This window comes from Agrobacterium sp. 719_389, assembly GCF_900188475.1.
Taxonomy (GTDB): Bacteria; Pseudomonadota; Alphaproteobacteria; order Rhizobiales; family Rhizobiaceae; genus Agrobacterium; species Agrobacterium radiobacter.
Genome location: NZ_FYEM01000006.1, coordinates 57,170 through 282,053 on the forward strand (window position 1 = coordinate 57,170; position 224,884 = coordinate 282,053).

Genomic DNA, 224,884 nt, shown 5'->3' on the forward strand with positions numbered 1-224,884 from the left:
TGTCCCCTTGCTGCGATGGTTGTCCCCGGCCAAATCGTGCTCGGAAGGCTTGAAAGCCTCCCTGAAGTGGTCGAGACGCTCCGGGTCCGCGCCGATGAAATCAAAGATGCGCTGTTCGGGGTCGGCCAGCGCGATCAGTGTGCTGCTCTTCCCGATTGCCTCGACCGCGCGCCACTGCTGGGCGCTGGTATCCTGAAACTCGTCGAGGATGATGAAAGGGTACATGGTCGATACGAGATCGCGGACCTTGGCGGAGCCGTGCAACAGGATGGCCACGCGCTCCGCAAACAGGTCGAAGCAGATTTTGCCTTCCTCGGTCGCCAGTCGCATCCGCTCGGCAATCTCCAGCGCGGCCTTCTGTGCCTTCTCCTCTTCCGAGAGCTTGGACGGCGCCTTAAAGGCGCTGCGGATCGCTGAAAGCGCGATCGCCTCATTAGGCGGTGTCAGAATTGCCATCCGGCGCGGAAACCCGACCAGATAGCCGTGCGCCTTGAGAATGCGCCAGAAGAAGGAGTGATACGTGTCGACCTCGATCCGCTTCTTCTCCTCCGTCGTGACGGACCGCTCTTCGTCAATCGCCTCGAAGACGCGCGAGACCGTCGCGCGCGCGAAACTCAGGAATAGGATTCGCTGCCCCGGCCGGAGCTTCTCGCGGGCGATCTTCGCCGCCTTCAGGATGGACACAGTGGTCTTGCCGGAGCCAGGCCCACCCACGACGAGTTGGTGCCCTTCGGCGATCAGAACATCCTTCTGCGCTGGAGTCAGGTCGACCATCCGTCCCTCTATTCAACGGGCTCGACGGCGGCGTCCTGGCCATTCCCCTGCGGAGGCGCCAGCGGCGCGGGCGGCGGATCGCAGAGCGCCTTTAGGGTCACGCAGGCGTCGCGAATCCACGATGGGATTTCAGCCTCGGAACATTGGCCAAGGAAATCCGCAATCCCCCAGTTGCCCTTCGCCCACCCGAAATACTCCTTCAGCGCGGCGATGAGGTTGGTCTTCGGATCGGGGAACTTCTGCAACAGATGCGGCGGCCAATCGAGCGCATCGGAAAAGCGTTCAAGCGCGGCCTGTGTCGTGTTCTTGAGGATTAGATCCTCGATGCCCTTTTCCTCGTGCATGAATAGGCGCTCGACTTGGGCTTCGATTGCGGCCTTCGCGGGGTCGGTCTGCTTGTCGCATAGTGCAAACGTCCGCTTGCCGAGACCCTTATAGAGCCCAGCGAGATCGGCGATCTGCGACTCGGTGCCCGCATCGATGATGCAGATGCCAAGCGCTTCGAGCGAGGCATAGACGCCGGGGTTCAGTTCAGAGAGCCGGCGGGCAGCGACCGGAAATGAACTCGCCTCGGTCGCGCCCTCGGCGATGAAGACGCGCCGCGACAGCAGGCCCTCGCAAAACCGCGTCCGAAACTCCTGGCGATAGCGCTTGTGCTTTACGCTGTCGGGCAGCGCGATCTGCGCCTGCTTGAGGATGCCATCATTCGCCCGCGACAGGATCACGGTCTCGTCGAGCTTGAACTCCTCAAGGACATAGGGCGAGTGCGAGGTGACGATCGATTGGGCCGCCAGCTTGCGCAGTTCGTGAACGATCCGCTTCTGGGCATAGGGCGGAATCGCGGTCTCGACTTCCTCCATCGCGAAGATGACGTTCTGCTTGTCCTCGGCGATCTGCGACAGCATCGCCAGCACCAGCATGTTGATCGTGCCGGTGCCCTGCCGGAAGAAGGGTGCGGCATGTGCGCCATCGCCGGTGGCGATGAAGGCGGTCACGACCTTGCGCAGATGCTCGCGCGTGAGGTTCGAGACCTTGAGATGCGGCTTCACGCCCCATTCCCGCGGCACATATTTCTTCAGCGACTTGTCGATACTCTCGAGTACGCCCGAAATGCCGATCGCGGGATCGCTCGCGACATCGAATCCGGCGAGCGTACCGATCGTGCCTTCCCACATTTGCGGCCGGATTTCCTTCAGCCGCAAGATGATGTCGAGCAGGCTGCCATGCTCCAGGCTGAGCGCACGCGAGCCCGTGCGCAGCGAGCGCAGGAAGAGGAAACCACAGTGCTGCTTGTCCTTCTTGGAGAAGGGTACGGGAGTCTCTTCCTCCGTCAGGCTGCGCGCGTAATAGGTATTGCCAAGGAAATCGTCCTCTTCGCTGTCATATGCGCCGATGAACGTGACGCGCAGCGCCGCCTTAATGTTCGCCGCATCCACGCCAGCGGGATTTGCTTCCGTGAAGAAGTCTCCGGTTTCGACGTTGAGCCACTCGATATTGCCGCCAAACCGGGCTTCCTGCTCCTCCGACAGCCCGATGATCGTGACCTCTACGGTGATTTGCGGGGTGGGCTGCGGCTCTGCTGGGGCTGCGCCATCCTCGGCCGGAGCCGGAGCCACGGGCAGATACTTGCCCTCATAGAAATCGTGCTCGTCGACAGGAGGCCGGCGGCTCAGTCGATCCGGCCCAAGCGCAAGATCTATGGCTTCGAGAACGGAGGACTTGCCGGTATTGTTGTCGCCGATGAGGACGGCGTGATCGGGCAGAACCAGCTTGGTTGAACTGATGCCTCTGAAATTCTCAATTGCTACGGCGTAAATCTTCAAAACAGCCCCCCGGCGCCGTCCATCTTAAATTTTTTCTATTTCACAGTTAGCCCCAAATCGGTGGAACGTCACTCGCCCTATGGACAGCACGTAGCGCTTTAAGCAGCCATATCGGTGCTATCGCGCTAAGTGCATCGGCGCTAGCGCTACGAGCGGGCAAAGGCGAGCAAGGGAGCGTAGTCGCCCGCGTCGGCGGCTTTGAGTGCCGCGATATACTCTTTTCGCGTTGCCGACGGATCGACGAGATTGATCTGACCCCAGGTGAACCGCGGCTGGCCGAGTTCGACCGCAAGCAGGTCGCCGATCATGCGCGAGAAGCGGCCATTCCCGTTGGGATAGGGATGGATCGCAACAACGCGGTGGCTGAAACGGATCGCGATTTCATCCGGCGGAAACGTCGAGTGCTCGGCCCAATATTTTGCATCGTCGATCGCCTGATAATATTCGACCGGGATGCAATAGGCGTCGATGCCGATGTTGCGCGCCGTCGTGCGATACCTGCCCGCCCACTTCCAAACGTCGCCATACATCTGCTTGTGCAGCGCGTTCAGGAAATCTTGGTCGAGCACCTTGCGCTTTCGCCGCCCGACCCAACGAACGGCGTCGGCGATGTTGGCAAGTTCCGCCTCGTTCAACTCGTCGCGCGTCGTGATGTAGGAAGGAATGAGCTGTTCGCGCTCCTCGGCTTCGAGCGGTGTGTTCCCGTCGTCGTCACCCTCAAAAAGCGGATCGCTCATTCCTTGTCCCACAGCTTCCGCGAAAAGTGCGCGAGGTAGTCCGCCACGATGCGACGCTTTTGCCCTTCAAGGTCTTCCGCGTTCACCGCCTGATTTTCGAGGCGCATCGTGTGATTGAGATGCGCGAGTTCGTTCCTCACCTTGCGCTCGGCCTGATCGTAGAGAATGTCGTCGAGGGCCTTGGTCGGGACAAAGGCATAGACAAACTGACAGTCGAGCGCTTCGGCCGTCTCGCGTAAGGTCTTGAGGGTGATCGCGCCCGTGGCTTCCGCCTTTTCGATCGTCGTCACGCGAGAGGGGGCCACGCCCATGCGCTCGGCGAGCTGGCGCGTGGTCATGCCCAGGGCCTCCCGAATGGCTTTCGTCCAGCCACGCGAGGGCGTCACAATGCGGTCGGCTCTCAGGGGAGAAAGCCGTTTATCGAGGTTCTTTCTGGCGAGTCTGGTCTGTTTTTCGCTCATATATATGTGTCCATTTCGAGCATTCTTTAACATATATATGTGAGCAAAACAATTAACATCGCTCACTCAAGCATGAGCAAATTTCTAAATACCGCTCATGAATATATGAGCAAGAAGCAGTCTGATATAGGGAAAGCCTTCCCCTGCGACCGAGTCATCGTCTCGGTCGACCCCTTCTGCGGGGAGCCCCCCGCAACGCCCCCTGCGCGCGGGCGCCTTCGCATGGTCGCCCCATGTCAGAACAACGCGGAGATCAGGATGGAGGTGCTCGGGGCCAATCGACCTTCACGTCCTGATCCGGTCCTTGCGCCCGGCCGCCGCTCCGCTCCGGCCGGGCCGATGGCTTGGGGGCTCTGCCCCCTGGTGCGGCGCAAGGGATCGCTGACGCTCGACCGGGACGGTCTCCCCAGCCTTCCGCGCGGATGCGTGTTTCTCGCTCTCGCCCATGGCTTCGATCCGCTTGTGCAGGCCGGGTGATCCCCCTCCGTCCCGGTCGCCCTTGCACCTTACACCCCCCGGTCTCGCCGACGGGCAGGGTTGCAGCGCAGCGCTGCGCTTCAACCCAAGCCCATAGGAGAAAGACCATGACCACGACCGAAACCAAAGCCCCGACCGACGAACACGGCGCGACCGTCTTCATCCCGCTCAACAAGCTCAAGAAGCACCCGAAGAACGCCCGCAAGACCCCGCACAGCGAGGCGTCTATCGAGGCGAAGGCGGCGAGCATCGCCGCCAAGGGCATCCTGCAAAATCTGGTGGTGGAGCCGGAAGCGGACGCGGACGGTGCGGCGACCGGCTTCTATCTCGTCAGCATTGGGGAAGGCCGGAGGCAGGCGCAGATGCTGCGCGTGAAGCGCAAGCAGATCAAGAAGACCGAACCCATCCGCTGCGTCATCGACACGGCGAACGACGCGGCGGAAATCAGCCTCGACGAGAACGTGACCCGCGAAGACCTCCACCCTGCCGACCAGTTCGAGCGGTTCCGCGAGCTTTCGGAGGATCGGGGATGGGGCGCGGAGGAAATCGCCGCCCGGTTCGGCGTGACCGCCCATGTGGTGAAGCAGCGGATGCGGCTCGGGGCGGTCAGCCCGACGCTGTTGCAGGTCTATCGCGACGGCGAATTGACCTTGGACCAGTTGATGGCCTTCGCCATCACCGACAATCACGCGCGGCAGGAACACGTCTATGAGAACCTGTCCTATAACCGCGATCCGTCCATCATCCGGCGCGACCTGACCATGGTGAACGTCGCGGCGACGGATCGCTGCGCGGTCTTTGTCGGCGGGCAAGCCTATACCGAAGCGGGCGGCAACATCATCCGCGACCTGTTCACCGAGGATCGCGGCGGTTTCTTTGAAGACCCGGCGCTTCTGGACCAGCTTGCCGTCGAGAAGCTGGAAGGGATCGCCGCCGAGGTGCGGGAGGCCGAGGGCTGGAAGTGGACCGCCGCCTATCTGGACTTCCCCCACGCGCATGGGATGCGCCGCGTCTATCCGCATTCGGTGGAGCTTTCGGAGGAAGATGCCGCCGCCTACGACGCCGCGCACGACGAGCTTGAGCGCCTGAATGCGGAATGGGAGGACGCCGACATCGACCTCCCGCCCGAGGTGGATACGCGGCTCGCGAAGCTTGAAGCCGAGATCGAGCGGATCGACGCCAAGCGCCACGCCTACGACGCGGAAGAGATCGCGCGCGGCGGTGCCTTCGTCGTCGTTGGCCATAGCGGCGATACCCGGATCGAGCGCGGCTTCATCCGGGCCGAGGACGAGGCACCGGAGCCGGAAGCGGAAACCGCAGAAGATGGCGAAACGATCATCGACGGCGTGCGCGTCAACGGCGACGGCGAAATCCTCGACGGCGAAGGTGGCGACCTTTCCGAAACCGAACCGGAGCCGGAGGAAGAGGCCGGGGATGCTGGCAAGCCGCTGCCCGATTCCCTCATTCGCGACCTGACCGCGCATCGCACCCTTGGCCTGCGCCTCGCCCTTGGCGAGCAGCCGGATATGGCGTTGATCGCCGTCATCCACACGCTGGCGGCGCAGACCTTCTATCGCGGCGGCAGCACGGCCCATTGCCTCGAAATCAGCCCCACGAGCAATTACCTCGCCGCCCACGCGGACGGCATCGAGGACACGGCGGCGGCGAAGATGCTGGACGACCGCCACACCGGATGGGCGGCGGATATGCCGCGCGATGTGGCGGACCTCTGGGGCTTCATCGCCGGTCTCGACCATGCGAGCCTCATGGCCTTGCTCGCGCATTGCGCCTCACTGACCATAAATGCGGTGAAGCTGCCGTGGGAAACCAGCAAGCGCCGCGCCCATGAAACGGCGGACAAGCTGGCGACGGCGGTGACGCTCGACATGACGGCGCACTGGACGCCGACCGTGCGGAGCTATTTCGGGCGCATCACCAAGGCCCACATCGTTGCAGCCGTGCGCGAAGCCCTTGGCGACGAGGCAGCGGACCGGATCGCGGACAAGAAAAAGGTGGAGATGGCCGAAGGCGCCGAGCGGCTTCTGGCCGGGACCGGCTGGCTTCCGCCCGTGCTGCGCACCGCGCACCCCGCATGGCTCGACCAGCAGGCCGAGACGTTCACCCTCGCACCCGTCGAGCCCACCGCCAGGCAGGAAGCACACGATGCCCCTTTCGCTATCGCAGCGGAATGAGGAAGGCAGGCCGGGGGCGCGCAAGCGGCCCCGGCTTTCTTTCCGTCCGAAAAAATCGCGGGCCGCGCCGTCGCGCGGCCCGATCACCTCGACCGTTGCCACGATCGCAACCACCATGCAGGAGGAGAACCATGGTCGCCGTCATGCTCATGAGCGTTGTGCTGATCGCCGGGCTTTGCGTCCTGGCCTATACGCTCGCCACCTACGCCTTGCCTTTCATGCTCGGCGTTACTGCCGCGCAGTTCGCCTATCATACCGGCGCGGGATTCATCGGCGCGGGTCTTGTCGGCTTTGTCGCCGCCGTGGCCGCTTTCGGCTTGCTCGCGCTGTTGTTCGTCACACTACACTCACCGATCCTGCGCCTGATCGTAGCGCTGATCTTCGCCGCGCCCGCCGCCGTCGCGGGCTATGCGCTCCTCCATGGCGTCACCAAGGAAGCCGTGCCGTCCGAAATCTGGCGGCAAATCTTCTGCATCATCGGTGGGGCATTTGTCGGAACTTCGGCGCTGCTGCGATTGATCACGTCAGCCCGTGCCTGATTCCTCCGCCAGTCGCGGAGAGAAGGCGTGGTCGCGCGAGCGTTCGTTCGCCGCGCGACCACATTGGCCGCTATCAGAATGTCGCTGACCCAAAGGGATAGTGCCGGTTCCGCTTCATGGCCTCGCGGTGCCGTCGATCCTGCGCCCGCGCACCGTCTGGGCGCACTTCACAATCGAGTTCCTCAAGGCAAGGCTTCGACATGTTGAAGCTGACGTTCAACTCATCGTAGCCAAGATTATCGACATAGATCTTCATCTTGAAGCCAGCATGTAGCGCAGCCGCAATCAACACGCCGTTCGCCACATAGATCGGGCCGAGCTTCTCGCCCTCTGGGTAGCTGCATGCGAAGTTTTCCGCGATGTGCTTCAGCCAGTAGCTTCCCGTTCCCTTCCGAATGGTCTTTGTCGGCGTAACCCGACCGAGGAAGGCCAGCGAAGCAAGGAACGGCTTCACGGCGCCGTCACCGAGCAGTTCCGAGCGCGCTTCCTTAAACCTGGCGTTCATGTGCCGGAAATCTTCCCAGCGCCCATCGTCCTTCCGCCGTGGACCGCCGGAGCCAATGCCCCACATCGTCAGCTTCGGCGTGCGTTCCCAGACATCGCGAAGGGCGAGCTTTGCAGCAGCGTGGTAGAAAGCTGCCGGTGAAACAGTGAAGGCGTGTTCCGCGAGATATGCGACAAAGAGGTCGCCGCGAACCTGGGTCATGCTTGTCGCGCCCGCCTGCACGGCCGCTAGAGCCATCGCATAGGTGCGGAAACCCAGCCCTCGCGCGATAGCCTCGCAGCGATGCGAGGATTTTACGTTAGGCAGTTTGCGCGTGAGGTCGGCCTTGATTGCACTAAGGCCATCCGTCGAAACAGGAATCGTGAGAGTAAACACGATGCATCTCCATATCGGGCCATGCTGTTCGCCGATTACGCAGCAGCCCATTGGTTGGGATGCAAGTGTTGAGATGTGTTGAAACGTTATCCGTTCAGGACGTTTGACCCGGCGACAGGTCACAGGTGTCCAACCCGATTCGTAAGATGATGTTCTGCATCTTGAATTTCAAGGCTTCATATGCCGGCAAACGCATCTTCGCGTTGCCCTGCGGGCCGCGCTTTCGGCTGCGCCGGAACCACGGCTGCGGCGCGTTTCCGCCATTCGGCTTCAATCGCTAACGCAGGAGACGGTGGCGGTCATTTCGCGAGCGCCCCGTGTAGGCAAAGCTCCCGAAAGCTGCCTTAGTCGCCGTTACGGCGGGACTAGCGAGATGGGGCAGCGCCGCCCGCTCAATAACAGGCAAGCAGCAGAGAAGCGCCAAGAACCCGGATAGGCGCGGCGAGCCAAGGAAACCATGCAGCATCTCACACGCAGTCGCTCGGCAGCGCTGAACGCGATCAATGCCACGAGGGAGCGAAAAACAGGGCCGAGCGTCGATCATGCCAAACCGGGGGCGATTGCCGGGCCATGACGATGAAGGTCAGGCGGCAGAGCATCGACCAGCGAAACCCACGCCGTTGCCGTTCTCGAGCGTCGAGGTGCAGGGACGGCCGCCATTGCCGTATTCCCCCGATTTCCTGAAACTGACGCTCCATCCGCGATCTCGATTGGCATGGGTCTGACCGAAGACCGGCTTCGCCTCGCTCGTCGCCCGCAACGTCCGTCGCCAGCTTTTTTCCGCCGCCTTCGGCTTTGCGTCGCGAAGCAAAAAAGCCGTCGCCGGCCCCCTTCCACTTCGTTCCAGCCCTTCGGGTGCAGGGCCGATCGTCCCCGGTCTCACGACCCCCATCGAGGTCGCAATGGAGCGGCCCGACAGGAAAAGTAGAGTAGGAGCACAGCGCCTGCCTGCCTCGCGGCAGGTGGTTTCTGCGCCCCTCTCGCCGAACCGGACGTGCAAGTTTCCAAGCCACCGGCTCTCCATGCATGGCTATTGCCACGGGTGGTCCTCACACGGACATGAGGGTGTCGAACGATGCCCAAAAGCGATCAGCTCCTTTTCGGAACTTCTCGTCAGGATCGTTCCATCCGTTTGGTATTCGTATGCCCCGGAACGGGAAGCGGATCGATCCTCCTTCCCGGAAGAACCGCAGCGATTTCGGTCCGTCGACCCATCGCCAGCGGCTTTCGGGCGCTGTCGCGCGGAAGCGGCGACACAGTTCACGCCATGTCGCCTTTCGATGCTTCTTGCGCAGCCATCGCCCAATGCGCTCCCATAGCCACCAATCCAGACCAGAGAAGTCCCGCGTGGCCCATGTGGCGTAGCGGTAGTAATTTCGCCAGCCGGTGATGACCGGGTTGAGGCTCTCGATGAGATTGGCGAGGGATTGACCTGTCGGTGTCTCCTTCACCCTGACCTTGATCTTGTGGCGCAAATCCTTCAGCTTGATCTTCGGAATGAAGAGATTGCCGACCATACGACCGGTGCGGCGAGCCTTGGTTTGCACCACCCGATAGCCGAGGAAGTCGAAGCCTTCCCCAACCCGAGTGATCCTGGTCTTTTCCATCGACAGTTCCATGCGCAATTCCTGCTGTAGAAACTGCGACAGCGCTAGCTTTTCGGTCTCCGCTTCCTCGCGTGTTCCGTCCGTCAGCACGACGAAGTCGTCGGCATATCGAACGGCGAAGAATGTCGGCCTGTTTCTCCGGCGGTCGTAAAGCCGCCGATCGGCTGCATTCTGCGGTCGCTCGCGAGGACGCATCGACCACCGTCCATACCTCTCGTCAATGGCGGCCAGATAGATGTTGGCCAGCAACGGCGAGATGATGCCACCTTGCGGGGTACCCGTGACAGGGTGGCGGACGGAGCCCTCGATCATGACACCGGCTTTCAGGAAGGCGAGCACCAGCCCAAGGACCTTGCGATCCGCGATACGGTAGCGTACCCGTTCCATCAGCACATGATGATCGACGGCGTCGAAGCAGCCCTTGATGTCCCCTTCTATCACCCAGCGATACTCGGAGGTGCCGCTCGGTGTGGGGTGCAAATGACGCTGGAGGTTCGCCAGCGCATCATGGGTGCTCCTGCCGGGCCGGAAGCCGTATGAGGTCGGATAGAAGTCCGCCTCGAAGATCGGTTCCAGCGCAAGCTTCAAAGCCATTTGTACCAGTCGGTCTTTGAGCGTCGGAATGCCGAGTGGACGTACCTTGCCGGGTTTACCCGGTTTGGGGATCAGCCTTTGCCTGACAGGCTCTGGCCGATATGTGCCGCCGCGCAGCTCGTTTCGAATATCCTCGATGAACTGCGTAGCGCCGCCCGGCCGCTCTTCGACCGTTTTCCGCGTGACGCCATCGGTTCCCGGTGTTCGGCTGCCCTTGTTACGGGACAATCGTCGCCAGCTTTCCGAGAGCGTCCTGCGGTCGCATACGATGTTGAACAGGTCCGCGAACACTTTGTCGGCGTCCGCGACACTCCACCTGTGAAGTCTGCGCTGCATGTCGAGGACGAACACGGTATTCACCGCATCGGGCTTCATCGGCCCACCTCCTGCCGGCTTGCTTCACTCACTGTCTCCCTTCGCCATGTGGACGGCTTTCCCGCCCTCGGACTACTATGGAGACTCCGCCCCCTGCCGCGCCGATCATCGGTCGCCTCGATCATCTCGCGCAATCCTGCGAGAGAGAACACGGCAAGGTTCCCAAGTTCACCTGATGTCCCTTCGCCTGCCGTAGGGACCGACTTTACCCCGTGAGAACTCCGACCATCGGCCACCGCAAGCTGGGCCGCTGGCTGACGCGCGCGACTGCGCACGCCCCTGACCCCCGGTAATCCAGCGGGGATCGGCGCTTCTCCGGTCTTTCGACCGACCTGCCCACTTCCGGTTTGGCAGGTTCCATGTTGCAACGAGGCTTCAGACATCGGTTCGATTACTCTTCCCATAGCAGGCATGCTCGCCGGACGGGCCACGGGCGGAAGTCCCTGACCCTCCGACTTTGACGGGTTCTGCTTATTTATGGCTTGCCAAAGGCACTCGGCTTACCTCACCCGTCTGCTTCAGCCCCCGCGCTTGCGGCGTGTTGGCGGCAGGGTCTCCCACCCTGCAGGGACAAAAAGCGCGCGTGACGGTTCCAGCCATCACTCTTGGCGCACGGAATACGACAATGGCGACCATCGGCACCTTCACCAAGAACGAAAACGGCGCGGGCTTCACTGGCGCGGTCAAGACCCTGACCCTCAACGTCAAGGCCAAGTTCGTCCCCTCGGAAGGCGAAAGCGAGCGCGGCCCGGACTTCCGCATCTTCGCCGGTGCGACCGAGTTCGGCGCGGCCTGGAAGAAGACCGCCCGCGAGACCCAGCGCGAATACCTCTCCGTCAAGCTGGACGATCCGAGCTTCCCGGCCCCGATCTACGCCAGCCTGGTCGAAGCCGAGGATGGCAGCGGTCACAACCTCATCTGGTCCCGCCGTAACGGCGACTAAGGCCGACCCCTCCAGAAGCCTCGCCCAAAGCGGGGCTTCTCTATGCTCATGCCCGCCGCCTTCAGAACAGGGAATCGGGATGCAGGGCCTTCAGGCTTTGCGCTCGCGCGCATCCCGATCGCATCTCGCCCCCGGCGTCCGCTCCGCTCTCGCCGGGCAGGTTGCTTGGGGGTCTCCCCCCGGCGCGGCGCAAGGGATCGCTGACGCTCGACCGGGACGGTTTCCCCGGCCTTCCTCCACGTCGTTCCTCTGTTCCGTGCAGGCCGGGTGATCCCCCTCCGTTCCGGTCGCCCTTGCACCTTGCACCCCCCGGTCTCGCCGACGGGCAGGGTTGCAGCGCAGCGCTGCGCTCCAACCCAAGCCTATAGGAGAAGACCATGTATCATCAGCTTGCCACCCGGTTCGGCCGCAACAGCCATCAGATCAGCGGGCGCGAGCCGCTGGATAACGAAGCCCTCTATCGGCACGTCCCGTCGATCTTCGCGAGCGAAGCCCATGACAGCCGTTCCGAGCGTTACGTCTATGTCCCCACCATCGACATCGTGGAGGGCCTGCGCCGCGAAGGATGGTTCCCGTTCTTCGCCGTGCAGTCCGTTCCGCGCGACGGTTCGCGCCACGGCCACGCCAAGCACATGCTGCGCCTGCGCCGGGATGGCGGTATCGGCAAGCCAGAGGCGGCGGAAGTCATCATCGTCAACAGCCATGACGGGACCAGCGCCTATCAGATGTTCGCGGGGATGCTGCGTTTCGTCTGCACCAACAGCATGATCGCGGGCGAACGGTTCGAGGAAATCCGCGTCCCCCACAAGGGCGGCATTCAGAATCAAATTATCGAAGGTGTCTATACCGTCGCCGAGGACTTTCCGCGCCTCATCGACGCCAGCGAGACGATGAAGGAAACGCGGCTTTCGCGGGACGAGCAGCGCGTCTTGGCCGAGGCGAGCCTTGTCGCTCGCTACGGCGAGGAGGAAAGCCCTGTGCAGACGGATCAGATCATCATGCCGCGCCGCCATGAGGATGCGGGGCAAAGCGTTTGGAGCACGTTCAACGTCATTCAGGAAAATCTCATTCGCGGTGGCTTGCGCGGACGCCGCCAGACCTCAGACGGTCGCATTCGCCGCACCCAGACCCGCGCCATCAACGGTATCGACCAGAATGTCGGCCTCAATCGCGCGCTCTGGACGCTGGCGGAAGGAATGCAGCGCTTGAAGGGGGCCTGACTCCGAGTGCGACAGGGCCGCCACCCCGGCGGCCCTGCTTCTTCCAGCGGTCACAGGGACGGAAAAAGTGCGCCGATCCGGCGGTCCGGATCGGCGGCGCGGCCATGCCCGAAAACATGGCCGCGCTCGCCGGGCTCGCGCCCGGCTCGCAAAACCACACAAGCACTGTTAAGAAGAAAATAACCAAGAGATTGATCGAGTTAGACGATCCAGTTATCGCACTAGCGCGGCTACAGTTATTCCTACCGATGCTTGAAGATCTCTAACCGGGCATTGCTTTGCGTGTCCGGTATAGAGAGGTAGCGCCATGCTGAGCATCGACTGGCGTTCTCCGGCGGCATACAGATTTGCCAAGAGCATCCCCGCCGCCGGTTTCGCCTGGGAATATCTTCGCCGCGACGATGAGTATCGTCACGAGTTTCAGGCCATCACGGCGTCGCGCGTGCCGGACCCTGAGCGGCTGGAAGCCTTCGTACAACGCTGGGGGCTGCGATTTTCCGACCGATCCTGAGACCGCTTCGGATCGGCAGACTCTGTTCTGGAACCCGAGCCTTCAGCCGCAAGCCATATGGCTCTCTCCCGTGCAGCATCACGACAGCACAACGGAGCCGATCATAACACTGGCACATCTCGATGGCCTCGATCTGCGAGAGGCCGCGGATGGTTGGCACGGTATCTGGCAGGTCGATGGCGTTGCGCATCAATTCTGGTTGCCGCAGGCGGTTCCCGACGCTGCGGCCTTCTATGGAACGTTCCTGCCTGTAGATGCATATTACGATCTGCGCTCTCACGCCGCCCGCCGACTTGTGCGCGCGCTCAAGGGTCATAGACCGGGGCGTGACTTCCGCACTCTGCCCGCCCAGCTCCGGCAATGGCACATCTTGTCATTGCGCGCTTTGGATGCGCGCCTGCGCGGCGAAAGTTATCGGGTTGTCGCCGAAGTCCTGCTTGGGTTCAGCGGCACCAAAGAGGATTTCGAGGTCGATCCGCGCAAGAACAAGGCCCGCCGCCTAGTCGCGCATGGGATCAAGATGATGCGGGGTGGCTATCGGCTTTTGCTGCACTATCCGATCAAGTCATCAGGCAAATAGGCACGAGGCTATCTGCCGCCGCGCACAGCCATCGCGACCGCCTGTTCCAGAATGCGCCGATAGCCTGAACCCGAAAGCCATTGCGCGCGGGCGAGATGGCTTTTCCAACAACGGCGGCTGCGCGCTTTCTCGGCGATGGGATCTCGATGCAATACGATGCGAGCGACCTCCTGCCAGTGCGCACCGTCCCGGTTGGCGTCCAACAGTCGTAGATAAGTGACGTAGTGCTGCTCGTCATAGGGCGTGACGGCGTTTACGTTCGGCGCTTCGTCGGCCACGTCGGGATCGAGTTCGACTGCAACTCGCATAATGACTCCCCAAATCCGAGGAGGTTTCGTCTGCGGTGCGCCCCCGCCAACATCCTCTATGACTCTTGGTGATCGGGGAGTTAGTAACCGTGGTTAGACGGCCCTATGGCCTTTAGTTCGGGTGAACCTGTTGCATACGCCACAGGCTCCCCGACCATAAGGTCAAGGAGATCGGCGCCGTCACGGCCGACGCCAACCGCTAACCAGGGGTTACTACGCCCCCGAGCAGTGCGTTTCTGCTCTGCTTCCCGTCATAGACGAAACACTCACCAAAGTCTTTGCCGAATCCACCCTGTCGGCAATGACCCGCTAAATTACCTCAACTTATTCGTTTCGCAGCGGCCTCGCCGGGGTGCCGCCTGCATATGAGCGCAAATGCGGCACGCTACCGGCCGCCGATCCCTCGCCATGGTTCGCCATAGCTCGCCGCCACGACGGCAGCGCGCATCAACCCATGATCCAGAGGTGATCCTATGGCCATCCGCCCCAATGCGGACATGCCGCCGCGCCTGCTGCGCACACAAGAGGCCGCGCGCTTCCTCGGCATCTCCATCCGCACCCTTGAGAAGCATCGCACCTACGGCACAGGCCCGACCTATCGCAAGGTCGGCGGCCGCGTCCTCTACACCATCCACGATCTCGAAGCCTGGACCGAGATCGGCACTCGCAAATCCACCCGCGATCCGAACGCCGGCACCGTCTTTCCGGCCCGCCCGCTAACGCCGCAAGAGCGGGGCGAGTGCTGAATGCTGCACGACGACGATCATCGCCCCGCCGCCGCGCAGCATAGCCACGACTGCAGCGAACGCAGCCGCCTCGACCCCTTCGTGGTCGCGACCGGCGACGCGAGCCCCCGCGATCAACGCGACCTGATGGAACGCCCGTTCTTCTCGCTTGCCAAGGCCAAGCGCACCGCGCCGATCCTTTACGAATCCGGCGGCGTCCGCGTCGAGGTGTTCGGCATGGCTGACTACGGCATGGCGACCATCTGGGACGCCGACGTGCTGATATGGGCCGCCTCGCAGATCGTCGCGGCCGAGAACAACGGCCTGCGCACCTCGCGCCTCTTCCGCTTCACGCCCTATCAGCTCCTCATGGCGACCGGCCGCGGCACCGGCGCGCGCGAATATCGCCTGCTCAAGAACGCGCTCATCCGCCTGCAATCCACCTCCATCCGCACGACGATCCGGCAGGGCGAGCATTGGCGGCGGCATCAATTCTCCTGGATCAACGAATGGGAGGAGCTGACCACCCGCGACGGACGTGTCGAGGGCATGGAGTTCGTCCTGCCGGATTGGTTCTATCGCGGCGTCACCGATCGCTCGCTCGTGCTGGCGATCGACCCGGCCTATTTCCGGCTGACCGGCGGAATCGAACGCTGGCTCTATCGCGTCGCCCGAAAACATGCTGGGCATCAACCGCACGGCTGGCTGTTCGAGGTCGCGCACCTCCACCAGAAATCCGGCAGCATGGCGCGGATTTCCGACTTCGCGCTCGACCTGCGCCGCATCGCCGCCAGGCAATCGCTGCTCGGATACCGCCTCGAAATCTACCGCGAAGGCCGCCGCGAGCTGCTGCAAATCCGGCCCGCCGGCACTTCCACAGTGCCTGTTGAAAAGGGTGTGGAAACGCTCGTGACTTCGGGCGCAAAGGGTATCGGGACTTCAGGCGCAGCCCTATCGGGACTTCGGGCGCACGAACCCCAGTTAAGCCTTTGGCATGCGAGGCGGAATCCGCGCGCTAACTTAGAGTCTAACCAAGAATCTAACTTTTCTTCTGAGGCGAACGCGCGCGCGAAGCGTGGTGCCGGTGCCGCGAGGTCCGTCGCCGACGTGCTGCGCGACCTGTTCTCGCATGACGCTCCCGGCAGCGACGGAGAGCGGTCATGAGCGGCAAAGCCTCCCGCCGTGCGCATGGCCGTCCGCAGCCGGACGGGCCTGCGCCATTCACCACCCTGGTCGAACTGACCTTCGAGAAGCGCAAGGTCGAGCGCTGGATCAGGTTCGGGCGCAAGAGCTACGAACAGATCCTCGACCGTCGCCGCAGCATCGTCGGCTTCGAGCCCGACAGCATCTTCGCTTTCGTCCGCTGGGCGGCCGGCGACCATGGCACGGTCGTCTCACGCATCGACATCGTGCGCGCCATCGGCCGCGGCGAGCCCTTCCAGACCTTGCCCTTCGTGCAGCCGGGCGGCGACATCCTGTTGCGGATCGACGGCTGGCCCAAAGTCCAGCGCGCGCTTGCCGCGATCGACGCGGTGGAAGCGCTCGGCCTCGATCCGGCCGAGGCGTCGCCCGACCACTGGCGGCACGTCCACAACCGGCTTTCCTCCGGCCTGGAGCCGAACGCCTACACGCCCGAGCGCCATGCCGCGTGGATCGGTCGCCGGAGGATCGACCCATGAGCCGCCGCCGCATCGTCGCGGTGTCGGCGCTCGCCGTCGGCGCCATCGCCGCGACCACCGTGATCGACATGCCGACGCGGCTGGTCTGGAACGTCACCGCCAGCGCGCCGGTCGGGCTCTACGCCATCGCCGCAGCCGAGCGGCTGACCGTGCCCGAACTGGTCGCCGTCATGCCGCCCGAACCGCTCGTCCATTTCATGGTCGCGCGCGGTTATGTCGGCGACGGCGTGCCGCTCCTGAAGCGCGTTGCCGGGCTTCCCGGCCAACAGGTTTGCCGCACCGGCCGCACCGTCACGGTGGACGGCGTGGCGATGGGCGATGCGCTCGACCGCGACCGGATCGGCCGCAATCTGCCTGTCTGGCAGGGCTGCCACACCATCGCGGCCGGCGAACTCTTCCTGATGAACACGCACGTCCGTGACAGCCTGGACGGCCGCTACTTCGGCCCCGTTCCCGCGCGCGCCGTCATCGGCCGCGCGTGGCCGCTCTGGACCGACGAGGACGGCGACGGCCGCTTCGTCTGGCGCGCCCGCACGCCCCCGGCGGCGCGCTGACCGCTTCCCCATCGGCGGGAGCGGTGTCCGCCGATGGCTTTCCCCAACACCACCGCTTGGAGACAGCCATGCCGCAAATCGGTCAATTCACGCGCGAAGCCTCCGGCTTCACCGGGCGCGTTCACACCCTCACGCTTTACCGCGAACTCACCATCGTTCCCTCCGAGCATTCCGACGCCGAGAACGCGCCGGACTACCGTGTCCATCACGGCGCAGACGACGGGCCGGAGATCGGCGCGGCGTGGAAACGCACCGGCGAGAAGGCCGGCGAATATCTGTCGGTGCTGCTCGACGATCCCGCCTTGCCGCAGCCGATCCGCGCCAACCTCTTCCGCGACGACGATGCCGGATTGTCATGGTCGCTGCACTGGACGCGCCCGAAGCCGCGCGAAGAGCGGGACTGAAGCCATGCGGTCCCGTGTCATCAGCGCGCGCAAAGCCTCCATTCCTTTGTTCGCGGGAAAGCCGTCTCATTCCTTCGTCCCGCTCGACCACAAGTCGGCCGGCGCGCGCAGCGAAGGTCAGGGGCGGCCCCCGGCCGGCGCTTCGCGCGCACCCTTGACCGCAGCGAGCACGCTGGCAGGCTGGCGATTCGGCGTTGAACGATCGTCACGGCGCTGGACCGTTCTTCTCCTCGCCGTCGCGCTCGCGCTGTCGGCCGGACCGACCGTCACGATCGCGCAATCGGCCTCCGTCATGCGCCCCGCCGCCGATCCGCACCGCGCACACATCACCGAGGCGTCGCAGCGCTTCGGCATTCCCGAGCACTGGATTCGCGCCGTCATGCGCGCCGAGAGCGCGGGCGACGTGCGCGCGATCTCGACGGCCGGCGCGCTCGGCTTGATGCAGGTCATGCCCGACACCTGGGCGGGCTTGCGCGTGCGCTATCGGCTCGGCCGCAATCCCTACGATCCGCGCGATAACATCCTCGCAGGCACCGCCTATCTGCGCGAGATGTGGGACCGCTACGGCAATGTCGCGGCGATGCTCGCCGCCTACAATGCCGGTCCCGGCCGCTACGACGATCATCGCGCGACGGGCCGCCCGCTGCCCGCCGAAACCCGCGCCTATGTTGCCGCGCTGTTGCCGCTGCTCGGCGGGGCGGCTGCGCCCGAGACGCCGGAGAAGCGCGCGGAGCCGCCGCCCGATTGGCGCGAGGCCCCGCTGTTCATCCTGCGCGCAGGCAACACGCAGACCGCAGCCGCGCCGTCATCCGGCGGACAGTCGGACGCACAGTCCAGCGGCCGATCCGGCGACGGTCGCGCTGCCGTTCCGGTGCGCGATCTTGTCGATACGGAGCCGCAGCGCGGCGTCATGTTCGTGGCCCGTGCGAACGGCGGGGGGATGCGATGAGCATCGCGTTCTCGCGTTCGCACGGGCCGCATCCGGTGTGCAGTCAGGCAAGAGCTCGCCTGGCTGCATTCCCCGTCTTGAGGGCAGGAAGGGAAGAAAGGGCGGAGGGCAAGATAAAGGAAACCGGCACCACGTGGCGGCGGTTTCAGGGCAAGCCCTTCTCTGCACACTGTTTTGGAGCGCCGTTTCCGGCACCTTGCTTCTTGAGCCCACGTGCCGCGCCTCAGTGCAAAGCCTTGGCTTTCCTGGGTTTCGACCGGCACCACAGCCCGAAATCGGACGGTTTTCCGCATTTTTGGCCGGAGGCCCGCCCTTGAGCGCCGACGACGAATTCCGTTTCCGGCCGAAGCCCGGCCGCATCCGCGCCGACACGCCGAAGCTCGGCAAGGCCAAGAGCTTTCTCACCCAGGCGAAGAAGATCGCCCGCCAGCAGAGCAACAGCCCGTCGCGGTCATCCGCGTCATCGCCATCGCGCTCTCGATTCTCGGCGACCGCCAAGGGAGGCAAGGCGTCGCGGACGAGCGCGCCGGGCCTGAAGCGCGGACGCGGCGCGGCCTTCGTTCGCGCCCGCACCTTGTCGGGCGGCTGGAGGCACAACGCGCCCGGTCAGCGCCGCGTCGTCGTCAAGACCCGCTACGTTCAGGGCGCGGGCAAGAATGGAAAGTCCGCCGCCCATCTGCGCTACATCCAGCGCGACGGCACCTCGCGCGACGGCGAACGCGGCCAGCTCTATTCGGCGACCGAGGATCGCGCCGACGGTGCGGCCTTCGTCGAGCTTGGTGCGGACGATCGCCACCAGTTCCGGTTCATCGTCTCGCCCGAGGACGCCGCGGACCTCTCCGACCTCACGGCCCATACCCGCAACCTCATGCGCCAGGTCGAAACCGATCTCGGCACCCGGCTCGATTGGGTCGCGGTCAATCACCACAATACCGGCCATCCCCACGTCCATGTCATCGTGCGCGGCAAGGACGAGCTGGGCGAAAACCTCGTGATCAATGGCGACTATCTCGCCAACGGCATCCGCGAGCGGGCGAGCGAGCTGACGACGCTGGAGCTTGGCCCCGTCACCGAGATCGAGCAGACCCGCAAACTCTCGGCCGAAATCGACCAAGATCGTTTCACCCGCATCGACCGCGCCATGACCGAGGAGGCCGATGAACGGTTCCTCGATCTGCGCCATGAGCCTGCCGACGCGAAGCGCCAGTTCAACCGGACGCTGCGCCTTCGCCGTCTCGCCAAGCTGGAGAAGATGGGCCTCGCCACCGAGCACGCGCCGGGCGTCTGGGAACTCGGCGAGCGGATGGAACCGGCGCTGCGCGAGCTGGGCGAGCGCGGCGACATCATCCGCAACATGCACAAGGCGCTGAAGGCCGATGGCCTAGTGCGCGATCCCATGACCTTTCAGATTCACGACGCCGCGCCGAAAATCCCGATCGTCGGCCGCGTCGTCGACAAATATCTGACCGACGAGCTGGGCGAGAACCTGACCGTGATGGTCGACGGCATCGACGGCCGCACGCACCATGTCGCCGGCATCGACCCGGCCCGTGTCGCCGATGCGCGGATCGGCAGCGTCGTGGAGATCGACCCGCCCGACACCGCCAGCCGTCCGTCCGACCGCACCATCGCGGCAATCGCCGAGCACGGCATCTATCGGCCGAGCCGGCATCTCGAACAGGCGAAGTTCGAGGGCCGCGTGCCGGGCGGCGACTATGACGGCTATGTCGATGCGCATGTGCGCCGGCTGGAGGCGTTGCGCCGTGGAGGCATCGCCGAGCGGATCGACGCCGACCAGTGGCGCATTCCCGAGGATTTCGAGAGCCGTGCCGCCGCCTATGATGCCGGCCGCAATCGGCAGGCCAATATCCGCGTCCTCTCGGCCGCCCGACTGGAACAGCAGATCGGCGCGGACGGCGCGACTTGGCTCGACCGGCGGCTGGTCTCGGCCGAGGCATCGGATCTCGCGCCGTCCGGCTTCGGTCAGCAGGTTCGCGAGGCGATGGACCGCCGCTGCGAGCATCATGTCGACCGTGGCGACGCAGCCCGCCAACCGAACGGCGGCATCGCCTATCGGCGCAATCTCCTCGCCACGCTGCGCGAGCGCGAGATTGCCCGCGTCGGCGGCGAGCTGGCCGCGACTAAGGGCCTGCCGTTCCGCGCCGCTGCCGATGGCGAGAACGTCAGCGGCAAGTTCACCGGCACCGTGCAGCTATCCAGCGGCAAGTTCGCCCTGGTCGAGAAATCCCATGAGTTCACCCTTGTACCATGGCGGCCGGTCATCGACCGCCAGCTCGGCCGCGAGGTCATGGGGATTGTGCAAGGCGGATCGGTATCGTGGCAGTTGGGAAGGCAGAGAGGGTTGGCGCTGTGATGACCCTCTACAGCCTCATATTGCGTCCGACTCCGATTCTTTTGAGCATGACGCCATTCGTTCAGGCACGAGTTGATCAAGCGTCAACTGCCCGAAGCGCTCTATGAACAACGCCTCTGCCTGCGCCATCGTATCAGATAGAGAGAGCTGCATTGACGTTCTTTTGCACCCGGCAGTCAGGGTGCTCATCGCGGTTCCCGATGGCGAATAGCGTCGGCCGTCCAAGGGCCTCGTAAACGGCGAGTAGGGTGATCTTGTCGAGACGTCGGGCGAGTTGCCAGCCGGCACCGTGGCCTTTCCCCGATTTGACGTAACCGCCCTCACGTATACCAGCCATCGTCCTGCGAAACACCGCCGGATTGGTGCCTATATCATAATCGCTGGCGTCGCTCTTTAAGAAGTTGGTTTGATAATGGACCTGACATGACCGCGTACAATCGGCATGCTTGTGAGGATTAGGCGTTTTGTTGCCATTAATCCCCAAATATGACGTCCGCTGTTGTGTTTCTGCTTAAAGAATCCCGGTCAAAACCACGCCGCTCGCACAGAACCTACGCATATGCGAGCCACCCTCGGAAACTAAGAGCAGTGTAGAAATTCACGACACCTTGAAAGCCGCTATCTCGCAACAACTCCTCTTCTCTGAGGGGATCCAGAATCAGGAGGCGCTCACGCATAGCCGTGCTTGCTACTTCAATTTTCTCAGGATCGGTATCCTCTGGAGTTCCATAGGAAATATGGCGGGCGATCCAAACAGATCGCTCCGGTTCGTCCTGCGGAAAGCTGACATGTGCTAACACAAAAGGGGACCCCGATCTAAGGCGCCTTTTTACGCCATTCAGAATTTTCAGGCGGGCATCTAGAGATATGTGGTGGAAAACAAGAAGGCACAATGCGCCATCAAAGGGTTCATCCGGCGCAGCGTTAATGTCACCACGATAGAGTTTGACCCGTGACGCGTACGTGCAGGTGGTCTGCTGAGCGAGACCCAACATGTCTGCAGACGGGTCGACCCCTTCGAATGTCCAGCCTCGGTTTGCTTGAGCAAGTGCATTGATTTCGAGGCCGCCCCCAGCTCCGACGACCAGTATACGAGCGTTGTCCGGAACCCTTTCACGCAGCAGCAGAGAGGCCATTCGATGCAGGCTTTGTAGTCCGGGAACCTGGCGCAGGCTCCCTTCGATGTAACCGTCCTGTCGTCCTTGGAATTCAGTCAAATCATTTCCCCCGCCCGATCTCAGGCATTGTCGATTCAGACCTCAAGCTGTTTCAAGAACGATAGAATGAGCATCGTGACTTCGGTCGGCCTTTCCTGCTGGAGCCAGTGTCCAGCACCTGCGATGACATGCGATCCAAGAAGCCTTGGGACAAGTTCCCCCATTGAAGCGATCATCATATCCATGCCGGGTATGCTGAGGCCCGAGTCGCGTTCGCCGATTGCAAACAGCGCTGGAACGGCCACGGTGCAGCCACTTGTCGCCTGTTGCAGTTCCCAGTTGCGATCAAGGTTTCGGTAGTAGTTCAAGCCACCGGTGAAGCCCGAAGCCTTGAAGGTGTCAACGAGCCGATCGAACTCCCTGGAAGGTAGCCAATCGGGCAATTCAGCCGGTAGAGGAAGGGTGGGGAGAAGGCCGGTATCTCTCCCAACCATGCCGAAAGGGTTCGGTGTCCCGTCACCTGGTTTTCTCGGGCCGGCCTCGCCGCTGGCTGCGTAGATGAGCTTGCTGAGCGTAAGGGCAACATCCCGCTCGAACTCCTCTTCTGCAAGGCCAGGCTCCTGGAAATAGAGCGCATAGAAGAGGGCCTCATCAGATTGCGGAAAAATCTTCGAAGGCGGTATCGGTGGCTGCCCCATCATCGGCACACTCAATGCGACGACGGCCCGGAACCGATCGGGGCGCATGATGGCTGCCTGCCAGGCAACGGTTGCGCCCCAATCGTGGCCGACGATGACCGCCTCGCTTTCGCCAAGCGCATCCAGAAGGGCGATGAGGTCGCCTACGCTATGATATACGGTGTACTGATCGACCTGCTGGGGCGCTTCGCTCTTGCCATAGCCACGCATGTCAGGTGCCACCGCTCGATAGCCGGCTCGAGCAAGCGCTGTGATCTGATGACGCCAGGCGTGTTTGGTTTCGGGGAAGCCGTGGCAAAGCACGACCAGCGGCCCTGTTCCCTCGTCGGCTATGCTCATGCTGATGGTACGAGTTGCGATGCTTGTCTCGTTGATTGTTCCATCCATGTAACGACCCTTATCCTCCGTATGAGGGCGCTCGGCCCAAGCGATGAACGCCGAGCTGGAAAGAAGAAACTCGCGCCGCAGCATGTTGCCTCGCATCTTTAGTGTAACTATAAGTGTTGCAGAAAACCGCGCACGTCAAGATAGCGTAACAAATTTTGTTGCGGAAAGGTCTTTCATGAAACCCGATGGCCGACTTGCTCGGATGCTCCATGTCCTCGTCCACATGGGGTTGTTGGGGGGCAAGGAAACATCTGAACGGATCGCGCAGATGCTCAACACCAATCCGGTGGTTGTCCGGCGCACACTGGGAGCCCTGCGCGAGCAAGGGATCGTCGATTCCGAAGGTGGTCGTGGCGGAGGTTGGAAGCTGAGCAGGTCTTTGGAGGAGGTGACGGTTCTTGATGTTCAGCGTGCGCTGAATGCCGGCATGATCCTGCCTGCACCCATCTCGAACGATCACCCGTCGTGCCCCGTGGAAAAGGCCTCCAACGCGATCATAGAGGCAGCACACGCCGCCGCCGAAAATCAGCTATTGGCTATGTATGCAGGCACAACACTCGCCCAGATCGCAGATGTGGCGCTATCAGAAAACCTGCAAGCCTGATTTATTAGGCGATATCAGGAACTTCAGTATGTTGCGCTGAGGCTCTAATCGCCGCTGGATGACAGTTCAGTGGCAAGTCAGGGGAGGTCGGATTTCGCACTGCCGCAGCAATCACTGGCGCACCAGGAAAGGGGCAGACTAATCTTTTTTCCGGCGCTGTCCTCTACGCTTTCGACCTGCTTTATCTCGATGGTCACGACCTGCGCGGTGTCAAGTACCGATTCACGTCGGCACCAGCTCGAGGATACAGCGACGGGGCAAGACGCGCGATCTGGCTGGCGGAAACCCTCGATGCTGCTCCACGTCGGGTGTCTCAAAAACCTTTTCGGTAAGGTCAGCACTTGGCCCGGCGAGGCGGCGGCTTTAATTATATCTGGACTCAAATATTCAGTATCGGCTCCTCTATCGCGAAGGGGGTGCGTTTGGCTCAATCGCTGACCGAGCACGCTGAAGACCTGCAGATAGACTTTCGATTGCCAGAAATAGCGCTGGCGTCGTCAGGAGCGACAGTACCGTTGCCACGATCAGGCCGCCTATCACGACGATCGCCATAGGGGCGCGGAACCCGCCGCCGACGGCAGCCCCCAATGCGCTCGGCAGCATGCCTGCCACCATCGCCAGTGTGGTCATCAGGATTGGCCGCGCGCGGGTGCGGCAGGCATGAACGATGGCGTCCGCTGCCAACATCCCCTGATCCTCGCCGATCTTGGCGAAGTCTACTAGAAGGATCGCATTCTTGGCGACGATTCCCATCAGCATGAGAACACCAATCAGCACGGGCATATTGATCGGTGTTCCGGTCAAGAACAATGCAAGGATCGCGCCCGTCAGGGCCAACGGCAGAGACAGGAGGATGATCAGGGGCTGACGAATGCCCGAGAACAACAACACCAAGACGGCGAACATCAGCAGCAACCCGAGGCCCAAAGCGCCGATGAAGCCGCTCATGATCTCACCCATTAGTTCCCCATCGCCGGCAGCCTGGATCGAAACGCCAGACGACAACGCTTGCACCTCTTCAGAGGCACGAATTCCAGTGAGCGCCGTGCCGAGGGTCTGCCCGGCGGCGAGGTCAGCGCCGACCAGAACGCGGCGTTGACGGTCATATCGTTCAATCGACGAAGGCCCCCCTTGCCAACGAACGTCGGCAACGGCGGAGAGCGGAACAGGCCGTCCATCGATGCGTGCCACCGGGAGTGCGCGCAGCAATTCGATGTCACGCCGGGCGGCGGCATTCAGACGTATGCGGATGGGGACCAGACGGTCCTCAGCCTTGAATTTCGGCAACAGGATGTCCGCGTCGCCCACCGCGGCCAGGCGCACCGCATCAGCAATCTGCACGGTAGAGATATCGAGCCGGGAGGCATCAGGCAGCCGCGGTGTGATATGGATCTCGCTACGCGTAAGGCCAGAATCGGAGGCAATGTTCGCCAGCCCTATGTCCCGCATCCGCGTCTCGACCAGGGATGCGGCTTCCCGCAACCGCTCGGGCGAAACCGCAGCGACCGAGATCTCCACCTCGCGCCCGAGATTGCTATTCAGCGGCCACGCCCGCAAATCCGGCAGGGTGTGCAAAAGATCGCGAACGGCAAGCTGCACCTGACGCTGACTGCTCTGGCGCTCTTCCCTCGGCTTCAGATGGACGATCAGGGTGGAAAGTCGAAGCTCCTGCCTTCCAGAAGGTGACACACCGCCTTCTACCAGAACATGCGCCACGTCGGGTAGTTCGGCCCGCATGCTTCTGGCCATTGCATCCGTCCGATCGGCCAGTTGTTCGAGCGTTACGCCGGGAGAGGCTTCTACGGCGAATATCAGCCGTCCTGTATCTTCCGCCGGCACTAGGTCATCCGGCAACTGACTGGCAGCCGCCAGCGACAGCGCAAAACCCAGGACGCTGACGATGATCACCGTACCTTTCCAGCGCACCACCCAGCCCAGTGTACGCGCATACCAGGCGGTCGATGAGACAGGGGGAGTCTCCTCGGATAGCGGCCTTGTCAAAGGGCGCAGTAGGTTGGCCGCCATGATGGGTGTAATCAATCGGGCCACCAGCAGGGAGATCATAACCGATACCGAAACCGTCAGACCGAACTGCTTGAAGTATTGGCCTGTGACGCCGCTCATGAAGCCGACCGGCGCGAACACCACGGCGACACTGGTCGAAATGGCCATCACCGCTAGGCCAATTTCGGCGGTGGCGTCAATTGTGGCCTGCCGGGGCGTCTTGCCCATGTGCATGTGCCGCTCGATGTTCTCGATCTCGACGATGGCGTCGTCGACCAGAATGCCAGTCACCAGCGTCACACCAAGGAGGCTGAGTATGTTCAGAGTAAAGCCCGCCAAATCGAGCACCCAGAAGGTCGGAATGATGGCGAGCGGCAGGGAGGTCGCAGCGATCAGGGTAGCGCGCCAGTCGCGCAGAAAGACGAAGACCACGAATACGGCCAGCGCCGCGCCTTCGAGCAGCGTGCTCATCGCCGCGTCGAAGGTTTCCTGGGTCGGGCTGACAGTCTCGTCTATGCGCGTGAATGTGATGTCCGGAGCCAAAGCCTGCAGTGTCGGCAGCGCATTGGCGACCGCACGCGCCACCGCGATCTCGTCGGCGCCACGCGCTCGGAACACGGAGAAGGCCACCGCGGCCTGCTCGCCATCGCGGCGCAGGAAAGTATGTGCTTCCGCAGTCGTATCCGTGACACGTGCGATGTCACCGAGACGTATGCTGCGTCCGGCTAGCGGCAGGGACGTGTCGGCCAGTTCCTCGACCGATCGGGCGCGCGCCAGAATGCGTACCGGCTGCTGGCTATTCGCCGCATTCCAATGTCCGGCGGGCAGGTCTATGCGGCCGCCTCGCAGGGCATTTTGCACCTCGCTGACAGTCACGCCGAGGGACAATAGTCGATCCGGATGCAAGGCAATTTCAATCTCCCTTGCACTCCCGCCCCGGCGCACGACATCGCCGACACCGGGCAATCCGCGCAGGTGCTGTGAAACGGCATCGTCGATGAACCACGACAGCTCTGCAAGCGATCTGTTCGGTGACGCAACCTGCCAAGTCACCAGTGCCACACCTTCCGTATCGACCTTGGAAACGATCGGGGCGTCGATGTCGGCGGGCAGTTGGCTGCGAAGTGCATCGACGCGGCTCTTGACTTCGAACAGAGCGGTGTCGGGCGCCACATTCAGTTGGAACTCGACTCTCGTGGAGGAAAGTCCATCGGTGATCGACGAACTCACATGGCGTATGCCGGTGATCCCCGCCACCGCGTTCTCGACCAGACGTGCCACGTCCGTTTCCAGTTCTTCGGGCGCGGCTCCGGGCTGCGAAATGGCCACGTTGACCAGCGGCAGGTCGATGTTGGGAGTGCGCCCGACAGGCAATGACTGGAAGGACGACACACCCAGCAACATCAGCAAAACAAACAACACGATCGAGGGGACGGGCTTTCGGATTGCCCAAGCGGAAATATTAAGGTTCATCGCGCGATGTCCTTTGCATCACCGCCGACTGCTGCGACCCGAATTGGATCGCCATCGCGCAGCAACGAACCCGATATCGCCACGACGGCATCGCCGGCCTTTAGCCCCCCGACAACCTCAGCATGCTCACTGTTTTGCGCGCCCACTGCCACGGCGCGCCGCACGGCCTTACCGTCCGAAACGACGAACACATAGGCTCCCTGCTGGTCGAACAGCAGGCTGGATTGTGGAATGGCCAAGAGATCGGCACTGCCGATCCGCAGACGGGCACTCGCCCCTGCACCGGAGACAAGGCCCGCGGGCGCGTAGTCCAGACTTATCCAGGCGCGGCCCATTCGGGTCTTGCCGTCCAGTGCCGCGGACAGGCGGCGTACTGTGCCCGAGATGACCGGCCCCTCTGCCAGGGTGATGTCGGCGCTCTGGCCGACGCTGGTCTGGCGCCATGTCGTTTCGCTCAGGTCGGCCACCAGTTCCATGACGCTCTCAGCGGCGATCTCGAAGAGGGGCTTTTCGTTCGCGACCTCGCCGATTTCGATGTGTCGTCGCTGCAGCAATCCCGCCACCGGCGCACGAACTTCAGCCCGTGCAAGATCGATTTCCAAGGCACGTACGCGCGCCAGCGCCGCAGCATGGCTGGCCACCGCCGCATCGGCATCTCTGCGTGATACCGTGCCGCTCGTTTTGAGAGCCTCCGCACGCGCCAGTGCCTGTTCGGCACGGTGCAGCTCTCCGCGCGCGCCATCAAGTTCGGCGCTCTGCCGCTCGGACGACAGGCGTGCCAGAATCTGGCCGGATCGTACCGTCTGGCCCTCTTCAGCTAACAGTTCAATCACCACTAGGCCGGGCGTTTGCGCATGAACCAGCGCTACACGGCGTGGTGTCACCGTACCGATCAGTGTGAGGGAAGACGCCAAGGGCAGGACTTGCGCGTGCACGATGCTGACCACCTGCGCTGCTTCACTGGAAGCCTGAGGCTCATCCCCGTCTTGGCAGCCTTGCAGGATCAACAATGTAAGCAGCAGCAAGGGCCATTTTGGGATAGAATGAAGAGGCATGTAAAACCGTCCTTGAGGAAGCTGATCCGGCGCACAGCAGGATCAGCTCGGATTGCACCGCCGCGGCCTGAACCGGCGCCGGCAGTGAGGTGAGCGCTGTGAGGGACAATTGCCGGGGTTCACGCTGGAAAGGCCTGAAGCTCAAGCGCGCGCATGCTGATCTCTTGCAATTGGTCACCGTCAGTAAACCGCTCTCAGATACCTTGGCCGGCTAAGCGCTGCATCGAACGATCCCGCCATCATATCTCTCGAACCGGCCATTCTGCTGGTTGAGCGGGAGATTTCGGGCGCCCCAGAGATGATGTTGGGGAAATGCTGACGGCGAGCGCGAAGACTTCGCTGTGGCAGAATCTCGGCATTTGTTGGCAGGACTGCGAGAGCGGTGGGGACGCCATCTCTGATACAAATGAGCGAGGCAGTTATGTCCTGTGGACCGAGCGTTGACCCAATTGCGGTTTCGGCATTCAGCGGCTCCCGGCAACTCGCCTGTCAACGAAAGGTAATAGACGATGCTCCTGGATGATTCTCGCTTTCCGCTCGTATTCTTGCGCGCTCATGAGGAGCCTCACTCGTCCTTCGATGAGCAGATGGAGAGAAACGAGCTGTTTGAGCGCCTCTTGGCCAAGGAGTTGCCGTTCGTCCTGATTGCAGATCATCCTGAGCACGACCACGAGAACGAAACGTCCGAAGAACGCAAGGCAAAGGCGTTGTTCTTCAAGCGTATGAAGGATCGCATGAATAAATATTGTGTCGGGTTGATCGTGATAGAGGGCCAATCGCCGATAAGCACCGCGACACGTATTGCCGCCGCAGGAATCAGCAAAGCGTTAGGTTTTTCTGTTCAGTTTGCACCCGACGAGGAGTCTGCTGCGGCCAAAGGGGCGGACTTGCTTGAAAAAAAACGCTGCTTGAGGTGAACCAATGTTGCTAACATGGGTGCATAGGAGGAAACGCGCGGTTGACGCGCCAAACCCATTTTAGCGCGGATGAGAGCAGAGATTGGAAAAAGAGGATGCAATTTCCATACCCGCCCAGCATTGACGAAGTGGATGCGATCCTACGGCCAGTCGTCAGTCTCATCTCCGAAGCGACATTCGTCGGTGAGACGAAACCTCATCACCATAAGAAGGCACAACTAATGTATGTCATCAGTGGTGTGCTGACGATGCAGGCAGCAAATGGGATCTGGACGGTGCCTCCGCATTGTGCCTTGTGGATACCAGGCGGTGTGCCCCATGCAGGCAGGATGGCTGGTCACATCAAGATTGCAAGTCTGTACATTGATCCGGCATTCGTTGCTCCACTTGATCAGGATTGCGGTATCCTCTTTGTTCAACCGTTCCTGCGTGAACTCATATTACGGTTCGATACTGAGGTGTCTCTTGCCAAGATCGATGGTGAACGCGAGGCGCGTTTGATATCCGTTCTTCTCGACGAGTTGGCGGCGGCGCCTCTGGAGCCAATCCATTTGCCGATGCCGAAGGATAAGAGGCTCGTCCGATTGACCGAGTCGATGATTGAAAGCCCAGGCGTGCGCTTTACTATCGACGAATGGGGAGCCCGCGTTGGAGCGAGCAATAGAACGTTGAGCCGACTGTTTCAGCGCGAAACGGGTATGTCGTTCGTTCGATGGCGCCAGCAATTGCATGTCGGCCTCGCTCTGCAACGACTTGCTCAAGGCGATTCGGTCACGAATATCGCGACCGATCTCGGGTATGAGAGTGTCAGCGCGTTTATTTCGATGTTCAGACGCATGCTCGGGACGACGCCAGCGCGCTACTTTGGTGAGGCGACTTCCGCAACATCGGGCCGCGACGACAGAAGAACGCTCGTCCATAACAAGGTGGGCGACAGCGTACCTCTGAAAACTGAGCTTGCTCCGAATGTGATTCCGCTCAGAATGCCATAAGAACCAAGCTGTTTCCGGAAGGAAACCTTCGCGCAACTCCCGTACGAGGTAAGCGTATCTACGAGTGGCCGGCCGCCGGCGCGTGGCGAATTAGGTTCCGCTTGCAGTATTGCGAGTTCCATTTGAAGTGCTTTGCCGCTGGCCCGATAGCCACGCGGCAAACACCATGCATATTCAGTCGTTTCGCGTTGGGTATCGCCGCGAAATCAGTCCAAACTTTTTCTGGAGAACACTTATGAGCACGCCATCGTTTCCGTCCGTCGATGGGATTTCACGCGCTATTGCGAAGATCGACCCTGTGTTCCTTCGCTCACCTCTTCTGGAGCAATCAACGGCAAACGCTCCATTGGGATGCAAACTGCTGGCAAAAATCGAGACACTTAACCCGATCCGGTCATTCAAGGGGCGCGGCGCAGGCTGGTGGATGGCCAATCTGCAAGACGATGGCAGGACAATCGTCTCCGCATCGGCCGGAAACTTCGGCCAGGGACTGGCATACGCTGCTACCCATCGAGGCAGGAAACTGGTGATCTTTTCCTCAGTGAACGCGAATCCCCTGAAAATTGCTGCGATGCGTAGATTCGGTGCGGAAGTCGTGCTGCAAGGAAACGACTTCGATGCTGCAAAGCTCGCGGCCGAAGCATTTGCCGGCAGGGAGGGCTTCCTGTTTGTGGAGGACGGCGCAGAGAGAGATATCGCAGAGGGAGCCGGGACAATCGCCAAGGAGCTGACCGATTCTTTGCCGGGGGAAACAAAACTCGACGCTGTTTTGGTGCCTCTGGGCAACGGTGCCCTGCTCACCGGGATCGGCACCTGGATGCGGCATGCGATGCCGAATTGCAAGGTAGTCGGTGTCGTTGCGGAAGCAGCGCCTGCCATGAAGATTTCGTGGAAAAGAGAACGGATTGTTACGACAGAAACAGCGCGGACCGCAGCGGACGGAATTGCGGTACGTGTCCCGGTGCCCTACGCGCTCAAGTCGATGCGCGGACTTGTGGACGACATTATTGCAGTAGACGAAGCTAAGATTCAGGAGGCTATGGCTTTTTGCCTGAGACATTATGGAGTGGTCGTAGAGCCCGCCGGAGCTGTGGGTGTATCAGCGCTTCTTCTTGATCCGGATCCGTGGAGAGGGCGGTTGGTTGCGACTGTCCTTTGCGGAGGCAACGTTGCAATAGACGTTTGAGTGACGATTTGAATGGAGATGATGACGAATCTCAGGATTATGACGCTGTCACTCAGAGTTGCTTACGTGCTGGTTGACCGCTGACGTTCAGAGGAATCACGCCACGGTTGCTTCAACGTCGGATCGACAGGAACTGCTTTAGTCAGCAATTCAAGAAGTTCGTGCTTCTCCGATAGGGCAAGCGTGGCAAATGGCGTTGCAGTGGTGATTGCGTGCAACAACTGGTCTCTCACTGCTTTCCCGGCCGCAAGCATGACGACGACCCGGCTGCGCCTGTCCGTCGATGTCTGCTGCCTGGCAACGAAGCCCCTGGCTTCCAGCTTGGCCACCAGCCCGGTGATCGTCGCCTTGTCTACATATCTGAGCGACGCAAGCTGCCCCATCGTCGGAGGCTGATCAGGGTCGATTTGCCACAGCAGATTTGCGAGTGGGGCGGACAGACCTAGTTCGTTCATAGCCTGCGCGGTCGCCGCTTCGACATGCGCGGCGAGTCGCAATGAACGGTCAACAAGCTGGTAGGTCAAATCGAAATCCACTCGGGTCATGACAAAGAGTATAGTTTGGCCGCCAAACCTTGACAATCGAAGGTCGATCCTTACAAATGGTTTGGCCGCCAAACTAAAATCGTCGCGTGGATCGCATCTGCGTCACTCCAGGATAATTGATGTCTTTTGCCAGCACCGCGCTTGCAACCTGCAAGGCCAACGTCACCAAAGAAGAGTCCCTGCAGCGGGACGACCCGAATAGCTTGACGGTTGGGCGGAAGCGTCTTTTCGTGGTCGGCGCAACCGGCCGCGTCGGCAGCCTGGTTGTCGATCAGGCCCTTGCTGCCGGACACTCCGTCACGGCTTTCGTCAGAGATCCAGCGCGGCTCCCACCGCATCGGAACCTCTCCATCGTTACGGGTCAGGTGGCAGAAGATCTGGAGCCGCTCGCAGCAGCCATCAAGGGGCATGATGCTGCGATTTCCGCGCTTGGCAACCCGCTCTGGCTCAAAGGATTGCGGGGACCAGCGATAATGGAGGCCTCCTTCCGGAATCTGACTATTGCGATGGGACGGGCTGGTATCCGCCGCATCGTTGCGCCGCTTGCGTGGGGCGCCGGGGCGAGCCGCGAGCCTTCCGGTCTACTCGTGCGGCTTATAGCGGCCACACTGATTAGGAGGGATTACCGTGATTTCGACGCTGTCGAGGTGATCCTACGGGAAAGCCCCGTCGACTTCACGATCGCCTATTTCGGGGCGCTGACAGATGGACCGGCAACGACCGATTGGTCTGCATCGCCATACCTTGAGACGCCCAGGCGCCTTCGGATCGCTCGCGCTGATGTCGCCGCATTCCTCGTCGCCGCAGCGACTGACGCCCACTCGACCGCGTGCAGACGTGTGGTGCTGAGTGGAGGAGGCGGACAGGCGCATGGATGATCTGAAAGGCAAAACGATCGTCATTACCGGGGCAAGTTCAGGGACAGGCGCAGCAGCAGCCCGGATATTGCACGCGCTTGGCGCAAACGTTGTCCCGATCGGAGGCTCGCGTGAAAAGACCGAACGAGAGGCACACGACCTCGGCGTTCCCGTGCGTACCATAAACCTGCTCGACCTCGGCGATATCAGGCGGTGTGTCGAGAGCCTGCGCGCCGACCTGCCGCGCATCGATATTCTCGCGCTAAATGCAGGAGGTGTTGTCGCCAGACATGACCGAACTCGCGACGGAATCGAGCCTAATCTCCAGTTGAATGCAATTGGCCCATGGCTACTTCTTCAGGGACTGGCTGATCGCATTGAGGGTGGGCGCGTCTTGGCGACGTCGTCGCGTACTCATACCACTGCGACGGTCGATCCTAGCCATCTCGACCGAACCGATGGGTTGAGCTGGCATCGGGTCTATGCCCGTTCCAAGCTGGTAGGCGGCATTCTTCTGCGCGAGTTCGGCCGACGTCACCCCGAAGTCGATGTGGGGGACTTTCATCCCGGCCTGATCGCCAGCGACATGGGCCGCTACATGGGGCTGCTGGGAAGTGTGCTGAAGGTCGTCTGCCGCCCGCTGCTGGGGAGCCCCAAGGATGGCGCGCGCCGCCTGATACACCTTGCCGCCAGAGAGCAGTCTCTCTCTGGTGGCTACTTCTGCGACGACCGTCCAGCGAGAGGCTCACCGCAACTAAATGATCCGGCTTTGGGTGCTGTCCTTTGGTCGCTTGCGGAAAGGCTGACCGATCATGGTTGACGTTCAGAACGTGCACGACGAGTATATGTCTACGGTCGCAGCAAATGGGTGGAACGATAACCTCGGGTTCACGAGCGAGGCGATCGCCGAAGCAGCGCAGCTCGCCGCCACGAAATGGCGCAAAATACCGCGGCTCAACTTCGAGAGTAAGTTTCAGGTCCATTTGCTCCGGCTATTGATGCCCATGGTCGGCCGATTGATCAGCCCGGCCAGAAAGGCCGGGTTGAAGCCCAAGCGCCTTGTCGTCGGGCCAGCGGAAGCGCCAGTTCGCATCAGGCTGATCGAACCGCTAGAAGAGCCAATAGGCATCGTGGTCGATATTCATGGAGGCGCCTGGACCACCTTCGCGGCGATCAATGATGACCCGCTCACCGTGCCGATCGTTGAGGCCGGATTTGTCGTGGCCAGTGTAGATTACCGCCTGATCCCTGAGCACCGGCTGGAAGACGCGATTAGTGACTGCATGCATGCAGTTGAGTGGGCTCTGAGCGAGGCCTGTGCCCGCTATAATGTTCGCGACGTGTTTCTGCATGGAGATTCGGCGGGCGCTCATCTGGCGCTTTGCGCCGCCTTGCGGATCCAGCGCTCCAAATATCGTCCGCCCCTGTCCGGTCTAGTTCTGTTTTTCGGAGCCTTTGATATGTCTGGCACGCCATCGGTCCGGGCGGCTGACAAGAGCGCGCTGATGCTCGATGGTCCGTCGCTGCAGCCACTATTTCGAAGGGTTTCCGGTCGCAAGAACGAGGCCGAGCTACGCGATCCCGCCATTTCGCCGCTCTATGCCGATCTTGCCGGCCTTCCGCCGAGTTTGCTTGTCGTTGGAACCAACGACCCTCTCCTTGATGACACACGCTTGCTGCACGCCGCGATACTGGCAGGCGGAGCAAAAGCGGACCTCCTTCTCGCGCCGAATGCGCCTCACGCGTTTAATCGACTCCCGATCAAGATGGCGGAAGAGGCAAACGCCCACACCCGGCACTGGATGAAAGAGCACACCATGAAACAATCGAAGGCTTGAAGGAGACCCGTGATGCCATCGCAAGATCAGAAGGAAGAATTAGCGCAACTTCGCAGGATGCGCGTGGTTTCCCTGCTGGAAGGAACGACGCTTCTGTTGCTCGTCTTCGTCGCCGTTCCTCTGAAGCATCTCGTCGGCTACCCAACGGCAACACGCGTTATGGGGCCGGTTCACGGCATCGCCTTCGTTCTCTATATCTGGATGCTCTTCCAGACGGTGATGATTGGTAAATGGTCTCGCCGCGACGCCGCCCGGATGGCGGTCGCAGCCTTTATCCCTTTCGGCGCTTTCCTCAACGAGCGGCTGCTGGCACGCCGTCAGTCCAACCTGTCGGCTTCGGTTTAAGGTTGTCCGGATGGATTATCTCTGGCTGAAAGCCCTGCACATTGCCGCCGTAGTAACGTGGATCGGGGGCATGCTGATCGTCGCCGTAACATTGGCCGCTGTCGTTGACGTTCGCGGGCAGCAGGAGATCGCAACCCGATCAGTATTTCTGGAGCGCGTGCGCCGCTGGGACCGGAGCGTCACGTCGCCAGCCATGCTTCTTGCCTGGGCTTTAGGATTGATCCTTGCGATCACCGGCGGCTGGTTTCAAGACGGATGGATGATGGCCAAGATCGGCCTGGTGTTGTTGCTGTCCGCTGTCCATGGCGTCATGACCGGAAGGCTGCGGCGGCTTTCACGCAGTCAGGCCCCCCTCGCTCCAGGCCTTATGCAATACGCAGGGCCGGCGCTCCTATTAGTAACGCTGCTCATTGTCGTCCTCGTGGTCATCAAACCCATCTAAGCCGAAATCGAGACGACAACGCTGAGCATGATTTTTGGAGTAATGAGATGAATAAAAATCGCCGCCCAGATGCTTCCAGTTCGTTTCTCGGTTGGCAGGCCGAGAGTGAGCAATGGATATCGGCGGAAGAGACGAGCCTGTGTATCAGGGGATGCATTAGCGACATCACGGCCAAAATCTCGTGAGCGCAAATCATGCGGCGCAAGCGTCCTAAAGATGGGCATCCTCCGTCTCTCGCAAGGCCCTTTAATGGTCGCATCCCGATGGTCGCTTTGGTTCACATCCTCGCCGTCGCGGAATATCTCAGCTTCCACCGCGCAGCTCAGGCGCTCGGCACCAGCCAGTCGAGTGTCAGCGCACGGATCAAGGCACTGGAGGGAGACCTCGGTATCATCCTATTCGACCGCAATACGCGCGGTGTCCGCCTCACCGAAGCCGGACGCCGCTTCGTTGACCAAGTGGATGACGCCCTGGGCATCCTCGACCGTGCGATCAAGACCGCTGGGATGCAGGCGCGTGGCGAAGACGGCGAGCTTCGGATCGGTGTCTACGCTCTTACGGCAGGCTGCTTCCTCGACCTTCTTTTTGAGCGGTTTAACACCGAGAATCCTGGCATCTGCTTGCACTTCACCGAAGGCACGGCCCGCGATGCACAACTGATGGTACGTGAAGGACTGCTTGATGTCGCCTTCATGGCTGATGTTCGCGAAATCGCCGATCTCAATTCGCGTGTGATCTGGCGCGATCGTCTTATGGTGGCGCTGCCGGTAGAGCATCCGTTGACCGCGCAACCCGATGTCGAATGGCGGCAGCTCGTGGCTGAAACCTTTCTCGTCCGCCACGGTGGCACCGGCCCGCAGCTTCACGACTTGATTGTAGCTCGCTCTTCCGGGAAGTGGGTGACACCAACGATCCGTCGCGCTAATGTTGGCCGTGGCGCGCTGTTATCGATGATCGCAGCCGGGCATGGCATTTCGCTCTTCGTCACGGAAGGGGCAGCAGCCAGCAAAGCGAATGTCGTGTTCCTGCCAATCCGCGACGAATTTGAGCCCCTCGCTTTTTCTGCCGTCTGGTCACCGTCCAACCGCAACCCCGCGCTCGTGAAACTGCTAGCCATGACGACGGAGTCTGACCGACCTGGCCGGTAGACCTATTCGTAGCCGACGCGAACGATGCAACTTCGGCTTGACCACCGATTAATCGTGCCAAACGCATCGGATCTCTCTTCGTCCGACTCCAGCCAGTAGGTACGCGACGCGATGGTGCAGCGCCGAGACGCTACCCGCCAGCAGAATGACCGCGTCTTCTCCAACGCCTTCTCGCCATCTTGCGCGAGCGCGAGTTGGCTCGCGTCGACGCGGAGGGTCGCCGAATAGGCTGCGAACTTGCGGACGTGGTGCAAGCCGACCGTCCGATTTGCCGCCGATAGTATCCGGTAGCCCAAGGAACAGGCCTTTACTGTTGCTACGCCCATAATTGCCTATTCTCTGATCGTCTCCGACATTCTTGCCGATTGGAATCTGTGTGCGTGGAGGCCGAATACTCTGGGGTCAGATCACTGTCGTCCTGACCATCGTTTTCATCATGACTTGGGCGGCGACGCAATGGACCGCATGGCGGCTCGGCTTTCAGGCGCAGCTTGGCGCTCCATGGTTCGAGCTTGCGGGTTGGCCGGTCTACTATCCGCCGGCATTCCTCTGGTGGTGGTTTTCTTTCGACGCCTACGCGCCCGCGATCTTCACCGGGGGCGGCATCATCGCTGCATCCGGCGGCGTCCTCGCTATTGTTGTTGCCATCATTATGTCGATCATGCGGGCGCGCGAGGTCGGAAATGTGGCGACCTACGGTTCGGCGCGATGGGCTGGGGGCGAGGAAATCCGCTCCGCCGGCCTGCTCGGTCCCGATGGCGTCGTGCTCGGAAAATACGAACGCGATTATCTACGCCACGACGGCCCGGAGCATGTCCTGTGCTTCGCGCCGACGCGATCCGGCAAGGGCGTCGGTCTCGTCGTGCCGACGCTGCTGACCTGGCCGGGAAGCTGCATCGTCCATGACATCAAGGGCGAGAACTGGACGCTGACGGCCGGCTTTCGCGCCAAGCACGGCCGCGTGCTGCTGTTCGATCCGACCAACGCGCAATCGTCAGCCTACAATCCGCTTCTCGAAGTGCGCCAGGGCGAATGGGAAGTCCGCGACGTGCAGAACATCGCGGATATTCTGGTCGATCCAGAAGGATCGCTAGACAAGCGCAATCACTGGGAAAAAACCAGCCACAGCCTGCTTGTCGGCGCGATCCTGCATGTCCTCTACGCCGAGAAGGATAAGACGCTGGCGGGCGTCGCCAACTTTCTGTCCGATCCGCGCCGCCCGGTGGAAGCCACGTTGCGCGCGATGATGGATATGCCGCATCTCGGCGAAGCCGGCGTCCATCCCGTCATCGCATCGTCGGCGCGCGAGCTGCTGAACAAATCCGACAACGAGCGGTCTGGTGTACTCTCGACCGCCATGAGCTTTCTCGGCCTCTACCGCGATCCGGTCGTGGCCCGCGTCACCGCGCGCTGCGACTGGCGCATCGCCGATCTTGTCGGAAGCCGAAAGCCGGTCAGCCTCTACCTCGTCGTGCCGCCGTCCGACATCAACCGCACCAAGCCGCTCGTCCGCCTCATCCTCAACCAGATCGGCCGCAGGCTGACCGAGGAGCTGACAGCATCGAGAAAGCGCCATCGGCTGCTGCTCATGCTGGACGAGTTTCCGGCGCTCGGCCGTCTCGACTTCTTTGAATCCGCGCTTGCCTTCATGGCGGGCTACGGCATCAAAGGCTTCCTGATCGCGCAGAGCCTCAACCAGATCGAGCGTGCCTACGGCCAGAACAATTCGATCCTCGACAACTGCCATGTGCGCGTGAGCTTCGCGACCAACGACGAGCGCACCGCCAAACGCGTTTCGGATGCACTCGGCACGGCCACAGAGATGCGCGATTCTACCAACTATGCCGGACACCGGCTATCGCCCTGGCTCGGCCACCTCATGGTGTCGCGGCAGGAGACGGCGCGGCCGTTGCTGACGCCCGGCGAGATCATGCAGCTCCCGCCGTCCGAGGAAATCGTCATGGTCGCGGGCACGCCGCCGATCCGCGCAACCAAGGCCCGCTATTTCGAGGACGCGCGCTTGCAGGAGCGTATCATCACACCGCCCGAGCTTGCGGCGGCTCCTGCCAACGCCGCCACGTCCGACGACTGGTCGAGCCGCGTCGTCGCGGCGGCAGGTCAGACGAGCGCGACGGGCGCGGGCGATGACGACGGCGATCCGGCCAATGCCGGCATCCGCCGCGAGCCGGAATTGCCCGAGCACGAAGAAATCATCCCGCCGCCGATGCCCGCGCAGGAGTTCGAGCTTCTGGACGATGAACCCGATGTCGACGCCGCCAAGGCCAATGCCATGCGCAGCCGTATGCGGATGGTCGCGCGCCAAGCCTCGCTCGACCCCGGCGACGGCATCGAACTCTGAGGACCGCGCCATGCCGACCCGCACCCGCAGGAATGTCTATTTCGATCCCGCTTTGCTCAAACAGGTCGACGCCCTGGCGATGCGCCGGAAGGTCTCGGCATCGGCCATCGTCGAAGCCGCCGTCGCGTCGTTCCTGTCCGGCGACACGACCGAGAAGCTGGAGGCGGCCATGTCGCGCCGCCTCGACAAGCTCGGCCGCCAGATCGACGCGCTCGACGAGGATCTCGCCGTGCTCGGCGAAACCCTCTCGCTTTTCGTCCTGATCTGGCTCTCCGCCACGCCGCCGCTGCCGGAGAGCGCGCAGGCCGCCGCACGCGCGAAGGGAGCCGAACGGTTCGATGGCTTCATGCAGAATCTCGGCCGCCGTCTGGCGAGCGGCGACAGGTTCCTGAAAGAGCTTTCTCGCGACGTCGACTCGGTCACCGATGGTCCTTTGGCAGATCGACAAGAGACGAACGGCGAACCGCCAGAATAACCGATCCGTCCTATTCACCGCCGATAGCCGCCGACCGCCGCACGCCTCTCGATACTTGTTGAACAGGCCCGATTTCGGGCTCCTTTAATCATCCCCGATCGGGGGAACTGTCCGTTGCGTCCCCTTCAAATTTGGGGACGGCATGACTTCTTCTCACCAGAAACCGGAGGCGATCCAGCGCGGCGCGCGCATGTTACGCACCGCGCTCGGCCCGGCCATTGCACGCTTTCTAGAAGACCCCGCCGTCGTCGAGGTGATGCTGAACCCCGACGGGCGCATCTGGATCGACCGCCTCTCCGAAGGACTGTCCGACACCGGCGAGATGCTGTCGCCCGCCGATGGCGAGCGCATCGTGCGCCTGGTCGCCCATCATGTCGGCGCGGAGGTCCACGCCCGGTCCCCGCGCGTCTCGGCCGAGTTGCCCGAGACCGGCGAGCGGTTCGAGGGGCTTCTTCCCCCGGTCGTCGCGTCACCCGCCTTCGCCATCCGCAAGCCCGCCGTCGCCGTCTTCACGCTCGACGACTATGTGGCCGCCGGAATCATGCACGCCGATCAGGCCGTGATGCTGCGCGAAGCCGTCGCATCGCGCGCCAACATCCTCGTCGCGGGCGGCACCTCCACCGGCAAGACCACGCTCACCAATGCACTGCTCGCCGAAGTGGCGAAGACCGCCGATCGCGTCGTCATCATCGAGGACACCCGCGAGCTGCAATGCGCCGCGCCCAACCTCGTCGCCATGCGGACCAAGGATGGCGTCGCCACGCTCTCCGATCTCGTCCGCTCCTCGCTGCGCCTGCGCCCCGACCGCATCCCCATCGGCGAGGTGCGCGGCGCCGAAGCGCTCGACCTGCTCAAAGCGTGGGGAACGGGACACCCCGGCGGCATAGGCACCATCCACGCCGGAACCGGCATCGGGGCGCTGCGCCGGCTCGAACAGCTCATCCAGGAAGCCGTCGTCACGGTCCCGCGCGCCTTGATCGCCGAGACGATCGACCTTGTTGCCGTCCTCTCCGGCCGCGGCTCCGTGCGCCGGCTCGCCGAACTCGCCCGTGTCGAAGAGCTCGGGCCGGACGGTGACTACCGCATCACCTCAGCCACCCCCACCAGCACAGGAGAACCCTCATGATCCTTATTCCCATACGCGTGCACCGCACCGTCGCGACGGTCGCCGCCGTCGCCTACGTCAATCTTGTCCTCGTTCCCGCCGCTCATGCCTCCGGCTCGTCCATGCCGTGGGAAGCCCCACTCCAGAAAATTCTCCAGTCGATCGAAGGCCCGGTCGCCAAGATCATTGCGGTCATCATCATCATCGCAACGGGCCTGGCTCTCGCCTTCGGTGACACGTCGGGCGGCTTCCGCAAGCTGATCCAGATCGTGTTCGGCCTGTCGATCGCCTTCGCCGCGTCGAGCTTCTTCCTGTCGTTCTTCTCGTTCGGCGGCGGGGCGCTCGTCTGATGGCGGTCGCATTCGAGCAACTCGACGTACCGGGCTTCACCGTCCCGGTTCACCGCGCGCTGACCGAGCACATCCTGCTCGGCGGCGCTCCGCGCTCCATCGCGATCCTCAACGGGACGCTGGCCGGGGCCGTCGGCCTCGGCCTGCGCCTCTGGCTGGCCGGCCTGCTCATTTGGGCCGTGGGCCATTTCGCGGCGGTCTGGGCGGCCAAGCGCGATCCGCTCTTCGTCGAGGTCGGGCGCCGGCATCTGCGCATCCCCGGTCATCTCGCGGTCTGAAGGAGGCGCAAGCAATGATGAACCTCGCTGAATATCGTCGCTCCGCAAGCCGCCTTGCCGACTATCTGCCCTGGGTCGCGCTCGCAACCGAAGGCGTCGTGCTCAACAAGGACGGCAGCTTCCAGCGCACGGCGCGCTTTCGCGGTCCCGATCTTGATTCCGCCGTCGCCGCCGAGCTGGTCGCGGTCGCGGGCCGTATCAACAACGCCTTCCGCCGTCTCGGCTCCGGCTGGTCGATCTTCGTCGAGGCGCAGCGCCATGAGGCCGCGATCTATCCGAACAGCGCTATGCCCGACCCGGCGTCCGGCCTAGTCGACGCCGAGCGCAAGGCCGGGTTCGAGGAAGCCGGCGCGCATTTCGTGTCGGGCTATTATCTGACCTTCCTCTATCTGCCGCCGGCCGAGGAAGCTGCCCGCGCCGAAACCTGGCTCTATGAGGGCCGCGAGCGCAGCGGCGTCGATCCGCAAGAAATGCTGCGCACCTTCACCGATCGCACCGGCCGCGTGCTGGCGCTGCTCGACGGCTTCATGCCCGAATGCGCGTGGCTCGATGACAGCGAGACGCTGACCTATCTGCACTCGACCGTCTCGACCAACCGGCACCGCGTCCGCGTGCCCGACACGCCGATCTATCTCGATGCGCTGCTCGCCGATCAACCACTGACCGGCGGGCTCGAACCGCGCCTTGGCAGCGAGCATCTGCGCATCCTCACCATCATCGGCTTTCCGACCGCGACGACGCCCGGCCTGCTCGACGATCTCAACAGGCTCGCATTCCCGTATCGCTGGAGCACGCGCGCGATCCTGCTCGACAAGACCGACGCGACCAAGCTGCTGACCAAAATCCGCCGCCAGTGGTTCGCCAAGCGCAAGTCGATCGCCTCGATCCTCAAGGAAGTCCTGACCAACGAGGCGTCCGCACTCGTCGATACCGATGCGTCCAACAAGGCGGCAGACGCCGACATGGCCTTGCAGGAACTCGGCGCGGATGTCGCCGGTATGGCCTATGTCACGGCCACAATCACGGTCTGGGACGCCGACCCGCGCATCGCCGACGAGAAATTGCGACTGGTCGAGAAGGTCATCCAGGGCCGCGATTTCACGGCAATGATGGAGACGGTGAATGCGGTCGATGCCTGGCTCGGCAGCTTGCCCGGCCACGCCTACGCCAACGTCCGCCAGCCTCCAATCAGCACTTTGAATCTCGCCCACATGATCCCGCTTTCAGCGGTGTGGGCGGGGCCGGAACGGGACGAGCATTTCGGTGCGCCCCCCTTGCTTTACGGCAAGACCGAAGGCTCGACCCCGTTCCGGTTATCCCTTCATGTCGGTGACGTCGGCCACACGCTGGTCGTCGGCCCAACCGGCGCGGGCAAGTCCGTGCTGCTTGCGCTCATGGCCTTGCAGTTCCGCCGCTACGAACGCTCCCAAGTCTTCGCCTTCGACTTCGGCGGTTCGATCCGCGCCGCCGCGCTCGCCATGGGCGGCGACTGGCACGATCTCGGCGGTGGCCTCACTGAAGGCTCCGAAGCTTCCGTGTCGCTCCAGCCGCTCGCCCGCATTCACGACACCTATGAGCGCGCCTGGGTCGGTGACTGGATAGCGGCGATCTTTACGCGTGAGGGCGTGCCGATCACACCCGAAGCAAAGGAGCATATCTGGACGGCGCTGACCTCGCTCGCGTCCGCCCCGGTCGAGGAACGCACCATCACCGGCCTCAGCGTCCTGCTCCAGTCGAACGACTTGAAGCAGGCATTGCGCCGGTATTGCGTCGGCGGTGCCTACGGCCGGCTGCTCGACGCCGAGGCCGAACATCTTGGCCGTGCTGCGGTGCTGGCGTTCGAGATCGAGGGGCTTGTCGGAACCGGGGCGGCTCCCGCCGTCCTGTCCTATCTGTTCCATCGCATCGGCGACCGGCTCGACGGACGGCCGACGCTGCTCATCATTGATGAAGGCTGGCTCGCGCTGGACGATGAAGGCTTCGCCGGCCAGCTCCGCGAATGGCTGAAGACGCTGCGCAAAAAGAATGCGTCGGTCATTTTCGCCACGCAGTCGCTCAGCGACATCGACGGCAGCAATGTCGCTCCGGCCATCATCGAGAGCTGCCCGACGCGGCTGCTCCTGCCGAACGAACGTGCGATCGAGCCCCAGATCACGGCGATCTATCGCCGCTTCGGTTTGAACGACCGCCAAATCGAAATCCTCGCGCGAGCAACACCCAAGCGGGACTACTACTGCCAGTCCCGGCGCGGTAACCGGCTGTTCGAGCTGGGCCTGTCCGAAGTCGGCCTCGCGCTCTGCGCCGCATCCTCCAAATCCGACCAGACCCTGATCGCCAACCTCGTTGCCGAACATGGCCGCGACGGTTTTCTCGCGGCCTGGCTTCAGGCCCGCGACGCCGGCTGGGCCGCCGACCTCATACCGACTTTCCCGATCCCCCACGCAGAAAAGGAGACTGCATCATGAAGACCCGCCTTATCCGCTCGCGCGCCTTGGCGCTCGCCGCAACCATGCTCGCCGCCGCGCCGGTGACCTTGTCGCCGATGATGGCAACGCCGGCCCATGCCTGGCGCATCGTCTATGACCCGACCAACTATGCGCAAAACGTCCTGACGGCCGCACGTTCGCTGGAACAGATAACGCACCAGATCACCTCGCTTCAGAACGAAGCGCAGATGCTCATCAATCAGGCGAAGAACCTCGCCAGCCTGCCGTTCTCGGCGCTCCAGCAGATTCAGCAGTCCGTCCAGAAGACGCAACAGCTCTTGCAGCAGGCGCAGGGCATCGCTTTCGATGTCCAGCAGATCGACCAGATGTTCAGCCAGAAATACGGCAACGTCTCGATGTCGGCGACCGACCAGCAGCTCGTCGCCAATGCCCGTTCGCGCTGGGAAAACACGGTCGGCGGCTTGCAGGACGCGATGCGCGTGCAGGCCGGCGCTGTCGGCAACATCGACAGCAACCGCGCGCAGATGTCGGCGCTGGTCGGCCAGAGCCAGGGCGCGACCGGCGCACTTCAGGCGACGCAGGCCGGCAACCAGCTTCTCGCCCTCCAGTCGCAGCAGCTTTCCGATCTCGTCGCGTTGCTCGCCGCCAATGGGCGCGCTGGCGCTTTGACGGAGGCGGAGCGCAGCGCCGCTGCCGAACAGGGCCGCGAACAGCGCCGCCGGTTCCTGACACCGGGCGGCGGCTACACGCCCGGCAACGCGCAGATGTTCAACAGCGGCAACTGAGGCGCGGGCGATGGATGGCAAGATGTTGGCCCGGCTGGGCGCAATCATATTCGTCGCTGTCGCAGTCACCGCGACGGCAATCGAGATGACCCGCAAGGAACAGGCTGCGCCATCCTCGCCCGTGCGTCTTCATGAGCCCTCGCGCGATCCGCTGCGCGAGGGCCAACGTCGGTGCCAGCAGCTTGGCCAGAAAGCGGCCGAGGATACGGGGTGCCTGCGCGTCTGGGCCGAGACCCGCGACCGCTTCCTTGGCCGCACGCCTGCGCCGGCCGTGCCGTCCGCCAACGAAGGGCGGTGAGCCATGGGCGGCGCAAGCGTCATCGACAACTTCCTAGGAACCTTCACCCGCTACATCGACTCAGGGTTCGGCATTCTGTCCGGCGAAGTGGCCTTCATCGCCACGACGCTGATCGTCATCGACGTGACCTTGGCCGCGCTGTTCTGGTCTTGGGCTGCCGATGACGACATCATGGCGCGGCTCGTCAAGAAGACGCTGTTCGTCGGCATCTTCGCCTATCTGATCGGCAACTGGAACAACCTCGCCAAGATCGTCTTCGACAGCTTCGCCGGCCTCGGCCTCAAGGCGAGCGGCACCGGCTTTTCCACCGCCGATCTGCTCCGCCCCGGCAAGGTCGCACAGACCGGCCTCGACGCGGCCCGGCCGCTGCTCGAATCCATCTCCGACCTGATGGGCTGGGTCGCCTTCTTCGAGAACTTCATCCAGATCGCGTGCCTGCTCTTCGCCTGGGCGCTGGTGATCCTCGCCTTCTTCATCCTCGCCATCCTGCTCTTCGTCACACTGATCGAGTTCAAGCTGGCGACGCTCGCCGGCTTTGTCCTGATCCCGTTCGGCCTGTTCGGGAAAACCGCCTTCATGGCCGAAAAGGTGCTCGGCAACGTCATCTCGTCCGGCATCAAGGTTCTGGTTCTCGCCGTCATCATCGGCATCGGCTCGACGCTGTTCAGCCAGTTCACCCAAGGCTTCGGCGGTCAGACCCCGAGCATCGACGACGCCATGGCCGTCGTGCTCGCCGCACTCTCGCTGGTCGGTCTCGGCATCTTCGGCCCCGGCATCGCCAATGGCCTCGTATCCGGCGGCCCACAGCTTGGCGCTGGCGCTGCCGTAGGAACCGGGCTTGCGGTCGGCGGCGCAGCTCTGGCCGCTGGCGGCGGCGCGATGCTGGCCGCCAAAGGCGGAGCCGCGGCGCTTTCGGGTGGCGCTGCCGCCGTCCGGGGCGGTGCTACAGCCGCCGGCGCAGCATCCTCCGCCTATTCGCTGGGTCCGCTCGGCAAGTCCGGTGCATCTGGCGTGGCATCGGGCATGGGCGGTGTCGCGCGCGCGGCAGGCAATGCGGCCACGTCGCCGCTGCGCCGCGCCACAGCCAGCGTCAAATCCAGCTTCTCCGATGGCGTGAAGGCCGGGTTCGGTGCGACCGGCGGCTCTTCGACCGGCGGCACCATCGGCGGAGCCGACACGGCCAATGACACCGCATCCGCCAGCTCCCCAGCCGCATCCACCGGCGGCGCTCCCGATTGGGCCAGGCGCATGAAGCGCAGCCAGTCCGTCAGCCATGGTGTGCAGGCAACCGCCCATGCCGTCCGATCCGGCGACAGCCACGGCTCCGGCTCTTCCGTCAAACTCTCAGAAAGCGACCGCTCATGAACCTTTTCAAACGACCCGCCGCGCATTACGGCAAGACAGTCCAACCCGAAACGCCTTATCAGAAGGCCGCCCAGGTCTGGGACGAGCGCATCGGCTCGGCCCGTGTGCAGGCCAGGAACTGGCGCTATATGGCCTTCGGCGCGCTGATCCTTTCGGCGGGCTTCGCGGGCGCGCTGGTGATCCAGTCCGCGCGTGGGACCGTCGTGCCGTGGGTGGTACAGGTCGACAAGCTAGGCCAGGCGCAAGCGATCGCGCCGGCCACGGCGGATTTCCGCCCGACCGATCCGCAAATCGCATGGCATCTCGCCCGCTTCATCGAGCAGGTCAGGAGCATTCCCGCCGATCCGATCATCGTCCGGCAGAACTGGCTTCGCGCCTATGACTGGACCACCGATCGTGGCGCGGGCGCGCTCAACGACTATGCCCGCACCAACGATCCCTTCACCAAGGTCGGCAAGCAGCAGATCGCCGTCGACGTCTCCAGCGTCATCCGCGCGTCACCCGACAGCTTCCGCGTCGCATGGACGGAGCGGCATTTTGAGAACGGCGCGCTCGCCTCGACCCAGCGCTGGACCGCGATCATGACCATCGCCATCCAGCCGCCGCGTGATGCCGAACGGCTCAAAGTCAATCCCCTCGGCATCTACGTCAACGCCATCAATTGGTCGCGGGAGATGGGCCAATGAGGAGCACTTTCCGCACGCCTGCCGCCATCGCCCTTTTGCTGTTCGCCTCGGCACTCGCCGGCTGCGCGACCTTCAAGCCGCCCGAGATCAACTACGACGCCAGTGTGCCGCCGCTGCCCGTCGTGCCCGTCACTGTCACGGACGAGCGCCCCAAGCCGCTCCACACGCCGCCGGCCTGGACCGTCGCGCGCGGCGGCGAGACCGCCGGCACGCCCACGGGGCGCGTCGAGAACGCCAATGCCGCCGCACGCGTGCAGCCGCGCCGCGAGGGCTATTACAACGCCATCCAGGTCTATCCGTGGTCGGAAGGCGCGCTCTATCAGGTCTATGCCGCACCCGGCCAGATCACGAGCATCGCGCTCGAACCGGGCGAGAGCCTGACCGGCTCCGGGCCGATCGCGGCGGGCGACACCGCCCGCTGGATCATCGGCGATACCGAATCCGGCTCTGGCGGCGGCCGCCGCGTCTTGGTGCTGGTGAAACCCTCGCGCGCCAACATCACCACCAATCTCGTCATCACGACCGACAAGCGCACCTACATGATCGAGCTGCGTTCGGGCGAGAAGCCCTATATGCCCGCCGTCGCCTGGGCCTATCCGCAGCGGGCAGGCGGCGGGAGCCAAGCCCTTCGGGCAACACCGGTCATTCCGGCTGTTGCGTCGCGCAACTATCGCTACGGTCTCACCGGCGACAATCCGCCATGGAAGCCGCTCGCCGTCTATGACGATGGCCGCCGCGTCTATGTCGAGTTCCCGCGCGGGATCGTGCAGGGCGAGATGCCGCCGATCTTCGGCCTCGGCCCCAATGGCGAAACCCAGATCGTCAACAGCCGCATCTATCAACACATCCTGATCGTCGATCGTCTGTTCGGCGCGGCCGAGCTGCGCCTTGGCGCCGGCGACACCCAGCAGACCGTCAGGATCGTCCGCACCGACGGGAGGCCGCAGTCATGACCGAAGCCGAAACCAACGCCGAACCCATGCGCCTGCGCAGCGAGCCGCCGCGCGTCACCCGCCTGTCGCGCAAGATGCTCGCCAGCGTCGCCGCCGTCGCCCTGGTCTGCATCGGCGGATCGCTGATATACGCGCTCCAGACCCGCGCGCCCGGCGATGGCGGCGAGGAGCTTTATTCTACCAACAACCGCCAGACCGCCGATGGTCTCGCCGGATTGCCGAAGGACTATACCGGCCCGGTCCTGGGACCGGCGCTGCCCGGCGATCTCGGCCGACCGATCCTCGACGCCCAGAACAACGGCCAGCCCGTCGTGACACCCGCGGTTCCGACGCCCGGCGTCAGCGAGGCCGAACAGCGACGCCGCGCCGAGGAAGAGGCCGCCCGTCTCAGCACCGTCTTCTTCCAGTCGCGACAGGGCTCGACAGCCGCCACGCCATCCGGCGCGATGCCCGGTCTCGCGGGCCTCGACTTGGCCGGCGCAGCGGGCCAGCCCGCCACCGGACAGGACAAGCAGCTCGCTTTCCTCAACGCGGCGGCCGACCGCCGCACCGTCACGCCCGATCGCATCACGCCGCCGGCTTCGCCCTTCGTGCTTCAGGCCGGCGCCGTCATCTCGGCGGCGCTCATCACCGGCATCCGTTCCGATCTTCCCGGCCAGATCACTGCGCAGGTCACGGAGAACATCTACGACAGCCCGACCGGGCGTATCCTGCTCGTGCCGCAGGGCACGCGCCTGATCGGCCAGTATGACAACAACGTGCAGTTCGGACAGCGCCGCGTGCTGCTTGTCTGGAACCGGCTCATCATGCCGAATGGCCGTTCGATCGTTCTCGAGCGCCAGCCCGGCGCCGACACGCAAGGGTACGCCGGCCTTGAGGATGGCGTCGATTATCACTGGTGGGACCTCGCCAAGGCCGCTGCGCTCTCGACCCTGCTCGGCGTCGGCGCGGAACTCGCCACCGACGACAATGACCGCCTGATCCGCGCCATCCGAGACGGCGCACAGGATACGGTCAACCGGGCCGGTCAGCAGATCATCCAACGACAGTTGCAGGTCGCACCCACGCTGACCATCCGGCCCGGTTTCCCGGTCAGGGTAATCGTCACGCGCGACATCGTGTTCGAGCCCTATAGGAGCTGACCATGACCAAGCTGAAACTCGGTCCCATCGCTGACGACAAGCCCGTCAGGGTCGCGCTGGAGCTGCCGGCGGCGCTCCATCGCGACCTAATCGAATATGGCCGCCTTCTGGCCGAAGGTGGCGCACCGATCGAGCCGGCCAAGCTGATCGTGCCGATGCTGGAGCGCTTCATCGCCACCGATCGCGGCTTTGCGAAAGCACGGCGGACGCCAAGCTGATCCGCCGCCGCGGCCCCCCGCTTTCAATGCAGGGGTGCCGCTGGCGCGCGAGCGCAAATGCGGCACGCTACCGGCCGCCGATCTCCCTCCATGCTTCGCATAAATCCGGGCCTCCTGCCGCTCGGTTTTCAATCGCGAACCACGGAGGATTCAATGTCCGCGCAAGATTCCCACGCCCGCAGGGGGCGTCCACAACGGCCAGCCCCGCAAGCACTTCCTGACGACCTTTACAATTATGGCGACGATCTCGCGCCGTCGCGCGCGCCACGCCGCCGTAACCCGTGGTCTGGCACTTTCGATGTCGAGAAGCTGCCCGTCATCGACGATTGGCCGGAGCGTGTGCCGGTCACCGAAGCCGAGGTGGACATTTTCGAGCGCTATTTCGGCGATGCTCTCGACCGGCTGTTCAGCCCCCTTGATGCCGAAGGTAATGAGGGCTTGAGTAAGTTAACATCAGATGTTAACAGTAAGCCATGAGCGAGGATCGTGACCCGAGCCTCGACACGCTACTGGACCTTGACGGTCAGGTGCTTGTTGTCGATCCCGAGGGCGGTCATTGGGTGAAGTTCGTCGTCACCCGCATTCCGGTCTCACCGGAAAAGCCGCACGGCCTCGATTACTCGCTCACGCTTCACGGGCCTTCGGGCGAACGGCTGGTCGGCTTTGACAACGCCCATCCGGTCGGCCGGGGCAGAAGGGGAGAGCCGATGGACCATCGCCACCGCCTCCAGTCCGTGAAGCCATACGCCTGGGAGGACGCGACTACGCTACTGGCCGACTTCTGGCAGGCGGTGGACGCGGTGTTGAAGGAGCGAGGCGTGTTATGACCACCTTGAAAGTCGGGATTGCCGACTACGACGAGATGAAGGCCCGCACCATGCGGATCGCGCGCGGCGAGGAAAAGTCGGCGGCGGACGATCCGAGGGTGTGGTTCACCTCCACTGAATCTTTCGCGCAGGTGCTCTCCAGCGGAAATCGCGAACTGCTGCGAGTCATCGACGAGCAAGCACCCAGTTCGCTGGAGGAGCTGTCGCAGATCACCGGGCGGGCGAAGTCGAGCCTGTCTCGAACCCTCAAGACCATGGCGGGCTACGGTCTCGTCAGTATGGAGCCTGGCAAAGGCCGGAAGATAATGCCGAAGGTATTGCACGATCGGGTGGCCCTTGAACTGCCCTTGCTCGAACGGCGCGAAGCGAAGGGAGGTCGCCCATGAACATTCAAAGTCCGCATATCGTGCAGCGCGCGGCGCTCTATCTGCGCGTCTCGACGACGCGGCAGGCCGAGCATGACGTGTCGATCCCGGATCAGCGTAAGCAGGGTGAAACCTATTGTGCTTCGCGTGGATACCAGCTTGTCGAAACCTTCGTGGAGGCTGGAGCTTCCGCCACCAATGACCGCCGCCCGGAATTCCAGCGCATGATCGAAGCCGGCACATCGAAGCCTGCGCCGTTCGATGTCGTCGTGGTTCACAGTTTCTCGCGCTTCTTCCGCGATCACTTCGAGCTGGAATTCTATGTCAGGAAGCTGGCGAAGAATGGCGTCAAGCTCGTCTCCATCACGCAGGAGATGGGCGACGATCCCATGCACGTCATGATGCGGCAGATCATGGCCCTGTTCGACGAGTACCAATCGAAGGAGAACGCCAAGCACGTCCTGCGCGCCATGAACGAGAACGCCCGTCAGGGTTTCTGGAACGGCGCGCGACCGCCCATTGGCTATCGCGTCGTCGCGGCCGAGCAGCGTGGATCGAAGATCAAGAAGAAGCTGGAGATCGATCCGCTGCACGCGGAAACGGTCAGGCTCATTTATCGCCTGTTCCTCGAAGGCGGCGGTACGTCTGGCCCGAAGGGCGTCAAGGCCATTGCGACCTATCTCAACGAACGCCGCATGTTCACCCGTGACGGCGGGAAATGGGGCCTGGCTCAAATCCACGCGATCCTGACCCGCACGACCTATATCGGCGAGCACCGATTCAACACACGCTCTTTCAAGAACCGCGAGAGGAAGCCGGAGAACGAGGTCTCGATCATGGCGGTGCCACCGCTGATAGAGAGGGAGACGTTCGACGCCGTTCAGGCGCGTCTCAAATCGCGCAATCCGATGTTGGTGCCCGCACGAGTTACGAGTGGTCCGACGCTGCTCACCGGCATCTGCTTCTGCGCGAAGTGCGGCGGTGCGATGACGCTGCGCACCGGCAAGGGCAATGGCGGGCAGTACACCTATTACACCTGCTCGACCAAAGCGCGGCAAGGCAAGGTCGGCTGCGAAGGGCGTTCGATCCGAATGGATAAGCTCAATCATCTGGTCGCGCGCCATCTTGAAGAGCGCCTTCTCCAACCGAAGCGGTTGGAGACGATCCTGTCGAGCCTTCTCGATCGCCGGCAGGAACGAGCCGAACGCCAGCGCGAACACCTGGCTGATTTAAATCGGCGAATCACCGAGACGGATCAGCGATTGGGTCGGCTCTACGATGCGATCGAAACGGGTGTGGCCGCGCTGGACGACATGGGACTGAAGGACCGGATCGCCAATCTCAAAGCGATCCGCGATCAGGCGGCGGCGGACGCCGAGCGGATACGGGCGAGACTTGGCAGCTCCGGGCACCGGGCCGTTACGCCAGACATGATCGACGCGCTTTCGGAAACCGCACGCAGCAGTCTGCGGATCGAAGGAGGCGGCTATCGGCGGGACCACCTGCGCGCCTTTGCCCAGCGCGTTGAGGTCGCCGATGACGAGGTTCGCATCATGGGGAGGAAATCGGACCTGCTTCAAAGCCTCGTCGCCGCTTCGAGCGGGGAATCGGCGGCGTTTGCGGTTCGCAGTTCTGTACTGAAATGGCGCACCCGGCAGGATTCGAACCTGCGACCTTTGGAATCGGAATCCAACACTCTATCCAGCTGAGCTACGGGTGCAGCAGTCACGCTTGAATCGCGTGCAGCGGTTGGTTCATACCTCAGCTTTGTTTCCGCATCAATGTCTAAAAATCAAAGATTTGCGAAAGGTTGCCTGTTTTCGGGCGGGGCCGGGTGTGGGGGCCTGTTGTGAGGTCGTCGCACGCTTTTGCGTGGCGGCGGGGTGTTACGTCGTTTGGCGTATTGTGTTTTTACCGGAATAGATTTTCCCTTATAAGTAGTATGTTATCGCCGAGCCGGACCGTTGTCCTGCCCCATTACCGAAGTGGCGGCAGGATTGCTGCAATGCCTTTCAAACACGGCGCGGGAGTCGATTTTAGCCCCTCAAAATTGGTGGGTAAATAGTCATACTTTTTCTGTTTTGCCAACCGCGATCCGGAGTCCGTGGTTGCTTCGCCGGCGATTAACTGTCAAATTATTATACAATATTAGTATCATCTACATTTATTTGGGATACAGTTTCGCAACGTTGTCGGTTATGATTTCGGCAAGGTAAAGGAACGAATCAGGCGGGGGATCGGATGGCTTTGCGATTGGCACACAGCAACGGGCCGCGGGCGGAAAAGGCCGAAAGCGGCAGCGCGGAAGCGGCGCACATCACGGCGATCGACTATGGGTTGCTGACGACTGCGATCAGCTATCATTTGCGGCACTCGCAACTTGCCGTGGCAAATGGCTTTGCCGATGTGCTGGCCGAGCAGGGATTGCGGCCCGCCGATTTTTCCGTGCTCGTCATCGTCGGCGGTAATCCGGGCCTCAAACAGAGCGATGTGGCTGAAGCGCTCGGCATACAGCGGGCCAATTTCGTTGCGATCGTCGACAGCATGGAAGAGAAGGGGCTGCTTGTCCGCCGCAAATCGGAAGAGGACAGGCGCGTTCATTTCCTCGACATGACGGAGGAAGGCAGCAGCCTTCTCGACCGGCTTTCCAATACCTGGCGGGACCGTGAGGAAAAGCTGATCGACCGGATCGGCGGCAAGAAGGCCCGCGATCAGCTTCTGGCTCTGCTTGGACGCCTGCGCGACTGAACCGTCGAAGAGAGCGTCGGGCAATCAGAGTAGTGCCGGGCGGCTGCGGGGTGCGGCCTGCGCCTGTAGTCCATTGTCTGCGACATCGGCTACCATCTTCCCGTTGGTCTTTCACGGCAGCCTGAGCGGCGGCGGGCCGAATTGCGTTGCAATTTTTCTGTGAAACCGCCAAGACGCATAAGCATCTTCACGTCTTGTGGCGCGGAGCCGCAATCATGCGATCGACTGGAAAGGCCCGGGACTGGAACGCCATGCTGAATATCGATACGAGTCATCCGCTTTATCGTCCCCTGTGGGTCCGGTTGCTCATTGTCGGCTTTTGCGCCGCCTGGGCCGTCATCGAATTCGTCAATCGCGAGTTTTTCTGGGGAACCATCGTAGCCGGCATTGGGGCTTATGCGGCCTATGAATTGCTGCTGAAGTTCAAACCCGCAAGCGATGCCGCCAAAAGCGGGAACGGCACGGATGAGCCCGCCGCCGAAAGCGCGCCCACCGATAAGAACGATGCGGGCTGAAGCGCCGCCTATCTCCCGTTTTATATATTACCCGAGATAAGACGGCCCGGCATTTTCACCGGAAATGCTCCCGCATCCGCAGCATCCGGATCGCCTGGTCGATCAGGAGATTGGCCGCCGTCATGCGCAGCGTCGCATTATGCCGGAATTGCGGCTTCACCCGGTCGGGATGATTGAGACGGGCAAAGGCGCGGCGCTTTTCCGCAAGCGTTGCGGCCGTGTCGGTGTCGTGGATCGCCAGTTCCGCGGAGACATCGGCAAGCGAGGTCTTTTCGAGGTGGGCCGGCATCGCTTCCGGCTCGGGCTCCGGTTGAGGTTCCGCGGGTGGCGCGGGTTCAGCCATGAAGGCGAGATAGGCATCGAGATTGCCGTTCGCCGGTGGCGGCGTTTCAATATGCGTATCGATGACAAAGCCCGAGCTGAAACCGGCAATACGATGACCGGCCGGCGGTGGCGGCTCCACGCTTTCTTCTTCTTTTTCCAGTTTCAGTCGTTCAACAACCGACTGGAAGACGGATTGTCCGAAGAGCATGCGGCTTTTCCCTCGCCGGTCTGACTATCCGGCCTTTATGGATCATGAAGGTGGTGTCTGGCTTGCCGCCGTCACGGGCCGGTCAGCTTGCGGCTCTCATCCAGAACCAGATCGTAGAGCAGGCGGGCGCTGGGCGGCAAAACCCGGCCCTTGGTGGTGATGATGCTGTAGGGCTTCACGACGAGTTCGAAATCCGTCGGCAATATGCGGGTCCGGCCGATATCCGCCTGCTGGCCGGCAACGAATTCGGCCATGTCCTGGGCGATCGGAGCAATCGCATCGGTGTTGCAGATCAGGGCGAGCGTCAAAAGCATGGAGGGCGTGTTGATGATGTTGCGGGGCATGGTGACGCCGTGCGTTAGGAAGACATCCTCCATGGTTCTGCGCAAAAGCGCGCCGGGCGGCTGGAAAACCCAGTCGTAACCGGAGAGATCCTGCAGGGTCACGGGCTCGCCGCGCAGCAGGGGGTGGCCTTCGCGCACGACAAGACAGGCGCGCTCGATGCCGATTTCATGGATGGAGAAGAGGCCGGGGTCGAAATCATCGGGAATGCGGCCGATGATGAAATCGTGGCGCGCGGCCAGCAGTTCGCGCGCCAGCACGTTGCTGCTTTCCACCTGCACGTTGATTTCAATGCCGGGATAGGTGTCCATGGCGCGCCTTATGGCGGGAACCACGAGGCTGATGGCGGGCGCGGTGACGGCGCCGATATAGACCGAGCCGCCGCTGCCCGACTTCATCTGGTTCAGTTCACGGCTCGCCTCGCGCAGTTCCAACAAGATGGTGCGGGCCCGGCGCGTCAGCGCCTCGCCGAATTTCGTCAGCACCACGCCGCGCGAGGCCCGCTGACAAAGGGGTGATTTGACGATCGCCTCCATTTCCGCGAGCATGCGCGAGGCTGCTGGCTGCGTCATGTTCATCGCGGCCGCCGCTGCGCTGACCTGCCCGTGCTCCTCGATCATGACCAGCATGCGCAGGTGGCTCATCTTCAATCCGGCCCGCAGCAAAGGGTTGTCCTCAAAGACGAAAAGGGCCTCTGTTGTTTGCGCCTGCTCATACACTTTTTGGTTGTTCATTCGTGGTTTTATACCCCTCATCGGTTTTTGTATCGATTTAATATATCATAATTGATATATGGAAACTGATTTATTCTATTTGACAGTTATATGGATTCAGAACAATTTGCGGAATGCCGGGGAGGAGCGGCAGCTGTTCCATTTCGCATGTGCGAAACGGAATGAGCGCAACGCGGCTTCTTCCTCTGACGGCATGAATTTCATGGTGCACCGCAGCATGCGGGCTCCAGAGAAGGGCTCAAGGGAGAGAGTTAATGAAGTCCATTATTTCGCTGATGGCGGCTTGTGCCATCGGTGCTGCTTCTTTCGCAGCGCCGGCTTTCGCGCAGGACAAGGGTTCCGTTGGTATCGCCATGCCGACCAAGTCGTCCGCACGCTGGATCGATGACGGCAACAACATCGTAAAGCAGCTTCAGGAAGCCGGTTACACGACCGACCTGCAGTATGCCGATGACGATATTCCGAACCAGCTTTCCCAGATCGAAAACATGGTCACCAAGGGCGTCAAGGTTCTCGTGATCGCATCGATCGACGGCACGACGCTGTCGGACGTCCTGAAGCAGGCTGGCGAGCAGGGCATCAAGGTCATCGCTTATGACCGCCTGATCCGCAACAGCGGCGACGTCAGCTACTACGCAACCTTCGACAACTTCCAGGTTGGCGTTCTGCAGGCGACTTCGATTGTCGACAAGCTTGGCCTGAAGGACGGCAAGGGTCCGTTCAACATCGAGCTGTTCGGCGGTTCTCCTGACGACAACAACGCCTTCTTCTTCTATGACGGCGCAATGTCTGTCCTGAAGCCCTACATCGACAGCGGCAAGCTGGTCGTGAAGTCCGGCCAGATGGGCATGGACAAGGTCGGCACGCTGCGTTGGGATCCGGCAACGGCCCAGGCCCGCATGGACAACCTTCTGTCCGCTTATTACACCGACGCCAAGGTTGACGCTGTTCTGTCGCCTTACGACGGTCTGTCCATCGGCATCATCTCCTCGCTGAAGGGCGTTGGTTATGGCACGAAGGACCAGCCGCTGCCGGTCGTTTCCGGTCAGGACGCTGAAGTTCCCTCCGTCAAGTCGATCATTGCAGGCGAACAGTATTCCACCATCTTCAAGGACACCCGCGAACTCGCAAAGGTGACCGTGAACATGGTCAACGCTGTTCTGCAGGGCAAGGAGCCGGAAGTTAACGACACCAAGACCTATGAAAATGGCGTCAAGGTCGTTCCGTCCTACCTCCTGAAGCCGGTTGCCGTTACCAAGGAGAACTACAAGCAGGTTCTCGTCGATGGCGGTTACTACAAGGAAGACCAGCTGAAATAAGCTGAAGACACATGCGGGGATGACTTGGCGTCATCCCCGTTTTTCCATAAAAATAAAAACGCCGGAATTAATCGGGCGCTGGATTGCGATATGGCCAATACCATTCTCGAAATGCGGAACATCACCAAGACGTTTCCGGGCGTGAAAGCGCTTGAGAACGTCAACCTCAAGGTTAAGGAGGGTGAGATCCACGCACTCGTCGGTGAGAACGGCGCGGGGAAGTCGACCTTGATGAAGGTCCTTTCCGGTGTTTACCCCGCCGGCACCTATGAGGGCGAAATCCACTATGAAGGCGCAGTGCGGAATTTTCGCGCCATCAACGACAGTGAAGATATTGGTATCATCATCATTCACCAGGAGCTGGCGCTCGTGCCGCTCCTGTCGATTGCGGAAAACATCTTCCTTGGCAATGAGGTCGCTTCGAACGGCGTCATCAGCTGGCAGCAGACCTTCAACCGTACCCGCGAACTTCTAAAGAAGGTGGGTCTGAAGGAATCGCCGGAGACGCTGATCACCGATATCGGCGTTGGCAAGCAGCAGCTGGTCGAAATCGCCAAGGCGCTGTCAAAGAGCGTGAAGCTGCTCATCCTTGATGAGCCGACGGCTTCGCTCAACGAAAGCGATTCCGAGGCGCTGCTGAACCTGTTGATGGAATTCCGCAAGCAGGGCATGACGTCGATCATCATCACCCACAAGCTCAACGAAGTGCGCAAGGTGGCCGACCAGATCACCGTGCTGCGCGACGGCATGACGGTGAAGACGCTCGACTGTCACGAGGAAGAAATCAGCGAGGATGTCATCATCCGCAACATGGTGGGGCGCGATCTCGAAGATCGTTATCCGCCGCGCGATGTGCCGATCGGCGAGACCATTCTCGAAGTCAAGAACTGGAACGCCTATCACCAGCAGCATCGTGACCGCCAGGTTCTGCATGATATCAATGTCACCGTGCGCAAGGGCGAAGTCGTCGGCATCGCTGGTCTGATGGGGGCAGGGCGCACCGAATTTGCGATGAGCGTCTTCGGCAAGTCCTATGGCCACAAGATCAGCGGCGAAGTGCTGATCGACGGCAAGCCCGTTGACGTCAGCACCGTGCGCAAGGCGATCGACGCCGGTCTCGCCTATGTGACGGAAGACCGCAAGCATCTCGGTCTCGTGCTCAACGACAACATCCTGCACAATACCACGCTCGCCAATCTGGCCGGCGTATCGAATGCCAGCATCATCGACGACATCAAGGAAATGAAGGTGGCGAGCGATTTTCGCACGCGCCTGCGCATCCGCTCGTCGGGTATCTTCCAGGAAACGGTCAATCTTTCGGGCGGCAACCAGCAGAAGGTTGTGCTCTCCAAGTGGCTGTTCTCCAATCCTGATGTCCTGATCCTCGATGAACCGACCCGCGGTATCGATGTCGGCGCGAAATACGAAATCTACACCATCATCAACCAGCTCGCTGCCGACGGCAAAGGCGTTCTGATGATCTCATCGGAAATGCCCGAACTGCTCGGCAATTGCGACCGCATCTACGTCATGAACGAAGGCCGCATCGTCGCTGAATTGCCGAAGGGAGAGGCGAGCCAGGAAAGCATCATGCGCGCTATCATGCGCTCAGGGGAGAAGAACTCATGAGTTCGGCAAACACCACAAACGAAGAAAGTAACGTCATCTCGGTCGGGTCGTATATTCGCTCCAATATCCGCGAATACGGCATGCTGATCGCGCTCGTCGCCATCATGGTTTTCTTCCAGTTCTACACCGGCGGCATCCTGTTCCGCCCTGTGAACCTGACCAACCTCATCCTGCAGAACTCGTTCATCGTCATCATGGCGCTGGGCATGCTGCTCGTCATCGTGGCCGGGCATATCGACCTTTCGGTCGGCTCCATCGTCGCCTTCGTCGGCGCGATTGCGGCCATATTGACCGTGCAATGGGGCATGAACCCGTTTCTTGCGGCGCTGATTTGTCTCGTCATCGGCGGCGTCATCGGTGCTGCCCAGGGTTACTGGATCGCCTATCACCGCATTCCGTCCTTCATCGTGACGCTGGCGGGCATGCTGGTGTTCCGCGGGCTCACGCTGTTCGTGCTTGGCGGCAAGAACATCGGCCCGTTCCCCACCGATTTCCAGATCATCAGCACCGGCTTCCTGCCTGATATCGGTGGTATCGAAGGTCTGAACACCACCTCGATGATCCTGACATTGCTGATTACGGTCGTGCTGTTCTATCTGGCCTGGCGCCGTCGCGTGGTGAACGTGAAGCATGGCATCGACGTCGAGCCGTTCGGTTTCTTCATCGTTCAGAATCTGCTGATCTCCGGCGCCATCCTGTTCCTGGGTTACCAGCTGTCCACCTATCGCGGTCTTCCGAACGTTCTGATCGTGATGCTGGTTCTGATTGCGCTCTACAGCTTCGTGACGCGCCGCACGACCATTGGCCGCCGCGTCTACGCCATGGGCGGCAACGAGAAGGCGACCAAGCTTTCCGGTATCAATACCGAACGCCTGAGCTTCCTCACCTTCGTCAACATGGGCGTGCTGGCCGGTCTTGCCGGCATGATCATCGCGACCCGCCTCAATTCGGCGACGCCGAAGGCTGGCGTGGGCTTCGAACTCGATGTGATCGCGGCCTGCTTCATCGGCGGTGCTTCGGCTTCCGGCGGCGTTGGCAAGATCACCGGCGCGGTCATCGGCGCCTTCATCATGGGCGTCATGAACAACGGCATGTCGATTGTCGGCCTCGGCATCGATTTCCAGCAGATGGTCAAGGGCCTCGTGCTGCTCGCCGCCGTGTTCTTCGACGTCTACAACAAGAACAAGGGCTGATCGGTCCCAACCCTATCGCAGTCAAAAAAGTGGCCGGTTTCCGGCCACTTTCATAAGATGCAGGCGTTATGTGCCGCGTAGAAGAGACAAGGCGCATTGCGCCGGAGGAAGGAAATCCCGTGCTCATTTCACAGATCAAAGATGCCAGTGGCAAAATCACCGTAGCGGTTCGCGAAGAAGGCGGACAGGCGCAGGCCGTCAAAGGTGCGGACTCGGTCTATGCACTCGCCATGGAAGCCGCCAATGGCGGCAAGAGCCTTGCCGATGTCATTTCCGCCCATGGTCTGGGCGACGCTGTCGATCTCGAAAAGGCCTATGCCGAAGGTCGCTTCCTGCCGCCGATCACCCATCCCGATCCGGCGCATCTGCATCTGACCGGTACGGGCCTCACGCATCTCGGCTCCGCCGCGACCCGTGACAGCATGCACAAGAAAACCACGGAAGCCGCCGAGGAAAGCCTGACGGACTCCATGAAGATGTTCCGCATGGGTCTCGAAAACGGCAAGCCCAAGGCCGGCGAAAAGGGCGTTCAGCCCGAATGGTTCTACAAGGGCAACGGCCATGTGGCGGCGGCGCCCGGCGCGGCACTCACCTCTCCGTCCTTCGCGCTCGATGGCGGCGAAGAGCCGGAAATGGCCGGCATCTACGTGATCTCGGACAAGGGTGAGGCGGTGCGCATCGGTTTTGCCGTCTCGAACGAGTTTTCCGATCACGTCACCGAGCGGATCAACTATCTTTACCTCGCCCATTCCAAGCTGCGCCCGGCAAGCTTCGGCCCGGAAATCCGCGTCGGCGCTCCGCCGTCCGATATTCGCGGCACCTCGCGCATCCGCCGCGGCGACAAGGTGATTTTTGAAAAGCCGTTCGTTTCGGGTGAGGACAACATGTCCCACACCTTTGCGAACCTTGAATACCACCACTTCAAATACGGCCTGTTCCGCGCACCGGGCGACGTGCATGTGCACATGTTCGGAACGGCGACGCTCTCTTTTGCCGAAGGCATCAAGCCGGAAGCGGGCGATGTCTTCGAGATTGAGGCCGCCGGTTTCGGCCTGCCGCTGAAGAACCCGCTGGCCGTTGATGCGGAAGAAGAGATCACTGTTCGGCAGATTTGATCTGCGGGCTGTGTGTGGAATGGTCGGGGGTGGGTCATCCCTCCCTCGACGTCATCGTCGGGCTTGTCCCGAGGATCTGCGACCGATTGATTTTACGCGACGTGGATAGATCCTCGGGACAAGCCCGAGGATGACGCAAGATGATAGCTCTTTCATCCCATTGTCCCTTTCGCGTCGGGTAACTTTCAGGCGCTTGCCTCATCCGAACCCCCACAGTTTGCCTTCCCCAACCTCCACCGAATTACCCGCCGGATCGCGGATATAGACGGAATAGCTGTCATTAGGCCAACGGTGATAGTGCTCGACGGGAATTCCGAGCGCTTGGAAACGAGCCTTCCAGCCGTCCACTTCCGACTTGTCCTTCGCGTAAAAACAGAAATGGCCTTGCCCCACCGCGCCGTGGCGCGGGATGGGATTGTCGGGATCGGCCCGGCGGGATTGCTGCGGGTCGAAGATCAGCAGCATCTGCTGCCCGCATCTGAAGAAGATGAATTGCCCCGGCAGCCTGCGCACCACTTCCAGCCCGAAGACATCCCGGTAAAAAGCTTCGGCGGCATCGAGATCGTCGGCGTAAATCGCGGTTTCCATAAGGGCGGCTGGTGGGCGCATGGTTTCCTCCGGTAGTCCATGGGCTGTCCGGCGCGGGGACAGACGGCTTTAAATTTTCGCGCTGTAGGTCAGCACCGTCAGATCGTGTTTGCCGACACCACGTTCCAGAACGGTCCAGCCGCAACCGGTGTAATAGGTTTCGAGATCGCGCTGGCAGCAGAGATAGCTGGTCTCGTGACCGAGTTCGGCGGCCCTTTGTGTCGCCGCCTGCATGAGCGCCCGTGCCACGCCTGAGCGCCGGCGATCTTCCTCCACCCAAAGGGCAGCGACCCAGGGCAGATATTGCGGCCGTTCTTCCAGATCGCAATGGATGAGGAAGGCGGAGCCGACATAGTCGTCGCCGTCATGGGCAACGAAACCGGTGGGCAGCGTATGGGGGTTGGTCATGTCTTTCAGGTGTTCGGCGACGTCGCCCACCTGAAGACCGCTATCCTGCCACCATGCCGTCCAGACCCGCTCGGCGATGACGGGTCCATGCGACTGGCAGTCGCGATAGTCGGAAATGCTGTACAAGGCCGTCTCCCGGCCGGCTTTCCTCCCGCGGGCGGAAGCCGGATCATGCTTTCAAATCGATGCGGAGATTAAACCGGGTGGGAAGGGGTTTCGCAACCGCCAACTTGTCGCGCCGGATCAGGATTTCGTTGCTGTCACATGCAACCATGCGGTCGGGAGATTGTCGTAACCGCTGCCCTGCCGCGCCTCGATCTCCACCGCCGTCCAGTCAAACTGTCCGTAAACCTCCTCCAGCCAGGGCTTCGACGGGTAATTGTAATATCGGCCGAACATGTCGCGTCCTTCCGCTTCTCCCGCCTTGAAGCTGGCATAAAAAACACCGCCCTTCCTCAGCGCCGTGTGGATACGGTCGATAATGCCCGGCAGGGCAGGGCGGGGCACATGCAGCAGGCAGGCATTGGCCCAGACGCCGTCATATCGCTCACGCTCGTCGATATTCTCGAACAGCAATGTCCTGACGGGAATGCCGAGCCGGATTTCCGCCGCTTTCGCGATGTCAGGCGTTCCATCGGTGGGGTGGATATCGAAACCGGCGGCCAGCATGAATTCGCTGTCCTGCCCGCCGCCGCATCCGAGTTCGAGGATGCTTGCGCCCTCTGGCAAGCGCGCCAGAAATGTTTCCAGATGCGGGCGGTCCGCCGCCTGTCCCCGTGATGTATAGGCAGCGGCATTGTCGGTATAGAAGCCGATTGTATCGTCGTCCTTGCCGGACATCATCTCAGCTCTGTGACTGGCTCTGCGACTGCTGCACGGTGACAGACACGCTCAGCGTCTCGCCCGCCGGGCCGATACGCATGCCGGATATCGGCGCGCAATCGCGGTAGCAGAGGCCGGATGCGATGCGGACATAGCGGTCGTCGGGGCAGATATTGTTGGCGGCGTCGAAGCCCACCCAGCCCAGCCCCTGAAGATACACCTCGGCCCAGGCGTGGGTGGCGGTCTGTTCCTCCACCTCCTCCATCATCAGATAACCGGAAATGTAGCGCGCGGGCAGGCCCATCAGCCGGGCGGCGGAAATCAGGATATGGGCGTGGTCCTGGCAGACGCCCTTGCCCGCTTCCAGCGCCGTTTCCGCCGTGGTTTCGATGTCGGTCGAGCCGGGAACATAGTCCACCTTGCCGTGAATATTCTCCATGAGGTTATGCAGGCGGGCAAGCTCGGTTTCGCCCACGCTCACCTTCACCAGTTCGCGTACCAGCTTTCCCGGTTTGGTGCGCGGTGTTTCCCGCAGGAATAGCCAGAGCGGTGCGTTGCCGATGTGGTGTCCGAACACGCCGGCCTTGTCCTGCGTGCTCACCGTGCCGCTTGCCACGACCTTCACCCGCTTTTGCGGGCCTTCGGTTTCCACCAGCGCGACACGGTTGCCGAAATGGTCGTCATAGGTCACTTCGACGGTGGCGCCATCGACAGAGACATCCCAGTCCTCCACCGTCTGGCTCGGGCCGGTCTGCGGTGTCAGGCGCAGCCGCTGCAACGCATAGGGCATCGGCTCGTCATAGACATATTCCGTCGTATGGGTGATTTTCAGACGCATAAGCTGTCCCCGTCCACGCGCTTATTGATAGAAGCGGTAGCCTTCCGTGATTTCCTGTCCCAATTGGCCGTTGCGGTTGACAAATCTCTCCAGAAATTCGTGCAAGCCCTCATCCATCACCCGGCCGATGGTGGTCGTGCGCAGGCTGTCGCGAATGCTTTCGGCCGTGTCATGCGCCTTGTGCCTCTCGCTGTAGTCCTCGGCGATGTAGTTGAGGTTGCTGGCGATCTTTTCATAACAATAGGCAAGCGAGCGCGGCATGCGGCCATTGAGAATGAGGAAGTCGGCAATGTTGGAGGGCTTGTATTCCGCATCATAGACCCAGCCATAGGAGCGGTGGGCCGAGACTGAGCGCAGGATGGATTCCCATTGCGCATTGTCTAGCGACGACCCCACATGCGCCACCGCCGGCAGCAGCACGTAATATTTGACATCGAGAATGCGGGCGGTGTTGTCGGCGCGCTCTATGAAGGTGCCGATGCGGGAGAAATTATAGAGATCGTTGCGCAGCATCGAGCCGTGGAAAGCGCCGCGCACCAAGCCGGCGCGATGTTTGATGACATCGATGGTCTGCGGCAGCTCGGCGTGGCTGAGCTTGCGGCCGAGGATGTTCTTCAGCTCGATCCAGAATTCGTTTGTCGCTTCCCATGTCTCACGCGTCAGCGCCGTGCGCACCATGCGGGCATTGTTGCGGCCCGCCTCGATGCAGGACATGACGCTGGAGGGGTTGGCCTTGTCTCGCAGGAGATAGTCGATCGCATTCGCCGCCGTTACCTTCTCGCGCGTTTCGAGAAATTCGTCGTGCACGCCGGCGCTTTGCAACACGCCGTCCCAGTCCTCATCGCCGCTGCCGCTGCGTGTCAGTGAAACGCGCAGGCCCGCATCGATAAGCCGGGCGATGTTTTCAGCGCGCTCGATATACCGGAACATCCAGTAGAGCCCGTTTGCCGTTCTGCCCAGCATGGCTTAATCCTCCAGTACCCATGTATCCTTGGTGCCGCCGCCCTGGCTGGAATTGACCACGAGCGAGCCCTGCTTGAGGGCAACACGGGTCAGGCCGCCGGGAATGATCTGCACCTTGTCCGAGACAAGCACATAGGGACGCAGATCGACATGGCGCGGCGCAATGCCGTTTTTCACCATGATCGGCACGGTGGACAGCGACAGCGTCGGCTGCGCAATATAGTTGGAGGGGCGTGCTTTCAGCTTTTCGGCAAAAAGCGCCCGTTCCTTTTTCGATGCGGTGGGGCCGACGAGCATGCCGTAACCGCCCGAACCGTGGACCTCCTTGACGACCAGCTCGGCAAGGTTGTCGAGAACGTATTTCAGGCTGTCCGGCTCCGAACAGCGCCAGGTCGGCACGTTTTCGAGAAGCGGCTTGCGGCCGGTGTAGAATTCGACGATCTCGGGCATGTAGGAATAGATCGCCTTGTCGTCGGAAATGCCGGTGCCGGGCGCATTGGCGATGGTGATGTTGCCGGCGCGATAGACATCCATGATGCCGGGCACGCCGAGCGCCGAATCCGGCCGGAAAGTCAGCGGATCGAGGAAATCATCATCGACGCGGCGATAAAGCACGTCGATGGCTTCATATCCGCGCGTTGTGCGCATCTTGACCTTGCCGTCCATGACGCGCAGGTCGGAGCCTTCCACCAGTTCCACGCCCATCATGTCGGCCAGGAACGAGTGCTCGTAATAGGCGGAATTATAGATGCCGGGCGTCAGCACCGCGACGCGCGGCTTGCCGGAACAGCCGGGCGGTGCGAGCGAAGCGAGTGACTGGCGCAGCAGATAGGGGTAATCCTCCACCCGGCGCACCCGGTTTTCATGGAAGAGTTCCGGGAACATCTGCATCATGGTTTCGCGGTTTTCCAGCATGTAGCTGACACCGGAGGGGGTGCGGGCATTGTCTTCCAGAACGTAGAACTGGTCTTCGCCGGTGCGGACGATGTCAGTGCCGACAATATGGGTATAAACACCGCCGGGTGGGGTGAAGCCGATCATTTCCGGCAGGAAGGCTTCGTTTTTCTCGATGATTTCGCGGGGAATGCGCCCGGCGCGGATGATTTCCTGCTTGTGGTAGATATCGTCGAGGAAAGCATTGAGGGCGAGAACGCGCTGTTCGATGCCCTGGGCCAGTTTGCGCCACTCGCGGCCGGAGATGATGCGCGGGATGATATCGAAGGGGATCAGTTTTTCTGAACTATCGGCATGGCCATAGACTGCGAAAGTAATACCGGTTTTCCGAAAGATGTTTTCCGCGTCTTTTGATTTCTGGATCAGGTGAGCCCTGTCCTGCCGGCTATACCACTCGTTATAGTTTTCATATGGGCTTCGCGGCGTGTCGTCCGCATTTATCATTTCGTCAAATGCCAACTTCGATGTCCCCTTTTTTGCCATATGAATACAACGCCAAATGCAATGCAAGAACTATGCAGGCCTCCCCGAGAAGATTTTTCACCGCCCTAGAGTTTTAAAAAAGAAGCGTTTTTTCGGTTTCAGCCTATAAATGCGGCATCGGCAAATTGGTTGCGCGGTGACGAGGGGTGTAATGGGGTGGCGGCGCTGTGTGCGCTGTGGGCGAATGCATAAATTTTGTTCGTTCGCTTTCGGCTGATCAATATCCGGCGTCGCATCAGAAAATCTGAAAGATGCGATCACGAAAACGCCTTTGACCTTTGGGCGGGATGCGGATACCGCCATGCTAACACCCGGTTCGATCATTCGCCGGTTTGCGTGAAGCCGCAGAAATATCAATTCGCCGCCTGTCCCGCACCGCGTCCGGTTACGGGCATCATGTGGCATAATGGATGTTCCCATGTCGCTCGACCGTCTGGCTCCGGCCATCTTCGTCTTTCTCTGGTCGACCGGCTGGGTCACCGCCAAATATGCTGTCTATTATACCGAGCCGCTCACCTTTCTCTGTCTGCGCTATCTTCTGGCAGGAGCGCTGCTGTGGGCGATCTGCCGCGTATCCTCCATCCAGTGGCCGCAGCGGCGCGTCGACCTTTTCCGGGCGATCCTGTCCGGCGTCTTCCTGCACGGTCTTTATCTCGGCATGATCTGGTGGGCGATCGGGCAGGGCGTGCCGGCGGCGATCGGCGGCATCATCGCCGGTTTGCAACCGCTGATGACGGCGGTGGCTGCCCGCTACATGATCGGCGAGAAAATCTCGCCCTTGCAGCGCGCGGGCCTATTGCTTGGATTTGTGGGCATCGCCATTGCCGTGCTGCCGAAGGTCATGGCGACGGGCGCATTTGGCCTCTCCGTGCCGCTTTACGCCGTGGCGGTGAATGTGCTGGGCATGACGTCGGTTACCTATGGCACCCTCTACCAGAAGAAATATGTCCATGGCGGAAACATCATGGCGGTGGCAACGCTGCAATATGTTGGCGCGCTGCTTGTCACCGTTCCCTTCGCGCTTTTGCTGGAGGATGGACATGTGGACTGGAGCCTCGGCCTTGCAGCCACGCTCGCCTGGTCCGTGGGTGCGATCTCCATCGGCGCCGTGGCGTTGCTTCTTTATCTGATCCGGCGCGGGCAGGTCTCGCGGGCCGCGTCGCTGATCTATCTCGTGCCGCCGCTTGCGGCCGTGGAAGCCGCGCTGCTTTTCGGCGAAACACTGACGCCAGCCATGATTGCCGGCACTGTTCTGGCGGTAACGGGGGTTTATCTCGCCAACCGCAAACCTGCTACAGCGGTTGTTGCGCGTTAATTACTACAACCGCATATTAGGGCTTTGTTAACCATAAAATTATACCTCTCGTTAATCCAAAGATTTGGCGGGGGTTACATGTCTATTTCACGTCGTGGTGTTCTGTTCGGATTGCCGCTGTTTCTGGCCGGCTGCGCGAATACCGGCATCGGCCAGCAGAGGCTGAATTATGCGGCAAAGCCGGAGGAGAAGTTCCCGCTTCCCGCCATGCATCTCGATAAGGTCAAGCCGGAGCTTCGCCGGCAGGAAGTCACCTATGACACCCATCACCCGGCCGGAACGGTTGTGGTGGATACGCCGGCCCGGCGGCTCTATTACGTTCTGGGCGATGGTCGCGCCATGCGTTACGGCGTCGGCGTCGGCCGGCAGGGCCTTGCACTGAAGGGCGATGCCTATATCGGCCGCAAGGCGGAATGGCCGTCCTGGACGCCGACCGCCAATATGATGCGCCGTGATCCGCGCAATCTGAAATTCGCCGCCGGCATGCCCGGTGGCCCCAGCAATCCGCTCGGTGCACGCGCGCTCTACCTCTATCGCGGCGGCAACGACACCATGTTCCGCCTGCATGGCACCAACCAGCCGCAATCCATCGGCCACGCCATGTCGAGCGGCTGCATCCGCATGCTGAACCACGACATCATCGATCTCTATAGCCGCGTGCCGGTGGGTTCGAAGGTCGTCGTCTTGCAGGCGTGACGTAAAGGCGGATTTTTCCACCTTTTCCACGCAAGAAAATGCCTGTACCCTTGGGTTGATTTTTCCGGCGGAAGGCCAATTTTATGCTGGAAAATCAACCATGTGTAGAATGGCTCCCTTTGGGTATTTAAGGGAGTTCTGCTATATCGGAAACGTGATTTCCGGTGTTCGAGACGTGTATCCATAAAGGCTTAAATGCGCTGTATCGAGCGCGGCACCACTTCAACGGGGACACATGAACATGGCAACTTTCGACTCTCTCTCTCGCTATCGCCCGCAGGCGCTCGGGGCGCTGCGCATCATGACGGCGCTGCTTTTCATTTCGCATGGAACGCAAAAGCTGTTCGGTTTTCCGGCATCGCAGATGGATGGCTCCCTGCCGACGATGCTGCTGGTGGCGGCGCTTCTGGAACTCGTCGGCGGCATTCTCGTGCTGATCGGCCTGTTCACACGCCCGGTCGCCTTCATCCTGTCCGGCCAGATGGCGGTCGCCTATTTCATGGCGCATGCGCCGAGCAACTTCTTCCCGGCCCTGAACGGTGGTGACGCCGCCATCCTGTTCTGCTTCATCTTCCTCTATCTGTTTGTTGCCGGTCCGGGCGCTTTCTCGGTGGATGAGCGCCGGGCCTGATCTGCCCGACCTGTCATCGATCTCTTTTACTGACGCTCCGCATGGTCACGCCATGCGGAGCTTCTTTTTTTGAAAAGGATTGAAACTTCGGCCGCGGCCGAAGCATAGATGCTTGTTTTCAGGTTAAGGACGCGCAATCCTGAACGCAGTTGGAAAATCGATCCGTGACCTCCCAGAACCCCATTGCCCGCGAATTGCTGTTTCTCGCCCTGCTGTCCACGCTGTGGGCCGCATCCTACACTTTCATCAAGATCGGGGTGGAGACGATGCCGCCGATCACCTTCATCGCACTGCGCACGCTGATTGCCGGGCTGCTGCTCTACGTGGTGATCCGGCTGCGTGGGCTGCGCCTGCCCACGGATTTTGCGACGTGGCGGCTGTTCTTCATTCAGGCCTGCATTAACAGCGTTCTGCCCTTCACGCTGATTGCCTGGGCGGAACAGAGCATCGATGCCGGTCTCGCCGTCATTCTCAATGCGACGACGCCGATCTTCACCTTTCTTCTCACGGCGCTCGTCATCCGGCATGAGCCGGTCAGCGGGCGCAAGCTGTTTGGCACCATCGCTGGCATGACGGGTGTGTGCCTCATCATCGGCGTAGAGGCCTTAAGCGGTGCGGGGGAGGCGATATGGAGCCAGCTCGCCGTGCTGACGGCCGCTTTTTCCTATGCCTGCGCGGCCATTTTCAGTAAAAATTTCAAAGGGCTTGATCCGATCATGCCAGCCGCCGGCTCGCTCATCTGCGGTGCTGTCCTGCTGTTGCCTGTGAGCCTGATTGTCGACCGGCCCTGGACATTGTCGCCTTCGGCGGCGTCAATGACCGCGCTGGTGTGCCTTAGCGTCTTTTCGACCGCGCTCGCCTTCATGATCTATTTCCGGCTGATGCAGACGCTCGGTTCGGTTGGCACCACCTCGCAGGCCTATCTCAGGGTGCCTGTCGGCGTCGCCATCGGCATGGCGTTTCTGGGGGAAATGCCGACGCCTGCCATGTGGGTGGGTCTTGTCTGCGTCATTGCCGGTGTGCTGGCCATGACCCTGCCGTCAAGGCGTCGTCCGGTCGCGCAGGGCGGGTGAGGGCAAAGAAAAGCCCCGCTGGCCGGCTGTGGCTGCGGGGCTTGATTATTGGCGAGTGCGTGCCGCTTGTTTCTTCTCCCCGGCGGGGAGAAGGTCGCGGCAGCGGGATGAGGGGGCAAGGGTGGTGAGATACGGCAACGTTACCCCCTCATCCGACCCTTCGGGCCACCTTCTCCCCGGCGGGGAGAAGAACGCCCGGCAATGCCGGGCGTCCTTAATCCACTACGTGCAACTTAGCGGTTGCGGCCGCGATGGCCGTTGCCGGAAGCGCGCTTTTCCTGGCCGTTGCCGCCAGCAGGGGCGTGGCGGTTGGCGCCGCTGCCGCCGGGCTTGCGGGCCGGGCGGCGTTGCTTGCGCGGGCCGGCCGGGCGGCCTGCATCGCCTTCCGCCTGCTTTACGCGCTTGAAGTCCGAGGTGACTTCCAGATCGTTGTCGGCATCGCGCGGTGCATGGTGGCGGGACGGGCGGGATTCGCCATTGTGACGTCCGCCTTCACGCGGGCCGCGCTGCTGGCCGCCATTATTGTTGCGGCCGCCACGGTTGTTGTTCGGGCGCGTCGGGCTGGCGAGACCGGCCGGACGTTCGCCTGATGCGACCGGAATATCGATCTTCATCAGCTTTTCGATATCGTGCAGCAGGCGGGTTTCGTCCGGTGCGCAAAACGCGATGGCGATGCCGTCGCGGCCGGCGCGGGCGGTACGGCCGATGCGATGGACGTAGGCATCAGGCACTTCCGGCAGGTCATAGTTGAAGACATGCGTCACGGCCGGAATGTCGATGCCGCGGGCAGCGACGTCGGTTGCGACCAGTACCTTGATCTCACCATCCTTGAAGCCCTTCAGCGCCCGCTCGCGCTGGCCCTGGCTCTTGTTGCCGTGGATGGAGGCGACCTTGAAGCCAATATGCTCGAGATGCTTGTAGAGCTTCTCGGCGCCGTGCTTGGTGCGCAGGAAAACGATGGCGCGGCCATCCGGGTTCTCATTGAGCGACTTCTTCAGGAGATCGGTCTTGTCGTTCTTGCCGGCGACGAAATGCACGTACTGCTCGACCTTGTCGGCAGCCTTGCCCGGAGGCGTCACTTCGACCTTGACCGGATCGGTCAGGTAATTATGCGACAGATCGGCGATCGCCTTCGGCATGGTGGCCGAGAACAGCAGCGTCTGGCGCTTGGCCGGGACCATCTTGGAAATCTTGCGCAGGTCGTGGATGAAGCCGAGATCGAGCATCTGGTCCGCTTCGTCAAGCACCAGATAGGTGACCTTGGAGAGCGAGATGGCGTTGCGGGCGATGAGATCAAGCAGGCGGCCGGGTGTCGCCACCAGAATGTCCGTGCCCTTTTCGAGCTGGAGCTGCTGCTTGTTGATCGATGCGCCGCCAACCACCTGGTTGATGCGCAGCGGCGTCTTCTTCACGAAGGAGCGCAGGTTTTCACCGATCTGGTTCACCAGCTCGCGCGTCGGGGCGAGGATGAGCGTGCGGCAGGTGCGGTTTGCCGGGCGGTCCGCCTGCTTCATCAGCATTTCGATGATGGGCAGGCCGAAAGCGGCGGTCTTGCCGGTGCCGGTCTGTGCGAGGCCGATCAGGTCGCGGCCTTCGAGCAGCAGCGGAATGGCCTTTGCCTGAATGGGCGTAGGGGTCGTATAGCCAAGCTGGGTAACGCTGGCCACGATCTTTTCGGAGAGGCCGAGTTCGCTAAAACTGGTCAATATAATGCCTTTCGGGGCGCCAAAACAAACTCATCCGGAGCAGGGCTGCTGTCCGGTGGTCTCGGCGTCAAGAACCCCGCGTGAATTGGGAACTTGTGGGTTGGAATAACTTTCTGCGCATCAGTGCGGCACATGCCGTCTTCTGTATTCTCTGCGCTTTTCCTTCATGCGGGCCAGTTTCCTTATTCTAAGGAAGTTCTCCGGTCATACGCTGCAGCTCACGCGGCTGCCAAAGGTGAAAGCTTGAGGGGCATGTGGGCGTTTTGTGCGCCAAAGTCAAGCGATAGTTTTGTAACACGGCCGCAGGAGGGCGCATGGCAGCCATGCGTCGCAGTGGCCGGCGATTGCCGCGACGGCACAGGCGCAAGCGAAGAATTATGGTTAAAAAAGGGTAACGGCGCCCTTGGATACATAGCAAAGATCGATTTTCTCACATAACGTTTTTGCGACGGCGTCCGGAACTATTTGATTCGACAAGAATGGACTGCAGGGTGTGGAGTATCGATTGACCGAAGGCTGCGGGTTGCTGGAAAAGGCTTGCAGGGCTGTTGCCGCCCTGGACCTGCCCGCGTGCATCAAGGACAGCGAGCTACGCTATGTCGCGGTCAACGCCGCCTATGGCCGGGTCATGGGACGCCCGTCCGGGGCGTTCAAAGGATATACCAGCCTTTCTCTTTCCGCCGATATTCGCGATGCCGAGCGGGAGGACAGGGAGCGCCGCTCGCTGGTCTTCGCCACGGATGAGATGATCGCCTGCCATGGCGCGGCTTCGTCCGGGCCATACACGCTTCGTTGCGAACGTTTCACCGGTGATGACGGCAATCTGTTCCTGTTCGAAGTGTTCGAGGACATGCCGTCCGCCGTCGTGGAGGTTTTTCCGGACGCCGGCAGCGCTTCGGACCTGCTGTTTGGCAGCGGCGTGATCGATCTCGTTGATGCGGGTATCGTGATTTATGACCGCGAAAACCGGCTGGTCTACTGCAACGCCCGGTTCAGGGAGTTCTACGGCGCCCTCGGTGTCGAACTGAAGGCCGGCGTCCCGCTCGAGACGCTGATGAGGGCCATTTATTTTTCGAGCGGCTACCGCGAGGCGAAAGAAGACGATCCGGCGTTCGAAGGGTGGATGCAGGAGCAGTTGCGGGAGTTTTCCCTGCCCTATCTCGAAAGGGTGGAGCAGTTTGCCGATGGCCGCTGGGTGCGTATGGTCAACAAGCGGCTGGAAAACGGCATGCTTGTCGGGCTGCGGGTGGATGTCACCGAGTTCAAGGCGCATGAGACGCTTCTGAGCACGCAGATCCGCGAGACATGGCTTCTGCGCGCCGCACTGGAGCAATTGCCGGTCGGCGTGTTCCTGAGGGACCAGGACAGGCGGCTGACCTTTGCCAATGCGGCCTATGAGAAATATCTGGGCGGCAGCCTCGCCGACCATATCGGCAAGACCGAATGCGAGATTTTTCCGGAGGAAGGCCCGCAGTTCCAGCGGGAAAACGAGCATATTCTGCGAACCGGAGAGGCCGTTGAAAAGACGGGAAGCGTTCCGCTTTCCGATGGCAGGGTCGTTCCCGTCATCACAAGGCTCGGCCGGGTGGCGACGCCTGACGATGAATATTATCTGGTGGGCTCGGTCACCGACGCCAGCCTGTTGCAGGACCGGGAAAAGGCGCTGATTGCGGCGCAGGCCGAGGCTGAGGCGCTGCACCGCCAGCTCGAAGCGGTTCTCCATGCCCTGCCGGTGGGCGTGCTGCTGCTCAGCGCCGATCTTGTCATCGAATATGTCAATCCGTTCTTCTACGAGGTCTGGGGCGAGATCGGCGGCGAGAAGTCGCTTGTCGGCAAAAGTTATCGCGAATTCATGGAGATGAATTTCGACAGCGGCCTTTATGACTATGGCGACAGACCTTTCGATGAGGTCTATGGCGAGCGGGTGCAGCGGCTTCTGCAGGAGGAGGTCTTTGCACCGCGCGAGGTGCGCAGCAAAAGCGGCAAGGTCACCGTCATTTCGAAAACCCGGCTCGAAGGCGGGAAAATCCTCAGCACCTATGCCGATGTCACCGATGTGCGCATGCGCGATGTCGAGATCAGCAAGGCGAAGGCCGAACTGGAGCGGGTCGGCGAATATATGCAGGGCTCCACACGCGCCATGGCGCAGGGGCTGGTGCTGGTCGAGCAGGGCACGATCATCATGTCCAACGAGGCGATGGCGCGCATGTTCGACGTGCCGCCGCATCTCCTGGAAAAGGGCTGCAACTGGTCGGGTTTCTTCGCCCATTGCGCCGGGCGCGGGGATTTCGGCACGGCTGACGAAGCGGCCGGGACGCTTGCCGCCTGGAGGGAGAATATCGCCGCCAACCGGCCGTTTTCCTGGCTCATCCATGTCGCCGGCAAAAGCTGGCTCAATCTGGAAGCCACCAACAGTTCCGGCAATTACTGGCTCATCATCGTTACCGATGTGACCGAGATGAAGCTGCGTGAAGAGGAATTACAGCGGCTGCTGTCACGCGCGGAAGCGGCCGATCGGGCCAAATCGGAATTCCTGGCCAATATGAGCCATGAAATCCGCACGCCGATGAATGGCGTTCTCGGCATGGCGGAGCTTCTGGCCAAGTCCAATCTCGATACGCGGCAGAAGACATTTACCGACATCATCGTCAAGTCAGGCAATGCGCTTCTGACGATCATCAATGATATTCTCGATTTCTCGAAGATCGAGGCCGGGCAGATGAAGCTGCGCAGCGTGCCTTTCGATCCGGCGGAGGCGGTCGAGGATGTGGTGTCGCTGCTGTCCTCGGCGGCGCTGGAAAAGGACATCGAGCTGATCGTCCGGATCGATGCTTCTGTCTTCGGCAAGGTCATCGGCGATGCCGGGCGCTTTCGGCAGATCGTCACCAATATCGTTGGAAACGCCGTCAAGTTCACGGAAATGGGGCATGTGCTGGTCGAGCTTTCGGCGCGTTCGGCGGAAGCGTCCGAGGCCATTCTGTCATTGCGCGTCGAAGACAGCGGCATCGGCATTCCGGCCGACAAGCTCGAAACCATCTTTGACAAGTTCAGCCAGGTCGATGGCTCCGCGACGCGCCGGCACGAGGGAACGGGGCTGGGGCTGGCGATCACGGTCGGCCTCGTCGGTCTGTTCGACGGCGCGATCAATGTCGTCAGCGACGTCGGCAAGGGATCGGCCTTCGAGGTCAATATTCCGTTTCAGGTGACCGAGAGACAGCGCGACCTCTCGCTTCTTTCCGTGGCGATCGACGATATCCGTGTGCTCGTCATTGACGACAACGATGTCAATCGCCGTATATTGACGGAGCAGCTGAGAAGCTGGGGCGTAGACGGCCATGCGGTGGAAGACGGGCCTTCCGGCATCGCCGTGCTGCAGGAGGCGGCATCACTCGGCTTTTCCCTCGACGCCATCATCCTCGATTATCATATGCCCGTCATGAACGGGCTGGATGTGGTGGAGCGCATCCGCGCGGATGCGCGCTTTGACGACATCGCCATTGTTTTCCTGACCTCCATGGATGTCGTTGGTGACGAGACGCTCTTTACCGATCTCAACGTGCAGGCGCATCTGATGAAGCCGGCGCGGGCGCGGCTCCTGCGCTCCACCCTGTTCGATGTGGTGCGGGATGTGCGGCTGAAGCGCGCCCGGCAGGCTCCGTCCCCGCGTGAGGCAGGCCGCGGTGAGGACGCCATCCGGCCGGAAAACGGCGCCGTCGAGAGGAAACAGCGGGCTGATATATCAACGGCGGCGCCGGCGCGGCATCGGCCCAGCCTTGTCGATGTGCTGGTGGCCGAGGACAATGATGTCAACCAGATTGTTTTCACCCAGATATTGCAGCAGGCGGGTCTGCGTTTTCTGATCGTCGGTAATGGCAAGAAAGCCGTACAGGCGTGGCAGGAGAAAAATCCCGCCATCATCCTGATGGATGTCTCGATGCCGGTCATGAACGGGCATCAGGCGACGCAGGCCATCCGCGCGGCAGAACAGACCGCGGCTGACGGCAGGCATGTGCCGATCATCGGCGTTACCGCCCATACGCAGGAGGCGGATCGGGAACTATGCCTTGAGGCGGGCATGGATGATTATCTGTCGAAGCCCATCAGCCCGGAAACGCTTGAAGACAAGATCGCGCAATGGCTGGGCGAAAAAATGCCGCGCCGCGACGCGCCGGGCGTCTGACTTTCCAACTGGAACATGCTTCTGCCTGGCGTCAGCCCAAGGGTTTGGTGCCGCAGAGCATTTCCCGCTTCCCGGCAAATCCTTTCCGGCGCTCCAGCTCAAAACCGGCGGCGATGAGGTTGCGGCGAACGAAGCCGGCGGCGGCATAGGTGGCGAATGTGCCTCCCGGCGTCGTCTTTGCGAAAAGCGCCTGCATGATCTCCAGCGACCACATGTCCGGATTGCGCGCGGGTGCGAAGCCATCGAGAAACCAGGCGTCGAAACTTTCCGCGCTTGCGGAAATGCCGGCGAGCGCCTCGCCGCAAACCACCGTCAGCTGCGTTTCGTCATCGAGCTGGATTTCGACCCGTCCTTTCGGCTCGGCAGGCCAGAGCGCGGTGAGCGCCTTGCGTTCGGCATCCACTTCCGGCCATCGGGAAAGCGCCCGGTCGATTTCCTCCGCCTTCATCGGATAGAGTTCGAAGGAGATGAAATGCAGACTGGAGCGGCCATTGCGCATCTCTTTCCATTGGCGCCATGTCTCGCAGAGGTTAAGCCCGGTGCCGAAGCCCAGTTCGCCGATGCGAAAGGTGCCCTCCCGTTCGAGCCAACGCTCTGGCAGGCCGTTTCCGGAGAGGAAGACATGGCCGCATTCCAGCCGGCCATCCGTCTGGCAATAAAAATGGTCGTCAAAGGCCAGTGAATAGGGCATATCCCCGTCACGCCAGTCGAGCGCGGTGGGGGCTTCCCCAGTCTCTGGGCCAGCATCTGTGATAGTGTCGTTGGAATGTTTCATGGCTAAAGCCGATAATCCCGCTTTCGAACAGGGTCAATCTCCAAGATTGCCGGCTTCCGTGCCGCTTCTCATCGTCGGCGGCGGCATCATGGGGCTATGGGCCGCCGTCAAGGCGGAGCGGCTCGGGATCGAGACATTGCTGGTGGAGGCGGATCGCCCCGGCGGCGGCGCCAGCGGCGGGCTGCTGGGCGCGTTGATGCCGCATATGCCGGACCGCTGGTCGGACAAGAAGCAGTTCCAGTTTGATGCCCTCGTTGCGCTGGAAAAGGAGATCGCCGGGCTGGAGGCGGAGACCGGGCTTTCCGCGGGCTACCGCCGCTCAGGCCGGATCATTCCGCTGCCGAAGCCGCATCTGCGCGCCATTGCCGAGCGACACGAACGGGATGCGCTGGAGAACTGGGTGTCGGGTGAGCGCCGGTTCCATTGGCATGTCGGCGACAGCCCTTCGGTCGCGGGTTGGGTGGATGATGCGGCGGGTGAGGCGGGTTTCGTGTTCGATACGCTGGCGGCGCGGGTCTCGCCGCGTGCGATGATCGCCCTTCTTTCGGCTTTTCTTGGCAAGACGCGGCATGTGCGGCTGGCGCAGGCTTGCCGCGTCCTTTCGCTTGACGCTGAAGCCGGGCGGGCGGTGCTGTCGTCGGGCGACGAAGTTTCTTTCGGCCATGTCATTGTTGCCAGCGGCCATGGGTCCTTTCCCCTGATCCGCGATGCTCTCGGTCTGGAGGCGGGCGTTACACTCGGGCAGGCGGTGAAGGGGCAGGCGGCGCTTCTTGAGGCGGCGGTCGACCCGGCGATGCCGGTCGTGTTCCTGAACGGTCTTTATATCGTGCCGCATGAAGACGGCACCGTTGCGATCGGCAGTACCAGCGAAGATTGTTTTTCCGATCCCTTAAGTACCGATGAAAAGCTCGAAAAACTGCTTGCCGACGCGTCTGCCGTTGTTCCCTCGCTTACCGGCGCGCCGGTGCTGGAACGCTGGGCCGGGCTGCGGCCGAAGGCGGTGGGGAGGGACCCGATGGTGGGCGCGATCCCCGGCCATCCGAGGATCGTTGCGCTGACCGGCGGCTTCAAGGTCAGCTTCGGTCTTGCACATTTTCTTGCCGATGCGGCGTTGCAGACCGTGTGTGGTCACACGCCTGTCATCCCCTCGGGCTTTCACCTTCAACAACACGTGAGTATTGCCGTCGCGGACTTTAGAAAGTTCTGATCAGGCCGCCCACGTCGTTAATCTGTCACGCAAATCACTTATCTGCTGGCCTGCAAAGAGGCCGGTTTGTCCGCATTTGCGGCGAGGTGACAGCGCATGCGATACGCCATTCATTTCACGCCTTCCCCCAATGACCCCCTGACGCAGGCGGCCGCCGCGTGGTTGGGGCGCGATGTCTATTCCGGTCAGGCGGTGGAGCCGCCCGGCACGATCGACCTCGGCATGCAGGAGATTTCCTACCATACGGCCCTGCCGCGCCGGTATGGTTTCCATGGCACGATCAAGGCTCCCTTCCGCCTTGCCGAAGGCCATTCCGAAGCAGCGCTTTTGCGGGACCTGATGTATTTTTCCGGCAGGCAGGATCCTTTCATGTTGCCACAACTGGTGGTGGCAAGGCACGATAATGTCTTCAGTCTTGTTCCCGAGCGTCCCTGCGAAGTGCTGCATTTTTTTGCCGCCCGCGTGGTGCAGGAATTCGACCGCTACCGTGCGCCGCTTTCCGAGGCGGAAATCGAGCGGGCGGATCCCGACCGGCTTTCGGCCTCTCAGCTCACCAATCTGCATCGCTGGGGCAGCCCGCATGTGATGGACGAGTTCCGGTTCCAGATGTCGCTGACGGGCGGTGTGGAAGCTTCCAGCACCCAGAGGATCGAGCGGGCAGTGCGCAAGGTTTTCGAGCCGTTGCTGACCCGGTCCTTGCAGTTCTCCAGCCTTGCGCTTTTCATCGAGGATGAGCCGGGCGCGCCTTTCCGCGTCCATTCGCTTCACCCCATGGGCCGCGTTTCCGCCCGGAAGATTGCTTGAATACCACGCTGCCGCAATCGTATACAAAAAAGCATCGGAATGTCGGCAAGATTGATCTCGACATTCCGGATGCGGATGCTACCGTTCGGATATCGCATATCTGAAGCGTGTGTTGTGCTCCCTCGGTGTCATCGCGCTTCAGAGGTCTGTTTTATGTCTCCCTGATCGGTTTCCGCTTTGGGAGAGATGGTCTGGGTGGCTGAATGATTTCCGAAAATTACTCCCGCAATCTGGTGGGCTACGGTCGCAATGTTCCCGATCCGAAATGGCCGGGCGGCGCGCGCATCGCCGTGCAGTTCGTCATCAATTACGAGGAGGGCGGCGAGAGCTGCATTCTCGACAATGACAAGGCGTCGGAATCGCTGCTGTCGGAAATCGTCGGTGCGCAGCCCTGGCCCGGCCAGCGCAACCTGAACATGGAATCGATTTACGAATATGGCTCGCGCGCCGGCTTCTGGCGGCTGTGGCGCATGTTCACCGGTCTCGGCGTCACCACCACCGTTTATGGCGTGACGGCCGCCATGGCCCGCAACCCCGAAGCCGTTGCGGCGATGAAGGAAGCGGGATGGGAAATCGCCAGCCACGGTTACCGTTGGCTGGAATACAAGGATTTTTCCGAAGAGGAGGAGCGCAAGCACATAGTCGAAGCCGTGCGTCTGCACACGGAGGTTACCGGCGAGCGTCCCTACGGCATGTATCAGGGCAAGCCTTCCGACAATACGCTGCGTCTTGTCATGGAAGAGGGCGGTTTCCTCTATTCGTCGGACTCCTATGCCGACGATCTGCCCTATTGGGTGAAGGGCGCGAAGGATGAGCCTTTCCTGATCATTCCCTATACGCTTGAAACCAACGATATGCGTTTCGCCACGCCGCAGGGGTTCAATTCCGGCGACCAGTTCTTCACCTATCTGAAGGATGCTTTCGATGTGCTTTATCAGGAAGGTGTCGAGGGCGCGCCGAAGATGATGAGCGTCGGCCTGCATTGCCGCCTTGTCGGCCGTCCCGGCCGCGCGGCAGCACTTCGCCGTTTCATCGAATATGTGCTCGGCCATGAGAAAGTGTGGATCCCGCAGCGCATCGAGATCGCCCGTCACTGGCATGAGCATCACAAGCCGGAGGCGCTCTGATGGTGACGCGTGAGGACTTTGTTGCCCGCTTCGGCGGCGTGTTCGAACATTCGCCCTTCATCGCAGAACGGGCCTATGATGCCGGCGGAGCGGGCCTGGAACTGACGGCGAAGGCGGTTCACGCTGCGCTTAGCGGGCAGTTTCGCGTCACTTCCGAGGCGGAAAGGCTCGGCGTGTTGCGGGCGCATCCCGATCTTGCCGGCAAGCTGGCGATCGCGGGCGAGTTGACAGCCGACAGCCGCAACGAACAGGCCGGTGCGGGGCTGGACCGTCTTACCCCGGAAGAACACGCCCGTTTTACCGAATTGAACAGCGCCTATACCGAAAAATTCGGCTTTCCCTTCATCATCGCGGTCAAGGGGCTGAACAGGCACGATATTCTCTCGGCATTCGAGACACGTGTCGGCAACGGCGCGGCCGAAGAATTTGAGACTGCGACGGCGCAGGTGGAAAAGATCGCCTGGCTGCGTCTTTCCGCGATGCTGCCGGAAGGCTGAATTGGCGAGTTGGGGTCGTTCTGTTAGGATCGCGCTGACTGGAGATGGAGATCATGAGACCTTCCGAGGTGCTGGAAAAGAACAGGGAAGCGATCCGCGAAGCGACGAAGCGCTTCAACGCGGCAAACCCGCGCGTGTTCGGCTCCGTCGCCCGCGGTGAGGACCGGCCAGACAGCGATCTCGATATTCTGGTGGATGCATTGCCGGGTGCCACCTTGTTCGATCTGGGGGGCCTGTTGGAAGAGCTATCAGCCATCATGCGCGGCACAGGAATTCATCTATTGACGCCGGGGGACTTTCCCGAGCGCGTCCGTGTGAAGGTTCTACAGGAAGCGAAGCCTGTATGAGCGCCGAGCGACTGCATGTTTATCTTCAGGACATCAGACAGATTGCTTCGGAAACCATCGACTTCGTTCGATTGAAGACAAAGGACGAATTTCTGGCTGACCTGGTCCGTCAACGGGCGGTGGCGATGAACCTTCTGATTATCGGCGAAACGACGGCGCGGATAATGGAAGAGTTTCCGGCTTTCGTGGCGGATTTTCCGGATATCCCGTGGGTCAAGATGCGCGGCATGCAGAACAGGATCGCGCACGGATATCTGAGCATCAATCTGGAAACCGTTTGGGATACGACACAGACGGCTATACCGGATCTTCAGGACAGACTCTTACTTCTGCAAAACTGGCATGCCCAAGGTGAATGACATTTGACCGATTTTCTCGACATAAAACCCCTCACCAAAGAGGCATTCGCATCCTTCGGCGATGTGATCGAAATCACGCCTTCCTCCATGCGGCACATCAATGGCGGCCAGACCGAACGGCATCATGCGCTTGCCGCACCCGAGGCGGCGGGCGAGGGCGCACGCATCATCCTCAACATCTTCCGGGGGCAGCCGCGGGTGTTCCCGCATAACATCGAGATGATGGAGCGGCATCCGCTCGGCAGCCAGAGTTTTTCGCCGCTGTCCAGCAGGCCTTTCCTCGTCGTCGTTGCGGAAGATGACGGAGGCCGTCCGGCGCGGCCGCAGGTATTTCTGGCGCGCGGGGACCAGGGTGTGAATTACCGCCGCAATGTCTGGCATTATCCGCTGATGCCGTTGCAGGCGGTCTCTGATTTTCTTGTTGCCGACCGCGAGGGACCGGGCAACAATCTGGAAGAGTATTTTTTCGATGAGCCCTATATGATCGCGGAGCCCAGTCTATGACCGGTTTGACAACCCATGTGCTTGATGCCGCCCATGGCACACCCGCCGAAGGGCTGGTGATCGAGCTTTACCGGCTCTCCGGTGATCGCCGCGAGAAGCTGAAGACGGTGAAGACCAATAACGACGGCCGTGTTGATGGCGGGCCGCTGCTTGCCGGCGACAGTTTCAAGGCCGGCGAATATGAACTGGTTTTCCATGCCGGCGATTATCTGCGCGGCAAGGGCGTTGTGCTGCCGGAACCGGCCTTTCTCGACATTGTCCCAATCCGTTTCGGCATTGCTGATGAGAGCGGCCATTACCATGTGCCGCTTTTGCTTTCGCCCTATAGCTATTCCACCTATCGAGGAAGCTGATCGCCATGATCTTTGCCGCCATTGCCGATATTCACGGAAACTGCGCCGCCCTCGAAGCCGTGCTGGAGGATATCGCCAGGCTCGGCATCAAGGACATCGTCAATCTCGGTGATTGTTTCAGCGGTCCGCTGGAAGCGGGATTTACCGGCGATGTGCTTGTTGGCAACTGGATACCCAGCATTCGCGGCAATCATGACCGCGAGCTGATCGAGCGCGCGCCGGAGGAGATGGGGAGCTGGGAAAGGCCAGCGCACGCGCAGCTGAGCGCAGCCCATCTGGACTGGCTGCAAACGCTGCCGTTCAGCATGGTGTTCAAGGACGTCGCCTATTGCTGCCACGGCTCACCGCGCGGCGATCTGGAATATTGGCTCGAGACGCTGTCGCCGGAAGGCGTTCTGAAACTGCGGCCGCTCGCCGAAATCGAAGCCATGGCTGAAGGCATCACCCAGCCGCTGATGCTGTGCGGCCACACGCATATTCCCCGTACCGTGCAGCTTTCCGATGGTCGGCTGATCGTCAATCCCGGCAGCGTCGGTTGCCCCGGCTGGAAAGACGACACGCCTTTCGATCATCACGTCGAGGTGGGTCACCCGCTCGCCACCTATGCCGTGCTGGAAGAGACCGGGCGCGGTTGGCAGGTCTATTTCCGGAATATCCGTTACGACAACCTGGCGATGTCCGAAATGGCGCGGGTCAACGGTATTCCCTATCTGGCCGATGCGCTGGAGAACGGCTGGCTGAAGCGCTAGGGATCACCCCTCGCTGGTCATCACCACGCAGGCATAGGATTGCGCCTTCAGTTCCTTGCACGCGGATACGGCCGAAGACTGGTCTTCGAAGCCGGTGAAGCGGGCGCGGTAGAGCGTCGCCGATCCGCTCTGCACGGCTTCGGTATAGGGAGCGATCCCAGCATAGCTGCCAATGTTGGAACGGGCATTGGCGAGCAGCGAGCGCGCGGCGGCTTCGCTGTCGGTTGCGGCAATCTGCACTTCCCAGCGGCTTCTTTGGCCCGTGGGCTGGCCAATGGCGGCGGCAGGGGCGGGTTTCGGAATGGCGGAGACCTGGATCATGTCGGCCATCTGGTTGTTGGCCGTGGCGATCTGCATGGCGACCGGGTCGGAACGGCGTTCGGCAAACATGGGGAGCGGCACGGCTGCGGGCGGCACATCGAAGGTGCGGCTGACACTGGCGCTGGCGACGAGCTGCTCGGTGTTGCGGCTTCTCGATGCCTGCGGCACGGCCTTGTCGAGAAGGGCGGCCATCTGCGCATCGCGGCTGCGCGCGGTCTTGCCGCCCAGCACGACGCCGACGACGCGGCGGCCATTGTGATTGATGGCGCTGACGAGGTTGAAACCTGATGCGTTGGTATAACCGGTCTTGATGCCGTCCATGCCCTGATAACGATACATCAGATTGTTATGGCCGCGGATGCGCTTGCCCCGGAAACTGAAGGATTCCATGGCGAAGAGGCCGTATTCCCTGGGAAAGTCGCGCTGCAGTGCAAGGCCGAGTTTCGCCATGTCGCGCGCGGTCGTCACCTGCGATTTGCTGGGCAGGCCGGAGGCGTTGCGGAACACCGTCTTCGTCATGCCGAGCTGGCGGGCCTTGCGGGTCATCATTTCGGCGAACCGCGTCTCGGAGCCGCCGAGGTGATCGCCCATGCCTTCGGCCATGTCATTGGCGGATTTGACGATCATGCCGTAGACGGCTTCGCGCACGGTGAAGGTCTGGCCCTGCCGCACATAGAGCTTCGAGGGGATAACGGCTGCGCCATTCTTGGACATCGTTATCTTCTGGTCCCAGCGAAGCCGGCCGGCGTGCAACGCCTCAAAGGTCAGGTAAAGCGTCATCATCTTAGTGAGTGAGGCGGGGTGATTGAGCACATCGGCATTGCGGGCGGCCAGCACCTTGCCGGTATTGGCATCCATGATGAAGTGGGCGTAACCGGCCTGCGCAGGCGATGCCTGCAATGAGAGGATCGCGCAAAAGAAGGTGAGTGCGAAGACCCATGCACCCGCCATTCCCCGTTTGACCGTTCCCGACATAATCCACCCCTTTTGTTCGATCGCCGCAATGAGCGAAGTTTTACTGACACTTTCCGGCAACAAAACCGCTAAAACTTTAGAGATCGCTTTCATGCTTAATTAAGTATGAAATTCAACCCGATGGGTGCCCTCACAATTTTCTTGAAAAGAAACCAACCATACGGTATGTTTATCGCCATGACAAATGCACATGAACGCAAAAAGCAGCCTGAGATCGTGCGCCGCAATCTTCTCGATTGCGCGGCGAAACTTGCTGCTGACCAAGGTGTTGCGGCGCTTTCCGTGCAGGCGGTGGCGGACGCGGCGGGGGTGACGAAGGGTGGGCTGTTTCACCATTTCGCCTCCAAGCAGGCGTTGCTGGAAGCTGTCATGGCGGACCTTCTTTCGGCGCTGGATGCGGAAATCGACGTGCTCATCTCACAGGATCGTGAAGCCCATGGATGCTTCACCCGGGCCTATGTGAACGCGGTTTTTGCCGATCGCGACCGGGAATCGGGCAGGCAGTGGGCTGCGTTATCGGTATCGATGGTCGGTGAACCGTCGCTTCGGCGCATGTGGGCCAGCTGGTACGAAGGACGTCTCATCCGTCACAAGGAAACGGATGAGGGGGTGATATTGGAGCTCGTGAGGCTTGCAGCTGACGGCATCTGGTTTGCCGATCTTCTGGCCGATGACGGCAGGGCAGGTGGCGACAGGGCGGCTCTCAAGGCCCGGATGATCGCCCAGACGAAGAAGGAAATGGAACGATGAACGCGGCAATCTTCACCTATGGGGCGCTCGTCGCGGCCATTGTCTGCGAGGTCATCGCCACCTCTTTCCTGCAGCAGTCGCAGCAATTCACCCGGTTGCTGCCGACAGTGCTGATGGCGCTGTTTTACGGTGCGGCCTTTTATCTCCTGTCATTCACGCTGCGGGCGATGCCGGTTGGTGTGGCCTATGCGATCTGGAGCGGGCTCGGCATCGTGCTGATTTCCGGCATCGGGTATTTTGTTTTCCGCCAGACGCTGGACCTCGCGGCTGTCATCGGCCTCGGTTTCATCGTGACCGGCGTGGTGATCGTGAATGTGTTTTCGAAGACGGTGGGGCATTGACGGCATTCCTCCACCCTCATTCCTGTGCTTGTCACAAGGATGAGGGTGGAGGGATGAGGGAGGCGGCTTAGGGTAGGACTTTCTGACGCGCCCGGCTTTGAGGCATCATCAAGCCAGAATGCTGCGGTCCACATCCGTAATCAGCCGCTTGCCGCAAAGCGCCATGCTGACATCCATTTCCTTGCGGATGATCTCGAGAGCGGTGGTCACGCCCTGTTTGCCATCGGCACCGAGGCCATAAAGGAACGGGCGGCCGATATAGGTGCCCCTGGCGCCGAGCGCGACCGCTTTCAGCACATCCTGGCCGGAGCGGATGCCGCCATCCATATGCACCTCGACCCTGTCGCCGACGGCGTCGACGATCTTCGGCAGCATCGCGATGGAGGAATGCGCGCCGTCGAGCTGGCGGCCGCCATGGTTGGAGACGATGATGGCGTCCGCGCCGGTATCGACAGAGGCGCGCGCATCTTCCTCGTCAAGGATGCCCTTGAGGATCAGCTTGCCGCCCCAGCGCTGCTTGATCCATTCGACATCTTTCCACGACAGGCGCGGATCGAATTGCTCGGCAGTCCAGGAGGAGAGCGAGGAGAGGTCGGAGACATTCCTGGCGTGGCCGACGATATTGCCGAAGCTGCGGCGCTTGGTGCGAGCCATGTCCATGCACCATTTCGGCCGGGTCGCCATCTGCCAGATATGTTTCGGGGTGAATTTCGGCGGTGCGGAGAGGCCGTTGCGCAAATCCTTGTGGCGCTGGCCGAGAATTTGCAGGTCGAGCGTCAGCACCAGTGCCGAGCAGCCGGCGGCCTTGGCGCGGTCGATCAGATTATTGACGAAGTCCCGGTCCTTCATCACGTAAAGCTGGAACCAGAAGGGTTTCGAGGTGACGGAAGCGACATCCTCGATGGAGCAGATGCTCATGGTGGAGAGCGTGAAGGGCACGCCGAATTCCTCCGCCGCTTGTGCGGCCAGCATTTCGCCATCGGCATGCTGCATGCCCGTGAGGCCGGTGGGGGAGAGGGCTACCGGCATCGAAACCTTCTCGCCGACCATTTCGGTCGCCAGCGACCGGTCAGTCATATCCACCAGCACGCGCTGGCGCAGCTTTATCTTCGAAAAATCCTCCTCATTGGCGCGGTAGGTGCCTTCCGTCCACGCGCCGCTATCGGCGTAATCGAAAAACATTTTTGGCACACGGCGCTGAGCCTGTTGCTTCAGGTCCGCTATGGTCAGGATTTTGCCCATGGATAAAGCCTTCACATTTGAATGATGGCTTCACATAACATGAATGGGATGGCTGCAACATCAAAATCGACGGGGTTGATCACCAGAAAGCCCGCAAAAACAGTTCGGCCCCCAATAAAAGCAGGCAGATGAGGAACCAGCGCCGGAATGTCGCAGGGCTGACGATGTTGCGGATCTTCTGGCCGAGCCACATGCCGAGAAGCGCCGGCAGGATGGCGAGCGCGGACAGTGACAGATGCTCGACGTGGAAGGCGCCTTGCGAGGCGAGGCCTGCGGCGAGTGCCACGGTGGAAACGGTGAAGGAAAGGCCGAGCGCCTGCACGAGATCGTCGCGGGCAAAACCGAGCGACTGGATATAGGGCACTGCGGGAACGACGAAAATCCCGGTTCCGCCGGTCAACAGGCCGGTCGCCAGCCCAATGGTGGGGGAGAGCTTCGGTTCCAGTCTCGCAGGAATGGCGAAGGGCTTTGCGAAAAGGCTGTAGGCCGCATAAGCCGCAAGGCACAGGCCGAGCGCCGAGGTGGTCCAGATGCCGGCGCCTGCCGTCATCAGCCGGACGCTGAGAAGCGTGCCGGCGGCGATGGCGATCATCATCGGCCAGAGCCGCGCCACGATAGCCCTGAAATCCGGGCCGGCCAGCAATTGCCAGATATTGGTGATGAAGGAAGGGAGGATGAGAAGCCCTGCGGCAACAACCGGCGGCATGAAGAGGCCAAGCACGCCCATGGCGACGGTGGGCAGCCCCATGCCGGTGACACCCTTGACGATGCCTGCGACGGTGAAGGTGGCAAAAACCATCAGCATGGTGGTTGTGTCTAAATCCGGCACGGGCGCACTCCAGAGGTCATTCGCATTTTGGCCGGGGGTGCCAGCCAGACATAGAAAGCGAGCGGGTGCGGCACGGTTTCTTCTCCCCGCTGGGGAGAAGGTGGCCCGAAGGGTCGGATGAGGGGGCGACGTCGGCGATAAATCGAGAGCTTGCCCCCTCATCCCGCTGCCGCGGACTTCTCCCCGCCGGGGAGAAGAAACACGCGGCACCCGCTCGATTTGACAGGCCACTGATACATGAGGGCCATGAGCGAATGTTTCGGCCCCAGCCGAACTATGCCAGCACGCTCTTCATCGCCTTGCCGGCCACATAGGTCTCAACCACCGTGCGGTCGTCGCCCATGGTCAGCATCAGGAACAGTTCTTCCGTCAGGCTTTTCACCACTTCCATCTTCAGCGCCATGGCGGGGGTGGAGGAGGCGTTGAGCACGGTGATGTCGGCGTCCGTGCCGGCGTCGAGCGTGCCGATGCGGTCGACCATGGAGAGAGCTTCGGCATTGCCGCGCGTCATCAGATACCAGCTTTCCAGCGGGTTCAGGCGCTCGCCCAGCAATTGCTGGACCTTGTAGGCCTCATCCATGGTGCGCAGCATCGAATAGCTCGATCCACCGCCGATATCGGTCGCAACCGCGATCCGCACCGGCTTTTCGCGACGTTGCAGCTTCTTCATCGGGAACAGGCCGGAGCCGATAAAGAGGTTCGATGTGGGGCAATGCACCGCCACGGCGCCGGTTTCCGACAGCACATCCGCCTCGCGTTCCGAGAGGTGAATGGCATGGCCGAGCAGGGTCTTGTTGCCCATCAGGCCATAGCGCACATAGATGTCGGTATAGTCGGTCGCTTCGGGGTAAAGCTCGCAAGTGTATTTGATCTCGTCCAGATTTTCCGAGAGATGCGTCTGGATGAAGAGATCGGGAAATTCCTGCGCCAGAGCCTGTGCGGCTTCCATCTGCTTCGGGGTGGAGGTGATGGCGAAGCGCGGCGTGATGGCGACGTGGTTACGGCCCTTGCCGTGCCAGTCGGCGATGACCTGACGCGTCTCGTCATAGGAGGTTTCCGGCGTGTCCAGCAGACCCTGCGGAGCGTTGCGGTCCATCATCACCTTGCCGCCCACCATCAGCATGTTGCGCTTCATGGCCTCAGTGAAGAAGGCGTCGGCGGAGGTCTTGTGCACGGAGCAATAGGCGGCGGCGGTGGTGGTGCCGTGGCGCAGAAGCTCATCGTAAAAATGCGTGGCGATGCGCTGGGCATGTGCGGTTTCGACGAAGCGGCACTCTTCCGGGAAAGTATAGGTATTCAGCCATTCAAGGAGATTGGCGGCATAGGAGCCGATGACCTGCATCTGCGGGAAATGCAGGTGCATGTCGATCAGGCCGGGCACGAGGAGATGCGGCCGGTGATCCTTTTCCTCGATGTCATCGGGCGCTTGGCTGCGAATATCGGCGTAGTCGCCGATGGCGGCGATGTTGCCGTTTTCGAGAAGCAGGCCGCCATCTTCGATATAGAGATAGCTTTGCGTATCGTCGATCGAGAGCGGCGCGCGGCGGAAGCTCAGCAGGCGGCCACGCAGCAGAACCATGCTCATTCAGTCTTTCCTTCGGCTTTTCCTGTCCCGGACACCGCGCTTTCATACCAGGCGGTCAGCACCTTGCGCTCATCCGGGGTGATGGCGGTGATGTTGCCGGGAGGCATGGCATGGCTGCGCCCGGCTTGCAAATAGATTTCACGCGCGTGGGCGGCGATCTGTTCGTCGGTTTCGAGCTTCACGGATTTGGGTGTGAAGGGCACGCCTTCCCACACCGGCTCGGCCGCATGGCACATGGAACAGCGGCCCTGAACCACATCACGCGCCTTGGCGAAATGGGCGTCGCTGACGAATTGCTGCTGCATGGGGGAGAGGGTGGCGGCCTTCTGTTCCTCCTCGCCGGTCAGCACCTTCGGCACGGTGGAAAGCCACATGATGACGATGAAGATGAGCGCGGTCAGCAGCCAGGTCCATGTCGGCTTGCCCTTGCGGGCATGGGTGGTGTTGAACCAGTGGCGGATGGTGACGCCCATCAGGAAGACGAGTGCGGCGATGATCCAGTTGAACTGCGTGGCAAAAGCCAGCGGATAATGGTTCGACAGCATGAAGAAGATGACGGGCAGCGTCAGGTAGTTGTTGTGCAGCGAGCGCTGTTTGGCGATGCGGCCATATTTCGGGTCCGGCGTGCGCCCGGCGATCAGGTCCGCAACCACGATCTTCTGGTTGGGAATGATGATGAAAAACACGTTCGCCGACATGATGGTGGCGGTAAATGCGCCGAGATGCAGGAAGGCGGCGCGGCCGGTGAAAACCTGAGTATAACCCCACGCCATCGCCACCAGCGCGACATAGAGCACGATCATCAGGCCCCAGGTATTGTTGCCGAGCGGCGATTTGCAGAGGAAATCGTAAAACAGCCAGCCGATGGCAAGCGATGCCAGCGACAGACAGATGGCCTGGAACTGGGTGAGCGCCAGCACCGAATGATCGATCAGGAAGAGATCCGCGCCGCCATAATAAACGATGCACAGCATGGCGAAGCCGGAAAGCCAGGTGACGTAGCTTTCCCATTTGAACCATGTCAGGTGCTCGGGCATCTGGGCGGGGGCGACCAGATATTTCTGGATGTGATAGAAACCGCCGCCATGTACCTGCCATTCCTCGCCATAGGCCCCCGGCGGCAGATGCGGCCGTTTGACCAGCCCGAGATCGAGCGCGATGAAATAAAAGGATGAGCCGATCCAGGCGATGGCGGTGATGACGTGGAGCCAGCGGACGGCAAAAGCCATCCATTCCCACGCAATGGCGTATTCGTACATGCGGTTCCCCTGATCCTTGTGCAGCGCACCTTGCGAGAAATTTGACCGTTAGGAAAGTGAAAAGCAAAGGCTGGAACGTGATTGCTCACAATCCGATGCCTTTGTGTCCGCAATCTCGTTTCAGTTCGCCCATGCAGGCAGGGTGAGCCCGGTAAAGTTGCAGCCGCTCATTCCTGCCGCATAGTTTGTGCTTAGCTGGCTAACGCGACTCAGCTATTATCCTTTGTGCAGTCTGCCGATGTGCTAAAATATAAGGCTGCGGAGCCCTCGGGCGCGCTTCGTCGGAAATCTATTCCGGTTTTACGGCGATGCGCAGGGCTTCAATGACATGTTTCGCTGGCGGTTCTTCCGAAAGCGGGCGCTGCGAACCCTGGGCGGGGCAGATCAGGGGGCAGGTATCGCAGTTCCCGGTGCCGTTGTGTCCGGGTGGGTGTTGATGTGAAATTTGAATAAAGGGACGCAATGATCTTCCGGCGGCCGCCGTTGTTTCAACGGAGACCATGCCGATGCGCCTTGTTCTGACGGTCCTGTTCCTGCTTTTGGCGCTCAGCGCCACTGCGCTTGCCCATGAATCCCACAAGGGGTTCAAATATGAAAGCTACTGCTGCAATGGTGACGCCGAGACCGGCGACTGCCAGATGATTCCCACGCGAAGTGTTCGTGTGACGCCTGACGGTTACGAGGTCTCGCTCGCACCCGGCGATCACCGCATGGTCACGCGACGCCACGTTTTCAGCTGGTCGCAGCGCGAGGCAAGACGATCAGAAGATGGCGAATATCACCTCTGCCTGTTTCCGGATGAAGATACGCCGCGCTGTTTTTATGCGCCGGATATGGGATTTTGATGTGGTTTCTGCGGGCGGCATTCTTCGGTCCGCTTCAGTATCCAGTCGCGAAACAGCCTTATCTTGCGAATGTTCCTACGGTTTTCAGGGTAGACCAGCCAATAGTTCTTTCCTTCGCTGCTGAGGTGCTCGAAGGGTTGATAAAGGCGGCCGAGCGCAATCTCATCGGCATAGAGTTCAGGGGTGAGCATGGCCACGCCCTGGCTGGCGATTGCCGCGGCGGCTTCGAAGGCCTGCACATTGAGGCGGCTGCGCGGATAACGGTCGAGGCCCGGATTTTCGACGCCCACTTCCTGAAACCACTGGCTCCACCAGATATCGCCGGGATCGATGATGCGCAGGCGCAGCAGGTCTTCCGGTTTGTGCAATCCGCCGATGCTTTCGGCAAGGCTCGGATGCAGCATCGGCGTATAAACGCCGCGCAGCAGTTGATGGTAGATCAGCCCTTTGCCGTTATCTTTGCTCCAGCGAATGGCGACATCGCAGTCTGACTGGGAAAAATCGATCAATGTGCTTGATGTGTCGAGCCGCACGGCGATTGATGGGTGTTCCAGCTGGAAGGCGCCCAGATGCCGCGAAAGCCAGCGCGACGCAAAAGTCGCGGTGGAATGGATTGTCAGGGTCGTGTCGGAGGTGTCGCGCACATTATCGACAGCCTCCCGCAACGTGTTGAAAGCTTCCGCAACCTTCGGCGCCAGTTTCTGCCCGGCCTCGGTCAGCACAACCTGCCGCGCCTTTCTGATGAAGAGCGGCTCGCCAACATTCTCCTCCAGCAGTTTCACCTGATAGCTGACCGCCGTCTGCGTCATGCCCAGTTCCTCACCGGCCTTGGTGAAGCTCAGATGCCTTGCTGCGGCTTCGAACACGCGCAGGGCGTTCAGGGGGAACTGGCGGGACATTTTCATGGATAAGTTCTCTTTATGTCAACGGCCAAAGGTTTCATTGGTTTTTATCCGAAAAACAGAGCATTTTTAGCCCAATTCATCAACTGAGCTTCTGACATTTTTTAAATGGAGACGAACATGCGCACAGCAATCTTGCGCGCGTGGTCCCGCCTGCGTGCGGGTCTGCGAACTGCGGAACGGTTTACCCTTGAAAGCCTTGCACCGGACAATCTGGCGGATGAAAGCCTGCCCGACGGGCTCAGGCGTGATCTTGGCCTTGAGGATGGCCGCGTTGATTTTCGTTGCGACGGGTTTCGGCAGCGGAAAATGCTTGCAGCAACTCGGCTGCCACAAGGGCCGCTATGATGGCGGGACGCTTGTCCCTGACGCTGCTGCCGCCGATGGGCAGGACGAGTTTTTTAAGGTGGGAAGGGGGCTCTCCCTCCCGCTCCAGCCAATGGGCGAAGGTGGCGCGTTTGGTCTTGGAGCCGATCATGCCGACATAGGCGAGATCGTCGCGGACAAGCGCTTCCTTCGCAATGAGGAAATCAAGCGCGTGATCATGGGTGACGATGATGGCCGCCCCGTTTACCGGGATTTTCGCAACGAGCGCCTCCGGCATGGGGGTCAGCACGGATGTGACGTTCACTGGAAGATCGTGCAGCTCGTTTTCACGGGTTTCCACAACAGTCAGGGTCAAGGGCAGGAGCGACAGGGCCTCAGCCAGCGCCTTGCCGACATGGCCCGCGCCGAAAATGAAGATGGCGGGCTGTTGCTCGGCTTCGCCCTTTAGTCTTGTCTCAAGCGCTGCCGCGATTTCCGCCGTTACCAGCCGGAACCTGAGCAGGGTGCGCCCACCGCAGCATTGGCCGATTTCCGGGCCGAGCGGAATATCCATGCGGTCTTCGGCGGCGCCGCTCCTCAACATCGCGCGGGCGTGGTCTATGGCCATATATTCGAACTGCCCGCCGCCGATGGTTTCCCACAGCGCCTCCTGGCTTACCAGCATGAAGGTTCCGGCCTCGCGTGGGGACGAGCCTTTGACGGCCTCGATTTCCACGAGGATCGCTGGGGCAGGGCGGGTGAGGAAAGCGGACAGGGAGGTGTCAGGCATTGGCGCTGGCCCCCTCATCCGGCGCTTTGCGCCACCTTCTCCCCGGCGGGGAGAAGAAATGCGCCGCACCGTCGAGGCAATTCAAAAGGGTTGCGGTCGTAGCATGGAGCTTACCGGAAGTTTCTTCTCCCCGCCGGGGAGAAGGTGGCGCAAAGCGCCGGATGAGGGGGCTCGGCCGCATGGATACTCCCCCTCACACCTTCTTCAGCCGTTCCACCGCCATCAGAACCCGCTCGGGCGTTGCCGGCGCGTCGAGGCGCGGGCAGACCTTGTAGTCGGCAACGGAGGCGACGGCCATGGAGAGTGCTTCGAGAACCGAGATCGCCAGCATGAAGGGCGGTTCGCCCACGGCCTTGGAGCGGCCGATGGTGGGCTCGGCATTTTCCGACCATTCCGCCAGCTTCACGTTGAAACTTTTCGGTCGGTCGGAGGCAAGCGGGATCTTGTAGGTGGAAGGCGCGTGGGTGCGCAGTCGCCCCTTGCCGTCCCACCACAATTCCTCCGTCGTCAGCCAGCCCATGCCTTGCACGAAGGCGCCTTCGATCTGGCCGATATCGATGGCCGGGTTCAGCGACTTGCCGACATCGTGGAGGATATCGGTGCGTTCCATCATATATTCGCCGGTCAGCGTATCGATCGACACTTCCGAGCAGGCTGCGCCATAGGCGAAATAATAAAACGGCGTGCCGCGACCGGCGGCGCGGTCCCAGTGGATTTTCGGGGTCTTGTAAAAACCGGCGGCGGAAAGCTGCACGCGGGCGAAATAGGCCTTCTTGATGAAGTCGTTGAAGGCGATTTCCTCAAGCCCGATCCGCACCCGGTTCGGCAGGAAGACGACCTCTTCTTCCGGGACGTTCCAGTTCTCGGCGGCGAATTTGATCAGCCGCTCGCGGATCTGGCGGGCGGCGTCATAGGCGGCCATGCCGTTGAGATCGGAGCCGGAGGAGGCGGCAGTGGCGGAGGTATTCGGCACCTTGCCTGTGGTCGTCGCTGTTATCTTTACCCGGCCGATATCCACCTGGAAGGCATCGGCCACCACCTGCGCCACCTTGGTATAAAGGCCCTGACCCATTTCCGTGCCGCCATGGTTCAGATGGATGGAGCCGTCATTGTAGATATGCATCAGCGCACCGGCCTGATTGAAGGCGGTCATGGTGAAGGAGATGCCGAATTTGACAGGGGTCAGCGCGATACCCTTGCGGATGATCGGGCTGGTTTTGTTGAACTCGATGATGGCGTCTCGCCGCGTGCGATAGTCGCTCGAGGTTTCCAGCTCCTCGACGATGCGGGCGATGATGTTGTCTTCGACCTCCTGATGATAGGGCGTCGTGGTGCGCTCCGAGCCGGTCTCTCCGTAGAAATTGAGCTTGCGGATATCGAGCGGGTCCTTGCCGACGGCATAGGCGATTTCTTCGATGAAACGTTCAGCCCCGAGCATGCCCTGCGGACCGCCGAAACCACGAAAGGCGGTGTTGGAGACCGTATGGGTTTTAAGCGGCCGGGAGGTCAGATGCACATGCGGATAGAAATAGCTGGAATCGGCATGGAACAACGCACGGTCGGTTACCGGGCCTGACAGATCGGAGGAAAAACCGCAGCGCGCCGCATAGGTGGCGTCGACGGCGTGGATGCGGCCTTCCTCATCGAAGCCCAGCTCGTAATCGACGCGGAAATCGTGGCGCTTGCCGGTCGCCGTCATGTCCTCGTCGCGGTCGGGGCGGATTTTAACGGCCCGCTTCAGCCTCTTGGCGGCAATGGCGCAAAGGGCGGCGAACTGGTTTCCCTGCGTTTCCTTGCCGCCGAAGCCACCGCCCATGCGGCGCACCTGCACCGTGACAGCATTGGACGGCACCTGAAGCATGTGGCTGACGATATGCTGGATTTCGCTCGGATGCTGGGTGGAGCTCCACAGCGTTACCTCGTCATCCTCACCGGGCACGGCCATGGCGATGTGGCTCTCGAGATAAAAATGCTCCTGCCCGCCGATCCGCATCGTGCCGGTCAGGCGGCGCGGCGCGACATCCATTTCCAGCTTGGCATCGCCGCGCGTGAGCGTCATGGGATCGATGACGAGCGCGCCGCCATTTTCAATCGCGGTGTCGATATCGGTGAAATGCGGCAGGTCCTTATAGGTAATCTTCGCCTTGCGGGCGGCCTTTCTGGCGATATCTCGGGTTTCGGCGAAGACCGCGAAAATCGGCTGGCCGTGGAACTCCACCTTTGTTTCGGCCAGCAGCGGTTCGTCGTGACGGCCACCGGAGGAGATGTCGTTTTCGCCGGGCACATCCTTGCCAATCATCACCCAGAGCACGCCCGGCGTGGCTTCCACTTCGGAAAGGTCCATTGAGACGATTTCCGCATGCGCGCGATCGGAAAGGCCGAGTGCACCGTGAACGAGCCCGGCGGGTTCGGGAATATCATCGATATATTCAGCGCTGCCGGTCACATGCTTATGGGCGGAATCGTGCCGAAGCGAGGCGTGCATCGGGCCGTCGATTTCGGTCTTGGTCTTGTCGAAGCTTGTGGTGTCCATGGTTCAAGCCTCCTCCAAAGTGAAGCGTGTTAGTTCCTGCTTCTCCCCTGAAGTCTCAAGGAAAAACCGCGTCAGCAGGTTCTTGGCAGTCAGCTGCCGGTATTCGGCCGTCGCACGCCAGTCCGTCAGTGGCGTGAAATCCTCATCCAGCGCATCGCGCGCCGCATCGATTGTTTCCTGCGACCACTCTTTGCCGAGAAGTGCTGCCTCCAGATGTGCGGCCCGTTTCGGCGTGCCGGCCATGCCGCCAAAGGCGATGCGGATGTCTTCGACTGCGCCATCGGCGTCAAGCGTCAGGTTGAAGGCGGCGCAGAGCGCGGAAATATCCTCGTCGCGCCGCTTGGAAATCTTGTAGACGGCGTAACGGCTTTCCGGCTTCTGGAACGGGATGAAGAGTTTTTCGACGAACTCGCCGCTCAGCCGGTCCTGTTTGCCGTAATCGATGAAATAGCTTTCCAGCGGCAGGCTGCGGTTGCCAGAAGACGAGCGCAGGGTGAGCGTCGTGCCGAGTGCGATCAACGCCGGTGGAGTGTCGCCGATGGGCGAACCGTTGGCGATGTTGCCGCCAATGGTGCCCATATTGCGCACCTGCTCGCCGCCGAGCCGGTCAAACAGCCGGGCAAGCGGTGGGAAATGTTCTGCAATGGTCTTGAAGGCCTGGCTGTAGGTGACACCGGCACCGAGCGTGATACCGTCTTCATCCACGGTGATGGTCTGCAGATCCCCGAGATTGTTGATGAAGATGACAGGGTTCAGCGCCCGCATCTGCTTCGTCACCCACAGGCCGACATCGGTTGAGCCGGCAACGATGGTCGCCTTCGGCTCGGCGGCGTAGATTTCGGTCAGATCGGAAAGCGTTGCCGGAATGATCGTGCGGTCCTCGCCTCTGACGACGGTGATCGTCTCGTTTTCGCGGATCGCCCAGAGCCTTGCCATGATGTCGGTCCGGTCGCGCTGCAGCGGGTCGAACAGCGCGCTTGGGCGCGCGGCGGCGATCTTTTCGGCGGCCTTCACGATCGGCTCATAGCCCGTGCATCGACAGAGATTGCCTTGCAGGGCCTTTTCGATATCGGCGCGGCCGGGGTTTTCGCTGGTAAGCCACAGGCCATAAAGCGACATGATGAAACCCGGCGTGCAGAAGCCGCATTGCGAGCCGTGAAAATCCACCATGGCCTGCTGCACGGGGTGCAGCGTGCCGTCGCGGGCGGCAAGATGCTCGACGGTCACGATATGGGTGCCGTGCAGCGAGCCAAGAAAGCGGATGCAGGCGTTGACGCTTTCATACCGCAGCGAACCATCGAGCAGCCGCCCGACGAGCACGGTGCAGGCGCCGCAGTCGCCTTCCGCGCAGCCTTCCTTGGTCCCGGTCAACCGCTTGCTAAGGCGGAGATAATCGAGAAGCGTGTCCGTCGGTCCGAAATCCTTCAACGAAACCGTTTCGTTGTTGAGGATGAAGCTGATCGCGTCCTTCATGCAATGCCCTGCTGTTTTGACCGGCTGCCGAGCCGGTTTCTTGTGATTATCTTGACGTATCTATGCACGCTCTTGCGCGCATATCGATTTCCGTTTTGGCAATTCATTGTTTCCATAACGGAAAGAAAATCTGGCAATTATTGCGCCGTCCAGCCGCCATCCACGGAAATATGGGTGCCGGTGATGTTGCTGGCGGCGTCGCTGGCCAGAAATACGGCGGCGGTGGCCACGTCATCGACGGTGACGAACTGCTTGGTCGCCTGCAGCTCCAGCATTACGTCGTTCTTCACCGCCTCTTCGCTGATGCCGCGTACCTTGGCCATCTCAGGTATCTGCTTTTCGACCAGCGGCGTGAGCACATAACCGGGACAGATGGCGTTGACGGTAACCCCGGTCTGGGCAAGCTCAAGCGCTGCCGTCTTCGTCAGGCCCATGATACCGTGCTTGGCCGCCACATAGGCCGATTTGAACGGTGAGGCGACGAGGCCGTGGGCCGAGGAAATGTTGATGATGCGGCCCTTGCCGGCCTTCTTCATCAGCGGTATCGCGGCGCGCATGGTATGGAAGGAACTGGTCAGATTGATGGCGATGATCCAGTCCCATTTTTCCGTCGGGAATTCCTCGATGGGTGCGATATGCTGGATTCCGGCATTGTTGACGAGCACATCCACCGAGCCGAGTTTTTCATGCGAGGACTGAATGAGGTCGGCGATCTCGTCCGGTTTCGTCATATCCGCGGGGTGGTAAAGCACACGCCCGCCGCTTTCGGCTTCCAGCAACAGCCGCAATTTTTCGATCTCGTCCTCGTCGCCGAAGCCGTTCAGCACGATATTGGCGCCCTCCCGCGCAAATCTCTGCGCGATGGCAAGACCGATACCGCTTGTAGAGCCTGTCACGATAACTGTCCGATGCATGCTTTCCCCTTTTTGCATTACTTCGCACATGTTTAAGCAGCGTATGCCCAAAGGGGGCGGGCTGGCAATCGCGATTTCGGGTGAGGGTGACAGAGGGGTGAATCCAGTCGCGCCCATCCATTTTTTCGAAGCGAAGCATCCAGATTTTGCGCCAGATTTTGCATTTGCCTGCGGCGGCGTCCGCCCCTATCTCTGAGGCAAGCAAACAGAGGTATCACCTATGGAACTCGGTCTTTACACATTCGCGGATGTCAATCCCAACCCCGCCGATGGCCGCGGGCCGGAAGGCGCGCGCCGTCTCAGGCATCTGCTGGAGGAAATCGAGCTTGCCGATCAGGTCGGGCTCGATGTTTTTGGCCTCGGTGAGCATCACCGTCCGGATTATGTTGTGTCCTCGCCCTCAACGGTGCTGGCGGCAGCCGCGGTGAAGACCAAGAACATTCGCCTGACGAGCGCCGTCTCGGTGCTGAGTTCGGATGATCCGGTGCGGGTGTTCCAGCAATTCTCAACCGTCGACCTCCTGTCGAACGGCCGCGCCGAGATCATGGCCGGGCGTGGTTCCTTCATCGAATCCTACCCGCTGTTCGGTTACGATCTCGAAGATTACGATGTGCTCTTCGCTGAAAAGCTCGATCTGCTTTTGGCGCTGCGCGAACAGGAGGTCGTCACCTGGTCCGGCACCAAGCACCCGGCCATCAATGGGCGCGGCGTCTATCCGCGTCCGTTGCAGGAGCGTCTGCCGGTGTGGATCGCCGTCGGCGGCACGCCGCAATCGGTGGCGCGGGCTGGCGCGATGGGGCTGCCGGTGGCGCTTGCCATCATCGGCGGTGAATATCGTCGCTTTGCGCCGCTGTTTGATCTTTACCATGAGGCTGCGCGCCGGGCGGGTCAGGAAAAGACCAGGCTGCGCACCAGCATCAATGTGCATGGTTTCATTGCCGACACCACCGACAAGGCGGCCGATCAGTTTTACGGCCCGCAGGCGGAGGTGATGAACCGCATCGGCCGCGAACGCGGCTGGGGGCCGACGAACCGTGCCCATTTCGATGCGGCGCGCGGACCGGAAGGCAATCTCTTCCTAGGCGAACCGGAGCTGGTGGCTGAAAAGATCATCAAGGCGCATGGCGTTTTCAGGAATGATCGCTTCCTGCTGCAGATGGCCATCGGCCTGATGCCGCACGACCAGATCATGCGCGGCATCGAGCTTTATGGTACGAAAGTCGCCCCGATCGTCAGAAAAGAATTGACGGGGAGCGCCGATCCGGTGAAAGCCACGGCCTGATTATTACAAGGCGGGCGCTTTCAGACCCGCCAGACAGAACGACGGACAGAGACATGGTCATTTCCACCGAAGAAGAACTGGTTCTGCTGAAGGATATCGGTCGCCTTTGCGCCGTGGCCATGCAGACCATGGCGGACGCGCTGGAACCCGGCATCACCACGGCCGAGCTGGATGCCATCGGCCGCAAGGTGCTGGAGGACAATGGCGCGCAATCTGCTCCGGAGTTCTGCTACAAGTTCCCTGGGGCAACCTGCATCAGCGTCAACGAGGAAGTGGCCCACGGCATTCCGGGGCCGCGCATCATCAAGGCGGGTGACCTCGTCAATATCGATGTCTCGGCCGTGAAGAACGGTTTCTTCGGCGATACCGGTTCGTCTTTTGCCGTGCCGCCTGTCAAAAAGGAAATCGAACGCCTCTGCCGCGATGGCAAACGCGCCATGTGGACGGGCCTGCAGCAGGTGAAAACCGGCAGGCCTTTCGCCGATATCGGCAATGCCATCGGCGCTTTTGCGAAAAAGAACCGCTATACGCTGATCACCAATCTGGCGAGCCACGGCATTGGCCGTTCGCTGCATGAGGAGCCGAAGGAACTGGCGACCTGGCCGGACAAGGACGAGCGCCGTATCATGCAGGAAGGCATGGTGTTTACCGTCGAGCCCTTCCTGTCGACGGGGGCCTATTGGGCCGAGGATGGCGATGACGATCCATGGACGCTCTATAGCGATCCGAGCGCGCCGACGGTGCAGTATGAACATACGGTCGTGGCGACCAAGAACGGGCCGCTGGTGTTGACGCTGGCCGAGTGAGGCGAGCGGGTGCCCCTTGTTTCTTCTCCCCGAGGGGGAGAAGTCCGCGGCAGCGGGATGAGGGGCCGCCTCGCCGGATTTCGGAGAGCATGCCCCCTCATCCGACCCTTAGGGCCACCTTCTCCCCGGCGGGGAGAAGAAACAAGCGGCAACACCCGAACATTCATGACCGATAACGGCCGCTTATGACGCCGATCAAAATAACTCGCTTGTCCCTTATCCGCCCCATTGCGATAAGCCATGCATGAGCATCGACAAGCCACTTTCCGCCAAACATCTGACCGCACTTGGATTTTCCGGGGCGCTGATGATGGCCTCCGCAATGGGTTTCGGCCGTTTTTCCTTCACCCCCATCCTGCCCGGCATGATGGCGGATGTTCCGCTCTCGGCGGGGGATGCGGGGATCGTGGCGGCTGGCAACTTCGCCGGTTATCTGGCGGGTGCGGTTCTGGCCGCCTCTTCCTGGGGGTCGGGACGGGAACGGCTGGTGGCCCTTTGCGGCCTGTTTTCCACGGCTGCGCTGTTGCTTGCCATGGCTGCTTTCAATTCCGTCGCGGCCTTCACCGTCATCCGGTTTCTTGCCGGTGTCGCCAGTGCAATGACCATGATCTTCACCTCGCAGATCGTTATCGGCCATGCCATGAAGGCGGGCCGGGACACGATCCAGGCGCTGCATTATGGCGGCGTCGGCGCAGGTATCGCGATTTCTTCGCTTGCGGTCTATCTGATCGGCGTCGTTTTTGACGGCGGTGGTTCCTCGTGGAGAGAGGAATGGATTGCGGGCGCGGTCTTTTCCTTCATCACATTCCTTCTCGTCTTTCGCGTGCTTCCCGCCGGCCCGCCGCGGCATGCATCCGCAGTGGCGGAGCCGCCGCTCCGCTGGACACGGCCGCTGGTTCTGACGACGCTCGCCTACGGGCTTTTCGGCTTCGGTTATGTCATCACCGCCACCTTCATCGTGGCGATCGCGCGCATGGCCGCCGCCGGTGCTTTCGTGGAGTTTCTCGCCTGGTTCATCACCGGCTGCGCCGCCGCCATTTCGCTTTTCCTCTGGAAACCGGTGCTGAAATCGCAGGGACTGAAACGCGCTTTCGTGATCGTGCTCGCGCTGGAAGCCGTGGGCGTCTTCGCTTCCGTGATGCTGCCGCCCGTGCCGGGTGTTCTCGCCGGCGGCCTGCTTCTCGGACTGACCTTCATGGTCATCACCGCTTATGGCCTGCAGCTCGGCCGGGAATTTGCCGGGCCGAGCCCGCGCCGCGCCTTTGCGCTGATGACGGCCGCTTTCGGCACGGGCCAGATTGTCGGGCCGCTTGCCGCCGGCTGGATTGCCGAGGTGACGGGAAGTTTTACCGCGCCCAGCATTCTCGCTTCGGCCGTGCTCGTCGTCAGCATTCTCCTGATGCTGCCGGTGCTCGCCACGGAGCGGCGGAGCTAGGCCGCAGGCCGTCTTTTCCTGCCTTTAATCTGCTGTTCCCCTTGGGGATTGTCTGTCGCGCGCGCCTTACATCTTGTTAAGGTCAGCGCTTCTTCATTGCTGTGCACAAATTTCTGCCCTAGGTTCGGGCCATCTAGTGCTTCGCCAATAATGGCTGATTTCAAACGCGCGTGAGTTCGAAACGTGTTTCATTCCTTCTTTCCCAAACCGAAAATCTTCTTCACGTCGGCCATTATCTGGGCTTTTTTCGCCATTCTTGGATGGTACTTCATCGTTGAAGGGTTAGGGCGGTCTTGGGGCTACGTAATGCCCGAGCAGGAACCCTACGATCTCAGCTACTTCCTGGTCCCGGCTAACCTGTTCTTTTACGGCTATCTCGCATTGTGCCTGGCGGCGTTCGGCGGCGTATGGACCGTTATCGCCAAGGATCATCCCTGGAAATACTGGTCCATCTGGGGATCGTTGCTGATTATCGCGGTGACCTATTTCGGCGTTCAGATTTCCGTCGTGATCAACAATTTCCGGCGGCCTTTCGGCGACCTTTTGCAAAATGCCCTTTCGAAACAACCGGGTATCGAGGTCTGGGATTTTTACAGCCTTCAAATCGTCTTTGCCAAGATCGCCTTTCTCAGCATGGCCGTTTCGATCCTGACGGATTTCTTCACCAGCCATTATATCTTCCGCTGGCGAACCGCGATGAATGACTTCTACATGTCGAAATGGGAAAAGCTGCGTCACATCGAAGGCGCGTCCCAGCGCGTTCAGGAAGATACGATGCGGTTCTCCTCGACGCTCGAAGGGCTGGGCATCACGCTGATCAATTCGGTAATGACGCTCGTCGTCTTCCTGCCGATCCTGTTTGCGCTGTCGTCCTATGTCTCGGAATTGCCGATCCTCGGCGAGGTGCCGCATGCGCTGTTCTGGCTGGCGATTGTCTGGTCGGTATTTGGTACGGTGCTTCTGGCGACAGTCGGCATCAAGCTGCCCGGCCTGAACTTCCGCAATCAGCGCGTGGAAGCGGCTTACCGCAAGGAACTGGTCTATGGCGAGGACCACGCCGACCGCGCCCAGCCGCCGACAGTCAAGGAACTCTACTCCAATGTGCGGAAGAATTATTTCCGCATGTACTGGCATTATCTCTATTTCAACGTCGCCCGGTATTTCTATATTCAGGCCGATGCGGTGTTCCTGCTTCTGATGCTTGTTCCGACCATCGTGGCGGGCAAGATCACCTATGGTATCTACCAGCAGATCGCCACGGCCTTCGGTCAGGTCAGCAATTCGTTCCAGTATCTCGTCAATTCCTGGACGACGATCATCGAGCTGCTTTCAATCCACAAGCGTCTTGTGGCCTTTGAGGCTGCGATTGACGACAAGCCCCTGCCGGATATCGACGAGCGTTATCTGCAGCGGGAAGCGGAAGCCGGCGAGCTGGCGGCCAACAAGCCCTGAGTAAGAAAAGGCGGCCCCTCGGCCGCCTTTTTGCATCTGTTGCTTCGGTCCAAGGAAGAAGCCCGAGGATGATCCGCGGTCGAGTTTAACCCTCGGTCTTCTGCTTCCTGCGCGCCTCGATCATCGGCATCGCCTCGGCATAGCTCACACAGGCGACGTCGTCCTTCCGGCAGACTTCGCGCAGCAGCCGCTCATAGGCGTTCCAATAGGCGCCGCCGTTCATCTTCACGAAGTGAAAGCCCATCTGCAGGGGAATGCGCTCGCCATTATATTGCCTGTCGAAGGCGGTGCGGAAGGCGGCATAGGCGCGCTCCTCGAACTCCTTTGAGCGATCCGGCGTCTCGACGCCGATGGAGTGGCGGATGAAGAGGTTATAGTCCATGGCGATGATCGGGCGGTTGCCCGGACCTTCGGGAATGAGCGGCAGGCCGAAATGCTCGATGCCGTCGCGCTCCACCGGCCATTCCGGCCCCTTGGTGATGCTGGTGGCGTCATAAACGAAACCGTGCTTTTTCTGGGCGGCGGTCAGCGCCGGCCCCTGTGAGAGATAGGGCGCACGGAAACCGTTGATGTTCTTGACCATCTCGCGCCAGCCCTCGGGCTCCTCGCCCTTCTTGCCGATCATCTGCCAGGCATTTTCCAGGGTGCTGGTGAAGGTGGTGAATTCGCCGTCCCATTGTTCCGCGGTCCACTGGCCGCCATCGAAATGGCCGCAGGTGTGGTTGCCGATCTCGTGACCTTCGCGATAGGCGGCCCAGATGTTTCTAAGCCTTGTCTCCACCTCTTCCGGCGACTGGCCGAAACCGACATTGGAACGGCCGGCCTTCTGGCCGGGTCCCTGATAGGTCTTGGCGCTGGTCTTCCTGTCCATCACCAGCGTGCAGGCGAGGAAATAGGTGAAATGCGCGCCGACCTCCTTCGCCGTCGCCCGGCTTCTTTCCCACAGCGTATTGTCGCCCGCACCGTCGAAGGACACGATGACGAGCTGCTTCGGCTTCTGCGCCTCTTCGGCAAAGGCGGGAAGGGCGGCGAGAAGCGACAGGGAAAAAGCGGTAAATGGGCGAAACATCAGTTATCCGTCATATGAAACACCGTGGCCTTTTGCGGGTGGAATAAGGCGAAGCTTTGAATAGTCTGGCGTTTTCATGACTTTCGGCCTAATTCCTGTTCTCAACTGCGGTGATAGGGCCGCTTCGTTCCACCGGGGGACCGTGTTCCATGCTTTTTCTCGCACTCTGTCTTGCCTTGTTTTTGCTGACGCATCTTTTGAAGGTGGTCGCGCCGCAATTTCGCGCCCGCATGATCGCGACGATGGGCGAAGGCCCTTTCAAGGGCGTCTATTCCATTGTCAGCCTCATCACGCTCGGCCTCGTCATCTATGCCTTCGGTGAAGCACGGCAGGAGACCGGCATGTTGTGGTATCCGCCGGTCTGGATGAGCCACATCGCCGTGACCCTGATGCTGCCCGCGATGATCTGTCTTATCGCCAGCCTCATACCGGCTGGCCACATTGCGACGAAGACCAAGCATCCGATGGTCCTTTCCGTCAAGATCTGGGCGCTCGCGCATCTTCTTGCCAATGGCGAGACGTCGTCGATCCTCCTCTTCGCATCGTTTCTCGCCTGGGGCGTGGTGATGCGGATTTCGCTGAAGCGCCGGGAACGCGCGGGTGAAAAAGTGGTCCGCGACTTCGTTTCAAGCCGCTATGATCTGGTGGCCGTTGTCGGCGGCATCGTTCTGTGGGGTGCTTTCATCCTGAAACTGCACGAATGGTTGATCGGCGTTCAGCCCATCGCCATGTAGGAAATCAACGTTTCCCCCTTACATATCAGGCAAAATAGGCTAGAAGGCCGACCATGACCCGGTTGGCCTGACTTTCGTTGACCCGGGTAAGCGGCTTGGTATGTCCGCGGACGGATGGATCGGTGACGATCTCCGCGCGGGTAACGGAGAATTTGATGGCAAACGAAAATGATACCTTTATCCGCGAAGTGAACGAGCAGATCCGTTCCGAGCAGCTGTCGCGCTTCTGGGGCCGTTACGGTATCGTGGTCGTGGGTGCGGCCATTCTCGTGGTTGCGGGCGCCGCCGGCGCCGGTATCTACGAGTACTGGAACACCAGCCGCGCTTCCAACTCCGGCGACCAGTTCCTCGTGGCGCTGAAACTTGCTTCGGAAAACAAGACGGATGAGGCGCTGAAGGCCTTCGCCGATCTCGAAACTTCCGGTCACGGCAATTACCCTGTTCTGGCGAAGTTCCGCTCGGCCACGCTGCTTTCGCAGAAGGGCGACGCGGCCGGCGCCATCGCCGCCTTCACCGCCATCGGCAACGACACCTCCGCACCGCAGGTCTTCCGCGATACCGCCAAGGTGCGTGCGGCATGGCTGCTGGTGGACAACGGCACCTATGATCAGGTCGTCGCCCTTGCGGAGCCCTTGAGCACCGACGGCCAGACCATGCGGGCGTCTGCCCGCGAGGCGCTCGGTCTCGCCGCCTATAAGGCTGGCGATTTCGCCAAGGCCAAACAATGGTTCGAGCAGATCATCAGCGACACGCAGGCGCCGCGCAACGTGACGAACCGTGCGCAGATCATGCTCGACAACATCACCGCTTCGGGCAAGGCTGCTTAACGCCGCTTCGTCACGCAAGATCGCTCCGGCATTTCTTCGCATTGCCAAAGCGATCTAACTCTTTATTTTACGCATGTCTTTTGCCCAAAACAGGTAACGTTTTGGGCAGACTTGCTCTAGGGAACCAAGATCAATGAGCTTCACCGTCGCCATAGTCGGGCGCCCCAATGTCGGCAAGTCCACGCTTTTCAACCGTCTGGTCGGAAAGAAACTGGCGCTGGTGGACGACACGCCGGGTGTCACCCGCGACCGCCGCCCCGGCGAGGCGAAGCTGGTCGACCTGCGTTTCACCATCATCGATACCGCCGGTCTGGAGCAATCCGGGCCGGAAACGCTTCAGGGACGCATGTGGGCGCAGACGGAAGCGGCGATTGACGAAGCCGATGTGACGCTGTTTGTCGTGGACGCCAAGGCGGGCTTGACGCCGGCCGACGAGACGCTGGCCGAAATGCTGCGCCGTCGCGGCAAGCCGGTGGTGCTGGTGGCCAACAAGTCTGAAGCGCGCGGTTCCGACGCCGGTTTCTACGACGCCTTTACCCTCGGCCTTGGTGACCCTTGCCCGATCTCCGCCGAACATGGCCAGGGCATGATCGACCTGCGTGACGCCATTGTCGAGGCAATCGGCGAAGACGCCGCTTTCCCGCCTGAGGTGGATGAGGCGGAGACGGATATCGTTCTGCCGCGCAGCGAGCCGGGCAGCGAAGACGAAGAAGACGAAGAGCCGGTTTATGACGAGACCAAGCCGCTGCGCGTCGCCATCATTGGCCGCCCGAATGCGGGCAAGTCGACGCTCATCAACCGCTTCCTCGGTGAAGACCGCCTGTTGACCGGTCCGGAAGCCGGCATCACCCGCGACAGCATCTCGGTCGAATGGGACTGGCGCGGCCGCACCATCAAGATGTTCGATACGGCCGGCATGCGCCGCAAGGCCAAGGTGACGGAGAAGCTGGAAAAGCTCTCGGTCGCGGATTCGCTGCGCTCCATCCGCTTTGCGGAAACCGTCGTCATCGTGTTCGACAGCACCATCCCGTTCGAAAAGCAGGATTTGCAGCTGGTCGACCTCGTCATCCGCGAAGGCCGCGCCGCCGTGCTCGCCTTCAACAAATGGGATCTGGTCGAAGACCCGCAGGCCTATCTGGCCGATCTGCGCGAAAAGACCGAGCGGCTTCTGCCGCAGGCGCGCGGCATCCGCGCCGTGCCGATTTCCGGCCAGACGGGCTATGGCCTTGACCGGCTGATGCAGAATATCATCGATACCGACAAGATCTGGAACCGCCGCATCTCGACCGCCAAGCTGAACCGCTGGCTGGATTCGCAGACGACGCAGCATCCGCCGCCGGCCGTTTCCGGCCGCCGCCTGAAGCTGAAATATATGACGCAGGTAAAGGCCCGCCCGCCGGCCTTCATGATTTCCTGCACGAGGCCGGAAGCCATTCCCGAGAGCTATACGCGTTACCTCGTCAACGGTCTACGCAAGGATTTCGACATGCCGGGCGTGCCGATCCGGGTGCATTATCGCGGGTCTGATAATCCGTTCGAGAGCAAGGCGAAGAAGAGGCGGTAATCTTCCGCGCGGCGTCGCGGCGCATTTCTTCTCCCCGCCGGGGAGAAGGTGGCCCGAAGGGTCGGATGAGGGGAACCCTCTCCGTATACTGCCAGCCTAGCCCCCTCATCCCGCTGCCGCGACCTTCTCCCCGGCGGGGAGAAGAAACAAGCGGCGGACGCTCGTCCAACGCCTTGTTTTGAAGAGTAAAAACCATGTTGATCAAGCAGACCGACTATTTCAGGATTTACCGGGTCATCAACAGCCTGCTCCTCAGCCAGAATGCCGATCCCGCTTCGGCTTCCATGTATTTCAGCACCTTCGGCGCGTTCATTTTGCAGCAGCATTACAAGGTGAAGGCGGTGCCGAAAGGCGGGCTCGCGGCCTATAATCTCGGCGGAACGGTTTTGCTGTTCGCCGATCATCGCGAAGACGGTTATGTGACGGGCGCGGGCGAGAATTTCCACTGCTGGGTGGAGGCGGATGGATGGGCGATCGATTTCATGGCGCCCGCTTTTTCGCAAGGGGCCGATACGCTTGCTGTACCCGCAAAGATGTTCCAGCGGCCGCTCTCGGCCATGGCGGCCTCCATCAACGATCTCGGTCAATCCGGCGATTTCTTTTACCGCTCCGAGCCGGAAGCCACGGCCAAGCGCTTCGCCGACTGGCACAAACAGGCGATGATCGGCGATATGGCAAGCGTTGCCGCCAGCTGGTTCCGCAAATCGCCGAAGCAGATGGCGGCCTCGCTTTCGGTAACGGATCGGGATGGCAAGGCGCGGACCGTGCCGCTTTCCGGCCAAATGCTTGCCGGAGCATGGTGAAGGCAGGTTACGCGGTGCGGCGTCGATCCCGAAGGGTTTGGCAGCGAAAGGCCTTTTGATTTATAAGGGCGCCGGTGCTACGCAGACTGAGCTGCAACAGCGACGGGATTGACGTGTTCCTATGGCCGATGACACCATTTCAATAAGCTTCACGCCCGATCCGAAACATGTGCCCGACTATGTCCACGGCTATCAAAATCAGGCCTATGAAAATTACAGCATGATTTGTGACAAGTCCTGGAAGCGCCATTTTGCCTCGGCCAGAGCGCATCTATCCTCGTTTGCGGGACTTGCTGCCGGTTTCATCTATTCCTTAAGCCTGCCGTGGTTTCCGGGCGTCTGGCCTGTGGTCGGTTATTGGGTGTTTGCACCCGCACCGTTTGTGGCCCTCGCCATATGGTTCATTATCGCGCGAGGCTCGAGAAAGGAGATGAAATCCTATTACGAGGTCCTGGCACATTGGAATATTGCCAATGATCGGATGTATTCGCCTCACACCGAGGTCGAGATAGGACCCGAGGGTTACAAGCAGGTCACAAGACTGGACACCGTGCAGCTGAGCTGGGCACGCTACCATCTCGCACTCACGCCGCCCGACAGTCTGGTGCTGGTTTTCCACGGGACGGTGGCTGTCATACCCAACAGCGCCCTGCCGATTGCTACAAAGGACATTATCGAGAAGATCAATCAGTGGTGCGCAGCCCAGCAGAAAGAGCTTCTTCCCTTATCCTGAAGCGGCATCTGAGAATGGTGGTATCATCCGGAAACAGAGGACGGCCAGCGTGTTCTCGCGGCAGCCGCCTGACGTCAATCAGCAGCCCGACCCCGTTCTAAAGATAACGGCAGTCGCGTCCTGATTGCCTTGTGACATTCCCGCTCGGTTTCGTCCACTGTTCCCAAAGAAAATCTCGGGGATTGCCTTCATGCAAGTTGGGAACGGGATAACAGCGGCAGCGATTTCCCGGCGGCGTGGATGACGTTGTCGAGAAATTGCCTTGAGGCCTTTTCCCAGCTGTAGCTTTTGGAGAGCGTCAACGCCGCCTGCGGCGAACAATGAAGCGCCGCCAGGCAGGCATCGCGAAGATTGTCGTCCAGCGCGCCGGCGGCGGGGTTGCCGCCGAGAATGTCGATCGGTCCGGTAACGGGGAAGGCGGCCACGGGCACGCCGCTTGCCAGTGCTTCCAGAATGGTGTTGCCGAATGTGTCGGTCTTCGAGGGGAAAACGAAGACGTCGGCCTGCGCATAGGCATCGGCGAGGTCCTCACCGGTCTTGATGCCGGTGAACAGCACATCAGGATATTTTTCCTGCAATTCATGGCGGGCAGGTCCGTCCCCGATGACGATCTTCGAGCCCGGCAGGTCGAGGTCCAGAAATTCCGGCAGGTTCTTCTCCACCGCCACACGTCCCACCGTCATGAAGATCGGCCTCGGCAGGTCGAAAGGCAGCTTTGCCTTCGGGCGGGGATGGAAAAGCTCGGCGTCGATGCCGCGGCTCCAGCGCTTCAGGTTGCGCACGCCGCGCGCCTCCAGCTCGGTCTCAAGGCTCGGGGTCGCCACCATGCAGGTGTTGCCGCCATTGTGGAACCAGCGCACGAAGGCATAAAGCCAGCTTTCCGGAACGGGGAAACGCGCCGCCACATATTCCGGGAAGCGGGTGTGGTAGCTGGTGGAAAAACGCATGCGGTTCTTCACGCACCAGCGCCGCGCCATGAAGCCCAGCGGCCCTTCCGTCGCGATATGCACGAAGGAAGGCTGGCTTTTTTCGATCTCCGCCGCCACACGGCGATAGCCGGCGACGGAGAGGCGAATTTCCGGATAGGTGGGGCAGGGGATGCTGTAAAAACTCTGCGGCGTGACCATGCGCACATCCACACCCAGCCGCGCCAGTTCGGTGTTGGTATTTTCTATCGAGCGAACCACGCCGTTGACCTGCGGGTGCCAGGCATCTGTGACAATCGTGATTCTCGTCATGAAACACTGATCCTGCTCATCTGCGCGCGGGCGAATCCCCATTGCCCGGCTTCTGTCCGTATATGCGGCGTGCGTGTTACAGGATCATGTCAGGGCTTTTGACGGCGGGGAAGCGGCTGAGAGGAGGCTCTCCGCCGCGTAGACGCACGTCGGCCGGTTTCCGGTGACAAACACAGGAATGAGGGGCAGAGAGGGGTCTATCCCACCAGCGGAAGCAGATCGGGGCTGATCAGCGCGCCGTGGTGACCGATGACGGTTGCCGCCGCCCTTGCGGCGAAGGTGGCCGCTTCCTCCGGGGAACTGCCGGTCACATAACGGGCGAGGAACGCGCCGTTGAAACTGTCGCCGGCGCTTGTCGTATCCACCACGTCCACGGCCTTTTCCGCCGGGGCGTGGCTGCGGCTGCCGCCGAAATCGAGCGTCGCACCCTTGGCGCCGTCCTTGACCACGATGTTTTCGACGCCGAGTGAACGATAGCGGTCGATGGTCGCTTCAACGGAAGCATCGCCGAAATGGCTCGCCTCGTCATCGAAGCTCGGCATGACAAGCGTAGCGGCGCGCGCACCGTTGGAAATGGTCTCGAGCATGCTGTCCTTGTCCGCCCACAGGCGCGGGCGGATGTTGGGGTCGAACACCACGAGCCTGCCCGCCGCCTTGACGCGGCGCAGTTCCGACAGAAACGTATCGACATCACGCGCGGAGGCGAGAATGGCGAGCGTGATGCCGGAGAAATAGACGACATCGGCGCTTTCGACCGTCCTGCGCAGGTGATCCGCGTCCGAGGCCAGCTGTCTTGCGGCGGCGGCGTTGCGCCAGTAGCTGAAGGTGCGCTCGCCGTCCTTCAGGTTGATGAGGTAGAGGCCGGGCGTGCCACCCTTGATACGGCGGATTTTTTCGGTGCCGATGCCGGCGTCGGCAATGAAGGAGAGCATGTCTTCCGAAAGCGGATCGTCGCCGAGTGCGGTGAAATAATCGGCCGACCAGTCTTCCGGCAGGCAGGCGCGGGCATACCAGGCGGTATTGAACGTATCGCCCGCAAAACCCTTGCGCAGTAGCCCGTTGCCGGCCTGCGACAGTTCCACCATGCATTCGCCAATCGACAGAAACCGTCCGCCCACGCTGTCATCCTCCCGTTTTTTCCAGCCATGCGGCTTACGACGAGTGCGCGCCGCTGACAAGGGCGGTTTTGGCCGTTTGTGCATGTGCGAAGTTCCGGTTTACGCGGCCGCGTCGGCTTTATATTCTCCGCTCAAACCATCAGGAGATCGCCCATGCCACTAACCCATGCCCCGGTCCACAAACCCCAAGCGCAATCGGACTGGTGGAAGGGAGCGGTGATCTATCAGGTCTACCCGCGCTCGCTTCAGGATACGACCGGTGACGGATATGGCGATCTTGCCGGGGTGACGAAACGTCTGCCCTATATCGCCTCGCTCGGTGTCGATGCCATCTGGCTCTCGCCCTTCTTCACCTCGCCCATGGCCGATATGGGTTATGACGTTTCCGATTATTGCAATGTCGATCCGATGTTCGGCACACTTGCCGATTTCGACGCCCTGATGGCCGAGGCGCACCGGCTGGGCTTGAAGGTCATCATCGATCAGGTCATTTCGCACACATCAGATCAGCATCCCTGGTTCGTGGACAGCCGTGCCAGCCGCACCAACAGCAAGGCCGACTGGTATGTCTGGGCCAATCCCAAGCCGGATGGCACGGCGCCGACAAACTGGCTTTCCGTGTTCGGCGGACCGGCCTGGGAATGGGACGGCGTGCGCAAGCAATATTACATGCACAGCTTCCTCGCCTCGCAGCCGGACCTGAATTTTCACAATCCCGAGGTTCAGGATGCGCTTCTCGAAACCGTGCGCTTCTGGCTGGATCGCGGTGTGGACGGGTTCCGGCTCGATACCGTCAACCACTATTTCCACGACAAGCTTTTGCGGGACAACCCGCCGCTTTTCGACGAGGAAAGTTTTGGTCTCGATGCGTCCGACGTCAATCCCTATGGCATGCAGGATCATCTCTACGACAAGACCCGGCCGGAAAACGTGGCTTTCCTGAAGCGCTTCCGCGCGCTGCTCGATGAATATGAGGGCCGTGCAACGGTGGGTGAGGTGGGTGACGGGGCTCGGTCGCTGAAAACCGTGGCGGCCTATACATCCGGCAACGACAAGCTCAACATGTGCTACACCTTCGATCTGCTGGGGCCGGATTTCAGCGCCAAACATTTACGCGGTTCGGTCGAGACCTTCGGCAAGGTGGTAACGGATGGCTGGGTTTGCTGGGCCTTTTCCAACCATGACGTGGTGCGACACCTCAGCCGGTTTTCCGAAGGCGCTGAAGAGCAGACACGGGTTGCGAAGCTCGCCATCTGTGTCCTCGCCAGCCTGCGCGGCTCCATCTGCCTTTATCAGGGCGAGGAGCTGGGTTTGACCGAGGCAGAACTTGCCTTCGAGGATTTGCGCGATCCCTACGGCATCCGCTTCTGGCCCGCCTTCAAGGGCCGTGACGGGTGCCGCACGCCGATGGTGTGGGAGACCGGCAAGCCGAATGCCGGCTTTTCAAATGCTGAAAAGCCCTGGCTGCCGGTGCCCTATGTCCATGCCATGCAGGCCGTGGATGCGCAGGAGCGCAAGCCTGACTCGGTTCTCAGCCACTATCGTGCGGTTTTGTCTTTCCGCAAAGGTCACGGCGCGCTGCGCGATGGGGATATGCACTTCATCAAGACCAATCTCGATGTGCTGGCCTTCACGCGCCAGAAGGGTGACGAAAAACTGCTGTTCGTTTTCAACCTGACGCGCGAGGCCCTGGAATTTCCGATACCGAAAGGCATGCGGGTCACGGATATCCTGCCGATGCCGGGTTTTGCGCCGCTTTTCGATGCGGGGATTGTGAAACTCGACGGGCTGGATGTGTTTTGCGGGATAGTTGCATGAGCGGCCCCTTTGTCATCGAAAACGCCGCCGACTATCGGGATGACTGGTGTCTTTTGCGACACCGCCTGTGGCCGGATACCACGCCTGACGGACATATGGCGGAGTTGCAGGACGTCTCCGACGCCGAGGCTGGATTTATTGTCCACGATCCGGCCGGAGTGGCCATTGGTCTTGCCGAGGTCAGTCTGCGGCGGGATTACGTCAACGGCTGCGACACGTCGCCCGTGGCGTTTCTCGAGGGAATTTATGTCGAGGAGGCGTTTCGCAGACAGGGCGTCGCCGCAGCGCTCGTGGCCGAAGTGACCCGCTGGGCATTCAGCCAGGGCGTCAGCGAACTCGCATCCGATGCCGATATTGCAAATGTCGATTCCCATCGCATGCATGCGGCGCTGGGATTTGAGGAAACGGAGCGGGTGGTTTATTTCCGCAAGCTTCTGCCTTCGGATTCATAACCTCTCGACGCGGTTACAGCGAATGAGGCCGGGGATTTCGGGGCGCGTTCTGACGCCAAAATGCGAAGCGATAACTATGGATCAAGCGATTGAATAATAATATTTAAGTATTTATCTAATTTAGAGCGCCCGTAAATCGGGATATTATCATTCAATATTCATATTTTTACGTATATGTAGCGAGTTATGTAGTAAGTTTTTTATGTTTACATTAATATTCGGCGAGCCTTGGGCAAGGTTGGAGTATTAAAAATTGAATCGGTAAAGATCTTTCGGCCTCCACCCATAAGTGAAGCAGGGATTGTCATGTCCGTTTCAATCAAGAATTTTAGTCAGTCTAATACCGGTAATTACGCATCCTCACGCGCCAAAACCCAGGCCGCCGCCCTGCCATCCATCAGAGACGTCTTCCTTTCCGGACAATCGGCGGCTCGCGCATCCACAACGAAACCAGCCGCAAAAACACCTTCAGTCGACTATATCGCATCGCCCGCCTTCATGCGAAACCTGAAGGCCAAGCTTTCGACGGCGGGGGACGATCCAGCGCAATATTTGCGTGCCCAATCAATGATGAGCGCCCTTGAGCGCGGACGCCTGCAGGTTTCGGACCCCACACAGGGCAAATCGATCAACGCCTGGGATTCGAGCCAGAAAAACACCAAGCCGACGACCGCCACCGAGATCGCCAAGACCAGCTGGGCCGACTTCCTGAACTCCCAGCTCAAACGCACAGAAGACGGAGCGCTTTCCAAGGATGGAAGCGGCAGCTATGTCGACAAGGCGACAGGAAAACATGCCTATTTCGGCAGGGTCGCGGGCAAATATTATTATGTGACCTGGCCGTCAGAAACGAAAGCATAAGCTGGCTCTCTGCCGATAAGCTGCATCGTCAGATCAGCATAAACCGATCCACATCCACCATGCCCATATCCGAAATCTTCAAATGCGGGATGACGGGCAGCGGCAGGAAGGCGACCTGCAGGAAGGGTTCTTCCAGTGTCGTGCCGAGCGCATAGGCTGCTTTTCTGAGCGTGTGCAGCGTGTCGCGAACGGTCTCGTAGGGTTCGAGGCTCATCAGCCCTGCCACCGGCAAAGCGATCTCGCCCGTCACCCTGCCGTCTTCCACCACCACGAAACCGCCCTTGATTTCACCCAGCCGGTTGGCGGCCAGCGCCATGTCGTCTTCGTTGACGCCGACGACACAGATATTGTGGCTGTCATGGCCGACGGTTGAGGCGATCGCGCCTTTCTTGAGGCCAAAGCCCTGAACGAAACCGTTGGCGTGGTTGCCGTTCTTGCCATGGCGTTCGATGACGGCAACCTTGATGATGTCGTTCTCAAGATCGACGGTGGTCTGGTTGCCGTCTGTCGGCAGCCTGTAGCGGCGGTGCTCGGTAATGATCTTGCCGGGAAGCACGCCCATGACCGGGCTTTCGCCTTCCGTGACCGGCACGCCGAAATGAGCCGCCAGCACCGGCCTTGCCTTGACGCTGTCGAGACCCACGGGTGCAACCGGTTTGCGCGTGGCAAACAGGGCGTCATCGACGATACGGCCGCCGGAAAGCACCATGCTGGCCTTGCAGTTCTGCAGGCTGTCGACGACCACGAGATCGGCGCGCCAGCCCGGTGCAACGAGGCCGCGATCGCGCAGGCCGAAGGCTTTGGCGGCGGAAATCGAGGCGGCGCGGTAGATGGCGAGCGGCTCCACGCCGCTGGCGATCGCCGTGCGGATCATATAGTCGAGATGGCCCTGTTCGGCGATATCGAGCGGGTTGCGATCATCGGTGCAGAGCGCCAGATAGGGCGACAGTCGCTCGGTTATGATTGGCATCAGGGCGTGCAGGTCCTTCGAGACAGAGCCTTCGCGCACCAGAATGTGCATGCCCTTGCGGATTTTCTCCAGCGCCTCAGTCGCACTCGTGCATTCATGTTCGGTGCGGATGCCGGCGGCGAGATAACCGTTCAGCGCCGTTCCTGACAGAAGTGGCGCGTGCCCGTCGATATGCTGGCCCTGGAAGGCCTCAAGCTTTGCCATGCACACCGGGTCCTTGTGGATGACGCCGGGAAAATTCATGAATTCGGCAAGGCCGATGACCTTCGGGTGATCGCGGAACGGCAGCAGCTTTTCGATCGGCAGATCGGCGCCTGATGTTTCCAGATGGGTCGCGGGCACGCAGGAGGAAAGCTGCACGCGAATGTCCATGATGGTTTCCATGGCGCTGTCGAGGAAGAACTGAAGCCCTTCCACGCCCAGAACATTGGCGATCTCATGCGGGTCGCAGATAGCGGTGGTAACGCCATAGGGCAGAACGCAGCGGTCGAATTCGTGCGGTGTCACCAGCGACGATTCGATGTGGAGATGCGTGTCGATGAAACCCGGAACGACGATCTTTCCGGAAATGTCGATTTCCTGTCGACCCTTGTAGTTCTCGCAGGTGCCGACGATGGTGTCGCCGCAGATGGCGATATCCGACGCGACGAGTTCTCCGGTAACGAGGTCGAAGAAGCGTCCGCCCTTGAGAACCATGTCCGCCGGTTCACGGCCCGTACCCTGATCGATGCGCGTTTCAAGTCTGGAATTCATGCGGGTTTCTTCGGCTCCTGGTTTGCGTCGTATGCGATAGTTTTCACTATTTACATTCTAAGGTTGTTTCTTGGTCTATTTGGATTGATTCTTTGGGTTTTAAATATATCCGGAGTAAAAAATTTTCATATTTGTGTTATCTAATCTTTCGAGGTTCAAGTTTAGGCAAATTGGGAAGGCTTGACTTCACCTTTGTAGTTTAGCCGGTTACACGCCGGCATTTTTACGAATTACGGTTTCAGGCTATCATTCCCGGGAAGGAAAATAAAAGCATCTGATGCTCAAACGAATTTCCACCCAGCAACTGACGCTTGGCATGTTTATCGAAGCGGTCGAAGGAACGCTGTCGAACCAGGGATTTTTAAAGCGGCACCGCTTTCTTTTGCGGCATGAGGAATTAATGCGTCAATTGAAATTGAGCGGCGCCGAAAGCATTGTTATCAACACCGCCAAGGGACACGACACCGAAGGCGGCAGGCGTTCTGCGGCCGTTTCGCCGCCATTGGGCAATTGCCCGGAAACCGTCGCCGCCGTTACCCATGCCGTACGCTCGGCCGCCGATACCATTGCCGAAACCTTTGCCGCCGCCGAAGCTGGCGGCAATGTCTCGCTGAAGGGCATGGCTGCTGCGGCCGGCAAGATTTCCGATGCCGTGCAGTCCAACCCGGCGATCTTCATCGGCGTCACCCGCCTGAAATCGAAAGACGAAACAACGTTTGTGCACTCGGTCTCCGTCAGCGGCCTGATGATTCTTTTCGGTAATTATCTCGGGCTCGACAGGGGAACGGTCAATCTGCTCGGCATCAGCGGGTTGCTGCACGATATTGGCAAGGTGGAAATCCCCTCTTCGATCCTCAACAAGGCGGAAGGATTGAGCGCCAGCGAGCGGGAGATCATCAATCTTCACCCGGCATTCGGCCGGGATATATTGTCACGCAACGCACAGATGCCCGAGATGGTGCTCGATGTCTGCTTCAATCATCATGAGCGGATGGATGGCGGCGGTTATCCGAGCGGGCGTGCAGGCAGCGAGATCAGCCTTTACGCCCGTATCGCGGCGGTCTGCGATGTCTATGACGCCGTGACCTCGGTCAGGCCCTACAAGAAGCCGTGGACGGCGAATGAAGCGCTGACGTGGATGCTGCGCCGGGAAGGGCACTTCGACATGCAGCTTCTGAAGAAATTCGCCCTGTGTATTTCGGCGTCGCTGCCGAGGGGTTAGCTGCCGAAGATGATCGCCATGTTGAGGCTGTCGATGTGACGCCCGTCGATCAGGACGGCGTCACGGCCCCGGCCTTCATGCACGAACCCGATCTTTTCATAAAGCGCAATTGCTCTCGCATTGTCCGCATGCACGTTTAGCTCGACACGATGCAGCCCGCATTGACGGGCGGCATCGAGTGTCCGCCGCATCAGCCGCGCGCCAAGTCCCTTGTCACGATAGGCGGGCAAGATGCCCATGCCGAGCGTGCCGCAATGGGCGCGGGTTGCCCTGCTCTGGCGGCGAATATCGCACCAGCCGGCCACCTCCCCATCCGCAATCGCCACGAATTGCGGATGGTCGTTTTCGATCATGTCGAGAACGAAGGCGCGTACCGAATCGAGCGGCGGCGCTTCCAGGAAGCTCAGATATTTCCGCTCGCGCGATACCGCATCGAGAGCACGGTGAAAGCTTTCAACGTGCTCTGCCCGGATGGGTTCGATGCTGATGGCGTCGGTAGCCACCATCATGCCGCCTTGGTTTTCGCCTTGCGGGTCAGATGCACCACGACATTCTCGATCATGCGCATGCCGGCGTCCTGGCCGAGCGTCATGATCGATTCCGGGTGGAACTGAACGGCGGCAACCGGTTCCTTGGCGTGTTCGATGCCCATGATCGTGCCGTCCTCGCTTTCCGCGGTGATGATGAAATCACGCGGAAGAGTGGCGGGGTCGGCGAAGATCGAGTGGTAACGGCCGACGGTCACTTCCTTGCCGAGACCGGAGAAGACCAGACCCGGTTCCAGCACGCGGATGCGCGAGGGCTTGCCGTGCATCGGCACCGCAAGCTGGCGAAGCTCGCCGCCATAGGCTTCCGCCAGTGCCTGAAGGCCGAGGCAGACACCGAAGATCGGCAATTCGCGGGCGCGGGCGGCCTTGATCGTCGCCTTGCAGTCGAAATCCGTCGGGCTGCCCGGTCCGGGAGAGAGAACGACCAGATCGGGCTGGAAGCGATCGAACACGTCTGCGGCCACGGGTGTTCTGACGGTGGAGACGGTCGCGCCTGTCTGGCGGAAGTAGTTCGCCAGCGTGTGCACGAAGCTGTCTTCATGGTCGACGAGCAGGATCTTCACACCGGTGCCCACCTTGGCGGCATCGCGCTTGGTGGCGGCCGAGTTGGTGCCCTTTGCATCGCGAATGGCTGATATCATGGCGGAGGCCTTGAGTTCGGTTTCGGCTTCTTCTTCCTGCGGGTTGGAATCGTTGAGCAGCGTCGCACCGGCGCGCACTTCCGCGATGCCATCCTTGATGCGGATGGTGCGCAGCGTAAGCCCGGTATTCATGTCGCCGTTGAAGCCGACCATGCCGATTGCGCCGCCATACCAGGCGCGCGGGCTCTTTTCGTGGCCTTCGATGAAGCGCATGGCCCACAGTTTTGGCGCACCGGTAACGGTGACGGCCCAGGCGTGGCTGAGGAAGCCGTCAAAGGCGTCCATATCGTCGCGAAGGCGACCCTCGATGTGGTCGACCGTGTGGATGAGGCGCGAATACATCTCGATCTGGCGGCGGCCGATAACCTTCACCGAACCCGGCTCGCAGACGCGGCTCTTGTCGTTACGGTCCACATCCGAGCACATGGTGAGTTCGGACTCGTCCTTTTTCGAGTTGAGCAGCTTCAGGATCTGCTCGCTGTCGGCAATCGGGTCGTCACCGCGCTTGATGGTGCCTGAGATCGGGCAGGTCTCGATGCGGCGGCCGGAAACGCGCACGAACATTTCCGGCGAAGCGCCGACCAGATATTCCTGATGGCCCAGATTGATGAAGAAGGAATAGGGCGACGGGTTGATCGCCTTCAGGCGGCGCGAAATCGCCGACGGATTGCTTTCGCAGCGCTCCATGAATTTCTGGCCGGGCACGACCTCGAACAGATCGCCGCGGCGGAAGCTTTCCTTGGCCTTCACGACAAGTTCGGAATATTCGCCGGGACGGTGATCGCCCTTGGGCGGGATCGTGTCCGTGGTCTTGAAGGGCTCGGGTGTGATTTCGGAGGACTTGCCGTCCGTCGTCACGCCGGCCTTTTCGAAATCGTAGCGGTCGATCCAGGCCTTGGCGGAATAGTGGTCAACGACGAGGATTTCATCGGGCAGGAACAGCACCATGTCGCGCTGGTCTTCCGGCCGCGCCAGCGACAGCTTGATCGCGTCGAACTGGAAAGCGAGATCGTAACCGAAAGCGCCGAACAGGCCGATGGCCGAATCCGCATTCGAATAGAAGAGGTCGACGATGGCGCGCAGTGCGGTGAAGACGGTCGGGATCTTCGAGCGTTCTTCCTCGGTGAAGACGCGGTCCGGCTCGTTGACGGTGAGATCGAGACGGCGTGTGGTGGAAGCGCCAAGCGTGAGATCGGGCGTCGCCTTCAGCTTTTCGGTGATGAAATCGAGCAGCACTTCGCCACGGCCATTATAGGCCTCGATCCACATTTTGCGGCCGAAACAGGAAATGCCGAGCGGCGGGTCGATGATCGCCGTATCCCAGCGGGTGTAGCGGCCCGGATATTCATAGTTGGACGAAAAAACCGCGCCGCGATGGGAATCGAGCTTTTCGATATAATTATCGATGGCGTTGGCGTAGTCGGCGGGCCGGCGCTTTCGGCTGACCTTGATGCCGCCTTTCGTCTCGTAGGTTTCCGCTCCGTCATCCTGAATGATCGTTACCATTTCTTTCGTACTCATTTTGTCGCATGTCGTTATCGCAAAACCGCCAAGCACTTTTGCGCGCATGCTTTCTGTTGTTCAAGCCCGATGACAGGCGGCAAAATAACAAAAAAGCCGCCTGAAAATTCGGGCGGCTTGGACTTTGTCTGAAGACATGACTGGTCAAGGCCGCGAAAAGCTGCCCCACCACCAGTTAGCAATGTTCTTAGACACGATATTCATGGGAAAATTGTTAGCGTGCACGATCCTCCTTGGCAAGCGGATTTCGGCAAGGGAGTGAACCTTACGGGCCGCCGCCGCGTTGCTCTCCTGCCGAAACGGTCAGGAGTGCCCCGAAAAATGCTTCATCGCCTATGTCTTCTGGCAGCCGCCCTCGCATTGATTTCCGCCTCTGAACCGCCGGCGCAGGTGCCGGTGCCGCAGCCAAAACCGGGCGACGGGCAATCCTCAACCCCCTCGGAAAAGCCATCGGACGAGCCGTCGCAAAGCCCGGCGGAAGCGCCGAAACCCGCCCCTAAACCGCAGCCTCCGGAAGAGCAGAAACCGGCCGCGAAGCCGCAGGCCTCGGAAGAACAGAAGCAGGATGGTGAAAAGACACCCGCTGATAAAGGTTCCGATAACGCCGGAAAGGAAGAGGAGGGCAAGGACGGCGGCGAGCGTAAGAAGCCCGGTGACGAGGCCGCAAAACCTGACGAGAAGCCGCCGGAGCCGGTGAAACCGGAAGATCCGGCCGTCCTTCAGGCATGCCTTGGCGCATTGAAGGAGATCGGCGCCGAGTTCAAGCAGCTTGAGCCGATCCGCGATGCGGAGCAGGGGTGCGGCATCGAAGCGCCTGTTGAGCTTTCCGTGGTTCTGCCCGGTATCAAGCTGGAACCCTCGGGCACCATGCGCTGCGAAACCGCGCTTGCGCTTTCCCGCTGGACCAAGGAGATGATGTTGCCGGCGGCGGCTCTCGCTTTGCCGGAGAAAAAGGTGACGGCCATCGCCAATGCCTCGACTTATATCTGCCGCAACCGCAACAGCGCGGAAAACGGCAAGATTTCCGAACATGCCAAGGGCAATGCCGTGGATATTTCCACGATCGCTTTCGACAAGGGCGAGCCGCTGGTGATGAAGCCGCGGGTCGAGGACGGGACGCCGGAAGGCGCTTTCCAGCGCACCATTACCGCCGCCGCCTGCCTGTTCTTCCGCACGGTTCTTTCGCCCGGCAGCGACGCCACCCATCAGGATCACCTGCATCTCGACATGCTGGAGCGAAAAGGCGGTTATCTCTATTGCCGCTGACAAAAAAGGGGCGACCCGAAGGCCGCCCCGACTGGAGATGATATTTCCACCCGGATTTAGAATTTCTGGGTCAGGGAGATTTTGAAGGTGCGGCCGGCTTCCGTATAGAAATCGACCGGCTGGTTTACGGTGCTGACGGAATTCGGGTTCACGTCGCGGACGCCGACGGCGTTCCAGTATTTCCTGTCGAACAGATTGTAGATACCGGCCTGGATACGCAGGCCCTTGGTCTGTTCCGGCTCCCACCAGCCGGTCAGGTTGAAGACGCCGTAGCCGGGGGCGTCGAACGTGTTGGCCACCCTGTCGTCACGCATGCCCGACGAGAAGACGCCGGTCAGTTCCGTGCCCCAGACATCCTGCGCATAACCGACGCCGAGGACGGACTTGAACGGCGCGACCGTGCGAATGAACTCGTTGGTATCGGTGTCCTTGCCATAGGCGTAGGCAAGCGAGGCATGGGCGAAGAAGCCGTTTGCAAGATCCTTTCGGACCTTGGCTTCGACACCGGAGATTTCGACATTGTTACGGTTGCGATAGGTGAAGAGCGATCCGTTGCCCCTGCCGCCGAAACCGGGGAAGAGTGTCGTCGAGGTCGTATATTGCTCGATGAAGTTCTTGTACTTGTTGTGGAACAGCGTCAGGCTTCCCGTCAGGTCGCCGGAGGCATAGTTCGCGCCGATTTCAAAACTGTTGCTGGTTTCGGGGTTGAGGGCGGAGTTGCCGACAACAGCGTAACCGGAGCTGATGTTGGAGAAATTCAGGTACAGTTCGTTGATCGTCGGGGCACGATAGGCCATCGACCATTGTGCGAAGAGCTGCAGTTCCGGGGTGACGTCGTAAGTTGCAAGAAGCTTCGGCGAGAAGCGCGAGCCGCTGTTGCCGCTCGGCAGGCCGAAGGTTCTGTAGCCGCCATTGCTGGAAACCGAGCCATCCGGGTCGTAGTCGTAGGAATCGAAGCGCAGACCGGGAGTAAGACGGAAGCCGTTGCCGAAGGCGATTTCATCATCGAGATAAAGGCCGAGGCTCTTGCCGCTCACGTCAGGCATGTCCGATTGTGAAGACGAGGTTGATCCTGCCGTATTGGCGAAAAGCTCCTGGCTGAAATCGGTCGTCATGGCATTGCCACCGAAACGGACCGTGTGCTGCACGCCGCCAAGCTCGAAACCGGATTCGAGGCCGCCGACGATGCCGAATGCGCTGTTACGCATGCTGTCTTCGCGAATATAGAGCGAATTGTTGGTCAGACGGTCGCCCGCACCGGACTCCTTGGAAAGGCGCGTCCAGTAAAGCGAAAGATTGGCGGCGTCGATCACGCCATCGGTCGAGGGCGCCTCGTATTCATAGTCGAGCGATACGCGGTCACGCTCGGTGTTCTCGTAGCCCCGGTAGTCGCCGATCCGGTAGGTCGATCCCGATACGCTGACGCCCTGCAGGGTCTTCATGTCGCTGCGGTCTCTCAGCGAATAACGCTCGGCCGTCAGCCCGATGCGGTGACCGCCTTCAAGATCCTGCCGGATCTTGAACATCAGATTGCTTTCATAGGTATCGGCGGGATTGGGCTTGGTGCGGCGCGTTCCGTAGACGTCGGCCGTACCCTTGTTGTCCGTTTCGTTGCCGCGCTTGTAGGAGCCCTGGAACAGGACCGAGGTGTTCTCGATCTTCTTGGCGACGGCGAGCGATCCGCCCACGCTTCTGTCTTCGCTGTCATAGGTGGTCTTGGCCACTCCGCCCCAGTCCCTGCCTTCGCCGATCAGGTCTTCCGGCTCGAGCGTGCGCAACACCAGCGCGCCGCCGAGAGCACCGGAACCGATGCGGCTGGAATCGGCGCCGCGCACCACATCAACAGTCGAAAGCGAGGAAAAATCGAAGCTCGAATTCGTATTGCTCAATGTGGTGGTGGCCTGACCCTGCCGGGCAAAGTTTTCGAAGAAGGGAACGGGAATATTGTCGATCAAAGTGACGACGCGTGCGCCGCCGAGGCCGCGAATGAACAGGCCGCCGGGTCGGCCGGGCTTGGCATCGACGTAATCGACGCCCGGTTCCGTGCTGTTGCCGAGGTCCTTGATGCTGCCGATGTCCTTCTTGCGGATGTCTTCCGCCGTGGTCTGGCTTGCCAGCGGCGTGTCGGCGGCGGCATTGGCGCTTTTGACGCGCTTGCCCTTGACCACGATCTTTTCAAGCGTCGTGGTGCCGTCCGCCTGCGAAGCGGCATCCTGCGCCCGTGCAGGGCCGGCAAGCGGCAGGAGAGAGATGGCAGTGCACAGAAGCAACGCGGACTGCGTGCGCGAAATGGACATGAAGTACCCCCAGGTAGACGCGCGAATAGGCCACGGCGTGCGAAAGCACGCCGCGTTTGCCGTCGCGGCTGAAACTGTTTTGATTGTTACGGGCGAGCCGATAATCGAGGACTAAAAAACATGACGATAACTGTCAACATATTATATATGACTTTTTACATCATGTTTTAAAGCATAACGGTATGTTGCAAAAATACGACGCTTATCCCCCTGCGGCGTTTGGCCGGCGAATGGGTGCGAAAACGCCGCGATACGGTCAAAGTCCCGACATTGCCGCTTGCTAGGATATTGGCAGCCAGTTTACATGGCGAAACAATAAACAGATTATTAATCGGATACGGAAATGAAGTCTCTTGAACTGCTCGTCGAGCGGATCATTCTCTCCAGCCGCTGGCTGCTTGTGGTCTTTTATCTCGGGCTCGTTGCGGCGCTCGCGGTTTATGCCTTTTCCTTCATGCTCAAGTTTCTGAAGGTTGCAAAAAACGTCTTCACTTACGACGAAGCGGATATGATCCTTGCCATGCTCGGGCTGATCGATGCGGCGCTGGTCGCCAGCCTGATCGTCATGGTGATGATCTCCGGTTACGAGAACTTCGTCAGCCGCTTCGACGAGTCGGATGCCGAGGTTTCGTTTCTGGGCAAGCTCGACTCGGGCAGCCTCAAAATCAAGGTCGCGTCGTCGATCGTGGCGATTTCATCGATCCACCTCCTGCAGATATTCCTCAACGCCAGCCAGTATACGGACAGCCAGCTGATGTGGTTCACCATCATTCATCTGGCTTTTGTCGTCTCGGCGGTGATGCTCGGTTTCCTCGAAAAACTGATGGCAAAGCCGAAGGACAAATCCGAAAAGCCGGTGCTTTGATCAGGATGGTCCAGCCGATATGAAGGTCGCAATCCCGTCCCGGTCATGCCGCATGTTTCTCGCTCCGGGCAGCGCGTCCCGGCGTGGCGAGGGCGCGTGAATGGTGAAGACGGAGCGCCAGGCCAGACTTTGTGACGATCTGTCGGCGGCGGCCGACAAATCCCAATGGCTGGAGGCGCTGCGGGAGGTGATGCGCGCCTTCGGCTACGCTTATGTGACCCTGCTGCGCTTGCCCGGCGGCCAAAATGTCTATGCCCTGCCCACGGTCGTTGAAAGCAGCCTGCCGATCTGGGTCGTGAATGCGATGACCAAGGATGGCGCACTTGGGGATTGTCCCGTCATCAAGCGCGGCGCGTCATCGATGATGCCGCAATATTGGTCGCTGCAGGACCCGGATATTACCTGTGAACCGCTGCTGCATGCGGCGGCCTCGCTAAGCAGCATGGGCATTACCTCCGGTCTCATGGTGCCGGTGCACGGCATGTACGGCAACCGCCATCTGATGAATTTCGCAGGCGATCGCGATGTCCTGCCGCAGGCCTCGCTGAACGAGCTGAACATGATCGTGCTGCATGCGCTGGAGGTTTATGACCGGCTTTGTCGCGCCAATTCCAGAGGGCCCTCGCCACTGACGAAACGGGAACTCGACGTCGTGCGCTGGACAGCGCAGGGAAAGACCTCCGTGGAGATCGCCGAGCTTCTCTCCATCTCGGAACATACCGTCAATGCCTATATGAACAACGCCATTCGCAAGCTCGACTGCGTCAACCGCACCCAGCTGGTGGCCAAGGCCATACGCCTTGGCCTGATCGACTGATCGGCACTGTCGTCCGGGGGAGGCCTGCGCCTTACCGGTCGAGAACCGAGCGAAGCTCGACGAGATTCGAGCGCACCCGCAGGACGTAAAATCCCATGGTGGCGAGGTGCGACGGCATGATCCAGCCGCTTTCCTCACCATTGGAAATGATCGCCGGCTGAATGCGCAGCGCCGCGCGGGTTTGCAACAGCGTGTCGTTCCACAGGTTTGTCAGGTTACGCTCGCGTATGACCTGCGCGAAGTCCGATCCTGCGGCGGAAAGCACGCCATAATAACCGTAGAGCTGGCCATAAGCGAACCAGAAGCGGTCATCGGCGCGGGTGTCGAACCAGCCGCCATTATAGTTTTCCGAACGCTCGCGAAGGATCGCCGATGTCGAACCGATGTCGCCGGCGATACGGTCGATGAACTGGATCAGGTTGTCGGCGCGGGTGTCAAAAACCGCCTTGCAGGCCGTGAGTTCGCCGTTGAAGGCCTGGAAGCTGCGGATGGCGGCGCGGTAATAGCTGGGGGTCGGCGTCTTCGGGCCGAAGGGATCGAGACCGAAATACCAGGAATATTCGCTGAACTGCATGTTGCCGCGCGCTTCCTGGAGATTGTTGTTGATGCCGGAGGTTCCGCGGACGCGGCCGAGCGTATCCACCAGTTCAACCGAGGTGCGGCGCACGGCCTGGTTTACGCCGCGCTGGAAGGAGGCCTTGTTGTCCAGAAACGGCGTGCTGTCCCAGTCCATGCCGAAGAGGCCGAGACGATAGAGCAGCATGGAGGAAATCCAGGCGTTCTGGTTGACGTTGAAGTCGGTGAGATCGGCGGCGGCGTCGACGATGGCCGAACGCTGGCAAACGGGCGCGGATGTGTTGGCGGCGGCACCCGTTGCGCCGGCGGGCGAAGTCGGGCCGGCGGCCGGTAATTCCTGTCCGGGCGGCACGGTACGTTCGGCAAGCTTGTAACGGGAAATGTAATCCGGATCGAAATTGCTCCAGACCTGCGTTTGCCAGACGAAATATCCGTAGAAACCGGCAAGCAGGATGAGAACCAGAGCGATCGGGCCCTTGATGATCCAGTTGCGGCCTTGATACCAGCCATGGGCGGCCATGAACGGCCACAAAAGCCAGGCGACGAGAAGACCGGCGGCCCTGCCGATGGCGCTGAAGGCTGCCTGAATCCAGGCGGTGATCCGGTCGATCATGTCGTCATAGTCTCCTCTGCCCGTGGGGCTGGACGCCGGAAGAAAGACCTCGGTCCGCCCGCGCCCTTCGGCGCTTCGTATAAGCCGCGGTCATTTACTGTCTTCCAGATATGTCCCGGTCAACCGGGATACAACATGATTGCGAAACTTTTCTCAACCTGCGGTCCGCGCCGGCCATTATGGCTTTCCACACTGATTGTGGAACAGCGGCCGTCGCGGAACCGAAGGCATATGTGGTTAGAGGCCGAGCTTGGCGATCTCGTCATTCAACCGGTCGCGCGCCTTTTTCGGCAGCTTGCCGTTCTTGACGGCGTCAAGATTGGCCGGAGCCGCATCGCCAACGACGACAAGCGCGATCATGCCCATGCCGAGATGCGGTGTGCATTTGACGACGTAGGCGCCTTCCTTCTCGACGGTCACCTTCACCGTCTCGTTCATCTTGCCCTTGAAGTCGGCGACACCCTCGGGGATCATGTCCTTCACGGCGGCCGCATCATGACCCTTGTCAACCGGGACGAAGGTGATGACGTCACCGACGGCGGCCTTGACGGTTGCGGGTTCGAAGACCATCGCCTGACCGTCGCTGCCCTTGTTGAGCATCTTCACTTCGATTTCGGCAGAAAGGGCGGGAAAGGCGAAAAGACCTGCGAGAATGGCGAGGCCGGCGAATTTGGCAGTTCTGTTCTGCATAATTTTGCTCCTGAGAGAAAGCACATCCACGCGAATGTGTCGCTGTCGTCTTAGCCCGGGAGCAGGGCGGCCATCTTTGCGGAAAATCAAATGCGGCAACCGGACGCAGATGCTCACTCGCCCTTGAACGTCTCCACCCAGTGGCGGCGGCAGAAGGAAACATATTTCTCGTTGCCGCCGACATCGATCTGTGCGCCTTCCGTCACGACCTTTCCTTCATTGTCGAAGCGGGCCACCATCGTTGCCTTGCGGCCGCAATGGCAGATGGTGCGGATTTCGCGAAGCTCGTCGGCAATGGCGAGGAGTTCTTTCGAGGCGGGAAAAAGCTTGCCCTGAAAATCCGTGCGCAGGCCGTAGGTCATGACCGGAATGTTGAGCTGGTCGACAATCTCGGCAAGCTGCCAGACATGGTGCTCTGAGAGAAAATTGGCCTCATCGACGAAAACGCAGGCGACCGGCGCTTGCGTATTGTGGGCCGATACCTCGGCGAACAGGTCGGTATTTTCATCGAAGGTCATGGCGTCGGAGGACAGGCCGATGCGCGAGGCAACGCGGCCGACACCCGCCCGGTCGTCAAAGGCGGCCGTGAAGATCAGCGTGCGCATGCCGCGTTCGTGATAATTATAGGACGCCTGCAGCAGCATGGTCGATTTGCCGGCATTCATCGTTGAATAATTGAAATAGAGTTTTGCCATTATCCACTCCCGGAGCACCCGCGTTTGAATGCTCCAACCTCTTCAATCGGCACGCCGTGCCTCACAAACCGCTCCCGGTTTTCCAGCCGGTGCTGCATCCTGCGTCTTTTGACGAGGAAGAGGCGGATTGAAAAGTATGGCCGTGGGAAAAACACAGATTTCTACGGCCTGCCCTTTTTCGACACTGCACCGCTGAATACCCACATTTTTACCATTTTGTCGCAAACGGTGGGCCAAAGCACGCAAATGCACGCGAGTTGATTGTGTCCGGCAGATATTGATAATGGCAAGGGAACGAAAAAACAGGGAGCAAACAATGTTTGCAAATAGAAGTCGCTGTCTGGTCTTGGCCGCAGCAATCTCCTCCATGACGTTCAGCGCGGCCAGCGCCGCCGAACCGGCAAGTTGCGGCACGGTGCGGTTTTCCGATGTCGGCTGGACCGACATCACCGCCACGACGGCGACCGCCACCGTCCTTCTGAAAAGCCTTGGCTATGAGACCGACGTCAAGCTTCTCTCCGTCCCCGTTACCTATACATCCCTCAAAAACAAGGACATCGATGTCTTCCTCGGCAACTGGATGCCGACCATGGAAGGCGATATCGCGCCTTATCGCGAAGACAAATCCGTCGAGACGCTGCGGGAAAACCTGACCGGCGCCAAATACACGCTGGCGACCAACGCCAAGGGCGCCGAACTCGGCATCAAGGATTTCAAGGATATCGCCGCCCACAGCGCTGATCTCGGCGGCAAGATCTATGGCATCGAACCCGGCAATGACGGCAACCGCCTGATTCTCGATATGGTGGCCAAGGACAGTTTCGGACTGAAATCTTTCGAGGTGGTCGAATCGTCCGAACAGGGCATGCTTTCCCAGGTGGCGCGCGCGGAAAAATCCGGCGAACCGATCGTCTTCCTCGGCTGGGAACCGCATCCGATGAATGCGAATTTCAAGCTGACCTATCTGACCGGCGGCGACGAGGTCTTCGGCCCCAACCTCGGCGGCGCGACGATCCATACCAATGTCCGCAAGGGTTATGTCGAGGAATGCCCAAATGTCGGCGCTTTCCTCAAGAACCTGCAATTTTCCCTGCCCATGGAAAACGAGATCATGGGCAAGATCCTGAATGACGGCCTTGAGGGCGAGGCGGCTGCAACCGCCTGGCTGAAGGCCAATCCGGCGGCGATCGAACCATGGCTCGCCAACGTCAAGACCAAGGACGGCAGCGCCGATGCCCTGCCCACCGTAAAGAAGGCTCTCGGCCTTTAAGCCGCAAGACTATGCATGACTGCATCCGGCCTGCATGGCAGGCCGGATCAGCGGGAAATAACGATGCCCATGCATGACCTTGCCTGTGAATTTTCAGACATTGAAGGTCATGCGCCAGCACCGCGTCCGGCAGTTTTATTGCCGGCCGTCATTTCTGCATTGGAGCAATTCCGGTAAAACGGGATGGCGATGCTCCATTCCTTTGTTGTCTGCGCAATTCCGGACGCAAAACCGCTACGCATTTTTGCTGGAATTGTTTTAATTCACGAAAGGTCTTTTCTTACCGTGGAATGGCTCAGCGCTCCTGAAAACCGCCTGCCCGTCGGCCGATATGCCAAGGAGGCCATTGACTGGCTGACCGGCAATCTCGCTTTTTTCTTCGATTGGCTTTCCTTCATTTTCCAAAGCGTCATCAACGCCCTGCTTTATGTGCTGCAGGCGCCGCATCCGCTGGTCATCGTCGTGATCTTGACGGCGCTTTCGGCCTGGACGCGCCGCTCCGTCGGCATGCCCATCTTTGCCGCGCTCGGGCTGCTGCTCATCATCAATCTCGGCTACTGGAAAGCGACGACGGAAACGCTGGCGCTGGTCATCGCCGCCAGCGCCGTGTGCATGATCATCGGCATACCGCTCGGCATATTGGCGGCCCGCCGCAAATGGATCTATGCCGGTATGCGCCCGGCGCTGGATCTGATGCAGACCATCCCCACTTTCGTCTATCTCATTCCGGCGCTGGTGCTGTTCGGTCTCGGCATGGTTCCGGGCCTCATCGCCACCGTCATCTTCGCCATTCCGGCACCCGTGCGGCTTACCCGCCTCGGCATCGTCTCGACGCCGCCGGCGCTGGTGGAGGCGGCCGTCGCCTTTGGTGCAACGCCGTCGCAGGTGCTGCGCAAGGTGGAGCTCCCCTTCGCCGCACCGCAGATCATGGCTGGCCTCACCCAGACTATCATGCTGTCACTGTCGATGGTGGTCATTTCCGCCCTCGTGGGCGCGAATGGTCTTGGGGTGCCTGTCGTGCGCGCCCTGAACACCGTCAATATCGCCATGGGCTTCGAAGCGGGACTGTGCATCGTCATACTGGCGATCGTTCTCGACCGGCTTTTCCGCCTTCCCGGCGCGGAGGATGATCTATGAGTGACGCCATCATCTTCGGAAATGTCGATATCGTTTTCGGCGACCGGCCCGATGCGGCGCTGCCGCTGATCGACAAGGGCAGCACGCGGGACGAGATCAATACCGAAACCGGGCTGGTTCTCGGCGTCGCCAATGCCTCGCTCTCGGTCAGTGAAGGCGAGATACTTGTGCTCATGGGGCTTTCCGGTTCCGGCAAGTCGACCCTGCTCAGGGCCGTCAATGGGCTTGCGCCTGTGGTGCGCGGCAATGTCGGCGTGAAGACCAAGTCCGGCTATGTCGATCCCTATCGCTGCCCGGCGAAATCGCTGCGCGATCTGCGCATGCACACGGTTTCCATGGTCTTCCAGCAATTCGGTCTTCTGCCCTGGCGCAATGTGGCCGACAATGTCGGCTTCGGGCTTGAGCTTTCCGGCGTGCCGGAAGCCGAGCGCAAGCGCATGGTGGCCGAGCAGCTGGAACTGGTGAACCTGTCCGCCTGGGCCGACCGCAAGGTGGGAGAGCTTTCCGGCGGCATGCAGCAGCGTGTGGGGCTGGCCAGAGCCTTTGCCACCGGCGCGCCGATCCTGTTGATGGACGAGCCGTTCTCGGCGCTCGACCCCCTTATCAGAAGCCGCCTGCAGGACGAGCTTCTGGAATTCCAGAGCCGGCTGAAGAAGACTATCCTCTTCGTCAGTCACGATCTGGACGAGGCCTTCCGCATCGGCAACCGTATCGCCATGATGGAAGGCGGACGCATCATCCAGTGCGGAACGCCGCAGCAGATCGTCAAGCAGCCGGCCACGTCCTATGTCGCGGATTTCGTGCAGAACATGAACCCGATTTCCATGCTGACTGCTGCCGATGTGATGAAGCGGGGCGTGGATGAACGCAACGGCCAGATGAACGTCGCCGCCACCGCCCGTCCATCATCGCCGCTGATCGATATTCTCGACGCGCTGTCAAAACATTCCGGAGCGATCGGCGTCGTCGACAATGGTGCTATAATAGGCACGATTTCCGCAGATGAAGTCGTGGCCGGGCTGACGCGTCACCGCAAAAAGTAGTGATTCGCCGGTCTGAAAAAGAAAGGGCCTTCATGGAAGGCCCTTTTTCTGTTTCTACAAGATCTTTGCATCGCAAGTTATACCTTCCCACGGTAGCAAAGAATATTTTTGATATCACAAGTTATGCATGAAAATAATTACTAATAAAAATCATATTGCAAACTTAGAGAAAATTGCGCAAAGTTAATCTAGATTCTTTAGCTCGCTGCTAAATTTAAGGTGGTAGTAGATTGTCACCCCAAAATCCGGCATCGGGCGTTAAGATTGAAGCGCTCAACTTTTGATCGTTTATTGCTTATAAATACTGCTGCTAATACATATGTTTATCATTAAACTGCCAAAAAACAGGCAAAAAGCTGATAATTTTGTCACAATATCTTAAGTAAATAACCGATGAAGAATAGTCTTTGAAAGGGACACGATATAAGCAAGATTTAGGTATATACAACGTATCAACTGAATTATAAAAACACCTTTTGGAACACCTATAATAGCCACCATGACCGTCTTTTTCGACTGTCATCAGGAGACTTGAGCGTATGGATAACCAATCTCTGTCGGAACATAGCATCGCCGCTGCAGACTTGCTCTCAGCCATGGCGAATCCCAAGCGCCTGATGATCTTGTGCACGCTGGTGGATACGGAAGTGCCGGTTGGTGTCCTCGCCTCACAGGTTGGTCTCAGCCAGTCCGCTCTCTCGCAGCATCTTTCGAAATTGCGTGCCCAGCGACTGGTCAAGACACGACGCGATGCGCAGACCATCTACTATTCCAGCAACTCCGAATCCGTGAAGAAAATCCTCGCCTCCCTCGAGGAAATTTACTGCCAGGCGCAGAAGAGCAGCAAGACCGCAGCCTGATCCCACGGCCCTGTTAAGGCCCGGCAGCACAACTCAATTGAAACCGGCGCATGACGCCGGTTTTTCTTTTCGGCGGCTTTTGCGGCAGTGCCTCCGGCACGGGAATTGAGGGCGGGTATCGGCGTGGTATTCAGCCCGGCGCAGCAGTGTGTATCTGCTGCTTGAGACGGGTCGCCGCAGCCGCATATCCGCCGTCCGCACCATCCACGAAATGCATGTGGTCTCTCGAAAGTGGTGACGGCACGATGCAGGTCATCAATGCGGCATCCTGTTCGTGCAGGCCGTAATAGCAGCTGCCAGAGAGGCGACCCGTTTCCAGCCTTGCGTGGATTTTCTCGAGCCGTGCGGCGTCGATATCCACCGTCATCTTCAGGCCGTCATCGAATTTTCTGAAATCGGTATTGCTCGCGACCGAACGCCGGTAACGCGCCGCATTGAACCGCCCGAGAGACAGCTTTGTCAGGCCGAGAAGATTGACGAGCAGGGACTCGCCGAGAATGCGCAGCGAACGGCGTGTCTTGCCCCAGAGATCGTGATGGGCAGCACCTGCCCGGGCTTCGAGGCCGAGACCCTCACCCACGAAACCAAGTTTAGGCCCATCCTCCGGCACGGGGTGGCCGTGTCGCGCATCCTGCTCGGCCAGATCAACGAGATCGACGACCAGCTGGCGAAACGCTGGCATGTCCCGCGACGGCCCAGGCACGGCAATGATCGACACCACCTTGCCGTGGGTGGCGGGGATGGGGTTCCAGCGACAGGAAAGTCCCGTCAGGTCCGGGCGCTCGCCCGCTTCGGCTGCGGGCAGGGCATATTGCCCCTCCTTCATTCGCGCCTCCGCCCAGCTGTTACCGCCGCCCGAAAACATGGCGTAGGAAACATCCTCGCTTGCCTGAAAGCGGGCGACGCGAATATCGAAACCGTTGCTGCGGATATCTTCGACGGGGACCAGCGCCACGCGCATGGCAAGATCGAGGTCATCCTTCACCCAGCGCTGCACATTCGAAAGTGCTGTGCGCGCCACAGGCAGCCCGTGGGGGGGCACGGCAACGGCTGCGCCATCGCCGCCGAAAACGAAGGGCAGGTCGTGACGTCCGAGACTGTTTGAAACGCTTGAAATGACCGCCGCACCAGCCATGTTGACGGCCTTGTATCGGCCAGTACCGATCGCCGCGGTCGAATCAACGATATCGGCGATGGCCAGCCCCCATCCCGGCGGCAGGGCGCGATAAAGCGCGGGGTCGGCCACGTCTTCAAAATGCCGGAAGACGGGCAGGCCCGCCAGAAATTCTTCATCTGCTGCGATCATGGCGTATTATCCTCCAGCGGCGACCAAACGCCAAGCGTTTAAGGAAGGTCGATTTGTCCGTTCAGACAGCGCAATCACGGCCGATCCGGTGAATGATTTACCGCTAATAGACCTAATCCAGCAAAGGTGACTTGCATAAATCATCAAACCTTCCGTATGAGTTGAGTGGAAGGCTCGGAATTCAAAAATGGAACGAGTTTTCGCCGGGAGGCGTCCGATAGTTTCATTCGGTCGGCGCCCATGGCGCTCACCGGGTCCGCGACCCCCTTTAAGGAGACACCAGGATGAAACTGAAGACATTGACCAGCGTGACGCTCGCAGCGTCCTTCGCATTCGCACCCCTTGCTCATGCCGAAATCGTCATCGGCCTGATTGCGCCGCTCACCGGTCCTGTTGCCGCCTATGGCGACCAGGTCAAGAACGGCGCCCAGACGGCAGTCAGTGAAATCAACAAAAAGGGCGGCATCCTCGGCGAACAGGTCGTGCTGAAGCTCGCTGATGATGGCGGCGAGCCCAAGCAGGGCGTTTCCGCTGCCAACCAGCTGGTTGCAGAAGGCATCCACTTCGTCGTCGGTCCGGTGACCTCGGGTGTCGCCATTCCGGCATCGGATGTCTTTGCCGAAAACGGCGTGCTGATGGTGACGCCGACGGCGACCGCACCGGGCCTGACCAACCGCGGCCTTGCCAACGTCTTCCGCACCTGCGGTCGTGACGACCAGCAGGCCGAGGTTGCGGCGAAATATGTTCTTTCCAACCTCAAGGACAAGAAGATCGCCATCATTCACGACAAGGGCGCTTACGGCAAAGGTCTGGCGGACTCCTTCAAGGCGACGCTGAATGCCGGTGGCGTGACCGAAGTTCTCTATGATGCGCTGACACCAGGCGAAAAAGATCTCGGCGCGCTGACGGCCCGTCTGAAGTCCGACAATGTCGACATCGTCTATTTCGGCGGTTACCACCCGGAAGCAGGTCTTCTGGTGCGCCAGCTGAAGGATATCGGCTCCAAGGCTGCCGTTATCGGCGGTGACGGCCTGTCGAACAGCGAGTTCTGGAACATCGGTTCGCAGGCTGGCGAAGGCACGATCTTCACCAACGCTTCCGACGCGCTGAAGAACGACGACTCCAAGGCTGCTGCCGAAGCGCTGAAGGCCGCCAACATTCCGGCGGAAGCCTTCACGCTCAACGCTTACGCTGCCGTTGAAGTCCTGAAGGCCGGCATCGAGAAGGCCGGAAGCGCCAAGGATTCCGAAGCGGTCGCCACGGCCCTGAAGAGCGGCGACGCTTTCCCGACGGCAATCGGCAAGGTCACCTATGGCGAAAACGGCGACCTGACGTCGCAGGCCTTCTCGCTGTTCAAGTGGCAGGACGGCAAGATCGTCGCAGCCGAATAAGCTGACTGTACCGGCCGCACTTGTTGCGGCCGGTTTCATTTTATGGGGCCGAAAAGAGGTTGAGGCAGCATGGGTGGTGCCGGGACACAAAACGCTGGAGACATTGGCTTCGAGCGGATATTCCCGATCGTCAGGATATTCGACGAAGCCAAGGCGCGGGAGTTCTATGTCGATTTTCTCGGTTTCGAGGTCGATTGGGAACACCGCTTCGGCGATAATTTCCCGCTTTACATGCAGGTTTCCCGGGCCGGAATGGGTCTTCATCTCAGCGGTCATCACGGTGATGCGACGCCGGGCTCCAACATTTTCGCGACCATGCGCGGCGTTCATGCCTATCAGCAGGAACTGGCGGCGAAGGATTATCGCTTCCTGAAGCCCGGCGTTGAAGAACTGCCCTGGGGCGATGTGATGGAAGTGACCGATCCATTCGGCAACCGCATTCGTTTCTGCGAGCAGAAGAGCGAAGAGTGATGCTTTTGGCGTGAGCGCAAGGCCCTTGACCTTGTTCTCCGTTTGAACGATAGAACGCTCAAATAGCGAACCGCGCGCACGGAGACCCCGTGCGCGCGGTTCGTGCGTTTTGGCAGTCGGTCATGCAATTCGTTCGCATCCGCACGGGGGCAAAAATGAACAGTGAAGGCAATGCGCTGGTAAGGAAGCTCGCATTCTGGAGCATTCCGCTTTCTTTCGGTGTGCTGGGCCTCAAACTTGTGGCCTGGTGGGTCACGGGCTCGGTCGCGCTTTTATCTGACGGTCTGGAATCGACCGTCAATGTGGTCGCGGCCTTCATCGCCTATTTCGTCATTCGCTATGCGCAGAAGCCGGCCGATGATGATCACCAGTTCGGTCACCACAAGGCGGAGTATATTTCCGCCGTCGTGGAGGGTGTGCTGATCGTGGTTGCCGCGCTCCTGATCGTGCAGGAGGCCTGGGGCGCCCTTTTCAATCCGAGGCTGCCGGAAGCGCCGGTTCTCGGTCTGGTCATCAATGCGGCGGCGGGTGCGATCAATGCCGTCTGGGCGACGATCCTCATTCGCGTCGGCAAGAAATATGCCTCACCGGCGCTCGCGGCCGACGGCCATCATATCATGTCTGACGTCGTGACCTCGGCGGGCGTTCTCGTGGGTCTCGTTCTGGCGCTTCTGACGGGTTACGCCATTCTCGATCCGCTGCTCGCCATTCTGGTGGCCATCAACATCCTCTTCCAGGGCTCGAAAGTCATTCTGCATTCACTTGGCGGCTTGATGGACCGGGCGGTGGAGCCGGAAGAGGACGAGGCGATCAAGAAGGCGATTGCGGAAAATTCCGGCGGCGTCATCGGGGTGCATGATCTCAGAACCCGCCGCGCCGGTTCGGCCGCCTTCATCGATTTTCACGTCGTCGTTCCGGCCGTCATGACGGTGCGGGAGGCGCATGATATTTGCGACCGCCTTGAAGATGCCATAAGGGACGTCATACCGGGCGCCAGCCTTGCCATTCACGTCGAGCCGGAAGGCGAAAAGGCGCATGGCGTCAAAGTGATTGTTTAAATAAACAGGAGTTTTCCATGTCCGTGACGGATGTTTCCGGCCTGTCGCAGCTGGGCACGAAGGTCGATACGCCAGAGAGCCCGGAAAAGGCCGTTCTCGAAAAAGTGCCGAACGGCAATGCCGGCACCGATTATGTCGTGCGCTTCACCGCGCCCGAATTCACCTCGCTTTGCCCGATGACCGGCCAGCCGGATTTCGCCCATATCGTCATCGACTATATTCCGGGCGATTTCCTGGTGGAATCGAAGTCTCTGAAGCTGTTTTTGCAGTCCTTCCGCAACCACGGCGCATTCCACGAGGACTGCTCGGTCTATATTGCCAAGCGGCTGGTAGAACTGCTGCAGCCGAAATGGCTGCGCATCGGCGCTTACTGGTATCCGCGCGGCGGCATTCCGATCGATGTGTTCTGGCAGACCGGACCGGCGCCTGAAGGCGTGTGGTTGCCGGATCAGGGCGTTGCCACCTATCGCGGCCGCGGCTGATCCGGCTGTTTATGTGATACAAGGTTCAGGCGAACGAACCGTCGTCGCCTGAATCAACATCCGCATCGTCGGCGCTGTCGTCGTAATCGACCTGCTGGATATCGTCATCGTCGTTATTCTGCGGGCTTGCGCTGTCGCCGTAATAGTTGTTGACGACGGTTTCCTCGACGGGTGCGTTGCCAGCGGCATTGCCGCCGCCGAAGGGCGAACCAAGGCCGAGCGACGACATGTGGCTGCCGAAAATGCCGCTCAGCGAATTGGCCAGCAGCATGCCGCCCGCAACACCGGCAGCGGTGCCGAGCGCGCCTTGCAGAAACCCACCACCTGAACGTCCGCCTGCGGCGGCCTGGCTCCATGGGCCACCGGGCTGCTGCTGATTGGTTGCCGCTCCCCAAGGGCCTGCCGTCTGGCCGGCGGTATCGTTGCGCCATGACGTTTGCGGGGCCGCAGGGGCTGGCGCCGGTGCGGGTGGTTGCGGCTGGCCGGTGCCGAAGATGGAGCTGAGGAAACCGCCCTGCGCCGCCGCCTGAGGGGCGCTATTGCCGCTTTCCAGTGCGTGGATGCGGTCTTCGAGCTGTTTGATATGGGCTGCTGCCGCTTCCAGACCTTTTTCCTGAACGATCACCGCCTGGGCGAGATAATAGGGGGCTGCGGGCTGATCGCGCACGGCGTCTGCGATCAAAGTTTCCGCCTCGCGGTCACGCGGGGTGGCGGATGCGGTTTTGGTCCTGTCGAACAGGGCCTTGAGAAGCTGGCTTTCTTCCGGTGACATATGCTGCCTCCTTACCGTGAAGCGTAAATCCACGATAAGGAGGTAGGCCAGAATTCAGGCTTTTCAAAGCGGTCCAAATTTTAAATTTCGGTAATGATCCTCAGCCGCCAAAGGCAAGCGAGAGACCCGCAATCGCCGTCAGCGCGCCGACGGTGCGGCTTGCGGCCGAGCCGAAACGGGCAATGCCGAGGCCGAGCGCGATGCCGGCCGCATGCAGGATGGCGGTGGCGATCATGAAGCCGACGCCGAATTGAAGCGCGCCGGCGCTGCCGAGTTCACCGCCATGGGCATGGCCGTGGAAAAGCGCGAAAGCGCCGACAACGGCCGCCGCCGCTGCCGTGGGAAGCCTTGCCGCCATCGCAACCAGCAGGCCAAGGCCGATCACGGAGGCGAGAATGGCGGGTTCGACGAAGGGAAGATCGATGCCGTAAACCGCCATCAGGAAGCCTGCGGCCATGGTGCCGACGAAAGCGGCGGGCACGATCCACAGCGCTTTGCGGTCGTTTCGGGCAAAGGCGATCTGCGAGGCCCAGATGCCGACGGCCACCATCGCCAGAATGTGGTCCGCACCGAAGAAGGGGTGGGACACGCCGGCCATGAAGGAACCGTGTTCTTCCGGGTTCAGATGGGCGAAAGCGGGCAGGGTGGTGAGGCCGAGCGCAGCGGCGGCGAGGCTTAGTCTTTTCAGCATGGTTCCCTCTTGAAATTATGGCCGTCCGCAACGGAATCTTGGGCTTTCCGCGGCAGGCGGCGCTGCAATGAGGCATCGACGATATCGCGAAGGCAGACAGGCTGTCCATGCGTCATCTGCCGGGGGTGCTGTTTATTGTTGGCGGGCAAACCTTGCCTTTTTCTCTCATTGCCTTACGTAACAAGTCGCACTATGTCCGAAGGGCATGCACGAATTTTGCTGGAGAGAGCCGTTGATGAACGAAGACGAAGACGACAAGAGCAAGGAACTGCCGATCGGCAAGGAAACGGAAGCGAATCTTTTCAAGTCGCGTTCGATCTTCATCTATGGCGGCATCACGCAGGAACTGGCGCAGAAGGTCTGCACGCAGCTCGTGGCTCTTGCCGCCGCCAGTGACGATGACATTCGCGTTTACGTCAATTCGCCGGGCGGTCATGTCGAATCGGGTGATTCCATCCATGACATGATCAAGTTCATCAAGCCGAAGGTCTACATCATCGGCACGGGCTGGGTCGCCTCCGCCGGTGCGCTGATTTACGTCTCGGTGCCGAAGGAACGTCGCCTCTGCCTGCCGAACACCCGCTTCCTGCTGCACCAACCCTCCGGCGGTACGCGCGGCATGGCGTCCGACATCGAAATCCAGGCGCGCGAAATCATCAAGATGAACCAGCGCCTGATCAAGATCTTCTCCAAGGCCACCGGCCAGAGCGAAGAAAAGATCGCCAAGGACATCGATCGCGACTACTGGCTCGGCGCGGAAGAGGCCAAGGATTACGGCCTCGTCGGCAAGATCGTCGAAAGCCAGTCGGAACTCTGAGTTTTCGATTTTCAGTTGAGAAAGCCCGCATCGGTCAAAACCGGTGCGGGCTTTTTCCGTTCAGGCCGCCTTACTTCATCATGTCGCAGGCCTTCATCATGTCGGCCTTTTTCATCTTGTCCATTTCCATACCGGCCTTGTGCATGCAGTCCTTCTTGCTGGCCATGGACATGCCATCCTTTTTCATCGTCTCCGTCTTCATGGTGCCGCTATGCATGGTATCCTTCTTCATCGTATCGGTTTTCATGCCATCGGCATGGGCGATGCCTGCGAAGGAAAGAGCGGAAAACAGGGAAGCGGCGGCGATGGCGGTAAAAATGCGGGTCATGAAAAGTCTCCTCTGGACGTCGTTGCATGTCCGCCGGCATTGTGCCGGGGCTCACGATTGTCCATTCGGGAGCGACCCGCCGCCTGTTACATCTTCACGCGCTTGTGACGACAAGTTCGGGCGAGCTTTTTTTAAAGCCACCATGTAACAATATCCTGCCGACTGCGAATAACCCGATAGTGACGATGACAGGCAGCCCTTCGGAAGAGACATTAAAAATGCTGATGCTGCGTTCCCTTGATGGGGACGAAGGTGCCTACCGGCATTTGCTTCATGGCCTGCGACGGCTGCTGATTGCCTATTACGGCCGGCGCATGGCGGCCGCCTCCAGAGGCGATGTCGAAGATCTCGTGCAGGAAACCCTGTTGTCGCTTCACGCCAAGCGGGAGACCTATGACCGTGCAAGACCGTTCACGGCATGGTTCTTCTCGATAGCGCGCTACAAGCTCATCGATCACTATCGGGGCAGGGGCGCCCGAATGCTGGCGGAAGTGGAACTCGATGAGACGCTGGAGGCGGAGTCCTCCGTCGATGCGGTCATGGCCCGTATGGATGTGGAGCGGCTGCTCGATGACCTGCCGGAGCGGCAACGCGATCTCATTCGAAGGGTTAAGCTCGAAGGCCAGTCAATTGCCGAAGCGGCGGAAAGATCCGGCCAGACCGAGCTGGCGGCAAGGGTTGGTATTCACAGAACGCTGAAAGTCCTGGCGGCAAAGTTGCGGGGGGACAGGTGAGAAAAACGGAAGACATCATCGAACAACTGGCGGGTGATCTGAAACCCGTACCCGCTTTCGCACTGGAGCGCAGGCTGGCATTCGCGGCCTTGCCCGCGCTCGGGATCTCACTCGTGCTGATGGTCGTCATTCTGGGGCTTCGCGTCGACATGAGCGAGGCCATGACCGAGCCGGGTTTCTGGGTCAAATCCGCCTATAATGCCCTGCTGGCCCTCACTGCATTTTTTGCCGTCATGCGCCTTGCGCGGCCGGAAGGCGAGAGGGGTTGCCTGTTTGTGTGGCTTGCGCTGATTTTTGCCGCCATGGCGCTGATTGCGCTCGTCCAGCTTGGATTTGCCGTGCCCGGCACCTACAGCACCCTCATTCTCGGATCATCGGCGCTGCATTGCCCGTTTCTGATCGTTGCTTTCGCGCTGCCGCTGTTTCTGGCGAATTTCGCGATTCTCAGGCGGTCGGCTCCCGCTGATCCCACGCTTGCGGGTTTTGCCGCCGGTATCGCCGCGGGTGCGGCCGGAGCATGGGTCTATTCGTGGTTCTGCACCGAAAACGGCATGGCCTTCGTGTTGATCTGGTATTCCCTGGGCATTCTGTTGGCCGGTATCATTGGCGCTTTCGCCGGTTCACGTCTGCTCCGCTGGTAAAGCAGTATCCCTCTCGGTTGCCGATGCCGGCCCGGACATTGTCCAGAGCCGGCATTCTGTTGCGGTGGATTTCACTGACCCAGATTGGCGGGAATTGCGAATGCCGCAAACTGGGTGAACTGCTTGCCCATGTTGAAATTGTCGTCGGAGGCGATGACAAAAAGCTGCTTGCCATCCACCACAGGGCCGAAGGCGAAGCTCTCGATATTGTCGATATCGAGGCCGAAATCGCCTTCGTTGATTTCAAACCAGGGTGATTTGGACACGGCGGCCACGGATGCCGGATCGATCTTGTCCTTGCCGAGAATATTGTCGGCGCGGGACATGTCGGCGATGAAGAAGCGGATGTGGTTGCCGACGCCGGAGGCAAAATTGCGCTCTACCGCGACAAAACGGCCATCCGGCAGGGCTGCAATGGCGGAAAGGCCGTTGTCGTTATATTTCGGCTCGGCGGCTGTTGGTGTCTTCGAGATTGCCTCGGTGACATAGACGTGCTCGGCGACCGGCTTCAGCGTCGCCGTGTCGATGACGAGGATACGGGCCGGGCTGCCCGCCTGCGGCGTCGCCTTGGGGCCGTCCTGGATGAGAGCGTTTTCGGTGGCGGCGATCAGCCGGCCGGGCATCAGGGCCAGGCCTTCAAAAGCGAGGTTGTTCTGAACGCCCTTGGTCTTTGCGTCGTTGACGAGATAGGCGTCCGGCAATTCCAGCCGCTTCACATTGCCGCCGTCGATGTCCGAGACGTAAAGCGCCGGCAGGTTCTTCAGGTCGCGTTCGGAGGACCAATAGAGCTTGCCGCCCTTGCGGTCGAGCGCGATGCCTTCCGCATCGATGCTCTTTGGCGCAAAAGCCGCGCCGGTCTCGTCTTTCAGTTCATGGGTCGCGGCGATGTTGAGCGTGGCGGCGCCTTCCGTTACGGCCAGTTCCAGCTCGTAATAGCGGGCCGGACCTTTTTCCACGCGATCATCGGAAATTGCGAAATAACGGCCCGTTTCGCTGTCAAAGGCGAGATCGGAAATGCCGCCGAAGGTAACGCCATTGATGGAGAGGCCCGAGGGAATGACGATCTGGCCAAGGAAGGCCGGCGCAGGCGGGGTCTGGGCAGCGGCGGGAAGAGCCGCGAAACAGCAGGCGGCAATAGTGACGATGCGGAGCATGGCGAGGGTCCCTGTTGTGGCGGATGACCTGTTGTGATGCGGGCAGGATTAGCGCCTCGCCGCTAAACTTTGATGACGTTTTCCATGCCGCCGTACCTGAAGTCTGGTGGCCCATCTTGCCAAGCCGCGTCTTTTTTGATCCTGAATATAACCACGCTTCATCCAAGGCGTGTCGCCATCCCCGGATTCGCGCATCACGCTTCAATTTTTTTCGCCTGTCGCCAATGCGGACCGCTGCGGTTGTTTGCGACAGGCCGCAGGCCGCAGAGTGCTTCATGCTGAAAGATTTTTCCGTCCAGAGCCTGTTCATGGGCTGCCTCACCGCCTTTGTCGGCTTTGCCAGCTCCTTCGCCGTTGTGCTGCAGGGGTTGAAAGCCGTCGGTGCGACGGATTTCGAAGCGGCGTCGGCGCTGATGGCGCTTTCGGTGGCGATGGGGCTTTGCGCCATCGCTCTTTCCGTCACCACCCGTCTCCCCATCAGCATCGCGTGGTCGACGCCGGGCGCGGCATTGCTTGCCACCACCGGCGTCATCGAGGGTGGCTTTCCGGCGGCGGTCGGCGGTTTTGTCATCTGCGCCATTTTGATCATCATCGCAGGCCTGTTCAGGCCGCTTGGAAAAGCGGTCGCCTCCATTCCCGCACCGCTTGCCAACGCCATGCTGTCGGGCGTCATCATCGGCCTGTGTTTCGCGCCCATCAAGGCGATCGGCTTCAACCCGGCGCTCGGATTACCCATCATTCTTGCCTGGATCGTCGTTGGAGCCTTCAAGCGGCTGTTCGCCGTGCCCGCGGCCCTTGCCGCCTTCGTGCTTTTGATGATCTTCGGTGTCGATATTCCCGATGGCGCGCTCGATAGCGTGGCGCAATCGCTGACGCCGCCTATTGAGTGGGTAACGCCCGTCTTCAGCCTGCACGCCGTCGTCTCCATCGCGCTGCCGCTCTTCATCGTGACCATGGCCTCGCAGAATATTCCCGGCATCGCGGTGCTGAAGGTCAACCACTACGACCCGCAGCCCGGCCCGCTTTTCGCGGCGACCGGCTTTTTCTCCCTGCTTTCCGCGCCCTTTGGCGGCCATGCGGTCAATCTTGCCGCCATAACGGCGGCCATGTGCGCGGGCGAGGATGCCCATCCTGATGCGAGGCGGCGTTACTGGGCGGCGATCATCGCCGGCGTCGGCTATATCATCTTCGGCCTGCTGGCCGGCGTGGTCACGGCCTTCGTGGCGCTGGCGCCGCCCATCCTCATTCAGGCGGTGGCGGGGTTGGCGCTGGTCGGCGCCTTTTCCGGCTCCGCAGTGGCAGCCTTCAAGGAGCCGGAAACCCGCGAGGCGGCCGCCATCACTTTCCTCATCACAGCCTCCGGCCTCTCCTTCGGCGGCGTTTCCGGGGCCTTCTGGGGGTTGATCGGCGGCGGCCTGATGATGGCGTTGCAGCGGGTGGTGAAGCGTGGTTAGGCAGAAAGGCTTGAGAGCGGCAGGCAGGGAAAATAACCAGCGCGCAGCACAAGATCACTTGTCAGACCGCCAGCCGCTGTTTATACACATCGCCATGAGCAACAGCATCGCAACCATTTCCGGCATGAGCGCGCAGATTTCTGCGAACGCCTCTCCGTGCGGTGCACTCTCGCTTCTTAGCCTCGACCTTACACGCGGTTGCCGGGTCCAGTGAGGAGCGCCCGGCGGCCGAAAGCCCGCTGGTGCAAACGCTCCTCATCTCGAAATCTCATTTTATACTGGATTTAGGCTCTAAAGGGCCGCGCATCCGCCGATGGCTGAAGACGCCCGCGGACTGCGCAAGGAGGAAGCGAAATGGACGGCAAGATCACTAATATTTCCAAGGGCATGTCGGACGCGAGCGTGAAGTATCGCCCTTACCCGACCATCAATATCCCTGACCGCACATGGCCGGGCAAGACCATCGACAAGGCGCCGATCTGGTGTTCGGTGGACCTGCGCGACGGCAACCAGTCGCTGGTCAACCCCATGGGTCACGACCGCAAGGCCCGCATGTTCAAGCTGCTGCTCGAAATGGGCTTCAAGGAAATCGAGATCGGTTTTCCTTCGGCCTCGCAGACGGACTTCGATTTCGCCCGCTGGTGCGTGGAGGAAGGCAATGTGCCTGACGATGTCTCCCTGCAGGTGCTGGTGCAGTGCCGCCCGGAGCTGATTACCCGCACGTTTGAAGCGCTGGAAGGCGCCAACAAGCCGATCATCCATTTCTACAACTCCACCTCGGAATTGCAGCGCCGCGTGGTGTTCGGCAAGGATGTGCACGGCATCAAGCAGATCGCTGTCGATGCGGCCAAGATGATCACCGATATGGCGGCCAAGGCCGGCGGCGGCTACCGCTTCGAATATTCGCCTGAGAGCTTCACCGGCACCGAGCTGGAAGTGGCGCTGGAAATCTGCAACGCCGTGGTCGAGGTCGTAAAGCCGACGGCCGACAACAAGCTGATCCTGAACCTGCCGTCGACGGTGGAAATGGCGACACCGAACATCTATGCCGACCAGATCGAATGGATGTGCCGCAATATCGACAACCGCGAAAACGTCATCATTTCCCTGCATCCGCATAATGACCGCGGCACGGGCATCGCTGCGACGGAACTCGGCCTGATGGCGGGTGCCGACCGCGTCGAAGGCACGCTGTTCGGCAATGGCGAGCGCACCGGCAATGTCGACGTCGTGACGCTGGCGCTGAACATGTATACGCAGGGTGTCGACCCCGAGCTGGATTGCCGCGATATCGAGCGCATCAAGGCGGTCTATGAATATTCCAACGAAATGACGATCCCCGAGCGCCATCCTTATGTCGGCGAACTGGTCTATACGGCCTTCTCCGGCTCGCATCAGGATGCGATCAACAAGGGCATGAAGGCGATCAAGGTCGCCAATCATCCCGTCTGGGAAGTGCCCTATCTGCCGATCGACCCGAAGGATGTCGGCCGCTCCTACGAGGCGATCATTCGCATCAATTCGCAGTCCGGCAAGGGCGGCATCGCCTATATCCTCCAGCAGGATTACGGCATCAACCTGCCGCGCAACCTGCAGGTGGAGTTCCGCGAGGAGATCCAGCGCATTACCGATGAAGAGGGTGTTGAGCTGCCGGCAAAGCGCATCTACGAGCGCTTTATCGAGCGTTACGTAACGCAGCCGAATGCGCGCATCAAGTTCGTCGATCACCACACCTATCCGGCCGGCGATTTCAAGGGCGTGCGCATCGTCGCGGCCGAGATCACCGATAATGGTGAGGTGAAGCGTATCGAGGGCAAGGGCACCGGCCCGATCGACGGGTTCATCAATGCGCTGTCGGTTTATCTCGGCATCGATCTGTCGGTGAATGATTATTCCGAGCACTCGCTGCAGCATGGCTCTAACGCATCTGCCATCGCCTATGTCGAGATGGAGCATCCTGGCGGTAAGCTGTTCGGGGCGGGCGTCAACACGAACATTGTGGCGGCGTCGCTTGAGGCGATTGTGTCGGCGGCGAACCGGGTGCTGGAAGAGCGGGCGAAATAAGCTTGCCTTGAGGGTGGGGGATGGCACCCCCCTCTGCCCTGCCGGGCATCTCCCCCTCAAGGGGGGGAGATCGACCCGAGGCTAGCCCTCGGCCATCTCAACGTTTGCGAATGGAGCGGTGGTAGGGCCTCTTGCCGATCTCCCCCCTTGAGGGGGAGATGCCCGGCAGGGCAGAGGGGGGTAAGCCAGAGCCTCCAACCTCACTGCTCCAGACTCTATTTCCCCAGCAGCGAAAACCCCAACGGCCGCCCGTTTTCATAAAACACCCTGATATCCTCAAGCGCCACACCCGTTCCCGTCTCATTGAGACTATGCCGTTCGCAGGCGACGCTCCACGTCCCGGGCCCACCGGAAATGTGGAAGAGATTATAGGCCGCGCGCGGTTTTTCCCCACCCGGCCCCTGGCTGGCCGAGGCGACACCAACGACCGGAATGTGGTCTTCCCCGTGATGCGTATTCAGCCAATAAACCGTGTTGAGATGGGTATGGCCGTGCAGCACGAGTTCCGCACCGCCGACGCCCAGCGCCGCTGCGAAACGGCGAATGCCGATCATGCGCTTGTGGGTGGGGGAGGCGCCGCGAATGGGCGGGTGATGGATCATCACCACGCGGAACAGCCCCTGCTCACCGGCCTTTTTCAGGAGTTCCGCCGTGGCGCGGGCCTGCCGGTTGCCGAAATAACCGGTGGCTGAAAAGGGCGGCGTTGCAATCGAGGTGGAGCAGCCGATCAGCGCCACGGGGCCGCGCACGCGCATATAGGGGAAGATTTTGCGGTCGTCGTCCCATTCAGCCGGGTCGCCATCGCCACGCACGTATGGATACCAGGCCTGCATGGCCTTGTCGTGCGCGCCGGAAACATAGGCGTCGTGATTGCCTGGCACCACCGAGGTTCTGTCAGGGTCGCCCACTTCCTCCAGCCAGTCGGCCGCGGCGCGGATTTCGATGCCCGTCGCAAGATTGACGAGATCGCCGGTAATAGCCAGATGATCGGGTGATTTGGCCTCGAGATTGTCGAGCAGCTTTTCCAGCGTATCGGTGAAGAGATGCTTGCGGCGGTTGCGGTGCCAGTTGACGAAACCGGTAATCCGTTTCGATGCAAGTTCCCGGAAAGTGAGTTTTGGCAGTGGCCCTAAATGGACGTCTGAAATATGGGCAAGTTTGAACATGGCGGCAGAGATAACCTATGATATGCCGCGCGTCCAATAAAAGCCGGCAGGCGGGGAGAAACCAGGGTGAATGACGAAAAAACCGGGCGGCAGGCCCGTCCGTTCCATATGCGTGTCTTCATCCGCTTTCTGCATTTCGTTTTTTTACTCACGCGCGGCGCAACTCTTGGTGTGCGTGCGGCTTGCTACGATGAAAAGGGCAGGATTTTTCTGGTGCGGCACACCTATCTTCCGGGCTGGTATCTGCCGGGCGGCGGTGTAGAACGTGGCGAAACCCTGCTCGCCGCGTTGCACAAGGAAATCCGCGAGGAAGGCAATCTCGAAGCCGCCTCTAGGCCGGAGCTTTTCCACGTTTACCTCAATCTGGAAGGCAGCAATCGCGATCATGTCGCGCTTTATCGGCTTGAGGTCACCCAGACCAAACCGAAAAAGCCGGATCATGAAATTGCCGAAAGCGGCTTTTTCGATCTTTCGGCGCTGCCCGAAGGGGTGACGGCCGCAACCCGCCGCCGCCTTGCCGAACTTGCCGGCGAAGCGGCGATTGCCGATTACTGGTAGCGGCGGCGTCTTCGTCAGACGAGCGTCCCACGTCCATGCGCCATGGTCAGGTCGAGCTCCGGGCCGACTGGCACGATGCCGGTCGGATTGATGGTGCGGTGACTGCGGTAATAATGTTCCTTGATGTGGCGCATGTCGACCGTGTCAGGCACGCCCGGCGTCTGGTAAAGATCGCGCAGGTAACCTGTCAGGTGCGGATAGTCGTGAATGCGGCGGATATTGCACTTGAAATGGCCGACATAGACGGGGTCGAACCGCACCAGAGTTGTGAACAGGCGCCAGTCCGCTTCCGTCTGCTCCGCGCCGAACAGGAAGCGGCGGTCCTTCAGGCGGTCTTCCAGCATATCGAGCGTTTCGAAGACCTTCACGGCATTCTGCTGATAGGCATCCTGCGTGGTGGCGAAGCCGGCCTTGTAGACGCCGTTGTTGACCGTGTCATAGATCACGTCGTTCAACGCGTCGATCTCGGCGCGCAGCGCTTCGGGATAATAATCCGCCTCAGAGCCGGTGAGGTCGTTGAAGGCGGTATTGAACATGCGGATGATTTCCGCTGATTCATTGGAAACGATGGTGCCGCGCTTTTTGTCCCAGAGCACCGGCACGGTAACGCGCCCGGAATATTTGGGGTCCGCTTTGGTATAGACCTGCCAGAGCGTGGAGGCGCCGAAGAGGTGATCCTCGGTCGCGCCCGGCGTGCGCTCGCCCTGCGGCTTGAATTCCCAACCGTTTTCCAGCATCAGCGGATCAACGACTGAGACCGAGATCAGGTCGTCCAGCTTTTTCAGCTTGCGGAAGATCAGGGTGCGGTGCGCCCAGGGGCAGGCGAAAGAAACATAAAGGTGGTAACGATCTTTCTCCGCCTCGAAACCGCCTTCTCCGGAAGGGCCGGGTGCGCCATCCGCCGTGACCCAGTTGCGGAACTGCGAGGCGCTGCGCTTGAAATGCCCCTTGGTTTCCTTGGTGTCGTACCAGACGTCTTTCCACACACCTTCCACCAGCATGCCCATGATGATCTCCTTGATTGTTTCCCTGACGGCGATACTACCCGTTTCGCTCAATCCCGCGAACCCGCAAGGCGTTGAACAATGCGTTTCCGGTCCCGCACAGGGTGAATGGGGGAGCGTCGAGATTTGTTCTGGACGGGTGGTGATTTTCCTGATAATTGCGATTTTCACAAATCTGAGGAAATTGCAGACTATGATCGAACCACGGATGCTCCGACGACGCTGACGCTCCTGAACGCCTTTACCGGCGCAGACGTCATCTATTGTCGCATCCGCATTCTGGAAGTTTCGGTCTCTTCATGTCCAAGCACGATCTTGTCTACCTCACCGAGGACGCGTCGCACGACGCCATCATCGAAGTCATCAACGAAGAAGCATTTGGTCCCGGCCGGCACACCCGTGCGGCGGCGCGCATCCGTGAGCAGGGTCCGCATGACCGGTCGCTCTCCTTCGTCTGCGCCGATGACGGCGAGACGATCGCTTCGGTGCGCATGACGCCGGTTCTGGCCGGCGGGGTGAAGGGCCATATGCTTGGCCCGCTTGCGGTTCGGCCCTCGCACAAGAACAAGGGCATTGGCCGGGAGCTCGTTCGCATCGCCATTGCGGCCGCAAGGCGGAAGGGCTCCGAAGCCGTCATCCTGATCGGCGATCCGCCCTATTACATGCCGCTCGGTTTCGAAAAGGTCGCTTATGCGGCGCTCGATTTTCCGGGGCCGGTTGATCCGAACCGGGTGCTGGTGGCGCCGCTTGGCAATGACGTTCATCAGCGGCTGAAGGGCAAGATCGGCTGGCGCAACTGCGAGGCGGTGATGCCTGCCGCAGCTGCGGAAGATGAGGGTTTTGAGGAGCCTCTTCGGGTTTACGGCTAAGGGTCTTTCTGCAAGGCAGCTTTGTCTTTTCCCGCCAGCGCTTCTGTCTTCCCTCATTCCTGTGCTTGTCACAGGGATGAGGGTGGAGGCGCAAGGGTTCGCCTATCGTTGCGCCGAGCCTGTCGTACCAACCGTGCGCACCCTTCCTCAGAATTCAATTCCGTTTCCTCCCCCCATGCGATAGCAAATGAAAGTCGATTTCTGCAGAGGGACGGGGCATGACGGCAATCACCATGAATGATGCGCTGGAGCGCGCAGGCGCAGGCGCCTATCAGCGCAGGCTGATGGGTATTTTCGGCCTCGTCTGGGCGGCGGATGCCATGCAGGTTCTGGCCGTCGGCTTCACAGCCGCTTCGATTGCCGCAACCTTTGGCCTGACGGTGCCGCAGGCGCTGCAGACCGGAACGGCGTTCTTTTTCGGCATGCTTCTCGGCGCTGCCGGTTTCGGGCGGCTGGCGGATCGTTACGGGCGTCGCCGGGTGCTGATCGTCACCGTGGCCTGTGATGCGCTGTTCGGTGTGCTTTCGATATTCTCGCCTGATTTCACCATTCTGCTCGTCCTGCGCTTTCTCACCGGGGCCGCCGTGGGCGGCACGCTGCCGGTGGATTATGCGATGATGGCGGAATTCCTGCCCGCCAAGAATCGCGGGCGCTGGCTGGTCTTTCTGGAAGGCTTCTGGGCTGTCGGAACGCTGATTGTGGCGCTTGCGGCCTGGGGCGCCAGCCTTGCCGGTGTCGCCGACGCCTGGCGTTATATTTTTGCCGTGACGGCCTTTCCGGCCGTCCTCGGCCTTGGCCTGCGCTTTCTGGTGCCGGAATCGCCGCTTTACCTCTTGCGCAGCGGTCGGTCGGAAGAAGCAAAGGCTGTCGTCAACCGTATGCTGGTGACGAATGGCCGTGCGCCGCTCGATGCCGGAACCGGGCTTTTCCAGCCTGACGTGGCCAAGGGGCAGGGGATATTTTCACCGGCGCTCCGGCAACGCAGCATCATGATCCTTGCCATCTGGTTCCTCGTCTCCGTCTCCTACTATGGCGTCTTCACCTGGATGCCGGCGAAACTTGCCGGTGACGGCTTCGGCTTCGTGCGCGGTTATGGTTTTCTGGTGCTCGTGGCGCTGGCGCAGATCCCCGGTTATGCGCTTGCCGCCTATGGTGTTGAAAAATCGGGCCGCAAGCCGACGCTGATCGGCTTCTGCCTGCTTTCCGCGCTCGGTTGCCTTCTCTTCACGCTTGCCACCGGTGGCGCGATGATCGCCGCCTCGCTTCTCATCATGAGTTTTGCGCTGCTTGGCACCTGGGGCGCGCTTTATGCCTTTACGCCGGAGCTTTACCCAACGGAGTCGCGGGCGACCGGCATGGGGGCCGCAGGCGCCATGGCAAGGCTCGGTGGCCTGCTGGCGCCCTCATTGCTTGGTTATGCCATAGCGCAGGGTTTCGGTGTCGCGATCGGCATTTTTGCCGGTCTGCTGGTGCTTGCCGCCATCGCCGCGACGATGATCAATGCGGAAACGCGGCAGGTGGCGCTGACCTGATTGCCGCTCAGGGGCATGGCCTGAGCGTCAAGGATCAGGCCATGCTGTTTGCGGTTAAAGCGTCGTGTAATTGACCGGCAGCCAATCATAATTCGTGCTGTCGGTGCGCACATGGCCTATGCCGGGGAAGGCGATATGCGCGCCTGCCACCAGATACCTGCCTTCCACCGCCTGTTTGAACGCCAGATCGCGGGCGACGACGGCAGCCTTCTGGTCGACGTCGAATTCGATTGCGACATCAGGCTCATCGAACTGGAGGATATCGCCATGGGTGATATCGCCCCAGAAGACGATTTTCTCGCCGTCGCTTTCCAGAACGATGCCGCTGTGGCCCGGCGTATGACCGGCATAAAGGATTGAGCCGAGGCCGGGAACCGGCGCGGCATTATCACCGAATGTCTCGAACTTGCCGGCATCGATATAGGGCTGGATGCTTTCCTTCGCTTCGGCATAACCCTTCTTCAGCGCCTCGGGCGCTGCCTTGGCCTTTGCCTCATCAAGCCAGAAAGCGGCTTCGCGCTTGTTGACGTGCAGGGTCGCATTGGCAAAGACGCGTTTGCCATCCGTAGACAGCCCGCCGGAGTGGTCGGTATGGATATGGGTGAGGATGACATCGTCTATCTCCCCCGCCTTGTAGCCTGATGCCTCGATATTGGCGACGAGCCGGCCGAGGCTCGGGCCGAGATAGGTGCCGGTGCCGGCATCGATCAGCACCAGCCTGTCGCCGGTGTTGACGAGAAAGGCATTGACGGAGGTGGGCGTTTCTTCCGGCAGGAAGGCGTCCTGCAGGACCTTTGTCGCATGCTCCGGCGTGGTGTTGGTGTAGATTTTGGCGAGCGGCAGCGCGATGACGCCGTCCGAAAGCGCGGTGACTTCCACCTTGCCGATCATCAGCCGGTAGAAGCCGGGCGCCTGGGTGGCGACGAGCGGCGCCTTGGCGAAGGCGAGGGAGGGCGCAACGAAGGGGGCGGCGATGATGGCGCTGACAGCGCCTTTGAGAAGTGAGCGACGTGAGGGCATTGAGGGCTCCTGGGTTCGGGGAACGTCTTGAAAGTTTCCGAACTCCAGCTAAGTGTAGAGAGGCCAGCAATCAAATCGATGTGACTTATGCAAACTATCGATCATTTCAATCTCCGTTCCTTTGACCTCAATCTTCTCATCGCCTTCGATGCAATGATGGAGGAGATGAATGTCACGCGCGCCGCGCGACGGCTGAAAATCCAGCAGCCGGCCATGAGCCATAATATCTCCACCCTGCGGACCCTGTTTCAGGACGAGCTTTTCATCCGCGTGGGGCAGGAGATGAAACCGACGGCGCGGGCGCTCAATCTGGCCGGGCCGGTGCGACAGGCGCTCAGGCAGGCGCAGGCGGCGGTGCTGACGGCGGATGTGTTCGATCCGGCAACGGAGCGCCGCACATTCCGGCTGGGCATGTCGAGCGAGGTGGAACTGTTGCTTTTGCCGGATCTGACGGCGCGGTTGCGGGAAATTGCGCCCGGTATCCGCATTCTCGCCCGCAACGGGCAGGAGCAGGAAATCACGGCGATGCTGGATACGGGTGTGATCGACATGGCTGTCGGATGCACCTATTCGAAAGAGCAGCGCCACCATTGCGAACCGCTCTATTCTTCCAGCGTACTCTGCTGTTTCAACCCGGCTCTGCTTGATCTTCCCAATCCCGTGGGACTGGACGCCTATATGGCGGCCAAACATGCGGTCATATCGCAGACGGACAGCCTGCACGGCTGCATCAAGGACGCGCTGGAACTGAGCGGCTTGGAAATCGACGTCGTTGCCGCCGCGCCGGATTTCCTCTCGGTACTGGCAACGGCGCGATCCTCGGCAGTGCTGGCGACCGTCTCCTCGCGTATCGCGCTGCGTTATGCGCCGTTGCTGGGGCTGGAAATAAGCCCGGTGCCGGTGGTGTTGAATTTCCCACCCGTCGCCATGGTCTGGGCCTTGCAGACCGATGCGGATGCCGGGGCCGTGTGGCTTCGCCAGCAAATCCGCGAGGCTATGGGCCGGACGGTGGATGGTGAGGTATCGGGGATCGCGGCTTAGCAGCTTTCTGCAATCTAGAACCGCTTCTCCAGCCAGGTGATCGACTGGCCGCTGGAAAGGGGACCAAGCGAGCCGATTTTGGTGAACCCGTAGCGCTCGTAGGTTCTCAGGGCATCCGGGTTCATCGTGTCGATATAGGCCCCCATGCAGCCGCGTTTTCTTGCTTCTTCCTCGGCCATTGCAAGCAGCTTGGGGCCTGTGCCCTGACCGCGCATGGTTTCCGGTATGAAAAGAAGCTGCACGTAAAGCCAGCCGCGGGCGGTGTGGCCAACCAGACCGCCGGTAACAATGTTTTCGTCGTCACGGATGGTGATGATGAGCTCGCGTTTGTCGCTTTCGCCGAAACGGGCAAGATTATAGGCCACCAGCGGATCGCGGATGGCCTTTTCGGCCTCGGCATCCGCGACATCGCTCAAAATGAAATTCATGGTTTTTTCTCCAGACGCCGGGCGGCGACCGCTTTCGATTTCCAATCGGAGACGGGAAAGCCCGGCGCTGCCGCCGGGCCGAAACGCCCTTACCGGCCCTCACGCCACCAGAGCGCGGAGAAGGCGAGCAGCAGGGCGGCAAGCCCGGCAAAACCGGCAAAGAGCGGCAGGGTGTTGACGCCTTTCAGCACCGTCTCGTCGGTCATGCGTATCAGCATGCGATCCTCATCGGCAACCCTGATATCGCCGCGGACGGGCAATATATCGGGCAGGGCGATACGGCCGGAGTTATCGGCGATACGGTGCACGCTGCCCTTGGTGGCGTCGGCCAGCGGTTTCAGCGTTTCGGTCGTCGAAATCATCGCCTTGAATTCCGGCGCATCCACCGCGCCGACATGGACGAGGGTGGTGAAATCGCCGTTCTTGATTTCGAACAGGCCGGTTTCATCCATGCGGCGCTCAATCCTGTAAAGACCGGGCTCGGTGCTGGTGAAGGCCATATTTTCCGTTTTGCCGGAAGGGAAACGCACGCTTGCCTGACCGGGATCGTCGCCAATGGTCTGGCGGGTGATCTGCAATGTGCGGCCGTTGGCGCGCGCCGTCAGCGCCTCTTCTTCAAGCTCCGGCTCCTTCATCAGCCAGTGGGCGATGCGGCGGTAAAGCGCCACATGCGGGCCACCGCCTTCGTAACCGCGGGCCCACAGCCAGCCCTGATCCGACAGCAGCATGGCGACACGGCCTTCACCCTGCCGGTTCAGCACCAGCAGCGGGTCCTGTCCGTCGCCCAGCATCACGGTCTGGCCCTGCGGCGGGTCGACGCTGATGGTGCGGAACCAGCGGCCCCATTGCGGCGGCTCGTTGCCCGAGCCTTCCAGCCCCCGGGTGACGGGGTGTTTCTTGCCCGCTTCCGAAAGGCGCGGATAAAAGGCGGCCTGATGCACCTGACCGGTCGGCTGTGCCGGCAGCACGGAGGCCAGAGGCGTCATGGCGATCGAATCCTGACCGGCATGTTCCGGCCCGGCGGCAATCAGCAGCGCGCCGCCTTTTTCGACATATTGGGCGATGTAATCGTAATAAAGGATCGGCAGCACGCCGCGATGCTGGTAGCGGTCGAAGATGATGAGATCGAAATCATTGATCTTCTCGACGAACAGTTCGCGGGTGGGGAAGGCGATCAGCGAGAGTTCGTTGATCGGCGTGCCATCCTGTTTTTCCGGCGGGCGCAGAATGGTGAAATGCACCAGATCGACAGAGGCGTCGGATTTCAGGAGATTGCGCCAGGCGCGTTCACCGGCATGGGGTTCGCCGGAGACCAGCAGCACGCGCAGGTTCTGGCGGATGCCTTCGATCAGGTGAACGGCGCGGTTATTGGCGGCCGTTATTTCGCCCGGAAGCTCGGCGACGGAAAACTCCATGACATTGTTGCCGCCGCGCGGAACCTTGAAGCTGAACGGCGTCGGCTGGCCGGGCGTGGCCTGCAGCGTGGCGATTTCTTCGCCATTCATCTTCACCGTCACCTCAGCCGAACCGCCGCCGGAAGGGCGGCCGTCATCGAAGACGCGCAGCGTCAGCTGCTGTTCCTCGTTGACGATGCCGAAGCGCGGGGCGCGGACGATTTCGATACGGCGGTCGAATTCATCGGCCTTGCCGGTGATCAGCCCATGAACAGGCGCCCGAAAGCCCAGCGCCTGTTCGGCATTGGGCAAGGCGTTGGGAATATCGTGAATCTGGCCGTCGCTGAGGAAGATCGCGCCGCCGACGCGGGACGGTGAGACATCCGAGACGGCGGAGGAAAGCGCCGAGAAAAGCTGCGTGGAGGGGGAATCGCTCTCACCATTGTCGCGGACTTCCACGATGCGCGGCTCAATGCGCGGGAAGCGCGAGAGCCGGTCTTTCAGTGTCTCCAGCGCGGTATCGGTCATTTGCGGCCGGTCCTGCACGTCCTGGCTCTGCGAGCGGTCGACGATGACGGGCACGATGGTGGAGAGCGGCTCGCGCTCCTCCTGCGTCAGAAGCGGATTGGCGATGGCGGCAAGCAGGGCGGCGAGCGCCAGCCCACGCAGCCATGCGCCGCGCACGCCGCGCCACAGGCCGATGAAGGAAAGGGCGAGGGCCGCGACGGCCAGAACGGCGATTACGATCCACGGCAGGAAGGGGGCGAAGGTCAATGTCATGTCACTGCCCCAACCGTTCGAGAAGTGCGGGAACGTGGACCTGATCGGCCTTGTAGTTGCCGGTCAGCATATACATCATGATGTTGACGCCGGAGCGGAAGGCGTGTTCACGCTGCATCTCGTCTGGCGGCACGGTTGGCAGAACCGGCGCGCCCTGCGCATCAACGGCCCATGCGCCGGCAAAATCATTGCCCGTGATCATGATCGGCGTCACGCCGTCGCCGGAGGAAGAAAGGCCCGACGTGGTCTTGGCTGCGCCCTGCCGCGATTCCACCCAGAGCGGAGAGCCGTTGTAACGGCCGGGGAAATTGGTGAGCAGGTAAAAGGACCGCGTCAGAACATGGTCTTCCGGCACCGGCTCCAGCGGCGGAATGTCGATATTGGCGAGGATCGCCTGCAGACGTTCGCCGTTGGGGCTCGTCGCGCCGGTATCGAGCGAAGAGAACTGGTCGCGCGTATCGAACAGCACGGTGCCGCCAGCGCGCATATAGGCGTCGATACGCGAGATGGCGGCGCTTGACGGCATTGGTGCCGTGGCGGAAACCGGCCAGTAGATGATGGGATAGAAGGACAACTCATCCTTGGAAATATCGAGGCCGACCGGCTGGCCGGGCTCCAGCGTCGTGCGCCAGGTCAGGAATTCGCTGAGGCCCTGCAGGCCCTGCTCGGAAACGCGGTCGACATCGTCTTCGCCGGTGCGGACGTAAGCGAGATGGGTGGTGTCCAGCCGTTCGAAAATCTGCTCGTCGCCGGGTTTGGGATCGTCGGCGCGGGCGTCGGTTGGCGACATGGCGGCAAAGGCGCCGAGCGCCAGCAGCAGCGTGGCAACTGTCGCGCTGCGGGCTTTCGGCAGGCGCGCGAAAGCGCCGTTCATGAAGAGCACGATCAGGCTATCTGCAATCAGCATCAGGAAGGCGGCGATGAAAAGGGCGGGGCGCAGGGATTTTGCCGTTTCGCCGATCAGCGCTTCGCTTGACGTGCTGATACCTGCGGCCGACGTATCGAGCGGGCGAAGCGTCGCGCCAGCGGCTAAGAGATTGAGAGCCACGAAGCCATCCTCTGTGCCATAAAGGCCGGGGGGATTGTCGAAACCGGTGCGAGGCGGCTGGCCTGCGCGCATTTCCAGCGGCCGAGCGGTGCCGATTTCGGCCGACAGAGCGCCTTCGGCCGTCAGGAGGCGGAAGGGCGGCAGGGCGGCGGCCGGGGCATTGGCGTTGGCGGAAGCGCCGCCCGCCTTCGACAATTGCACGATACGGCGCAGCATGTCGACGAAATGGCCTGAGATCGGCAGATCGGACCAGCTCGCCTCGGCGCTGACATGGAAGAGCACGATGCGGCCGGCTTCGACGTTACGGGTGGTGACGAGCGGCGTGCCATCGGCAAGGCTGGCCCAGGTGCGCTCAGCCAGATCCGGTGTCGGTTCGGCCAGAACCTGACGCTTGACCAGAATACCATCGGCCTTCGGCATGCCGGCGAAGGCGCCAAAGTTCGGGAAATCGGCAAGCGGCTGCGGCTCGGCCCAGGAGAGCGCACCGCCAAGTGCGCGTTCGCCCTGCCTCAGCGTTACCGGCACCAGCGGATCGTCGGCTGGGGCCGCGGCAAGGCGCGGACCGGCAAAACGGATCAGCGTGCCGCCGCCGGCGAGCCACCGCTGCATCGGCTCATAGGTTTCCTGCGGCAGGCGACCGATATCGGCCATGACGATGACGGAGGGGTTGGATTGCAGGATTTCCGGGATCGCCTGCGCCAGATCGGCCTGCCGCTGCGGGATGAGATCGGCAAACGGCTGAAGCGCGCGGCTGATATAATAAAGCGGTTGCAGCAGCGGCTGGAAATCATTGCCGGTTTCGCCGGCGAGCAGCGCCACGCGGCGACGGCGGAAGCCGTCATCGAGAAGATGCACCGCACCTGCCGTCGATACGCCTTCGAGGGAAAGGCGGGCGAAATCATTGCGCAGTTCGAAGGGCGCTTCCACCGTCGCCGTGGCCTCGGCCTCGCCGGGCGCAAAGCTGGCGGTGCCATTGGCGAGAATGCGGCCCTGGCTGTCCTGCGCATTGACGGTCAGCCGGGCGGCTTCGGCCGTATCCAGCCGCGAAAGCGTGACGCTCATGGCGTCGGCATTGTTGGTGGCGCCTGATATGGCGGTGATCGCCTTTCCGTCGCCCTTCACGATGCGGAATTCGGCAGGCGAGAGACTGGCAAGCGTTCTCATCGCGCTTTCATCCTGCGCACTCTGCACGCCGTCGGTGATATAGGCGAGCGTGCCGGGGGGCGTGCCGTTCAGCGCTTCGGTGATGGCCTCTGCCGTGCGGATACGATCGGGAACCAGCGGCTTCGGTTTTGCTGCGGCGAGCTTGTCCAGCGCCACGGCTGTCGTTCCCGGCACGGCGTCATGTTCGGCGTCGGCGGTGAAAACGATGGAGACGGGGCGTTCGGCCCGTTCGGCATCTCCGATCAGAGCTTGCGCGGTTGCCACGCGCCGCTCCCAGTCGGGTGCGGAAGCCCAGCTATTATCGACCACGAGCACCAGCGGACCGCTGCCGGCGATGCTGCTGTTGCGCGGGTTTACCACCGGGTCCGCCAGGGCGAAAATCACGGCGGCGGCGAGCGCCATGCGCAGAAGGGTCAGCCACCACGGGCTTTTCGACGGCGTTTCCTCGCGCTTCAGCACAGTCGCCAAAATTTTCAGCGGCGGAAACACTTCCGCCTTGGGGCGCGGCGGGGTGAGCCGCAGCAGCCACCAGATGGCGGGCAGCGCCAGAAGGCCGAAGAGGATGTAGGGACTGGTAAACACGAAAGGCAATGCGCTCATCGGCGGCCACCGCCTTGCGCGGGCGCGCCGGAAAGATACATGTGAACGGCGACGAGCGCCTCGGAAGCGAGATGATCGGTGCGGTGGAACACGAAGTTCCAGCCGAGACGGCGCAGCGATGAGGACAGCGCCTCGCGTCTTGCGAGATAGGCGCGGGTGTAATCCTCGCGAATGGTTTCGGCGCGGCCGGACACGAGTTTTTCGCCGGTTTCCGGATCGGAGAACTCGGTGCGGCCGGAATAGGGGAAGGTTTCCTCGGCCGGATCGGCGATTTCCACCACATGGCCGCGCAGGCCCCGCCGTGCGAGCGGCGAAATCCGCTCCATCACATTTTTCGCATCATCGAGAAAATCGCCGATGAGGACGATGTCGCTTGCGCCGCGGATCATGCCCGTTTCCGGCATGCCTGTCGTGAGCGGCGCATGCATGATGGCGGCGGCCAGCCGTTCGGCGGCATTTCTGGCCGAGACCGGCTCCATGATACCAGGACAACCGATGCGCTCGCCCGAGCGCGCAAGGATTTCCGCCAGCGCCAGCATCAGCACCAGCGCCCGGCTTTCCTTGGAGACCGAGCCGAGGGTGGATTTGAACATCATCGACGGCGACATGTCGGCCCAGAGCCAGATGGTATGGGCGGCTTCCCATTCCCGGTCGCGCACATAGGTATGGTCGTCGCGGGCCGAGCGCCGCCAGTCGATGCGCGATAGGCTCTCGCCTTCGGCATAGGGACGGAACTGCCAGAAATTTTCACCGATTCCACGCTTGCGGCGGCCATGCCAGCCGGCGGTGACGGTGTTGGCGATGCGCTTTGCCTCGACCATGCAGTCCGGCACCAGGGCTGCGCGCTGGCGTGCACGCGCCAGAACTTCGCTACCCGGCGTCTTGTCTACGATCTGGCCGATGGATGCCACATGCAGTCCTTTCGCGAACGTGCTTTCAGTTCTTCGCCTGCTCCACGAGGGCTGCGATGACATCGCGCACCGACATGCCTTCGGCGCGGGCCGCAAACGTCAGCGCCATGCGGTGTTCCAGCACCGGCTCGGCCAGCGCATGGACATCGTCCAGCGACGGTGCGAGCCTGCCTTCGTAGAGCGCACGGGCGCGGGCGGTCAGCATCAGCGACTGTCCTGCGCGCGGACCCGGGCCCCAGACAACGTGTTTGTCGGTCAATTTGTTGCCATGGCCGGGGCGGGCGGAGCGCACGAGTGACAGGATTGCATCCACCACCTTGTCGCTGACCGGCATCTGGCGGATGAGGGCCTGGATTTCCATCAGGCGCCCGGCATCGATCACACCGCGTGCTTCGCCTGAGGCGGTGCCCGTCGTGTCGAGCAGGATCTGGCGTTCGGCGGCAAGCTCGGGATAACCGACATCGACCTGCAGCAGGAAGCGGTCGAGCTGGGCTTCCGGCAGCGGATAGGTGCCTTCCTGTTCCAGCGGGTTCTGGGTGGCCAGAACGTGGAACGGCTTCGGCAGCTCATAGGTCTGGCCGGCCATGGTGATGTGATATTCCTGCATGGCCTGCAGAAGCGCGGACTGCGTGCGCGGGCTGGCGCGGTTGATTTCGTCGGCCATCAGCAGCTGGCCGAAAATCGGACCCTTGATGAAACGGAAGGAACGGCGACCGTTCTCATCCTGATCCATGACCTCGGAGCCGAGAATATCCGACGGCATGAGATCTGGCGTGAACTGGATGCGATTGGCGTCGAGGCCGAGCACGGTGCCGAGCGTGGTGACGAGCTTGGTCTTGGCAAGGCCGGGAACACCGACGAGCAATGCGTGGCCGCCCGAGAGGATGGCGAGAAGCGTGTTCTGCACCACTTTTTCCTGACCGAAAATGACCTTGGAAACTTCCGTGCGGATCGCCGCAATGTCGGAAAGCGCCTTTTCGGCCGCGGCGACGATGGCCTTTTCATCGAGGGTTTCGCCGGTATTCATCACGCCCATGTCGCTCTCCTCATACCTTCGCCGCTGTCACAGTCGCATCCCGGTTTTGCTGGCCGCTGGCCGGGACGGATTTTGCGCTGCATATAGCTTATTGCTCTCTTGGCCGCTGACAAGCGCCATTCGAATGACTATGTCGTGACTTAGTATTTCCTTATCGGCAAAGCGAGACTCGAATATGGCAGCGGAGACGATAAATTCGGCAGGCGATGCGGCGGGGCTGGCGGCGATGATTTCCCGTGCTGCCGAACAGACTGGCGATGCCAAGCGCGGGCCGGCCCCGGTTGAGCGCTGGAATCCCCCCTTTTGCGGCGATCTCGACATGGAAATTCGCGCCGACGGCACCTGGTTCTACCTCGGCACGCCCATCGGCAGAGCGCCGCTGGTGCGGCTCTTTTCCACCGTTCTGCGCAAGGATGAGGACGGCAAAACCTATCTCGTAACTCCTGTGGAAAAAGTCGGCATCCGCGTCGTGGATGCGCCTTTCGTCGCCGTCGAGATGAAGGTGACCGCGGGTGAGAGGGATGGCGAGCCGCTGCTTACCTTCCGCACCAATGTCGGTGATGTGGTGGAGGCGGGGCCGGAGCATCCGCTGCGGTTCGAAATTTTCGGTGAGAACCGCGAATTGAAACCCTATCTTCTGGTGCGCGGCAGGCTGGAAGCGCTGGTCTCGCGGGCGGTGATGTATGATCTCGTCGCGCTCGGTGAAGTGATCGACGTTGATGGTATCGACATGTTCGCCGTACGCTCGGGCGGGATTGTCTTTCCCGTGATGCCAGCCAATGAACTGGAACGGCTTTCGCAATGACGATGACGACAACGGGCCTTCAATCCTTTACCGCTGCCGATTTCCGCCACCGGGTGCTGCAGGAAGGCGAGGGCGTGGCCGAGCGGGAGAATGGCGATCACCTGCTCAATCCGGGCGTTATTCTCTCTGGAAACGGCATAAGGCTGAAGGATGCCGCCGTGCTGGTGCCTGTTATCGATGACGGCAACGAAGCGCGGGTAATCTTCACACAGCGCACCTCCACTTTGCGCAAACATTCCGGCCAGATTTCCTTTCCAGGCGGCGGCATCGATGCTGAAGACCGCACGCCGGAAGAGGCGGCCCTGCGCGAGACGGAAGAGGAAATCGGCCTTTCCAGGTCTTTCGTGGAAACGGTGGGGCGCCTGCCGGATTATATTTCCGGGACGGGTTTTCGCATCAAGCCGGTACTGTCGGTCGTCCGTCCCGGTTTTGACCTGACGCTTAATCCAACGGAAGTTGATGAGGTTTTCGAGGTGCCGCTGTCCTTTCTGATGGACCCGGCTAACCACGGGCGCGGCAGCCGCATCTTTCAGGGGAAGGAGCGGTTTTTCTATGAAATGCCCTATGGCGAACGCTACATTTGGGGCATTACGGCGGGCATCGTCAGGACGATTTACGAGAGGTTTTATTCATGAGCAGCCTTGCCGGGCGGGACTGGTTCGAAAAACCGGCGCTGAAGCGCATATTCGCGCTTCTGAATGCCGACGGCGGCGAGGTGCGGATCGTCGGCGGCGCCGTGCGCAATGCGCTGATGGACCTGTCGGTCGTCGATGTCGACCTGGCGACGACGCTCACCCCTGACGTGGTGGTGGCGCGGGCGAAGGTTGCGGGGATCAAGGCGGTGCCTACAGGCATCGAGCACGGCACGGTAACGCTGGTGATCGATGGCGAAGGTTTCGAGGTAACGACGCTGCGCCGTGATGTCGAGACCAATGGCCGCCACGCGCAGGTGGCTTTCGGCACCGACTGGCAGACCGACGCCGAGCGGCGCGATCTCACCATCAATGCTCTCTACGCCGATGAAAAAGGCGAGATCATTGATCTTATCGATGGGCTGCCAGATATCGAAACCGGAACCGTGCGCTTCATCGGCGATGCGGCGATGCGGATTTCGGAAGATTACCTGCGGATTCTGCGCTTTTTCCGCTTTTTCGCGCATTACGGCTCCGGACGTCCTGATGCCGACGGCTTGCGGGCCAGCGCGCGGGCCAAGGACAAGCTGGCGACCCTTTCGGCTGAGCGGGTATGGAGCGAATTGAAAAAGCTGCTTTGCGCGCGCGATCCCTCCCGCGCCCTACTCTGGATGCGGCAATCGGGTGTTCTGACGGAAATTCTTCCCGAGACCGAGAAGTGGGGTATCGACGCCATTCACGGGCTGGTGGCGGCGGAGCAGGCTCTCAGCTGGGCGGTGGACCCGATGCTGCGGCTTGCCGCCATCCTGCCGCCTGATAGGGACAGGCTGGCCGCTCTTGCCGCGCGTCTGCGGCTGTCAAAAGCCGAGGCTGCCTCTCTTGCCCGTTGGGCTTCGGCTCCGGCTGTCGACCCCGAGATGAAGGAGACGGCGCTTGACCGGCTGCTTTACCGTCAGGGCGTCGAAGGTGTGAAAATGCGGATGAAACTTGCGCTCGCCGCCGCCCGTGCCGATGTTTCGGCTGGCGACACGGCCATGCAGAAGGTGGCGCGGCTTTCGACCCTGCTGGCGCGGGCGGAAAAATTCCACAGGCCCGGCTTCCCCCTGAGCGGCGCGGATGTGATGGCGGCAGGCGTCGAGGCTGGCCCGAAGGTGGGCGAAGTGCTGAAAAGCCTTGAGGAAAAGTGGATCGACGTTAATTTCTCCCTTGACCGGGCAGCGCTGACCGCCCGGCTGAAGGATATGCTGGAGAATTGAAGTCGCAGCAACGAAGGCGTTGCGGCCTAAGCCGCATTTGCCTCGTCGCGGATGCGGGATTTGATGTTCTCGATCATGTTTTCGCGGATGACGGTTTCGCCGTGGGCCGAGCGCATGTGCTCCACCGTGCGGCGGACGACTTCAGCGTCGTCATCTGCGCGCGTATGCCAGGCACAACCGGGCACGAGCGTTCCGCATTCAAAAAGTCTCATTGTCTTGCCTCCCTGTTTCAGCGAAGGACAGCATGAAGTGACATGCTGTCCTTCGGACATGAAACGAAAGTTCGCCGCTAATGTTCCAGAGCAGCGTCCTTCAACCCTGTTCGGGCCCGTATTCGGGCCCCCTATTCGGGCATTGCCCAGCACTGGAACACAGAGGATGTGCCAGCTGCCGGAATTTTTGTACGAGGCATTTCGTCATTGGCCGCCCGCCGTGCCGTTTTTTGTCCGGCAAGGGAGCGCTTCACCTGTTCGACATAAAAGGAATGCGGCAGTTCACGATCACCCGTGGCGCGCATTTCCGCTGCCAGGCGGTCGATCAGATCAGGGGTATCGATGGATTGCGGCGCTTCCTCGACGGAAGCAGAGATAGGCATGCTGTTCGAAGTAATCATGACGATAGCTCCTCCAGTACGTCTGCGGGAGGAGACTACCACTGCCTTGATTTTTCCATAAGTCCTAATTTGCGCTATTTGCGACAAAATGGCTGATGAGCGTCAAATTTGCGTGAGGTTTTTTAAGGCCAGCGCACCACCGGCGGCAGCGAGGAGAGAATCGATTCGACGTTTCCGCCCGTCTTCAGGCCGAAGATCGTGCCGCGGTCATAAAGCAGGTTGAACTCCACGTAGCGGCCGCGGCGGATAAGCTGCTCGTCGCGGTCCTCTTCCGTCCAGTTCTGATTGAAATTGGCGCGGACGATCTTCGGATAAACGAGATTGAAGGCGCGGCCGACATCCTGCACGAAGGTGAAATTGGCGCCCCAGCCGCCTTTTTCCTCGTCAGGATGCAGCCAGTCGAAAAAGATGCCGCCGGTGCCGCGCGGCTCATTGCGGTGCTTCAGGAAGAAATACTCGTCGCACCAGGTCTTGTATCGCGGATAGTCCGCGACGGGATGGCGGTTGCAGGTGATCTCGAAGGCGCGGTGGAACAGCTGGGTATCGGCGTCCTGCTGCGTGCGCCTGCGGCCAAGCACCGGCGTCAGGTCCGCGCCGCCGCCGAACCAGTGGCTGGTGGTGACGACCATGCGGGTGTTCATATGTACCGCCGGCACATTGGGATTGACCGGGTGGGCGATGAGGGAGAGGCCGGAAGCCCAGAAACGCGGGTCTTCTTCCGCTCCCGGTATCTGCTTGCGGAACTCGGGCGAAAACTCGCCATAGACGGTGGAGGTGTGCACGCCGACCTTTTCAAAGACGCGGCCTTCCATCATCGACATCTTGCCGCCGCCGCCTTCGCCATTGTCGCGCAGCCAGTCTTTCTGCACGAAACGGCCGGGCTCCTGATCGGAAAGAGGGCCGGTGAGATCGTTTTCCAGGGTTTCGAAGGAGGCGACGATGGTGTCGCGCAGATGCTGGAACCAGGCTTCGGCTGTGGCCTTCTTGTCTTCGATGTCCTCGGGCAAGCCCTTCGGCAAGATTGGCCGTTCCATATCTTCTTTCTCCTGCGGTGAAGTCCGTTCCCCGCCGCCTCTAGCAGGTGTTTGCGCCGCGCACAAATTCGACTCGCCAAGGCGGTGCGCCGACACTATCTTTATCGATGTAGGTGCCAGAGGTGAATATCATGACGAAATTTGCCGGACCGCCGCCCCTCGACGGGCTGAAGCGCAGGATCGCCAATCATCGCAAGGAACGCGAAAGCGCCGGCGGTGAACAAAAGCGTGACGGCATGTTCGTGCGCCAGACCTTCTGTCTCGGCCGCGAGGAAGCCCGCGCCAAGGCGCGCGAATGGTTCGACAGCTTTCCCAAAGCGGCCTATTGGACGGAAGTGGAAAGCTGGCGGCAGCTTGAGGGCGACCGCATCGAATTCACCATGCGGCGGCTTCCCTCGGCCGATTGAGTTTTAGAGCGTTTTCGCATTTCCGGACGGAAAACCGGGGGCCACTTTTCCTGGAAATGCTCAGGCACGCGGCTCCGCGTAACGCAGGCGGCTTTCGATCAGCACGCCGCTTTCATCCAGGATGGGATGCGCCACCGAAACGATATGGGCGTTGATCCGCTTCAGGTCGCGCAGCATGTCGAGATGCAGCGAGCTGGTCTGCATGCTTTCCGTCAGCCCGTCGCGCAGCCGCTCCAAGTGCCGGTTGGAGGACTGTTTTTCGAGGCGGCGTATATCCACCTTGCTTTCCATCAACCGGCGGGCAAGCTCGAAATCGCCGGTCACCAGAATGCTCTGGGCGGCGCGCAGGTTCTCGATGGTCATGTCGAACAGGGTTTTCAGCTCCTCATAACCGTCATCGGAAAATTTGAAGCTGTTCAGCACCTTCTTGCGGATCTGCTCGCAGATGCCCTTTTCGATGATATCGCCGATATGTTCGAGATTGATCGCATAATCGATGATGGCGATCGAACGGCGGGCTTCCTCGTCGGAAAGCCCCTTGCGCCCCAGCTGCGACAGATAGACCTTCACTTCCTGCTGACGGCGGTCGACCTTCTTTTCGAGCAGGGAGACTTCCTGAAGCGGCGCCAGATCATTGTGCTTGAAGGCGTTTTCGGCACGGATCAGCATCCGCTCGATGCTGTCGCCGACGCTCAAGACCTCACGGGTGGCATTGGCAAGCGCGACGACCGGCATATCCAGCGCCTGCTGGTCGAGGAAATTCGGGCCGTCTTCAGTCTTCGGATCGCCCGGCACCAGCTTTGCCATCAGGTCGGATATCAGGCCGGAGAAGGGCCAGGCCAGGGCCGCCAGAATGACGTTGAAGATGAGGTGGGCGTCGACGGGCAATTTCGTGGGCGAAAGCGGTAATTGCTGCAGGAGTTCCGCGCCATAGGAGGCGAGCGGCATGGCAATGAGGCAGCCGATGGTGCGCACGACAAGATTGCCGATGGTGATGCGCCGCGCCGAGGCGGGGCCGGAAAGCGTGGCGATAACAGGCGGAATGGCGCCGCCGAGATTGGCGCCCAGAATGAGAACGATGATGAGGCCGGTGGAAAGCGTGCCGGTGGCGGCCAGCGACAGGATGAGCACCACGACCGCCAGGCTGGAAGAGGAGACGAAGGCGAGCACGGCCGAGAAGATCAGCGCGACGGGCCATGCTCCATCAAGCAGGCCGATAAAGACGCCGAGAGCCGGCGAGGCCCGCATCGGTTCGGTCGCGCCGCTTAGGAGATGCAGCGACAGCAGCATCAGGCCGATGCCGATCAGCGCGGTTCCGCCGCCCTGTCTGGCGTTGGAACTGCCCTTTTTCAGCACGATGCCCGCAAGGATCAAAAGCGGCGACAGCCATTCCACCCCGGCCGCCACGATCCATGCGGTAACGGCGGTGCCGACATTGGCGCCGAGCAGCACCACCTGCGCCATGCGCGGCTTGATGAGGTCACGCTCCGCAAAGGAGGCGACGGTGAGTGCGGTCGCCGTCGAGCTTTGCAGCGCCACCGTCGCAAAAAATCCGGAAAAGAAGGAACGGGGACCGTTCTGGGTGCCGGTGGCCAGCACGCTTCGCAGCTTCATGCCGAAAGCGCGGGTAACGCCGTCCTTAACCTGGGACAGACCGAACAGCAGCAGTGCGACTGCGCCGAGAAGGTTGACGATGACAATGGTGGATTGCATGCGACGTCTCCTCACACCCGCCGGGGCATGGTTCCGGCGAGGGCGATTTTTATTGTCCGGCTAAAGAGTATAGGAGCCTCAACGCCCCCGGTACAGGCCGGGTTGCGACAGTTTTGAAGGAAAAACGGTCAAATTTTGTATTTGCCCGAAAAATTGGCGTTAAAAATGGCGCTTACGCCCATGCCGTCTGGCGCAAAGCCTCGCCGGTGATCATCGCCGCCGACATGGCGACGTTGATGGAGCGCTGGCCCTCGACCATGGGGATGATGATTCGCTCATCGGCCTTTTCATGCACATGGTCCGGTACACCTGCACTTTCGCGACCGAAAAGCAGGATATCATCCGTGCGGTAAGTGATGTCAGTATAGGGCAGGGCGGCCTTGGTGGAGGCGAGAACGAGCCGGCGGCCGGTGGTTGCCCGCCATTGCTCGAAACGGTCCCAGCTGACATGGCGCGTGAGCGCCGCCGCTGCAATATAATCCATGCCCGCCCGTTTCAGATTGCGGTCGGAAATATCGAAACCGGCCGGCTCGATGATGTCCACGCCGAGGCCTAGACACGCGGCCAGCCGCAGGATGGTGCCGGTATTGCCGGGAATATCGGGCTGGTAAAGGGCAATCCTGATGTCGAGCATGGACTTCTCACTGCGGTTGGAGCGTCCGTCCGATTATCACGGGCGCGGGGCGGGCGACAGGTGCGTTGGGAAAAGTCCCTCCCAGGCGTTGTTCCCGAGCGGATATTCATTCGCGTGACACACAGCGCAGCTACCCATTCACCAACGTATTGTCAGGTCTGTCCGGACCATCGTGATGGTCGGGACAGGCCATTTCGAGCCGGATTTTCTGCACGCGACAACAGGAGGATTCCATGTCCGAACGGGTGAATTTCGTCCATCTGACCGATCTGCATATTGGCAATCCGCAGGTGCAGGATGATGATCTTTATTCCGAGACCTCGGCCACGCTTTCCGCGACGCTCGCGCAGATCAAGGCGCTCGTGCCGCCGCCTGAATTCATCGTCGTCAGCGGCGATTTGACCAATAGGGGCGATGCCGGCAGCTATGAAGAACTCAAACGCCTGATGGACGAAGCCGAACTGGATGTGCCGGTGCTCTTCGCGCTCGGCAATCACGATCGTCGCGATGGTTTTTATCCGGTGATGCTCGGTCGCCATGAGGATCTGGATGAGCCCTATGATCATGCCGAAGTCATTGCCGGCATCCACATTATCGTCATGGATACCAGCATTCCCGGCAAGGTCGGCGGGGCTTTCGAGCCCGGGCAGATCGAATGGCTCGAGGATGAGCTGGAAAACCACCCCGAACTGCCGAAGCTGCTGGTGATGCACCATGCGCCGGCGCTTGATTTCGACCGTCCCGATGCGGAGTGGGAATCCCTCTCCTTTGAGGATACCGAGGTTCTGGACGAATTGCTGTTCGAGCATGATGTCGTCGGCATTCTGGCCGGCCACATCCACTACGACCGCATGTCGCACTGGCAGGGCATTCCCGTCGTGGTCGGCATCGGCCAGCATTTCGCCACTGACCCGCTGTGGCTGCATGAGGGCGTGCGCATGTTGTCCGGCGCGTCTTTCGCCATTGGCACGATAAGGGATACGGGCCTCACCGTGACTTTTGCGCCCCAGCCCAGCGATCGCCGGGAATTGAAGCGTCACACGCAGGCCGGAATGGCCGAGCTGATTGCCGACTACGAAAACGGCGAAGCGCAGGACGCAGCCGAATAAGGCGACGTCCGCATCGTTTAACGGGCGGAGACCCTGCGGGTCATCTCCGTCCGCTCGCCGTATTGGACGCACTTGCGTGTTTTCTCGCGTATTCGGTGTCTTTCCGACTGGTCATTGCTTAATTTTTGCGCTACAAGGCCATGTCTTCAACACCAGCCAAGGGAGGTTCTTATGCCAAATGACATTCGTATTCGCCTCCCGGCCCCAGTAGTGTCGCTGCTGGCCTAGGTGTTACTCTGCGGCCCGGCCGCGTTTCCCATATTTCGACTCACCATGTGGCTGTCGCGGCCATGTTTAAAGACTTTTCCGTTCCGTCGTGAGCCATATTTGTGTCCGCTCACCATGTCACGATGGAGCGATTGATTGCCGGAGCTTGGCCTATGTTTGGCTGGTTTGAAAAACGCCTCGATCCCTTTCCCGCTTCGGCGCCCTCCGTGGCGCCAAGGAAGCTTTTGCCGTTCCTGTGGCACTATGTGAAGCCCGCATGGCCATGGCTGCTGCTGCTTGGCCTGATGTCCATGGGCATCGCCATTGCCGAAGCCATGCTTTATAAATTCCTCGGCAATATCGTCGACTGGCTTTCCACGGCCAATCGCGAGACGTTTTTTGCCGACGAGGGGTGGCATCTGATCGTCATGGCCGGGCTGGTGCTCTTCCTGCTGCCGCTGATGGGCGCGATCCACACCATGACGATGCACCAGACGCTTGCCGGCAATTTCGGCATGATCGCGCGCTGGAAGATGCATCGCTTCCTGCTGCGCCACTCCATGAACTTCTTCGCCAACGAATTTGCCGGCCGGGTTTCGACCAAGGTGATGCAGACGGCGCTGGCGATCCGCGAAGTGGCGCTGAAGGTGATCGACGTCTTCGTCTACGCGATCAGCTTCGTCGTTTCGATGCTGTTCATGGTTGCGGCAGCGGACTGGCGGCTGGTCATTCCGCTGCTGGTCTGGCTCGGCATCTATATGGGCATCCTCACCTATTTCGTGCCAAAGCTCGGCCGGCTGGCGCAGGAACAGGCCGATGCGCGCTCGATGATGACGGGCCGGATCGTCGACAGCTACACCAACATCTCGACGATCAAGCTGTTTTCCCATGCGGGCCGAGAGGAAAGATATGCGCGTGAGGGCATGAACGTGTTTCTTGGAACCGTTCACCGCCAGATGCGCAAGATTTCCGGCTTCAACATCCTGATCGACCTCAACAATGCCGTGGTACTGTTTTCCACGGCGGCGCTCGGTCTTTATTTCTGGATGCAGGGTTCGGTCACGGCCGGTTCTGTCGCCATCGCCATCAGCCTTGCTATGCGTGTCAACGGCATGTCGCAGTGGATCATGTGGGAAGTCACCTCGCTGTTCGAAAATATCGGCACGGTTTATGACGGCATGTCGATGATGACGAAGCCGCACGATATCGTCGATGTTCCCAAGGCGCCTGAGCTTGCAGCGCCGCAGGGCGCCATCCGTTACGACAACGTCCGCTTCCACTATGGCAAGAATAAGGGCGTGATCGACGGGCTGACGCTCGATATCAAGCCGGGCGAGAAGGTCGGGCTGGTCGGCCGTTCCGGCGCGGGCAAGACGACGCTGATGAACCTGCTTCTGCGCTTCTACGATCTGGAAGGCGGCAGGATCACCGTCGACGGCCAGGACATCTCGAAGGTGTCTCAGGACAGCCTGCGCGAGCTGATCGGCGTGGTGACGCAGGATACCTCGCTGCTGCACCGCTCGATCCGCGACAACATCGCCTATGGCCACCCCGAAGCCACCGACGAGCAGGTGATTGCGGCGGCGAAGCGGGCAAATGCCTGGGACTTCATCGAGACGCTTGTCGACATGCACGGTCGTCAGGGCCTCGATGCCCAGGTGGGTGAACGTGGTGTGAAGCTCTCCGGCGGTCAGCGCCAGCGTATCGCGATCGCCCGTGTCTTCCTCAAGAACGCACCGATCCTGGTGCTGGACGAGGCGACATCGGCGCTCGACTCCGAAGTCGAGGCGGCGATCCAGGAGAACCTGTTCTCGCTGATGGAAGGCAAGACGGTGATTGCGATCGCCCACCGCCTTTCGACGCTGACCGAGATGGACCGGCTCATCATTCTCGACAAGGGCCGGATCGTGGAAGCGGGCAGCCACGCGGAACTGGCGGCAATGGGCGGCATTTATGCCGATCTGTGGCGACGCCAGTCCGGCGGCTTCATCGCCGACCATGAGGCGGAAGTGGCCGCAGAATGAGGAAAAGCGAGAGGGCGGGGAACATTCCCCGCTCTTTTTCATTTGGGCAATGTTACCGAAATATAATCTCTTCCCGCAGCCTCGGCGGCTGTTCCCGCTCCGGGAATCCTCCTATATCCGGATCATGGTTATTACCCGCATCTTCGAGTTTTTCGAGAACTGGATAAAGCCCTTCGCCCGCAAGGACGATTTGCGGCCGCCTGAAAGCACGTTCGCCTTCATCTGGTTCTATATCTCGCAGGCCAAGGCGCCGTTTTTCGCCATGCTGGTGCTGGGCGGGCTGACGGCGGCCATCGAGGCGGCGCTTTTCTGGTTCGTCGGACGTCTCGTCGATATTCTCTCCACCGTGAAGCCGTCAGAGGGCTGGGCGGGGCTGCTTGCGGCCCATGGCGGCGAGCTGGTCGGCATGCTGGTGCTGATCGGCGTCGTGCGTTTTATCGTCACCATGGTGACGGCGCTGGTGGACCAGCAGATCATCACCCCCGGCTTTTACAATCTGGTGCGCTGGCAATCCTATATGCATGTGGCGCGGCAATCGCTGACCTTCTTCCAGAATGATTTTTCCGGCCGCATCGTCACCAAGGTCTGGTCGGGCGGGCAGGCGGCGGGCGATCTCGTCACTTCGCTGATGGAAAGCGTCTGGTTCGTCGGCATTTATTCGGTCTCCATGCTGTTCCTGATCGGTGGGCTGGACTGGCGGCTTGCGGTCGTCGTCCTCGTCTGGGTGGCGATCTTCTCGCTGCTGGCGCGTTATTTCGTGCCACGCATCCGCTACCATTCCAAAGAAACGGCGGAAGCCGCCTCCATGCTTTCCGGCCGCATGGTGGATGCCTATAGCAATATCCAGACGCTCCGGCTGTTCGGGCGTGATGATGCCAATGACCGCTACATGCGGCAGGGCTTCGATATTTTCCAGCATGCGACCATGACGTTCACGCGCTTCATCACCGGCGTGCGGGCTTCCATGGCGCTGCTGTCTGGCGTGATGATCACTTCCATGGCGGCGCTCTGCATCGATCTGTGGCTTTCCGGCAGGATCAGTTCGGGTGCGGTCGCCTTCACGCTGGCGCTCGTGCTGCGCCTCAACTTCCTGCTCGGACGGTTGATGACGCAGTTCAACGGCATCATGCGCAATTTCGGCACGGTGCAGAATGCCGCCGAGCTGATTTCGCAGCCGATCGGTCTCGTCGATAGGCCTGACGCGAAGGCGCTGGAGGTCAAGAAGCCGAGCATCCGCTTCGAAAATGTCAGCTTCCATTACGGGCGGGCGAATGGCGTAATCGACCATCTTAATCTCGATATCGGGGCGGGTGAAAAGGTGGGCATCGTCGGGCGCTCCGGCGCGGGAAAATCCACCCTCGTCAATCTCATCCTGCGTTTCTACGATGTCGAAAAAGGCCGTATCCTGATCGACGGTCAGGATATCGCCGGGGTGACACAGGAATCGCTGCGCGCCCATATCGGCATGGTCACGCAGGATACGTCGCTGCTGCACCGTTCTATCAGAGACAACATCATGTTCGGCCGTACCGACGCCACTGAAGCGCAATTGCAGGAGGCGACGCGCCGCGCCAAGGCGGACGACTTCATCGCAAGGCTCGAGGATCAACGTGGGCGCAAAGGGTTCGACGCGCATGTGGGCGAACGCGGCGTGAAACTTTCCGGCGGCCAGCGCCAGCGCATCGCCATTGCCCGCGTGATGCTGAAGGACGCGCCGATCCTGGTGCTCGATGAGGCGACGTCGGCCCTCGATTCGGAGGTGGAAGCGGCGATCCAGAGCAATCTGGATGAGCTGATGCAGGGCAAGACGGTTCTGGCCATCGCCCACCGCCTGTCGACCATCGCTGCTCTCGACCGACTGATCGTGATGGATCAGGGGCGCATCGTGGAACAGGGCAGCCATTCCGATCTGGTCACGCAGGGCGGTCTTTATTCGGAACTCTGGGCGCGGCAGTCGGGCGGCTTCCTCGCTGCGGACGAGGCGGCGCAGTAAGGCCTTCGACTATTTCCCGATCATGAAATCCGCCATCAGGCCATAATGATTGGAACCGAGGCTATCGGGCAGGCGGGTGATTTTCATGAGCGTTGCCGGTTCGCGGGCGAAGATGTGGTCGATGGCGATGCCGAAGCGACCGGCCTCGGTCGGCCATGTGGCGGGTTCGAAGGTGGCTTTCTTCAGGTCGTTGGCGGCGAGAAAGGCGCGCATATCGGGCGCTATGCTGGACGAGTTGAAATCTCCGGCGAGAATGAGCGGGCCGGTGACGCGAAAGAGGATTTCGCTGACTTCATCCAGTTCATCGCGATGATAATCGTCGAAATAGGGCTTGGTGATGTGGCCTGCGGCGAGCGTCAGTTCCGTGCCGTCGAGGTCGATATGGGCGATGGCAAACCGGTCGCGACGCAGATCGCTGAGACTGTGGAAACGGCCTTCCTGCAATGGTCTTTTTGACAGGATGACCAGATCGCATCCGGATGTGCCTGTGTAACAGCCCAGCCTGTGCGGGTAGGTTTGCTGCAGACGGGGCAGAACCGATTGCAATGCCGCCGCCTCGAAGAGATAGACGGCATCCGCGCCCGATTCGAGAATCTTGTCGGCAATCGCATCCGCATTGGCGGCATTGTCCATCAAGACGTTGAAGGATAGCAGCCGAAACGGCTTTGCATCAGGCGCAGCGGTGGCGGATGTGGAAAATTCCATCAGCATCGCCACGGCATGGATGGCGAGCGCCAGCGACCAGACCACAAGCAGAGCCGAAACCGCATCGCGCGTCAGCCAGAAGACGAGGCATGACAGCAGGATACAGGCGAGCGCGATGTGAAGCTGGAAACTGGTGACGAAGGCGAGAAGCCAGAAATCGGTGATGTAGCGCAGGCTGGCGATAAACAGAACGGCAGCCACTGCCGTGGAGACCATGCAAGAGAGCTTCGCCGTCATCCGAATCCCTGCTTTCCGAGCTCTCCCTTGAAGTCTCCTAACATGGGGCATGGATGCGCACAATGTTGCCCGCCTGCCAAGGGCGGCGAAAAAATGCGAGCCAAATCGGCCCCCTCCGGCAGAATTACGGCAGCTTTGTGTGCTTTGCTCTTGCCAAGTCGGTCAATATTTTGCGATCAAACAGAGTGACGCGGTTTCTTAATGCCGCAGTTGTGTCCAGGACGATGGGACGGAGTTTGTCCTGGATCAAATCATAGCGGGAGGACTCATGCGATTTACGGCAAAAACAGCGCAGAGGATGGTGTAGCGGTGAGCGAGCACGTAACCAATCACGACGCTTCGGGTGAACCGACCCGTCGCGATTTTCTTTATCTAGTGACGGGAATGGCGGGCGCCGTTGGTGCCGCCGCAGTTGCATGGCCTTTTATTGACCAGATGCGTCCCGATGCATCGACGCTGGCGCTCGCCTCCATCGAGGTGGATGTCACGGCGGTCGAGCCGGGCATGTCGCTCACCGTCAAGTGGCGCGGCAAGCCGATTTTCATCCGCAACCGCACGGAAAAGGAAATCGAGGAAGCCAAGGCCGTTGCTCTCGGCGATCTGAAGGATCCCGTGGCGCGCAATGCCAATGTTGCCCCCGATGCGCAGGCGACTGACATCGACCGTTCCGCCGGCGAGGGTAAGGAAAACTGGATCGTCATGATCGGTTCCTGTACCCATCTCGGTTGCGTTCCGCTCGGCCAGGCCGGCGATTTCGGCGGGTGGTTCTGTCCCTGCCATGGCTCGCACTACGATACGGCGGGCCGCATACGTAAGGGTCCGGCGCCTCAGAACCTCGCCATCCCGACATTTGCATTCACATCCGATACCGTGATCAAGATCGGATAAGGGGACAGTTATTCATGAGTGGTCATTCCAGTTATCAGCCGTCCACCGGCATCGAAAGGTGGATCGATTCGCGGCTTCCCTTGCCGCGCTTGATCTATGACAGCTTCGTTGCCTATCCTGTCCCGCGTAACCTGAACTACGCCTACACCTTCGGCGCGATGCTTTCCGTCATGCTGATCGTGCAGATCCTCACCGGCGTCGTGCTGGCCATGCATTATGCGGCCGAAACGACGGTCGCGTTCAATTCCGTCGAAAAGATCATGCGTGACGTCAACCACGGCTGGCTGCTGCGCTACATGCATGCCAACGGTGCGTCCTTCTTCTTCATCGCGGTTTACCTGCATATCGCCCGCGGCCTTTATTACGGCTCCTACAAGGCGCCGCGCGAAATCCTCTGGATTCTCGGCTGTGTGATCTATCTCCTGATGATGGCGACGGGCTTCATGGGTTACGTTCTGCCCTGGGGCCAGATGTCCTTCTGGGGCGCCACCGTCATCACCGGCTTCTTCACGGCTTTCCCGCTCGTGGGCGAATGGATCCAGCAGTTCCTGCTCGGCGGCTTTGCCGTGGATAATCCGACGCTGAACCGCTTCTTCGCGCTGCATTACCTGCTGCCCTTCATGATCGCGGGTGTCGTCATCCTGCACATCTGGGCGCTGCATGTGACCGGTCAGACCAACCCGACCGGCGTGGAAGTGAAGAGCAAGACCGACACGGTTCCCTTCACGCCCTATGCGACGCTCAAGGATGCGCTCGGCGTTTCGGTGTTCCTTATCGCCTATGCGTGGTTCATCTTCTACATGCCGAACTTCCTTGGCCACCCTGACAACTACATCATGGCGGACCCGTTGAAGACACCGGCGCATATCGTGCCTGAATGGTATTACCTGCCGTTCTACGCCATGCTGCGCGCCATCACCTTTAACATCTGGATCATCGATTCCAAGTTGGGCGGCGTTCTCGTGATGTTCGGCGCGATCATCGTGCTGTTCTTCCTGCCCTGGCTCGATACGTCGAAGGTTCGTTCCGCCGTCTATCGTCCCTGGTACAAGATGTTCTTCTGGCTGTTCGTGGTGAATGCCATTATGCTCGGCTGGCTGGGCTCGCGCCCGGCGGAAGGCATCTACGTCATCATGTCGCAGATCGGCACGCTCTATTACTTCGGTTTCTTCCTCGTCATCATGCCGATCCTCGGTCTGGTCGAAACGCCGCGGCGTATTCCGAATTCGATTACCGAGGCCGTTCTTGCAAAGAACGCCGCCAAGACGGGTGCCGCGCCTGCGGCCACAGAAGTCTGAGCGCGAAGGAAGGATGACGACAATGAAGAAGCTTGTAACAAGCATCGCGCTTTTCGCCGCCATCGGCTGTTCCGTCACCGTCGCCTCGGCGGCGGAGGAGAGCCATGATCTCGCCACCAAGACGGAACATGCGATTGCCGGGGGCCACTTCCCGGTGATCAAGCCCGAAGAGCAGAGCTGGTCCTTTGCCGGACCCTTCGGCAAATATGACAAGGGCCAGCTGCAGCGCGGCCTGAAGGTCTATAAGGAAGTCTGCTCCGCCTGCCATTCCATGAGCCTCGTTTCCTTCCGCACGCTGGGGGATCTCGGTTATTCGGACGAGCAGGTGAAGGCTTTCGCCGCGGAATATGAAGTCCAGGACGGTCCGAACGCCGACGGCGAAATGTATAATCGCAAGGCCGTGCCATCAGATCATTTCCCTTCGCCGTTCCCGAACCATGAGGCGGCCGCTGCCGCCAATGGTGGCGCTGCGCCGCCCGACATGTCGCTGCTCGCCAAGGCGCGCGGGGTGGAGCGCGGCTTCCCGCAATTCGTCATCGACATGATCCCGATCATCGGTGGCTATCAGGAAGGCGGCCCGGATTATATCCATGCGCTGCTGACCGGATATCAGGATCCGCCGGCCGGCGTTGAAGTGTCGGAAGGTACACATTTCAACCCGTATTTCGTCAGTGCAGCCGCGCTGAAGATGGCGCCGCCGATCAGTGCCGATCAGGTGACGTACGACGACGGCGCGCCGCAGACCGTGGACCAATATTCCAAAGACGTTGCTGCATTCCTGATGTGGGCCGCAGAACCGCATCTGGAACAGCGCAAGCGTACCGGTTTCATGGTCATGGTGTTCCTGTTCATCTTCACGGCGCTGATCTATCTCACCAAGAAATCGGTCTACGCCAACAAGGAACATTGATCGGCATCCCGATGCCTGCCAATCATCGGCCCCCGCGGTCTTCCGCGGGGGCCTTTTCATGTGCTGAGGGGAGATGGTGGACATGACTAAAATTCGCAGCGGCGGTTGCCTGTGCGGCTCCATCCGTTTTGAAGCGAAGGGTGAGCCCGGCAATCCACACACCTGCTCCTGCGATATATGCCAGCGGCATTCCGGCGCCCCGAGCCTTGCCTGGGTGGAGTTCGAGAGGAATGCGGTGACATGGACGGGAGAGGGCGGTGCGCCCTCGACTTTCCGATCGTCCGATTATTCCAGCCGGGCCTTCTGCCCGGTCTGCGGCAGTACGCTCGGCGCCATTGATGACGCACCAACCGTCGCGCTGGTCTCGGGGAGTTTCGACGACAGGGACGACGAGGCGCTGCGGCCCGTGTCGCATTCCTTCGAGGATGTCTGCCCGGTCTGGGCGCGGATCAAGGGAATGTCACCGGCGGAATGAGCGCCGGTCCTTTTTAGTTGGTCCACAGCCGCCAAGTTGATAGGGTGGTCCGAACCTTCTGATCCACTTCCCTTGTCTTAACTGGAAATACCATGACCGTTATCGCTTCGGAGCTTTCCGCTGCCATCCGCTCCATTCCCGACTATCCGAAGCCGGGCATCATCTTCAGGGACATCACGACATTGCTCGGTAATCCCCGGGCTTTCCGCCGCGCGGTGGACGAACTCGTGCAGCCCTATGCGGGAACGAAGATCGACAAGATTGCCGGCATGGAAGCACGCGGCTTCATTCTGGGCGGGGCGGTGGCGCATCAGCTGTCGGCCGGTTTCGTGCCGATCCGCAAAAAGGGCAAGCTGCCGCATACAACCGTCCGCGTCGCCTACAGCCTTGAATACGGCGTCGACGAAATGGAAATGCATGTGGACGCGGTACAGCCGGGCGAAAAGGTCATTCTGGTTGACGACCTGATTGCCACGGGCGGCACCGCTGAAGGCGCGGTCAAGCTTTTGCGGCAGATGGGTGCGGAGATCGTTTCCGCCTGTTTCGTCATTGATCTGCCCGATCTCGGCGGCCGCAGGAAGATGGAAGACCTTGGTGTCGAGGTCCGGACGCTGGTGGAATTTTCCGGCCACTGAGATGGTAACGGGGCAATGGTGATGCTATTGCCCCGACGCTTTTCTATTCGAATTCCAGAACCCCGCTCTGGAAGGTCAGCACCGTTTCACCCGACTGGTTTACGCCCTCGTTAAATGTGGTGTTCAGCCAAACGCCGGCTCTGGATTCCAGCGCTCGGGTGTCGAGCAGGGTCACGAAATAGGTGACATCGTCTCCGGCAAAGACCGGTTTTTTCCATTTGAGTTCGCGAAAGCCGGGGGAGGGGCCGAGTTTGGGAGGCTCAAGGCCCTGTAGCTTCAATCTTTTCACCTCTTTGGCCCAGTGAGAGAGGAAGCATTTCATCCAGCCTGCGCCGGTGTGCCAGCCGGAAGCGCAGAGAGCGCCGAAAACGCTGTTCTTTGCGGCTTCCGCATCGAGGTGAAAAGGCTGCGGATCGAAATCGCGGGCGAAGCGAATAATGTCTTCGGCGGAAAAATGCAGTGTATCGAGGGTGACGCGTTCGCCGATCGGGGAAAGCTCTGCCAGTCTCATGCCGCCATGCCTCCATTGCTGCGCATCAGGAACATCACGGTGTTTTCCCCATGCGACACCAGAACGCCGCGCTGGTTATAAAGCTCGTGGCGAAATTTCACGAGGCCGATGCCGGGGCGCGAAGCGGAAGGGCGCTGCTCCAGGACGATGGATTTTCCCGAAAGCGTATCACCGGCGAGAACCGGCTTCTTCCAGTCGACGTAATCGATGCCGGGGCTGCCCTGTGAGGTTGAGTCCGAGATATAGCTATCCGCCATCATCCGCATCAGCAGGCTGCAGGTGTGCCAGCCGGAAGCCGCGAGCCCGCCGAGAATGCTCTGGCGTCCGGCCTCTTCGGACAGGTGCATGGGTTGGGGATCGAATTCACTGGCGAAAGCAACGATCTGCTCTGCGGAGATCGATTGTGGGCCCAAAGGAAATTCTCGACCGACGGAAAAATCCTCATAGGCATATGGCGCGACCGGCGTCATGGTTTCCTCCCTTCGCACAGTCAATATCGGCGGCATCTAAAATGATTTTTCCCTTTACGTAAAGGTCAAATCGAGGGTGCGATGCGGAGGAATGGGGCGAGCGGGTGCCACTTGTTTCTTCTCCCCGAGGGGGAGAAGGTCGCGGCAGCAGGATGAGGGGGCGAGGGTAGAGATATTCGGAGAGCTAGCCCCCTCATCCGACCCTTCGGGCCACCTTCTCCCCGGCGGGGAGAAGAAACAAGCCGCGATGTCCGGGCGACTACGCCCCGACCGTCCCCCATTTCAACCCAGATCAGGTATTAAAGCGGAAATGGATGACGTCGCCATCCTGAACCACATATTCCTTGCCTTCGTCACGAGCCTTGCCCGCCTCCTTCGCGCCGACTTCGCCCTTGAAGGCGACATAGTCGTTGTAAGCGATGGTGTTGGCGCGGATGAAGCCGCGTTCGAAATCGGAGTGGATGACGCCGGCGGCCTGCGGGGCCTTGGTGCCGCGCTCGATGGTCCAGGCGCGGCATTCCTTCGGGCCGACGGTGAAATAGGTGATGAGGTCGAGCAGCTTGTAGCCGGCGCGGATCAGGCGGTCGAGGCCCGCTTCTTCGAGACCGAGGGCGGAGAGGAATTCCTTCGCCTCTTCATCGGGAAGCTGCGCGACTTCGGATTCGATCGCCGCAGAGATGACGACGGATTCTGCGCCCTGGGCCTTCGCCATCTCGGCAACGGCCTTCGTATGTTCGTTGCCGTCGACGGCGTCGCTTTCCGCGACGTTGCAGACGTAGAGAACCGGATGCGCGGTCAGGAGGTTGAGGCCCTGGAGAATGCGCAGTTCTTCGGCATCGAGCGTGGAGAGCAGGGTGCGGACCGGCTTGCCTTCGTTGAGAAGCTTCAGCGAGGCTTCCATCAAAGGCAGCTGCGCCAGCGATTCCTTGTCCTTGCCGGTGGCGCGCTTGCGGGTCTGTTCCGTGCGGCGCTCAAGGCTTTCGAGATCGGAGAGCATCAGCTCGGTCTCGATGGTCTCGGCATCGGCCACGGGGTTGATGCGGCCTTCGACATGGGTGATGTCGTCATCCTCAAAGCAGCGCAGAACGTGAACCACGGCGTCCACTTCGCGGATATTGGCGAGGAACTGGTTGCCGAGGCCTTCGCCCTTCGATGCACCACGCACCAGACCGGCGATGTCGACGAAGGAGATGCGTGTAGGGATGATTTCCTTCGAGCCGGCAATGTCGGCAAGGGTTTTCATGCGCGCATCCGGAACCGCCACTTCGCCGGTATTCGGCTCGATGGTGCAGAAGGGATAGTTGGCGGCCTGTGCCGCTGCCGTTTTCGTCAGCGCGTTGAAGAGAGTGGACTTGCCGACATTTGGCAATCCAACGATACCGCATTTGAAGCCCATGGCTTGAAACCTGTCCGTTTGAAAGAATTCGTTGAGGAGCCTTTTGCGGAAAGGGCAGGGCAAGGTCAAGCCCGCGTGCCGATTTGGGTGGGCAAAGCTCCTTTAATGGTGAGGAATTTCGGGCAGGCTTGCCGATGGCGCGGTTGCGGCGCAATATAAGCGGGTCAAGCGATCGATCTTTCGTCATCAACGGGGTTTCCCATGAGCAACCGCGATGAGCGACAGGCACGAGCGGCCATGATGAGTGACAGTCCTGTCGATCTCAAACCAAAACCGAAAGTCAAACCAAAGCTGGAGCGGCCGAAGCTCTACAAGGTCATTCTGCTGAATGACGACTATACGCCGCGCGATTTCGTAACCGTGGTCCTGAAGGCCATCTTCCGCATGAGCGAGGAGACCGGCCACCGGGTGATGATGACGGCGCATCGCTTCGGCAGCGCGGTTGTCGTGGTCTGCGAGCGCGATATTGCCGAGACCAAGGCCAAGGAAGCGACCGATCTCGGCAAGGAAGCCGGATTTCCGCTGATGTTCACCACCGAGCCCGAGGAGTGAGCGTTAATCCTGCCTTATCTGGAAACCCGTCTTGTTCTGCACGAAGCCGCAGCATTCATAAAATGCATGAACCTCCGGACGCTGCCGGCCGGTCAGCAGCATTACCTTGTAGCAATCTGCGGCAAAAGCGGCCTCGACGGCATGGCGCACGACCGCCCGGCCATATCCGCGGCCGCGGCGGGTTTCCAGCGTTACCACGTTTTCGATAAGGGCATAGGGACGGGCGGCGCGCGTCAGGTTCGGAACAATCTGCAGCGTGGCGGTGGCGACCGCTTCTTTGCCTTCGGCCGCAAGAAACACGGTCAGGCCCGGCTGGGAGAGCATGGCCGCGAAAGCCGTATCTGCTTCTTCTGTCGTCATTTCCGGATCGGACGGATTGAGCGCCCGGTAAAGTTCAAGCAGTCCAGCCAGATCGCCGGCTCGGGCTTCGCGCAGGACGATGGTCTCCGAAGACATTCGTGATCTAGTCCTTCTTGCCGAACATACGCTTCAACATTTCGGCCATCGGGCCGGTTTCCGGCAGCTTTTTCGGCTGGGCGCTGTTGCGTGCCTGATGGATATGGGATTGCGCGGCGGGTTTGGCTGCCTTGGCCGGCTTCTCGGCTTCCGGCTTGCTGCCCGTGGCCAGCGCCAGCTTGTTCATCAGCTGTGAATCCTCTGCTTTCACCAGCATGGCGGCATTGTCGGCAATGGCGTCCAGAAGCGGATCGAGCCAGACGCGGTCGGCCTTGGCGAAGTCCCCGAGGACGTGACCGTGCACCCGCTCCTTGTCGCCGGGATGGCCGACGCCGAGGCGCAGGCGGCGGTATTCCTTGCCGCAATGGGCGTCGAGCGATTTCAGGCCGTTATGACCGCCGTGACCGCCGCCGGTCTTGATGCGGGCGCGGCCGGCCGGCAAATCCAGCTCATCGTGAATGGCGATGATGTCTGCGGGTGCAAGCTTGAAGAAGCGCATGGCTTCGCCGACAGATTCACCCGAAAGGTTCATGTAGGTCAGCGGCTTCATCAGCAGGACCTTTTCGCCGCCGATCTCGCCTTCGGAAATCTCCGCCTTGAATTTCTTCGACCAGGGCGCAAAGGAGGGCAGGCGCTGCAGCGCATCGACGGCCATGAAGCCGATATTGTGGCGGTTTCCCGCATATTGCGCGCCGGGATTGCCGAGTCCTGCGATGATCTTCATGGGGCATGTCCGCATGTTGCCAGATGATGCTGTTGTCACCACCCCGAAATCCGCCGGCTGTCAATCTTTTTATGGATTCAGGGCTTTTTATGCGGTCTGGATGGGGTCACGGGCTGACGAGATTGTAGCGGTCGAATATCCGCTGCTGCGTTCCATCGGCAATCAGCCGGTCCAGCCGGGCCTGTAATTTTGCGATGATCTCGTCGGGCACGGTTTTGTTGCAGGCAAGCCCAAGCTGTTGCCGCGTCAGCGTTATCACCTCCCGGAACGTGTCGGCGGGCAGGCTTTTGAAAGTGCTCTCAGACATGGGCATCAGGTCGATGCGGCCGGCTTTCAGCTTGTGAAGCGTGATTTCGAAATCCGCGCCGACATCCACCTGCGGGAAACCGAGTTTTTGCAGCAGCGCTTCGGTGTAATCGCCACGCTGGGTTCCCACCCGATATTTCCTGGCCTCATCGATGCTGGAGGCTTCGACATTCGCTTTGCGGCGGGCCACAAGGATATTGCGGTCGATATGGATCGGCGTCACCCATTTGAACTGTTTTTCCCGCTCCGGTGTTCTCGCAGCGGCGAAGACGCAATGCATGGCCTGTGTGCTGGCCAGCGCGATGGCGCGCGCCCAGGGCATGACGGCGACCTCGTAACTGGTGCCGGTGTCCTCAAGCACGATCTTGAGCTGGTCGAAATAGACGCCGCGCACGCTGCCGTCGTTCGCCTGCAGATTATAGGGTGGGTAAACCTCGGTCGTCAGGAAGAGCTTGGCTGCGCTGGCCGGAGTGGCGAGAGCAAGAAAGATCAGGCAAAAGCGGATCAATCCCATTGCGGCCCCCTGCCGGTTCACGCTTGCCGCGCCGCAATGCGGCTTTTCCCGGACGCGATGTCGAGGGAGGTGATCAGCCTCTCGACCGGCTGCGGGCGTGCGAAGAAATAACCCTGTCCGAAATCTGCGCCTATATCGGTCAGAAGTTCCTTCTGCTCTTCCGTCTCGACGCCCTCTGCAATGACGACGCAATTCATCTTGTGCGAGATGGCGGCGATGCCTTCGACCAGCATGCGGTTGCGCTGCCTGATTTCCAGCGTGTCATCGCAGATCGAGCGGGTGAAGGACTGGTCGATCTTGACGATATCGACCGGGAAACGGCTGAGATAGCTGAGCGAGGAATAACCCGTGCCGAAATCATCGAGCGCGATGCGGCAACCCAGCTGGTGGATCGCATTGAGGATCGCCCGGATTTGCGGATCGTCCTTCATGATGACGGCTTCGGTGATCTCGACGACCAGCCGTCTGGGAAGAATGCCGTGGCGGTGCAGAACGCCGGCGATGCGCGTCGGCAATCCCGGCTCGAACTGCAGCGGCGAAAAATTCACGGCGACATAGGTCTGTTCCATGCCCGGCAGGCGCGACAGCCGGGCGAGATTGGCGATCGACTGGTCGAGAATGACATTGCCGATGCGCTGGATGGTGCCGTTTTCTTCCGCGAGGCTGACAATGGCGGCCGGAGAAAGCAGGCCCTTATCCGGGTGGTTGAGACGCAGCAGCGCCTCGAAACCCGCCGTCTGGCCGGTTGAGAGATCGTGAATCGGCTGGAAATAGGCCTCGAACCAGTCCTCGGAAAGCGCCTGCGCGATATCCCGCTCCAGTTCCGCATGTTCGCGGGCCCGGTCCATGATCGAGCTGTCGAAGATCTGCGAGCCGTTCTTGCCCGTCCGCTTGCGGGTATACATCGCCATGTCGGCGTTCTGCAAAAGCTCTGAGGCGCTGGAGGCGTGCAGGGGATAGACCGCCATGCCGATGCTGGCGCTGAGGCGTATGCTGTTGTTCTCGATCTCGAAGGGCGTATCCAGCATGGTGCAGATGCGCTCGCAGAATTGCAGGGCGCGCTCTTCCACCTTGTCGCCGGCCAGAAGAATGGCAAATTCGTCGCCGCCAAGACGCGACGCGCTGTCCAGCGGCGTCAGCAGCGGCTCGAGCTTCAGCGTGAATTGTTTGAGAACAGCGTCGCCTGCGGCATGGCCAAGATTGTCGTTGATCGCCTTGAACCGGTCGAGGTCGATGAACAGGCAGGCGAGTTCGCTGCCGTTGCGATCCGCATCGCGGATCTGCAGATCGAGAATGGCCTCGAAGCCCTGACGGTTGAAGAGGCCGGTCAGATGGTCGGAAATGGCCTGCTGGCGATTGCGCTTTTCCGACTGGCGCAGTTCGGTCACGTCGGTCATGACGCAGAGGCAGGTGCTCTGATGCGCTGCATCGCCGGAATCAAGGGCCTTTTCGAGGATGAGTGCGTCCATGACACTGCCATCCATGCAATGGAAACGCACCGTGATGCCGCTATGCGAAGCATCGGGCAAGGGGGGCGCCATCTTGCGCTGCTGAAACAGAAGCCGGTCATCGGGATGGATGAGATCGGCAAAATTCAGCCCGAGTATCCGGGTGCGGTCGTAGCCGGTCGCCTGTACCCAATAGTCACTGACGGCGGCGATGCGGTCGTGCCTGTCGAGCGAGAACAGCATGGCGGGCGTGCGGTTGTAGATTTCCGTCTTTCGCTCGTGCGCGTTCTTGATTTCCAGCTCTTCCTTTTCGAGCTGTGTCTGCATTTCGTTGAAGCTTTTCGCCAGCCGGCCGATTTCGTCCTTCGAGCGCCAGTCGACGTGATGGCGCGAACCGAGACGCCGCGTTGCCTCTATCGCGGCCGCCAGCCGCATCAGCGGGCGGATGACCATGAAGCGGTTGCCGGCGACGGCGGCAAGAACGATGGCGAGGACGGCGAGGATGAAAATCGTGATGAAGGCCAGTTCGTTGCGGCTGAGAGAGGTCAGAAGGCTGATATCGTCATAATAGACCGTGAGTTGCCCGACCGTGACGGAGCCTTTTGTGGTCTTGTAGGTCACCTCGCGCGTCGTTGAAGCGGCATCCTGAATGATGTCGCTGCCGGCGGTCTGGATGATATCGAGCTGGCCGGACGTATCCTTGACCTCGACCATGCGGATCACAGGGTCGGAAACGAGGGTGCCGGTAATCTGGTTTATGGTGTCGTCATCAAGGTCCCACAGGGGGCGGGCAAGCGCCTGTGCGTTGGTCGACAGCAGAATTTCAAGGTGGTTACGCTGGCTGCGAATGGCCTCGTGATAGGAAAGCGTCAGCAAAAGCGTGAAGAGCGGGGCGACCACTGTAAGAAGTGCGCCGGAAACAATCGCGATAAAGCGACTTTCGACGGAATGAGCCATGTTCGATTGCAGCTACCCTTTGCCCCAGACTTGCTGCGCCCGTTTCGCCCGTCCGCAGAGGTTTTGCGATGGTTTTCGGCGGAGCCTGTTTCCCATCCCATTTCCTCAGCCCGGCCGGTGTTCCACGACAGCGCAAGGGTATCGTTTCATGGAAGTGTTAATCGACGCTGAAACGGGTTCCGTATCAGGCGCGGGCGGCAAGCTTTCTGGTTTTAAAGTTCATAAAAACTAAAAGGCCCGTTCCGAAAACGGAACGGGCCTCATTCTTCAAAGCTGTCAGGCCTTGCGGCCGCCGATTATTCCTCGGAAGCTTCTTCAGTCGTTTCTTCTGCGACGCCGCCAGCCGGAGCAACGATCGTTGCGATCGTGAAGTCACGGTCGGCAATAACCGGCGAGATGTTCTTCGGCAGCTTCACATTCGAAATGTGGACGTTGTCGCCGATCTTCAGACCAGCGAGATCAACGGTGATGAATTCCGGAATGTCGTTGGCCGGGCAGTGGAATTCCACCGTGTGACGAACGATGTTCAGAACGCCGCCGATCTTGATGTCCGACTTTTCTTCGTTGACGAAGTGAACCGGAACTTCAACGTTGACGAGCGTGTTGCCCGAAACGCGCAGGAAGTCGACGTGCATGGTGAAGTCGCGGACCGGATCGAGCTGGTAGTCCTTCGGGAGAACCTTGATCTTCTTGCCGTCGACGTCGATGATCGCAACAGTCGTCATGAAACCGCCAGCGTGGATACGCTTGGTGACTTCGTTGGTCGACAGAGCGATGGAAATGGGGGCCTGCTTGTCACCATAGATGACAGCGGGAATCAAACCGTTGCGGCGAAGTTCACGAGAGGACCCCTTACCAACTCGTTCGCGCGCCTCGGCCTTGAGCTCATACGATTCTTTGCTCATGGCAATTCCTTTCGAGGTTATATGGAGAGTTCATGCCGAACGAAGCGGCCTGAACTGGAGAGGCCAAAGGCCATCCCGCCCGCGTTGCCTCCAAGGGTGTCTACACGGGTGCGGGCGCTATAATACAAAAGGAAGCCAAAGACAAGAGTGACCCCGTTTTCACGGGTGCCGCTTTATAATTTTATTAGTATTCACTAATTCACTCGTGTGTTGCAACTTTTAATGTATGCTTATCCATGCACATAAACCGGGTGAAAACTTGGCGAATGATAAGGCTACGCAAAATTCCAATTGCGTAGATGACAATGCTCAAAGTTCTCCAGTGCCTCACCATCGATCACGACTATCGATATACCGTTGCAGCGGTCTTCGTCTGCATGTTGGGTAGTTTCGTTTCGATGCGCCTTTTTTCAAAAGCACGTCTGGCGACGGGGGTGCAGAAGGTCAACTGGCTGTTTCTGGCGGGCGTCAATGGCGGGGCGGCGATATGGACCACCCATTTCGTGGCGATGCTGGGCTATGTCGCCGCGGGTGACGTGGGATACGATCCCTATCTGACCGGGCTATCGCTTCTGATCGCCATTACCACAACGACTGCCGGTTTCGGAATTTCCGCCTATGGCGGACGCAGCGTGCTGGTGGAAGCTGGCGGCATGATCCTCGGTCTGGGCATTGCGGCGATGCACTATACCGGCATGGCCGCCTATAATGTTCAGGGCATGATTTTCTGGGACCAGACCTATGTCATCGCCTCGCTGATACTGGGGGCGGTGTTTGGCGCCATTGCGGTCAATCGCGTTGCCCGGCCTCTCAACCGTTTCTGCCAGTATAGCGCGGTGGCGTTTCTCATCCTCGCCATTGCCTCGATGCATTATACCGGCATGGCGTCGATGTCCTTCGCGTTTGACCCGCGCATCATCATTCCGGAAAATCTGCTGCCGCCGGCGATCATGGGCGGAGGCGCCATTGCGGTGACGCTGCTGCTTCTGGCGCTCGGGCTTTCCACCTATGTCATCGACGCCCAGTCCACCCAGCAGGCGGTTGCCCGCTATCGTCATCTTTCGCTGCACGATCCGCTGACGGGCATTCCCAACCGGGCGGCATTCATCGAGCATCTCAATCGTCGCACGCGACATGTCTCGCTGGGCGCGCATACCGCGCTTCTGTCGATCGATCTCGACCGTTTCAAGGAAATCAATGACGTGCATGGCCATGCGGCAGGCGACGCGGTGCTGCGCGCCATCGCCGACCGCGCGAGTTCCGTGCTGAAAGCCGGGGAGTTCCTGGCGCGCATGGGCGGCGATGAATTCGTGGCGATGACCCATTCCTATTATACCCGCGCCGATGGCGCGGAATTCGCCCAGCGATTGATCGAGCAGATCAGCAAGCCGGTGGAATGGAACGGGCAGACATTTTCGGTCGGCGCAAGCGTCGGCATATCGGTCCGCAATACCGGCTCCATCGATGCCGATACGCTGATGGCCCAGGCGGACGTCGCCATGTACAGGGCAAAAAGCGGTACTTCGGACACCATATGCTTTTACGACAAATCCATGGACGAGGCCGCGCGTGAGCGTAACGTGCTTGCCGTCGCCATGCGCAGCGGCCTCGCCAATAACGAGTTCGAGCTTTATTACCAGCAGCAGAACGATACCAGGAGCGGCAGCATCGTCGGTTTCGAAGCGCTTTTGCGCTGGAACCATCCGGAACGCGGCATGGTCTCCCCGACCGAATTCATTCCGATCGCGGAACAGACCGGCTTTATCGTCGAACTGGGCGAATGGGTTCTGCGAGAAGCCTGCGTGCAGGCCGCTCAGTGGAAAAAATCGCTTGCCATCGCCGTAAACGTCGCGCCGCAGCAGCTTGCGGATAATGATTTCCCTGACAAGGTTGAGAAAATTCTCGCCGAGACAGGGCTTGCGCCGGAAAGGCTCGAGCTGGAAATCACCGAAGGCAGCATTATTGCCGACCATCGCCACGCGCTCCTTACCATTCGCAAACTCAAGTCGCTCGGCGTCAAGATCGCGATGGACGACTACGGCACGGGTTATTCCTCGCTTTCGACCCTGCAGAGTTTCCCCTTCGACAAGATCAAGATCGACCGCGCCTTCATTGATGGCCTGTCGACCAATGTGCAGTCGGAGGCGATCGTTCGCTCGACGCTCATTCTGGCGCACAGTCTCAATATTCCAGTGCTTGCGGAAGGGGTGGAGACGAAAGCCCATATCGAGTTCCTGCGGCGCGAAGGCTGCCTGCAGGTGCAGGGCTTCTTTTTCGGAAAGCCCGGACCGCTGACCTCCATCGCCAATCTCGTGGACGATACGTTTCTCTCGGCCGAAGATGAAACGGAAGCGAGCGCCGGCCGGCGTTATTTCAAGGCGGCCCGATAGTCTGGCGCAGCCCGCGGTTGCGCCCGGTAATGGCGGTCGCGAAATTTTTTGTTGAAACGTGAACGCTTCCAGCGCACCATCGCCGAAAAGCTTTGGGAGGAGCGTATGCCGACAGACATCGCCCATGCGGAACGCGTGTATGAAACCGCGCGCCACCGTTCCGCCGCCGCAAGTTCTCCGATTGTCGCCTCCTGGCGTCGCTGCATGGTCAAACATCATCTTGCACCGGAGGAAAACCGCAAGCCGATCTTTCTCAGCGAGTATGAATTCCGCCGCGCCCGTGAAAGTGCGGCCGGCCTGATCGCCGAAAGCACGGATGAACTTGACCGCATTTTCCAAAGTGTCGGCAAATCCGGCTGCTGCCTGCTTTTGACCGATGCGCAGGGTGTTGCGCTGGAAAGACGCGGTGCGGCCGGCGATGACCGAGAGTTCCGGGCGCTCGGTCTCTGGTCCGGCGCGGTCTGGAGCGAGGCGAGTGTGGGCACCAACGGCATCGGCACAGCGCTCGTCGATGAGCGTTCGGTGGTGGTTTATCGCGACCAGCATTTCTTCACGTCGAATACCGAACTCTGCTGCACCACGGCGCCCATCCGCGACCACACCGGCCGGGTGACCGGCGCTCTCGATATTTCCACCTGCCGCGACGATATCAACGAGATGACCTTTTCCTTCGTCACCCAGGCGGTGAAGGATGCGGCGCAGCGCATCGAGGGCAATCTTTTCCGCCGCGCCTTTCCGGGCGCGCGCATCGTTGTCGTGCCGAATGGTTTTGGCGCTGCGATTTCTTTGCTTGCGGTTGATCAGGACGATCTTGTGCTTGGTGCAACCCGCGCCGCACGCCTTGCGCTGAAGCTTGATGATACCCTTATCGCGCAGGGCCTGCCCGCTGCGGATATTCTGCAGGAGCAGCGCCACGACAGCGGTTCCGATCTTGCGGAAGCGGAACGCTCGGCGCTTCGGCGTGTGTTGTCTCGCACCAACGGCAACGTCACGCAGGCGGCGTCGCTGCTCGGCATCAGCCGCGCCACGCTTCATCGCAAGATGAAGAAATTCGACGTGCATTGAGGTCCAGGCGGTTGCGATCCGGCCAATCATGCCGGATCGGAGCGCCTTTGTCGCAGATGTGAGACAATGTGCGCTGCGGAACAGCGCCGCCCCTCTACCGAACAGCGCCATCTAGGCCCACCTTTCTCCCATGCGGTCCGTCGCGGATCGTTTTCATCAGGGAGGATGAAATCATGAATATTCAGGTTCAGCAGAAAGCGGGCGAAGCGCCCTTCAAGCTGAAATACGGCAATTACATCGGCGGCAAATGGGTGGAGCCGAAATCCGGCCGCTACATGGATAATCTTTCGCCGGTCACCGGCCACAAGATCTGCGAAGTTCCCCGCTCGGATGCGGCTGATATCGAGTTCGCGCTGGATGCCGCCCACAAGGCAAGAGAGAAATGGGGCAAGACCAGCGTAACCGAACGCTCCAACATCCTGCTCAGGATCGCCCAGCGTATCGAGGACAATCTCGATCTCATCGCGCGGGCCGAAACCTGGGATAATGGCAAGCCGCTGCGCGAGACGACCAATGCGGATATTCCGCTGACGATCGACCATTTCCGTTATTTCGCGGGCTGCATCCGTGCACAGGAAGGCACGATCGGCGAAATCGACAATGACACGGTCGCCTATCACTTCCATGAGCCGCTCGGTGTCGTCGGCCAGATCATTCCGTGGAACTTCCCGATCCTGATGGCCGCGTGGAAACTTGCCCCGGCGCTTGCCGCCGGCAATTGCGTGGTGCTGAAGCCGGCCGAACAGACCCCGGCCTCCATCCTTGTCGTGATGGAGCTTATCGAAGATCTGTTGCCGCCTGGCGTTCTCAACATCGTCAACGGCACGGGCCTTGAAGCCGGCAAGCCGCTGGCGCAGAGCAACCGCATCGCCAAGATCGCGTTTACCGGCTCGACCTCGGTCGGTAAGGAAATCATGCGCTATGCAGCCGATAACGTCACCAACATCACGCTGGAGCTTGGCGGCAAGTCGCCGAACATCTTCTTTGCCGACGTGATGAACGAGGACGACGCCTTCCTCGACAAGGCGCTCGAAGGTTTCGCTTTCTTCGCGCTTAACCAGGGTGAGGTTTGCACATGCCCCTCACGCGCGCTGGTTCATGAATCGATCTATGACCGCTTCATGGAAAAGGCGATCAAACGCGTGCAGGCCATCAGCCAGGACGATCCGCTCAATCCGTCGACCATGCTGGGGGCGCAGGCGTCGCAGGAACAGTTCGACAAGATCATGAGCTATCTCGATATCGGCAAGAAGGAAGGCGCCAAGGTTCTGACCGGCGGTGACCGCAAGACGCTCACGGGCGATCTGAAGGATGGCTATTACATCCAGCCGACGGTGTTCGAAGGCAACAACAAGATGCGGATTTTCCAGGAAGAAATCTTCGGTCCTGTGGTTTCCGTCACCACCTTCAAGACGGTGGAAGAGGCGCTCGAAATCGCCAATGACACGGTTTACGGGCTGGGCGCAGGCGTCTGGAGCCGCGATACCAACATTGCCTATCGGGCCGGCCGTGGCATCGAAGCGGGCCGCGTGTGGACGAATTGTTATCACGTCTATCCCGCGGGCGCTGCCTTTGGCGGCTACAAGCAGTCGGGCATCGGTCGCGAGACCCACAAGATGATGCTCGACCATTACCAGCAGACCAAGAACCTGCTCGTGTCCTACAGCCCGAACAAGGTCGGTTTCTTCTGAGGTCCTCCCCGGAAGCCGGCGAGGGGGCTGTGGTGCCAGATCGCCGGCGTGTTCCCAGGGGCTTCGGCCCCTGGGAGCCCGGCTTCAAACAGAAAGGCCGGAGGTTTTGCCTCCGGCCTTTTTTGTTGTGGTTTATGCCGCGTAACGCTGGTCCCGTTGGCGGGGGCCACCAACCGAGAACTGCCCCACCTGTTCGGTCAGGCCGTCCGCCTCGCTGGATAGCGAGAAGGCGGCCGCCGTCGTTTCCTCCACCATGGCCGCATTCTGCTGCGTTACATGGTCGAGTTCGTTGACGGAGGCGTTGATTTCGCTAAGGCGGCCGGACTGTTCGCGCGATGCCGTGGCGATCTCGCCGATCTGGTCGTTGACCGACTGGATGCGTTTCTGAATCTGCTCGAGGCTTTCACCCGTCTTCAGCACCAGCGCCACGCCGCTTTCCACATCGCCCGCCGAAGTGGCGATCAGCGTCGTGATGTCCCGGGCGGCGGCTGCCGATTTCTGGGCGAGCTCGCGAACTTCCTGCGCCACCACAGCGAAGCCCTTGCCGGCTTCGCCGGCGCGGGCGGCTTCCACACCGGCATTCAGCGCCAGCAGATTGGTCTGGAAGGCGATCTGGTCGATGACGTCGATGATCTGGCGGATCTTGGCCGACGAGGTCTCGATGCGTTCCATCGCGACGATCGCTTCTTTAACGACAGCCGTGGACTTGTGCGCATCCTGCATCGTGCCCGCCGTCGCCTCGACGGCGACATTGCAGCGCGACAGCGAGAGATTGACGGCCTGCGTCATGTCTCCGAGTGCTGCTGCCGCTTCCTCGAGTGCTGCGGCCTGACGTTCGGTGCGCCGCGACAGATCTTCCGATGCGCTTTTCAGTTCGCCGGAGCCGGAGCGGATGGCATTGGCGCTTTCGCCGATGTTGGAGATGGTCGCTTCCAGGCCTGCCATGGAGTTGTTGAAGTCGATGCGCAGATGATCGAGCGACGGTACGAAGGATTTGTCGATGCGGAGATCGAGCCTGCCGGCCGCGAGATTGGCAAGACCGGTGGCAAGCGCGTCGACAGCTTCTTCCAGTTCCCTGGCGCTTCTTGCCTTTTCCATCTCCCGCTGGGCGCGTTCCTCGTCCAGTTCCTCGCCCTTGCGATGGGCTTCCGTTTCCATGCGCTGCTTGTCCAGAATGCCCTGACGGAAGGATTCCAGCGCGCGCGCCATGGTGCCGATCTCATCGCCGCGCGAAACGGCCTTGATCTCGATATTGTTCTCGCCGCCGTTCAGGCGCTCCATCAGCCCGGCAAGGCCGGTCAGCGGTTTGGTGAGACCAGCGGAAACGAAAATGCCGATCAGCGTCATGATCGCAAGCACGGCCAGTGTCGCAAGCGTCGCCCAGAAGGCGAGATCGTTGGCGGCGGCGAGAACCTTGCTCTCCTGCTGACCGATGGCCAGAAGATGTTTCTGTCCGAAGACGGAGACCGGGCGATAGGCATAGAAGATGTTGCCCGCAGGCGTCTGCGCCATCACCGTTCCGGCCTCGTTTGCGTTGGAAAGAGCCGCGAGGCTTTCGGAAACGGCGGCATCCGCGCCGCCCGAAAGAACGCCAGCCCGGCGTTTGCCGTCGGCGTCCAGAAGAACGGCGTCATCGATGGTCTTGCCGGTTTCCTCGGGCGTCACGACTGCGCCGATGCGATCGGCGGCGATGCGCATGATGACGGCGCCCTTGCGCTGCAGCTGGCCCCAGTTGGAAACGGCGAGCGGCATGCCGATCATGGCCGAATCATTTTCCCCACCGCTGAAGCCGGTGGTGCTGACGACACCGTCCTTGCCGGCCTCGATGCGGTCGAACAGCTCCTTGATCGCGGCGTTCTGCGGTTCCGTCACGCTGGTCAGGAAGTTTTTCCCCTTGGTCACGGTGTATATAATGAGGCCGCTCTTATCGATCACATAGATGTCGCTGACGCGGGTGTTGCGCCAGACGCTGGCGATGGTGGAGTTGATGGTGGCATGGCGAATGGCATAAAGCAGTCGCAACCCTTCGCCGTTGAAGGAGGCGCGCTCCTCCTCGGAGACGCCCTCGCGGCGGAAAGCCTGGAGGATCGCATCCCTTTCCGTCGGCACAACCGTGGTCATCGTCTCCAGCGCCTGCGCGACCGCGGCGTTTTGCGACAGTTCGGAAATGCTCTGTTCGACGCGCAAAGTATAGGCGTCAAGCTGTTTGGACTGGTTGCTTGCAACCGTCTCGAGCCTGATTTCGCTGGCGTCGATCAGGCCCGACTTGCCCATCTCGTAGGATAACAACCCCACGGACAGGCATGAAACCAGTGTTGCGCCCGTGACGAGCGCGGCAAATTTAGCTTTTATCGACAATGATTTAGCTTTTACAGCAGTCGGATTCCCACCCGGCATCCTGTTTCCTCCCCCAAAAAAACGTGAGCGCAGGGTGACAAAAATTGCTTACGGCCACGTTAAAAGCGCTGCGAATTGTACGATTATTTCCCGCATGCCGTGAAAAAATACCCGGCCGCCACTGAGACGTTTCCCGTAATAAAACTGCAATAGAACGGGCGCATATCGGGTGAAGTTCAACGGCTGTTCATGTTCATGCAAGCTTTTCGCGCTCCTTCTCTCGCCACTATCGATGATGTCTGCGGACTGAATGCGGACGGATATGACGGAGCCAGCGTGAGACCGAGGCCGGATTTCGCCGTTGTCGTGCCGATGCACAATGAGGAAGCGAGCGTCGAAACGCTCGTGGCGGAGATCGTTGCTGCCTGCCAGCCGGTTGGCGCCTTCGAGATCGTGGTGGTGGACGACGCATCTGCCGACGGCACGGTCCAGGCGGTGCTTGCGCTCGGTGACCGTTATCCGATGTTGCGGCTCGTCCGGCATGACCGCCAGGGCGGGCAATCGGCGGCGATCCATAGCGGCGTGCAGGCGGCGCGTGCGCCTGTTATCTGCATGCTTGATGGAGATGGTCAAAACCCGCCGGACAATCTGCCGGCACTTCTCGCACCGCTTCTCTCAGCCAGCGCCCCGAGCCGGCTTGGCCTCGTGGCCGGCCAGCGCGTCGGCCGGCGTGATACGCTTGGAAAACGCCTTTCCTCCCGCTTCGCCAACGGGCTTCGGGCGCGGATATTGAAGGACGGCACGCGCGATACAGGCTGCGGTCTCAAGGCCTTCCGCCGCGACGCCTATCTCGCTTTGCCCTATTTCGATCATCACCACCGCTATTTCCCGGCGCTGTTCAGTCGCGACGGCTGGCAGGTCGCCCATGTCGACGTCACACACCGGGCGCGGCTGCACGGAAATTCCCATTACACCAATATTGGCCGCGCGCTTGTCGGTATCCACGATCTGATCGGTGTCGCCTGGCTGTTGCGTCGGCGCAAGCGGTCAAGCTGGGCTGAAACTTTCAAAACGGAGACATTGCCGTGAATGCACCGGCTTTATGGTCCATGCTGCATGTGAACAGCTGGAAGGAATTTCTGTGGGTCTGCACCGGCTTCATGGGCCAGATGCTGTTCACCATGCGTTTTCTGGTTCAATGGATTTCCTCTGAACGGGCGAACCGCTCGGTCATTCCCGTGGCCTTCTGGTATTTTTCCGTTATCGGCGGTCTGGTGCTTTTGTCCTACGCCATCTGGCGGCGTGATCCGGTCTTTATTATCGGGCAGGCCTCGGGTCTCTTCATCTATGCTCGAAATCTCTGGTTGATTCATGCAGAACGCCGCCAGCATGCATGACGCGGCGACCCTGCCTTATGCGCAGGCAGGCGATGAGCGCCGATGGCTGACATTCGCGTTTTCAGCGATTGTCCTCGTAACCGCCCTGCGCGTCCTTGGTCTGGCCTTCAACCGCACCGACCTTTTTGTCGATGAGGCGCAATATTGGCTTTGGGGCCGCGAAATGGCGCTCGGCGCCTATTCCAAGCCGCCGCTGATCGGCTGGCTCATTCGCGCGGCGACCATTCTGGGTGGTGGCGAGGGCACGTTTCAGGTTCGGCTGGCCGCGCCCGTGGTGCATGGCGTGGCGGCGGCGGCGATCCTTGTGCTGGGCCGTATGATCTACGATGTCAGGCTGGGCTCGCTGGCTGCGGTGATCTATCTGACCTTGCCGGCCGTGACGCTCGGCAGCCTGTTGATCTCGACCGATACGCCGATGATGCTGTTCATCGCGTTGTCGATGATCTCCGTGCGCAAGCTTGCGCTCGTCCGCGGCGAGGGCAGGCCGGCGTTGGGCTGGAGCATCGCTCTCGGTCTCTCTTTCGGCCTCGGGCTGATGTCGAAATATGCGATGATCTATTTTCTGCCCTGCTTCATCGCCGCCGGCTGGCTGTGCGAGGCATGGCGCATCCGGCTGCGTGACGCGGCGATTGCGGCACTGGTCTGCGTTGCCGTCATCGCGCCCAATCTGTGGTGGAACGCTGCGCATGATTTCATGACCGCACGCCACACGGCCGACAATGCGAACTGGCATGGCGTCCAGCTGAAGATCGGCTCCGCGCTGGAGTTTTTCTTCTCGCAGGCAGGCGTGGTCGGACCATTCGTTTTCGTTGGCATGATCGTCGCGACTATCCGCGCAAGGACCGGTGAAGCCCGGGCGCTGGTCGTGCTTTCGGTGCCGATCGTTCTGTTGATCACCGCGCAGGGTTTGATGTCGCGGGCGCTCGCCAACTGGGCGGTCGGAGCCTATGCGGCCGGCGTGCTTCTGGCGACGCCGGTGCTGGCGTCGCGGCGCTGGCTCACCGTGTCCACCCTCGTGCTTGGCGGCGTCGTGGCTGTTGTGCTGCCGCTGATGACCATTGCCGGAACGCAATTGCGCCTGCCCAAAGGTGAACTGGCGATGGCGCGGTATCTCGGGCGCGCCGAGCTGGTGTCGACCGGCCTGTCACGGGCGCGCGAGGCGGGGGCGGACGCCATCGTCGCCAATGATCGTTCGATACTGGCCGAGCTTTTTTATCAATTGCGGGACGAAAAACAGGTGCTGACGCGGGCATTGCCCGAAACCGGCGTACCCTCCAGCCACTACGCGCTTCTTTATCCGCTGAGAGCTGGCGAGGCGAAAAATCCCCTGTTCCTGGCAAGCGCGGATGGCCTGCCGGCCTGCCTTGCCGGCGAGACGCCGGTTGCGCGCTGGACCGCCGGGCCGGGTTTCCTCGAGGGCAGGGAAATCGGCCTCTGGCGCCTGCTACCGCAATGCATGCCGGAGGGCAGCAATGGATAATGATCTTTCGCATATGCGGATCACGATCTGGCTGACACTCGCCACATTGGCGCTCGTCATCCTGTTTGCGACTTTTCCCTCCATCGATCTCAGGTTCTCCGCGCTGTTTTTCTCTCCCGTCGAGCAGCCATGGTCCGGCCGTGAACCGTTTCCCGAATGGCTGCGGGATACGCTGCGCGAAGGTACGGAGCTTGCCACTCTTCTGGTCTTCGTGATCCTTGTCGGCAATCTGCGGCTGGGTCCGCTGCAGAGAACCGGATGGCGCGTCTGGGCCTTCCTGTGCGGACCCGTGATCCTCTGCGCCGGTCTTCTCGTCAATGGCGTGCTGAAGGCGACCATCGGTCGTGCGCGCCCGTTCAGCATTACCGAATTCGGCGGGCAGCAACTTTTCACGCCGCCTTTCCAGTTCAGCACGCAATGTTATTCAAACTGCTCGTTTTCCTCAGGTGAAACCGCCCTCATCGCCAGTTTCTTTCTGCCGCTCTGCGTGCTCGTCTGGCCCCGGCTGCAATGGCGCGGACGGTTCGTGATGGGAAGCACTGCCGCGAGCATGATCATCCTCATGTCCGGCTTGCGCATCGCGGCTGGTGGGCATTTCCTCAGCGATGTGGTGATGTCCATCCTGTTTTCCGCCCTGACGACCCTGTTTCTCTACCGGGTACTGGCGGTAAACCGCCACCGTCACCTGTTCACGGGTAATGCCGTCTCGGCCGATACGGTCAGCATCTGGCGTAATGGTCGCCATGCCGTCCTGACCCGGCTTCGGCGCTGGTGGCCGAAAATCAAGGCCGCCGCCTCCCGTGTGCAGCGGCCGCCGGATGCGGGCGCGGCCTCGTCTTAAGCGGAAGGTCGGGCGCTGCATCCATGCGATGAATGGCGAAGAACGCCAGACGCTCCTGCGTCACCCTCGGGCTTGTCCCGAGGATCTGCAACCTAATGATTTTATTCAACGTGACTGAAGCCTCGGCACAGGGCTGAGGATGACGCCGAGAGAATGTTAGCCCGATCGGCAGCCTGCCCGGAAATTAAACCGGGCGGCAGTTAGCAGCGCTAAGGGCGATTGGCGAAGTTCTTTAGTCGAACAGGCCGGAAACCGACTGTTCCTGTGCGGTGCGGTTGATTGCCTCGCCGAGCAGGCCTGCGGTGCTGACAACGCGGATATTATGCGCGGACTGGACACCGGTAGTCGGCTGGATGCTATCGGTGATGACGAGTTCGCGCAGCTTGGAGGAAGCCACACGGGCAACCGCGCCGCCGGAAAGGACGCCGTGGGTGATATAGGCGGTGACGCTCGTCGCGCCCTTTTTCAGCAGCGCTTCAGCGGCGTTGCAGAGCGTGCCGCCGGAATCGACGATATCGTCGATGAGGATGCAATCCTTGCCGGAGACATCGCCGATGACGTTCATGACTTCGGATTCGCCCGGACGGTCACGGCGCTTGTCAACGATGGCCAGAAGACAGTCGAGACGTTTGGCGAGTGCGCGGGCGCGGACCACGCCGCCGACATCAGGCGAAACGACCATGACATTGTTGGTGTCGTAATGGTCCTTCACGTCGCGGGCGAGAATTGGTGCTGCGAAGAGATTGTCGGTGGGGATATCGAAGAAGCCCTGGATCTGGCCGGCATGAAGATCGAGGGTGAGAACGCGGTCGGCGCCGGCTTCGGTAATCAGATTGGCGACGAGCTTGGCGGAAATCGGGGTGCGGGGGCCGGCCTTGCGGTCCTGGCGGGCGTAACCGAAATAGGGCAGCACCGCCGTGATGCGCTTGGCCGAGGAGCGGCGCATGGCATCGATCATGATGAGCAGTTCCATCAGGTGATCATTTGCCGGGAAAGAGGTGGACTGGACGATAAAAACGTCCTCACCACGCACATTTTCGCTGATTTCTACGAATATTTCCTGGTCAGCAAACCGCTTTACAGTGGCATTTCCGAGAGGAACATTAAGATACTTGCAGATCGCTTCGGCAAGGTGCCGGTTCGAATTGCCTGCGAAAACCTTCATTGCGGCCGCCTGTTTCCATGCCATCGCCTTGCGCCACGGGGCTCAATCCACCGTAACCAAGCGTCGTTCAAGGGGAGGAACATCCGGCTGAAAAGCCTTTGCCGGATACGCCTTGTTGCCATGCGCGCCTTAATAGCGCTGTTGCTTCCGATTGCAAGAGGACTCCGCGCTTTCGCAATGATTTTCGTGAAATCTCTGTGACTTCTCCCGTCGATTCACCTCATCCGCGTTGAGATTGCTTCCATGACGAATAATCGTTGAGCGTTTTTGCAGCGATATCCTGCATGACCCTGTCGGTCACGGCGGCCCATGGATCGCTGCCTTTTGCCGCCACCGCCTCCTGTCCCTGCAGGCGATGCAGCCGCACGCCATTGGCGTCGAGAATGTCCCAGACGTAAACGATATTGACCTTGCCGCCATCGGCAAACGCGGAGAAATATCCTTTCAGGATATTTTCGGCCGAATTGTCGTTTGAGGCGCGGATGGTCAACCCCTTCGCCCGCGCTTCGGCCCCGAGCTGGCGCGACAGCGGGGTCACCGCCTGAACGGGTGCGCCGATGATGGGCAGGAAGCGGATCGAGTTTGCAGAGGAGGCGGGCGCAAGTGACGCCGTCTGCTGCGAGGGGGCGGATTGCGCGGCTGCGGCGGGCTGGGCCGCGGTCTGGTTCTGGCGCAGCGGTTCGCCATACTGACTGCCATTGGACAGCGCCTGTGCCTGCGCCTGCAGCGAGTTTTGCGGTGCATAGGCGGGAACGGATGTCGCGGTTGCCGGGGCGGTGGGCGCGCGGTCGGCGGCGGCCGCCATCTGGTCGAGATCGCCCTGCGTTACCGGCGTCGATTGCGAGCTATTATGGCCGACATCCACCTGCGGTGTCAGCGCTTCCGTCGTGTTGCAGCCTGACAGAGCCAGGACAAGCGCTGGAACAATGACGGCCAGACAAAGGGGAGTGAACCCCGTCCGGCTCATGCGATTTTCCCTCTCATGTTCCGCTCCTTCTTGCCCAAGGTGGCGCAATGTAAGGGCGCTTTTCCCGCTCTGTCAAACCCGGCGGCGATTTAAGCTGTGAGAAGATCGAGGTTGTGGCGCGAGAGCGGCTCCGGCGCGCCGTCGGTGGTGAGATAGGTCTGGCCGAGCGTCATGGCCGTGCCGGAATCGGAATCCATCACGATCATATGCACGAACAGTGTCATGTCGGCGGTGATTTCCTGCGGATTGCCGGCGTGGAACATCTGATGCTCCATCCAGGAGGGCGAGAAACGCGCACCCAGCGAATAACCGCAGGAGTTCAGCCGGTGGCGGGTCAATCCGCGTTCGTCCATCACGCGGGCATGGACGTCGAAGACATCGCCAAAAGTCTTGCCGGGGTGGAGTACTTCTTCGATGGCGGTGAGGTTTTGCAGGCAGGCGCTGTAAAGTTCCTTCTGGCGGAAATCCTGTTCGCCGATCACCACCGTGCGCATCATGGCGGCATGGTAATGGGCGCTGACGCCAGCCCATTCCAGCGTCAGCTGATCCTTGGCGTCGAGCCTGCGGCGGCCGGCCTTGTAACGGCACAGCAGCGCATCCGCGCCGGAGCCGATGATGAATTCATTGGCGGGATAATCACCGCCGCCGGCCAGCACCGCGCCCTGCATCGCCGCGAGAATGGCGGCTTCGTCCGCGCCGGGCTTTATGAGGGGCAATGCCGCATCCAGAGCTTCATCGGCCAATCGCCCGGCCTTGCGGGCATAGGCGATTTCGGCCGGGCTTTTGACAAGCCGAAGGGTGCTGACGAGATAGGAGGCGTCCACCATCTGGCCGAAGCTGGCAAGCTGGTTGTCCAGCAGGCGAGCGACACGGCCGGTCATGCCGTGGGTGTCATATTCCACACCGATCTTTGCGCCGAGCAGGTCGAGATCACTCAGCAGGTTCTTCAGGTCGAGCGTCGGGTCGGCATTGGGCCGGTCGACCCACAGCAGGACGTTCTCGATGATGGAAGTGTTGCGGGCCTGGCGCAGATCGGCCGAGCGCGTCAGCAGCGTCATGGAGCCGTCCGACTTGACCACCAGAGTCTGGAAAAAGCAGTAGCCGAAAGTGTCATAGCCGGTCAGCCAATACATGCTTTCCTGCGCGAAAAGCAGCAGCGCATCCAGCTTCTCCTCGGCCATTTTCGCGAGCAGCCGCTCGCGGCGGGCATCGAATTCCGAAAGCTCGAAATGCAGGGCCATATCAGTCCTCCAGAATTGCGATTGCGGAAATCTGCCGGCCATAATCGGGTTCGGCGCGGTGGGTGGTGCGACGGTATGAATAAAACCGTTCTTCGTCCGGATAGGTGCAGAGGCCGAGGTTTTCCGCCTTCACACCGGCCTTGGTCAGCCGGTCTATGGTGAATTGCTTGAGGTCGAACAGGGCGTGGCCCTGCTTCTCCGTCTCGGCGAAATAATCCGCATAGGCCGGATCGATATCGGTGAAACGCGCCACATATTCCGGCCCGACCTCATAATTGCTCTGGCTGATGGAAGGCCCGAGCGAGGCGGCGATGCGCTCGCGGCTGGCGCCGAGCTTCGTCATGGTCTCGATGGTGTTTTCGAGCACGCCGAAGAGCGCGCCCTTCCAGCCGGCATGGGCCGCACCCACGACGCCTGCTTCCGCATCTGCAAACAGGATTGGCCCGCAATCGGCGCTCAGCACGCCCAGCACGAAACCCGGCGTTGCCGTCACCATGGCGTCCGCCTGCGGGCGGCTGCCGTCATAGGTGTCATCGACCACGAGGACATCGGGGGAATGGACCTGATGCACGGTGGCGAGGTGGCTTGAGGGCAGGCCGAACCATTGCGTCACGCGCCGGCGGTTTTCCTGCACCTTTTCGGGTTCGTCATGGGAGCCAAGGCCGACATTGAGGCCCTGATATAGCCCTTCCGAGACGCCGCCCTGCCGGGTGAAGAAACCGTGCCGGACACGGTTTTCACCTGACGCGGCGAGCAGGGGGGACTGGAGCGGGAGCGGCAGCGTTGCGTTCTGCATGGTGCGGGAGTTCCTTGGAGAATATCGCTGTTGGCCAGTGAGCTACGGTTAAGCGAGATGTTTCCGGTTGCTGCGGCGTTGCGCGGCGTGTGTGATGCAGTGTGCCTGCTTCGTGTGTCGCGGCGATGTTGGCCCAGAGGTTATTGCGCTGTCAATCCACCGCGCGAAACGGCAGGAGATGAAGCGCGGGACTTGAAACGGCGATGACCTTGAAAAGTTCCCCCATCTTGCCGGCGCCTTCACCGGCGAGGCGATTGACCGCTTCGGCAATCTCAAGCGTCTGGTCAGGCGTCGCCTTGGCGGCAAGCGCGCCTGCTCTTTCCTTGAGGCCGAGACCATAGAGAAAATCGCCCTGTCGCAGCGCGCCGTTGACATGCACGCCGGTCGCTTCGGCCGTCTTTACGAGGCTTTCGAAATCGACATGGCTGGTGAGATCGGCTTCGCCGGGATGCGCAAGCGCCGGGTCGAAGGCGTGGTTGCGCATGGCCTGCAGCGTATCGCCATAACCGGCGACCAGATGGCCGTAATCAATGGCGAGCGCCGTGCCGCCATGGGCGGAGAGGCGCTGGCAGATCGCCGTCATCACGGCCTCGCGGGCCGGCGAAATCTCGAATATGGCGCCAAGCGGCTGCCGTTCGGGCTGCGGCGGCAGCAGGGACGGGTCTATGCTGGCAAGGCCCGTCGAGAAGACGAGTTCGTCATTGGCATCGAGGCTGACCACGCGCTCGCGGAAACCCTGCGGTGTCCTGACGAATTGCCGGATCGGAATGGCATCAAAGAGTTCGTTGGCGACAAGCAGCAGGAAACCATCCGGCACATCGTCGAAACTGTCATGCCATGTCAGCCTGTCCGCATGTTCGGCCAGCGTTTGCTTCTGGATGGTGGAAAGGCGAGGGCTGGTTTCGACCAGATGCACTCGCATGGTCTCGTAAAGCGGCGGCGCGATGCGGCGGATGACGCGCAGCATATCCGACATCATGGTGCCGCGGCCGGGGCCGATTTCCACCAGTTGTGTTTGTGCGGGAGCGCCATGCCGTTGCCAGGCATGCACCACGAAGACCCCGAGCATTTCGCCGAAAAGCTGGCTGACCTCTGGCGCGGTGATGAAATCACCCGAACGGCCGAAGGGTTCGCGACTCTTGTAATAACCGTGTTCAGGATCGGCGAGGCAGAGCGAAAAATAGTCGGTAACGCTGAGCGGACCATTGAGCCGGATAAGTGATTTGATACGTTGCGCAAGCGGTGTCGTCATGGGCAATCATACCGCTTAGGCGCTTTTTGTCGCGCTGCGCGCCCGCAGGACCGCCCAGAGGCCGAGAGCGAACATCGGGGTGGAGAGCACCATGCCCATGGTCAGCCAGTTGCCGGCGAGATAACCGATCTGGGCGTCCGGTTCGCGGAAGAATTCCACGAAGATGCGTGACAGCGCGTAACCGCAGACGAAGATGCCGGTGACGGTGCCGGGTGTCTTCAGCGCCCTGAAGGCATAGATGGCGATTGCCAGGATGACGACGAGCACGAGCCCTTCGAGGCCCGCTTCATAAAGCTGGCTCGGGTGCCGTGCAAAGGGGCCGCCCGTTGGGAAGACCACCGCCCATGGCACATCGGCAATGCGGCCCCACAATTCACCATTGATGAAATTGGCGATGCGCCCGAACAGCAGGCCGATGGGCGCGACGGCGGCGACGACGTCGAACATGCTCCAGACCGGAATGCCGTTCTTGCGGGCGAAGAGGATCATGGCGATCGTCGTGCCGATCAGGCCGCCATGGAACGACATGCCGCCGTTCCATATCTCGAGCGCCCTGATGGGATTGGCGGCCACGGCTGCCATGTCGTAAAACAGGATGTAGCCGATGCGGCCGCCGAGCACGATGCCGCCGGCTGCCCAGAGGATGAAATCATCAAGATGCTGCGCCGAGATGGGCGAGACGTCGTTCGGCCACAGGCGATCCGTGCGGGCGAGGCGACGGGCGTAAAACCAGCCGAGCATGATGCCGGCAACATAGGCAATGCCGTACCAGTGGATCGAGAGCGGGCCGAGGGACAGCGCCACCGGATCGATATTGGGGAAGGGCATGATGGCGAGTTGGGTGGGAGCGGCTAACAATCCGTATATTCCGTCATCGTTGCTGGGCGGACAACGGAACGATCCATTGCCTCAGGAGGGGCCGGGCGATGATGCTCACCGGTCTCCCTGACGCCAAGGAAAATGGCGATTGCGGTGGCGGCGGTCAAGGTGATTCTTCAAGCTCCGGTTCAAGATACCGTAGGCCACGCAAGCTCTTGCGATTTTTCGATTTCGCTTGCAAGGCGGCGGTGGAGTGCCTACCTGAAGACTATCAACAGCGGGCAAGACGATGCCCCTGAACCGACGAAGGACAAGCGCCATGAGCACGACAGGCACCAATCGTTTTCTGGATGAATTCGCCAAGCTGATGACCGACGCGGCCGGCGCGGCGCAGGGCGTGCGCAAGGAAGCCGAAGCGGCGTTTCACGCGCAGGCGGATCGCTGGCTCAATAGTCTGGATGTCGTCCGCCGTGAGGAATTCGACGCGGTGCGCGAAATGGCCATTCAGGCGCGTGATGAAAATGACGCGCTGCGCGCCCGGATCGAGGCTCTGGAAGCGAAGCTTTCCGCCGCCAAGGACTGATTTTATTGCTTTTTCTGACGGGTCCCGGATCGCCTGCGATTCCGGGACTTTTTATTTGCGGCTCATTCCGCCCGAAATGACTCCCGGTTGTTGAAAAAAGGGGCCTCGGACGCGAATTTTTTGGGCCTGTGGACACTTCCAAAAAACGCAGTCGGCAGAGTCGCTTATGTATCTCGCCTGAGGTGATGGGGGAGAAGATATCCACTGTTCAAAAAGCAAAAATGGCGGGGAAGGGGTGGCAGCAGGACTCGGCCATTATACACTGATTTTAAATGATGATTCGAAAAGACCGGTAAGCTCCAGACAGGGTGAATGCGTTATTCTGGTGGTGTCGGGCAATCGTCTCAAATGTTTATCCCGGTTTGTATGTGCGTTTTGTGCCCGGCGTTCAAAACACGACATTCTGACCGGCTGAGAAGGTGCCGCATGAGTCTGATAGAATTTGAAATTGAGCGTCAGTCCAATCCCGTCGATATGATCGAGATTGTCGCCGCCTCGAATGACTGGTCGTTCGAGCGTTCGGGCGAAGACGAGATCGCCATGACTGTGGCGGGCCACTGGGCCGATTATCACGTTTCCTTTGCATGGATGGAAGATTTCGAAGCGCTGCATCTTGCCTGCGCCTTCGACATCAAGGTGCCGGACCACCGTGTCAACGAAGTCATTTGCCTGCTGTCGCAGGTCAATGGTCAGGTGCTGATGGGGCATTTCGATCTGTGGCGACAGGAGGACGTCGTGATCTTCCGCCAGTCGTTGCTTCTGTCCGGCGGCGCGGAGCCGAACAACCAGCAGGTGGAAGTGCTGCTTTCCAGCGCGCTGGAGGCCTGCGAACAATATTATCAGGCATTCCAGTTCGTCGTCTGGTCGGGGCTGGATGCGAAAAGTGCAATCGAAGCGGTCATGTTTGAGACCGTGGGAGAAGCGTAACATGGTGTACAAGGCTTCCGGGCCGCTCGTCCTCGTTGGCGCCGGCAATATGGGCGGCGCCATGCTTTCAGGCTGGCTGAAAAAGGGTGTGCCGGGATCGCAGGTCATCGTCATCGACCCGCGCCCTTCCGACGCCATGCGCACGACGATTGCGGAAGCCGGCGCCACGCACGCCGAAAGCGTGCCTGGGGGCGTCAAGGCCGGCATTCTTTTCGTGGCGGTGAAGCCGCAGATGATGGAAGCCGTGCTGCCGTCGCTGAAGCCTCTGCTGGGCCCGGAAACGGTTGTGGTCTCCATCGCGGCGGGCACCACCATTGCCACCTTCGTTTCGCATTTCGGTGCGGTTGCCGCCGTGCGGGCCATGCCCAACACGCCGGCCATGGTCGGCCGCGGCGTGACGGGGGCCTATGCCAACGACCTGGTGACGCCCGAGCTTAAAACCGTGGTGGACGGGTTGCTGAAGGTCAGCGGTCCGGTTGAATGGGTGGATGCCGAAAGCGATATCGACGCGGTGACTGCGGTTTCGGGTAGCGGCCCTGCCTATGTCTTTTATCTCGTGGAATGCATGGCCGAGGCCGGGCGCAAGGCCGGCCTGCCGGCGGATGTCGCCATGCGTCTGGCGCGTGAAACCGTGGCCGGCGCCGGCGAACTCCTGCACCAGTCTTCCGACGAGGCGGCGCGCCTGCGCCAGAATGTGACCTCGCCGGGCGGCACAACAGCTGCTGCGCTGTCCGTGCTGATGGCTGAGGACGGCATGCAGCCCCTGTTCGACAGGGCGGTCGCTGCCGCGAAAACGCGCGCCGAAGAGCTGGCGGGCTGAAGGGGCGAGCGATGAGCGGTGAAATTTCCTATGCCGATTTCGAGAAGGTCGATATCCGTGTCGGCACCATTGTCGAAGCAGAACCTTTTCCCGAAGCGCGCAAGCCGGCCTTCAAGGTGAAGATCGATTTCGGGCCGGACATCGGCATCAAGAAATCCTCGGCGCAGATCACGGTGCATTATACGCCGGAAAGTCTTGTCGGGCGGCAGGTTCTGGGCGTAGTGAATTTTCCGCCGCGCCAGATCGGCCCTTTCCGGTCCGAAGTGCTGACGCTCGGCTTTGCCGATGCCAAGGGCGATATCGTTCTGGCCGCGGTTGAGCGGCCGGTGCCGAACGGCGAGAAGATGTGCTGACCGGCGTGTTTACCGCTAAGCCGGAATTTTGACGATTACCCGCAATCCGCCCATCGGGCTTTCATCCAGAGATACGTCGCCGCCATGGCTGCGGGCGATGTCGCGAACAATGGAGAGGCCAAGGCCCGTGCCCGAGGCGTTGAGGTTGCGCGCCTCGTCCAGCCGGAAGAACGGCTTGAACACATCCTCACGTGAGATTTCCGGAATGCCGGGACCATCATCGTCAAAGGTCATGATGATGGAGCGTGGCGCCTTGCGGATATCGACGTGGAGATTGCCGGCGTAACGCCGCGCATTTTCGGCGAGATTGGCGACGAGCCGTGAAAGCGCATTCGGTCGCGCGATGATCCGCTCGATATTATAGAGCTCGTAGCTGAATTTCTTGCCGTGCAGTTCGAAATCATGGCCGATTTTTTCGAGAAGGGCTGGAAGCTCCAGCGTGCCGACATCCTCTTCGACATCGGTGCGGGCAAAGGTCAGATAGGCCTCCAGCATAGACTGCATGTCCTCGACATCCTTGTCGAGCCCCTCGAGATCGGGATTGTCGCCGGCGAGCGCGAGTTGCAGCTTGAAGCGGGTGAGGATGGTTCGCAGATCATGGCTGACGCCGTTCAGCATGGCGGTGCGCTGCTCCATCTGCCGCTCGATACGCTCGCGCATCAATATGAAGGCGAGGCCTGCGCGCCGCACTTCGTCCGCGCCGCGCGGGGAGTAGGCGGTAATCTTCTGGCCTCTGCCAAAGTTTTCAGCCGCCTTGGCAAGCGCTTCGATGGGCTTGATCTGGCCGCGCAGGAACAGGATGGAGATGGCGATCAGCACCAGCGATGCGCCCACCATCCAGACAAGGAAGATATGCGTGTTGGAGGCATAGGCCGCGCTGCGGCTGGTAAAGACGCGCAGGGTCTTGTCTTCCAGCTGGACGCGGATTTCGACCAGCGAGCCGTTGCCATAGGTATCGATCCAGAACGGCCTGCCGATCTGCTGCGTCAACTGATCCGCCAGAATCCTGTCGAGGATCGAAAACAGCGGCTCAGGTCTCGGAGCAGGCAGATCAGCCTTTGGTTCGATATAGACGCTGAGATCCAGCTTGTCGCGCGCAATGCGGATGACGCGCTGATAGTCGTCTTCCTCCGGGTCCGTCTGCAGAAGTTCGATGATCGCGGCGATATCGCGCGTCACGGCGGAGGAGAGGCGTTCGGTCACCAACTGCCAGTGACGCTCCATGAAGACGGCCGCGACAACGGCCTGAAGCAAAATCATCGGCAGGATGATGATGAGCAGGGATCGGGTGTAAAGGCCGGTGGGCAGCCAGTGGCGCAACCATCTGCCGGAAAGGCGCCAGGCCTTGGCCACGCCGCTTTTTTTGACCGCGCTCAGAAAATCGAGGCTCGCCATGGCAGTGCGTTCGCCTTTCCTTTGGTGCTCGTCAGTCCACGCTCAGGCGGTAACCGATGCCGCGCACCGTTTGCAGATAGACAGGATTGGCAGGGTCGTCCTCGATCTTGCGGCGAAGACGGTTGATCTGCACGTCGATGGTTCTTTCGCCCACTTCCGATTCCGCTTCCACCAGTTCGTGGCGTGGAATGGTGTCGCCGGCGCGCAGTGCAAAAAGCAGCATGATCTCCTGTTCGCGATCCGTCAGGCGGATCGTTTCGGGGCCGCGCCGCAATTCCTTCTTCGGAATGGAGAAACTGTAGGGACCAAACATGATCTGTTCGATCTTGGGCGTGTCAGGCGAGGTGTTGCGCCGCAGGATATTGTTGATGCGCAGGACAAGTTCGCGCGGATCGAAGGGCTTGGCGAGATAGTCGTCCGCGCCCGCTTCCAGCCCGGCAATGCGCGAATCCGCCTCCGAACGGGCGGTCAGAAGAATAACCGGTACGGATTTATCCTCGTTCAGCGAGCGGGTCAGCGAAAGCCCGTTTTCGCCCGGCATCATCACATCGAGGATGAGCAGATCGAAGCGGATGCCTATCATTTTACGCCGTGCTTCGGCCGCATCGGCTGCCACGGAGATGCGGTAACCCTTGTCGCCAAGGAAGCGCTGCAGGAGATCGCGAATGCGGGCGTCGTCGTCGACGATCAGGAGATGGGCCGCATCGTCATCCGCTGGCGGTCGTTTTGTCGGAGCTTGCGCCATCGTCACTCGCCTTCCACGGTTGTCGGGCTGCGCATCTGCGCCAGAAACTTGCGCACGCAGGCGCGGGCGTCAGGCCCGAGCCCTTCCAGCGCCCGGTCAATGCGACGCGATTGCGGCTCGCTCAGCGCCAGCGCCAGTTCGCGGCCCGTCAGCGTCGGATAAAGCCTGCGCTGACGGCGATCTTCGGGGCCTGCCATCTGGCGGATGTAACCGTCGTCGATCAGTTGCTTGAGCACGCGGGCAAGGCTCTGCTTGGTGATCTGCAACGTGTCGAGCAAATCCGCCACCGTCATGCCCGGCTGCCGGCTGACGAAATAGACCACCCGATGATGCGCCCGGCCATATTCCAGCTTCGACAGAATGACGTCGGGATCGGAGACGAAATCGCGATAGGCGAAAAACAGCGCCTCGATCGTGTCGAAGTCGATCTTGCCGTCGTCCACCTTCGGAAGTGCCGGTGTCTGTCTGGCGGCTGCGGTTTTGAGCGATTGCGGTGGCACTGCGGTTCCTTCATATTCTGCGGCTGACATACGTCGATGCGCCAATATTCTGTAAACATAGCCGAAAATGCGTCCGCTCGGGAGAATGCCGCGATCATTTTCTGTTGCGGTGGATAATATGCTGCGGGAGCGGGTGCAACTGGAATCCTGAGTGACCTTTACCGGAAATAGAAAAGAGCGCGGAAAGCCCGCGCTCTTCATTGGCTTCATGTCGCCCGATGGACGATTTGTCCCGCAGAAGCCTCTACTGGTAAACGTAGACGATCCGCCGTGTTGAAGGTTCGACGAGAACCGGCACATCGTTCACCCGGACATAACGATACTGATAGTCGGGGATTTCGACGAGACGTGTATCTGACGGCAATACACTCCCGATGGCTATGTCGCCGTCATAGGTAACGGTGTCGGCGGGATGTTCGTCAATATAGGTTATCACCGATTGCGGCGGATCCACCTCGCCAACCCGGCCGAGGTTTGGATCGCCGGGATTGGGTTCGGCCTGCACGCTCGAGGTCTTTTCATAGGTGACCACCGGAACGCTGAGGTCCGAGCGGCGCTGTTCGAGAATGACCGGAGAACCCTCATACATGACATTCAGATAATCCGCATGAGCCCAACCGCGCAGACCGTTGACTTCGATGTGGCACCAGCTGCTGCCTTCCATGCAGCCATCCAGAACCGCATTGCTGCCGCGGGTGGCCAGCCCCACCTCGGGATAGTCTTCACCGGGGCCCGAGCGAACGGAAATATCCGATGCTGTCGTGGCGACCATGGCGGCGTTCGCGTAACCAGCCATCAGGGCGAAGGCGCCGCCAGCCATGAGCATTTTAAGCGTCTTGTCCATGTGTCTCACTCCTTTTCAAGACTGGAGCTAGAACGTCGCAACCATCAGGGCGTTCCACATTTTTCGCCGGCAATTCCCGAAATATGCGGAAAGTTTCTTGTTATCTTGCTGTATTTCATGGTTATTTTTGGAGTGGGCGGTCCCTGAAAGCGGGTGTCATTTCCGCCGCCATTGTGCCGAAGGCGGTAGCGGGCTATAGGAGGCGCAACCTTTCAGACAGGAGATGCAGGATATGGGAAAGTTGCAGGCGGGTATTATTCCGGTCACGCCATTCGAGCAGAACTGCACCATCCTGTTCGATCAGGACACCAAGGATGGCGTCATCGTTGATCCCGGCGGGGATGTGGACGTCATTCTTCAGGTCGTGGCTGAAAACGGCATCGCGCTGAAGGAAATCTGGCTGACGCACGGGCATCTAGACCATGCCGGCGGCGCCGACGAACTGCGCGAAAAGCTCTCTTTGCCGGTGATCGGGCCGCATGAGGATGACCGGCCGCTGCTGGAGAGGATCGAGGTGCAGGCCGAAAAATACGGTATCAGCGGTTTGAAGAATGTCGTGCCCGACAAATGGCTGAAGGATGGCGACAAGGTATCCTTCGGAGACCATGTCTTCGAGGTCTATCATTGCCCGGGCCACGCACCCGGCCATGTCATCTACTACAACCGCGACCAGCAGTTCGCCCATGTCGGCGACGTCTTGTTTTCTGGATCGGTTGGGCGCACGGACCTGCCTGGCGGAAACCACGAACAATTAATGGCGTCCATTCACGACAAGCTGCTGCCGCTCGGCGATGATGTCGGCTTCATCTGCGGCCATGGCCCCGGCGGGCGGCTGGGTGAGGAGCGGCGCAACAATCCCTATCTCAAGGGTATCTGAGGTTCCGGTGATTTACACTGATGGAACGGCACAAAAAAACCCGGCATTCCTGCCGGGCTTCAACTAGAAAAGAAAGCCGTTTTAGGGTCAGCCAGCAATCTGCAGATTGACTGCCTTCGGGCCCTTGCCGCGACGATCCGGTTCCGTGTCGAAGCTCACTTTCTGATTTTCTGAAAGTCCGGACAGGCCGGAAGCCTGTACAGCAGAGATGTGAACAAAGATATCAGCGCCACCATTGTCTGGCTTGATGAAGCCGAAGCCTTTGTCTGTATTAAAGAATTTTACGGTGCCAGTTTCGGCCATGCATCAGGTCCTTTTCGCTCTGCCCGCGTTCAGCTACAGGCAGCATTACAGTTTTGCCCCGCGTGGGCGTTGGCAGGCAGTTTTTGACTATTGAGAAAATGGACCTTCGCAGCGGGAAGTAATGGCGTTCTCATCCAACGTTTTTCGTCCCACCGCCCGAGGTTTATAGCGTCCCCAGTGCGCAAATTTATAGGCCTTCCCATGCTCGCAAATTGCCCGAACCGCGGTAGAGTGATGCGTTTATCAAAAATTGGCAAGCAAAAGTTTTCACGGGCTTTTTGTCAGATAAAAAACCTGCGGTAGAATAACATCGTGCAATCGCATATTTTTTCTGCATGGGTGACAATTGATGAAATAATTGCCGTTTGCCGCTGGATTTCACGGCAAAATTTGAACGCGGCACCCCGCATTTATGGCGGAATAAGAAAAATAAGTTCTTTTTGCGTCAGGCAGCGCCGGCCATGGGTTTTTGCCGTTTGCGCGTCAGTTCGGGCACCAGTTCGACGATCAGGATCGCGACGAATATGATCAGGCAGCCGATATAGCCGGCGCCCGAAATGGTTTCGTTGAGGAAAATCGAGGCCAGCAAAGCGCCGAAAAGCGCCTCCGAAGACAGGAATATCGCGGCCTGCGGGGCCGTCGTGTAACGCTGGCCGATGACTTGCAGTACGAAGGCGAGGCCGGAGGAGACGAGGCCGACATAGAGGATTTCCGCCAGCGACGCCTCGATGGAGGCCATGCTGATCGGTTCGAACACGACGCCGATCATGCAACTAAGAAGGGAGCAAACGGCGAACTGGGTGCAGGAAAGCGCCAGCGGCCTTCCGCTTTCGGAAACGAAGCGTCCGGCCAGCGTGATCTGGATCGCCCAGAAGAAGGCGCAGATGATGCTGAGAATATCACCCGTTGTCAGCGCCTCGAAGGCGCCGCCGGAGAGCAGGAATATGCCGCCCAGCATCATCAGCGCGCAAGGCCAGACGATCCAGTGGGGATGACGCCGGTAAAGCACGACGGCAATCACGGGCACGAAGATGACGTAGAGCCCGGTCAGGAAGCTGGAATTGGTGACGGTCGTGGTCAAAAGCCCGACCTGCTGGGTGGTGGCGCCGCCGAACAGGGCGAGGCCCACGAGGATGAAGCTGCCGATTTCGCGCCGGCGCGGCGGTGATTTCAGCGACCGCGTTTCCATGAGCGCGAAGGGCAGCACGGCAATGGCGGCGATGGCGAAACGCAGACCGACGAACCAGAACGGGCCGATCGAGGCCATGGCGGAGGATTGCGCGACAAAGCCGCCTCCCCAGATTGCTGCGGCGAGCAGAAGCAGCATATTGGCCTGAATACGCGTCATTGTTGGCACCAGCAGAGCAGGGGCCGGAAGATCATTCAGTCACGGCCGTGGCAGACAGGGGATTTCTGGAATGTCGATCCGGCGATGCGGACGACTGTTCCCGGGTGCTTTAGCAGCAACATGCCGAGGCCGCAAGTCGAGGGGGAAGGCCGCTTATTTGTAGCGGCGGGCCTCGTCCTTCAGGCTGCGCCGGGTGAGCGTCAGGCCGCCGATGCCAAGGCCGATAAAGGCTGCGGCTGACAGGACGATGAGCAGGATGTGAGGGCCGGCCTTCGTGGTTGCCGCTACCTGAGGGATGGCGGATGTGTGCAGGGAGTCGATCGCCTGAGCAGCCGCATTGGCCGAGGTTGCGATGCCGGCTGCCATGGTGACGATGACAAGAAAAGCCGCAACGGCCATCCAGAGGGAAAACAGCGTTCTCTGCGCCCTTAACCTTTCAACGGAAGTCCGATCGTTGGTAAACATGGCTGTCGCCTCTTGTCCCTGTTCTTAAGGATAAAAGAGGCTTCGAAATGGACGGCTTGGAGACCGAATTCTGGCGTTCCGCAGCATTTATTGCGGCAATATTGTGGCAAAGCCTGATATGGCGTCCTTTTGGCCGGATATGGCGTCAGAGGCCGCGTTTTCCGAAGGTCCTGACCTGGCGCAGGGGATGCGGATCGATCGGGCGGTCTTCGCGTGAAAATGCCGGTGGTCCAGCGTTTCTCTCCGTCCTTGACGGGGCGAAATATTCACTGCCGAGTTCCGGGAAACGTGCGTCGAAACTGGTCGGGGCAAGTTCGGGCTTCGCCAGCACGTAACCCTGCATGAGCAGGACGCCGAGTTCCTCGCAGAGATCGACTTGCCAGCCTGTCTCCAGCCCTTCGAAGACCGGCTCAATCCCATCGTCGCGGAACTGGTGGACGATGACGCGCAGAAGGGCGGCGCCCGCCGAATTCTGCATGAAATCGCGCACCCAGCCCGCTTCGAATTTCACATAGTCCGGCTTGATGAGTTTTACCCGGTCGATGTCGGAATCGCCGGCGCCATAGTCATCAAGCGCCACGCGAAAGCCGATATCGTGCATGTGGTAAGCGAAGTCCGCGACCATCTGTGTGTCGGAGGCCTTTTTCTCGGAGATTTCGCAGACGATGCGATCCGCCGTCATGCCGGCCTCGTGGGCGGCAAGCCGCATGCGCTCCACTTCCTGGCGCATCTTGGCCGGCGTCTGGAACAGACCCGGATGGAAGTTGACGAAGATGCGGGCGCGGGAACGGTTGAGCCTGCCGGTGTTGAGAATATGGATCGTGCGCAGGATGCTGTCGATGTTTTCGATGTCTTCAGGCGCGACCAGCGAGAAAAATTCGCCCGGCGTTACCGGCTCGCCATTGCGATGGGGACGCACCAGACCCTCGAAGGAATCGATGTCGAGCACCCCGCTCATCGTGCGGCGGAAAATGGGCTGCAGGGCCGATTTCAGGTTAAAGGTGCGATAGGCCGTGGACCATGTGCCATCGACCTCGCGGACAAGACTGGAAAAGATGCTTTTGAGCGCCATTTTTCAACCAGCTATAGAGACACGACCTCTAGGCTCGCGAATGTAGCGTATCAAGCGTTACTTCCGGGTTAAGGAAGGTTAAATTCTCCGCCGCGGCACATAAGCCGGCTTTTGACCTTGAAAGAAGGCCTGTCTTTCGACATAGAAAATGCCGCAGATGACAAGTTTTCCAACCTCTGCTGATGTCAACCCCAATAGGACCGATTAAAAATGGCCTTCCTTGCCGACATTCTCTCCCGCGTAAAGCCATCCGCCACCATCGCTGTTACCCAGAAAGCCCGTGAGCTGAAAGCGAAGGGCCGCGATGTGATCAGCCTTGGCGCCGGCGAGCCGGATTTCGATACGCCCGAAAATATCAAGGAAGCGGCCATCGACGCCATCAAGCGCGGCGAAACGAAATACACGCCTGTTTCCGGCATTCCGGAACTGCGCAAGGCCATTGCCGACAAGTTCAAGCGTGAAAACGGCCTGGACTACAAGCCGGAGCAGACGATTGTCGGCACGGGCGGCAAGCAGATCCTCTTCAACGCCTTCATGGCCACGCTGAACCCGGGTGATGAAGTCGTCATTCCCGCGCCTTACTGGGTAAGCTACCCGGAAATGGTGGCGATCTGCGGTGGTACGCCGGTTTTCGTCGACACGACGCTCGAAGACAATTTCAAGCTGAAGCCGGAAGCGCTGGAAAAGGCGATCACGCCGAAGACCAAGTGGTTCGTTTTCAATTCGCCGTCCAACCCCTCGGGCGCTGCCTATTCGCATGACGAGCTGAAGGCGCTGACCGATGTGCTGGTCAAGCATCCGCATGTCTGGGTGCTGACTGACGACATGTATGAGCACCTGACCTATGGCGATTTCAAATTCGTCACTCCGGTGGAAGTAGAGCCTTCGCTTTATGACCGTACGCTGACGATGAATGGCGTCTCCAAGGCCTATGCCATGACCGGCTGGCGTATCGGCTATGCCGCAGGCCCGCTGCCGCTGATCAAGGCCATGGACATGATCCAGGGCCAGCAGACCTCGGGCGCCAGCTCCATCGCGCAATGGGCAGCTGTCGAAGCGCTGAACGGCACACAGGATTTCATTCCGGCCAACAAGAAAATCTTCGAAGGTCGTCGTGATCTCGTCGTCTCCATGCTCAACCAGGCCAAGGGCATCAATTGCCCGGCTCCGGAAGGCGCGTTCTACGTCTATCCGTCCTGCGCCGGCATGATCGGTAAGACCGCGCCGTCGGGCAAGGTCATCGAGTCGGATGTGGATTTCGTCTCCGAGCTTCTGGAAGCCGAAGGCGTTGCCGTCGTGCAGGGATCGGCCTTCGGCCTTGGCCCAAACTTCCGCATTTCCTACGCCACGTCGGAAGCGCTGCTGGAAGAGGCCTGCAAGCGCATCCAGCGCTTCTGCGCCGATTGCCGCTGATCGGTTGATACGGTCTTGAAGGAAGCCCGGCAGCGATGCCGGGCTTTTTTTGTTTTCAAAGTCCCGCAAGCTCTCTCCGTCATGCTCTGGCCTGTCCCGAGCATCTGCAACGTCCAGATTTATTTGGACGTGCTTAGATCCTTGGGACAAGCCCAAGGATGACGTCGTGTAGGAGGGCAGCGTTGTCATCACCCTCAGCCCGGCAGCCTGCCGGGCTTTTCTTTCGGCTAAAGCCCGAGAAACAGCAGCATGATGAAGGTGGCGAAGAGGATGAAATGGGTCATTCCCTCGATCGCGTTGGTTTCACCGTCATTGAGATTGATGGCGGCGGCGATGAGGGTGATGAAGACCATGACGGTCTGAACCGGCGTCATGGCCATGATGAAGGGCTGGCCGGTATAAAGCGCGATGCCCTCCATCACAGGAACGGTCAGGATGACAGTCGAGAGCGATGCGCCCATGGCGATATTGACCACGGCCTGCATGCGGTTGCGCAGGGCGGAGCGGAGCGCGGTGAGGATTTCCGGCGATGCCGAGATTGTTGCCACCACGACCGCCATCAGCGCGGGCGGTGCGCTGGTGCCTTCGAGGCTTTCGCTCAGGAAGGTCGACATGAATTCCGCCAGCACGCCGATCAGCACCACGCCGGCGATGATGAGGCCGATAGAAAGCGGAACGCTGCCTTCGTCTTCCTCCTCCGCATGACCGTCTGACGGCTGACCGGCCGGATGCGTCTTGCGAGGGTAGGCGTAGCTGAAGAAATAGCTGTGCGGGCCAACCTGCATTTTGAGGAAGAGCGCATAAAGCGCGATCATTGCGACGATGGTGAAGGCGGAATAAACGTGCCAGCTCTGCTCTGGAATGAACTCCGGCACGATCATCGAAATACCCATGGCCGTGAGGATCATCACGCCATAGGTCTTGCCGGAATCGTCATTATAGGGCTGTTCGCCGTGGCGCAGGCCGCCGAGCAGGGCGGCCAGGCCCAGAATGCCGTTGATGTCGATCATGACGGCGGAATAGATCGTATCGCGCACGAGGGTGGGTGAACTGGATTCGCTCATGATGATGGCAAGGATCAGCACTTCCACGGCGACCGCCGAGAGGGTGAGGATCATCGTTCCATAGGGATCGCCGACCTTGGCGGCGAGGATTTCGGCGTGGTGGGCGACCCGCATCGAGATGAGAACGATCAGTCCGATCAGCACGATTGCGGCAATGAGCGCCGCCGTTTTTCCGGCTTCGAATATGGCATGCTCGGTCATATAGGCGATGATTGCCGCCGGTATCGCGAGAAGCAGCATCCGCTCCTGTTTCAGAATAGAACCCGCCATCGATTTCCCTTCCCCGTGTCAGTCCCAGGCTGTGACGTATCGTCCATGAGATCAAGCAGGATTTGCGCTTGAGTGCTTTTGGTAGGATAGTGGTGTCGCAGGACATGCTGCTCATGCCGCGCTGTCCCATCGGGTGCAATGCTTGAAACGCGGTTGTGGTTGCCATGTCGCCTACCGAGACAGGAGGACCATGCATGACCAAAGTGGTGTATGAAATCGTCGAACATGACGGAGGCTTCGCCTACCGCATGAACGGCGCTTATTCCGAAACATTTCCTACCTATGCCGATGCGGTCGAGGCCGCGCGCATCGTTGCCGCCGAACAGCAGGTTGGGGGCGATGACGAGGAAATCAGCTATCAGGATGAGAGCGGCCACTGGCATGAGGAATATAGCCAGGGCGGCGATCGGCCGGAAGCCGAGGTGGTCGACAAGACGTCACAGCCGGCCAGACCGTTTTGATGAGCGAGTTTTGCGGTATCGATGCCGGATTGGCGCTAGCGCCGTTTCGGCGGAGCACCCGGATCGGTTTCTTTGAGATGACCCTTGAGGCCTTCGACGAGGGCGCTGAAGACGGCACGGCATCGCGGTGAAGTCTTGAGATTTTCATGCATCGCCACCCAGGTGTGGAGCGGGATGTCGATTTTCGGAAGGACCTGCACAAGCCGAGGGTCCTTGCGCGCCAGACCGATCTGACAGACGCCGATGCCCGCGCTGGCGCGGATCATGGCAAGCTGGGCGAGGTTGCTGTCGGCGCGGATTTCGAAGGAAATTTCCTCAATATCGGGTATTTCAGGATCGAGCGAGCGCATCCGCTGGATGGCCGCCCGGATGAAAGGCGTCTTGCGGTCGAAGCCGACCATGCGGTGATGGTTGAGATCTTCCATGCTCTTCGGAGCGCCGGCTCTCGCCAGATAGTCGCGCGTCGCATGAAATCCCAGACGGAAATTGCCGATGTAACGCATGACGATCGCATCCTGCTGTGGTTCGGTCATGCGAATGGCGATATCGGCCTCACGCCGCAAAAGGTCTTCCAGCGTATCGGACAGTGAAAGCTCGATTTCAAGCCGGGGGTGGATTTCCTGCATGGCCGTGATGATCGGCGGCAGCATCTCCACGCCGATGATGTCAGAGGCGCTGATGCGCACGGTGCCTTCGATCTTGCCGACCTCGCCGGAGGCCGCGCGCATGAGGGCTGCGGTCGTCGCCGCCAGATTTTCCGCATAGGGGCGGAGCGCAAGCGCTGCTTCCGTCGGCATCAGCCCGTGGGGCGAGCGGATGAACAGCGGAAAACCGACGGCTTCTTCCAGAGCGCCGATGTGGCGTCCCGCCGTCGGCTGCGTGATGCCGAGTTCGCGCGCGGCGGCGGAAAGCGAGCCGTCACTCAGCACGCTGAGGAAGGTGCGGTAAAAATCCCAGCTGATGTCACGGCTTCTTGTCATAAGATTTTGTATAGCTGCTCCACTCATTTCGATAATTTCGTATATCGCAGAACGGGACGATACTCCAGCCCATAACAAGGAGTACGGCGATGGTATATGAGAACAATGCAGATACAGCGGCGAATGACCGGCCTCTGGCCCTGATTTTGGGGGTGAATGGCGGTGTCGGCAGTCAGGTCTCCAGGATGCTGCAGCAACGGGGATGGCGGGTGAGGGCGATGACACGCCAGCAAACGGCGTCCCGGACCACTGGTGATATCGAGTTCGTAACCGGAGACGCCATGAACCGGCAGGATGTTCTCGGCGCGGCAAAGGATGCGCGGCTGATAGTCCATGCGGTTAATCCTCCGGGATATCGCAACTGGGACAGGCAGGTATTGCCGATGCTGGACAATACCATTGCCGCCGCCGAGGCCTGCGGGGCGAGGATCGTCTTTCCGGGCAGCGTCTATAATTTCGGCCCGGATGCCTTTCCCCTCCTGACGGAAGAAAGCCCGCAAAAGCCCTTTACCCGCAAGGGCACGCTGCGTGTGGAAATGGAGCGGCGGCTGAAAATGGCGTCGATGCGTGGTGTGCCTGTTCTGATTGTCCGGGCGGGGGATTTCTTTGGGCCGGATGCGAGAAATAACTGGTTTTCGCAGATGCTGGTAAGGCCGGGAAAGCCGGTCCGCAGCGTCCAGAATCCCGCCGCCCCTCATGCGGGGCATCAATGGGCCTATCTGCCTGATGTGGCGGAGACGATCGGTCGGCTGCTTGACCGTGCCGGTGAGCTTCCGGCTTTCGCCGTCTATCACATGGAAGGTTTCTGGGATTTCGACGGGCTGCAGCTGATTGACGCGATCGAGCGGGTTGTGGGGCATCCGGTCAAGCGGCGGCGGCTATTCTGGCCGGGGATCAAATTGGCCGCGCCTTTCGTTCCCCTGTTCCGCGAAGTGCTTGAAATGCAATATCTCTGGCAGATGCCGATCCGGATGAGCAATCGCAAGCTGACGGATTTCCTTGGAACGGAACCCAAAACACCGATCGATGTCGCGGTATCGGCGACATTGGCGAGCCTCGGCTGCCTTGAGCAGAGGCAGGCCCCGGCGAGCCTTCCTCATCCGGCCGATGCCGGGGGCAGGGTGTGATGGCGACGGCTGCGAATGGGGTGTCGGCTCGGCGTCGCCTGTTTGCCGTGATTTCGGCAAGCGTGCCGGTCCTGATCTTCGCGCAGGTGCTGCTGGCCGGGCTGTCGATCTATTATGATGGATCGCTGCTTTCGCTGCATAAGGGGCTCGGTGTCCTGATCGCCGTTCCGATCCTGTCGCTGGTGTTCCTCGCTCTGCGGTACGACGATCTGCGGCCTAACCTTGCCCGCACGCTGGTCCTGCTTGGTCTTTATTGTCTTCAGGTGGCGCTGATGAGCATCGGCCGGGAAACGGGCAATGGCTTTCTGCAGGCGCTGCATGTGCCCAACGCCTTCGTCATGGGCGCGTTTTCCGATTTTGCCGCGCGGCAGGCGCGCGCCCTGCACTGAAAGAAATACGCCGCACCGCTCTCGAGCAGTGCGGCGTATTTGCTTGATCCTTTATCAGGCGAGCGCCGGATAGTCGGTATAACCCTCGGCTCCGCCGCCATAGAAGGTCGGCTGGTTTGGCTCATTGAGCGGCGCATCGTTTTTCAGGCGGCGCACCAGATCCGGATTGGCGATGAAGGCCTTGCCGAAGGCCACGGCGTCCACCTTGCCGCTTTCGACGGCTTCGATGGCGCTCTCGCGGTTATAACCATTATTGGCGATCCACAGGCCCTTGCCGCCGGCATTGCGATAGGCGGCCTTGAAGGCGGCGTAATCGAAAGGCTTGTCGCCCTGCTTGAAATCGCGCGGGCCGCCGGTTGCGCCTTCAACGACATGGATGAAGGCGAGATTGCGCTTGCCGAGCTGTTCCACCACGTAATTATAGAGCGGCTGCGGATCGGCTTCGAAAATATCGTTGGCGGGGGTAACGGGGGAAAGGCGGATGCCGGTGCGGCCCGCGCCGATCTCTTTCGCCACCGCATCGACGACTTCCAGCAGGAAGCGGGTGCGGTTCTCGATCGAGCCGCCATACTCATCCGTGCGCTGGTTGGTGCTGGATTTCAGGAACTGCTCGATCAGGTAGCCATTGGCGGCATGGATTTCGACGCCGTCGAAACCGGCCTCCAGAGCCGCGCGTGCGCCGCTGGGGTAATCCTCAAGGATGAGGCCGATATCGTCGATGGTGAGCGCGCGGGGCTCTGAGGTTTCGGCAAAAGCGCCGGTGCCGTCATCATTGATGATATAGGTCTTCGACTTGGCGGGAATGGCGGAAGGAGCAACCGGCTGGCCGCCATGCGGCTGCAACGAGGTGTGGGAAATGCGGCCGACATGCCAGATCTGCGCGACGATCTTGCCTCCGGCTGAATGCACGCCATCGGTAACCTGTTTCCAGCCCGCAATCGCTTCCCGCTTGTAGAGGCCCGGAACATCCGCATAGCCCTGACCCTGCTGGGAAATCGGCGTGCCTTCGGTGACGATCAGCCCGGCCGTGGCGCGCTGCTCGTAATAGGTGGCGTTGAGATTGTTGGGAATTGCGCCCGGCGAGCGGTTGCGGGTGAGGGGGGCCATGACGATACGGTTGGCGAGTGCGATATCGCCGGCCTGTGCCGGTTCGAAAAGACTGGTCATGCGACTTCACTTTCTGGTCGGTTGGCGAAATTGCGCGGCAGGCGCGCTATCTGGGTCGGGCGCCGGATCGAAACCTGCGTTGCGGTTCCCATCCGGCACCCCGGGGCTCAAAGCTTGGGAGGCTCAGAGATTGGCGTGCAGATAATTGCGGAAGGCGTCGATGGTTTCCTCGTTGCGCTCAAAAAACACCCATTGCCCAACCTTTTTCGACCTGATGAGGCCAGCCGCCTGCAATACCGCCAGATGCGACGAGACGGTGGATTGCGACAGGCCGCTGATCTGAAACTGGTTGGCGCACACGCCCATGCTAAGCGGATGCTCCTGACAGAAGTGACTTTCCGGCCGCTTCAGCCATTCCAGAAATTTCAGCCTTGCGGGGTGCGAAAGGGCCTTGAGGATTTCCTCCGGGTTCATCTGGGTTTCTTTAATATCTGACATGAGCGATATTTATATCGATCATTTTCGATATACAAGTAACGTCTCTGTGAGGACCGTGGGGAGCGGGCAGGCGGTTCCAAAAAAGAAGGCCGCAGGATGTCTCCGCGGCCTGACAAGTTTGAAGGTCAAAACCTCCAGAGGGGAACAGCTGTCGCGTGCCTTGGGCGAGCGTGACAGCCAACTAAAATATGGGAGCGGCAATAATGCAAAACAAGGTTGCATCATGCGATATTTCGCCAATTTGGAGAAAATTCTTGCGGGTAAAAAAAGAGGGCCGCCGGATGGATCCAGGGCCCTTTAAGTGTGAAGGTCAAAAACCTCCAGAGGGGAACAGCTGATGCGGTGGAACTGGGAGGAAAAGCCACCGTGTGCATCAGCTGAGAGCGATATGGTGCTTTTTTGTGCACGAAACAACTCTTTTTTGTGCAGGTCAGGCATGCGCACCACGCAGCCCTCGATATTTCCGGTATATTTTATGTGCAATGCTGCCGGAGAGCGCCAGCGTTCCGCTCACGCAACGCTTTGCGTAAGCTGTTGAAATTAAAGCACGATAGACAAGTATCGGCTATTTTAACGTCAGAAGTTCCAGTTTCGCGCCTTGGCGACGATGAAGTCGCGGAAGGCTTTCAGCTTTGCAGCGTTTTTCATCTCGTCAGGATAACAGAAGTAGGTATCGAATGACGGAATATCTGCGGCGAGCGACAGCTGGATGAGGCCGGGATCGCGCCCGACGATATAGTCAGGCAAACAGGCGATGCCGATTCCCAACAGGCAGGCGCGCTTGATCGATGTCTGGCTGTTGATCTGCAGATGCGGCGTGCGCGTGTTGTCGGAAGACCGTCCGGCATTTTCCAGCCAGTTGACATCAAGGAGATAGTTGGGCGCCGGCTCGCCGAAAGAGATGATGCGGTGGTTGTCGAGATCCTCGATCGACTGCGGCTCTCCGTGACGGTTGATGTAGGACGGTGCGGCATAGACGTGCATATGCACCGTGAATAGCTTGCGCTGGATGAGGTCCGACTGCTGCGGCTGGCGCAGGCGGATGGCGCAATCGGCGTGGCGCATGTTCACGTCCAGCTCCTCATTGTCGAGGATGAGCTGGATCGACATTTCCGGGTAGAGCTGCAGGAATTCCTGCACCTTGTCCGTCAGCCAGCCCTGGCCGAGACCAACGGTCGTCGTCACGCGCAATTTGCCGCTCGGCTTCTCCGTCGTCTCCGTCAGTTGCATCTTGACGGTTTCGAGCTTCAGCAGCACGTCATGGGCGGTGCGATACAGCAGCTCGCCCTGTTCGGTGAGGATCAGGCCTCGGGCGTGGCGATGGAACAGCTTGACGCCGACATCCTGTTCCAGCGCGCTGACCTGACGGCTGATGGCCGACTGGGACAAATGCAGCTTGTCGGCAGCATGGGTGAAAGACCCCGCTTCGGCTGCGGCATGAAAAATGCGCAGTTTATCCCAGTCCAATGGCATTGCCATGCCTATCCTGCCTTTCGGTTATTCCGCTGCTACCGCGAGCGGTTGTTGCGCGGTGAGATAACGTTCCGCTTCCAGCGCCGCCATGCAGCCCATGCCGGCGGCGGTGATAGCCTGACGGTAGATGTCGTCGGTGACGTCGCCGGCAGCGAAAATGCCCTCAACATCGGTGGCTGTGGAATCGGGAGCCGTCCACATGTAACCATTGTCCTTGAGCTTCACCTTGCCCTTGAACAGTTCGACTGCGGGCGCGTGGCCAATGGCGACGAAGACGCCGTCGATCGGCGTGTCGCTGATCGCGCCGGTCTTGGTGTCGCGCAACCTTACGCCAGAGACGGAGGGCGGCATTGGCGGCTTGGCGGGAGCGCCGGTGATTTCGGCGATTTCCGTGTTCCACAGGATCTTGACGTTTTCCTTCGCGAACAGCCGTTCCTGAAGGATTTTTTCCGAGCGGAAGCTGTCGCGGCGGTGCACGACGGTAACGGTCTTGGCGATATGGGCGAGGTACAGCGCTTCCTCCACGGCGGAGTTGCCGCCGCCGACCACGATCACATCCTTGTTGCGGTAGAAGAAGCCATCGCAGGTGGCGCAGGCGGAAACGCCGAAGCCCTGAAATTGCTGTTCGGTTTCGATGCCGAGCCACTTGGCCTTGGCGCCGGTGGCGATGATCAGCGTGTCGGCGGTCCAGACCTGACCGGAATCGGTCTTGACCACGAAAGGCCGTACATTGGTTTCAACTTCGGTGACGAGGTCGCTGACGATTTCAGCACCCACATGGGTCGCCTGCTTCAGCATCTGATCCATCAGCCAGGGGCCCTGGATCGGATCAGCAAAGCCCGGATAGTTCTCGACATCGGTGGTGATCATCAGCTGGCCGCCCTGTTCCATGCCGGCAATCAGCACGGGTTTCAGCATTGCGCGGGCCGCGTAGATCGCCGCTGTATAACCAGCGGGACCAGAGCCAATGATCAATACCTTGGTATGGCGGGCAGACATGGAAACGTTCCTTTTTACGGTAGCGGGGCCTTTGAGCAGCAAGACCTTCCAGCCGCAGCACGGCGGACAGGCCACAACCCCTTCATTGCCCGGTATTTAAGGTTGTCTAGTGTCTTTATTCAAGGGCAGCCTTGCGTTACCAACAAGGCAGTTGTGGATGCGCGCGCAATTTTGTGACCGGGCGGTGGCATAATGTTGCGAATCCCGCGCCGAATAGTACAAGGAAGTTCTACAGCTTAACGAGGTACTCCTCCGTGACCAGCGTCGAACTCGATGCCATCGATCTGAAAATCCTGCGCGAATTGCAGCGCGACGGGCGTATGACCAATGTGGAACTGGCCGAAAGGGTCGGTATTTCCGCGCCGCCCTGCCTCAGGCGGGTCCGCAAGCTGGAGGAGGCGGGCGTGATCGAGGGTTATCACGCCATGTTGAACGCGCCGAAGCTCGGTTTCGACCTCGTCGCCTTCTGCATGATCGGTCTCAAGCGCCAGTCGGACAGCAATCTGAAGGCTTTTGCGGCGGCAACCGCCGGCTGGTCGCTGGTGCGGCAGGCCTGGATGGTGTCTGGCGAAAGCGACTTCCTGCTGCATTGCGTCGCCAGGAACCTGACGGAATTTCAGGATTTCGTCATCGAGGTTCTGACGGCGGATGAAAATGTCGATACGGTGCGCACCATGCTCACCATCCGTCAGGTCAAGCGCGTCGGTCTGGTGGAAATCTGATCGGCCGGCTTTTCGTCGACTTCGGGGGCATTACCCCCGCCGCAACGCCTCATAGACTTCGCCGAGACTTGTCGCTTCTTTTTCCAGCGGAAAAGTGCTGCGCACATGCGCAAGTCCGGCACTTGCGTGGGCTTTTGCCAGAGCAGGATCGGCGAGATAGGTCTTTATCGCATCTCTCAGTGAGGCATAGTCACCCGCGTCAACAACCGCCCCGGTCTCGCCGGTGACGATCATCTCTTCGTAAGCGCCGGCATTGCTGGCGACAACGGCCGTCCCGGAGGCCATGGCTTCGAGCGGTGTCAGGCCAAAGCCTTCATTGCGGGATGGGGCGACATAGAGCGTCAGCCGCCGGTACCAGGGCTTGATGTCATCAACTTCGCCCTGAAATACGATGCGGTCGGAAAGGCCGGCTGCGGCGACATCGGCCTTGAGCGCATCACCGAAGGCCTTGTGTTCCGCCGTGACGCGGCCGGACACCACGGCTGTCCATTCCGGATAGGCGGGTAGAAGCTCGATCATGGCGCGCACGAAGAGATCGGTGCCCTTCTGGTGGCGCACCCGCCCGAAACAGCCGATCAGATAGTGGCCCGGCAGGCCGGTTGCCGCGATCGTATCTCCCGGGCCGGTTGCCGGGTGGAACAGGTCGGTATCGACGCCATGCATGACGACGCGATGGGGCACTTCCAGAAACGAGCCGGAGCGGGCGTTGGTCGCAACCACGGCATCCATCTTCGAAATCAGAAAACGGGTATAGGCGGAATGCCGCCTCTGTGCCGCGGAGGTAAAGAGCAGCTTCACCTTCATGCGCAGCACATCGCGCATCAGAAGACCCGGCAACATTTCGAGGTTGCGGCGGGCATGCCAGATGCGCGGGCCACCCTGCGGGCCGTTTTGCCAGAGCCGCCACAGATCGCGGAAGCGCACATGCGGCAGATGCGGCGGCAGGCCGGGGCCGATGGTGGCCACCTTCTGTCCCAGCCGGTTCTGCACCGGTATCAGCTGAACGATGGTGGAGGTAACGCCCGAGAGCCTGCGCTTGAAATTTGGCGCAAGCACCTGCACATCTTTCAGACTGACGTGGGACAAGATGGGCTTCCGTCTCTGCGGCTGGTTTGGGAATTTAATACGTCAAAAAGCAACGCGCCCGCATGGGGCGCATTGCACGTCGGGCAATCAGCCCCACTGAACCGCGAGAATCTCGTAACCCTTGGCGCCGCCAGGTGCATTGACTTCGATGCTGTCGCCGACTTCCTTGCCAATGAGGGCACGGGCGATGGGCGAGGAGATGGAGATGCGGCCAGCCTTCACATCGGCCTCCTGATCGCCGACGATCTGGTAGGTCTTTTCCTCGTCGCTGTCTTCGTCCACCAGTTTCACGGTGGCGCCGAACTTGATCTTCGAGCCCGACATCTTGGAGAGATCGATGACTTCCGCGCGTGCGGTCAGGTCTTCGAGTTCAGTGATGCGGCCTTCATTGTGGCTCTGGGCTTCCTTGGCAGCATGGTACTCGGCGTTTTCCGAAAGGTCGCCATGGGCGCGCGCCTCCGCAATCGCCTCGATGATACGGGGACGTTCCTCCTGCTGGCGAAAGCGCAGCTCCTCCTGCAGCTTGACGAATCCACCCTGAGTCATCGGTACTTTTTCTACCATTTTTTTATCCTTCGCATTCCGGTCGCTTTACGTGCAGACACAAAAAGAAACAGGTTCCGGAGAGGAACTCCGGAACCATGCCAAAATCATAACTGAGCCGACTATATCAGAAGACGACAGCGAAATGCCAGCAAATTTGAGGTGTGAGTATTTCCTCATTCAATCAAAGGCTTGACTGCCAATATTGACATTTCTCAATGGAACATATAGTGAACATGATCATGAAGAAGTCGATCAGGCAACGGCTGGCCATTCTCTCCGACGCGGCGAAATACGATGCCTCCTGCGCATCGAGCGGCACGACAAAACGCAACTCCGCAGTGTCAGGCGGTCTGGGTTCCACGGAAGGCTCGGGCATCTGTCACGCCTATGCTCCGGATGGGCGCTGCATTTCGCTTTTGAAAATTCTGCTGACCAATTTCTGCATCTATGATTGCGCCTATTGCATCAACCGCTCTTCCAGCAATGTCGAGAGGGCGCGGTTTACACCAGAAGAAGTGGTGTGGCTGACGCTGGAGTTTTATCGGCGCAACTATATCGAGGGGCTGTTCCTGTCCTCCGGCATTATCCGCTCCTCCGATCACACGATGGAGGAGATGGTGCGCGTGGCGCGCGAACTGCGCGTTACCCATGGTTTTCGCGGCTATATCCACCTGAAATCGATTCCCGAAGCATCGCCCAGGCTCATCGAGGAAGCGGGGCTTTATGCGGATCGCCTTTCGATCAACATCGAGTTGCCCACTGACAGCGGCATTGGCCGTTTCGCGCCGGAAAAG

At 60.6% G+C, this 224,884-nt stretch carries 223 protein-coding genes, 1 tRNA gene and 1 pseudogene (2 of these 225 cut by a window edge); 129 read left to right on the forward strand and 96 right to left on the reverse strand.

Annotated features, from left to right (window positions below; translation table 11 throughout):
• The 4 genes from CFB10_RS12545 to CFB10_RS12560 form a co-directional block, all read right to left on the reverse strand.
• On the reverse strand, positions 1-774 hold the 5' end (the start) of the coding sequence (locus CFB10_RS12545) for a UvrD-helicase domain-containing protein (protein WP_020011534.1). 1,050 nt of this gene lie to the left of the window's left edge; 774 of the gene's 1,824 nt are visible here — the first part of the coding sequence; the start codon lies at positions 772-774; the stop codon falls past the left edge of the window.
• An 8-nt stretch (positions 775-782) separates the two neighbouring features.
• Positions 783-2,597, reverse strand: a complete 1,815-nt coding sequence (locus CFB10_RS12550) for an ATP-dependent endonuclease (protein ID WP_020011533.1) — start codon at positions 2,595-2,597, stop codon at positions 783-785.
• A gap of 146 nt (positions 2,598-2,743) precedes the next feature.
• The gene (locus tag CFB10_RS12555) at positions 2,744-3,334 is read right to left on the reverse strand and encodes a mobile mystery protein B (RefSeq protein WP_020011532.1); all 591 of its coding nucleotides are present in this window, start codon (positions 3,332-3,334) and stop codon (positions 2,744-2,746) included.
• Positions 3,331-3,795: a mobile mystery protein A gene (locus CFB10_RS12560; protein ID WP_020011531.1), complete on the reverse strand. Its 465-nt coding sequence runs from the start codon at positions 3,793-3,795 to the stop codon at positions 3,331-3,333. Before CFB10_RS12560 ends, CFB10_RS12555 begins: the two co-directional genes overlap by 4 nt.
• Before the next feature lie 258 nt (positions 3,796-4,053).
• On the opposite strand from CFB10_RS12560, the gene CFB10_RS23740 reads away from it, so the two are divergent.
• The 3 genes from CFB10_RS23740 to CFB10_RS12575 all read left to right on the forward strand — a co-directional run bounded on the left by CFB10_RS23740 (position 4,054) and on the right by CFB10_RS12575 (position 7,003).
• Positions 4,054-4,272: a hypothetical protein gene (locus tag CFB10_RS23740; protein WP_141097724.1), complete on the forward strand. Its 219-nt coding sequence runs from the start codon at positions 4,054-4,056 to the stop codon at positions 4,270-4,272.
• Between the two features lie 107 nt (positions 4,273-4,379).
• Positions 4,380-6,464: a ParB/RepB/Spo0J family partition protein gene (locus tag CFB10_RS12570; RefSeq protein ID WP_020011529.1), complete on the forward strand. Its 2,085-nt coding sequence runs from the start codon at positions 4,380-4,382 to the stop codon at positions 6,462-6,464.
• 131 nt (positions 6,465-6,595) lie between these two features.
• Positions 6,596-7,003, forward strand: a complete 408-nt coding sequence (locus CFB10_RS12575) for a hypothetical protein (RefSeq protein WP_020011528.1) — start codon at positions 6,596-6,598, stop codon at positions 7,001-7,003.
• Positions 7,004-7,076: 73 nt separating this feature from the next.
• On the opposite strand, the gene CFB10_RS12580 is transcribed toward CFB10_RS12575, so the two are convergent.
• From CFB10_RS12580 to ltrA, 3 genes are all read right to left on the reverse strand, one after another.
• Entirely contained in the window at positions 7,077-7,883 is an 807-nt protein-coding gene (locus tag CFB10_RS12580; protein ID WP_026363903.1) for a hypothetical protein, read from the reverse strand.
• A gap of 583 nt (positions 7,884-8,466) precedes the next feature.
• Positions 8,467-8,694, reverse strand: a complete 228-nt coding sequence (locus CFB10_RS23745) for a hypothetical protein (RefSeq protein ID WP_141097725.1) — start codon at positions 8,692-8,694, stop codon at positions 8,467-8,469.
• Positions 8,695-8,932: 238 nt separating this feature from the next.
• On the reverse strand, positions 8,933-10,459 hold the full coding sequence (gene ltrA / locus CFB10_RS12585; RefSeq protein ID WP_020011525.1) for a group II intron reverse transcriptase/maturase: 1,527 nt from the start codon (positions 10,457-10,459) through the stop codon (positions 8,933-8,935).
• 625 nt (positions 10,460-11,084) lie between these two features.
• Between ltrA and CFB10_RS12590 the strand changes: the two genes are divergently transcribed.
• From CFB10_RS12590 to CFB10_RS12600, 4 genes are all read left to right on the forward strand, one after another.
• A complete protein-coding gene (locus CFB10_RS12590; RefSeq protein ID WP_020011524.1) occupies positions 11,085-11,402 on the forward strand; it encodes a DUF736 domain-containing protein in 318 nt (105 codons plus the stop codon).
• A 377-nt stretch (positions 11,403-11,779) separates the two neighbouring features.
• The gene (locus CFB10_RS12595) at positions 11,780-12,622 is read left to right on the forward strand and encodes a DUF932 domain-containing protein (RefSeq protein WP_020011523.1); all 843 of its coding nucleotides are present in this window, start codon (positions 11,780-11,782) and stop codon (positions 12,620-12,622) included.
• A gap of 307 nt (positions 12,623-12,929) precedes the next feature.
• The gene (locus CFB10_RS24200; RefSeq protein WP_020011521.1) at positions 12,930-13,133 is read left to right on the forward strand and encodes a transcriptional regulator domain-containing protein; all 204 of its coding nucleotides are present in this window, start codon (positions 12,930-12,932) and stop codon (positions 13,131-13,133) included.
• 70 nt (positions 13,134-13,203) lie between these two features.
• The gene (locus tag CFB10_RS12600) at positions 13,204-13,713 is read left to right on the forward strand and encodes a DUF2285 domain-containing protein (protein WP_020011520.1); all 510 of its coding nucleotides are present in this window, start codon (positions 13,204-13,206) and stop codon (positions 13,711-13,713) included.
• Positions 13,714-13,721: 8 nt separating this feature from the next.
• On the opposite strand, the gene CFB10_RS12605 is transcribed toward CFB10_RS12600, so the two are convergent.
• Positions 13,722-14,021: a DNA -binding domain-containing protein gene (locus tag CFB10_RS12605; protein WP_020011519.1), complete on the reverse strand. Its 300-nt coding sequence runs from the start codon at positions 14,019-14,021 to the stop codon at positions 13,722-13,724.
• 473 nt (positions 14,022-14,494) lie between these two features.
• Between CFB10_RS12605 and CFB10_RS12610 the strand changes: the two genes are divergently transcribed.
• The 7 genes from CFB10_RS12610 to CFB10_RS24205 all read left to right on the forward strand — a co-directional run bounded on the left by CFB10_RS12610 (position 14,495) and on the right by CFB10_RS24205 (position 20,706).
• Positions 14,495-14,767 (forward strand): AlpA family transcriptional regulator, encoded by a 273-nt coding sequence (locus CFB10_RS12610; RefSeq protein WP_020011518.1) that lies wholly within the window; start codon positions 14,495-14,497, stop codon positions 14,765-14,767.
• On the forward strand, positions 14,768-15,910 hold the full coding sequence (locus tag CFB10_RS12615) for a replication initiator protein A (protein ID WP_020011517.1): 1,143 nt from the start codon (positions 14,768-14,770) through the stop codon (positions 15,908-15,910).
• A complete protein-coding gene (locus tag CFB10_RS12620; RefSeq protein ID WP_020011516.1) occupies positions 15,907-16,425 on the forward strand; it encodes a DUF2840 domain-containing protein in 519 nt (172 codons plus the stop codon). Before CFB10_RS12615 ends, CFB10_RS12620 begins: the two co-directional genes overlap by 4 nt.
• Entirely contained in the window at positions 16,422-16,979 is a 558-nt protein-coding gene (locus CFB10_RS12625) for a S26 family signal peptidase (protein WP_020011515.1), read from the forward strand. The genes CFB10_RS12620 and CFB10_RS12625 overlap by 4 nt, the downstream gene beginning before the upstream one ends.
• 68 nt (positions 16,980-17,047) lie before the next feature.
• Positions 17,048-17,383, forward strand: coding sequence for a DUF736 domain-containing protein (locus tag CFB10_RS12630; protein ID WP_020011514.1), 336 nt, complete (start codon positions 17,048-17,050; stop codon positions 17,381-17,383).
• A 4-nt stretch (positions 17,384-17,387) separates the two neighbouring features.
• Entirely contained in the window at positions 17,388-18,332 is a 945-nt protein-coding gene (locus tag CFB10_RS12635) for a lytic transglycosylase domain-containing protein (protein ID WP_020011513.1), read from the forward strand.
• A gap of 1,141 nt (positions 18,333-19,473) precedes the next feature.
• A complete protein-coding gene (locus tag CFB10_RS24205) occupies positions 19,474-20,706 on the forward strand; it encodes a DUF3363 domain-containing protein (protein ID WP_256378467.1) in 1,233 nt (410 codons plus the stop codon).
• Between the two features lie 133 nt (positions 20,707-20,839).
• Here the strand turns inward: CFB10_RS24205 and CFB10_RS24210 are convergent, their stop codons facing one another.
• From CFB10_RS24210 to CFB10_RS12655, 3 genes are all read right to left on the reverse strand, one after another.
• On the reverse strand, positions 20,840-21,043 hold the full coding sequence (locus CFB10_RS24210) for an Rrf2 family transcriptional regulator (RefSeq protein WP_244559864.1): 204 nt from the start codon (positions 21,041-21,043) through the stop codon (positions 20,840-20,842).
• Between the two features lie 214 nt (positions 21,044-21,257).
• Positions 21,258-21,923 carry a class I SAM-dependent methyltransferase gene (locus CFB10_RS12650; RefSeq protein ID WP_026363902.1) on the reverse strand — a complete coding sequence of 222 codons (666 nt, stop codon included), beginning with the start codon at positions 21,921-21,923 and terminating at the stop codon, positions 21,258-21,260.
• Between the two features lie 35 nt (positions 21,924-21,958).
• A complete protein-coding gene (locus tag CFB10_RS12655; RefSeq protein ID WP_034501283.1) occupies positions 21,959-23,032 on the reverse strand; it encodes an alpha/beta fold hydrolase in 1,074 nt (357 codons plus the stop codon).
• A 91-nt stretch (positions 23,033-23,123) separates the two neighbouring features.
• On the opposite strand from CFB10_RS12655, the gene CFB10_RS12660 reads away from it, so the two are divergent.
• The gene (locus CFB10_RS12660) at positions 23,124-23,552 is read left to right on the forward strand and encodes an Rrf2 family transcriptional regulator (RefSeq protein WP_020011508.1); all 429 of its coding nucleotides are present in this window, start codon (positions 23,124-23,126) and stop codon (positions 23,550-23,552) included.
• 402 nt (positions 23,553-23,954) lie between these two features.
• Here the strand turns inward: CFB10_RS12660 and CFB10_RS12665 are convergent, their stop codons facing one another.
• Together CFB10_RS12665 and CFB10_RS12670 are read right to left on the reverse strand one after the other, a co-directional pair.
• Positions 23,955-27,029 (reverse strand): efflux RND transporter permease subunit, encoded by a 3,075-nt coding sequence (locus tag CFB10_RS12665; RefSeq protein ID WP_020011507.1) that lies wholly within the window; start codon positions 27,027-27,029, stop codon positions 23,955-23,957.
• Entirely contained in the window at positions 27,026-28,054 is a 1,029-nt protein-coding gene (locus CFB10_RS12670; protein WP_170940902.1) for an efflux RND transporter periplasmic adaptor subunit, read from the reverse strand. The genes CFB10_RS12665 and CFB10_RS12670 overlap by 4 nt, the downstream gene beginning before the upstream one ends.
• A gap of 539 nt (positions 28,055-28,593) precedes the next feature.
• Between CFB10_RS12670 and CFB10_RS12675 the strand changes: the two genes are divergently transcribed.
• The 3 genes from CFB10_RS12675 (at position 28,594) to CFB10_RS12685 (ending at position 31,179) form a co-directional block, all read left to right on the forward strand.
• On the forward strand, positions 28,594-29,001 hold the full coding sequence (locus CFB10_RS12675) for a hypothetical protein (RefSeq protein ID WP_020011504.1): 408 nt from the start codon (positions 28,594-28,596) through the stop codon (positions 28,999-29,001).
• A 41-nt stretch (positions 29,002-29,042) separates the two neighbouring features.
• A complete protein-coding gene (locus tag CFB10_RS12680) occupies positions 29,043-29,993 on the forward strand; it encodes a helix-turn-helix domain-containing protein (protein WP_244559865.1) in 951 nt (316 codons plus the stop codon).
• 235 nt (positions 29,994-30,228) lie between these two features.
• Positions 30,229-31,179, forward strand: a complete 951-nt coding sequence (locus tag CFB10_RS12685; protein WP_020011502.1) for a threonine/serine dehydratase — start codon at positions 30,229-30,231, stop codon at positions 31,177-31,179.
• Between the two features lie 62 nt (positions 31,180-31,241).
• Here CFB10_RS12685 and CFB10_RS12690 read toward each other — a convergent pair whose 3' ends face one another.
• Positions 31,242-31,703 carry a MarR family winged helix-turn-helix transcriptional regulator gene (locus CFB10_RS12690; RefSeq protein ID WP_170940903.1) on the reverse strand — a complete coding sequence of 154 codons (462 nt, stop codon included), beginning with the start codon at positions 31,701-31,703 and terminating at the stop codon, positions 31,242-31,244.
• 140 nt (positions 31,704-31,843) lie between these two features.
• On the opposite strand from CFB10_RS12690, the gene CFB10_RS12695 reads away from it, so the two are divergent.
• The 23 genes and pseudogenes from CFB10_RS12695 to CFB10_RS12810 form a co-directional block, all read left to right on the forward strand.
• On the forward strand, positions 31,844-32,602 hold the full coding sequence (locus CFB10_RS12695) for an NAD(P)-dependent oxidoreductase (RefSeq protein WP_020011500.1): 759 nt from the start codon (positions 31,844-31,846) through the stop codon (positions 32,600-32,602).
• Positions 32,595-33,401, forward strand: a complete 807-nt coding sequence (locus CFB10_RS12700; RefSeq protein ID WP_020011499.1) for an SDR family NAD(P)-dependent oxidoreductase — start codon at positions 32,595-32,597, stop codon at positions 33,399-33,401. The genes CFB10_RS12695 and CFB10_RS12700 overlap by 8 nt, the downstream gene beginning before the upstream one ends.
• Positions 33,394-34,419 (forward strand): alpha/beta hydrolase, encoded by a 1,026-nt coding sequence (locus CFB10_RS12705; RefSeq protein ID WP_020011498.1) that lies wholly within the window; start codon positions 33,394-33,396, stop codon positions 34,417-34,419. The genes CFB10_RS12700 and CFB10_RS12705 overlap by 8 nt, the downstream gene beginning before the upstream one ends.
• A 12-nt stretch (positions 34,420-34,431) precedes the next feature.
• On the forward strand, positions 34,432-34,764 hold the full coding sequence (locus CFB10_RS12710) for a DUF3817 domain-containing protein (protein ID WP_034501281.1): 333 nt from the start codon (positions 34,432-34,434) through the stop codon (positions 34,762-34,764).
• A 10-nt stretch (positions 34,765-34,774) separates the two neighbouring features.
• Positions 34,775-35,206, forward strand: a complete 432-nt coding sequence (locus tag CFB10_RS12715) for a CopD family protein (protein WP_020011496.1) — start codon at positions 34,775-34,777, stop codon at positions 35,204-35,206.
• A gap of 263 nt (positions 35,207-35,469) precedes the next feature.
• Positions 35,470-36,354, forward strand: a complete 885-nt coding sequence (locus tag CFB10_RS12720) for a LysR family transcriptional regulator (protein WP_020011495.1) — start codon at positions 35,470-35,472, stop codon at positions 36,352-36,354.
• A 376-nt stretch (positions 36,355-36,730) separates the two neighbouring features.
• On the forward strand, positions 36,731-38,713 hold the full coding sequence (locus tag CFB10_RS12730; protein ID WP_020011493.1) for a conjugal transfer protein TraG: 1,983 nt from the start codon (positions 36,731-36,733) through the stop codon (positions 38,711-38,713).
• A gap of 10 nt (positions 38,714-38,723) precedes the next feature.
• The gene (locus tag CFB10_RS12735) at positions 38,724-39,188 is read left to right on the forward strand and encodes a CopG family transcriptional regulator (RefSeq protein ID WP_020011492.1); all 465 of its coding nucleotides are present in this window, start codon (positions 38,724-38,726) and stop codon (positions 39,186-39,188) included.
• A gap of 142 nt (positions 39,189-39,330) precedes the next feature.
• Positions 39,331-40,314 (forward strand): P-type conjugative transfer ATPase TrbB, encoded by a 984-nt coding sequence (gene trbB, locus CFB10_RS12740; protein ID WP_020011491.1) that lies wholly within the window; start codon positions 39,331-39,333, stop codon positions 40,312-40,314.
• Positions 40,311-40,643 carry a TrbC/VirB2 family protein gene (locus tag CFB10_RS12745; RefSeq protein WP_026363899.1) on the forward strand — a complete coding sequence of 111 codons (333 nt, stop codon included), beginning with the start codon at positions 40,311-40,313 and terminating at the stop codon, positions 40,641-40,643. Before trbB ends, CFB10_RS12745 begins: the two co-directional genes overlap by 4 nt.
• On the forward strand, positions 40,643-40,921 hold the full coding sequence (locus tag CFB10_RS12750) for a VirB3 family type IV secretion system protein (RefSeq protein ID WP_020011489.1): 279 nt from the start codon (positions 40,643-40,645) through the stop codon (positions 40,919-40,921). Before CFB10_RS12745 ends, CFB10_RS12750 begins: the two co-directional genes overlap by 1 nt.
• Positions 40,922-40,935: 14 nt before the next feature.
• The gene (trbE, locus tag CFB10_RS12755) at positions 40,936-43,386 is read left to right on the forward strand and encodes a conjugal transfer protein TrbE (protein ID WP_020011488.1); all 2,451 of its coding nucleotides are present in this window, start codon (positions 40,936-40,938) and stop codon (positions 43,384-43,386) included.
• Positions 43,383-44,153, forward strand: coding sequence for a P-type conjugative transfer protein TrbJ (trbJ, locus tag CFB10_RS12760; protein WP_020011487.1), 771 nt, complete (start codon positions 43,383-43,385; stop codon positions 44,151-44,153). The genes trbE and trbJ overlap by 4 nt, the downstream gene beginning before the upstream one ends.
• A 10-nt stretch (positions 44,154-44,163) precedes the next feature.
• On the forward strand, positions 44,164-44,451 hold the full coding sequence (gene trbK-alt / locus CFB10_RS12765) for a putative entry exclusion protein TrbK-alt (RefSeq protein WP_020011486.1): 288 nt from the start codon (positions 44,164-44,166) through the stop codon (positions 44,449-44,451).
• A 3-nt stretch (positions 44,452-44,454) separates the two neighbouring features.
• Positions 44,455-45,816, forward strand: a complete 1,362-nt coding sequence (gene trbL, locus CFB10_RS12770; RefSeq protein WP_020011485.1) for a P-type conjugative transfer protein TrbL — start codon at positions 44,455-44,457, stop codon at positions 45,814-45,816.
• A complete protein-coding gene (gene trbF, locus CFB10_RS12775; RefSeq protein ID WP_020011484.1) occupies positions 45,813-46,502 on the forward strand; it encodes a conjugal transfer protein TrbF in 690 nt (229 codons plus the stop codon). Before trbL ends, trbF begins: the two co-directional genes overlap by 4 nt.
• On the forward strand, positions 46,499-47,455 hold the full coding sequence (trbG, locus tag CFB10_RS12780; RefSeq protein WP_020011483.1) for a P-type conjugative transfer protein TrbG: 957 nt from the start codon (positions 46,499-46,501) through the stop codon (positions 47,453-47,455). The genes trbF and trbG overlap by 4 nt, the downstream gene beginning before the upstream one ends.
• Positions 47,452-48,597 carry a TrbI/VirB10 family protein gene (locus CFB10_RS12785; RefSeq protein ID WP_020011482.1) on the forward strand — a complete coding sequence of 382 codons (1,146 nt, stop codon included), beginning with the start codon at positions 47,452-47,454 and terminating at the stop codon, positions 48,595-48,597. Before trbG ends, CFB10_RS12785 begins: the two co-directional genes overlap by 4 nt.
• Before the next feature lie 2 nt (positions 48,598-48,599).
• Positions 48,600-48,815: a DUF2274 domain-containing protein gene (locus CFB10_RS12790; protein WP_020011481.1), complete on the forward strand. Its 216-nt coding sequence runs from the start codon at positions 48,600-48,602 to the stop codon at positions 48,813-48,815.
• 153 nt (positions 48,816-48,968) lie between these two features.
• Entirely contained in the window at positions 48,969-49,292 is a 324-nt protein-coding gene (locus tag CFB10_RS12795) for a hypothetical protein (protein WP_020011480.1), read from the forward strand.
• Positions 49,289-49,642, forward strand: a complete 354-nt coding sequence (locus tag CFB10_RS12800) for a DUF6516 family protein (RefSeq protein ID WP_020011479.1) — start codon at positions 49,289-49,291, stop codon at positions 49,640-49,642. The genes CFB10_RS12795 and CFB10_RS12800 overlap by 4 nt, the downstream gene beginning before the upstream one ends.
• Positions 49,639-50,028 (forward strand): helix-turn-helix domain-containing protein, encoded by a 390-nt coding sequence (locus tag CFB10_RS12805; protein ID WP_020011478.1) that lies wholly within the window; start codon positions 49,639-49,641, stop codon positions 50,026-50,028. The genes CFB10_RS12800 and CFB10_RS12805 overlap by 4 nt, the downstream gene beginning before the upstream one ends.
• Positions 50,025-51,680 (forward strand): annotated as a pseudogene (locus CFB10_RS12810) (recombinase family protein); the annotation flags it as partial. The gene CFB10_RS12805 and the pseudogene CFB10_RS12810, both read left to right, overlap by 4 nt.
• Here CFB10_RS12810 and CFB10_RS12815 read toward each other — a convergent pair.
• Positions 51,651-51,727 (reverse strand) — tRNA-Arg (locus CFB10_RS12815). The pseudogene CFB10_RS12810 and the gene CFB10_RS12815 sit on opposite strands and share 30 nt — an antisense overlap.
• A gap of 521 nt (positions 51,728-52,248) precedes the next feature.
• On the opposite strand from CFB10_RS12815, the gene CFB10_RS12820 reads away from it, so the two are divergent.
• Positions 52,249-52,755: a MarR family winged helix-turn-helix transcriptional regulator gene (locus CFB10_RS12820; RefSeq protein WP_026363896.1), complete on the forward strand. Its 507-nt coding sequence runs from the start codon at positions 52,249-52,251 to the stop codon at positions 52,753-52,755.
• 251 nt (positions 52,756-53,006) lie between these two features.
• Entirely contained in the window at positions 53,007-53,270 is a 264-nt protein-coding gene (locus tag CFB10_RS12825; RefSeq protein WP_003509467.1) for a hypothetical protein, read from the forward strand.
• 55 nt (positions 53,271-53,325) lie between these two features.
• Here the strand turns inward: CFB10_RS12825 and CFB10_RS12830 are convergent, their stop codons facing one another.
• A complete protein-coding gene (locus tag CFB10_RS12830; RefSeq protein WP_020011475.1) occupies positions 53,326-53,802 on the reverse strand; it encodes a hypothetical protein in 477 nt (158 codons plus the stop codon).
• Between the two features lie 71 nt (positions 53,803-53,873).
• Positions 53,874-54,878: a LysR family transcriptional regulator gene (locus tag CFB10_RS12835; RefSeq protein WP_020011474.1), complete on the reverse strand. Its 1,005-nt coding sequence runs from the start codon at positions 54,876-54,878 to the stop codon at positions 53,874-53,876.
• Between the two features lie 254 nt (positions 54,879-55,132).
• Here CFB10_RS12835 and chvE point away from each other — a divergent pair, with 254 nt between their 5' ends.
• The 4 genes from chvE to araD1 all read left to right on the forward strand — a co-directional run bounded on the left by chvE (position 55,133) and on the right by araD1 (position 60,134).
• Positions 55,133-56,197 carry a sugar ABC transporter substrate-binding protein ChvE gene (chvE, locus tag CFB10_RS12845; protein ID WP_020011473.1) on the forward strand — a complete coding sequence of 355 codons (1,065 nt, stop codon included), beginning with the start codon at positions 55,133-55,135 and terminating at the stop codon, positions 56,195-56,197.
• Between the two features lie 90 nt (positions 56,198-56,287).
• Positions 56,288-57,826 (forward strand): sugar ABC transporter ATP-binding protein GguA, encoded by a 1,539-nt coding sequence (gene gguA / locus CFB10_RS12850; RefSeq protein WP_020011472.1) that lies wholly within the window; start codon positions 56,288-56,290, stop codon positions 57,824-57,826.
• A complete protein-coding gene (gene gguB, locus CFB10_RS12855; RefSeq protein ID WP_020011471.1) occupies positions 57,823-59,019 on the forward strand; it encodes a sugar ABC transporter permease GguB in 1,197 nt (398 codons plus the stop codon). Before gguA ends, gguB begins: the two co-directional genes overlap by 4 nt.
• Positions 59,020-59,138: 119 nt before the next feature.
• The gene (gene araD1 / locus CFB10_RS12860; RefSeq protein ID WP_026363895.1) at positions 59,139-60,134 is read left to right on the forward strand and encodes a 2-keto-3-deoxy-L-arabinonate dehydratase AraD1; all 996 of its coding nucleotides are present in this window, start codon (positions 59,139-59,141) and stop codon (positions 60,132-60,134) included.
• A 198-nt stretch (positions 60,135-60,332) separates the two neighbouring features.
• Here araD1 and CFB10_RS12865 read toward each other — a convergent pair whose 3' ends face one another.
• The 6 genes from CFB10_RS12865 to CFB10_RS12890 all read right to left on the reverse strand — a co-directional run bounded on the left by CFB10_RS12865 (position 60,333) and on the right by CFB10_RS12890 (position 65,166).
• Complete coding sequence (locus CFB10_RS12865) at positions 60,333-60,743, reverse strand: VOC family protein (RefSeq protein ID WP_026363894.1); 411 nt, start codon at positions 60,741-60,743, stop codon at positions 60,333-60,335.
• A gap of 48 nt (positions 60,744-60,791) precedes the next feature.
• Positions 60,792-61,256, reverse strand: coding sequence for a GNAT family N-acetyltransferase (locus CFB10_RS12870; protein ID WP_020011468.1), 465 nt, complete (start codon positions 61,254-61,256; stop codon positions 60,792-60,794).
• Between the two features lie 117 nt (positions 61,257-61,373).
• Positions 61,374-61,970 carry a bifunctional 2-polyprenyl-6-hydroxyphenol methylase/3-demethylubiquinol 3-O-methyltransferase UbiG gene (locus tag CFB10_RS12875; protein WP_020011467.1) on the reverse strand — a complete coding sequence of 199 codons (597 nt, stop codon included), beginning with the start codon at positions 61,968-61,970 and terminating at the stop codon, positions 61,374-61,376.
• Positions 61,971-61,974: 4 nt separating this feature from the next.
• A complete protein-coding gene (locus tag CFB10_RS12880; protein ID WP_020011466.1) occupies positions 61,975-62,790 on the reverse strand; it encodes a transglutaminase family protein in 816 nt (271 codons plus the stop codon).
• Positions 62,791-62,811: 21 nt separating this feature from the next.
• Positions 62,812-63,753: an alpha-E domain-containing protein gene (locus CFB10_RS12885; protein WP_003509488.1), complete on the reverse strand. Its 942-nt coding sequence runs from the start codon at positions 63,751-63,753 to the stop codon at positions 62,812-62,814.
• Between the two features lie 3 nt (positions 63,754-63,756).
• Complete coding sequence (locus tag CFB10_RS12890; RefSeq protein WP_026363893.1) at positions 63,757-65,166, reverse strand: circularly permuted type 2 ATP-grasp protein; 1,410 nt, start codon at positions 65,164-65,166, stop codon at positions 63,757-63,759.
• Positions 65,167-65,608: 442 nt separating this feature from the next.
• Between CFB10_RS12890 and CFB10_RS12895 the strand changes: the two genes are divergently transcribed.
• The 4 genes from CFB10_RS12895 (at position 65,609) to CFB10_RS12910 (ending at position 68,905) form a co-directional block, all read left to right on the forward strand.
• Positions 65,609-66,505, forward strand: coding sequence for a DMT family transporter (locus tag CFB10_RS12895; RefSeq protein WP_026363892.1), 897 nt, complete (start codon positions 65,609-65,611; stop codon positions 66,503-66,505).
• 78 nt (positions 66,506-66,583) lie between these two features.
• Positions 66,584-67,201, forward strand: a complete 618-nt coding sequence (locus CFB10_RS12900) for a L,D-transpeptidase (RefSeq protein WP_026363891.1) — start codon at positions 66,584-66,586, stop codon at positions 67,199-67,201.
• A 241-nt stretch (positions 67,202-67,442) separates the two neighbouring features.
• Positions 67,443-67,832, forward strand: a complete 390-nt coding sequence (locus tag CFB10_RS12905; protein WP_003520528.1) for a DoxX family protein — start codon at positions 67,443-67,445, stop codon at positions 67,830-67,832.
• A gap of 164 nt (positions 67,833-67,996) precedes the next feature.
• The gene (locus CFB10_RS12910) at positions 67,997-68,905 is read left to right on the forward strand and encodes a DMT family transporter (protein WP_026363890.1); all 909 of its coding nucleotides are present in this window, start codon (positions 67,997-67,999) and stop codon (positions 68,903-68,905) included.
• Positions 68,906-69,138: 233 nt separating this feature from the next.
• Here the strand turns inward: CFB10_RS12910 and CFB10_RS12915 are convergent, their stop codons facing one another.
• Entirely contained in the window at positions 69,139-70,611 is a 1,473-nt protein-coding gene (locus tag CFB10_RS12915; RefSeq protein ID WP_020011459.1) for a DEAD/DEAH box helicase, read from the reverse strand.
• Positions 70,612-71,116: 505 nt separating this feature from the next.
• Between CFB10_RS12915 and CFB10_RS12920 the strand changes: the two genes are divergently transcribed.
• Positions 71,117-74,791 carry a response regulator gene (locus CFB10_RS12920; RefSeq protein ID WP_020011458.1) on the forward strand — a complete coding sequence of 1,225 codons (3,675 nt, stop codon included), beginning with the start codon at positions 71,117-71,119 and terminating at the stop codon, positions 74,789-74,791.
• Between the two features lie 31 nt (positions 74,792-74,822).
• Here the strand turns inward: CFB10_RS12920 and mnmD are convergent, their stop codons facing one another.
• Complete coding sequence (mnmD, locus tag CFB10_RS12925) at positions 74,823-75,566, reverse strand: tRNA (5-methylaminomethyl-2-thiouridine)(34)-methyltransferase MnmD (RefSeq protein WP_020011457.1); 744 nt, start codon at positions 75,564-75,566, stop codon at positions 74,823-74,825.
• Here mnmD and CFB10_RS12930 point away from each other — a divergent pair.
• The 9 genes from CFB10_RS12930 (at position 75,565) to CFB10_RS12970 (ending at position 81,513) form a co-directional block, all read left to right on the forward strand.
• Positions 75,565-76,773, forward strand: a complete 1,209-nt coding sequence (locus CFB10_RS12930) for an FAD-binding oxidoreductase (protein WP_026363889.1) — start codon at positions 75,565-75,567, stop codon at positions 76,771-76,773. The two genes, mnmD and CFB10_RS12930, sit on opposite strands and share 2 nt — an antisense overlap.
• Before the next feature lie 96 nt (positions 76,774-76,869).
• Positions 76,870-77,577: a DUF1045 domain-containing protein gene (locus CFB10_RS12935; protein WP_020011455.1), complete on the forward strand. Its 708-nt coding sequence runs from the start codon at positions 76,870-76,872 to the stop codon at positions 77,575-77,577.
• Between the two features lie 203 nt (positions 77,578-77,780).
• Positions 77,781-78,704 (forward strand): allantoinase PuuE, encoded by a 924-nt coding sequence (gene puuE, locus CFB10_RS12940; RefSeq protein WP_020011453.1) that lies wholly within the window; start codon positions 77,781-77,783, stop codon positions 78,702-78,704.
• Positions 78,704-79,201 carry a 2-oxo-4-hydroxy-4-carboxy-5-ureidoimidazoline decarboxylase gene (gene uraD, locus CFB10_RS12945; RefSeq protein WP_020011452.1) on the forward strand — a complete coding sequence of 166 codons (498 nt, stop codon included), beginning with the start codon at positions 78,704-78,706 and terminating at the stop codon, positions 79,199-79,201. Before puuE ends, uraD begins: the two co-directional genes overlap by 1 nt.
• A gap of 53 nt (positions 79,202-79,254) precedes the next feature.
• On the forward strand, positions 79,255-79,548 hold the full coding sequence (locus CFB10_RS12950; RefSeq protein WP_026363888.1) for a nucleotidyltransferase family protein: 294 nt from the start codon (positions 79,255-79,257) through the stop codon (positions 79,546-79,548).
• On the forward strand, positions 79,545-79,907 hold the full coding sequence (locus tag CFB10_RS12955) for a DUF86 domain-containing protein (protein ID WP_020011450.1): 363 nt from the start codon (positions 79,545-79,547) through the stop codon (positions 79,905-79,907). Before CFB10_RS12950 ends, CFB10_RS12955 begins: the two co-directional genes overlap by 4 nt.
• A gap of 3 nt (positions 79,908-79,910) precedes the next feature.
• The gene (locus CFB10_RS12960; protein ID WP_020011449.1) at positions 79,911-80,411 is read left to right on the forward strand and encodes an ureidoglycolate lyase; all 501 of its coding nucleotides are present in this window, start codon (positions 79,911-79,913) and stop codon (positions 80,409-80,411) included.
• Positions 80,408-80,764, forward strand: coding sequence for a hydroxyisourate hydrolase (uraH, locus tag CFB10_RS12965; protein ID WP_020011448.1), 357 nt, complete (start codon positions 80,408-80,410; stop codon positions 80,762-80,764). The genes CFB10_RS12960 and uraH overlap by 4 nt, the downstream gene beginning before the upstream one ends.
• A gap of 5 nt (positions 80,765-80,769) precedes the next feature.
• A complete protein-coding gene (locus tag CFB10_RS12970) occupies positions 80,770-81,513 on the forward strand; it encodes a metallophosphoesterase (RefSeq protein WP_020011447.1) in 744 nt (247 codons plus the stop codon).
• Between the two features lie 3 nt (positions 81,514-81,516).
• On the opposite strand, the gene CFB10_RS12975 is transcribed toward CFB10_RS12970, so the two are convergent.
• Positions 81,517-82,785 carry a D-alanyl-D-alanine carboxypeptidase gene (locus tag CFB10_RS12975; RefSeq protein WP_020011446.1) on the reverse strand — a complete coding sequence of 423 codons (1,269 nt, stop codon included), beginning with the start codon at positions 82,783-82,785 and terminating at the stop codon, positions 81,517-81,519.
• Between the two features lie 189 nt (positions 82,786-82,974).
• Here CFB10_RS12975 and CFB10_RS12980 point away from each other — a divergent pair, with 189 nt between their 5' ends.
• A complete protein-coding gene (locus CFB10_RS12980; protein WP_020011445.1) occupies positions 82,975-83,559 on the forward strand; it encodes a TetR/AcrR family transcriptional regulator in 585 nt (194 codons plus the stop codon).
• A gap of 8 nt (positions 83,560-83,567) precedes the next feature.
• Entirely contained in the window at positions 83,568-83,900 is a 333-nt protein-coding gene (locus CFB10_RS12985) for a multidrug efflux SMR transporter (protein WP_371258472.1), read from the forward strand.
• Positions 83,901-84,008: 108 nt separating this feature from the next.
• On the opposite strand, the gene CFB10_RS12990 is transcribed toward CFB10_RS12985, so the two are convergent.
• The 4 genes from CFB10_RS12990 to puuD form a co-directional block, all read right to left on the reverse strand.
• On the reverse strand, positions 84,009-85,142 hold the full coding sequence (locus tag CFB10_RS12990; protein ID WP_020011443.1) for an alpha-hydroxy acid oxidase: 1,134 nt from the start codon (positions 85,140-85,142) through the stop codon (positions 84,009-84,011).
• A gap of 79 nt (positions 85,143-85,221) precedes the next feature.
• Positions 85,222-85,941 (reverse strand): sulfite exporter TauE/SafE family protein, encoded by a 720-nt coding sequence (locus CFB10_RS12995; RefSeq protein ID WP_081629638.1) that lies wholly within the window; start codon positions 85,939-85,941, stop codon positions 85,222-85,224.
• A gap of 304 nt (positions 85,942-86,245) precedes the next feature.
• On the reverse strand, positions 86,246-87,556 hold the full coding sequence (gene guaD, locus CFB10_RS13000) for a guanine deaminase (RefSeq protein ID WP_020011441.1): 1,311 nt from the start codon (positions 87,554-87,556) through the stop codon (positions 86,246-86,248).
• Positions 87,553-88,815 (reverse strand): urate hydroxylase PuuD, encoded by a 1,263-nt coding sequence (gene puuD / locus CFB10_RS13005; protein ID WP_003510343.1) that lies wholly within the window; start codon positions 88,813-88,815, stop codon positions 87,553-87,555. Before puuD ends, guaD begins: the two co-directional genes overlap by 4 nt.
• Before the next feature lie 506 nt (positions 88,816-89,321).
• On the opposite strand from puuD, the gene CFB10_RS13010 reads away from it, so the two are divergent.
• Positions 89,322-89,660, forward strand: a complete 339-nt coding sequence (locus tag CFB10_RS13010; protein ID WP_026363886.1) for a hypothetical protein — start codon at positions 89,322-89,324, stop codon at positions 89,658-89,660.
• Here CFB10_RS13010 and CFB10_RS13015 read toward each other — a convergent pair.
• The 5 genes from CFB10_RS13015 to CFB10_RS13035 all read right to left on the reverse strand — a co-directional run bounded on the left by CFB10_RS13015 (position 89,636) and on the right by CFB10_RS13035 (position 96,578).
• A complete protein-coding gene (locus CFB10_RS13015; RefSeq protein WP_020011439.1) occupies positions 89,636-90,565 on the reverse strand; it encodes a LysR substrate-binding domain-containing protein in 930 nt (309 codons plus the stop codon). The genes CFB10_RS13010 and CFB10_RS13015 overlap by 25 nt on opposite strands.
• 238 nt (positions 90,566-90,803) lie before the next feature.
• The gene (gene xdhC, locus CFB10_RS13020) at positions 90,804-91,658 is read right to left on the reverse strand and encodes a xanthine dehydrogenase accessory protein XdhC (protein WP_026363885.1); all 855 of its coding nucleotides are present in this window, start codon (positions 91,656-91,658) and stop codon (positions 90,804-90,806) included.
• A 193-nt stretch (positions 91,659-91,851) separates the two neighbouring features.
• Complete coding sequence (gene xdhB, locus CFB10_RS13025; protein ID WP_020011437.1) at positions 91,852-94,191, reverse strand: xanthine dehydrogenase molybdopterin binding subunit; 2,340 nt, start codon at positions 94,189-94,191, stop codon at positions 91,852-91,854.
• 3 nt (positions 94,192-94,194) lie between these two features.
• On the reverse strand, positions 94,195-95,664 hold the full coding sequence (gene xdhA, locus CFB10_RS13030; protein ID WP_020011436.1) for a xanthine dehydrogenase small subunit: 1,470 nt from the start codon (positions 95,662-95,664) through the stop codon (positions 94,195-94,197).
• A gap of 137 nt (positions 95,665-95,801) precedes the next feature.
• A complete protein-coding gene (locus tag CFB10_RS13035; RefSeq protein ID WP_026363884.1) occupies positions 95,802-96,578 on the reverse strand; it encodes a 3-hydroxybutyrate dehydrogenase in 777 nt (258 codons plus the stop codon).
• 220 nt (positions 96,579-96,798) lie between these two features.
• Between CFB10_RS13035 and CFB10_RS13045 the strand changes: the two genes are divergently transcribed.
• The 4 genes from CFB10_RS13045 (at position 96,799) to sbmA (ending at position 101,553) form a co-directional block, all read left to right on the forward strand.
• Entirely contained in the window at positions 96,799-97,860 is a 1,062-nt protein-coding gene (locus CFB10_RS13045) for an LLM class flavin-dependent oxidoreductase (RefSeq protein WP_020011433.1), read from the forward strand.
• A 53-nt stretch (positions 97,861-97,913) separates the two neighbouring features.
• Complete coding sequence (gene map / locus CFB10_RS13050; protein WP_003510360.1) at positions 97,914-98,666, forward strand: type I methionyl aminopeptidase; 753 nt, start codon at positions 97,914-97,916, stop codon at positions 98,664-98,666.
• A gap of 244 nt (positions 98,667-98,910) precedes the next feature.
• On the forward strand, positions 98,911-100,101 hold the full coding sequence (locus CFB10_RS13055) for an MFS transporter (RefSeq protein ID WP_020011432.1): 1,191 nt from the start codon (positions 98,911-98,913) through the stop codon (positions 100,099-100,101).
• Between the two features lie 183 nt (positions 100,102-100,284).
• Positions 100,285-101,553 (forward strand): peptide antibiotic transporter SbmA, encoded by a 1,269-nt coding sequence (gene sbmA / locus CFB10_RS13060; protein WP_026363883.1) that lies wholly within the window; start codon positions 100,285-100,287, stop codon positions 101,551-101,553.
• Positions 101,554-101,638: 85 nt separating this feature from the next.
• Here the strand turns inward: sbmA and CFB10_RS13065 are convergent, their stop codons facing one another.
• On the reverse strand, positions 101,639-102,622 hold the full coding sequence (locus tag CFB10_RS13065) for a polysaccharide deacetylase family protein (RefSeq protein ID WP_020011430.1): 984 nt from the start codon (positions 102,620-102,622) through the stop codon (positions 101,639-101,641).
• A gap of 149 nt (positions 102,623-102,771) precedes the next feature.
• Between CFB10_RS13065 and CFB10_RS13070 the strand changes: the two genes are divergently transcribed.
• The 5 genes from CFB10_RS13070 to CFB10_RS13090 all read left to right on the forward strand — a co-directional run bounded on the left by CFB10_RS13070 (position 102,772) and on the right by CFB10_RS13090 (position 107,283).
• A complete protein-coding gene (locus CFB10_RS13070; protein ID WP_020011429.1) occupies positions 102,772-103,356 on the forward strand; it encodes an NnrU family protein in 585 nt (194 codons plus the stop codon).
• 155 nt (positions 103,357-103,511) lie between these two features.
• Positions 103,512-104,183 carry a tetratricopeptide repeat protein gene (locus tag CFB10_RS13075; RefSeq protein WP_020011428.1) on the forward strand — a complete coding sequence of 224 codons (672 nt, stop codon included), beginning with the start codon at positions 103,512-103,514 and terminating at the stop codon, positions 104,181-104,183.
• A 133-nt stretch (positions 104,184-104,316) separates the two neighbouring features.
• Positions 104,317-105,747: a ribosome biogenesis GTPase Der gene (gene der, locus CFB10_RS13080; RefSeq protein ID WP_003510370.1), complete on the forward strand. Its 1,431-nt coding sequence runs from the start codon at positions 104,317-104,319 to the stop codon at positions 105,745-105,747.
• A gap of 194 nt (positions 105,748-105,941) precedes the next feature.
• The gene (locus tag CFB10_RS13085) at positions 105,942-106,550 is read left to right on the forward strand and encodes a DUF2026 family protein (RefSeq protein ID WP_020011427.1); all 609 of its coding nucleotides are present in this window, start codon (positions 105,942-105,944) and stop codon (positions 106,548-106,550) included.
• A 121-nt stretch (positions 106,551-106,671) separates the two neighbouring features.
• Positions 106,672-107,283, forward strand: coding sequence for a hypothetical protein (locus CFB10_RS13090; protein WP_020011426.1), 612 nt, complete (start codon positions 106,672-106,674; stop codon positions 107,281-107,283).
• A gap of 188 nt (positions 107,284-107,471) precedes the next feature.
• Here CFB10_RS13090 and CFB10_RS13095 read toward each other — a convergent pair whose 3' ends face one another.
• On the reverse strand, positions 107,472-108,521 hold the full coding sequence (locus tag CFB10_RS13095; RefSeq protein WP_020011425.1) for a bifunctional monoglucosyl/glucuronosyl diacylglycerol synthase: 1,050 nt from the start codon (positions 108,519-108,521) through the stop codon (positions 107,472-107,474).
• 197 nt (positions 108,522-108,718) lie between these two features.
• Positions 108,719-109,639, reverse strand: a complete 921-nt coding sequence (locus CFB10_RS13100) for a sugar kinase (RefSeq protein ID WP_026363882.1) — start codon at positions 109,637-109,639, stop codon at positions 108,719-108,721.
• 153 nt (positions 109,640-109,792) lie between these two features.
• Between CFB10_RS13100 and CFB10_RS13105 the strand changes: the two genes are divergently transcribed.
• The 3 genes from CFB10_RS13105 to CFB10_RS13115 all read left to right on the forward strand — a co-directional run bounded on the left by CFB10_RS13105 (position 109,793) and on the right by CFB10_RS13115 (position 112,770).
• Positions 109,793-111,457, forward strand: a complete 1,665-nt coding sequence (locus CFB10_RS13105) for an alpha-glucosidase family protein (protein WP_051091649.1) — start codon at positions 109,793-109,795, stop codon at positions 111,455-111,457.
• Positions 111,454-111,909, forward strand: coding sequence for an aminoglycoside 6'-N-acetyltransferase (gene aac(6') / locus CFB10_RS13110; RefSeq protein ID WP_020011422.1), 456 nt, complete (start codon positions 111,454-111,456; stop codon positions 111,907-111,909). Before CFB10_RS13105 ends, aac(6') begins: the two co-directional genes overlap by 4 nt.
• Before the next feature lie 228 nt (positions 111,910-112,137).
• Positions 112,138-112,770, forward strand: coding sequence for a hypothetical protein (locus tag CFB10_RS13115; RefSeq protein ID WP_244559867.1), 633 nt, complete (start codon positions 112,138-112,140; stop codon positions 112,768-112,770).
• 28 nt (positions 112,771-112,798) lie between these two features.
• Here the strand turns inward: CFB10_RS13115 and ade are convergent, their stop codons facing one another.
• Positions 112,799-114,493 carry an adenine deaminase gene (ade, locus tag CFB10_RS13120; RefSeq protein ID WP_020011420.1) on the reverse strand — a complete coding sequence of 565 codons (1,695 nt, stop codon included), beginning with the start codon at positions 114,491-114,493 and terminating at the stop codon, positions 112,799-112,801.
• Positions 114,494-114,770: 277 nt separating this feature from the next.
• Between ade and CFB10_RS13125 the strand changes: the two genes are divergently transcribed.
• Positions 114,771-115,715: an HD-GYP domain-containing protein gene (locus CFB10_RS13125; protein WP_020011419.1), complete on the forward strand. Its 945-nt coding sequence runs from the start codon at positions 114,771-114,773 to the stop codon at positions 115,713-115,715.
• On the opposite strand, the gene CFB10_RS13130 is transcribed toward CFB10_RS13125, so the two are convergent.
• Positions 115,712-116,224, reverse strand: a complete 513-nt coding sequence (locus CFB10_RS13130) for a GNAT family N-acetyltransferase (RefSeq protein WP_020011418.1) — start codon at positions 116,222-116,224, stop codon at positions 115,712-115,714. The genes CFB10_RS13125 and CFB10_RS13130 overlap by 4 nt on opposite strands.
• Positions 116,221-118,410, reverse strand: a complete 2,190-nt coding sequence (locus tag CFB10_RS13135) for an anthranilate synthase (RefSeq protein WP_026363879.1) — start codon at positions 118,408-118,410, stop codon at positions 116,221-116,223. Before CFB10_RS13135 ends, CFB10_RS13130 begins: the two co-directional genes overlap by 4 nt.
• Positions 118,411-118,746: 336 nt before the next feature.
• On the opposite strand from CFB10_RS13135, the gene CFB10_RS13140 reads away from it, so the two are divergent.
• Complete coding sequence (locus tag CFB10_RS13140; RefSeq protein WP_026363878.1) at positions 118,747-119,691, forward strand: extensin family protein; 945 nt, start codon at positions 118,747-118,749, stop codon at positions 119,689-119,691.
• A 56-nt stretch (positions 119,692-119,747) separates the two neighbouring features.
• Here CFB10_RS13140 and CFB10_RS13145 read toward each other — a convergent pair whose 3' ends face one another.
• The gene (locus CFB10_RS13145) at positions 119,748-121,988 is read right to left on the reverse strand and encodes a TonB-dependent hemoglobin/transferrin/lactoferrin family receptor (protein WP_020011414.1); all 2,241 of its coding nucleotides are present in this window, start codon (positions 121,986-121,988) and stop codon (positions 119,748-119,750) included.
• Positions 121,989-122,331: 343 nt separating this feature from the next.
• Between CFB10_RS13145 and CFB10_RS13150 the strand changes: the two genes are divergently transcribed.
• Together CFB10_RS13150 and CFB10_RS13155 are read left to right on the forward strand one after the other, a co-directional pair.
• On the forward strand, positions 122,332-122,853 hold the full coding sequence (locus CFB10_RS13150; protein ID WP_004430114.1) for a TIGR00645 family protein: 522 nt from the start codon (positions 122,332-122,334) through the stop codon (positions 122,851-122,853).
• Positions 122,854-122,953: 100 nt separating this feature from the next.
• Positions 122,954-123,670 (forward strand): helix-turn-helix transcriptional regulator, encoded by a 717-nt coding sequence (locus CFB10_RS13155; protein WP_020011412.1) that lies wholly within the window; start codon positions 122,954-122,956, stop codon positions 123,668-123,670.
• A 31-nt stretch (positions 123,671-123,701) separates the two neighbouring features.
• Here the strand turns inward: CFB10_RS13155 and CFB10_RS13160 are convergent, their stop codons facing one another.
• From CFB10_RS13160 to CFB10_RS24040, 4 genes are all read right to left on the reverse strand, one after another.
• Positions 123,702-124,859, reverse strand: a complete 1,158-nt coding sequence (locus CFB10_RS13160) for a DUF2333 family protein (RefSeq protein WP_020011411.1) — start codon at positions 124,857-124,859, stop codon at positions 123,702-123,704.
• Positions 124,860-125,096: 237 nt separating this feature from the next.
• Positions 125,097-125,549, reverse strand: coding sequence for a pseudoazurin (locus CFB10_RS13165; protein WP_004430118.1), 453 nt, complete (start codon positions 125,547-125,549; stop codon positions 125,097-125,099).
• Between the two features lie 113 nt (positions 125,550-125,662).
• Positions 125,663-126,244 carry a thymidine kinase gene (locus CFB10_RS13170; protein ID WP_020011410.1) on the reverse strand — a complete coding sequence of 194 codons (582 nt, stop codon included), beginning with the start codon at positions 126,242-126,244 and terminating at the stop codon, positions 125,663-125,665.
• Positions 126,245-126,286: 42 nt separating this feature from the next.
• On the reverse strand, positions 126,287-126,658 hold the full coding sequence (locus CFB10_RS24040) for a hypothetical protein (protein ID WP_170940901.1): 372 nt from the start codon (positions 126,656-126,658) through the stop codon (positions 126,287-126,289).
• Here CFB10_RS24040 and CFB10_RS13175 point away from each other — a divergent pair.
• The 4 genes from CFB10_RS13175 (at position 126,561) to CFB10_RS13195 (ending at position 130,554) form a co-directional block, all read left to right on the forward strand.
• A complete protein-coding gene (locus CFB10_RS13175; protein ID WP_004430127.1) occupies positions 126,561-127,514 on the forward strand; it encodes a choline ABC transporter substrate-binding protein in 954 nt (317 codons plus the stop codon). The two genes, CFB10_RS24040 and CFB10_RS13175, sit on opposite strands and share 98 nt — an antisense overlap.
• A 285-nt stretch (positions 127,515-127,799) precedes the next feature.
• Positions 127,800-128,651 (forward strand): choline ABC transporter permease subunit, encoded by an 852-nt coding sequence (gene choW / locus CFB10_RS13180; protein WP_026363877.1) that lies wholly within the window; start codon positions 127,800-127,802, stop codon positions 128,649-128,651.
• The gene (choV, locus tag CFB10_RS13185) at positions 128,648-129,694 is read left to right on the forward strand and encodes a choline ABC transporter ATP-binding protein (RefSeq protein WP_020011407.1); all 1,047 of its coding nucleotides are present in this window, start codon (positions 128,648-128,650) and stop codon (positions 129,692-129,694) included. Before choW ends, choV begins: the two co-directional genes overlap by 4 nt.
• 539 nt (positions 129,695-130,233) lie before the next feature.
• On the forward strand, positions 130,234-130,554 hold the full coding sequence (locus CFB10_RS13195) for a helix-turn-helix transcriptional regulator (protein WP_003524068.1): 321 nt from the start codon (positions 130,234-130,236) through the stop codon (positions 130,552-130,554).
• A 130-nt stretch (positions 130,555-130,684) separates the two neighbouring features.
• Here the strand turns inward: CFB10_RS13195 and CFB10_RS13200 are convergent, their stop codons facing one another.
• Positions 130,685-131,860, reverse strand: a complete 1,176-nt coding sequence (locus CFB10_RS13200; RefSeq protein WP_020011406.1) for a DUF3095 domain-containing protein — start codon at positions 131,858-131,860, stop codon at positions 130,685-130,687.
• Positions 131,861-132,144: 284 nt separating this feature from the next.
• Between CFB10_RS13200 and CFB10_RS13205 the strand changes: the two genes are divergently transcribed.
• From CFB10_RS13205 to queF, 4 genes are all read left to right on the forward strand, one after another.
• Positions 132,145-133,251, forward strand: a complete 1,107-nt coding sequence (locus CFB10_RS13205) for a branched-chain amino acid ABC transporter substrate-binding protein (RefSeq protein WP_020011405.1) — start codon at positions 132,145-132,147, stop codon at positions 133,249-133,251.
• Positions 133,252-133,320: 69 nt separating this feature from the next.
• Positions 133,321-133,722, forward strand: a complete 402-nt coding sequence (locus CFB10_RS13210; RefSeq protein WP_020011404.1) for a glyoxalase superfamily protein — start codon at positions 133,321-133,323, stop codon at positions 133,720-133,722.
• 155 nt (positions 133,723-133,877) lie between these two features.
• Positions 133,878-134,780 carry a cation diffusion facilitator family transporter gene (locus CFB10_RS13215; protein ID WP_026363876.1) on the forward strand — a complete coding sequence of 301 codons (903 nt, stop codon included), beginning with the start codon at positions 133,878-133,880 and terminating at the stop codon, positions 134,778-134,780.
• 17 nt (positions 134,781-134,797) lie between these two features.
• Positions 134,798-135,262, forward strand: a complete 465-nt coding sequence (gene queF / locus CFB10_RS13220) for a preQ(1) synthase (protein ID WP_004430149.1) — start codon at positions 134,798-134,800, stop codon at positions 135,260-135,262.
• 25 nt (positions 135,263-135,287) lie between these two features.
• Here queF and CFB10_RS13225 read toward each other — a convergent pair whose 3' ends face one another.
• Positions 135,288-136,034, reverse strand: coding sequence for a DUF2076 domain-containing protein (locus CFB10_RS13225; RefSeq protein ID WP_020011402.1), 747 nt, complete (start codon positions 136,032-136,034; stop codon positions 135,288-135,290).
• Positions 136,035-136,134: 100 nt separating this feature from the next.
• A complete protein-coding gene (locus CFB10_RS13230) occupies positions 136,135-136,725 on the reverse strand; it encodes a HupE/UreJ family protein (protein WP_020011401.1) in 591 nt (196 codons plus the stop codon).
• A 235-nt stretch (positions 136,726-136,960) separates the two neighbouring features.
• Here CFB10_RS13230 and CFB10_RS13235 point away from each other — a divergent pair, with 235 nt between their 5' ends.
• Positions 136,961-137,542, forward strand: coding sequence for an ATP-dependent Clp protease proteolytic subunit (locus CFB10_RS13235; protein ID WP_003523060.1), 582 nt, complete (start codon positions 136,961-136,963; stop codon positions 137,540-137,542).
• 70 nt (positions 137,543-137,612) lie between these two features.
• On the opposite strand, the gene CFB10_RS13240 is transcribed toward CFB10_RS13235, so the two are convergent.
• Complete coding sequence (locus CFB10_RS13240) at positions 137,613-137,870, reverse strand: pentapeptide MXKDX repeat protein (protein WP_020011400.1); 258 nt, start codon at positions 137,868-137,870, stop codon at positions 137,613-137,615.
• Positions 137,871-138,055: 185 nt separating this feature from the next.
• Between CFB10_RS13240 and CFB10_RS13245 the strand changes: the two genes are divergently transcribed.
• Both CFB10_RS13245 and CFB10_RS13250 read left to right on the forward strand, forming a co-directional pair.
• Positions 138,056-138,604 carry a sigma-70 family RNA polymerase sigma factor gene (locus CFB10_RS13245; protein ID WP_141097726.1) on the forward strand — a complete coding sequence of 183 codons (549 nt, stop codon included), beginning with the start codon at positions 138,056-138,058 and terminating at the stop codon, positions 138,602-138,604.
• Positions 138,601-139,245 carry an NrsF family protein gene (locus CFB10_RS13250; RefSeq protein ID WP_020011398.1) on the forward strand — a complete coding sequence of 215 codons (645 nt, stop codon included), beginning with the start codon at positions 138,601-138,603 and terminating at the stop codon, positions 139,243-139,245. The genes CFB10_RS13245 and CFB10_RS13250 overlap by 4 nt, the downstream gene beginning before the upstream one ends.
• Before the next feature lie 71 nt (positions 139,246-139,316).
• Here the strand turns inward: CFB10_RS13250 and CFB10_RS13255 are convergent, their stop codons facing one another.
• On the reverse strand, positions 139,317-140,399 hold the full coding sequence (locus CFB10_RS13255; protein WP_020011397.1) for an esterase-like activity of phytase family protein: 1,083 nt from the start codon (positions 140,397-140,399) through the stop codon (positions 139,317-139,319).
• Between the two features lie 275 nt (positions 140,400-140,674).
• Here CFB10_RS13255 and CFB10_RS13260 point away from each other — a divergent pair, with 275 nt between their 5' ends.
• Positions 140,675-141,853, forward strand: a complete 1,179-nt coding sequence (locus tag CFB10_RS13260) for a benzoate/H(+) symporter BenE family transporter (RefSeq protein ID WP_026363875.1) — start codon at positions 140,675-140,677, stop codon at positions 141,851-141,853.
• A gap of 354 nt (positions 141,854-142,207) precedes the next feature.
• The gene (gene leuA / locus CFB10_RS13265; protein WP_020011395.1) at positions 142,208-143,917 is read left to right on the forward strand and encodes a 2-isopropylmalate synthase; all 1,710 of its coding nucleotides are present in this window, start codon (positions 142,208-142,210) and stop codon (positions 143,915-143,917) included.
• A gap of 215 nt (positions 143,918-144,132) precedes the next feature.
• Here leuA and CFB10_RS13270 read toward each other — a convergent pair whose 3' ends face one another.
• A complete protein-coding gene (locus CFB10_RS13270) occupies positions 144,133-145,083 on the reverse strand; it encodes a metallophosphoesterase (protein WP_020011394.1) in 951 nt (316 codons plus the stop codon).
• A 66-nt stretch (positions 145,084-145,149) separates the two neighbouring features.
• Between CFB10_RS13270 and CFB10_RS13275 the strand changes: the two genes are divergently transcribed.
• Positions 145,150-145,641, forward strand: a complete 492-nt coding sequence (locus CFB10_RS13275) for an NUDIX domain-containing protein (RefSeq protein WP_026363874.1) — start codon at positions 145,150-145,152, stop codon at positions 145,639-145,641.
• Between the two features lie 14 nt (positions 145,642-145,655).
• Here CFB10_RS13275 and CFB10_RS13280 read toward each other — a convergent pair whose 3' ends face one another.
• Positions 145,656-146,648 carry a glutathione S-transferase family protein gene (locus CFB10_RS13280; protein ID WP_026363873.1) on the reverse strand — a complete coding sequence of 331 codons (993 nt, stop codon included), beginning with the start codon at positions 146,646-146,648 and terminating at the stop codon, positions 145,656-145,658.
• 296 nt (positions 146,649-146,944) lie between these two features.
• On the opposite strand from CFB10_RS13280, the gene CFB10_RS13285 reads away from it, so the two are divergent.
• On the forward strand, positions 146,945-147,514 hold the full coding sequence (locus CFB10_RS13285) for a GNAT family N-acetyltransferase (protein WP_004430175.1): 570 nt from the start codon (positions 146,945-146,947) through the stop codon (positions 147,512-147,514).
• 218 nt (positions 147,515-147,732) lie between these two features.
• Complete coding sequence (locus CFB10_RS13290; RefSeq protein WP_020011390.1) at positions 147,733-149,046, forward strand: MFS transporter; 1,314 nt, start codon at positions 147,733-147,735, stop codon at positions 149,044-149,046.
• 54 nt (positions 149,047-149,100) lie between these two features.
• On the opposite strand, the gene CFB10_RS13295 is transcribed toward CFB10_RS13290, so the two are convergent.
• Complete coding sequence (locus tag CFB10_RS13295) at positions 149,101-150,066, reverse strand: MBL fold metallo-hydrolase (protein ID WP_020011389.1); 966 nt, start codon at positions 150,064-150,066, stop codon at positions 149,101-149,103.
• A gap of 87 nt (positions 150,067-150,153) precedes the next feature.
• Between CFB10_RS13295 and CFB10_RS13300 the strand changes: the two genes are divergently transcribed.
• On the forward strand, positions 150,154-151,107 hold the full coding sequence (locus tag CFB10_RS13300) for a LysR substrate-binding domain-containing protein (RefSeq protein ID WP_020011388.1): 954 nt from the start codon (positions 150,154-150,156) through the stop codon (positions 151,105-151,107).
• A gap of 14 nt (positions 151,108-151,121) precedes the next feature.
• On the opposite strand, the gene CFB10_RS13305 is transcribed toward CFB10_RS13300, so the two are convergent.
• The 5 genes from CFB10_RS13305 to CFB10_RS13325 all read right to left on the reverse strand — a co-directional run bounded on the left by CFB10_RS13305 (position 151,122) and on the right by CFB10_RS13325 (position 158,468).
• A complete protein-coding gene (locus CFB10_RS13305) occupies positions 151,122-151,535 on the reverse strand; it encodes a GNAT family N-acetyltransferase (RefSeq protein ID WP_026363872.1) in 414 nt (137 codons plus the stop codon).
• A gap of 89 nt (positions 151,536-151,624) precedes the next feature.
• On the reverse strand, positions 151,625-153,709 hold the full coding sequence (locus tag CFB10_RS13310; RefSeq protein WP_020011386.1) for a membrane protein: 2,085 nt from the start codon (positions 153,707-153,709) through the stop codon (positions 151,625-151,627).
• Position 153,710: 1 nt separating this feature from the next.
• Positions 153,711-156,521 carry a DUF4159 domain-containing protein gene (locus CFB10_RS13315; protein WP_020011385.1) on the reverse strand — a complete coding sequence of 937 codons (2,811 nt, stop codon included), beginning with the start codon at positions 156,519-156,521 and terminating at the stop codon, positions 153,711-153,713.
• Complete coding sequence (locus tag CFB10_RS13320) at positions 156,518-157,432, reverse strand: DUF58 domain-containing protein (RefSeq protein WP_020011384.1); 915 nt, start codon at positions 157,430-157,432, stop codon at positions 156,518-156,520. Before CFB10_RS13320 ends, CFB10_RS13315 begins: the two co-directional genes overlap by 4 nt.
• A gap of 25 nt (positions 157,433-157,457) precedes the next feature.
• On the reverse strand, positions 157,458-158,468 hold the full coding sequence (locus CFB10_RS13325) for a MoxR family ATPase (protein ID WP_003523087.1): 1,011 nt from the start codon (positions 158,466-158,468) through the stop codon (positions 157,458-157,460).
• A 175-nt stretch (positions 158,469-158,643) separates the two neighbouring features.
• Here CFB10_RS13325 and CFB10_RS13330 point away from each other — a divergent pair, with 175 nt between their 5' ends.
• From CFB10_RS13330 to CFB10_RS13340, 3 genes are read left to right on the forward strand one after another with little or no spacing between them, the layout of a single operon-like run.
• Complete coding sequence (locus tag CFB10_RS13330; protein WP_020011383.1) at positions 158,644-159,273, forward strand: DUF1285 domain-containing protein; 630 nt, start codon at positions 158,644-158,646, stop codon at positions 159,271-159,273.
• Positions 159,270-159,908, forward strand: coding sequence for a CoA pyrophosphatase (locus CFB10_RS13335; RefSeq protein ID WP_020011382.1), 639 nt, complete (start codon positions 159,270-159,272; stop codon positions 159,906-159,908). Before CFB10_RS13330 ends, CFB10_RS13335 begins: the two co-directional genes overlap by 4 nt.
• Entirely contained in the window at positions 159,905-161,161 is a 1,257-nt protein-coding gene (locus CFB10_RS13340) for a CCA tRNA nucleotidyltransferase (RefSeq protein WP_020011381.1), read from the forward strand. Before CFB10_RS13335 ends, CFB10_RS13340 begins: the two co-directional genes overlap by 4 nt.
• A gap of 26 nt (positions 161,162-161,187) precedes the next feature.
• Here the strand turns inward: CFB10_RS13340 and CFB10_RS13345 are convergent, their stop codons facing one another.
• The 3 genes from CFB10_RS13345 to hemF form a co-directional block, all read right to left on the reverse strand.
• On the reverse strand, positions 161,188-161,373 hold the full coding sequence (locus CFB10_RS13345) for a DUF1059 domain-containing protein (RefSeq protein ID WP_003523091.1): 186 nt from the start codon (positions 161,371-161,373) through the stop codon (positions 161,188-161,190).
• A gap of 131 nt (positions 161,374-161,504) precedes the next feature.
• Entirely contained in the window at positions 161,505-161,774 is a 270-nt protein-coding gene (locus CFB10_RS13350) for a hypothetical protein (protein WP_020011380.1), read from the reverse strand.
• Between the two features lie 122 nt (positions 161,775-161,896).
• Positions 161,897-162,808, reverse strand: coding sequence for an oxygen-dependent coproporphyrinogen oxidase (gene hemF / locus CFB10_RS13355; RefSeq protein WP_020011379.1), 912 nt, complete (start codon positions 162,806-162,808; stop codon positions 161,897-161,899).
• A gap of 131 nt (positions 162,809-162,939) precedes the next feature.
• Between hemF and CFB10_RS13360 the strand changes: the two genes are divergently transcribed.
• Positions 162,940-163,215 (forward strand): hypothetical protein, encoded by a 276-nt coding sequence (locus CFB10_RS13360; protein WP_004430221.1) that lies wholly within the window; start codon positions 162,940-162,942, stop codon positions 163,213-163,215.
• A gap of 60 nt (positions 163,216-163,275) precedes the next feature.
• Here CFB10_RS13360 and CFB10_RS13365 read toward each other — a convergent pair whose 3' ends face one another.
• Positions 163,276-164,928, reverse strand: coding sequence for a Na/Pi cotransporter family protein (locus CFB10_RS13365; RefSeq protein WP_020011378.1), 1,653 nt, complete (start codon positions 164,926-164,928; stop codon positions 163,276-163,278).
• Between the two features lie 172 nt (positions 164,929-165,100).
• On the reverse strand, positions 165,101-165,562 hold the full coding sequence (locus CFB10_RS13370) for a tRNA (cytidine(34)-2'-O)-methyltransferase (RefSeq protein ID WP_020011377.1): 462 nt from the start codon (positions 165,560-165,562) through the stop codon (positions 165,101-165,103).
• Positions 165,563-165,795: 233 nt separating this feature from the next.
• Between CFB10_RS13370 and CFB10_RS13375 the strand changes: the two genes are divergently transcribed.
• The 3 genes from CFB10_RS13375 (at position 165,796) to CFB10_RS13385 (ending at position 170,895) form a co-directional block, all read left to right on the forward strand.
• Complete coding sequence (locus CFB10_RS13375) at positions 165,796-166,671, forward strand: phosphodiesterase (protein WP_020011376.1); 876 nt, start codon at positions 165,796-165,798, stop codon at positions 166,669-166,671.
• 380 nt (positions 166,672-167,051) lie between these two features.
• On the forward strand, positions 167,052-168,902 hold the full coding sequence (locus CFB10_RS13380; RefSeq protein WP_020011375.1) for an ABC transporter ATP-binding protein: 1,851 nt from the start codon (positions 167,052-167,054) through the stop codon (positions 168,900-168,902).
• A 124-nt stretch (positions 168,903-169,026) separates the two neighbouring features.
• Positions 169,027-170,895, forward strand: coding sequence for an ABC transporter ATP-binding protein (locus CFB10_RS13385; protein WP_034501307.1), 1,869 nt, complete (start codon positions 169,027-169,029; stop codon positions 170,893-170,895).
• Positions 170,896-170,904: 9 nt separating this feature from the next.
• On the opposite strand, the gene CFB10_RS13390 is transcribed toward CFB10_RS13385, so the two are convergent.
• Complete coding sequence (locus tag CFB10_RS13390; protein ID WP_020011373.1) at positions 170,905-171,837, reverse strand: endonuclease/exonuclease/phosphatase family protein; 933 nt, start codon at positions 171,835-171,837, stop codon at positions 170,905-170,907.
• A 309-nt stretch (positions 171,838-172,146) separates the two neighbouring features.
• Here CFB10_RS13390 and petA point away from each other — a divergent pair, with 309 nt between their 5' ends.
• From petA to CFB10_RS13415, 5 genes are all read left to right on the forward strand, one after another.
• Positions 172,147-172,725 (forward strand): ubiquinol-cytochrome c reductase iron-sulfur subunit, encoded by a 579-nt coding sequence (gene petA, locus CFB10_RS13395; protein WP_026363870.1) that lies wholly within the window; start codon positions 172,147-172,149, stop codon positions 172,723-172,725.
• A gap of 14 nt (positions 172,726-172,739) precedes the next feature.
• Positions 172,740-174,023 carry a cytochrome b N-terminal domain-containing protein gene (locus CFB10_RS13400; protein WP_020011371.1) on the forward strand — a complete coding sequence of 428 codons (1,284 nt, stop codon included), beginning with the start codon at positions 172,740-172,742 and terminating at the stop codon, positions 174,021-174,023.
• Positions 174,024-174,045: 22 nt separating this feature from the next.
• Positions 174,046-174,933, forward strand: a complete 888-nt coding sequence (locus tag CFB10_RS13405) for a cytochrome c1 (protein ID WP_020011370.1) — start codon at positions 174,046-174,048, stop codon at positions 174,931-174,933.
• An 82-nt stretch (positions 174,934-175,015) separates the two neighbouring features.
• Positions 175,016-175,408, forward strand: coding sequence for a GFA family protein (locus tag CFB10_RS13410; protein WP_026363869.1), 393 nt, complete (start codon positions 175,016-175,018; stop codon positions 175,406-175,408).
• Positions 175,409-175,500: 92 nt separating this feature from the next.
• Positions 175,501-176,043 (forward strand): adenine phosphoribosyltransferase, encoded by a 543-nt coding sequence (locus tag CFB10_RS13415; protein WP_020011368.1) that lies wholly within the window; start codon positions 175,501-175,503, stop codon positions 176,041-176,043.
• A 43-nt stretch (positions 176,044-176,086) separates the two neighbouring features.
• Here the strand turns inward: CFB10_RS13415 and CFB10_RS13420 are convergent, their stop codons facing one another.
• The 3 genes from CFB10_RS13420 to ychF all read right to left on the reverse strand — a co-directional run bounded on the left by CFB10_RS13420 (position 176,087) and on the right by ychF (position 178,420).
• Positions 176,087-176,554 carry a MaoC family dehydratase gene (locus tag CFB10_RS13420; RefSeq protein ID WP_020011367.1) on the reverse strand — a complete coding sequence of 156 codons (468 nt, stop codon included), beginning with the start codon at positions 176,552-176,554 and terminating at the stop codon, positions 176,087-176,089.
• Positions 176,551-177,024 (reverse strand): MaoC family dehydratase, encoded by a 474-nt coding sequence (locus tag CFB10_RS13425; protein ID WP_020011366.1) that lies wholly within the window; start codon positions 177,022-177,024, stop codon positions 176,551-176,553. Before CFB10_RS13425 ends, CFB10_RS13420 begins: the two co-directional genes overlap by 4 nt.
• 292 nt (positions 177,025-177,316) lie before the next feature.
• Positions 177,317-178,420, reverse strand: a complete 1,104-nt coding sequence (gene ychF / locus CFB10_RS13430) for a redox-regulated ATPase YchF (RefSeq protein ID WP_020011365.1) — start codon at positions 178,418-178,420, stop codon at positions 177,317-177,319.
• Positions 178,421-178,660: 240 nt separating this feature from the next.
• Between ychF and clpS the strand changes: the two genes are divergently transcribed.
• A complete protein-coding gene (gene clpS, locus CFB10_RS13435; RefSeq protein WP_026363868.1) occupies positions 178,661-178,972 on the forward strand; it encodes an ATP-dependent Clp protease adapter ClpS in 312 nt (103 codons plus the stop codon).
• A 3-nt stretch (positions 178,973-178,975) separates the two neighbouring features.
• Here clpS and CFB10_RS13440 read toward each other — a convergent pair whose 3' ends face one another.
• From CFB10_RS13440 to CFB10_RS13460, 5 genes are all read right to left on the reverse strand, one after another.
• Complete coding sequence (locus CFB10_RS13440; RefSeq protein WP_020011363.1) at positions 178,976-179,428, reverse strand: GNAT family N-acetyltransferase; 453 nt, start codon at positions 179,426-179,428, stop codon at positions 178,976-178,978.
• 7 nt (positions 179,429-179,435) lie between these two features.
• On the reverse strand, positions 179,436-180,152 hold the full coding sequence (gene pth / locus CFB10_RS13445; protein WP_020011362.1) for an aminoacyl-tRNA hydrolase: 717 nt from the start codon (positions 180,150-180,152) through the stop codon (positions 179,436-179,438).
• Positions 180,153-180,258: 106 nt separating this feature from the next.
• Positions 180,259-180,972, reverse strand: coding sequence for an ABC transporter substrate-binding protein (locus tag CFB10_RS13450; RefSeq protein WP_020011361.1), 714 nt, complete (start codon positions 180,970-180,972; stop codon positions 180,259-180,261).
• A 17-nt stretch (positions 180,973-180,989) separates the two neighbouring features.
• Positions 180,990-183,377 (reverse strand): EAL domain-containing protein, encoded by a 2,388-nt coding sequence (locus tag CFB10_RS13455; protein ID WP_020011360.1) that lies wholly within the window; start codon positions 183,375-183,377, stop codon positions 180,990-180,992.
• A gap of 296 nt (positions 183,378-183,673) precedes the next feature.
• The gene (locus tag CFB10_RS13460; protein WP_020011359.1) at positions 183,674-184,282 is read right to left on the reverse strand and encodes a 50S ribosomal protein L25/general stress protein Ctc; all 609 of its coding nucleotides are present in this window, start codon (positions 184,280-184,282) and stop codon (positions 183,674-183,676) included.
• Positions 184,283-184,587: 305 nt separating this feature from the next.
• On the opposite strand from CFB10_RS13460, the gene CFB10_RS13465 reads away from it, so the two are divergent.
• The 3 genes from CFB10_RS13465 (at position 184,588) to adh (ending at position 189,428) form a co-directional block, all read left to right on the forward strand.
• Positions 184,588-186,672, forward strand: coding sequence for a bifunctional diguanylate cyclase/phosphodiesterase (locus CFB10_RS13465; protein WP_020011358.1), 2,085 nt, complete (start codon positions 184,588-184,590; stop codon positions 186,670-186,672).
• A gap of 105 nt (positions 186,673-186,777) precedes the next feature.
• The gene (locus CFB10_RS13470) at positions 186,778-187,737 is read left to right on the forward strand and encodes a helix-turn-helix domain-containing protein (RefSeq protein ID WP_026363867.1); all 960 of its coding nucleotides are present in this window, start codon (positions 186,778-186,780) and stop codon (positions 187,735-187,737) included.
• A gap of 173 nt (positions 187,738-187,910) precedes the next feature.
• A complete protein-coding gene (gene adh, locus CFB10_RS13475; RefSeq protein ID WP_020011356.1) occupies positions 187,911-189,428 on the forward strand; it encodes an aldehyde dehydrogenase in 1,518 nt (505 codons plus the stop codon).
• Positions 189,429-189,560: 132 nt separating this feature from the next.
• Here the strand turns inward: adh and CFB10_RS13480 are convergent, their stop codons facing one another.
• Positions 189,561-191,825, reverse strand: a complete 2,265-nt coding sequence (locus CFB10_RS13480; RefSeq protein WP_026363866.1) for a methyl-accepting chemotaxis protein — start codon at positions 191,823-191,825, stop codon at positions 189,561-189,563.
• Between the two features lie 189 nt (positions 191,826-192,014).
• Here CFB10_RS13480 and CFB10_RS13485 point away from each other — a divergent pair, with 189 nt between their 5' ends.
• From CFB10_RS13485 to CFB10_RS13500, 4 genes are read left to right on the forward strand one after another with little or no spacing between them, the layout of a single operon-like run.
• Positions 192,015-192,854, forward strand: coding sequence for a glycosyltransferase family 2 protein (locus CFB10_RS13485; protein ID WP_020011354.1), 840 nt, complete (start codon positions 192,015-192,017; stop codon positions 192,852-192,854).
• A gap of 20 nt (positions 192,855-192,874) precedes the next feature.
• The gene (locus tag CFB10_RS13490) at positions 192,875-193,162 is read left to right on the forward strand and encodes a lipid-A-disaccharide synthase N-terminal domain-containing protein (protein WP_020011353.1); all 288 of its coding nucleotides are present in this window, start codon (positions 192,875-192,877) and stop codon (positions 193,160-193,162) included.
• Positions 193,137-194,642: a glycosyltransferase family 39 protein gene (locus CFB10_RS13495; RefSeq protein WP_020011352.1), complete on the forward strand. Its 1,506-nt coding sequence runs from the start codon at positions 193,137-193,139 to the stop codon at positions 194,640-194,642. The genes CFB10_RS13490 and CFB10_RS13495 overlap by 26 nt, the downstream gene beginning before the upstream one ends.
• Positions 194,635-195,483, forward strand: coding sequence for a phosphatase PAP2 family protein (locus CFB10_RS13500; protein WP_020011351.1), 849 nt, complete (start codon positions 194,635-194,637; stop codon positions 195,481-195,483). Before CFB10_RS13495 ends, CFB10_RS13500 begins: the two co-directional genes overlap by 8 nt.
• Positions 195,484-195,715: 232 nt before the next feature.
• Here the strand turns inward: CFB10_RS13500 and CFB10_RS13505 are convergent, their stop codons facing one another.
• From CFB10_RS13505 to lgt, 6 genes are all read right to left on the reverse strand, one after another.
• Entirely contained in the window at positions 195,716-196,648 is a 933-nt protein-coding gene (locus CFB10_RS13505) for a ribose-phosphate pyrophosphokinase (protein ID WP_003522877.1), read from the reverse strand.
• A gap of 220 nt (positions 196,649-196,868) precedes the next feature.
• Positions 196,869-197,615: a hypothetical protein gene (locus tag CFB10_RS13510; RefSeq protein WP_020011349.1), complete on the reverse strand. Its 747-nt coding sequence runs from the start codon at positions 197,613-197,615 to the stop codon at positions 196,869-196,871.
• A gap of 89 nt (positions 197,616-197,704) precedes the next feature.
• A complete protein-coding gene (locus CFB10_RS13515) occupies positions 197,705-198,856 on the reverse strand; it encodes a Xaa-Pro peptidase family protein (protein ID WP_020011348.1) in 1,152 nt (383 codons plus the stop codon).
• 1 nt (position 198,857) lies between these two features.
• A complete protein-coding gene (gene pgeF, locus CFB10_RS13520) occupies positions 198,858-199,652 on the reverse strand; it encodes a peptidoglycan editing factor PgeF (RefSeq protein WP_020011347.1) in 795 nt (264 codons plus the stop codon).
• A 151-nt stretch (positions 199,653-199,803) separates the two neighbouring features.
• On the reverse strand, positions 199,804-200,904 hold the full coding sequence (locus CFB10_RS13525) for a class I SAM-dependent methyltransferase (protein WP_020011346.1): 1,101 nt from the start codon (positions 200,902-200,904) through the stop codon (positions 199,804-199,806).
• A gap of 15 nt (positions 200,905-200,919) precedes the next feature.
• Positions 200,920-201,732 carry a prolipoprotein diacylglyceryl transferase gene (gene lgt / locus CFB10_RS13530; RefSeq protein WP_020011345.1) on the reverse strand — a complete coding sequence of 271 codons (813 nt, stop codon included), beginning with the start codon at positions 201,730-201,732 and terminating at the stop codon, positions 200,920-200,922.
• 310 nt (positions 201,733-202,042) lie between these two features.
• On the opposite strand from lgt, the gene CFB10_RS13535 reads away from it, so the two are divergent.
• The 4 genes from CFB10_RS13535 to CFB10_RS13550 all read left to right on the forward strand — a co-directional run bounded on the left by CFB10_RS13535 (position 202,043) and on the right by CFB10_RS13550 (position 204,406).
• Positions 202,043-202,306: an accessory factor UbiK family protein gene (locus CFB10_RS13535; RefSeq protein ID WP_003522871.1), complete on the forward strand. Its 264-nt coding sequence runs from the start codon at positions 202,043-202,045 to the stop codon at positions 202,304-202,306.
• Between the two features lie 426 nt (positions 202,307-202,732).
• Positions 202,733-203,233, forward strand: a complete 501-nt coding sequence (locus tag CFB10_RS13540; protein WP_004442934.1) for a YbjN domain-containing protein — start codon at positions 202,733-202,735, stop codon at positions 203,231-203,233.
• A gap of 1 nt (position 203,234) precedes the next feature.
• Positions 203,235-204,053 carry a pyrroline-5-carboxylate reductase gene (gene proC, locus CFB10_RS13545; RefSeq protein WP_020011344.1) on the forward strand — a complete coding sequence of 273 codons (819 nt, stop codon included), beginning with the start codon at positions 203,235-203,237 and terminating at the stop codon, positions 204,051-204,053.
• Positions 204,054-204,064: 11 nt separating this feature from the next.
• Positions 204,065-204,406: a tRNA-binding protein gene (locus tag CFB10_RS13550; protein WP_020011343.1), complete on the forward strand. Its 342-nt coding sequence runs from the start codon at positions 204,065-204,067 to the stop codon at positions 204,404-204,406.
• Between the two features lie 15 nt (positions 204,407-204,421).
• Here CFB10_RS13550 and CFB10_RS13555 read toward each other — a convergent pair whose 3' ends face one another.
• The 4 genes from CFB10_RS13555 to CFB10_RS13575 form a co-directional block, all read right to left on the reverse strand.
• Positions 204,422-205,801, reverse strand: coding sequence for an ATP-binding protein (locus tag CFB10_RS13555; RefSeq protein WP_020011342.1), 1,380 nt, complete (start codon positions 205,799-205,801; stop codon positions 204,422-204,424).
• Between the two features lie 31 nt (positions 205,802-205,832).
• The gene (locus CFB10_RS13560) at positions 205,833-206,546 is read right to left on the reverse strand and encodes a response regulator (protein ID WP_020011341.1); all 714 of its coding nucleotides are present in this window, start codon (positions 206,544-206,546) and stop codon (positions 205,833-205,835) included.
• Between the two features lie 2 nt (positions 206,547-206,548).
• Complete coding sequence (locus CFB10_RS13565) at positions 206,549-207,076, reverse strand: MarR family winged helix-turn-helix transcriptional regulator (RefSeq protein WP_020011340.1); 528 nt, start codon at positions 207,074-207,076, stop codon at positions 206,549-206,551.
• A gap of 214 nt (positions 207,077-207,290) precedes the next feature.
• The gene (locus CFB10_RS13575) at positions 207,291-207,890 is read right to left on the reverse strand and encodes a DUF1236 domain-containing protein (RefSeq protein ID WP_020011339.1); all 600 of its coding nucleotides are present in this window, start codon (positions 207,888-207,890) and stop codon (positions 207,291-207,293) included.
• A gap of 232 nt (positions 207,891-208,122) precedes the next feature.
• Between CFB10_RS13575 and CFB10_RS13580 the strand changes: the two genes are divergently transcribed.
• On the forward strand, positions 208,123-208,767 hold the full coding sequence (locus tag CFB10_RS13580) for an MBL fold metallo-hydrolase (RefSeq protein ID WP_026363862.1): 645 nt from the start codon (positions 208,123-208,125) through the stop codon (positions 208,765-208,767).
• Between the two features lie 87 nt (positions 208,768-208,854).
• Here the strand turns inward: CFB10_RS13580 and CFB10_RS13585 are convergent, their stop codons facing one another.
• From CFB10_RS13585 to CFB10_RS13600, 4 genes are all read right to left on the reverse strand, one after another.
• Positions 208,855-209,070 (reverse strand): cold-shock protein, encoded by a 216-nt coding sequence (locus tag CFB10_RS13585; protein WP_003494703.1) that lies wholly within the window; start codon positions 209,068-209,070, stop codon positions 208,855-208,857.
• A gap of 445 nt (positions 209,071-209,515) precedes the next feature.
• Complete coding sequence (locus tag CFB10_RS13590) at positions 209,516-210,418, reverse strand: DMT family transporter (RefSeq protein WP_020011337.1); 903 nt, start codon at positions 210,416-210,418, stop codon at positions 209,516-209,518.
• 153 nt (positions 210,419-210,571) lie between these two features.
• A complete protein-coding gene (locus tag CFB10_RS13595; protein WP_081629615.1) occupies positions 210,572-210,883 on the reverse strand; it encodes a hypothetical protein in 312 nt (103 codons plus the stop codon).
• A 145-nt stretch (positions 210,884-211,028) separates the two neighbouring features.
• Positions 211,029-211,955, reverse strand: coding sequence for an EAL domain-containing protein (locus tag CFB10_RS13600; RefSeq protein WP_020011335.1), 927 nt, complete (start codon positions 211,953-211,955; stop codon positions 211,029-211,031).
• A 210-nt stretch (positions 211,956-212,165) separates the two neighbouring features.
• Here CFB10_RS13600 and CFB10_RS13605 point away from each other — a divergent pair, with 210 nt between their 5' ends.
• Positions 212,166-213,368, forward strand: coding sequence for a pyridoxal phosphate-dependent aminotransferase (locus tag CFB10_RS13605; protein WP_003513431.1), 1,203 nt, complete (start codon positions 212,166-212,168; stop codon positions 213,366-213,368).
• Positions 213,369-213,595: 227 nt separating this feature from the next.
• Here CFB10_RS13605 and CFB10_RS13610 read toward each other — a convergent pair whose 3' ends face one another.
• On the reverse strand, positions 213,596-214,702 hold the full coding sequence (locus CFB10_RS13610; RefSeq protein WP_020011334.1) for a calcium:proton antiporter: 1,107 nt from the start codon (positions 214,700-214,702) through the stop codon (positions 213,596-213,598).
• 194 nt (positions 214,703-214,896) lie between these two features.
• Here CFB10_RS13610 and CFB10_RS13620 point away from each other — a divergent pair, with 194 nt between their 5' ends.
• Positions 214,897-215,163 (forward strand): DUF2188 domain-containing protein, encoded by a 267-nt coding sequence (locus tag CFB10_RS13620; RefSeq protein WP_004430396.1) that lies wholly within the window; start codon positions 214,897-214,899, stop codon positions 215,161-215,163.
• A 35-nt stretch (positions 215,164-215,198) separates the two neighbouring features.
• On the opposite strand, the gene CFB10_RS13625 is transcribed toward CFB10_RS13620, so the two are convergent.
• A complete protein-coding gene (locus CFB10_RS13625; RefSeq protein WP_020011333.1) occupies positions 215,199-216,143 on the reverse strand; it encodes a LysR family transcriptional regulator in 945 nt (314 codons plus the stop codon).
• A gap of 89 nt (positions 216,144-216,232) precedes the next feature.
• Between CFB10_RS13625 and CFB10_RS13630 the strand changes: the two genes are divergently transcribed.
• Both CFB10_RS13630 and CFB10_RS13635 read left to right on the forward strand, forming a co-directional pair.
• Positions 216,233-217,270, forward strand: a complete 1,038-nt coding sequence (locus tag CFB10_RS13630) for an NAD-dependent epimerase/dehydratase family protein (protein ID WP_026363861.1) — start codon at positions 216,233-216,235, stop codon at positions 217,268-217,270.
• The gene (locus CFB10_RS13635; protein WP_020011331.1) at positions 217,270-217,659 is read left to right on the forward strand and encodes a DUF6220 domain-containing protein; all 390 of its coding nucleotides are present in this window, start codon (positions 217,270-217,272) and stop codon (positions 217,657-217,659) included. Before CFB10_RS13630 ends, CFB10_RS13635 begins: the two co-directional genes overlap by 1 nt.
• A 54-nt stretch (positions 217,660-217,713) precedes the next feature.
• Here CFB10_RS13635 and CFB10_RS13640 read toward each other — a convergent pair whose 3' ends face one another.
• Both CFB10_RS13640 and CFB10_RS13645 read right to left on the reverse strand, forming a co-directional pair.
• Positions 217,714-218,826, reverse strand: a complete 1,113-nt coding sequence (locus tag CFB10_RS13640) for an alkene reductase (protein ID WP_020011330.1) — start codon at positions 218,824-218,826, stop codon at positions 217,714-217,716.
• A 123-nt stretch (positions 218,827-218,949) separates the two neighbouring features.
• Entirely contained in the window at positions 218,950-219,240 is a 291-nt protein-coding gene (locus CFB10_RS13645) for a helix-turn-helix transcriptional regulator (protein ID WP_026363860.1), read from the reverse strand.
• A 22-nt stretch (positions 219,241-219,262) separates the two neighbouring features.
• Here CFB10_RS13645 and CFB10_RS23765 point away from each other — a divergent pair, with 22 nt between their 5' ends.
• A complete protein-coding gene (locus CFB10_RS23765) occupies positions 219,263-219,565 on the forward strand; it encodes a hypothetical protein (protein WP_020011328.1) in 303 nt (100 codons plus the stop codon).
• 275 nt (positions 219,566-219,840) lie between these two features.
• Here CFB10_RS23765 and CFB10_RS13650 read toward each other — a convergent pair whose 3' ends face one another.
• Positions 219,841-220,737, reverse strand: coding sequence for a LysR family transcriptional regulator VtlR (locus tag CFB10_RS13650; protein WP_020011327.1), 897 nt, complete (start codon positions 220,735-220,737; stop codon positions 219,841-219,843).
• Positions 220,738-220,761: 24 nt separating this feature from the next.
• Positions 220,762-221,736, reverse strand: a complete 975-nt coding sequence (gene trxB, locus CFB10_RS13655; protein ID WP_020011326.1) for a thioredoxin-disulfide reductase — start codon at positions 221,734-221,736, stop codon at positions 220,762-220,764.
• 254 nt (positions 221,737-221,990) lie between these two features.
• Between trxB and CFB10_RS13660 the strand changes: the two genes are divergently transcribed.
• The gene (locus CFB10_RS13660; RefSeq protein WP_020011325.1) at positions 221,991-222,458 is read left to right on the forward strand and encodes an Lrp/AsnC family transcriptional regulator; all 468 of its coding nucleotides are present in this window, start codon (positions 221,991-221,993) and stop codon (positions 222,456-222,458) included.
• Between the two features lie 30 nt (positions 222,459-222,488).
• Here CFB10_RS13660 and CFB10_RS13665 read toward each other — a convergent pair whose 3' ends face one another.
• Complete coding sequence (locus tag CFB10_RS13665) at positions 222,489-223,544, reverse strand: glycosyltransferase family 4 protein (RefSeq protein WP_020011324.1); 1,056 nt, start codon at positions 223,542-223,544, stop codon at positions 222,489-222,491.
• A gap of 87 nt (positions 223,545-223,631) precedes the next feature.
• Positions 223,632-224,108, reverse strand: a complete 477-nt coding sequence (gene greA, locus CFB10_RS13670) for a transcription elongation factor GreA (RefSeq protein WP_026363859.1) — start codon at positions 224,106-224,108, stop codon at positions 223,632-223,634.
• A gap of 221 nt (positions 224,109-224,329) precedes the next feature.
• Between greA and CFB10_RS13675 the strand changes: the two genes are divergently transcribed.
• On the forward strand, positions 224,330-224,884 hold the 5' end (the start) of the coding sequence (locus CFB10_RS13675; protein ID WP_026363858.1) for a putative DNA modification/repair radical SAM protein. 678 nt of this gene lie beyond the right edge of the window; only the first 555 of its 1,233 coding nucleotides appear in the window; its start codon is at positions 224,330-224,332; the stop codon falls past the right edge of the window.

Excerpts from the sequence above, each read along its gene's own strand:
- CFB10_RS24210 (WP_244559864.1), bottom strand. The coding sequence starts at position 21,043 with ATGGCTGGTATACGTGAGGGCGGTTACGTCAAATCGGGGAAAGGCCAC.
- ychF (WP_020011365.1), bottom strand. The coding sequence starts at position 178,420 with ATGGGCTTCAAATGCGGTATCGTTGGATTGCCAAATGTCGGCAAGTCC.
- trbB (WP_020011491.1), top strand. The coding sequence starts at position 39,331 with ATGACTTCTTCTCACCAGAAACCGGAGGCGATCCAGCGCGGCGCGCGC.
- CFB10_RS12975 (WP_020011446.1), bottom strand. The coding sequence starts at position 82,785 with ATGGCGGGTGCATGGGTCTTCGCACTCACCTTCTTTTGCGCGATCCTC.
- CFB10_RS12885 (WP_003509488.1), bottom strand. The coding sequence starts at position 63,753 with ATGCTGGGCAGAACGGCAAACGGGCTCTACTGGATGTTCCGGTATATC.
- CFB10_RS12950 (WP_026363888.1), top strand. The coding sequence starts at position 79,255 with ATGAGACCTTCCGAGGTGCTGGAAAAGAACAGGGAAGCGATCCGCGAA.
- CFB10_RS13640 (WP_020011330.1), bottom strand. The coding sequence starts at position 218,826 with ATGACCAGTCTTTTCGAACCGGCACAGGCCGGCGATATCGCACTCGCC.
- CFB10_RS13600 (WP_020011335.1), bottom strand. The coding sequence starts at position 211,955 with ATGGCGCTCAAAAGCATCTTTTCCAGTCTTGTCCGCGAGGTCGATGGC.
- leuA (WP_020011395.1), top strand. The coding sequence starts at position 142,208 with ATGGACGGCAAGATCACTAATATTTCCAAGGGCATGTCGGACGCGAGC.
- CFB10_RS13035 (WP_026363884.1), bottom strand. The coding sequence starts at position 96,578 with ATGCATCGGACAGTTATCGTGACAGGCTCTACAAGCGGTATCGGTCTT.
- CFB10_RS12590 (WP_020011524.1), top strand. The coding sequence starts at position 11,085 with ATGGCGACCATCGGCACCTTCACCAAGAACGAAAACGGCGCGGGCTTC.
- CFB10_RS12825 (WP_003509467.1), top strand. The coding sequence starts at position 53,007 with ATGCTGAATATCGATACGAGTCATCCGCTTTATCGTCCCCTGTGGGTC.
- CFB10_RS12745 (WP_026363899.1), top strand. The coding sequence starts at position 40,311 with ATGATCCTTATTCCCATACGCGTGCACCGCACCGTCGCGACGGTCGCC.
- greA (WP_026363859.1), bottom strand. The coding sequence starts at position 224,108 with ATGGTAGAAAAAGTACCGATGACTCAGGGTGGATTCGTCAAGCTGCAG.
- CFB10_RS13555 (WP_020011342.1), bottom strand. The coding sequence starts at position 205,801 with ATGGCGAGCCTCGATTTTCTGAGCGCGGTCAAAAAAAGCGGCGTGGCC.
- CFB10_RS12820 (WP_026363896.1), top strand. The coding sequence starts at position 52,249 with ATGGCTTTGCGATTGGCACACAGCAACGGGCCGCGGGCGGAAAAGGCC.
- CFB10_RS13370 (WP_020011377.1), bottom strand. The coding sequence starts at position 165,562 with ATGCTCGACATCAGGATTGCCCTTTACCAGCCCGATATTCCCGGCAAT.
- xdhA (WP_020011436.1), bottom strand. The coding sequence starts at position 95,664 with ATGAAGGACGCGATCAGCTTCATCCTCAACAACGAAACGGTTTCGTTG.
- trbG (WP_020011483.1), top strand. The coding sequence starts at position 46,499 with ATGAGGAGCACTTTCCGCACGCCTGCCGCCATCGCCCTTTTGCTGTTC.
- CFB10_RS13085 (WP_020011427.1), top strand. The coding sequence starts at position 105,942 with ATGTTGATCAAGCAGACCGACTATTTCAGGATTTACCGGGTCATCAAC.
- der (WP_003510370.1), top strand. The coding sequence starts at position 104,317 with ATGAGCTTCACCGTCGCCATAGTCGGGCGCCCCAATGTCGGCAAGTCC.
- chvE (WP_020011473.1), top strand. The coding sequence starts at position 55,133 with ATGAAGTCCATTATTTCGCTGATGGCGGCTTGTGCCATCGGTGCTGCT.
- CFB10_RS13380 (WP_020011375.1), top strand. The coding sequence starts at position 167,052 with ATGTTTGGCTGGTTTGAAAAACGCCTCGATCCCTTTCCCGCTTCGGCG.
- CFB10_RS12800 (WP_020011479.1), top strand. The coding sequence starts at position 49,289 with ATGAGCGAGGATCGTGACCCGAGCCTCGACACGCTACTGGACCTTGAC.
- CFB10_RS13590 (WP_020011337.1), bottom strand. The coding sequence starts at position 210,418 with ATGACGCGTATTCAGGCCAATATGCTGCTTCTGCTCGCCGCAGCAATC.
- CFB10_RS12835 (WP_020011474.1), bottom strand. The coding sequence starts at position 54,878 with ATGAACAACCAAAAAGTGTATGAGCAGGCGCAAACAACAGAGGCCCTT.
- CFB10_RS12750 (WP_020011489.1), top strand. The coding sequence starts at position 40,643 with ATGGCGGTCGCATTCGAGCAACTCGACGTACCGGGCTTCACCGTCCCG.
- CFB10_RS13515 (WP_020011348.1), bottom strand. The coding sequence starts at position 198,856 with ATGGCCCTGCATTTCGAGCTTTCGGAATTCGATGCCCGCCGCGAGCGG.
- CFB10_RS13065 (WP_020011430.1), bottom strand. The coding sequence starts at position 102,622 with ATGTTTCGCCCATTTACCGCTTTTTCCCTGTCGCTTCTCGCCGCCCTT.
- CFB10_RS13595 (WP_081629615.1), bottom strand. The coding sequence starts at position 210,883 with ATGTTTACCAACGATCGGACTTCCGTTGAAAGGTTAAGGGCGCAGAGA.
- CFB10_RS13315 (WP_020011385.1), bottom strand. The coding sequence starts at position 156,521 with ATGAGCGCATTGCCTTTCGTGTTTACCAGTCCCTACATCCTCTTCGGC.
- CFB10_RS13325 (WP_003523087.1), bottom strand. The coding sequence starts at position 158,468 with ATGGGCGTGATGAATACCGGCGAAACCCTCGATGAAAAGGCCATCGTC.
- CFB10_RS13145 (WP_020011414.1), bottom strand. The coding sequence starts at position 121,988 with ATGTCCATTTCGCGCACGCAGTCCGCGTTGCTTCTGTGCACTGCCATC.
- CFB10_RS12895 (WP_026363892.1), top strand. The coding sequence starts at position 65,609 with ATGTCGCTCGACCGTCTGGCTCCGGCCATCTTCGTCTTTCTCTGGTCG.
- CFB10_RS24200 (WP_020011521.1), top strand. The coding sequence starts at position 12,930 with ATGCTGAGCATCGACTGGCGTTCTCCGGCGGCATACAGATTTGCCAAG.
- CFB10_RS13645 (WP_026363860.1), bottom strand. The coding sequence starts at position 219,240 with ATGAACCCGGAGGAAATCCTCAAGGCCCTTTCGCACCCCGCAAGGCTG.
- CFB10_RS13510 (WP_020011349.1), bottom strand. The coding sequence starts at position 197,615 with ATGAGCCGGACGGGGTTCACTCCCCTTTGTCTGGCCGTCATTGTTCCA.
- CFB10_RS13310 (WP_020011386.1), bottom strand. The coding sequence starts at position 153,709 with ATGACATTGACCTTCGCCCCCTTCCTGCCGTGGATCGTAATCGCCGTT.
- CFB10_RS13480 (WP_026363866.1), bottom strand. The coding sequence starts at position 191,825 with ATGCCGGGTGGGAATCCGACTGCTGTAAAAGCTAAATCATTGTCGATA.
- CFB10_RS12790 (WP_020011481.1), top strand. The coding sequence starts at position 48,600 with ATGACCAAGCTGAAACTCGGTCCCATCGCTGACGACAAGCCCGTCAGG.
- CFB10_RS13385 (WP_034501307.1), top strand. The coding sequence starts at position 169,027 with ATGGTTATTACCCGCATCTTCGAGTTTTTCGAGAACTGGATAAAGCCC.
- CFB10_RS12635 (WP_020011513.1), top strand. The coding sequence starts at position 17,388 with ATGCGGTCCCGTGTCATCAGCGCGCGCAAAGCCTCCATTCCTTTGTTC.
- CFB10_RS13350 (WP_020011380.1), bottom strand. The coding sequence starts at position 161,774 with ATGATTACTTCGAACAGCATGCCTATCTCTGCTTCCGTCGAGGAAGCG.
- CFB10_RS13210 (WP_020011404.1), top strand. The coding sequence starts at position 133,321 with ATGGGTGGTGCCGGGACACAAAACGCTGGAGACATTGGCTTCGAGCGG.
- CFB10_RS13585 (WP_003494703.1), bottom strand. The coding sequence starts at position 209,070 with ATGGCCGAAACTGGCACCGTAAAATTCTTTAATACAGACAAAGGCTTC.
- CFB10_RS12905 (WP_003520528.1), top strand. The coding sequence starts at position 67,443 with ATGGCAACTTTCGACTCTCTCTCTCGCTATCGCCCGCAGGCGCTCGGG.
- trbJ (WP_020011487.1), top strand. The coding sequence starts at position 43,383 with ATGAAGACCCGCCTTATCCGCTCGCGCGCCTTGGCGCTCGCCGCAACC.
- CFB10_RS13490 (WP_020011353.1), top strand. The coding sequence starts at position 192,875 with ATGCTGCATGTGAACAGCTGGAAGGAATTTCTGTGGGTCTGCACCGGC.
- gguB (WP_020011471.1), top strand. The coding sequence starts at position 57,823 with ATGAGTTCGGCAAACACCACAAACGAAGAAAGTAACGTCATCTCGGTC.
- puuE (WP_020011453.1), top strand. The coding sequence starts at position 77,781 with ATGATTTCCGAAAATTACTCCCGCAATCTGGTGGGCTACGGTCGCAAT.
- CFB10_RS13015 (WP_020011439.1), bottom strand. The coding sequence starts at position 90,565 with ATGAAAATGTCCCGCCAGTTCCCCCTGAACGCCCTGCGCGTGTTCGAA.
- CFB10_RS13605 (WP_003513431.1), top strand. The coding sequence starts at position 212,166 with ATGGCCTTCCTTGCCGACATTCTCTCCCGCGTAAAGCCATCCGCCACC.
- CFB10_RS13360 (WP_004430221.1), top strand. The coding sequence starts at position 162,940 with ATGACGAAATTTGCCGGACCGCCGCCCCTCGACGGGCTGAAGCGCAGG.
- CFB10_RS12605 (WP_020011519.1), bottom strand. The coding sequence starts at position 14,021 with ATGCGAGTTGCAGTCGAACTCGATCCCGACGTGGCCGACGAAGCGCCG.
- CFB10_RS12700 (WP_020011499.1), top strand. The coding sequence starts at position 32,595 with ATGGATGATCTGAAAGGCAAAACGATCGTCATTACCGGGGCAAGTTCA.
- CFB10_RS12715 (WP_020011496.1), top strand. The coding sequence starts at position 34,775 with ATGGATTATCTCTGGCTGAAAGCCCTGCACATTGCCGCCGTAGTAACG.
- CFB10_RS12865 (WP_026363894.1), bottom strand. The coding sequence starts at position 60,743 with ATGCGCCCACCAGCCGCCCTTATGGAAACCGCGATTTACGCCGACGAT.
- CFB10_RS13365 (WP_020011378.1), bottom strand. The coding sequence starts at position 164,928 with ATGCAATCCACCATTGTCATCGTCAACCTTCTCGGCGCAGTCGCACTG.
- CFB10_RS13170 (WP_020011410.1), bottom strand. The coding sequence starts at position 126,244 with ATGGCAAAACTCTATTTCAATTATTCAACGATGAATGCCGGCAAATCG.
- CFB10_RS13090 (WP_020011426.1), top strand. The coding sequence starts at position 106,672 with ATGGCCGATGACACCATTTCAATAAGCTTCACGCCCGATCCGAAACAT.
- hemF (WP_020011379.1), bottom strand. The coding sequence starts at position 162,808 with ATGGAACGGCCAATCTTGCCGAAGGGCTTGCCCGAGGACATCGAAGAC.
- CFB10_RS13245 (WP_141097726.1), top strand. The coding sequence starts at position 138,056 with ATGACAGGCAGCCCTTCGGAAGAGACATTAAAAATGCTGATGCTGCGT.
- CFB10_RS12630 (WP_020011514.1), top strand. The coding sequence starts at position 17,048 with ATGCCGCAAATCGGTCAATTCACGCGCGAAGCCTCCGGCTTCACCGGG.
- adh (WP_020011356.1), top strand. The coding sequence starts at position 187,911 with ATGAATATTCAGGTTCAGCAGAAAGCGGGCGAAGCGCCCTTCAAGCTG.
- pgeF (WP_020011347.1), bottom strand. The coding sequence starts at position 199,652 with ATGCAGAACGCAACGCTGCCGCTCCCGCTCCAGTCCCCCCTGCTCGCC.
- mnmD (WP_020011457.1), bottom strand. The coding sequence starts at position 75,566 with ATGAAACATTCCAACGACACTATCACAGATGCTGGCCCAGAGACTGGG.
- CFB10_RS13125 (WP_020011419.1), top strand. The coding sequence starts at position 114,771 with ATGCTCAAACGAATTTCCACCCAGCAACTGACGCTTGGCATGTTTATC.
- CFB10_RS13225 (WP_020011402.1), bottom strand. The coding sequence starts at position 136,034 with ATGTCACCGGAAGAAAGCCAGCTTCTCAAGGCCCTGTTCGACAGGACC.
- CFB10_RS12795 (WP_020011480.1), top strand. The coding sequence starts at position 48,969 with ATGTCCGCGCAAGATTCCCACGCCCGCAGGGGGCGTCCACAACGGCCA.
- CFB10_RS23740 (WP_141097724.1), top strand. The coding sequence starts at position 4,054 with ATGGAGGTGCTCGGGGCCAATCGACCTTCACGTCCTGATCCGGTCCTT.
- CFB10_RS13130 (WP_020011418.1), bottom strand. The coding sequence starts at position 116,224 with ATGATGGTGGCTACCGACGCCATCAGCATCGAACCCATCCGGGCAGAG.
- map (WP_003510360.1), top strand. The coding sequence starts at position 97,914 with ATGGTCATTTCCACCGAAGAAGAACTGGTTCTGCTGAAGGATATCGGT.
- CFB10_RS13455 (WP_020011360.1), bottom strand. The coding sequence starts at position 183,377 with ATGGCTCATTCCGTCGAAAGTCGCTTTATCGCGATTGTTTCCGGCGCA.
- CFB10_RS12660 (WP_020011508.1), top strand. The coding sequence starts at position 23,124 with ATGAAACCCGATGGCCGACTTGCTCGGATGCTCCATGTCCTCGTCCAC.
- CFB10_RS13525 (WP_020011346.1), bottom strand. The coding sequence starts at position 200,904 with ATGACGACACCGCTTGCGCAACGTATCAAATCACTTATCCGGCTCAAT.
- CFB10_RS13155 (WP_020011412.1), top strand. The coding sequence starts at position 122,954 with ATGGTGAAGACGGAGCGCCAGGCCAGACTTTGTGACGATCTGTCGGCG.
- CFB10_RS13535 (WP_003522871.1), top strand. The coding sequence starts at position 202,043 with ATGAGCACGACAGGCACCAATCGTTTTCTGGATGAATTCGCCAAGCTG.
- CFB10_RS12705 (WP_020011498.1), top strand. The coding sequence starts at position 33,394 with ATGGTTGACGTTCAGAACGTGCACGACGAGTATATGTCTACGGTCGCA.
- CFB10_RS13070 (WP_020011429.1), top strand. The coding sequence starts at position 102,772 with ATGCTTTTTCTCGCACTCTGTCTTGCCTTGTTTTTGCTGACGCATCTT.
- CFB10_RS13575 (WP_020011339.1), bottom strand. The coding sequence starts at position 207,890 with ATGGACAAGACGCTTAAAATGCTCATGGCTGGCGGCGCCTTCGCCCTG.
- CFB10_RS12615 (WP_020011517.1), top strand. The coding sequence starts at position 14,768 with ATGCTGCACGACGACGATCATCGCCCCGCCGCCGCGCAGCATAGCCAC.
- CFB10_RS12970 (WP_020011447.1), top strand. The coding sequence starts at position 80,770 with ATGATCTTTGCCGCCATTGCCGATATTCACGGAAACTGCGCCGCCCTC.
- CFB10_RS12930 (WP_026363889.1), top strand. The coding sequence starts at position 75,565 with ATGGCTAAAGCCGATAATCCCGCTTTCGAACAGGGTCAATCTCCAAGA.
- puuD (WP_003510343.1), bottom strand. The coding sequence starts at position 88,815 with ATGTACGAATACGCCATTGCGTGGGAATGGATGGCTTTTGCCGTCCGC.
- uraD (WP_020011452.1), top strand. The coding sequence starts at position 78,704 with ATGGTGACGCGTGAGGACTTTGTTGCCCGCTTCGGCGGCGTGTTCGAA.
- CFB10_RS13175 (WP_004430127.1), top strand. The coding sequence starts at position 126,561 with ATGTTTGCAAATAGAAGTCGCTGTCTGGTCTTGGCCGCAGCAATCTCC.
- CFB10_RS13305 (WP_026363872.1), bottom strand. The coding sequence starts at position 151,535 with ATGAATTTCATTTTGAGCGATGTCGCGGATGCCGAGGCCGAAAAGGCC.
- CFB10_RS13230 (WP_020011401.1), bottom strand. The coding sequence starts at position 136,725 with ATGCTGAAAAGACTAAGCCTCGCCGCCGCTGCGCTCGGCCTCACCACC.
- CFB10_RS13255 (WP_020011397.1), bottom strand. The coding sequence starts at position 140,399 with ATGCTCCGCATCGTCACTATTGCCGCCTGCTGTTTCGCGGCTCTTCCC.
- CFB10_RS13295 (WP_020011389.1), bottom strand. The coding sequence starts at position 150,066 with ATGCCCTCACGTCGCTCACTTCTCAAAGGCGCTGTCAGCGCCATCATC.
- CFB10_RS12805 (WP_020011478.1), top strand. The coding sequence starts at position 49,639 with ATGACCACCTTGAAAGTCGGGATTGCCGACTACGACGAGATGAAGGCC.
- CFB10_RS13465 (WP_020011358.1), top strand. The coding sequence starts at position 184,588 with ATGCTCAAAGTTCTCCAGTGCCTCACCATCGATCACGACTATCGATAT.
- trbE (WP_020011488.1), top strand. The coding sequence starts at position 40,936 with ATGATGAACCTCGCTGAATATCGTCGCTCCGCAAGCCGCCTTGCCGAC.
- CFB10_RS12990 (WP_020011443.1), bottom strand. The coding sequence starts at position 85,142 with ATGGGCAAAATCCTGACCATAGCGGACCTGAAGCAACAGGCTCAGCGC.
- CFB10_RS13345 (WP_003523091.1), bottom strand. The coding sequence starts at position 161,373 with ATGAGACTTTTTGAATGCGGAACGCTCGTGCCCGGTTGTGCCTGGCAT.
- CFB10_RS24205 (WP_256378467.1), top strand. The coding sequence starts at position 19,474 with ATGACCGAGGAGGCCGATGAACGGTTCCTCGATCTGCGCCATGAGCCT.
- CFB10_RS12595 (WP_020011523.1), top strand. The coding sequence starts at position 11,780 with ATGTATCATCAGCTTGCCACCCGGTTCGGCCGCAACAGCCATCAGATC.
- CFB10_RS13195 (WP_003524068.1), top strand. The coding sequence starts at position 130,234 with ATGGATAACCAATCTCTGTCGGAACATAGCATCGCCGCTGCAGACTTG.
- CFB10_RS13335 (WP_020011382.1), top strand. The coding sequence starts at position 159,270 with ATGACGATGACGACAACGGGCCTTCAATCCTTTACCGCTGCCGATTTC.
- CFB10_RS12685 (WP_020011502.1), top strand. The coding sequence starts at position 30,229 with ATGAGCACGCCATCGTTTCCGTCCGTCGATGGGATTTCACGCGCTATT.
- CFB10_RS13135 (WP_026363879.1), bottom strand. The coding sequence starts at position 118,410 with ATGGTAACGATCATTCAGGATGACGGAGCGGAAACCTACGAGACGAAA.
- CFB10_RS13105 (WP_051091649.1), top strand. The coding sequence starts at position 109,793 with ATGCCACTAACCCATGCCCCGGTCCACAAACCCCAAGCGCAATCGGAC.
- uraH (WP_020011448.1), top strand. The coding sequence starts at position 80,408 with ATGACCGGTTTGACAACCCATGTGCTTGATGCCGCCCATGGCACACCC.
- CFB10_RS13450 (WP_020011361.1), bottom strand. The coding sequence starts at position 180,972 with ATGGGATTGATCCGCTTTTGCCTGATCTTTCTTGCTCTCGCCACTCCG.
- queF (WP_004430149.1), top strand. The coding sequence starts at position 134,798 with ATGTCCGTGACGGATGTTTCCGGCCTGTCGCAGCTGGGCACGAAGGTC.
- CFB10_RS12955 (WP_020011450.1), top strand. The coding sequence starts at position 79,545 with ATGAGCGCCGAGCGACTGCATGTTTATCTTCAGGACATCAGACAGATT.
- trbL (WP_020011485.1), top strand. The coding sequence starts at position 44,455 with ATGGGCGGCGCAAGCGTCATCGACAACTTCCTAGGAACCTTCACCCGC.
- CFB10_RS13045 (WP_020011433.1), top strand. The coding sequence starts at position 96,799 with ATGGAACTCGGTCTTTACACATTCGCGGATGTCAATCCCAACCCCGCC.
- CFB10_RS12830 (WP_020011475.1), bottom strand. The coding sequence starts at position 53,802 with ATGCTCTTCGGACAATCCGTCTTCCAGTCGGTTGTTGAACGACTGAAA.
- proC (WP_020011344.1), top strand. The coding sequence starts at position 203,235 with ATGGTGTACAAGGCTTCCGGGCCGCTCGTCCTCGTTGGCGCCGGCAAT.
- CFB10_RS12980 (WP_020011445.1), top strand. The coding sequence starts at position 82,975 with ATGTTTATCGCCATGACAAATGCACATGAACGCAAAAAGCAGCCTGAG.
- CFB10_RS12785 (WP_020011482.1), top strand. The coding sequence starts at position 47,452 with ATGACCGAAGCCGAAACCAACGCCGAACCCATGCGCCTGCGCAGCGAG.
- CFB10_RS12665 (WP_020011507.1), bottom strand. The coding sequence starts at position 27,029 with ATGAACCTTAATATTTCCGCTTGGGCAATCCGAAAGCCCGTCCCCTCG.
- CFB10_RS13215 (WP_026363876.1), top strand. The coding sequence starts at position 133,878 with ATGAACAGTGAAGGCAATGCGCTGGTAAGGAAGCTCGCATTCTGGAGC.
- CFB10_RS13290 (WP_020011390.1), top strand. The coding sequence starts at position 147,733 with ATGACGGCAATCACCATGAATGATGCGCTGGAGCGCGCAGGCGCAGGC.
- gguA (WP_020011472.1), top strand. The coding sequence starts at position 56,288 with ATGGCCAATACCATTCTCGAAATGCGGAACATCACCAAGACGTTTCCG.
- CFB10_RS13390 (WP_020011373.1), bottom strand. The coding sequence starts at position 171,837 with ATGACGGCGAAGCTCTCTTGCATGGTCTCCACGGCAGTGGCTGCCGTT.
- CFB10_RS13620 (WP_004430396.1), top strand. The coding sequence starts at position 214,897 with ATGACCAAAGTGGTGTATGAAATCGTCGAACATGACGGAGGCTTCGCC.
- clpS (WP_026363868.1), top strand. The coding sequence starts at position 178,661 with ATGAGTGACAGTCCTGTCGATCTCAAACCAAAACCGAAAGTCAAACCA.
- CFB10_RS13300 (WP_020011388.1), top strand. The coding sequence starts at position 150,154 with ATGCAAACTATCGATCATTTCAATCTCCGTTCCTTTGACCTCAATCTT.
- CFB10_RS13375 (WP_020011376.1), top strand. The coding sequence starts at position 165,796 with ATGTCCGAACGGGTGAATTTCGTCCATCTGACCGATCTGCATATTGGC.
- CFB10_RS13495 (WP_020011352.1), top strand. The coding sequence starts at position 193,137 with ATGCAGAACGCCGCCAGCATGCATGACGCGGCGACCCTGCCTTATGCG.
- CFB10_RS13550 (WP_020011343.1), top strand. The coding sequence starts at position 204,065 with ATGAGCGGTGAAATTTCCTATGCCGATTTCGAGAAGGTCGATATCCGT.
- trxB (WP_020011326.1), bottom strand. The coding sequence starts at position 221,736 with ATGTCTGCCCGCCATACCAAGGTATTGATCATTGGCTCTGGTCCCGCT.
- CFB10_RS12710 (WP_034501281.1), top strand. The coding sequence starts at position 34,432 with ATGCCATCGCAAGATCAGAAGGAAGAATTAGCGCAACTTCGCAGGATG.
- CFB10_RS13440 (WP_020011363.1), bottom strand. The coding sequence starts at position 179,428 with ATGTCTTCGGAGACCATCGTCCTGCGCGAAGCCCGAGCCGGCGATCTG.
- ltrA (WP_020011525.1), bottom strand. The coding sequence starts at position 10,459 with ATGAAGCCCGATGCGGTGAATACCGTGTTCGTCCTCGACATGCAGCGC.
- CFB10_RS13330 (WP_020011383.1), top strand. The coding sequence starts at position 158,644 with ATGGCAGCGGAGACGATAAATTCGGCAGGCGATGCGGCGGGGCTGGCG.
- CFB10_RS12570 (WP_020011529.1), top strand. The coding sequence starts at position 4,380 with ATGACCACGACCGAAACCAAAGCCCCGACCGACGAACACGGCGCGACC.
- CFB10_RS13270 (WP_020011394.1), bottom strand. The coding sequence starts at position 145,083 with ATGTTCAAACTTGCCCATATTTCAGACGTCCATTTAGGGCCACTGCCA.
- CFB10_RS13500 (WP_020011351.1), top strand. The coding sequence starts at position 194,635 with ATGGATAATGATCTTTCGCATATGCGGATCACGATCTGGCTGACACTC.
- CFB10_RS12675 (WP_020011504.1), top strand. The coding sequence starts at position 28,594 with ATGCTCCTGGATGATTCTCGCTTTCCGCTCGTATTCTTGCGCGCTCAT.
- ade (WP_020011420.1), bottom strand. The coding sequence starts at position 114,493 with ATGAATTCCAGACTTGAAACGCGCATCGATCAGGGTACGGGCCGTGAA.
- CFB10_RS13340 (WP_020011381.1), top strand. The coding sequence starts at position 159,905 with ATGAGCAGCCTTGCCGGGCGGGACTGGTTCGAAAAACCGGCGCTGAAG.
- CFB10_RS13280 (WP_026363873.1), bottom strand. The coding sequence starts at position 146,648 with ATGGGCATGCTGGTGGAAGGTGTGTGGAAAGACGTCTGGTACGACACC.
- CFB10_RS13200 (WP_020011406.1), bottom strand. The coding sequence starts at position 131,860 with ATGATCGCAGCAGATGAAGAATTTCTGGCGGGCCTGCCCGTCTTCCGG.
- CFB10_RS13485 (WP_020011354.1), top strand. The coding sequence starts at position 192,015 with ATGTTCATGCAAGCTTTTCGCGCTCCTTCTCTCGCCACTATCGATGAT.
- CFB10_RS13160 (WP_020011411.1), bottom strand. The coding sequence starts at position 124,859 with ATGATCGACCGGATCACCGCCTGGATTCAGGCAGCCTTCAGCGCCATC.
- CFB10_RS13540 (WP_004442934.1), top strand. The coding sequence starts at position 202,733 with ATGAGTCTGATAGAATTTGAAATTGAGCGTCAGTCCAATCCCGTCGAT.
- CFB10_RS13075 (WP_020011428.1), top strand. The coding sequence starts at position 103,512 with ATGGCAAACGAAAATGATACCTTTATCCGCGAAGTGAACGAGCAGATC.
- CFB10_RS13425 (WP_020011366.1), bottom strand. The coding sequence starts at position 177,024 with ATGACGCCGGTCGCGCCATATGCCTATGAGGATTTTTCCGTCGGTCGA.
- CFB10_RS13260 (WP_026363875.1), top strand. The coding sequence starts at position 140,675 with ATGCTGAAAGATTTTTCCGTCCAGAGCCTGTTCATGGGCTGCCTCACC.
- pth (WP_020011362.1), bottom strand. The coding sequence starts at position 180,152 with ATGAAGATCATCGCAGGACTCGGCAATCCCGGCGCGCAATATGCGGGA.
- trbK-alt (WP_020011486.1), top strand. The coding sequence starts at position 44,164 with ATGGATGGCAAGATGTTGGCCCGGCTGGGCGCAATCATATTCGTCGCT.
- CFB10_RS13420 (WP_020011367.1), bottom strand. The coding sequence starts at position 176,554 with ATGAGACTGGCAGAGCTTTCCCCGATCGGCGAACGCGTCACCCTCGAT.
- CFB10_RS12875 (WP_020011467.1), bottom strand. The coding sequence starts at position 61,970 with ATGTCCGGCAAGGACGACGATACAATCGGCTTCTATACCGACAATGCC.
- lgt (WP_020011345.1), bottom strand. The coding sequence starts at position 201,732 with ATGCCCTTCCCCAATATCGATCCGGTGGCGCTGTCCCTCGGCCCGCTC.
- CFB10_RS13410 (WP_026363869.1), top strand. The coding sequence starts at position 175,016 with ATGACTAAAATTCGCAGCGGCGGTTGCCTGTGCGGCTCCATCCGTTTT.
- CFB10_RS12575 (WP_020011528.1), top strand. The coding sequence starts at position 6,596 with ATGGTCGCCGTCATGCTCATGAGCGTTGTGCTGATCGCCGGGCTTTGC.
- CFB10_RS13565 (WP_020011340.1), bottom strand. The coding sequence starts at position 207,076 with ATGTCAGCCGCAGAATATGAAGGAACCGCAGTGCCACCGCAATCGCTC.
- CFB10_RS12555 (WP_020011532.1), bottom strand. The coding sequence starts at position 3,334 with ATGAGCGATCCGCTTTTTGAGGGTGACGACGACGGGAACACACCGCTC.
- CFB10_RS13505 (WP_003522877.1), bottom strand. The coding sequence starts at position 196,648 with ATGAAGGTTTTCGCAGGCAATTCGAACCGGCACCTTGCCGAAGCGATC.
- CFB10_RS12655 (WP_034501283.1), bottom strand. The coding sequence starts at position 23,032 with ATGCTGCGGCGCGAGTTTCTTCTTTCCAGCTCGGCGTTCATCGCTTGG.
- trbF (WP_020011484.1), top strand. The coding sequence starts at position 45,813 with ATGAACCTTTTCAAACGACCCGCCGCGCATTACGGCAAGACAGTCCAA.
- CFB10_RS13630 (WP_026363861.1), top strand. The coding sequence starts at position 216,233 with ATGGTATATGAGAACAATGCAGATACAGCGGCGAATGACCGGCCTCTG.
- choV (WP_020011407.1), top strand. The coding sequence starts at position 128,648 with ATGAGTGACGCCATCATCTTCGGAAATGTCGATATCGTTTTCGGCGAC.
- CFB10_RS13460 (WP_020011359.1), bottom strand. The coding sequence starts at position 184,282 with ATGAGCAAAGAATCGTATGAGCTCAAGGCCGAGGCGCGCGAACGAGTT.
- CFB10_RS13405 (WP_020011370.1), top strand. The coding sequence starts at position 174,046 with ATGAAGAAGCTTGTAACAAGCATCGCGCTTTTCGCCGCCATCGGCTGT.
- CFB10_RS13470 (WP_026363867.1), top strand. The coding sequence starts at position 186,778 with ATGCCGACAGACATCGCCCATGCGGAACGCGTGTATGAAACCGCGCGC.
- CFB10_RS13415 (WP_020011368.1), top strand. The coding sequence starts at position 175,501 with ATGACCGTTATCGCTTCGGAGCTTTCCGCTGCCATCCGCTCCATTCCC.
- CFB10_RS12735 (WP_020011492.1), top strand. The coding sequence starts at position 38,724 with ATGCCGACCCGCACCCGCAGGAATGTCTATTTCGATCCCGCTTTGCTC.
- CFB10_RS12625 (WP_020011515.1), top strand. The coding sequence starts at position 16,422 with ATGAGCCGCCGCCGCATCGTCGCGGTGTCGGCGCTCGCCGTCGGCGCC.
- CFB10_RS13560 (WP_020011341.1), bottom strand. The coding sequence starts at position 206,546 with ATGGCGCAAGCTCCGACAAAACGACCGCCAGCGGATGACGATGCGGCC.
- CFB10_RS13095 (WP_020011425.1), bottom strand. The coding sequence starts at position 108,521 with ATGACGAGAATCACGATTGTCACAGATGCCTGGCACCCGCAGGTCAAC.
- CFB10_RS12900 (WP_026363891.1), top strand. The coding sequence starts at position 66,584 with ATGTCTATTTCACGTCGTGGTGTTCTGTTCGGATTGCCGCTGTTTCTG.
- CFB10_RS12560 (WP_020011531.1), bottom strand. The coding sequence starts at position 3,795 with ATGAGCGAAAAACAGACCAGACTCGCCAGAAAGAACCTCGATAAACGG.
- CFB10_RS13140 (WP_026363878.1), top strand. The coding sequence starts at position 118,747 with ATGCTTCATCGCCTATGTCTTCTGGCAGCCGCCCTCGCATTGATTTCC.
- CFB10_RS13285 (WP_004430175.1), top strand. The coding sequence starts at position 146,945 with ATGTCCAAGCACGATCTTGTCTACCTCACCGAGGACGCGTCGCACGAC.
- CFB10_RS13205 (WP_020011405.1), top strand. The coding sequence starts at position 132,145 with ATGAAACTGAAGACATTGACCAGCGTGACGCTCGCAGCGTCCTTCGCA.
- CFB10_RS13580 (WP_026363862.1), top strand. The coding sequence starts at position 208,123 with ATGGGAAAGTTGCAGGCGGGTATTATTCCGGTCACGCCATTCGAGCAG.
- CFB10_RS13635 (WP_020011331.1), top strand. The coding sequence starts at position 217,270 with ATGGCGACGGCTGCGAATGGGGTGTCGGCTCGGCGTCGCCTGTTTGCC.
- CFB10_RS12880 (WP_020011466.1), bottom strand. The coding sequence starts at position 62,790 with ATGCGTCTGAAAATCACCCATACGACGGAATATGTCTATGACGAGCCG.
- xdhB (WP_020011437.1), bottom strand. The coding sequence starts at position 94,191 with ATGGACACCACAAGCTTCGACAAGACCAAGACCGAAATCGACGGCCCG.
- CFB10_RS13650 (WP_020011327.1), bottom strand. The coding sequence starts at position 220,737 with ATGCCATTGGACTGGGATAAACTGCGCATTTTTCATGCCGCAGCCGAA.
- CFB10_RS13165 (WP_004430118.1), bottom strand. The coding sequence starts at position 125,549 with ATGCAGAACAGAACTGCCAAATTCGCCGGCCTCGCCATTCTCGCAGGT.
- CFB10_RS13240 (WP_020011400.1), bottom strand. The coding sequence starts at position 137,870 with ATGACCCGCATTTTTACCGCCATCGCCGCCGCTTCCCTGTTTTCCGCT.
- CFB10_RS13150 (WP_004430114.1), top strand. The coding sequence starts at position 122,332 with ATGAAGTCTCTTGAACTGCTCGTCGAGCGGATCATTCTCTCCAGCCGC.
- guaD (WP_020011441.1), bottom strand. The coding sequence starts at position 87,556 with ATGAGCATGGTTCTGCTGCGTGGCCGCCTGCTGAGCTTCCGCCGCGCG.
- CFB10_RS12610 (WP_020011518.1), top strand. The coding sequence starts at position 14,495 with ATGGCCATCCGCCCCAATGCGGACATGCCGCCGCGCCTGCTGCGCACA.
- CFB10_RS13055 (WP_020011432.1), top strand. The coding sequence starts at position 98,911 with ATGAGCATCGACAAGCCACTTTCCGCCAAACATCTGACCGCACTTGGA.
- CFB10_RS13400 (WP_020011371.1), top strand. The coding sequence starts at position 172,740 with ATGAGTGGTCATTCCAGTTATCAGCCGTCCACCGGCATCGAAAGGTGG.
- CFB10_RS13625 (WP_020011333.1), bottom strand. The coding sequence starts at position 216,143 with ATGACAAGAAGCCGTGACATCAGCTGGGATTTTTACCGCACCTTCCTC.
- CFB10_RS12720 (WP_020011495.1), top strand. The coding sequence starts at position 35,470 with ATGGTCGCTTTGGTTCACATCCTCGCCGTCGCGGAATATCTCAGCTTC.
- CFB10_RS12620 (WP_020011516.1), top strand. The coding sequence starts at position 15,907 with ATGAGCGGCAAAGCCTCCCGCCGTGCGCATGGCCGTCCGCAGCCGGAC.
- CFB10_RS13235 (WP_003523060.1), top strand. The coding sequence starts at position 136,961 with ATGAACGAAGACGAAGACGACAAGAGCAAGGAACTGCCGATCGGCAAG.
- CFB10_RS12995 (WP_081629638.1), bottom strand. The coding sequence starts at position 85,941 with ATGGTTTTTGCCACCTTCACCGTCGCAGGCATCGTCAAGGGTGTCACC.
- CFB10_RS12695 (WP_020011500.1), top strand. The coding sequence starts at position 31,844 with ATGTCTTTTGCCAGCACCGCGCTTGCAACCTGCAAGGCCAACGTCACC.
- CFB10_RS23765 (WP_020011328.1), top strand. The coding sequence starts at position 219,263 with ATGAGCGATATTTATATCGATCATTTTCGATATACAAGTAACGTCTCT.
- CFB10_RS13610 (WP_020011334.1), bottom strand. The coding sequence starts at position 214,702 with ATGGCGGGTTCTATTCTGAAACAGGAGCGGATGCTGCTTCTCGCGATA.
- CFB10_RS12935 (WP_020011455.1), top strand. The coding sequence starts at position 76,870 with ATGCGATACGCCATTCATTTCACGCCTTCCCCCAATGACCCCCTGACG.
- CFB10_RS13010 (WP_026363886.1), top strand. The coding sequence starts at position 89,322 with ATGCGCCTTGTTCTGACGGTCCTGTTCCTGCTTTTGGCGCTCAGCGCC.
- xdhC (WP_026363885.1), bottom strand. The coding sequence starts at position 91,658 with ATGCCTGACACCTCCCTGTCCGCTTTCCTCACCCGCCCTGCCCCAGCG.